Source organism: Clostridium sp. 1001283B150210_160208_E6 (genome assembly GCF_015669365.1).
GTDB classification, from domain to species: Bacteria; Bacillota; Clostridia; order Clostridiales; family Clostridiaceae; genus Clostridium; species Clostridium paraputrificum.
In genome coordinates, this window is record NZ_JADPAA010000007.1 from 1 (window position 1) to 179,935 (window position 179,935).

Here is a 179,935-nt window from a genome sequence, read left to right on the forward strand (position 1 = left end):
TAAGCTATACGGTTGGCACTATCAGCCCCCGTTACGGACTTTCACCGATTAGTGTACGCCCATGCTGGGCGCACTTAAAAAAGAAAACTGCCTATTTTAGCAGTTTTCTTTTTCTATATCTTCTAATAATCTAAATACTCTCTTTTTAAGAAGTGGATGCACTTTATTACCACATATTTCACTAAGAGGTTTTAATACAAATTCTCTTTCTTCCATTCTTGGATGTGGAACTGTAACCAAATCATCATCTAATACTAAATCATCATAGAAAATAATATCTAAATCTATGATTCTTGGCCCCCACTTAACTATTCTTTCTCTTTTCATTTCCTTTTCAATCTCTAATAGAGTTTTCATAAGTTCTTGTGGAGAAAGAATTGTCTTAAGCTTTAAAGCAGCATTTACAAATTCCTCTTGATCTAAGTATCCCCAAGGCTCTGTTACTAAGAAAGAAGATACCTTTTCAACCTCTATTTCCTTATAAGAATTTATTAATTCTATTGCTCTATTTAAGTTTTCTTCCTTATTTCCAATATTGCTTCCTATTGAAAGATATGCTTCATGCCATCCTCTTTCAATTTGTACTGCTGCATAATCTAAATGTCTTCCTATTGGTGCCCAAGGTTTTTTTAAAGTTACCTTAACATCTTTAACTAGTGGATAATTATACAAAGTAAACTCCGCTACCTTTTGTGCTGCTGTTTCTATAAGATCATAAGATTCCTTCATAAATTCTTTTTCTATACCATGGCAAAGTTCACCATAGTGAACTGACTTAGTTAAATCCCCAGTTCTTCCTGCTTCTTCTAGACTCAAAGTTAATTCTAAATCTAAAACAAACTTTTGTCCTAAAGTCTTTTCTTCTTTAAAAACCCCATGATTAGCAAATATCTCAACATTTTTTAAATATATCTTATCCATTCTATTCCACCTATTTCGCTTTAAGTATTGCATCAGTCATAACGCAAGCCCTTTTATTTTCTAGAACATCATGAACTCTTACAAATTCACAACCTTTCATTATTCCAATTACAGTAGTTGCAACTGTTCCCTCTACTCTTTCTGTAACAGGTAAATTTAAAGTTAATCCAATCATAGACTTTCTTGATGTTCCAAGTAGTACTGGTAACCCTAAATTCTTTATCTTTTCTAAATTATTCATAACAATTAGATTTTCTTCATAAGTCTTAGCAAATCCTATTCCTGGATCTAATATTATGTTCTCTCTCTTTACACCTGCTTCAAGTGCAATATCTATACTTTCAGCTAAATCCATAACTATATCATTCATTAAATTAGTATAGGGTTTATCTTCCCTGTTATGCATTAAGATACATGGAACATTGTACTTTGCAGCAACCTTTGCCATGTCCTTATCTTTCTTAAATCCCCATACATCATTTATAATATCTGCCCCTGCCTTTATTGCTTCTTCAGCAGTTCTAGCCTTATATGTATCTATAGAAATTGTAATATCAAACTTTTCCTTAATAGCCTTAATTATTGGCACAACTCTATTTATTTCTTCTTCAACCCCTACTGGTGCAAAGTTAGGTCTTGTAGATTCTCCACCTATATCTATTATGTCAGCTCCATCTCTAATAAGTTCTTCTGCATGCTTTACTGCAAGTTCAGCCTCATTAAATTTTCCTCCATCTGAAAATGAATCAGGTGTAACATTTAAAATTCCCATTACATAAGTTCTTTCACCTAAGTTAAATTCCTTATTTCCTATTTTCATTTTTCATCATACCTTTCCCTAATACTTAATTTTAAAGTTCTTTTTCTCTTTACTCCAATAACAATCTTTTTCAGCTTTACATGAAAAACAATTTCTAGATAGCTTGTCACTTTCATAGATAATTCTAGATAGTTCATCACCACTATCTTTTCTATGATTCTCTATTCCTTTTAGGATTTCATCCTTCTCCTCTTTTGTAAAGTTAGTTTCCTTTAAAATATCTTTAGCTATTATAACACTACCTTCATGATGTGGGATTTCTTCTTTATACTCTAAAACTCTTCCAATGTCATGTAATAATCCAATTGCATAAATAACCTCTTTAGAATACTTAAGCCCCTCTTCTAACACTCTTATATACGCAATTCTTGAAACATCCAAAAAGTGCTCTATAGTATGATTACAAAATACTCTTTCCTTCTCTAGCTCACTAAGTTCCTCTAAAAAAATCCTGTAATCTTTATTATTTAATATCTCATTAACCTTATCCAAAGTCTTTAAATCTCCTATCTTTGAATTAAATCTAAAACTTCTCTTCTAAGATTATAGTTTTCCTCAAAGCATCCTCTATAAGTTGTTGTAAGGGTTCTAGTACCTGGCTTCTTAACCCCTCTCATAGTCATACACATATGCTCTGCCTCAATAACTACCATAACCCCTTCTGCATTTAAATACTTCATTAAAGCATCAGCTACTTCTGAAGTTAATTTTTCTTGAAGCTGAGGTTTTTTAGCATAAGTTTCTACTGTTCTTGCAAGCTTTGAAAGCCCGGCTACTCTGCCCTTTGGTATATACGCAATATGAGCCTTCCCATAGAAAGGAACTAAATGATGCTCACACATTGAATAAAATGTTATGTCTTTCTCTAAAACCAAATCATCTCTATCCACTTCAAAAGTCTTCTTTAAATGTTCCTCTGCTGTAGCATTTATTCCTGAAAATATCTCTTCATACATCCTAGCTATTCTATCTGGAGTTTCTATAAGACCTTCTCTATTAGGATCTTCTCCAATAGCTTCCAATATAAGTTTTACACTTTCTTTTATTTTTTCCTTATCTACCATTATGTATTAACCCTCCTAGTTTACTGCTTATCATATTTGTTAAATCCCCTTGTTCAAAAACTCTATCATTAATTCCTGTTACCTTCATTACTCCCATTAAACTGTTGGTAATAAAAACTTCATCACTATCATAAAGTTCATCTAAAGTAATACTCTTTTCTATTACATTAAAATTATTTATAATCCACTCTCTAATTATACCACCTAGAAGTCCATCTTCAATTTTAGGTGTCAAAAGAACACCATTCTTTATTAAAAATATATTAGCACAGCTTGTTTCTGTAACAAAACCTTTTTCGTTAAGAAATAAAGCATCATTATATCCATTTTTTATGGCTTCCTTTTTCTCAATTATGTTCTCTATATATCCGTTCCACTTTATCTTGGTCATTTTTGATGTAGAATTTCTTCTAACCTCTGAAATCCTTAAGGTCATCCCCCTATTATAATCATCACTTGTATAAGGATTCTCCCTTTCAGTAACAACAATATTTTTAGGAGTAACTAAAATCTTTAACACCTTATTTTTTATATTTATATTTTCTAAAAACTCAAGAAGCTCTTTCTTCTCTAAAGTTTCTAACTCTAAACTCTTCATACTTTCTTCAAGCCTATTTAGATGTTCTTTTAAAAACAAAGGCTTATCTAAACAAAGGATAGTCTCAAAAAGTCCTTGTCCAAAGAAAGTACCTTCATCCAATAGAATTTTGTCACTATTATAAACTATTTCTCTCATTATAACACCTTCATTAAGGCTTTTGCTTTGTCAATTGTTTCAAACCATTCATCCTCAGGATTTGAGTCCCAAGTGATTCCCCCTCCAACACCAAAGTAAGCCCTATTATCTTTTTTAATTATTGTCCTTATTACTATATTAAAATCGCAGTTCCCTCGGATATCAAAGTAACCAATAGAACCTGTATAAAGATTTCTCTTAAGACCTTCAAGCTCCTCTATAATTTCCATTGCTCTTATTTTAGGTGCTCCAGTAATTGATCCCCCTGGAAAACACTCCTTTATGCACTTAATAGAAGATGCCCCATCTTTTAATCTTCCTTCTACTGTTGAAACCAAATGAAATACAGTTGCATATTCCTCAATTTTAAATAGCTCTGTTACTTTAACAGAATGAGGAGTACACACCTTACTTAAATCGTTTCTTTCTAAATCTACTATCATTAAAAGCTCTGATTTATCCTTATCTGAATTTATAAGAGCCTCTTTATTCTCTTCATCTTCTTTAGGATTTTCACCCCTTGGTCTTGTTCCTTTTATTGGTCTTGTATGAACCTTTCCATCAACTACAGATAAGAATCTTTCTGGTGATGAACTTATCACTTGAAAATCTTCAAAGTTCATATATGCTGAAAAAGGAGCCTTATTAATACTTCTTAACTTTTCATATATTTCAAAAGAAGGAGAAGTGTTTTTACACCATATTCTTCTTGTCATATTAGCTATATAAACATCACCACTTCTAATATAATCTTTAAGCTTTCTTATAGCATCTTCATATTCTTCTTTTTCAAAATTTGAGTAAAAGATATTGTTACGCTCCTCAAACCTAACCTCTTCAAACTCTTTATATTCCTTTAGCTTTTCTAAAACTAAGTTAGTACTATTTTCTATATATCCAAGCTCTGTAATATATGTTTTCTTATTATGTAAATCAAATATAATTAAGTTTTCATATATATTAAAAATGCTATCAGGTATTAAAAAATCCTCCTTAGATGTATTAGGTAAATCCTCTAAAATTCTACCTATATCATAAGAAAAATACCCTATTGCCCCACCTATAAAAGGAAGATGACTTTCTCCCTTAAAATTGAACCTTTCCATTATCTCTTCTAAGGATGAAAATGGATCATTTGACTCTATCTTTTCATTATTTATGTAAACTGAATTTCCTTGTGACCTAAAATTCAAAATTGGGTTTATCCCTATAAACGAGAATTTAGATAATTCCTTATCCTCCTTAGAGCTATCTAAAAATATACTTCCCTTAAAATCCTTAAAAAGCCTATATGTATGAAATGGATCATAATATTTTTCTAATTCTTCTATCTTAAAGTTTATCATTCTTAAACCTCTTACACTCCTTTATAAAGTTATGTAACATCTTGTGACCATCCTCTGTTAGCTCTGCCTCAGGATGAAATTGCACTCCAAAAATAGGATAGCTTTTATGCTCTATTCCCATTATAACCCCATCTTCTGTTTCTGCTGTAACCTTAATTTCACAAGGGAGATTATCCTTTGATAGCACTAAGGAATGGTATCTTGTAACCCTTAGAGGATTTTTAACACCTTCAAATATTCCTTCATTATTATGAGTTATATAGCTAAGCTTTCCATGGACAGGCTCTTTGCCTTTAAATATTTCCCCACCAAAATAGTGTCCAATACATTGATGTCCTAAACATACACCTAATATAGGAAGCTTTCCTTTAAATTTATCTATTATATCTAAAGATAAACCTGCTTCTTTAGGATTTTTAGGTCCTGGAGATATAACTATTCCACTATATTTATTTAAATCTATGTTATTTATATTTATCTTATCATTTCTAACCACTTCTAACTCTTCTTCTAGCTCTTCAAAATATCTTACTAAGTTATACACAAAAGAGTCATAGTTATCTATCATTAGTAACATATTTTCCCCCCTAAACTGTGACTAAAATCATTTCTCATTATAACATAAATGAAAATAAAAAGTAGGAGCGGCAAATTCACTACTCCTACTTTTTGTTTTATAAATAATTTTACTTTCACTCTATGAAAGTTCTACTACCTAAATATAAAATTTAAAAGCAGAACTTTTGATCTGTTTTCCGCGACATCTGCATTATAACCTACAAATTAGAATTTATAGTTGCTATTTATTCAAAATTTCTTTAAATAAAATTCAGATTGTCTTGACACATCTAAGCTATATTCATAATCATAAAAACTAAAATAAGCTCTTTGGTTATTATGATTATTTATATATATTTTTTCTCAAAAGGAACTCCTACAACTTTATAGAATAACTCAAAAAATGTATTTATATCTACAATAATTTCACTTTCTAGAATTAATCTCTCTAAGTTGTACTCCGGTCCTTTTATAATCCCATTTTCTGTTTTAAATTTATTTACTAAATTTAATTATTCATCTAGTATGGCACCTATAATATTTATTCCAACAATATTCATTCTAAATAATATTTTATTGCTTACTCCTCCATCAAATAATAGGTCATATATAAATAAATTCATATACATTTGACCTTATATAAAAAACTATTTTTTGAAATTTTATTTTTCTTCAAAATTTAAATCCTTAGCTACTTTTTGATAATTTCTTTTACCCCTGATAAATAAATATACCGCAGAACCACATAATATGATTGCAGTAATAATTCCCTCTATTCCTTCTAAAAGTTTATATAAGGTTAAGGCCGCTACAATAAAGCTAACAACTGTCCTCATATATGATAGATATGTTCTTTCATTTGCGAGAATTGTTCTATCTATTGCTAAATGATCTCTTAATATCATTTCATCTTGATTATTTTTATAATTTTCATACTTCACTACCTTGCTTTTATCCTTTAAATTTTCCAATTTTATCACTTATATCCTTTAAATATTCTATAAAAGAATCCATATTCTCCTTAGCTACTGCATAATATAATATATCTGCTATTAACATTTGAGAAAATTTTGATTCAAGGGAACCTATTCTTACCTTTTTCTCTTTATTGGGTATATACAAACAATAATCTGCTAATTCCCCAAGTCTAGTCTTCCCTTCCTTAACTATAGCAACAATAGGTGTATTCTGCTTTTTAGACTCTTCAACAGCAAGTAAAACCTCCCTTGAATTACCGCTATAAGATATAGCAATTACAACATCATCTGGCTTTGTATATGCTGAAAACTCTATACTCATTGTTGGGTCTTGATTGTAATATGTTTTCTTATTTACCCTATTTAATTTATGATATAAATCATATGCACACAATCCTGATGAACCTATTGCATAAATATATATTCCATTAGACCTCTTCATTAGTTCTACTACTTTTTCTAATGTTTCAACCACTAATAATGAAACCGCTCTTTTCAAACCAACCTCAACATTTGTGTATATTTTATTTATTATGTCTACCATAGAATCATCTTTACTTAATATTGGATCTATTTCAGTACTCTCCTTATTTTCAAAAGAACTCTGTGCTATTTTTACTTTTAGAGTATCTAATCCATCTATATCTATCTTTTTACAAAATCTAACTACAGTAGCTGCTGAAGTTTTAGTTTCATCTCCAATTTCTTTTGCACTCATTTCTAAAACTTTTTTATGATTTTTTATTATAAAATCTGCAATTTTCATCTCACTTGAGGTTAATTTGTTATACTTAATTTTTATATTATCAAATAAATTCATATATCCTCCGATTATAATAATCTATTTCACTTAAATTAGCTTATAATGGAATTATACTATATAAAATCTAAAAGTGGGAACTTTAATATTTCCCACTTCTATCTATATTAAATTACATATATTAGGTTCTTCTTCTATTAATTTCTCACATTCCTCTAAGGATAATCCTTTTAATATCATTAATATAGCAAGTTTTACTTTTCCTTTACTTCTTTTTAAGTATTCTTCAGATATCTCGTCAGTTACATTTGTTACTTCTCTAATTATTTTCTTTCCTCTTTCAAAAAGTTTTTTGTTTTTAACACTAACATCAACCATATAGTTTTTATATACTTTCCCTATTCTAATCATAGTTCCAGTCGATATCATATTAACTACCATTTTTTGTGCTGTTCCTGCCTTCATTCTCGTTGAGCCTGTAATTGCTTCAGGTCCTACTATAATTTCAACCCCTATATCTACACCATTGGAAATTTCTGAATTTCTTGAACATGCTATTGAAGCTGTCTTACATCTTAACTTTCTAGCATAATCTAGCCCACCCAATACGTAAGGAGTCCTCCCTGATGCTGATAACCCAATTACAAAATCATTTTCCTGTAATTGTATTCCTTTTAAATCATTAGCACCCTGTTCAAAATTATCTTCTGCTCCTTCATTAGCACTTATTAATGCTGATGGTCCACCTGCTAATACAGATATAACGGTATTAGTATCTACTCCAAATGTAGGAACACATTCACAAGCATCACCAGCAGCTATTCTTCCTGAATTTCCTGCACCTAAATATATAATTCTGCCATTATTTTTTAGTGTAGCTTCTCCAATATCAATTATTTTAGCAATTGATTCTATTTCTTCCTCTACTGCTAAAGCTACCTTTTTATCCTCATTATTAATTAATCTTGCTATTTCTAATGAATTTTTTGAATGTATTTCTACTGTATTTGTATTTATTTTTTCTGTATCCAATAAATTTAAATCTACTTTACTCATTTAAAGTCCTTTCTTATTGAACAAATTTTATAATAGTATCCCTTGTAATATAGTTAAATATATCTATATACTCAGGATTAATGTGCCCAATAACATTTACTTTTCCATCAGATGGAAGATTTTTTTTACAGATATTAAGTTCTCCTTCATATCTTCCACTTAATTCATTATCAACAGTGATAGCTCCTGGATACCTTTTAACAGTATTTCTTTGCTTTATATCTGAAAGTTCTGCTCTACCATAAGCTAATCTTATAATATCATCTGTTATATCTCTTCTAATTGGAGTTACTATATTATAAAGTTTTTTAAATTCATCATAAAAACTTACTTCTAAATTAATAACACCAGTCTTATCATATTCAACCATTTTCTCAAGTGTTGAAATCTTAGCAGTATTATCCCCTATATATATATCATCTACATAACTTTCCTTTAACTCTATAGTAGCTACATATGGATTAACCCCTCTATGTTTTTCTAGGGTTGGGAGCCCTTCATAAACAGGCCCCCTTAACTTCTCATCACCTTGTACAAAAGCTGCTACTCTTACTCCATACTCTTTAAACTTTTTATTTAATGTTACTACATGCTCCTTGTTTAAACCTGTATAAAGCCTAGGATAAAAATTATGCATTACTGAAATTTTACTCATATCACATCCATATGCTTTTAACTCTTTTAAAAGTTTTGGTTTTATATCACTTGCATTTAAATATACATAGAATAACTCTGTTAAATATTTCATTTCTTCAAGAGTATCAAACCCACCATCTACTCTCACTGCATTGAATCCTTTGTCTTTAAGTTCCTTAATATCTTTGATTCCAATTTTATCAAATGTCCTTGGTGCTATATCAGGTATTAATGTGAGATTATTTTCTATACTAAAATTCAAAAACCTTTCAAACTTTTTATCAAAATCTGTATAATCTTCTTCAATTATTTGCACAGATGTAAAAACATGTGTAATTCCTAAATTTACTGCTTCCTTTAAATATTCTAAGTCTAAATCTTGTAAATATGTTGATACTCCTATCATTTTTCAGCCTCCCTATTTTGCATCTATCGGAAGTAGCTCACCATCCTCTCTACTTTGCTGTTTTTCTAATGCTTTAACGAATGGATAGAATATTGCAAACATAATTATCCAACATACTACTACCCATGCAAATGCTATAAAGTTTGCATTTGTTCCCAAAAAGGCCTTGATTGGCGCTGGCACTGTCCATGGAATAGCTAGATATGGTGTTGGTAAGAAACCTAAAGCTACTCCTCCGTATGATAGTATACCTATTACTACAAAAGCTAATATACTTGGAATCATTAAAATTGGATTTAATACTATTGGAACTCCAAAATTTAAAGGTTCTCCAATATTAAACAATGCAGCTGGTAATGCTAATAATCCAATAGCTCTTAAGTTCTTTGATTTAGTTGTCAATAAACATACTGCAAGAGGTGCAAGTCCTATCCAAACATATTGATCCATAAAAGTATATGAAGCAATATGCGGAAGAACTTCTCCTGCTTGTGCTGCAGCTAAGTTAGCAGCATCCATAGTTCTAAGTACTGGGTCAACAACTGAACCAACAACATTTCCTCCATGAATTCCAACAAACCATAGTGCACGATTAAAGAAGGTATTTATAAAGACTCCAAACACACTATCTCCAGCTGCAATTAATGGTTTAAAGGCATCTAATACTAAAGTCAATACGTCTATATTTAACACCCATCTGATTATCCACCAAAATAGTATTGCTACTGCTGATGGAATAAGTGCCATGAATGATTCCATAATTGCTGGTGGAACACCATCAGGCATCTTTATAACTAATTTCTTTTTTATAATAAATCTATAAATTTCAATTGTAATTAATGCTACTAGAATTGCTGCAAATACTGCTTTAGCACCTAACATACCAATATCTAAATAAGTAACTTTTTCTATCACTGGGTTTTCATATAACAACAAAAATGAAGCTATTGTTAAAATAACAGGTGGCATAGGATCTAATTTTTTCTCATTATCATCCCTATTGTTATAAAAGTCTATAGCATAGTATGCTGTTGCTGTTGCTACAAATAATGCTAATGCTTGTGTTCCTACGCCAGAAGCTCTCTTTAATATAGTTATCATATCTGCTCCTAAGAACTCTTTCCAAGCATCTATTGGAAATTCAGCTACTAATAAAAATAATGAACCTATTAATAATAATGACATTGTAGATAAAAATGTTTTTTGTAAAATTTTCAAATACTTATAATTTGCTATAGTTGTTAATGGCGGTACAAACTTCTCTTCAATAAATTTTGTAAACTTATCCATAAAATTCTCTCCTTTTATTTTTATTAGTTATTAAATGGTACCATAAATACATTTTTATTCTAGCACCTTTGAAATACAATTTCAATATAAACTTAACGAAAAAATATTATTGAAACCAAATTTCTAATATGTTATTATGATTACGTTAACATTTTATATTAAAAATAAATAAACATTAAAGGAGTGATAATATGACTAGAAAGAAAACTATGAAAATTATTTCTGTAATAATTGCAGGTTTAGTTTTCACTTCACTTATTCCAGTATCAGTAAATGCAGTTTCAATAACTTCCAAAAATCCAAACAGCGTTTCTAAATTACAAGGACCTGGCCCAGCAAAGCCATTAGATATCCAGGTTCTCGACAATTTTACCAAAGAAAATGGATGGACAATTTCTGGTGCAGATGTAAAATATACATCTAATGGAGCAGTATTTACGTTAACTTCTAATGTTGCAACAATTACTAAGAGATTTTCATATCCTACATGGGAATATTCCGATTTGTATGTAAAAGTTAACGAAGTATCTGAAGGTGCTACATGGGCTCTTGATGTAAAAGCTACTCATAGTAATTCAAAAACTATGAAAATTCAAAATGATAGTCCAAATGCAAATAGTAAATATGGGGAACATTTTATATATTCCTTAGAAGGACTTGCTGGTTCTGAAGCACAATCTGATTGGAATGATGAAAATCTAACTTCTAAAGAATTCGATATTTTATTTACACTAAAAGGTGAAGAAGGAAAAAATGTAACCCTTGGTGAACTAAGCAGAGTTAAGCCAAATTATGATATACCTATAGCATTACCATCTACTGTAAAGGGTCAATATGGCGGATTAAACTTTAATGGTGACCCAAACTTTGATGTTGAGACTATAAAAAATGACGATCCTGATAATTCAACAAGTCAATTATTAAATGAGCATATGTGGCTTTCTCTACCATATAGTAGATTGGTATTAAATCCAACATTTGAATTTGATAATGGTAAAATTACCGCTGTTGATCCTGATTTGGATTTGAAATTTGGTGCCTATTATGGAATTAAAGGTAATGCAAATAAAACAAACATTAACGGTAGTTATATAGTTGAAAGTAAATCAGGTTTTCAAAATTCTTCTTTAAACTCAATACTAACAGTTGACGGTGTTAGATTAGATAGCAAAACTATTACTTCTGCATGGTATCCTCATAAACTTGAGAGAGGTGGAAATTTCCCAGGAAAAGGAGATATAAGTTTATTTGATTTTATGATTGATACTAATACTATCGGTAGAATAATTGACTCTTCTGCTATTACAGGAGATAAATTTGAAATAACAGTGAAAGATAGTACAAAAGTTTCTTCTGATAAATATAATGCTAACAACTTAATCTGTTCATGGGATTCTAATAATAATGTAGTTATTAAGACTGATGCATTATATAATGATTGGAATCAAAATCTTTTCTATACTGCAATGAAAGTTGTTGCTTTAAATGAAGATGGATCAGTTAACGAAGATTTAACCAAGACAATTGAAACCCCAATATTTACGAATGGTGTTGGTAAATATTCTATACCATCCTCTATTAACAAAGTTGGATTAGTTATTGGCTATGCTAATAGAGAAGAAGGCGTTAATAAAGCAATTACAAGGGCTAATGATGCTATTAATAATAATATAGTTAATGGTTATAACAATACAAAAAAATATTGGAATGATACTTTAAAGAAAGCACCCGTACCTACTATATGGGGTGTTGAAGATAAAAATATAAAAGATTATGAAACTGTCACTCCTGAAAAGCACAGAATATTATACTACTCTGGTTGGGTTTATAACCTAATCAATATATTACCTACTACACCCGAAACTGGATATGCATTTACTCAACAAGCTCTTGGTAAAGCAAGTAGACAAGTTGGTGGTGCTTCCATGACACCTGCTAACAACTGTTGGGAAGGTGTATTACAAATTCAAAACATTATGTATTTAGATCCTTCTGCTTCTTGGAGCGCTATGGAAGGTTTTATGGCAATGGTTGATGCTAACGGTTACTTAGATGGTGAAGTATTACCTGTAAGAATGGCACAGACACTTTGGATGGTTCATTCTGTATCTCCTGATAAAGCTAGACTTCAAGCTATGTACCCTGCCTTAAAGAGACATTTAGAATATAAAATTTCAGATCCTAGATGGATTTATGGTAATGAAAAAACTGAAAATGAAATTGACCAAGAGTACATTACTTCGTGGCTTAATGATGTAACTTATATGATAGAAATCTGTAAAGAACTTGGTGGAGAATATTCAAATGATATAGCATATTGGGAGGTTGAATATGATAAGGCTTTGGCAAACTATGTTGATTGGTTTTTTGCAAACCCATTATCACATGAAGCTGTAGGCTCATTCCCCCAAGACGGTACTGCTCCAAAGGATTCGGAAGGTAAGATTCAATTAAGAAATGGTGCTGGATTACCTAAAGCAAACTATCAACGTGGTATATGGACAAGAATATTCCATAAAGATGGAGATGTAAATTACTTTAAAGATACCTGTACAAACAATAAGAACGAATATGATGATTCAGAATACGTTCACTCTAACAAAGGTGGTCATGTAATTACTCCAAATCCAGGTAGATATCCAAGAGAGTGGATACAAGTTATTTTAAGTGGACTTGTAGTTAATGATATTCCAGCTAAAGAAGCTCAACAATTAGAGCAATTATTCTTAGACATAAATAATCCAGCACTACCTCTTAGTGGTTTAGAAAACTTAAAATGGGCTCCTAATTCATTATTAATATATGGATTAATAAATAAAGGTTATTACTCTGAAGCTAAAAATCAACTTGATAGTTACTTAGTTAAATCTATTGATGTATGGGAATTCTGTGAAAACTATTTCTATAATCAATCTGGCCCTAAGGGTACTTCTCCAACTTCCTTTGGTGCAAGCCAAATTATCGAAGTAACTATGCTTAAGAATGGTGTAATCAATGATGGTAGTGGTGTAAAAGAAATTGCTAACTGGGATACAAACGGAAATGAAAGAATAAACCCCGAAGTTAATGCATTTATAGAAAGTGATTTAGACTTAAATACTGTAAATTCAATATTACCAACTGAAATAACTCAATTCTATAACAGAAAAGATGCTAATAATGTTGATTTTACTGTTAACAAGGTAACTACAGTTAAATGGGATCTAAATACTGTAACACCTATAACTGGAACAAATAATTTTACAATTTTAGGTACCACTGAAACTTATGATAAAATAAATGCAACTATAGTAACTAACGCTGATAAAACTTACTTGGAAGTATTAGTTAATGATGCTAAGGAATTATTAAAGAATTCAGAAGTAGGTAATAATCCTGGACAATACCCTGAAAGTGCTGTTAAATCATTAAAAGACTCAATAAGTGCAGCTGAAGCGGTATTAACTTCTGAAACTACTACAACTGAAGAAATTGGGCAAGCTATTTTAGCATTACAAAAAGCAATAGCTGAATTCAAAAATTCAATAATTCCAGATAATGAAGAAGATACTAGTGAACCATCCCCTCCAACAAATGATATTAACGATGGTTCAAACAATAATTCAGGAGATACAACTCCTTCAACTGGAGATAATTCTATTAAATATATTTTATTATTTAGTTCATTAGGAGTTGCTGCTCTCTTATTGCTAATAAAATCCAAAAATATAGCTAACAACTAATAAATTTTATTAATTATCCTCAATAGACTTTACTAGTTAACGAATTATCAAGCTAAGTGAAACACTTAGCTTGACAATTCGTCTTATATATATTTTACATTCAGCATATTGCTTATTTTATATAGACATCCTAATTTTTTAATTTACTTTTTAAGTGTACCTATTAGAATTAACTCTAAATCAACAACTTTATTATATTAAATCTATTTAAAGAGATACTTAAATACTATGCTTCTATCCATAAAAACAACCTTATCAAACTTTAGTAAAAATCTCACTTATTTATGATACACTTCACTATGATTAATTCTAAATTTCTTATATTCAAATATACTTAACTTTCATTAATTATAATTTTCACTTCCTACTGAATATCTTTATAAACTAATCACTAACTTCTCAATTTTGTAATCATCATTCCATTTGCCATAATTTCTCATTTACCACTTACTGATAATCACATCATAAATTCCCCTCAGTTGGCTTTTTTTCTATATATTTATATATTGTTATATTTATAAAAATATATAAATATTTATTTTTGCACATATCTATAAATGAATTAATTATTCCAATTTAGAATATTTAATAGTTATCCCAGAAAAAGAATTCCAATTATAATCATAATTATAATAAAAAATATCGTATATTCTATTTTGAATAATACGATATTTCTATAAGGTAATAACAATCTATTCTTTTAATATTTTTGCATATTATTTGCTAAACCATTCATTAGGCAATTGGTTGAAATAATGAACTGAAAATTCTATAACATTATAATCTTGTAGACCAAAAACCTTAAAAGGTTCTTCAGACAAATACTTCTCTACATCTTCACTAGATTCTGCCTTCATAACAAATATTCCACCACTCATATCATCTTTTAATCCAGACATTAATATTAATCCTTTATCCATTGCTTTTTGAGTATAAGCCATATGTTTTTTCATAATATCATCATTTATTGGGCTAGAATCTTTAAGCATACCTTCAACAATAAAATATTTCATTTGCTCCCATCCTCCTATAACTATTATACGGTCTCTATTTCCTTATTTTTAATACTTCCCTGATTTAATACACTATTAGTCTTTTTTGCAATTTCCTCTTCATCACCTAAATAGTGCTTTTCTATAACCCTAAAATCATCATCAAATTCATATACTAATGGAGTGCCTGTAGGTATATTTACTTCTAATATTTCCTCTTCTGAAAGATTTTCAAAATATTTTACTAGTGACCTTATTGAATTACCATGTGCTACAATTAATACTCTTCTACCTGATAGCATGTCCTTTTTTATAACATTATTAAAATAAGGAACAACTCTATTTATTGTGTCTTCTAAACTTTCACAAAGAGGCAATTCGTCCCTATTTATACCACTATATTGTACTTGCTTTTTAGGATTCTGATTGCTTGTCTCATCTAAAACTGGAGGTCTTACAGAAAATGACCTTCTCCATATTTTAACTTGCTTTTCTCCATATTTCTTAGCAGTCTCAGCTTTGTTTAATCCTTGCAATGCACCATAATGCCTTTCATTTAATTTGTATGATTTAATAACAGGAAGCCAATCTCTATTCATTTCTTCTAATACCAAATTTAAAGTATGGATAGCTCTCTTTAAATACGAAGTATAACAAACATCAAAATCAATTTCTTCTTCATTTAAAGCTTTTCCGGCTAATCTTGCTTCTATTTTTCCTTCTGGAGATAAATCTACATCACTCCACCCTGTAAATAAGTTTAATTTATTCCATTCACTTTCTCCATGTCTTATAATAACCAATCTCATAGCTTACCCTCCTTATCTATGATAATGCTACATCTAAAATCATCATAATTACAAACCCTATAGAAAAAGCTATTGCACTAATATCTGATGAATTTCCTTCTGCCGCTTCAGGAATTAACTCTTCAACTACAACAAATATCATTGCTCCTGCTGCAAAAGAAAGAAGATATGGCATTATAGGAGTAATAATACTAGAAAATGCTATTGTAATTGCTGCTCCTATAGGTTCTACTATGCCTGATAAAGCACCATAAAGAAATGCTTTATTTTTACTTAACCCTTCACTTTTAAGAGGCATTGATATTATTGCACCTTCAGGAAAATTCTGTATTGCTATTCCTATAGAAAGTGCAAAAGCAGAAGTAAGAGTTATTGTATCTCCCCCATTTAGGATTGATGCAAAAACAACTCCCACAGCCATCCCCTCTGGAATATTATGAAGTACTACTGCTAATACAAGCTTTGTAGTCTTCTTTAAGCTATATTTATTTGTACCTTCTGGTTTATCACTATCTACATGAAGATGTGGAATTACCTTATCTAAAGAAAATAAAAATAGAATCCCACTCATTACTCCAACCGCTGCTGGCACGAAAGAGAGCTTCCCCATTCCACTAGACATATCTATTGCAGGAATAATTAATGACCATACTGACGCTGCCATCATAACGCCAGAAGCAAATCCAAGAAGTATTTTATTAATCTTTTTATTCATTTCCTTCTTCATGGCATAAACACCGGCTGCACCTAATGCTGTACCTAAGAGCGGAATTAAAATTCCTATTAAAACATTCATTTCCTTCTCCCCCTTTATATAAAATGAATCTTACTTGCATTTATTAACCAATAATTTCTATTAATTAATATTTTATATCATTTTCTCCTGTTTATCAAGTATTTAACCTATTATATTTTACATTAATGTATATATTTAGAAATTCACTGCAAACCCAAAATTGTTGAAGTTATCCACAAATTAATAATAACCATAATATCCAAAAGAATAAAAAATGACAGTACTTTTTTATACTGTCATTTTATAAGATCTTATTCTTTTCTTAAAATATCTAATGTATGAGCACTTGCTCCTAGTAAATCCGCTCTTTCACAAGTTGAAAGGTGGTACTCAATAAAAAGCTTATATGTTTCTTCATCCATAGAATTTAAAATTGGACGCATATAGTTAGCTGGACCGTCAGCAGAGATTAGCTTTATTCTTTTTACTCCTGCACCTTCATTAACTTTATCAATATCTTCAATTCTTACATAATCATATAAATCTTCTGGCTCTGATATAACATGAAAATCTTTGCTCACCTTCCCCTTCGCAATAGACTCTTTTATATGGTTTTCCTTAAATCCATATGTTAATATGCTATATTCATTCATACAATAAGCTACTAAGATAACTCCGCCAACCTTTGTTACTCTCTTAGCTTCTTGTAGCGCTTTTATTTTGTCCTCAATTGTATATAAATGATACATTGGTCCAAACACTAAAGTCATATCAAAGGTATTTTCTGAGAACCTTGATAGGTCTAATGCAGTTCCTTGATAAGCCTTTACAGTACTTCCTTTTGACTTTAAAACACCTAAATTATGCTTTACAAGTTCCACTGCTGTAACATCATATCCTTCGTTAGCTAGTTGAACAGAATATCTTCCAGTCCCTGCACCTACATCTAGAATCTTGGCATTCTCATTTTCCTTTAGATATTCATGAATATACTTCATAGATGTTATATATTCCACTTGTCCATGCTTTCTAGTTAATCTTTTATCTTCGCAAAATTTATTATAGTACTTCTCTAATTCTACTGTCATATCATCATGTCCCTCATTTATAATATTTAGAAATTACAATCTATAGTGGCTCTTAATTTCTAAGAAATATTATACTACATTTTTCAAAGGATCAATAACTTCTATAAATTTAAACTCATTATCTTCAAATTCGAACTTTAAAATACAACAATTAGTAAAATGTATTTTGTCCCTCTTAGAAAGATCTTCCCATTTTCTTAAGAACATGAAACATGCACCACCATGACTTACAGCTAGTACAGTTTCATGATCTTCCTTATTCATAATTTCTGTAAGAGTTTTATTCATTCTTTTTTGAACTTCTAAATCTTCTTCACCATTATACTGAACAAAAAAATCTCCATAGGTTCCACCTTTTTTATTCTTAGGATTCAAATCCTCACTTTCCCCTTCAAAAGTTCCAAAATTCCATTCTTTTAACCCTTTAAGTCTAACATATTCCATGTCTGTAATTATCTCTAATGTATCACATGCTCTTTCTTGAGTTGATGAATATGCATGATCAAATTCTATACCATTTTCCTTAAAATAATTCTTGGCTAAGGTTGCTTGTCTAATCCCTTCTTGTGTCAACGGCGAATCACAAGCCCCTTGAACCTTTCTTCTTAAATTAAATAAGGTTTGTCCATGTCTCATTAAATAAAGTGTTTTCTTCATTGTAACCTCCCAATATTAAATATAAATTACTATAATTTTACTACTTGGAGTGAACTCTAAGTCAATACTCCAAAATACAACAGCCAATGATATTTTTATCATTGGCCTATAATTATTCTTGCATAATTTTTCTTTTCAATATTACAGCTCTAATACACTCATATTTAATATAATCTGGTAAAGCTTTTTTAATAACTTGAATTTTATTTATTCCATGTTTATTTATAGCATTTAATATTATTTCTTCATCCTCTTTATTGTAATATTTATCTAAATCTATTTTTATACTACTATCCCCAGTAGACTTTATATAATCTGTAACATATCCAAGAATTGTTGAAATTGATATTTCCATATCTTCTGATACACTTTCTATTTCTTCACCCATATTAAGTCTATCTAAGGTTATCTCTGATGCACTTCTAGTTTCTCCATCTATAATAAGCTTCTTTCTCTTCTTCTCTTTCCAAGTAGGATTAAGGCCCTTTTCAATAATATAATTATCTACTTCTTCAATTATTGAATCACCATATTCCTCTATTTTCTTTGGCCCAATTCCTCCTATATCCTTAAGCTTATCTAGGGTATTAGGATAACGTCCACTTATCTCTTTCAAGGTATTTTTGCTTAAAATCATTGATACAGGAAGATTTAACTTATTTGCAAAGCCTTCTCTTAATTTAATAAGTCTTTCTAATAATTCTTTATCACTATTAACTTCAAAATAATCATCTTCTATTTCCTCAGGTTCTTTATTATCTATAGCTACTTCCTTTTTTATATTATTATCAATAACATACTCCTTAATAATTTCTATAAATCTTTCTCCATATCTTTCATACTTAATTTCTCCAACACCAGATACCTTAAGCATTTCCTCTTTATCTATAGGATACTTAACACTCATCTCTCTTAAAGTTCCATCACCAAATATCATATATGGAGCCTTCTTTTCTTCCTGTGCTATTTCACGTCTCAATGAAGATAACTTATCAAATAAATCATTAATTTCTACTCTATTACTTTCAATATTAACATCCTTTAATAGAACTTTAATTTCTCCTTTTACAACCTTATAAGATAAATTATTTAGAGCAACTGTAGAAAACTCCTCATTTACTTCTAAATATCCATGGGCAATTAAAATGTTAATAAACTCTTTTAAACCATCACTAGAGTATTCTTTCATTATTCCATAAGTACTTAATTCATTAAATCCTAGATTTAAAAGTTTTTTATTCTTAGAACCTCTAAGAACATCTACTATCATACCAACTCCAAAGCTTCTTTTCATTTTATGAATACAGGATATAACTTTTTGAGCATCTATAGTTTTGTCCCTAACTTCACCTTTATTTAAACAGTTACTGCAATTATCACATTCACCTTCATAGGTATCACCAAAATAATTCAAAATATATTTTCTATAGCAACTATTTATATAAACTAAACTCATCATTTGTTGAAGCTTTTTATATTGTTTATTCTTTCTTAGAGGGTCTTCAGTACTTACTTCAATTAAATACTTTTGAGTAATAACGTCTGCTGGTGAAAAAAGCATAACACACTCACTTGGTTCACCATCTCTACCAGCTCTTCCTATCTCTTGATAATACCCTTCAATATTCTTAGGCATATTATAATGAATAACATATCTTATGTTAGGCTTATCAATACCCATTCCAAAAGCATTTGTTGCAACTATTATATTAGTATCATCATTTATAAACTCTTCCTGACTTTTTATTCTTTCATCATTTGATAACCCAGCATGATATTTTCCAACACTAATCTTGTTTTTCTTTAATAAGTCATAAATACTCTCAACTTCTTTTCTTGTAGCAGCATATATTATCCCTGAATCTTTAGGATTATTTTTAATGTAGTTAACTAAAAACTTCTTTTTATCTGAACCCTTAACAATATTTATTCTTAAATTCTCTCTATCAAATCCAGTAACAAATATCTTAGGTTCCCTAAGTTTTAATAAATTTACAATATCATTTCTTACCTCTTCAGATGCTGTAGCTGTAAATGCTGTTATTATTGGTCTTTCTATAAGCTTATCAATAAATGTTGCAATTCCTTTATAACTAACCCTAAAATCATGTCCCCATTGAGACACACAGTGCGCTTCATCAATAGCCACTTGAGCTATCTTCATTTGAGTTATAACTGTAATAAATTCATTTGAGTTTAGTCTTTCAGGCGCAACGTATATAATTTTATATTTATTATTTACAATTCCATTTATAACCTCATTAAACTCATAGGTAGACAAAGAGCTATTTAAAAATGCAGAGTTAATACCTACTGAATTTAATGTATCTACTTGGTCTTTCATAAGAGATATAAGAGGTGAAATTACTATTGTTATCCAATCTAACATTAAGGCTGGAATTTGGTAACAAAGTGACTTCCCTCCCCCTGTTGGCATAATAGCAAGAGCATCATTTCCCTTTAATATCTCATCTATTATTTTTTCCTGTCCTCTTCTAAAACTCTTATATCCAAAGTATTTTTCTAATATTTCTAATTTATTAATCGCCAATGCTATTCTCCCTACTCTCATACTGTGTATTATTTTAATTCATTTCCTCTTAACTTCTTATTATACTACTATACTTAAAATTAAAAAAATTGAGTGGATATTTGCTTATCCTATGACAAAAACTTAAGTCACAGAAAAAGAAATATCCACTCATACTAAACTATTTATATCTTACCATTAAACCACCCTTCTAACTCATCTACTCCTCCTAATGTATCATATCTATCCTTTTCAATATTTCCTTCAAAATAGATTATTGTTGGAACGCTTTCAACTTTTACTTCTTTTAATATTTCTTTCATTAATTCATTATTTTCATTTCTAGCCTTATCTGTATCAAATAAATATATTTTTTCTTGTGAATTCTTATCTAACACTTGCTCCAAATTTTTATCTAGTTGAAGACATCTATCACAGGTTTTTCTTGAAAAATATATTATTTTATCCTTATCTTCTTCTATTAAATTTGATATTTCAGATAGGGATACACTCTTAAAATTTAATTCTTCAGCAGTTTCTACATCCTGTGTTTCTTTTTTATTATTAATATCATTATTAGTGCATGCTATAACTCCAAATATTAAACATATAGATGCTGCTATAAAAATAAACTTCTTCATAACTATTCCTCCATTATGTACAAAAGAGGGATAATGTACTATCCCCCTTCTAATATTATTTTACCGTCTTTTTCTTTCTAAAGTATACACAAGCTATTCCTGCAATGATAGCTATTGATGCAAACAAAAGAACTTTACTTCCCTGTGTATCACCAGTCTTAACAGTTTCACCATCAGCATTATCCCCTGATGGATTTGAAGGTTTTGAAGGCTTAGCTGGCTCTTCTTTAACTTCTAAATTATCAATTGCTTTATTTAAATCTTCTAAAGCTTTATTAACTTCATCTTGAGTTGAAACTTCATTTGCTAAAACTTTTTTTGCATTATCTAACATCTCTTTAAGTGCTTGTATAGTTTCTTCTGTATATTCTACATTGCTTTCAATAATAGAATTTGCTCTATTAATTACATCCACTAAATCCTTAATATTAACTAATTCTGTAATTGAATTTATTAAATTTAATTTAGCATTATCTATATCATCTTGAGATACACTTGCTAAGTCGTTTAATATATCTTTTGCTTTTTCTAATGCTTCTATAAATTTACCATAACTTGCTTTTGTGTAATTTTCTTCTACATATTTATTAGAAGATGCCACTAATTCTTCTAAATCAGTTATATCAGGAACGTTATAGTCATTTATTGTTACTATTTCATATATAGTAGGAGCTATACCTTGCCAATCAATCCTAATTTCAAAAATATTATCATACTTACTATTTACAAGTTCAGTTAAGCTTTTATTTAAAATTCCAAGCTCATTCCAAATAGCTTCTCCATATTCATTATATCCTGTTCTAACCATAACCTTTGCATTTGATATAGAATTTCCACCTTGAACAATATTTATCTTCTTAACATCAGTTTTTTCAGATAAACGATAAGTTAAGCTTCCTGATTTTATTTTATCATTATTTGTATTTGGCTTATATACTGTAGTTAAATCTCCATCGTTAATATTTCTTGGTGCAAACCCTTCTAACTCTATTGGATCTGATATATAAGTTGGGTCATTAATAGTTGGAATATACTCGCCATCATTTATTAAAATTTCACTTATTTTAACCCATCTATACTTATAATCTGCAGTAAACAATATTCTTAAATATCTAGCTTCTTTAGTTGTATCCAACTCTCTCCTTACAAAAGCATGAGAAATTGGTACTATTGTTGTACTATCTCCATGAGAATATCCAGCTTCAACTGGTTTAGAGTTTATATCACTATTATCATTCTCTTTTCCATCACCAATAGTAATTACATCTGTCCAACTTTCACCATCATTAGATATTTGGAACTTAGCATCTCTTAAATAATCTTTTTCTGTATCTAGCACAGCATAAGTAAGGTTTTTCACATTAATTGTTTGACCTAAATCAAATACTATACTTCCATCTTTTATTGGTGATGCATCAAATGATGCTGATGTACTAAAGTTTTTATCAAATATACTTCTAACTTTACCATTAATTTTAGTAAATGCTGATTCTAAAGATGGTTCATATATTTCATTAGATTTAACTTCAAATTTATTTAAACTAAACGTTACATCCTTACTAGCTAATAATCTTACATATCTAGCATCCTGTAGTTTACTATTATCATTGATTTTGATATTGGTCCACTCTACTCCATTCATAGATGTTTGTAAACTTAATCCATCTTCATTTGATACCTCTACTAAAATTTCACTTAAATCTTTAATTCTATTCAATTTAATTCCTATATATTCGTTTGCATGTAATATTATATTTTCTTTTGGATTTAATTTAGTTAACTCCTCATTTTCAAAAGTTGATAAAAGCTCTAAATTAGTATTAGTATAAACATTTTTTGTTGATGCATCTGCACCATGCTTTTCAACACTGATTTCTGATAATATTATCCACTTATGAAGGTCTACTTCATTAGTTAATCTAATATATCTAGCTTCTTTTCCATCAAAGTTTTCCTCAATAACATCTTGTCCAGAATCTTTACCAGTATATTCTTTAAATTTTGTCCAATTTAAATTATCTGTTGAATACTCTAGTTTATAACTAGTCCATTTATCAGCTGAACCATTTCTTCCAAGTACAAATCTAACCTCTCCCACTGGAACTACTTTTCCTAAATCAACTCCAACGAAATCTCCAGCATAAGTCATATCTCCATCATTAGTTTTATACCAAACATCTGTAGAATCATCACCATCAAATAAATCAGACTCACTACCCGAATGAATTCCATTCCAACTTGAAGTTTTTATTATAGTTGGATTAATATCTGGTTGTTCTACAATATTATCTTTATTAATTATAATATCTTTAATTCCAAACCAAGTATTTGTTCTCGGTTTAGTTGCAATAACACGAACCCCCATTGCATCTAAGTTTAATCCATCTATAGTAATTTTTTGTGGCATAGAATAAACTTTGCCTTGTTCTAAATCTAACCAAGTTTTTCCGTCTAATGTGTATTGAATCTTAGCTTCTTGCATTGTATCATTTTGATTTGAAATAGCTCCCAAGGAGAATTCTATATCTTTAATATTAATTACTTTATTATATTTAACTCCAATGTAAGTTCCTTCTGATATTGTATTTGGATTCTTGTAAACAACTTCTGTAGAAGGATTATTATCCAAAATATTATTTAAATCTCCTGTTGGAGTATCACTTCTATTAGTTATAACTGTAGTGATAACCTTAGATGGATCAACTATACCAGAAACTATTGGAGCTAAAAAAGATTGCATATTGTTTATAAATGGTACAATATGCTGAACTCCTACTTCTGCATATTCTGTATGGTCTACATAATTAAATCCATAAGTTTTTGATTCTTCAAAGGATGATTGAGCTTCTGAATAATGAGACCATAATTCACTTCTATTGCCTTCTTCATTTGCAATAATAGCTTTTAAGTATTCAATTGCTGCAGTTGTTGTGTCTTCCCAACAATTTAACCAATAAATTATTTGATCCCTTGTTTTTTTATTTCCTGGATTATTCTTATAATAATTAGCCGCATCTTTAAGCTTTGTAAATTCCTTTATTAATAGTAATGCATCATCTTTAACATTAACTCCAGAATCACACTTTTCCTTGAAAGCCTTTAATTTTGGTGCTAACTCAATAGATTCTTGTAATGCTGTAACACGATTGTCCATATTTTGATTAATCATGTGTTTACTTATTTCACGCAAAGCAGCTGAAGCCTCTGTTTCTATGGCTGTATTATGATCCATATATTTAAATGAATCATTCCAGTTCTTATCTGCTTGCTCCTTTGTATCCCATATATTCCATGAATAATCTGCAACTGCAAATAGAGCTGATTTATTTGCTTCTGATTGTTGCATTGGATTTAACATTATTCCTTCTATAAGTGTTGAATCAACACCTGGATGCAAGAACGTATCATTACCACCCATTATTAAATGACTCTTAGAGTTATCTGAACATGGCCAGTTAATCCAATAATATGGAGCTCTACCTGTGTTATTCTTAAATGTTTGAGAGAAATTTTGAGTCACTTCTCCCCAAACTCTTCCACCTGTTTGTACAAGTTGTACATTTTTTGGTGCTTCTTTTAAAGATGTAAACTCAACACCTGATCCATTTCCCATATAATCATAAGGAACATATGGTAATGTAGTTTTCATATCAGGATACTCAAGTCTTACTTCATTTTCTAACCAATTAGTTATGTCATTTACTAATCTAAGTCCTAGTTCTCCACCTGGATTAGCAAAATCATCCGCTAAGATGGCAACTTGTCTAACACCTTGATCAATAACTTGTTTAAGTTTAGATTTTAAATCCGCTAAATCCTTCTGATATCCAGCTTCATCTTTTCCTATTCCAAAAGCATCATTTCCTGGAAATGGGTGAATTCCATAAACAAATCTACATTTAGAAGCATTACCTGCATCTGCTAATTGTTTAATCCACTTAAGCTCATCTTCAGTATATAGCGAACGCCATTGAACTCTATGCTTTGGATCATCCTTTGGTGCATAAAAATAAGCATTTAACTTATAATATCCACCATAATTCATAAGATCTGATCTATCTTGAACTGACCAAGGATTTCCATAGTAACCTTCTATAAATCCACGAGTTACTACATTTGCATAATCTTCTATTTTGAAGTTTCTTATTTCATTATCAGTTACTTGATTAAATATATGATATAAAGTTGTTAATCCATAAAATGCAGAATCTGTATCTTTTCCAAGAACAGTAATAACATTATTATCAGATACTAAAAAATAAGAATCTGTTTTACTAAAAAGATTTTCTGTCGATAAGGCATATTTCTCTGCATACTTATCAACAGCTTCATCAGAACCATAAACCCCTACTAAAATATTCGTCTTACCATTTATAATTTGGTTTGTGTCTGAAACTTCATAAGAAATGCTATGAGCCTTTAGAATCTCATCTTCAAGTCTAGACTTAGTATAATTATCTATCCCTTTCTCATAAACAACGTTTACATCACTACCAAAATTAAAACTTCCCTCTTCATATTCTACACTCTGTGGTGAAGGATATATCTCATAGTCAGTATTAACCTTTTCAATAGCTGTTACTTTGGATGCACTAGTTTCAGCCGATACACTTATTGGACCTAGCATATTAGACAGTATCATAGCACCTGTAATCATTGCAGATAAATATCTTTTTGATTTTCTTATCATACCATTCTTCTCCTTCCTTTAATTTTTATGGGTTTACCTTCATCTCAATACTTGATTGTACTAGTATCATAGAGTAAAACTCTTACTTTAATCTTGTTTTTTCGTTTTAAAATTAACGCCTCCTTATTCTTATTTTACTCTTAGACAATACTATCTTCGAAAAGTTAGTATTGTTTAAGTATTTAGGCATAGCTTATTTGCACAGTACCTATAATAAAATTTATATCACACTTTACATTTTTTTACATTGCATAAATAAGTTAAAATTTTATACTTTTTATTTTGGACAAATATTCAATACTATAAAATCATATACCTTCTCTTAATAAAAAGAACCTCCTTATAATTCTTTTATTATAAGGAAGCTCTTTCTTATAACTTCTTATTCAATGATCATTTATTCAAGAAGTTTTTCTATTTCTTCTTAATAAACATAGCCTTACTACACTATTTAATCTTATTCCACTGTCTTTTTCTTTCTAAAATATACACCAGCTACTCCTGCAATAATAGCTAATGACCCAAATAAAAGAATCTTACTTCCTTGTGTATCACCAGTCTTAACAGTTTCACCATCACTACTATCCCCTGATGGATTTGATGGTTCTGAAGGTTTTGAAGGCTTGGATGACTCTTCTTTAACCTCTAATTTATCAATTGCTTTATTTAAATCCTCTAAAGCTTTATTAACTTCATTTTGACTTGAAGCCTCATTTGCTAAGACCTCTTTTGCTATTGATAATTTTTCATTAAATTCGCTTACAGATTTATCTGTATATTTAGCTAAATCTATAGCTTCTGCTTCTTTTATCTTATTTTCAAGAGCAGTTTTATCAACGCTTGGCTGTACTGGTTTTTCTTCAAGAGCTTTTATTGAGTCATTTAGTGACTGTAATGCATTATTTACAGCTTCTTGTGTTGCCTTTGCATCATCTCTTACAGCTTTTGCATCATTTAATTTTTCCTTAAATACATTTACAGTTTCATCTGTGTATTTACTTAAGTCTATAGCTTCTGCCTCTTTTATCTTATTTTCAAGAGCAGTTTTATCAACGCTTGGCTGTACTGGTTTTTCTTCAAGGCCTGCTATTGAGTCATTTAGTGACTGTAATGCATTATTTACGGCTTCTTGTGTTGCATCTACAGCATCTCTTATAGCTTTTGCATCATTCAATTTTTCCTTAAATACATTTACAGTTTCATCTGTGTATTTACTTAAGTCTATAGCTTCTGCTTCTTTTATCTTATTTTCAAGAGCTGTTTTATCAACACTTGGTTTTTCTGGTTCATTATTTGTCTTAGCAATAAATTCAACTTCTGCTACAGATAGCATTAATGGACCACTATGGGATTCTTCAAATACTACTTGAACCTTGCTTAATTCATTTATTGGATCTATATCGAATTTAACATAAGCTTCATTTGGCTCTACTGTCTTTGTTCCTAAATCATATTCAGTTCCATCGACACCAAATCCTTTTATAGATAACTTTTTAATTTTACCATTTGTATACTGTGGTCTATTAAATACTGTAATATTACTAATTGATTGTGGCTTATTAAATTTAAAATCTACTGATAAAGGTAGCTTCTTACCACTCTCTTCTGTATTGTTCCATATAAGTTCTGCTAAAGAGTCTTCACTAACTACTCCATCAATAAGCTTTCCAAATGCAGCATCTCCGCCTTGCATCATACTTCCATCACCAGAAACAGTCATATCTTCATTAGTCAATTTTATATATTCTGGCTTTTCTTCTGGAATCTCAGTATCTGGATCTAAAACAATTCCTTTCTTAGTAATAACATTAAAGCTTGTATCTACCAATAAAGAATCTGAAATTTCCATATCAAAAGTAATATCTTGTTTAGCTTTTAACTTAATCTTAGCTAATACATTGCTTCCATTTAAAGTTTTTCCATTTCCTTTATTAGAGAAGGCTGCAAATATACGTTGTTGTGGCTTTCCTACTCCTGCAAGTATTGAGTAATTAAGCATATTATCTGTTGCTTCTGTTGCACTAACAACAGTTGTGCCACAAGTTCCATCTGCATTACATTCTTTTACAACTTCATACTTATGAGGATCTAAAATCATCTCCAAGTTAAATGCATTAATATCTTGTAATCCTTGTCCTACTATTTCTACAGTAAACTCTTCTCCTGACTTTAGTTCCTTTTTACTTGGTCTTATATTTAATACGCCCTTCATTTCAATACCTGTTGGTACTAATGGAGACTCTCCAAGTTGTCCTGCTACATAAGCTAGGTCATAAGCATCTATTACACCATTGTAGTTTATATCAACCTTAGATACTTGCTCCCATGCTGTATCATCCTTATTAACACCCATATAACTTGCAAAGAATGTTAAATCATCATCATCAATTACGCCATTTGGTATATTTTCACCAACAACTTGACCTTTTGTTCCATCTACCATGTAAGGTCTAAATTCTTGAGCACTACCAAAACCACCTACAGCTTCCTTTATAGTTAGTTTTATATATCTAGCATAGACATTCTTACCAAAATCAACTGTTTTCACATCTGCACTTCTATCCCACTTGCCATCTTTAACTATATTCACATAAGTTTTTCCATCTAAACTTACATCTAAATCATACTTTGTAATAGTTCCATTACCTGAATCTTGTCTTGGTGTATACTCAAATTTATCTAATTGATATGCTAACTTCATGTCAATAGTAAATGTATGAGGTAAGACATTTCCAGTTCCCCATTCTGTATGCCATTGAGTATTATCCTTTCCATCAACAGCATTTTCAGGACCACTTCCTGGCTGATAACTATCTGCTGTTGCAGTCATATTTTTAGGAACATTTCTATATCTATCTAGTTTTGTTTTTACTGTTAATTCCTCACTCCACTCAGATGAACCCTTAGTATTTGTAGCTCTTACTCTATAAGTATGGGCTGTATCTTGAGTTAAATCCTTATGTGTAAAGAAAGGTTCTTCACCATTAGTATTGGTAAAAATATTACTATAAATAGTTCCATCTATCATTAAATCATATGAAACATTTTCTCCATTAACTTTATTCCAATTTAATGTTATAGCAGTATCAGTAATATTTTCATCTTGAGCCACTAAATTAGTTGGTACTGATGGTACTTCTGAATCAACTTCTTCTTTTATTTGAGTATTATCAAACCCATCTACATTTACTTCCACTGAATTCTTAGTTATATCTGTTTTGCCAACTTTAACATATAACTTCGGAGAAGTTATAATTTCTTGTTTAGCAAATTCTGAACCTTCTGTTGAATATTTATTTAAGTTTGGTTTTTCATTATAGAAGTATACATTTTCTCCATTATTATAATCTTCTTCAGATGTAACTGGAGTTAATTCTACATTTTTTCCTCCAACTTTTACAGTAACTTTTTCTGGTGCCTTACGAGTATTTATTATTACTTCTGTACCCCTATTAGCAACCATTCCTTCATAGCCTTTACCTTCTGCTTTATTTACGGTAACCTTTACTGATTCACCATTAACTTCTGAGGTAACTTTTGTTGTTGTGTTCTTCCCTTCCTTATAATCAATTGTTTTTCCGTCATCTTCATACATAGTAAATTCTGTAGATCCTGATGGATACACATCAAATATTCTATTTTCAGAACCATCAAGTTCATTAATTGAATTGTTTTCTGGAGCCATAGGAATTATTGCACCATTCTTAACAAATACAGGTGCTTTCCATAGTGGAGCATCAAAATTATTAATTACTTGTCCACCTTTATATTGTTCTCCAGTAAAATAATCAATCCAAATTTGGTCTTCATCAGGAAGATATATTCCATTTCTTACATTATTATTGTTATCTTCTTCGTTATATACAGGAGCAACTAATAAATTTGGCCCCCACATATATTGATACTGTGTTTGAGTACCGTAAGTATATGGATCATCTGGATATTCTAACATCATAGCTCTTACCATAGGTAAGCCAGTTTTTGATGATTCAGCTGCATTTGTATAAATATATGGCATCATTTCTGCCTTTAATTTTAAATACATTCTATTAATTGATGCGTATGGTTCTCCATAGTTCCAAGGAGTCTTCTTGTTACTAGTTCCTGCCCATCCATCCATATCAATTTGTATAGGTGTAAATGCTTTCCATTGGAAATCACGTGTTTGAATTACTGGTGCTCCACCAAATATTCCATCCATATCTGACCCTACGTTAGGGTTTCCTGATAATCCAGAACCAATATAAGTTGGAATATGCATTCTAATATATTCCCAATTTCCTCCATATTGGTCTCCAGACCATAATCCCGCATACCTTTGAGTTCCTGCCCATCCATCTAATGAAATTACAAATGGACGTGCACCGCCTGAATTTTCTTCTTTCTCAATACCTTCAGCTGCTTGCCTTGTAGCATTTAAAGCCATTGAATAACCATAGCCAACCCAAGCAACATCTGTTTTTATTGCTCTAACACCAGCTTTTACTTCACCATCTAAGTCACGACGTAATGGACTGTCTTCTGGTAAGCTTTCATCTGGATATAAATTACTTTGAGTCCATAATCCTACGTTAACGTTTTCTTCTTTGGCAGCATTCACAAACTTTTCTAAATTATCTAATCCACCATAACCACAACCATAGCCATCGTTTGGTAAGAACCATCCAAGAGGCATATCGTTTGTACCATAACTCTTAAGTGTATCTAATCCTTTACCTAAAAGCTCTCTATCATCCCCAAGTCCATTATGGGTACCATTAAAACAATCTGCATGTCCTAAATAGAATCCATACTCGGGCATCATTGCTGGTCTTCCTGTAAGTTCTGTGTAACTTTCAATTACATTTGGTACATTCCCCCCCACAAAATAGTATGCATCAAATCTTCCTTCATCATGGGATAAACTTGCTTCTTCAAAGAAATCATACTTTCCAGGCTTAAAAGTATTACGCATTACTCCATACCCTTCAGTACTTATATAAAATGGTGATGGACTTGATGCTGCACCTGCATCCCATCCTCCTCCAATTGCAATATTTATTGAAGTATTCTTATGAGAGAAATAACCATTTTGTTGCCCTCCACCATAGAAATACTCATCATTCTTAGTTTTTAATGTTTGTACTGTTTTTTTATCAGAATACATAAGTGGTTTTGCTTCTGACCAAACAACCTTATCATTTACCTTGTCATATAGTTCCATAATAGATGTTTCTTTATCTATTCTTAATTCAATTGAATTTGTAGATATTTTATAAACCTTGCTATCAGAATCATCAACATTTACATCAATAACCCCATATTCAGACTTATACTCATCTAACTCTTTATCAATTATTTTTGTAGTATGGTCTTCTGCATTAGGTGTTGGATACTCTTGGAATTCCCCTTTAGGATCCATGTATAATCTAAATACATTATCCTCTAAAAAGCTAATCCTTATAGATTCTCCAGTGGACAATTTAATATTTACTACATCTTTGTCCTTTTTAATTTCAGTAACTTTTCCTATAACCTCTAGCCCCAATCTTGATATTTCTGATTCTAATAATGCAATTGTTTCACTATTACTAGCAGCAGATACTATACTTGGTGGCACAAGTGTTACAGCCATACATATTGGTAAACATAATCCTGCAAGTCTTCTTAAAAAGTCATACCTATTTTTTCTTTTTAACACATAAACCTCCTCCTTAATTCTATATTCTAATACCTAATCCTCCCTCCTTAATTTTATATATTTTAAACATATATAATACTAGCTTTACAAGGTTAGTATTATATATGTTTTTAAGCATAACTCTTATAAAAAAATCTTCTTGCTACTTCCTGATTGCATATAAATAATCATCAATGTATTCTCCTATTTTGCTTTTTAATAGCTCTATAGGATTATTTTCTAATTTACCCTCTCTAATTAACCTATATTGATTAGGAAGATACTGACTTATTAATGGTAATGGCATGTCTACTTTTGATAGATTATCAAGCATTTTATTTAAGGCAAAATCAACCTCTTCATTTGGCATATAATACCTACATCTATCCGATAAACTATACTTTCTTTCTAACTTTACTTTTCTGCCAGATCCAACATAATGCTTTTCCCATTGCCTTGAATCCTTAACCATTTCAAAATCTAATATTTCTCTAAATCTTGATAATTCGAATTTATCATTATACTGTAATAGTTCTTCTTCAATACAATTTAATGCAAAAGCTCCTTCTCTAAATCCAAATGTTAATTCTGGACCAACTTTAAGTATTACAAATCCATCCTCAACCATTTCTCTTAAAGCATATTTAGTTTGGTAGTCAGTAGAATGTGCTTCAAATAATATAGAATCATATTCCTTAATAGCTTCAGATAATTTTTTGGCTTTTTCCCTATCATATTCACATACAGTTTCCGAACTAAACTCAACCCCAGGTTGTACCACTACTGCCACAACATAATCAAATGCACTCTCAACATTATGCCTTTTAAAAGCCTCCTTAAATGTTTCAATAGTTGTTTTGAAGTTTTCAACCTTTGTAACACTTATTCCTTCTTCTTCTTCCCCTTCTTCTCCTTCTGCACCGCCAGGTATTGGAACTTCACTTCCTATTACATAAATAGGGTGAATGGCATCCTTATTTTCTTTAAGTAATTCTTTATAAGCACTTTCTGCCACACTACATAATATACCTGCTCTATCAGCTATTATTTCATCACCAAAATCATTATTTTCTGAATCACCCTTTATCTTCATACTTGTATCTATATGAATTTTAGTAAATCCAGCCATTACATATTGTCTTATTAACTCCTTAGCATTTTCCATAGCTTGCTCTGGATCTATATCTCTCCAAGTTAATGGACCTAAGTGGTCTCCCCCTAATACGACCCTATCTTCCGGAAAATTATTTTTCTTACAAAGTTCTAAAATAAATTTTCTATATTCCGATGGCTTCATTCCTGTATATCCACCAAATTGATCTACTTGATTTGCAGTTGCTTCTACAAGTAATGCTATATCCTTATCTCTTAACTTATCCATAGCTGCTTCAATTACGAATTTATTAGAGCAGCATACAGATACTATCCCATCATGTATTCCATCCTTGTAGTTACTTATAATTTGTTGTATTTTATGCATATATGCCTCCTTTTTAAGTACAAAGCTTACAGCTTGTCTTTTAAAAAAAATTAGAGGGAGTTTTTACCATATCCCTTGATATAATTTATATCACACCTTCTTTTCCTTTCAAATGGACAAATTAGTTTACCTTTTACACTTTTTGTTTTTTTATCTCAATTTTATAAAACTATTAAAATTCTTCGATTTACTTTTTTTAACATCGAAGAATTTTGTATGTACTTTATATAATTTAAATTTTATAATTTAGGCATCTATTAATTTTAATTATAATTTTAATCTAAAAATATTTTTGTTATTATAAATTCAATATATATCCATAAAACATATGCACTACTTACTGGTAAAACTTATCTCTATATTTATATCAAGATTAAACCTACTTATAAAATTTCTATTTCGTTTTGTATATTGCTACTTATTTCTTAGAAGTAAAAGCAATATCTATATATTTTATTTTTTCTATAAGGAGGTTCTAAAATGAAACCATGTACAAAAAAAAGATGTTCTTTTGTGCTTGCTTTAGGAATGCTTTTTTCATTAGCTCCTACAACTGCATTTGCACAAACAAAACAGACCCAAGAAGCTGAAACTGTATCTGTAGGCTTCATCAAAGATGGAGAACGTTCAACCCTATTCAATCAAAATTGGAAATTCTTTAAGGGTGACCCCTCAGGTGCAAGTGAAACTAATTTTAACGATTCGTCTTGGAGAGTTTTAAATCTTCCTCATGATTGGAGCATTGAAGGCGAATTTACTGTTCAAGGTGAAGCAGAAAGTGGATTCTTACTTGGAGGTACTGGATGGTATCGTAAACACTTTGTAGTTCCTGAAAAATTCAATGGAAAAGACTTTACCTTAAATTTTGATGGTGTTTACATGAATGCAGAAGTTTATGTAAATGGAAAAAAACTAGGTTCTCATAATTACGGATATACATCCTTTGCTTTTGATATAACTGATGAGTTAATTTGTGACGGCATTACTGAAAACGTTATATCCGTAAAGGTATCAAACCCTACTCCTAGTAGTAGATGGTATTCAGGTAGTGGTATTTATCGTGATGTAACTTTAAGTGTAACTGATTCAATTCATGTTGGATACTTAGGTACAACTGTTACAACGCCAAAGCTTAAAGATCAAAAGTCTGGCAATGTTGATGTAAACGTTAGTACAACTGTAGAAAATGAGTCTCTTTCTGATTCAGAAGTAACTCTTAAGACCACTATTATTAATAACGATGGAAAAGAAGTTAGTACCCCTGTAAGCGAGAAAAAAGTTGTTCAAGTTAATAAAAGTGTTGATTTTGAACAAACTGCTATAGTGAACAAGCCTACTCTATGGTCTGTAGACAACCCTACTATGTATAAAGTAAAAACTGAAGTTATAGTTGGAGATAAAGTTGTAGATACTACATTAACTGATTTTGGATTTAGATATTATGAATTCGATAGAGACACAGGTTTCTCACTAAATGGTGAAAATATGAAACTTCAAGGTGTTTGCATGCATCATGACCAAGGTGCCCTTGGCGCAGCTTCAAACTATTATGCTGTTGAACGTCAAATGCGCATTATGAAAGAAATGGGTGCAAATGCAATACGTGTATCTCATAACCCTGCCAGTGAAATGTTACTTGAAATATGTGATAAACTAGGGCTTTTAGTTATAAACGAAGCATTTGATACTTGGACAAACCCTAAGAATGGTAATGTAAATGACTTTTCTAAATATTTTAGAGAAAGCATTGATGAAGATAATAAAATTATAAATGGTAATTCTGACATGACATGGGGCGAATTTGAAGCCAGAACAATGGTTAAAAGTTCAAAGAATAGTCCTTCTGTAATCATGTGGTCAATTGGTAATGAAGTTTTAGAAGGTATAGGTGGAAATTCTTCTGATTATACTGATATTGCACAAGATATTATCACTTGGATTAAAGCTGAAGATTCAACTAGACCTGTTACAATTGGTGATAATAGAACAAAAAATGGTGATAGTAATGCTAACGCTATCTCAGAAGTAGTAAACAAAAATGATGGTATTGTTGGTTTTAACTATGCAAACGAAAATCAATTTAATACTCAAAGAAACAACCATCCTGATTGGATTCTTTATGGTTCAGAAACAAGTAGTGCCGTTCATAGCAGAGGATACTACAAAACTAAAGGAATAGACTATCCTAATAATCAAATATCAGAATATGATAATGATATTACAAAAGTAGGTTGGGGACACTCTGCAAGTAATGCTTGGAAATATACAATAAAAAATGATTACAATGCTGGCGAATTTGTTTGGACAGGCTTTGACTATATTGGAGAACCTACTCCATGGAATGGTATTGATTCTGGACAAGTAAATGGAGGTAAAGGCCCTGCTCCTAAATCAAGTTACTTTGGTATAGTTGACACTGCTGGTTTTGAAAAAGATATCTACTATTTATATCAAAGTCAATGGAATAAGGATGTTAATACTCTTCATGTTTTACCTACATGGAATAAAGAAGATATAGTAATTGAAAACGGAAATGTACAAGTTGATGTATTTACTGATGCTTATAAAGTTGAATTATACTTAAATGATAAGAAGGTTGGAGAGGCTACTGCAACTGAGCATGTAACACCTACTGGATATAAATACCAAACATTTGATAATGATTCATTATATCCATCTTTTAATGTTGCTTATGCTCCTGGTACTTTAACTGCAAAAGCATATGATAAACAAGGTAATTTAATTACTGATACAAAAGGTAGAAATACAGTTACTACCTATAGTACTCCTACTACAACAAAATTAAGTGCAGATAAAACAACAATTGCTTCTAATGAATATGATTTATCTTATATCACTGTTGATTTAGTTGATGAAAATGGTAACTCTGCTTCTGGTGCTTCTAACACATTAAACTTCAAACTTGAAGGTAATGGTAGAATAGTTGGTGTTGATAATGGTAATCCTGTTGATACTACTTCTTATAAACCTACTACTGATACAAAAGCTACAAGAAAAGCATTTAGCGGAAAAGCTTTAGTTATAGTTCAATCTACAAAGGATGCTGGTTCAATGAAACTTACTGTTTCTGGTGAAGGATTAAAAGAAAAATCTATAACTATTACAACAGAAAATCAAGCTTCAGATGATAAGTATTTAGAATCTTATGATATAGTAAAGAATTACTACGTAAATGTAGGAGAAAACCCTACTTTACCTAAAACAGTAAATGGCAGATTTAGTGATGGCACTACTTCTACATTCAATGTTATTTGGAATAAATACGATGAAAACCAATTAAATACCCCACAAATTTTTAAAGTCACTGGTACTTTAGAAGGAACTGATGTTGCAGTAGTTGTAAATGTACATGTTGTTGGAGAAATAGTTTCTATGGCTAATCTATCTACCTTCACATACGCTGGTACTACCCCATCACTTCCAAAAACAGTTTATGGATATTATGCAAATGGTTCTAAGTCTGAAGAACTTGATGTAAATTGGGACTTAGATGGTGTTGATTTTACTAAAGAAAATACAATTATAAAAGTAAATGGTACTGTAGAGTTACTTGGTAAAACTTATCCTGTAACTGCTAGTGTTCGTATAGTTCCGGCTTTAAAGGCAGCTAGAAACCTAGCTATAAATAGCCCAGAAAATAATGATATTCCAGCACTTTCAGAAAGCTGTACAGATGTTTCTGATAAGTTAAGTTCTATTAATAACGGAACTACTAATGGCGGAGAAGATGTAAATGAACGTTGGACTAACTGGAAAGAACGTAATCTAATTGAAAATGGTGAGCCAAAAGGAGCTTATGTTCAATTTGATTGGAAAAATAAATATAATATTGATCGTTTAGACATGTGGTTATTTACTGATAACGCATCAGCAAGAATTCCAAAGAAAGTTCAAATTAGCTATAAAGATACAGATGGCAAATACAAAGTTGTTACTCATACAAACACAACAGAAGTTCCTCACTCAGTTGGTGAAACAACTTATAAACTTGATAAAGTAATAAATACTGATAGCATTCGTATTTATATGCAACAACCTGAAGTTGGTAAGTGCATTGGGCTTACAGAGGTAAACGTATATGAATATGTACCTCAAGAAACTTTAAAAACTGAAAATAAGCTTTCTTCAATTTTACTTGATGGACAAAAATTAGAAGGATTTAATCCTGAGACTAATGAATACACTATTAATTTAGAATCTTTACCTGAAAATGTTGAAGCTATAGCTAATTCTGATGATAACTCTTCAGTTACTGTATTACCTATTAGTGGTAATAAATCAGTTATAATAGTTAAAGCTGAGGATGGTAGTGAAAATATATATACAATAAACTATGTACTACCAAAATATGATGTTACTATAAATGATGCAGAAGGTGGTTCTGTATCAGGGGCAGGTACTTATACTAAAGGTGATGAAGTTACTTTAGTTTCTACTGCTAATAAAGGCTACAAATTTATTGGATGGTTTGATGCAAATGGTAATCTTGTAAGTGATAAAACAACTTACACATTTATAGTAAATGAAAATATAAACTTAACACCAAAATTTGAAAAGCTTAAAGAGCCTACTCCAAATCCTGATCCAATAGATCCAATAGATCCAAGTGATCCTAAACCAAGTAATCCAAATGATACAAACAAACCATCAACTAGTAATCCACCAAAAACTTCAGACCCTTCTAATATTTCTGCTTTAATTGGAATATTAGCTTTAGCTGGTGGTTCTCTTGCATTAAGCTCTAAAAAGAGAAAAATAAAATAATAAGTTATAAATAAAAAAATAAACCTCCATATGATTAATCAACTGGAGGTTTATTTTTATTTTTTAAGAACTGAATTTTCATATCTAGATATTTTAAAATTAAGACGTTCAAGAGTCTTTTGCATCTCTTCCATTCTTGCAATAAGCTTTTCTCTTTGTTCAATTAATATTTCTTTTCGTGCTTGGATAGTTGACTCTCCCTCTTGAAATAATGCCACGTATTCAATTAATACTTCAATTGGAAGTCCTGCACCCCTCATACACTTAATAAATTCTACCCACTTACAATCCTCATCTGTATAATCTCTTATGCCGCTTTTATTACGATTAACTGCTGGAAGCAATCCAATACGTTCATAATAACGTAATGTGTCTTGTGAAAGATCATACTTTTTACTTACTTCTGTAATTGTCATATCCAACACCTCCCAATAAATAAATTATATCACTTCAAGTTAACTCTAGGTCAATATATATTAAAGGGGGGTATTATAAATTCCATTTAAATTTAATTTACTTTACATTCTCTTATATATGGATTTCTATAGAATGAATATGCAAGTTGTGCACACATACAGCACCAAATTATTGGTTCACATAGAATTACTCCAAAGTACTCTAGTGTTGGAATTAATAACATAACAAATACTATCTTACCCAAGAACTCTATAACACTAGATACAAGTGGAAGTACCTTTTCTCCAATTCCCTGTAGTGAATTTCTTAGATTTAATAATATACCCAAAACTGCATAGAACGGCGAATTCCACAACAAATATTTTACCCCATTATCAATAACTACTGCCTCAGTTGAACCTGATAACACCCTCATTAAAGTTGGTGCAATAAAAAATAGCACTATGGTAATAACTGCTCCCCATCCAATGGATATTATGTTTGCATATCTTACAGCTTCTCTTATTCTTTTACCTTGATTAGCCCCTTTATTTTGGGACACAAAAGTTGATAAACTCATTGCTAGTGATGATACAGGTATCATACAAAAACTATTTAGCTTACGAGCAGCTGTATGTCCTGCAATTATTAAGTATCCTAAATTATTAATGGCAGTTTGTAATATAACTGTTCCTGCAGAAACTATCATAAGCATAATTCCCATGGATAATCCTTGTCCCAATAAATCCTTGTATAGTTCCTTATCAAACTTAAAATGTTCTTTCTTTGGAATAAGGATTGGACACTTTAAGAAAATATATATAATACATAACACTCCTGAAATTCCTTGTGAAATAACAGTTGCAACTGCTGCTCCCCTTATTCCCATATTAAATTGAGTAATAAATAAAATATCTAAAACTATATTTAACACAGATGAAATAATAAGAAATACTAGAGGCATAACGCTATTTCCTATTGCTCTTAAAAATCCTGCACATAGGTTATACAAAAACATAACAGCTACAAACATTGTTACAGTATAAATATAAGAATATGATTCCTCTATAATATTTGAAGGAGTATTTAATAGTTCTAGTAAAGGATACAAAAATAATTGTGCTATTATCATTATTAAAACTGTTATACCTACACCTATTACTAATGACCCCGCTACTGACTTTTTAACTTCTTCTTCATTATTGGATCCAAAGCTTCTTGCTGTAACAATACTTAATCCATTCCCTACACCTAGGGAAAATCCTACTAAAAGTTCATATACAGCTGCACTAGCCCCTATAGCTGCTAATGATGTATCCCCTAAGTAGTTTCCAACAATCATAACATCAACTGTATTATATAGTTGTTGGAATACACTTGATATGAAAAGTGGAATAGCAAAAATAATTAAAGACCTTAAAATTCTCCCTTTTAATAAATCCACATTTAAACTTAACATATGGTCCCCTCCTATTTAGTTGTCTAGATAATCTCTCTCTTTATATCTACTCATGTAATTCTAATGGTAATCCGTCTGGATCTTGAAAAAATGTCATCCTTTTATTAGTAATCTCATCCAACCTTATAGGTTCAACCTCAATTCCTAAAGCTTTTAACTCTTCCACTTCTTTTTCTATATCATCTACCTTAAAGGCTAAATGTCTTAAGCCACAGGCTTCTGGATAAGATGGTCTCTTAGGATTATTCTTTCCTGAAAAAATCTCTAATTCACATTCTCCTAATTTTAAATCTAACTTATAGTCACCTCTCTCTTCCCTATAGTTTTCACGTAGTATTTGAAAACCTAACTTATTAACATAGAAATCTTTTGATTTCTCGTAGTTACTAACAATAATAGCTATATGATGTATCACAGTTAAATTCATTTTTCTTTTGCTTCCTCTCACTAATAGATTTTTTACTACTATAAATTTCCTATTATATTATATTCCTTTTAATATACTTATCAACTCCAACTTTAAGTCTACTTAAACCATCTTCTACCCTTTCTCTTTGACATGCAATATTCATTCTAATAAAGTGGCCTCCATTACTTCCATATACATGCCCACTAGATACATAAAGGCCTGTTTCTTTTCTTATGAACTTACAAAACTCTAGGCTATCTTTTGTTATACTACTGCAATCAATCCATAATAAATAAGTTGCATCTGAATGTATAAGATTAAGGCTAGGTAACTCATTATGAATAAATTTCTGTACAACTCTCTTATTTTCAGCTAAATATTCAATTAATTCATTTAACCATGGTTCTCCCTTTGTAAATGCAGCAATTGTAGCCTCTATTGCAAAAGCATTTGGTTCTGCAACTTCATCCGTATTTATTCCCCTGTTAACCATTCTTCTAATTTCATCATTAGGAACAATAATATTTGAAGATTGTACTCCTGCTAAATTAAATGTCTTAGTTGGAGCAATACAGGTTATACTATTTTGAGCTATTTCAGGTGAAATAGATGCAAATGGTGTATAAGAATTACCATAAGTCAAATCACAATGAATTTCATCTGAAGCTACAAGTACATTATACTTTATACAAAGCTCTCCTATCTTTTTCAAAGTTTCCTTTGACCATACCTTTCCAATTGGGTTATGAGGGTTACAAAGAATCATTAAAGTTGTTGCTGGGTCTGATAGTTTTCTTTCTAAATCCTCATAATCAATTGAATACTCTTTCCCATCAAAACATAAATCACTTGAAAGCACTTTTCTATTATTATTCACAATGGAGTTATAAAAAATATTATATACAGGGGCTTGTACAAGTACATTATCCCCTTCTCTAGTCATCTTTCTTACAATAGAAGATATAGCAGGAACTACTCCTGTACAAAAAAGAATCCATTCCTTCTCTATTTTAAAATTGTGTCTTCTCTCCCACCAATTACTTATTGATAAATAGTATTCATCTGGAATAATAGTATATCCATATATACCAAAATCAACTTTTTTCCTAATAGCTTCTCTTATTTCAGGTGCTGTTTCAAAATCCATATCAGCAACCCACATTGGAAGCTCATTATTATTAACATCCCACTTTAAGGAATTAGTGTTAAATCTATTTGTTAACTTTGAAAAATTATACTGCATTCTCTTCTCCTCCTTCATCAACTAAAATTTTTGTATTAAGTGAAGATATCTCTTTATCATCCATTATTAAATCATCAATACCTCTTGCATGAATTCTTCCCCCCATTGGATTTTTGACACTATCAACCCTTGTAGTAATATTAGCATCAACTGTTGAATACTCAAATGCCAAGTCTGTATTAATAACTTTTGAATTCCTTATTACAAGGTTTTCTACATAGCATAATCCTTGATTACTTTCTATGAAACAATCAATAAAAGTTAAATTCTTAGAATTCCACCCTAAATACTCTCCAATAATTACTGAATTATTAACAGTTACATTTTCACAATTCCAAAAAGCATCCTTAGAAAGTAGTCTAGAATTATAGACTTCAACATTCTTTGCCCCATCAAATGCATAATTTCCTGAAAGGTTAAAATCTTTAATAACTATATTTTCACTATTCATTCCAAAATAATCGCCCTTTGCATTTACATTATTAAGGGTTATATCTTGGCAATTCCAAAGTGTTTCTGTAGCTATAGGAATATTTACATTTGTTAAATTAATATTCTTAGAGCGCCTAAATGTTTTTGGTGACTCAATGGTACTGTTCTTTATATTAATATTATGGGTATACCAAATTCCTGACCTTGCAGTTTCTAGCAAAGTACTATTATCTACATTTATATCTTTACAGTACCATAAGGGATACTTCCACTTAAAAATAGAATCCTTAATTTTTATATTTCTACTTTCCTTTAAAGGAGATTCACCATCACAAAAAACAGAGTTAATAACCTCTAAATCTCTACTTTTAAATAATGCTCTCTCTCCACTTAGCAACTCTTGATTGATTATTTTCACTAAACTTCATCCCTTTCTTGCTGAATACATAGAAAATAGAAGATTTTTAAATATCCACCTATTATTTTATAATATTCCAAATATATCTTCTATAGATAGTTTAATATCTTGAGTTAACTCCAAGTCAAGTAAAATATAGAATTTGCTCCTCTAATAAAACTATGCTAAAATTTTAGTAACTTTAGTGAGAAAGGATTTTTACTATGATAAAGATAGATTTCCATACACACTCAACCTCATCTGATGGCTTAATGTCACCAAAAGAAGTTGTTGAAAGAGCTTATCAAAATGGAGTGAAATATTTAGCTTTAACAGATCATGACACAGTATCTGGGCTTCATAATGCAATACAAACTGCTAAAGAAATTAATCTTTCATTCATACCTGGTATTGAACTTTCTACCACTCATAACAAAGAAAGCGTACATATACTTGGATTCTTTAAAGATGACAGCTATATGAATGATGAATTTATCCACTACTTACAAACTTTAAAAGATAAACGTAAAATAAGAGCGGAAAAGATGATACAAAAATTAAAAGAAGTTTTTAATATAGAAATTAGCTTAGACAATGTATTAAAGCGTGGAAAAGATGTTGTTGCAAGACCTCATATTGCACAAGAGATTATATCATCTGGCTATCCATATGAGTTTGAATATATCTTTCAAAACTTTATAGGAAAAGACTGCCCTGCATTTGTTCCAACTACTAAACTTACAACTGAAGAAGGGGTTAAACTTCTTAAAAAGTATAACGCTTTAGTATTCTTAGCTCATCCAAAACTAATACATAACTCTCCATTAGAAGATTTTTTAAATATGGGCTTTGACGGCATAGAAGCTATATACTTTCAAAATACCCCTGATGAAGAAAAATACTTTTTAAATTTTGCAAAAAAACATAACCTTTTAGTTAGTGCAGGCTCTGACTGTCACGGTAATGTTGATGGTGATGAAAGACATGGCGACATTGGAGCTATGAATATAACTGAAGATTTATTAGAAACCTTTTTAGAAAAATATAATACCTTATAGTTAAGAAACTCTACTTTTTAGTAGGGTTTCTTTATTTATCATTAAGACTAAATATATTAAACTTCAATTTATACATTCCTTACTTTTCCTTCTATATTTCCTTCTCTTTATAGACAAAATACAAATGCATATGTGAAAAACCTTATTAAGCAATTATTCAAATATTGATTTTTTAACTTTCAACACAGTTTATATAAATTAAAGAAAGGGTGAATACAGTGGATAAAAAATTACTTGAAGAAGTTAAAAACCTAAGTCCTTTTGAATTGAAGGATAAATTAATAAACCTTGCTAATTCTAATGAAAAAAAAGGAGTTAAAATCTTTCTTAATGCTGGTAGAGGAAATCCTAATTGGACTGCTTCTACCCCTAGAGATGCCTTTTTTACCTTAGGCCATTTTAGCGTTGAAGAAACACGAAAAACCTGGCGTGATGGAGACCTAGCTGGTATGCCTGAAAAAGCTAACATTTATAGACACTTTAAAGATTTTTGTACCTCTAATAAAAATTCCCCTGGTATTGAACTATTAGAAAAAGCCATTGATTATGGAATAAATGAATATGGATTTGATGCTGACTCTTGGGTATTTGAATTAGTGGATGGAATCATTGGAGATAACTATCCAGTCCCAGATAGAATGCTCTTAAGAATAGAGAAAGTCGTTCATAATTACCTAATTAGAGAGATGGGTGGAACTATTCCTGATGAAGCTAGCCATGACCTTTTTGCCGTTGAAGGTGGGACTGCTGCTATGTGCTACATATTTGATTCACTTATGGCAAACCATCTTTTAAAAAAACAGGATAATATTGCCTTGATGGTTCCTATTTTTACTCCATATTTAGAAATTCCTCATCTTTCTAGATATGACTTTAATGTTACAGAAATTCATGCTTGTGAGTTAAATGAAGAAGGTCGTCATACTTGGCAATATCCTTCTTCAGAATTAGATAAACTAGCTGATCCTAATATAAAACTTTTATGTGTGGTTAATCCTAGCAATCCTCCTTCTGTAGCAATTGATGATACCTCTATGGAATACATTCAAAATATAGTGAAAGAAAAGAATCCTAATCTAATGATTGTTACAGATGATGTATATGGTACTTTTGTTGAAAATTTCAAGTCATTTATGATTACATTACCTTATAATACTCTAGGTGTTTACTCCTTCTCTAAATACTTTGGAGCTACAGGTTGGAGACTTGGTGTTATTGCTCTTGCAAAGGAAAATGTATTTAATAAACTTATTTATGAGCTTCCTAAGGAAGATAAAGATGATTTAATAAATAGATATAGTTCCTTAACCACAAATCCTGAGTCAATATCCTTTATTGATAGAATTGTTGCTGATAGTAGACAGGTTACTTTAAATCATACTGCTGGTCTCTCTACCCCTCAACAAGTGCAAATGGCGCTATTTTGTTTGTTTGCTTTACTAGACAAAAATGATACCTACAAAAATCAAACTATGGATATTTGTGCAAGACGTAAAAAACTAGTTTATGATCATTTAATTGATTTACCAATGAAAAAAAGTGATATCTATAGTGCTTGTTATTATAATGAGTATGATCTATTGGTATGGGCAAATTTAAGATACGGAATGGACTTTGCTAATTATCTTAAAGAAGAAAGAAACCCCTTAGAATTTCTATTTGACCTTGCTGAGAAATATCATATTATCCTATTGAATGGTGAAGGATTTGACGGTCCAAAGTGGTCAATTCGTGTATCATTAGCTAACTTAAAGGATGAACAATATAGTAAAATTGGTGAATCTATAAATGAATTATTTAGTAAATATCATGAGCAATGGCAAGAATCAATTAATAATAGATAATTATCTTTTAATATTCCAGCAATAACCATTTCCGTGAAGGTACTTGATTATAAGAAAAACTCTGCTAGAACGCAGAGTTTTTCTCTATTTTATTATTTTCTTTTTATAAAGAATAACATACAAATCAATGATAATGCTAATGCCAATATATTACCTCCATAGTTATTAGCATCTCCTGTTTTAACAGAATCACTGTTATCTCCTTGATGGTTATTCTCATCAGATGGTTTACTTCCACCTTCATTATCGTCTCCACTAGATGGCTTATCTGTATTATCTTCACCACCATCTGAAGTTCCTTTTTCAACAACCTTAACCTTTATAGATTTAGTAATAATATTTCCTTCCATATCTACTACTTTATATACTACTTCATATTCACCAGCTACATTTGTATCAACATTGTTAGAAATAACTTCTATAGAACTTGTTATATCTGAACCATCCATATCTTCAGCTGTTACCCCATCTAGAGCATCAAATATATTGCCTACTTCTATGGTAATATCTCCTGCGTTAATAATTCCTGTCTCTAAAACTCTAACAACAAAGGTTCTTTTTGCCTTATTTCCTTCATTATCTTCTACTACTACAGTAACTGTGTAAATTCCTTGCTTATTAGTATCAACATTATGAGATATACCAGCCTTTTTAGTAATATCACCATCAATATTATCAATTACACTTAACTTTAAATCTTTTATTGGATCAAAAGTAGATCCAACTGGAAGTGTAATATTGCTACCATCAATAGTTGGTTTAGTTATATCATTTTTAACTTCTAAAACTAAAGTTAGCTCATTTGCTTTGTTGCCAGATGAATCAGATACATTCACCTTAACTTCATATTTACCAACCTTGTTGATATTTACCTTACTTGTGTCTATCTGAACTTTACTAGTTATATCTCCTTCTATTTTATCAATAGCACTTATACCTAGAATTTTTATTAAATCTAAAGATGAAATATCTGACTTAGCTTCTACCACACCATCTTTTCCATCTAAAACTGGTGCTTCTTTATCTAATACATACTCAAACTTAATGTCTCTATAGTTAAATCCGTCTCCATCTACAAGTACTCTAATTACTTGTTCACCTTCTTGAAGATTTACAAATATAGAATCTGAATATTTAAAATTCTCCCATGACCCTGTAGAGCTTAATGTTGTTACTCCAAGTGTCTTCGCTTCATTATTAATTACTTGTTGAATTATAGCACTTGGTGCCCCATTTGAATTTGTAGCATAATTATAACTTACTCTATACATACCTGATTTTGATACATTAACAAAATAATCTAAATATGCTCCTGGAACTGTGCATCCAATATTATTCATTCCATTTTTATTTTCAATGGCATACGCTTTATTATTAGATCCTTGATAGAAGCTATCAGCTTTAACTATAGTCTCTTCTCCAGATACTGTAGCGTTTACCCTTTGTGCATCTGCTTTCTTTTCTATAGTTATTCCTTTAATTTCAAATCCAGCGTTATTAGTCTCAATTCTAAGTGTTTGTTCTCCTTTTTCAAGCCTTATAGTATCTTTAATTGATAGTGTCTTGCTCCAGAAGTTTCCTAAAGATATACTTGATAGGTTTCCAGTAACCCCTGTTCCTACCCCTCCACTTATCTTTATAGCATTGTCTACAGCAGATGAATTATATACATCATAAATTACTGTATATTCTCCTGCTTCCTTTACATCTAAATAGAAGTCTACCCTATTTCCAGCTTTTACATTAGATGATATAGATCCTTTATTTCTATAAGCATCACTCTCTTTTAAAGTTAACTTTTTATCTAATTTAATGGCATCTGGATTCTCTGAGCTACCTTGGCAAATAACCTTAGCACTTAAATCCTCATTATTAGAATCTGAATAAGCAGTATGAGGAACTGTTACAGTTAACTCTAAGTTCTCATAGTATGCCTTAGTCCATTCTAAATTTAACTTTATTGATCCATTAATCCTTTCAAAGCTCTTAATCTTTATATACTCTGAAGCATCTCCTGATAATTCTATACCACTAAATAATTCTTCATTATTTATAAATGTTCCACCCTCTAAATTTAACATTATAGAACTTGTTCCCATAGGAATAGATTCTTTATCTATAGTTAATACTTCCTTGTCATTTTTAGCAGTTATACTAAAACTATCTTCTACTAAATAAGAAGAAGTAGCACCATCTATTGCCTCAGATTTCACCTTAACTACTACATCCCTATCGTAGTCATAATCAACTGTTCTATTGCCTTTTAAAGTTAATATAGCCTTTTTATTATCAATCCTGTTAACTTCAAAGTCTACACCTACTGGTAAGTTTATCAACGTGAAATACTCTTTACTTAAAGAATTCTTAAACTCTCCATCAATTAATAAAACTTCTATTTGCTTTTCATTTTCATTTTCTTCTTGTATATCTTGTAGTACTTCTACACTTATTGCAGTACCAAAAACTAATTCTCTTAAATTAAAATCCGATAATGCTTCCACTGTTATAATTTGTTCTCCAGCCTCTAAATGAATTACACCACAATCCTTATATTCGTATCTGTTTATATCTCCAGTAGAATTTACATCCACCTTTTTAAGTAATGAATCATTAGAATAAATATTAAAGCTTGGATTTTCTCCATTATTTGATGATAAGTTCATATTTAACTTATAATCTCCAGCAGATTGAGCATTTACTTTGTATGATAATTTATCTCCACTTCCAAAATAACCAATATTTCCGTTTTCTACTATTACTCCCTTTGAATCCATAAAGTTATTAGCTGCTATTTTTCCTGGAATCTCGTGAATTTCCTTTACCTTTTCAAATCTTATAGATTTTAAATTAAACTCACCTTGTCCAATTTTTATCCTAATCTTTTGAATTCCTGTATTATCAAACTTAACTGAATGTTGTACCTTAAAGAAATCCCACCATGCCCAAGTTGAATTACTTTCATCACTCCAGTTATTAACGAAATCTACTTTTCCAAGAACATTATCTCCTTGAAGCATTGTTATTGACTTATCATTATTATAAGCTGTAGCAACTTCATAAACTACATTATATTGCCCTGCTTCTTTTACATCTACCATATAGTCAATCCAAGAACCGTCTTTTAAATTTCCTATATAGTCTTTATCATCTCCACCAATACCTGCTCCGTCATTACTTATTCCTGAATAATTAGTACTACTAACTTCCTTATCTATAGGATTAATTCCACTAAGTGGAGTCCATTCATAAGTTGCAACATTCTTAGCTGGAATATTTCCTATTATCTGTGTTCCATCACAAACTATTTTAAAAGCTTGTTTTTCATCTGTTTGATTAGTAACTACCATAACAATTTTTCCTGTTTCTGTATCTTTAAATGCTACGTTAGTTACTGTAGATGAAGAACCATAGTTTGAGCCAATTCTAACATATCCTGGTCTTATAAATCTTGAGAATTGAGATGCTATATAAACTTCTGGTGTTGCCCAATAATTGTTAGGATCATTTGCATCTTGTACAAAGGATGTTGGATCTGGTGTTCCAACCCATTGATGCGTAGCAATATTGCTATCTAACATAGTAACCCAAGAGTTATAACTTTCAGCATTGTTTCTAAAATATTGTGTAATTCTATCTGCTCCTTGAGTACCCCATACAGATCTCTCTGTAAGATTCATAGTTTTGCTTGGATACTTATTTTTCATTTCTGTCATAGCAGTTGGTTCACCGCCATAATCATGGAATGCAACTCCATCAATACTTTCCATTCCATAGTCATAACTAAATGCTGTATTCATAAAACTCATTGCAGAACTAAAATTATGGTCAAAAGCCCAAAGTTTTGGATTTACACCCTTTTCCTTTAAAACAGCACTCTTTGAAACTTCATCCTTAATAGCCTTAGCAAGCTTAGCTTCTTGTGTTGAAGTCATATTACAGCTTGGATAATTAATTTCTAGCTCTGGCTCATTTTGAAGTGTCATAGCATAAATATTAATTCCAAGTTTTGCATACTCTTCTAAATATCTTGTATAGTATTTAGCTAAATCATCTATATAATCATCATTTAGCTTCCCGCCCTTTAATAATAAATCATTATTAGGATAGCTCTTACTACTTGATGTTTCTAATTTCATCCATCCTGGTGGTGTCCATGAAGATGAGAAAAACTTTAATTCATCTTCTACGCCAAGTTCTTTAGCTATTTCTTGTATTTCTTTTATAGTTTTTATAATTTTATAATCAATATCCTTTTGAATTGAAAACTCATTCTCCCAATCTGGATTATTTATATCCTTAGGCTTATTATCAAAATAAGTATAGAAATTTCTTGCTGTAAAATCTGATGTTCCTATTGTAAGCCTTATAAGTGTAGTTCCTGTTCCATTTACTGGGTCTAGTAAGTTTTTAATAAATTCTCTTCTAACGCTATCATCCATCTTTGATAAGTTGTTTACTGTAGCTTCTTCAATTGATGTACCCATACCTAAGAACTTTTGATACTCTTCTTTTGGATCAACTTTTATAGTTGTTATATTTTGTGAATCTATTGATGTTATATCTAAAGCTTCCTTCTTAGATACTTTATTTTCAATCTCTTTAGGTGAATCATACCAGCTCATACTTTGAGATTGTTCTGACGAACTCATCCAAACATTAACTGCATCCTCACTTAATATATTTCCTTTAGAAAGAACATCATCTTTTTCAACTGTATTTTCATAATCTCCAACTCTAGTAAACTTCATATAGTCAAAATTGAATCCATCTTTACCTGCTTTAAATTTTAAAATATGGTTTCCAGCCTTTATATTTATAATTCCCTTTGTAGCTCCCCATACATTCCATGCTCCTGTTTTAGGGATGTCAATTACTGAAGATAACTCAGAATCTACATAAAGATTTGCACCGTTATTAACTCCATTTGGACTTGCAATACCAAGTTCAACTTCGAACTTTCCATCTTCAGGAACATATATACCATAATCAAGCCAATCATTAGTTCCTATATATCCAACAGAAACACCGCCACTTACATTACTATTATATTCAAGGCCGCCAGTTCCATTTTTTATACTTGTACTAGCAAAGGATTCAGCTTCTATTTTCCCTTCATTCTCAGTAATATCAACATAGTTTATATTATCTTCGATTTCTGGCTTATCAGGTAAACTTGAAGTTTCACCTTTTTTTAATCCATATCCACATTCAAATAAAGCTTTGCCTTCTTCATGTTTACTTTCTATATCTGATGCATACCATGGCCAAGTTACTGTTAACTTACCAGTAAAATCATAATCGCCAAATAGTACATCTGCTACCCCTTGCCCCTCAGTACCTGGTAGCCATGCTGATACGATTCCATCAAAATCTTCAACTTGATCAGCAATTGTTATAGGTCTTCCTGTAACTAATACTGCTACTATTGGAAGGTCCGGTCTTGTTTCTTTTATATTTTTGATTGTTGTTAAATCTTCACTATCTAAAGTAAGTTCTGAAGGGCTTCTATCCCCATTGGTTTCTGAATAAGGTTTTTCTCCAATAAAGACAACTGCAACATCATTTTCTGCCGATGCTCTTCCCCTCTTATTGTAGGTAACCTTTACATCATCACCAACAGTATTTTTTATACCTTGAAGTAGTGTTGTCCCTTCTGTAATGTTTCCTTCACTACCTTGCCATGATATAGTCCATCCACCACATTGAATTCCCATATCATCAGCACTTTTACCAGCAACAAGAATATTCTTCTTATCTTTTAAGCTGCCAACTATATTATTATCATTCTTAAGTAATACCAAGGATTCTCTTACAGCTTGTCTAGCAATTTCTCTATGTTCACTAGAACCAACTGTAGTTGAAAGATTACTTTGAGCATATGGGTCTTCAAATAGCCCCATCTCAAATTTTACTCTTAATATTCTTCTAACAGCATCATTAATTCTATCCTCTGAAACTTCACCAGATTGAACTAACTCCTTTAAATTCGTTATAAATGCTTTCCAAGAACCTGGAGTCATTATCATATCCATACCAGCGTTAACTGATATCTTAACTTGTTCCTTAAAAGATACATCTTCTCCGTTTGGTCCTTTAATTTGATTTACTCCATCATAATCACTAACAACTATTCCTGTAAATCCTAGTTCACCTTTTAATAAATCAGTTACTAATTCCTTATTTCCATGGCACTTTACTCCATTTATACTGTTATAAGACAACATAACTGATCTTACTCCATCTTCAATTGCCTTTTTATATGGTGGTAATAACTCTTCTTCTAGATACTTTTGGAACTCTTCATCACTCATTTCTACATTTCCTTGATTAGCTCCATTCGTTGTTAATCCTTCACCAATATAATGTTTAGCAGTTGCTATTACTTTATTAGGATATAATAAGGTTTTCTCTGGAATATCTCCTTGTAAACCTCTTATATAAGCATCACCCATTTTAGTAACTAATTCAGATTCTTCTCCAAATGTTTCATAACTTCTGCCCCATCTTTCATTATGAAGAACTCCTAAAGTTGGAGCAAATGTCCAGTTAGCACCTGTTGCTCTCATCTCTTCAGCAGTTGCTTGTCCTATACGCTTAACCAAACCAATATTACCAGTTGCCCCTAGCCCAATATTATGAGGAAAAATAGTTGTTCCATAAACATTGTTATGCCCATGCACTGCATCAACTCCATATAATAATGGAATTCCTAATCTTGATGACATTGCTGCTTTTTGATATCCATTTATTAAATTTTCCCAATCCTCTACACTATTGCCTGTAGTAGGTAAAGATCCTCCTCCACTTAATACAGAACCTAGCGCATAGTTAGTTACATCCTCATTAGATACGCCTGCTCTTTCAGCCTGAACCATTTGTCCTATTTTTTCATCAAGCGTCATTCTATTAATCAAGTCTTCCACTCTTTGATCTACTGATTTGCTTGAATCCTTATAAAGAACATAATTGGGATCATTCTCTTCCATTGCAAATGCAGTATTACTAAATATCATTGTTGACATTACTGTCACAGATAATATCCTAGCCAATACTCTCTTAACCATAAAAAAACCTCCTTAATTATTCTTACATATTAAATTTGTACTTATAAATTTCTCAATTCAATGATACCTTTATATATATTTTTTGTAAATTACTAGTTTTTAATATACCTCTCTGTTTTTAATACTTACCACAAACTCTTCATAAATTTTATATTTACAAACAAAAAAACCTTTATGCTTATAACTTGCATAAAGGTTTAAATTCTTTACCTGCACATTCGTCTACTTAAAGGTTGCTTGACATAATAACTTTGTATTTTTATAGTTATATACTACTTGAGATAAATCAAAAATATAACCATTACCTAAAAATACGACTTCATCAATAATAAGAGAAGGATCTCCTTCTTCTAACTGTAGTATTTCTGCCTGCTCCTTATTTAACTTATCACAATATATAGATTTATCAGCAAATCCAATGGTTAGCTTTAGATCCTCAGTTATATACTTATAAATAGATTTCTCTGCAATTTCCTTATTTATATATGGAATTAAGTCCTTATTATAATAACAGGCCTCTACACAAATAGGATTACCATCACTATATCTTACTCTATTAACAAAATATAACTTAGTTCCCTCTTCACATTTCATTTTTTCAGCTATCTCTTTAGTTGCTTCTACTAACTCTAATTTTAACACCTTTGTTTTTATCTTACTCTTACCAAAATCCTTAGATATACCTCTCATATTCCCTATATTCACATGACCAGACTTTGATACTTCTCTAAGAAAATTTCCACTTCCTTGAACCTGATATACAAGCCCTCTCCCACTTAATATTTCTATTGCTTTTCTAATGGTGTTTCTACTCACATTAAACTCATTCATAAGTTCTTCTTCTGTAGGTAGCTTTTTAGTATCATCATACTTTCCTTTTAATATACTATTTTCTATTATACTTGAAACCTCTTTGTACTTTATTTCCCCCATAGTCCCTCCTAATCTAAACTCAAAAAAATATACAGGAAAAACTCTTTACCTATGTTTATTTTAGCATATTGCTTAAGCATAGTGTAAAGAGTTTTATTATTTAGTTAGATTCCTCTTGCTTTAACGCCTCTTTATCTAACATCTTCATAAATGGTAAATAAACAACTATTGCTACAGCCAAAATCGCTATTTGAAGAACTGCTCCTTGCCATCCTGAAAGTAAGAAACCTGATATTATAGGTGGAGTAGTCCAAGGTACTTGAGTCGCAGTAAATGGTTGTATAAATCCTAGTGCTATAGATGCATATGTCATTATTACAGCTAATACTGGTACAATTATAAAAGGTATTAGCATTAATGGGTTGAACACTATTGGTAATCCAAAAATTACTGGTTCATTAATATTAAATACACCTGGAATTAATGATAATTTTGATATAGATTTCATTTGCTTTGATTTAGCAATAATAATACCTGCAATAACAAATCCTAGTGTTATTCCAGCACCACCAAACTTTCCAAATATATCAACCATTTGAACAGTAACAATCTTGGCATTATCACCTGCAACCAATGCTTGTCCTGCATCAATAATACTTTGATTATCTAATGCATTAGCTGTTAATATTGGTGACATAATTGCCATAACAACATTTGGTCCATGAATACCACACCACCAAAGTAATGAAATAAAGAACATTATTAAAATAATACCTATTAATGAATCTGATAAACTTTGCATTGGAATTTGAAGTATTTCATAAATAATTTCAGTCATTGAAATACCTTTAACTGCATCACAAACAACATAAATAATCATTGATCCAGTACCTATTACTACACCTGGAATTAAAGCAGTAAATGCGTTAGATACTCCTGTTGGAACACTTTCTGGCATCTTTATTCTTATATCTTTATTTAAAAATAAAGAGTATATAAAACCAACTAATAGACCGATAATAATTGCACATATCATTCCTTGTCCGCCTGTCCATGCCTTTGGAATTACTCCTCCAACAACTTCGCCGGCTTCAGTTACAACAAAAGCATTAGTAACTATTAAAAATGATATAATACCTAAAATACCTGCTGGAACTGCCTCATGACCTTCGTTCCTAGTATAAGCATATGCAATACCAAATACAGCTATAAGTGCTAAAATATCAAATGTTGCACCTGACACTTGATTCAATGGAGTTTGCCAGTTAGCACCAAATATGCTTGCCATTTTATCGCTCCACCCATTAATAGGGAAATTACCTATTAATAAGAATATTGACCCAATTATTGTAGCTGGCATTGTTAGTATAAAACCATCTTTTATTGCAGAGATTGGTTTACTACTTGCAAACTTCATAAAATACGGCATGACCTTCTCAAAAATCTCCTCAATTTTTTTCATAAAAAAATCCCCCTTAAAATAATTTAATTATAAATTTTCCCCTCTAGTTTCTATTATGTTTTTATACCAATAGAAAGATAGTTTCTTCTTGCGTGCTAATTTATTGTTATGATCAACATAGATAAATCCATATTGTTTCTTATAACCATTTAACCAGCTTAATAAATCTATTACAGACCAAGCATAATAACCTTTTAAATTTATTCCTTCTTTTATAGCATTTTTTACTGCTACTAAATGCTCTTCAATAAACTTAATTCTTGGTATATCAACAATTTCTCCGTCAATAATAATATCTTCATCGCCCAATCCATTTTCAGTAATATATATTTTCACATCACCATATCTTGCTTTTAGCATTCTCAAACCATCTAAGAAGCCTTCAGGTGATATCTCCCATCCCCATTTAGTATATTTCTTATCATCATCAATTACTGTTTTAAAATAGCCGTCAAAATAAACTCCTCCTGCTGCTCCAGTTGAATTTTCTCTTGAAAACTTAACGTCGACATCATCTATGTTCTTTATTACCCTTTGAGGCTGATAATAATTTAATCCTATAAAATCATTCTTACTAGCGTTTCTCTTTAGCAACTCTAGTTCCTCTTCTGTCCAATCAGGAGTAATTTCCCTTTTTTTCAAATACTCAACCATATACTCTGGATATTTTCCTAGTAATATTGGATCATAATACCAGTAGGTTTCCATATTATTTGCATGATTCTCTGCATCTAAGTTTTCTTCATTATCATCTACACTAAATGCAGGACTAAATACATGCGTAATACCTATTTCTCCATACTGTTTTAATTTCTTATATAACTCTACTGCTTTAGCATGAGCTACAAATACATTATGAGTTGATTGAAAATACTTCTTTTCATCATTTTGTATTGCCGGTGGATGTGCTCCATTAATATAGCCAAGTTTAGAAAACACTATGGTTTCATTAAAGGTTATCCAATGCTTTACCCTATCCCCAAAAGCTTTAAAACAAACATTTGCATAATTTAAAAAAGCATCGATAGTATCCTTATTAATCCATCCTCCCTTTTCTTGTAACACTTGTGGTAAATCCCAATGATATAATGTTACAAATGGTACTATTCCATATTTTAAGCATTCATTAATTATATTATTGTAAAAATCAATTCCCTTTTGATTTATCTCTCCAGTACCATTAGGTATAATCCTGCACCAAGATACTGAAAATCTGTATGACTCTAATCCCATCTCTGCCATTAACTTTATATCTTCTTTGTATCTATTATAATGATCGATTGCTACATCTCCATTAGTTCCTTCAAAAGTCTTACCTGGTATCTTAGAAAATACATCCCAGTTAGATACCCCTTTCCCATCTTGATTATATCCACCTTCAATTTGATATGCTGCTGATGCCGCACCAAAAAGAAAATCCTTTGGAAATTTCATTTAACCGCCTCCATTCACTTGTATAAATCCGTCATATCAATTATTCTAATCTTTATCATTTGTACCAACAAATCTTACAACACAATAATACCTTTTTATCAAATATCTGTAAATGATTTCTTTTTAATATTTATCCCCATTTTTAATATTTGTACCTACAAATAGTGATTGTTTGCATAAATTGTTATATAATTACATTAACGGATTACACAAGGGGTGAATAATTATGTTTAAATTAATTATCTCTAATTCTTATGATGAAGAGAACTACAATATAGATTGGAAAAGTTACGGGGTTCAAGCCTATTATGAAAATTCTACTGATAAACTAATAGATAAAGTAAAAGAAATAGCTCCTACATTAATAGTTATAAATTCTTTAAATAATAGTTCTGATATTTTGAACAAGCTATCTATTATTAATAAGAATTCTTCTAATATTAATTGCATAGTTATTTCTAATAATAGAGATTTAAAGTTTATAAAAAGCATAGCTAAATTTAATATCTTCTCTTATATAACTCCTCCTTTTATAGAGTTCCAACTACTAAAAGAAGTAGTTATCCTGAAAGAAAAATTAGATACAAAAACCTTTAATACTTCAAATACTCAAAACAAGCTAATATCATATGCATTAAATTATATACATACTAACTATAATGATTATGATTTAACGTTAGATAGTGTAGCAAGTTTTGTATATATAACCCCAGTTTATCTGAGTACTTTATTTAAAAAGGAGATTGGAGTAAACTTCTTAGATTATATTCATAAATATAGGACTGAAAAGTCTAAAGACTTGTTAAATAATAAAAAATACTCAATTAGCAAAATAGCTTTAATGGTTGGATATTCTTCTGAAAAACTATATTCAAGTAAATTTAAAAAGTATAATAATATTACACCAAAACAATATAGGCAATTTTATATGAACTAGAAAAAAATAAAATATATTACAAAAGGAGTTTATGAACTAATTATTTAGTACATAAACTCCTTAACTAATCACTTATTATTTTTCTAGTTTATCATCATTTGTTTCTTCAGGTATTTCTTCTTTTGTTTTATCATCTAAATAACCTTTATTTCCAGAAGTAGGGTTATTTAATATTCCAGCCATAACTAATACACCCAGTAAGGCAACAACTATTTCTTCGTAATTACCTGGTAGTACATTAACCCCAAATCCTTGTAAAACCAAGGGAATTAACGCAAATATTGAAACCCATAATCCATAGTTTTTAAAACGGGATAAATCCATATAGTAGCACCCCCTTTTACACTTATATTATATGTAAAGTAGGAGGTAACTGTTACATAACTTCATTATTATAAAATTATGAATAGATTTAATTTTTCACATAGAAAAGAAACTGCTCAAATTTGAGCAGTTTCTTTGTAATTAAGCCTCTAATAAGAAAGCATAATATCCTTTCATAGCTTCATATATGTCAACCTTACTAGCAACTTCCCAAGGTGCATGCATATTATGAAGGGCAACACCACAATCTATAACTTCCATATTGTAATTAGCTAAGATATAAGCGATTGTTCCACCGCCTCCTTGGTCAACCTTTCCTAGTTCAGCTGTTTGGAATGCAACATCATGCTTATCCATAATAGCTCTAAGTTCTGCTATGAACTCTGGATTAGCATCATTACATCCTCCCTTACCTCTAGAACCTGTATACTTATTGAATACTAGTCCTTTACCAAAATAAGCAGAGTTCTTCTTTTCCATTACTGATGGATAATTAGGGTCAAAAGCAGCACTAACATCTGAAGATAACATCTTAGAATTCTTTAATGCTCTTCTAAGTTTTATATCAGAATAATCTCCTACTCTATCCATAACTTCTGCAACAGTATTTTCAAAGAATTTAGATTGCATTCCTGTAGCACCAACACTACCTATTTCTTCTTTATCAACTAAAAGACATACACATGTTTTATCTATTTTTTCAACCTTTAGCATTGCCATAAGTGAAGTGTATGAACATACTCTATCATCATGACCATATGCCATAACCATACTTCTATCAATACCGTAATCTCTAGCCTTACCAGCTGGTACAATTTCAAGTTCTGCTGATAAGAAATCTTCTTCTTCTATTCCATACTTATCATTTAATATCTTTAATATATTAGCCTTAACAGCATCTTTTTCTTCATCTTTTAATGGCATACTACCAACAAGTACGTTTAGGTCCTCACCTTCAATTACCTTGTTAGCTTTCTTTTCTTGTTGAGTTTGAGCTAAGTGAACTAGAAGATCTGATATTCCTATTACAGGATCATTATCATCTTCACCAATAACTATATCAACCTTAGTTCCATCCTTCTTGCAAACTACACCATGTATAGCTAAAGGTAATGTAACCCATTGATATTTCTTTATTCCACCATAATAATGTGTTTCTAAAAGGGCAAGGTCTGTATCTTCATATAATGGATTTTGCTTTAAATCTAATCTTGGAGAATCTATATGTGCCCCTAATATCTTCATTCCATCTTCCATAGGTCTTTCACCAACTATAAACAAAGCTATAGCTTTATCCATATTGTTTGCATAGACCTTATCTCCAGCCTTTAAAGCTTCGCCATTTTTAATAACATCATCTAGATTCTTATAGCCATTTTCTTCAGCTATTCTAATAGTTTCCTTTACACATTCTCTTTCTGTTTTGCATAGGGACATAAAGTTCTTATATCCTTCATTAAAGTCGAATATCTCCTTTATACCTTGTTCATCATATTTTTCCCATGCGCATTTTTCATTTTTGCTCATACTTTATAGCCTCCTTTAATATATAGAAATAGTTTATCCCTTATCCTCAACTTTTATATTGGAAGATAGGGATAAACTTATTACTTATCGCTAACTAAATTCATTCTGCTTTCTATTATATCTACAGCAGAAACATTAGACATTAATGAATATCTATAGTTTACTGCTGCTGCTTCAATAATTACAGCAATATTTCTACCTGGCCTTACCGGTACAGTTAACTTTCTAACTGGTACACCTAATATATCCATATAGTCAAAGTTATTTCCTAATCTATCATAATCATTATCATCTTTCCAATGTTCAAAGTGCATTACTAAAGTTATTGTCTTCTTTAAAAGAATAGAACTTATACCATAAAGAGCTGGTACATCTATAATTCCAATTCCTCTAACCTCTAACATACCTCTAGTTATGCTTGGAGATGATCCTATTAGTTCCCCATCAATTTCTTTTATATCAACAGCATCATCTGTAACTAATCTGTGTCCTCTCTTAATTAACTCTAATGCTGTTTCGCTCTTACCTATACCACTTTCTCCAGTAATTAATATACCAATACCTGATACATCAACTAAAACTCCGTGAAGACGTGTTTCTGGTGCTAGCTTATCTGATAAATAGATAGTTAAATTACTCATAAGCTTTGTAGTAACTAAATTACTTCTAAGCACCCATATATTTTTCTTATTTGCAGCATTAATTAACTCTTCATGAGGTTCAAGACCTCTAGACATAATTATGCAATGCATAGGAAATGTAAAATACTTATTTAATCTCTTCTTCCTAAACTCAACCTGCATATCATCCAAAAAACTCCATTCAGCCTTACCTATTACCTGTAATCTTTCAGGCGCAAAATAATTATAAAATCCTGCAAGTTGAAGCCCTGGCCTATTTATATCGTTTACGGTTATAAGCTCATTTGGTTTTCCTTCTACTAAAACCTCTAAGTCAAAATCTTTAATTAGTTTCTCAACTGTTACTGACAATCCCCATCACCCTTTATTTTTTATTAAGTTCTATCCCATCTAATTGTACTCTAAAATTCCTTTTAACATTATCAATATATCTTCTTCTAAGCTTTTGTTGTATTTCCTTTTCTTTATCTGATAAACCTTCTTCTTGGCTTTTTTTATAAAGCATATTTATGTGTTCTATTACTTCTTCTATTTTCATTGAATCTATATCCATTACTACAACTCCTTTGTTACTTCTTAAGCTTATTTTACCTATAATTCTCTATATTATCAACCTTTCACAAGGTTAATATTTCTTAACTTTATCTTACTTTCTGTTATTTTCTATTAATATTTTCGCCAAATTTCGTATTTAAAATACTTTTATTATTGTAGATATTATTTAATTCTTCTTTAAGAAAACCTTTGCTAATTTACTTTTGTTAATTCTTGTCACTTAATGTTGCATGAAATAATTTTACATTTTTTCGGGGCATGTTATAATAATAAATAAGGAAAACTTACGAATTTTGGAAAAAGAGGTGATATTATGAAAATACATAAGCTATCAAAAATAATTAGACGTGAAAAATTATTTTTAAATATATTATTAAAGTTTCTTTCCCCAACTAATAAAATTTGTGTTCTCTTATCGCAAAAGTTGGACAAGCACGTAGCACTCTATCAGCATCACATTTACATAAGGTATAAGAGGAAACATAGAAAATACTTTGAACCTCGAAGATTAACGGCCTAAATATCCGAATAATAAATGAATAAAAAATACCTCAATAATAAAATTATTGAGGTATTTAAAGTCAATACTAAGTCCCAACATGCCGTTTGCTTATATATTCAGACCTGCTCCTCGCAGGTGGGTTAAGCTCATTCTACTTTTGCCATCTTCTGCCACAAAATTGTGAATTAACTGAAGCCCGACATCCATAAAAGTTGTTGCAAATCCCGTTTATCATATGTAGGTTGAATATGATAAGCTAGGCGCACATCTCAGGATTTCTTATGACTCTATTATAGCACATTTTTTTTTCATTTCAATAGAAATTATTTACTATAAGTAATCGTTTAAAGTTTCTTCCAAATCTTCCTCAAAATCCTCTGAACACAAGATAGCAACAAACTTCATATAGTCTGCATTATTAACATCAATTTCAACTTCTTTTATCTTACTTGCAAGCTCAAGTTCATCTCCTAAATCTTCTACAATGCCTTCAACATTATCCTTAGCAATATCAGATAAATATGATAAATACCAATCACGATACCATTCATCGCTCTCTTCTTCTAAATCACTTTCTTCATTGGCATATGCTCTTGCCGCAAGTATTTCATCTTTGTCAAAATCATAATAAAATTTTAAAACTATAAAATTATCTTCTGTTTTAATTTCTTCAATTTCAGATAATCCATTTTCCTCTAAAAATTCTATTATTTCTGTTGTTTGCATAGTAAAACTCCCCTTATTAATATACTAATTTTTTATATTCCTTTTTAACTGCTAAGAACTCTTCATCATCTTCTACAAGATTAAGTTCTTCTTTTCCATCTACATTATCAACTCTAAAGATAAATACGTCTTCACTTTCTTCATCTAAAGGCGCTAATAATAAATATTCTTGCTCTTTTAAATATATTCTAGCAACTGCTTCAAAGTCGACTTTATTTCCATCTTCATCTCTAAAAGACATTATTTCTCTATCTTCCATTTTCTGTACCTCACTTTACTTAAGTTATTATTTCCATTGTATTATATTATAAACATATGTTAAGTTAAATAGAAAATAAATAAATTCACAAATTCACTTTCCTAGACATAAAAGAAGAAACTGCCACAAGGCAGTTTCTATTACATATTTTCTATGAACTTTTCAATCATCTCATCAGCTTCTTTATACTCTTTTTCAGCTGGTACAAATTTAAATCTAAATCCTGGATCTACAACTTTTAATCCTAAAGACTTCATTCTATCTGTAAGCATTGGAACTGCATTACCGCCCCATCCGTAAGAACCAAATGCCATAGCGGCTGTTCCTCTATTTACTATTGGATTAACAAGGGATAGTAAATCCCAAGCTGGCTTAACTGCATCTGCATTAATTGTAGGTGATCCTACCATGAATCCTTTTGCCTTTTCAACTAATGCAATACAATCTTCAATTTTCATTGAAGTTATTTCATGAACTCCAGCTTTATATCCTTTTTCGTTAAGTTTTTCACTAATATACTTAGCCATTGCTTCTGTATTTCCATAAGCAGAAATATAGAATATTTCAACTTTCTTAGAATCTATAGGTTCCTCTGTTGCCCATTCTCTATATAACTCTAAATATTTCTTTACATCTTCTCCTTTATGAATTGGTCCATGGCTTGTTCCTATCATTTCTATATCTAAGTCCTTAATCTTATCAAGAGCTTTTAAAACAAAAGGCTTAAATGGTCCCATAATACAATCAAAGTAGTATTTCATTTCAGTTACGTAATCATCTCCACCAACATCTAAAACTGTTCCATCTGGACAATAATGACATCCTGTAAAGTCACATGTAAATAAGAATTTGCTTTCTCTTACATATGTAAACATTGTATCTGGCCAATGTAAGTTTGGAGCCTTTATAAATTGTAAAGTTGTCTTTCCTAAAGATATATCTTCATTAACTTCTCTAAAATTAAAAGGCTTATTTAAAATTTCTTTTAAATAATTAATAGCAGCTTTTGTTCCTAAAACTGTAGCTTCTGGATAATCATCTAAAAGCTTAGTTAAAGATCCGCTATGATCTAATTCTGTATGTTGAACTACTATATAATCAACATTTCTTTCCCCAATTACATCCTTTAACTTTTCTTTAAAATCTTCATAAAAACCATTTTTGCAAATATCAACTACAGCAACCTTCTCATCATCAATAACATATGAATTATAAGTTGTTCCCCTCTTAGTCTCCATAATAATATCAAAGATTCTTAGTTCTGCATCTTTAACACCAATCCAATGTATATTATCTTTTAAGTTAACTGCTGGCATTTTGTTCCCTCCTAATAATTATTATCTTATAACATTAATTTTATTATACTCCCATCCTGACTTTGTTACAATATTATCAACAAACAATTTACTTTATTAACTCATATTTAATTATTATTCTCTTTAATCATAAATGTCATTCTATTAAGTTTTATTATATATTCATAGTGAAGAGCCCTCGTTAAAGATACATACAGCAGTCTTTTGTCTAAAATATTGTCACCATAGCTTTCTTCACTTGGATTTAAAATTATTGTACAATCGAACTCTAATCCCTTAGTAAGATATGAAGGAATTATAATTAACTCATCTTCTAACTTTTTCTCTTTTCCCTTTATCAAAGTAAAAGGATTTTTAGTTTTTAACTTTTTAAATAATTTTAATGCTTCATGGCTATTTTTTGTAACTATAGCTATACTCCTCTTACCATTTTCTCTTACCTCTTCCACTATATTATCTATTACCTCTGAGTATTCATTAATACTTTCTACCTCTATTACCTTTGGCACATCACCATGCCTTAATACTGGCATTGCATTCTTTAATCCAAGTTTTTGTGCTTTTAAAGCTCCTGAAACAAAATCAATAATTTCTACCGTTGATCTATAGCTTTGTGTTAATTGTATATAAGTTGCATTTCCCTTAAATAAACCTTCTGTTATGTCTTCCCATTTTTCTATTCCCTTGTAATAATAAATTCCCTGTGCTAAATCTCCAACTAAAGTTAATGAATTTCCTCTAGATAATTTATTTATTAAATATATTTGAAGAGGACTGTAATCTTGAGCTTCATCCACCACAATATGTTGGAACTTCTCTTTTTCATCTATCCCCTCTAAAATCATTCTTATATATAAAAGTGGTGCTAAATCATCCTCATCTATAATATTACTTTCATAATTTTTATTAATTTCAGCCTTCATAAAGCTTGCTAATTCTTCAGGTACTTTTCCATCAATAGAGATATCAAATAATATTTCATCATTAAAAAAATTATAGTATATATCCTTTGGATTTATTCCTCTCCAATTTTTGAAATAGTTATTAAATTCTTTTTTAGAATTAGACTTTATATTATTTTTCATTTCATCTCTTTTATCATAAAGTTTAATAAGCCCCTCTCTTCTTTCTTGAGAGTCTTTTAAATTCATCTTAAATTCTTTTATTTTTACATCCCATTCTCTATCAATTCTTAATGTTAATTCTTCTATCTTTTCTTTTAATTTAAGATTTAAATATCTCTTAATCTCATCTTTCCTCTTATTAATTGGATATGACTTTAAATCTTTTAAATACAACCTTGCAATTTCTTTTCTGGAAAACAAAACATAATCATCTACCTTTATATCCTCTATTTCCATAGAGCTTCCCTCAACTAAAGCAATATATCTATCAAGAATAGTTTTAAATAAAAGGCTTCCTTTAACTTTGGATGAATTTGAAATATTTAGCCTTCTCTCATCATCCTTTTCCTCCATTAAATCCTTAAGCTTTTCATCTTTATTATAGATTTTCCCCTTTAATTTAAGCTTTGATAACATAAGCTCTTCGAAGGTATTTTGATTTACCTCAGTTGCTCCTAATGATGGTAAAATATCTGAAATATAATCTAAAAATAGCTTATTAGGTGCCAAAACTAATATTTCATTACCACTCATTTTTTCCTTATATCTATAAATTAAATAAGCTAGTCTATGAAGTGCTATTGTTGTCTTTCCCGATCCTGCTGATCCTTGAACTATTATCGGTAAATTCTTTGGCCACCTTATAATGTCATTTTGCTCCTTTTGAATGGTTGCAACTACTTCCTTAAGCTTCTTACCTCTACTTGTTTCAAGATTAATCTTAAGGAATTTATCTACTAACTCTTCTCCTTCTTCTCCATTTATCATAAGCTCATTTATTCCTTCATCAAAGATTTGCTTTATATCGCCATCTTCAAAAAGGAATTTTCTCTTAAGCTCAAGTTTCCCCTCTATTATTCCACTAGGAGCTTTATAATAAGCCTCTCCCCCTGTTCCACTATAATATAAATCTGCTACGGGGGCTCTCCAATCTACTACTATTTCATCCCCATTTTGACTATTATTAATTCCCTGCTTTCCAATATAAATTTTTTCTGTTAATCCCCTATATTCTCTAAAGTCTACTCTACCAAAGTAAGGTGCTTCTAAAGCGTTTTTATAACTATCAATATCCTTAGACAAAACCTCACTTATTTTCTCTACTGCCTCTTTTTCTACATCATACTTTCCCTTAGTTTCTTTTCTTAAATTATTAAGCTTGTTTTCTATATTTAAAGCATCAGACCTCTTTTGCTCTAATTCAAATTTTATTATGTCTCTTTTTTCTTTAAGTATCTTCTTTTCTTCTAATAAATTTATATTCATAAGTTCTTACCTCATATTTTATTTATATATTTAATTATAGACTATAAAAAGCCCTGTAATCAGAGCCTTTTACAATTTACTATTAATTTCTTTTATTTGTTTTTATCTTTTTCTATTTTCTTATAAGCATCATAAATTCCATCTCTTACTGCTTCTCTAATGACTACATAAGCAAATAATACCACAATGCATCCCCCTACTAAAGATATCAAAATCCCCATGTTTATCCCCCTTACCAATAATCATATAACTCTCTAATATTCATTTACCTATATTTTACATTTTGTAAAACAAAAAAGAAACCAGATATTTTCCAGTTTCTTGAATTTAACATTCATTTATTAATACGCCTGCCATTATGGTTTTAAAATCCATTTCAAATTGTTCTAACAAATTATAATCTCCATTGTGAATTCCCCAGTCAAAAATAAGCCCACGTAAAAACCTAATACAATAGTTTGTTAAATATTCCAAGGTATACCCTGATGATATAACCCCTTCATCAATACAACGATTAAGCTGTTCTTTTATTGCTTGATAATATGGTCGTTTAGGATCAAAAACAGAAATATTAACTCCATCTAACAATACTTTATGATACTCCTTAACTAGTATCCCAGCCTCATTTACAATAAAGAGTACATATATTTTTAAAATTTCATGTAGTCCATGCATTATCTCCATATCATTACATGATTTAATAAAATCTGGTGTAACTAGCTTGTCAATTTGGTAATATGTATCCTTTAATAATTCCTCTTTACTACTGTAATAATGATAAAATGCTCCATTAGAAACTCCTGAATTCTTACAAATATCACGAATGGTTGTATTTTTAACTCCCTTTTCTTTAACCAACTTTATAGTAGCTGATAAGAGCTTCTCTTTTGTATCAGACGTACATTTATAACTGTTTCTACGCATAATTTTCACCTCTTATTTTTCGATTATACTTTATATCAAATTGACAAGCAAGTTAAAACTATCCTATAATATTTTAAAACAGAGCATTGCTCTGGATTGGAGGGAACGCATGAAAAATAAAATAGCAATTGTAACTGACACAAATAGTGGGATAACTCAAGAAGAAGCAAAAGAATTAGGTATTTACTTAATAGCAATGCCATTTTTTATAAATGATAATACATATTATGAAGGAATAACATTATCTCAAGAAGAGTTTTTTAAAAAGCTAGAAGCTGATGAAAATATATCAACCTCTCAACCTTCACCTGGAACAGTAATAGAACTTTGGGACAACCTATTGAAAGATTATGATTATGATTATATTTTACATATTCCTATGTCAAGTGGATTAAGTAGCTCTATGGAAACTGCTAGAATGCTTTCTAGCGATTATGAGGGAAAAGTTTTAGTAGTTGATAACAAAAGAATATCAGTTACATTTAGGCAATCTATTTTAGATGCTTTATACCTTATAGAGAAAGGACTATCTGCAAAAGAGATACAAGAAATTTTAGAAAAAGAAGCTTTAGAATCTATAATCTATGTTACAGTTGATACATTAAAATATCTAGAAAAAGGCGGTCGTATTACCCCTGCTGTAGCTGCTTTAGGAAGTATGTTTAATATAAAGCCAGTTTTACTAATTGATGGTGGAAAGCTAGATACATATAAGAAAGTTAGAGGGTTAAAAAGTGCTCAAAAAGCAATGATAGAAGCAATTAAAAATGATATAGAAAATAGATTTAAAGGAACGGATTATTTAATTCAGACAGCTTACTCAGGTGATCTTGAACAAGGTAAGAAGTGGAATGAAACAGTTAAACAGGCATTTCCAGAACATGATGTTTATAACGATGTACTTCCAATGAGTATATGTTGTCATGTTGGACCTGGAGCTTTAGGAATAACATGTGTTAAGAAAATATCTTTATAGTCAACTAAAAAAAGTGGTAATCAAAATTATTATTTTGATTACCACTTTTATACATTATACCTTCTTACCTTTTTACCTTCTTACCTTTTTACCTTCTTACCTTGATTATCTTGATTATCTTGATTAACTCTTGTACCTTCTTAACTACTACCTAGTCTATATTTCTGCAGTATTATTAAATTCGCCAAAGGTATCATATATATTACATCTTCTTGCTCTGCTTACACCCTTTATTACGGCATATGATAATACGCTATCAAAGAAATGATGTGCTATAGTACCAATACAAGTAATTACAATTAAATAGTATAGATCAAATCCTACAAAAGGAATAACAACAAGTGCTTCTGCTAGTCCATGCATAGGTGCAGTTACAATAGTTGCTAATTTATAATTCTTCTTTTTCTTAATTATTAATGCCCCAACATATCCAACTAAAATATGTGTTGCTGCTCTAAATACAACTGGCATTATTGTACCTGTTAATAAAAATCCAATTGTTGACCCTATTCCTACCACAATGGCAACCATTGGTGAAATCATCATAGCAACAAACATTGGTAAATGTGATGCTGGTGTTGCTGTAAAAGGTCCTATTATTACTTTTATACCACTAAATATTACTGGTATTATAATTGCTAGCGCTATAAGTAATGCTGCATAAATCATTTGTTTTGTTTTATTTCTCATTTTTATATCCCCCTCTAGTGTATATACACCAGTTTACACTATATATTTACTCTTGTAAACTTAGTTAAACATTTACAAAAAAAATAATGTATGTAAGATATTCATTTTATGCTCCATTATTAATGGAGAGTTTTCTCCAAACATAGAAACATCAGATTGCAGGTACTTTGCTTTAAATGAAATTCCTGAATTATCTGTAAGTCGAACATCACAGGATCAAATAAAGATGTGTTTTGATGCATATAATTCTCCTAACTGGGAAGTTGTTTATGATTAAGAAAAGAAACTACCAAAAGCAGTTTCTTCCTATCTCTTTGTTATTTTTGTTGTATTTTTCTCCTTATCAACTTTTAAAAAACTCTTTAGCAATTTCAACTGCTTCTTTAGCATCTTTTGAATAGTAGTCTGCACCTATCATATCAGCATACTCCTTAGTTAATACTGCTCCTCCTACAAATACCTTACCTTTATAGCCTGCACCCTTTAAAGCCTTTATAGTCTCTTCCATGCTTTTAATTGTAGTTGTCATTAAAGCACTTAAACCAACTAATTGTATATCTTCATCCATAGCAGTTTTAACTACACTTTCTATAGGTACATCCTTACCTAAATCTAAAATATCATATCCGTAATTCTGAAGAATAACCTTAACTATATTTTTACCTATATCATGAATATCTCCCTTTACAGTAGCTAAAATAATTCTTCCCTTTGAAATATTGCTTTCCTTTTTATCACTTAATTTTTCCTTTATAACCTCAAAAGCATTCTTTACTGTTTCTGCTGATTGTATAAGCTGTGGTAAGAAAATTTCACCCTTTTCATACTTTTGTCCTACTTCATCTAAAGCAGGAATAAGCATATTGTTTACAACTTCAAGTTCCTCCATGGTTTCTAGAAGCTCTCTTGTTGCAATGGACGCCTCTTCTTTAAGACCTTTTATTACAATATACTTTAAATCCTTATTAACTGTAGAATCTTCCTTTTTAATAATCCCAGCTGTAACCACTCCTCTTTCTACTTTTCCACTACCATAAAGGTAAATATATTTCTCAGCTCCCTTATCATAGTTATAAAGAACATTATAAGAGTTAATTACGTCCATCATCCCTCTACTGTTAGGATTCATTATAGGCAAATCTAACCCAGAACCTAAAGCTAAGGAAAGAAATGTTTCATTAATTAATTCTCTGCAAGGTAATCCAAATGATATATTAGAAACACCAAGTAATGTTTTTACTCCTAATCTTTCCTTAACCATTCTTAATGCCTTAAGAGTTTCTTTAACCTCTGCCTGCTGTGCTGATGCTGTAAGAACCAGGCAATCTATGAACACATTGCTTTTATCTATTCCATATTCCTTAGCTTTCATTACTATCTTTTCTGCTATTTTAAATCTCTCTTCAGCTGTAGGAGGAATTCCTTTTTTATCTAAAGTAAGACCTACAACATTAGCACCATACTTTTTAACTAATGGAAGTATCTTTTCTAGAACCTCATCTTCACCATTTACTGAGTTTACTATTGCTTTTCCATTATAAGCTCTAAGTCCAATTTCTATTGCATTTATGTCCGATGAATCTATTTGAAGTGGGGTATCTATTATTCCTTGTATTTCCTTTACTACCCTCTTCATCATATCTTTCTCATCTATCTCTGGTAGACCTACATTTACATCTAGAATTTCTGCCCCTGCCTCAACTTGGTCTATGGCTTGCTTTAAAATATAATCCATATCATTATTCTTTAAAGCTTCTTTAAATAACTTCTTACCTGTTGGGTTAATTCTTTCTCCAATTACCTTTACCCCTTCTATTTCTATCACCTTAGAAGGTGTACATACTGCTGAATAAGAAACCTTTCCCCTTTTAACCCTTTTATTATTATCTGCTAACTCTCTTAACTCTTTAATAAACCCTGGAGTAGTACCACAACATCCACCAATTATACTTACTCCTTCTTTAATAAATTCCTTTACCCAAGTAGAAAAATCCTTAGCTGAAATATCATAAATAGCTTCACCAAACGATATTGTTGGAAGTCCTGCATTAGGTTGAGTCATTATAGGAAGATTAGTCCACTTCTTTATCCTTTTTACTATTGGTAATAGTTCCTTAGGCCCTAAAGAACAATTTATTCCTATGGCATCTGCTCTTAGCCCCTCTAGAACCATAGCCATACTTTCTGGTGTACAACCTGTAAATGTCCTTCCATTCTCCTCAAAAGACATTGTACAAAATACAGGAAGACTAGTATTTTCTTTTGAAGCAAGTAATGCTGCTTTTGCTTCATATAAATCAGTCATAGTTTCTATTAGAATAATATCTGCTCCTGACTTTTCCCCTTGCACTACTTGTCTTTTAAATATTTCATAAGCTTCATCAAAGCTCAATGTTCCCATTGGTTCAAGTAATTGCCCTATTGGTCCAACATCTAATGCTATATAAGCTTCACTATTTCCTCTAGCGTCTTTTGCTATAGATACAGCAGCATCCACTATCTCTTCTACTGAATATCCTGTTTCTTCAAGCTTTAATTCATTTGCTCCAAAGGTATTAGTTGTAATAACCATAGCACCTGAATTTAGGTATTCTTCATGTATCTCTCTAACTTTATCTTTCTCTTTTATATTGAATAGTTCTGGGTTTTCCCCAAGCTTTAATCCCTTTTTTTGAAGCATAGTACCCATAGCCCCATCAAAAACTAGTATATTATCTTCTAAATACTTCTTAACTTCCACAAACAATCCCCTCTTTTCTAAAGCTACAATTTTCATAATTCTTGCAAACCTCACAGCCTTTTTTCTTGACTTCTTTATCCTTTGGAATTAATCCAATAATAGCTGTTACAGACTTCCTTGGCATTAATAAGTTATGAGCTGAAACTGTTAATCCTATAGTTTTCTCTGCCTTTAGTGTATTTATTATATCTTTTTGAACATCTAATGATAAATCTCCATATCCTGGGCTATATCTAAAGGTTATAGACTCTCCATTTCCTATTGCTTCACTCTTTATATAAGCCTCTAACTTATCGCATATCTCTTCTACTGCTGTAGTGGCACAAGAGTCTAATATTAAAGACTTAGTTAAATTAGTTTTGCCATAGAGGTTAATCCTCTTTTCAATATTTCCCCCTATGGTAACCCCCATTAATACACATTCCTTAGAATCTTTTAAATGCTCTTTTATATCATTTCCAGTTAAAAGAATATTTGTCCCTAATAACTTTACTCCATTCTCTACTAAACTCACATTACACCTAGATGTAATGAATCTTGGAGTTATTAAAGTTTTACTTTCCTCTATGGTTAATTTTATTAATTCATCTAATTTTTCATCTATTAGCTGAGACCTATAACCTAAATACCTAAGGACTTCATCCTTAGGTATTTCTAGTTTTCCTATTTTATTCTCCATAAATATTTAAAGAAAATCCTCTTTCTAAAGCTTCTTTTGCATATTCCTTTGCTCCAAATAGGGATAGGTCTCTATAATTACCACATTGTATTTCATTGGCAGCTGGCATTTCTTTAGCATTTAATATATCCTTAAGTGCATATTCTAAGGCTTCCTTAATTTCTGCTGCTTCTCTATCTCCCCAAATACTCAAATAAAAGCCTGTTCTACATCCCATTGGAGATAAATCTATAATACCTTCAAGCTTTTCTCTTAGTGTATGTGCTAATAAATGTTCTAATCCATGCATTGCAGCTGTACCAAAAGCTTCTTTATTAGGTTGTAAAAATCTAAGATCAAACTTAGTAACCTTATCTCCCATCTTTCCATCTAACAAACAACACTTTCTAACATAAGGAGCTTGCACTTTTCTATGGTCTAATTCAAAACTTTCTACTTTATTCATTCTTAAATTCCTCCTAAACTAATTCCACTTTATTAACTGATTCTATTATTCTTCCTACGCTACCTGAAATTTTTTCTGCAACGTAGGGATTATTCATTACATATAAATGTATTCCTTCTACACCTGTTGATACTAAATCTACTATTTGTTCTACTGCATAAGCTATACCAGCATCCCTTAACGCTTCTGGATTATGCTCATATCTCTCCATTATTCTTTTAAACTTATCTGGAAGTGATGCACCACTTAAGGCTACCATTCTTTCTATTTGCTTCTTATTTGTAACAGGCATTATTCCAGCTTCAATAGGAAGATTTATATTTGCTGCACGAACTTCATTCTTAAAGTTATAGAATAGATTATTATCAAAAAATAACTGAGAAATAAAATAAGATGCTCCTGCTTCTTCTTTTCTCTTCATGCTTTCTATTTCTCTATATAACCCTTTATGCTCTATATGTCCTTCTGGATAACATGCAGCTGCTATATTAAAATTCCCCTTTTTATTTATAAAGTCTATAAGCTCATTAGCATGATTAAATTCCCCAATAATCTTTCCATCTGCCGGTACATCACCTCTAAGTCCAAGAATGTTTTCTATATTATTTTCTTTAAGTTTTTCCAAATAATACTCTATTTCATTTTTAGTAGAACTTATACAAGTAAGATGAGCTACTGCCTCTATTCCATATTTATTTTTCACTAAGGATGAAAGTTCAATTGTTCTATTATCTTGTACACTTCCACCTGCCCCAAAAGTAATACTCATATAATCTGGACTAAGTCCCTTTAATGACTCTAAAGTCTTATAAATTGTTTCTATTGATGATGTTGTTTTGGGTGGAAATATCTCAAAGGAGAATACCACCTTTTTGTTCTCAAATAACTCTTTTATATTCATTTTTATGCCCCCAATTATTTAAATAATAAAAAAATGCCTAAAGGTAATCCTCTAGGCATAAATAAATACACTACAAAATAACCTTATCTTTCAGCTTTACGCTGCAGGAATTAGCACCACATATGCTTATGATTCATATCGGTTGCTGGGTTTCATCGGGCCAGTCCCTCCACCTCTCTTGATAAGAGAAATATTCATTTTTATCAATTATATCCTAATTAATACATTTTGTAAATAAGTTTACATGGATAAACTTTCTACTTTTTCATTATATCTGTTACTTCTCGTTTTATTAATAAGAACTCTTCAGTTAATTTAGTTTCTTCTCCTCTTTCTTTTGGAAGGCTAACCTTAACTTCTCCTTTTATAACTGCTGGTTTTTCAGAAATAACATACACCCTATCTGAAAGTAATACTGCTTCATCAACATCATGAGTTATTAAAAGTATTGTAGAGTTCATATTCTTTTTTATATCTAAAAGCCATTGTTGCATATTACTTCTTGTTATAGAATCTAATGCACCAAAAGGTTCATCTAAAAGCATAATATCATTTGAAGTTAGATAGGTTTGAAGAAAATTTGCCCTTTGTTTCATTCCCCCTGAAAGCTTATTAGGATATTTATTTTGGAAACCAGTTAATCCAAAGGTACTGATATACTTTTCAACTTCTTTTCTTGCATTCTTCCTATCCATTCCCTTAAATACAAGAGGAGTAGCTATATTATCAACAACCTTTTTCCATGGTACCATCATGTCCTTTTGGTACATATAACTTACATCCCCATTAACTCTCTTTTCTCCCGAGTCAAACTTAATTAAATTAGTTATAATATTAAAAATAGTACTCTTTCCACTTCCTGAAGGACCAACTATAGATACCAATTCCCCTTCATTAACCTCTATATTAATATCCTTTAAAATTACCATGTTATCAAAAGATTTTGATATTCCTCTAAGTAGTATTTTATTCTGGTAAGAACTCATTTGTATAAGCCTCGCTTGCTTTCATATCTTTGTTTATTAATTTGTACTCCAACATAAATTGAGTGTAATTATCCCATACACTATCCTTCATTTCTCCCCATCTATTTGCATCTGATTTATATTCTTTAGCTAAGAACTTTTGACTTTCTACAGCTAAATCCTTATCTATTTCAGGTACTTCCTTAACTAAAATTTCAGCTGATTCTTCAGGGTTATTAATTGCAAATTCATATCCTTTTGAAGTTGCTTCCATAAACTTCTTAACCATGTCACTCTTTTCATTTAAAGTGCTTTCTGATGAAGCAATAATTGGAGTATAGTAATCTAATCTTTCATCTAATTCTCTTAGTGGAATATAATTAATATCAAAGTTTCTAAGCTTTGCAGATATATTAGTCCACCCTTCAAAAGTCCATTCAAAATCTAAGTTATTCTTAGTGGCAATAAAGAAATCTTCAGTTCCTACATCAACTGTAGTTAGTTTAGAAAAATCTGCTCCTGCCTTTTCCATAACAGCTTGAAGAATAGCCTTTTCACTAGGACCTCCAAAGCCGCCATAAACCTTTCCTTCAAAATCTTTTACTGTTTTTATATTCTTCTCCTTAGGAGATGCAAAACCTGATGTATTATGTTGTATTATTGTTGCAATTGCCTTAACAGGCATTGGTGAATCAGATGTTCTTGCATAAGTTAAATCCTCTTGATATGTTATTGCAAAATCACCTTTCCCAGCTGCAACAAGTTGAAGTGATGATCCTTCTGAGGGTTGTATTATTTCTACATCTAGCCCTAAATCTTTAAAATATCCCTTTTCTTTTGCTACATATATACCTGTATGATTAGTATTAGGAGTCCAGTCTAAAATAACCTTAACCTTTTCTAACCCCTCTTCTCCCTCACTTTTCTTTGATGATCCACATCCTGACAACATCATTATTGAAGCTAATGCCATTGATATTATTGATACTATTCTTTTTTTCTTCATATTATTCTCCTCCATCCTTTATCTTTTTGTTCCATGGTGTAACTAATCTTTCTACTAAGCCTATCATAAAGAAAATAGCCATACTTAATATAACTATTATTACAATGGCCCCGAACATCTTATCTAGTGCATAAGCACTCCTTGCTCTGGTCATATATACACCTAGTCCCTTATCTCCTCCTAGCCATTCTCCAATCACTGCCCCCATTATACTGTAGGTTGCAGCAATTCTAACACCAGAAAAGAAATTAATTATCCCATATGGTAGCTTTAAATGAGTGAATATTTTAAACTTAGATGCACCCATAAGCTTAAAATGATTAATAAAATCCTTATCTACATTTTCTAACCCATCTGAAATACTAATTACAATTGGGAAGAAACATACTATTACAACTACTATAATTTTAGGTAATGCTCCAAAACCAAACCATATTATAAATAAAGGTGCTAAAGCTATAACTGGCACTGTTTGAGATACTACAAGCAGTGGGTATAACCCCTTCTTTATAAACGGTACTAAATCCATTATTATTGCTAAAACAAGTGCTAATACTATAGCTATAATAAAACCTACTAAACTCTCATATAGTGTAGCTGTAATATGTGGAAGCAGAGTATTAAAATCTTTAACTATTGCTTTAACAATGTCCGTAGGTGCTGGCATTATGTACTTTTCAACTCCACCTAACTCTATTACACCTTCCCATATAGCTAAAAAAACTAATAGGAAAACCAATGGCACTAACTTGTTACTAATTCTTTTTATTTTATTCAAAACTCCCCCTCCTTCTCTTTAGTATATTGATCCATACTATACTCTTCTAAAGAATAAAAAAAATCGCCAAGGCGACTGTGGAGCCGTCGATTTTTTTCGCCCATCTGCATTTCTGAAGCTTGCCTGAGGAAAATCTTGCAGGGGCATATATTTTATTTTTTATCCTTTAGGAACAAATAAACTTTAGTAACATCTAAATGTTGAAGTTATCCACAATTTAATTGAAGCTATAGTTTCCTAAAGAATAAAAAAAGCATAGTACTTCCTAATCTGAAAATACTATGCGTTAGATAACTATTTATTATACATATTTTATCTTCCTACGTTGGCATTATCCAAATCAGGTCATGGGTCGAATAACTTATTCCTCTCAGGCTACCTCTTAAGCCTCCCCAGATAAATCTTTTCTTGTTTAATTTTACTATTTCATATTAACCCTTATTGCTTCATTAGTCAATAATTAATAATCATTGTCCATTAGTTTTCTCCAATTTTCCCTTATTATTGACTTAATATCATCCCTTTTCAAAAGCTTAGAAATATCATCTACAACTCTCTTAACCTCACTTGGATATCCATAAACTCCATTAACCCACTCTAATGCTGTTGGCCCATCTGTTTCAGAAAGGAGTTTATCTAAAGGAATACGCTTTAACACCTCTTCTGTAACCTTAGAATACCCAATATCAACACTTATAGTAAAATAGCATCCAAGCTTTATAAACTTATCTAATATGTCTAAATCTCCACTATACCAATGGATAATAACTTTATTATAGTTATTATCACTTAAAATATTATAAATTTCTTCCTCTGCTCCCTTGGTATGAAGTGATACTATCTTATCTCTCTTTATACTCTCTTCTAGTATAAACTTAAATATTTCCCTTTGCTTAGGAAAAGTATTCTTATCTTCCACCCAGACATAATCTAATCCAATTTCACCAATAAATTTACTTTCTTCTATGTAGGGAATCAGATCCTCTAACTCTCCAGAAAAACTTCCAGCACTCCATGGATGAATACCAAAACAAGGAATTATATACTCACTTCTCTTTCCATACTCCTTATTTAAAAGGTAACTATCTATATCCATACTATTAGCTAATGTAATAATTTTATTTTTATTAATATCCTCAATAGCCTTATCTATGTTCTCCTTAAAATAATCTAAATGTGTATGAGCATCTATGTACATAAAAACCCTCCTTTAATTAATGAATAATTAGGGATAATTTTCTTATAGAAAATTTCAAATTATTGGTGCTTGTCCACCCTCACCAAACTAAAATAAAAATCTAAGCTAGCTACCAAGAAACAAAATTCTCACTCCACCACTACCGACTCTTATAATAGGAATACAATCCTAAGGGATTGAATAAGTTCATCTCAATTAACCTTCTTATCTTAATTAACTTAATTAACTTAATTAACTTAATTAACTTGATTATCTTAATTATCTTTGTTATCTCTTTTATCTTTTTTAACTCTACTAACTCTTCTTACCTAAACTGTGCGAAGTACTGCTTATACCTTATTACCTTTGTTATCCCTTTTAACTTTTTTATCTTTGTTATCCTTCTTACCTTACTTCTAACCTAAAAATAAAGAGAAACTGCAAAGCAATTTCTCATCCACGTCTCTATTATCTAAAACTAGTATTTTAACAATAATAATATTATTGAAATAATACTACATCCTAAACTAATAATCATTATATAATTTACACTTTGCTGAACTGTTAGTCCCTTTTCTTCAAGCCTATAGTGCATTTGACTTCTATCTGCTTGATAAACTGGCTTTCCTTCAGAAAACCTTTTAAATATAACAAATAGGTTATCAAAAATAGGCACTGCCAAAGCTAATATTGGTATAAATAAACTCATTATTGTAGCTTGTTTAAATGCACCATCAATAGCTATTATACTTAATAGAAATCCAATTACATTAGCTCCTGAATCTCCCATAAAAACCTTTGCTGGATATTTATTATATTTTAAAAATCCTAAAATTGCCCCTCCAAGTATAATTGATAATATTGCAGATTCACCCTGTTTTAATACAATTGCTGCAACAAAGAAAGTCATTGAGGATATTAAAGATATTCCTCCCGCTAGTCCATCCATTCCATCAGACCAATTTATAACTGTAGTAACACCAAATATCCAGGTTATAGTTAAAATAAATTGAACCCACTCAGGTAAAGATACATATATTCCAGTTAAAGGATTAGTAAACCCTAAAAAAACTACACCTGACTTATAAACTAAAATAGCTGCAAATATCTGTACTATTAATCTTGGATATATAGGAAATTCCTTTCCCTCAGATTTATAATAATCATCTACTAATCCAATTCCTAAGATTAAGGTAGTAGCTACAAATATCCATATATATTCACTATTCTTTATTCCTAGCCACCTAAACATAATAAAGCTAACAATAAAGAAACCTAGGTAAATTCCTAAACCGCCACAAAGAGGTATCTCTCCCCTGTGCTTCTTTCTTTCTGTAGGCTTATCTGTAAATCCAACTTTTAACGCAATTTTCATTAATTGAGGTATAACTAAATATACAATTAAGAAAGTTGCTAGCAATGCTATTATATAGTGTTGTATATTAAATTGCATTATAAACTCTTCTCCTTAACGTTTTCTGTCATTATACTTTAAGGTTACAATACACTTCGCCGTATACTTACATAAGAATTATACTATTATGTAGTTTTTTAATCAATTACAAAAAAATTAATATTATATAACTTTCCATCTAAATAATACAATATATCACACTATTAAAGAATAAAAAGAGACACTTTCGTGCCTCTTTCTTCTATCCTCTTTGTTCAAGCATACTTTTAACTTTCATTAGTCTTGTTGTAGCTGATCTTTCATTTTCATCAAGCTTCATTCTAATGTACTTAATAGTTTCTTGTAATTGAGGAATTGTCATATATTCAAGAGCATTAACTCTTCTTCTAGTCTTTTCTATTTCATCTGCCATAAGTTGGCATGACTTTTCTACTTCTGCAAGTTCTAGTAGTTTAGGAAGTATTCCATAAAGCTTAGCTATTGCATCATCTAGTTCTGAAGAAGTATTTGCAAAACCATAAGGATAAATGCTTCCCTCATCCCCCTCAAGTTGCCTCTTGAAGTTCATTACAGGTACATTTACACTCATAATGTTCTTTTCCCCTACTTCAACTGAAATATGCTCTTTAGGATATGCAACTGCTTCCTCTAAGAATTCTGAACTCATTACAGCTCTTGCCATAACAAAATCTTTTAAAGAACCTTCTAATTGTCCTTCAACTTCTGCTCTTAGAGTGTTGTTGTATTTAACAAGGTTAATGAATTGTCTCATTAACTCATCCTGTTTATCCTTAAGAAGCTTATGACTTCTTGTAGATGTTGCTAACTTTTTCTTAAGTCTAGTAAGCTCCATTCTAGTAGGATTGACATTTAATTTTGCCATAGACTATTCTTCCTCTCTTGGCATATATTTTTCAAGGTATTCATCTCTGATTCTCTTAAGTTCAGTTCTAGGAAGCATCTTTAATAACTTCCATCCTAAATTTAATGTCTCTTCGATAGTTCTGTTTGTTTCAAATCCTTGTGAAACATACTCACTTTCAAAAGCTTCTGCAAACTTAGCAAGCTTCTTATCTGTATCAGATAATGCTGATTCTCCTAAGATTGCTGATAATTCTTTCGCTTGTTTACCTTGAGAATATGCTGAGAATAATTGGTTCATAGTATCTGCATGGTCTTCTCTTGTCTTTCCTTTACCAATACCCTTATCCTTAAGTCTTGATAATGAAGGTAAAACATCGATTGGTGGTGTTACACCTTTCTTATATAATTCTCTTGAAAGAATTATTTGACCCTCAGTAATGTATCCAGTTAAGTCTGGAATTGGGTGAGTCTTATCCTCTTCAGGCATTGTAAGTATTGGAATTTGTGTAATGGAACCTTCTTTACCTCTAAGTCTTCCTGCTCTTTCATATAATGTTGAAAGGTCAGTATAAAGATAACCTGGGTAACCTCTTCTACCTGGAACTTCTTTTCTAGCTGCAGATATTTCTCTTAGAGCTTCTGCATAGTTTGTGATATCTGTCATAATTACAAGAACGTGCATTCCTTTTTCATAAGCTAAATATTCAGCTGCAGTTAATGCCATTCTTGGAGTAGCTATTCTTTCGATAGCTGGGTCAGACGCAAGGTTCATGAATAGAACTGATCTATCTATAGCACCTGTTGCCTTAAATTCATCTACGAAGAATTGAGCTTCTTCGAATGTTATACCAATAGCTGCAAATACAACGGCAAACTTAGAATCAGAATTTAAAACTTTTGCTTGTCTTGCGATTTGTGCAGCTAGTTGTGCATGAGGTAATCCTGATGCAGAGAACACTGGTAACTTTTGTCCTCTAACTAGAGTATTTAATCCATCAATAGCAGAAATACCAGTTTGAATAAATTCTGATGGATAGTCTCTAGCCATTGGGTTTATAGCTTCACCATTTATATCTACTCTCTTTTCAGGAATTATGTTTGGACCGTCATCATTTGGTCTACCCATTCCATCAAAGACTCTTCCTAGCATATCTTCTGATACACCAAGTTCAAGTGGTCTACCTAAGAACTTAACCTTAGTTTCCTTCAAGTTAATTCCAGTAGATCCTTCGAAGATTTGTACCATTGCTCTTGAACCATTAACTTCAAGAACCTTACCTCTTCTCATTTCTCCAGTATGAAGTTTAATTTCAACTAGTTCATCGAATTTAACTCCTTCAACACCTTCAACAACCATTAAAGGTCCAACTACTTCAGTAACTGTTTTATATTCCTTAAGCATCTAGAACCCCTCCTTCGCTGATTAACTTATCGATCTCAGCTTTTAGGTCAATGCTGATTTGATCTATCTTGTTTAGTTCTTCTTCGTGAATATACTTACTTCTTGCAATTCTATCTCTTACTTCATCAAGAGCTAAAATCTTATTTAAGTAAACACCTGCATCTAAAGCTCTTTCTGCTTCAACCTTGAATGATAATATAAGCTTTAACATCTTATATTGTTTATCTAATGAAGCATAAGTATCAACTTCATGGAAAGCATTTTGTTGTAAGTAATCTTCTCTGATTGACTTAGCAACTTCTAGCTTTAATCTATCTCTTTCTGATAATGCATCTATACCAACAAGTCTTACAATTTCTTGAAGATTAGCTTCTTCTTGTAGAAGTGACATAGCTTCTACTCTTAATTTTGACCAGTCATCTGATACATTTTCATTCATCCAAGCATCAATTTTATCTGCATATAATGAGTATGATGTTAACCAGTTAACTGATGGGAAGTGTCTTTGATAAGCAAGTTGTGCATCTAGTCCCCAGAATACCTTAACTATTCTAAGTGTAGATTGTGTAACTGGCTCAGAAATATCTCCTCCTGGAGGCGATACTGCACCGATAGCAGTAATAGCTCCTTCTCTACCATCTTTACCTAGGCAAATAACCTTACCAGCTCTTTCATAGTAGTCAGCAAGTCTTGATCCAAGGTAAGCTGGGTAACCTTCATCACCAGGCATTTCTTCAAGTCTACCAGACATTTCTCTTAAAGCTTCTGCCCATCTTGAAGTTGAGTCAGCCATGATTGATACTGAGTAACCCATATCTCTGAAATACTCTGCTATTGTTATACCTGTATAAATTGAAGCTTCTCTAGCTGCAACTGGCATGTTAGAAGTATTTGCTATAAGAACTGTTCTCTTCATTAAGCTTTCTCCAGTTCTTGGGTCCTTTAGTTCTGGGAACTCATTAATAACGTCTGTCATTTCGTTACCACGTTCACCACAACCAACATAAACAACTATTTCAGTATCTCCCCATTTAGCTACTTGGTGTTGAACAACTGTTTTACCTGCTCCGAATGGTCCTGGTACAGCTGCTGCACCACCCTTAGCAACTGGGAAGAATGTATCTATAACTCTTTGTCCTGTAACCATTGGGGCTACTGGATTAAGTTTTGATGCATATGGTCTACCTTTTCTTACAGGCCATTTTTGCATTAATGAAACTTCTCTATCACCATTTTCAGTTTCTACTACGCAAACTGTTTCTTCAACTGTAAATTCACCTTCATTTATGCTTTTTACTTTACCTGAAATTCCGTAAGGAACCATTATCTTATGAAGCACAACTGTAGTTTCTTGAACTGTACCTATTATGTCACCAGCTGAAACTTCATCCCCTACTTTAACTGTAGGTGTAAATGCCCATTTTTTATCTCTATTTAATGATGGAACAGATATACCTTTTGTTAAGAAACTAGACTGAGCTGCTTCCATAAATGCATCTAGTGGTCTTTGTATACCATCAAACATTGATTCTATTAGACCAGGTCCAAGTTCAACTGAAAGTGGTTCTCCAGTTGTTACAACTGGATCTCCAGGACCTATACCAGATGTTTCTTCATATACCTGGATAGATGCTTTATCCCCTCTCATTTCGATAATTTCTCCAACAAGGCCCTTATGTCCAACCTTACATACGTCATATATATTAGCTTCATCCATTCCTTCAGCAACTACCAAAGGTCCAGAAACTTTAATTATCTTTCCGGTCTTCAAACTTACCAACCTACCTTCCTATAAAATATTAACGCCTACAGCTTTTTCAACGTTATCGCTAATTCTTTGCATACCTATATTTAATGTTCCTTGATTGCTTGGAATTAATATTACAGCAGGAAGTACCTCTCTATTGTATCTCTCAATAGTTTCTTCTATATCCTTTGCAACTTGTTCAGTCACAAATATTACTGCATAATTATTCATTGCTAATCTATCAATAGTTTTTCTTGCTTCATCAGCTTCAACTACTGGGAAAACATCAATTCCTAGAGCTTTGAAAGCTAAAACTGAATCTTTATCTCCAACCACTCCAATTTTCTTAAACATAAATATCACGCAGCCTTTCCCTTATTACTTCCTCAGCAATATTATTAAGCTTGCCAACCATTATAATTCTAACTACTTTAATTTCTGTCTCCTTAGCATAAATATATGCTAGTAAAGGCTCTCCTCCAAATGGAATCATCTTAGCTTCCTTCATCATATTCATGATGTAGTTATCTACTAACTTTTCTAAAACTCCAGCTGACCCACTCTTTGTATAGTCTTCAACACCATTCTTAAGTACATCTGCATAATCAGTATGGCTTAACTTACTAAAAATATTTTCATTAGCATCATTAAGCAGTGATACTAATACATCCTTATCAATTTTTCCACCATCAATTAATACAGATAATAATAATTCTCTACCTTTATTTTGTTTTTTTACTCTTAAAAGAGTTTTTACATTAGTTAAATCTATTTGAGCTTTAACATATCTTTCTGTAAAGGTATCATTCAATTCTTTAGCAACATACTTCATTTCTTCAAACATATATTTATCTAAAATAACATCAATTCTTTGAGGGTCCTTCTTAGAGTTAAAATCATTTATAGCTTCTTCCACTGCTTCTCTCATAATTGGATTTAAATCGCCAAAGCTATTTGTTTCTATAATTACCTTTAGCTTTGATGCTTCTATTGATCCAACATGTATTAACATATTAGAAAAATCTTTTTGAAGAAACATTCCCTTAAGAATTACTTTTATATTATGATAGTCATACTTCATGCTCATGATATCAACTAACTCTTTACAAGGAGTCATGTCATACATCTCATGATACACTCTCTTAAGTTCATCACTTAGTACAGCCTCATAATCTTCTGCTCTTTTTGCACCACTCATAACATTTGAATACTCAGTTTCTCCAAGTACTCTTAATGCTTCATCAGCAGATTTAGAATCTATCATTCTATCTAACTTGGCTTTATCAAGGAGTCTGGTTTCTAATACTCTAAGTCTTGGTATAACTTGAGTAAATTGCATTATATCCATTACTTATCCTCCTTAATTAAATAATTCATTTGCCACTTCAAACTCTAATTCATCCTTTAATGAGCTTACTAAAGCTTCAAAAGTATTATTTATTTCTATTCCACCTTTTTCAAGGATAAATCCACCCTTAAAGTTACCTACTTCTGTGCTTATAGTTAATAAACCTTTTTTACCTTTTGAAGTAAGTTCTTTATTTATATCAACTAATAATGTGTTATCAACTAAACTCTTACCTTTTTCATTTAGAATTAGCTTTTCATCTCCAGCTATCCCAAGTGTAAGAATACTTTCTTTAATAAAAGTTTTATATTCTGCATCGCTTAACTTGCATAATTCATCAACACTTTTATTAAATACTTCTTCAATGATAGCTTGCTTAGCCTTAAGCTTTTCATTTCTAGCCTTTAATTCAGCTCCAGAAATAACTCTTTCTTTTCTTGTTTGAGCTTCGCTTTTTGCCTTCTCTATCATTTCAGCTTCTAGTGCCTTAGCTTCCTTGTTTCTTTTTTCAATTATAGAAGCTTTTTCACTTTCAGCCTTAGCTAAAATACTGTCCTTTCTTTCTTCTGCATCCTTAAGGATTTTAGAAGTCAGATTACTTATATTTGACATAGCTTCACTTCCCCAATCCTAGAATAATTGAACTACTAACATGATTGATATAACGAATCCTAATAGTGCATATGTTTCAACCATTGCTGTTAAAACGATACCCTTTGTGTTATGTTCTGGCTTTTTAGCTAAGATTTGAACTGCAGAAGCTGCTGCTTTACCTTGAGCTATACCTGAGAATAAACCTGCTATACCAACTGGTAAACATGCGCATAATAAGTACATACCTTGTGCTAATGTAGTAGTAGTACTTAATTGGAATAATACCATTAACCCAACAACGAAACCATAAAGACCTTGTGTACCTGGTAATAATTCAAGAATTAAAGCCTTACCAAACTTTTCTGGTTGTTCTGTAAGTAATCCAGAAACCGCTTGACCTGCTATACCAACACCCTTAGCTGAACCTATACCTGATAAACCTACTGCTAATGCAACACCTAAGCCTCCTAAAACGAAACCACCAAAATTTTCTGATAAATATTGAATCCAAGTCATTTCCATTATAAAAATCCTCCTAATCTTTCTTTACATTAATGTATTTATTTTGTGTCTTAAATGGAGAGAATGCTTTTCCTCCACCTTCATAGAATTTTCCAAAGTATTCAACATACTGTAATCTACAAGTATGAACATATGCTCCAAGTAACCCTAATGCAAGGTTAAATATATGACCAAATACGAATATTACTGGTGCAAATAAAATTCCTGCAACTCCTGGAATCATACCCATTATCATGTTAAATGCTCCTGCAAGAGATCCACCTGCAAGACCAAGTGCCATAAGTCTTGTATATGAAACTAAGTCTCCAACATAACCTGTAATACCATAAAGTGCATATGCACCTTGACCTAATTGAGCTCCTCTTGTTTTTTCTTCTCTACCACCTGTTAATACAATTACAACCATACCAAAAATCATAAATCCGATTGCTATATTTTTAACTAATGGCGATAAACCTAACATACCTGAACCTAAAACTAAAGCTACTGATACTAAAGTAATTACCCAAGCCCCTACATCATAGAAGGCATCCTTAGGTTTTCCTGCCTTAAGTAACATATATGCTTTAATTCCTAAACCAAAGAATATTTGAACTGCTCCAAATATTACTGAAACAATTAATATGGTTGTAACATCCTTATTAGGATCTACTAATCTCCAAGGCATTTCTATAATACCTCCAAAGAATGAACCATAAAGTATTCCAAATCCAATAATAGGGAAACTTAAGTAATAGAAGAACTTAGCAAACTTTCTTGTTCCTTCATCTAAATTAAAGGCTTTAAGTGCAACTAAAGTTACTATTAATTGAAGTAATCCATATCCTATATCTGCTACCATCATACCAAAGAATAATAAGTAGAATGGTGTAACAAACGGAGTTGGGTCTATTTCATCATATCTAGGAGTAGCATACATCTCAGTAATATTTTCAAATGAACTATTTAATTCATTATTCTTAAGTTTTACTGGAACCTTATCTATTTCTTCATCTTTAACATCTTCAAATGTTAAATAATAATCTTCTCCTAAAGCTTCTTTTATGATAGCTTTTAATTTTTCATTATCTTCAACTGCTAACCAACCTTGAAGGACAGTAATATTTTCTGTTCTCAAGAAATTACCTATAGCATTTTTTCTATCTACAAGGTTTGTATAATATTCATTAGCAGCTTCTAACTTATGATATCCTGCTTCAAAACCAGATAATTCTTCTTGAACAAAGAACTTCTTTGAATCTAGTTTAGCTATTGTATCCATATTGTCATGCATGACTTTAATTGGCGTTTCTTTTATATCTGTCTTAAATTGACTAAAGCCAAACCCTCTTAACTTGTCACTTACTTCCTCTTTATGCTCTTCTCCGCATATTACTAAGAAAAACATATCCTGATTGTTTCTAGATATAATTTCTAGATAATAATCATTCATTTCAGCAACTAAAGTATCTTCATACTGCTTTGGTACACTTCCTATGAAATAAGGAGTTTTAATTGAAGATAATTCTTCAAAAGAAACATCTAAACCTTCCCATGGTCTTAAGGATTCAACAATAGATTGTAGTTTAGTTTTTTCACCTTCTAAACTTGCTATTACCTCTTCCTTTTCTTTAACTTTCTTATAAACTTCTTCCCAGTTATTACTCATAACTTCTGTTTCAAGTTCTTTTAAAGTTAATTGTCTCTTTCCTTCCTTCATAGCCTTTAGTGCTGACTTTTGAGGAATATAATCTTTTAGAAATTCAAGGGCAAATTTAGTCATAGATAATTTTTCTTCACACCCTGCAAACTCTGAATCATCCCTATCCTTTGAAAGGTCACTAAACACTTCATTTTCTTCTAAAAGCGAAGCATCTTGAAGATTTACAAATTCAGTTTCTGCAAATCCCTGTAATCTTTCTAGAATTCTCGTTTTTTGTGATTCAAAGGCAAGCAAAGTGAATTTATTCATCTTAACAATTGCCATTTACTTTCACAATCCTCTCAACTACTAATTTAACAGCATTATTCTTTTTATCATCAGAGATATTATAAATATTCTCAGACTCTTGCTTTCCTTTTTCTAAAATAGGCTCAGCCACCTTGTTACCTTCTGCTAAAGCATTTTCCATGACTCTATTACATTCTTCTTTTGCAGCACTAATTACCTCATTATATTTTTGTTCTGCTTCTTCTGAAGCTTTTTGAACAATTTCTTTAGATCTTAATGTTGCTTCTTTAATCATTTCATCAGCTTTTGCTTCTGCACTTTTAATCTCATTTATTGCTTCTAATGCCAAAAATATCACCACCTTTATGCACACCATGTAATAAAATATGAATAAAATATGAATTAGTACTTTATATAGTATTAATTACTTTTTACCACTTCTATTATACACTGTTTTAAGAGTTTTTCAACACCTTTATTATTTGATTGTTCATATTTTGTTACATTTTTCGATATTTGTAAACAATATCAGTATTGAAAACTCTACCATCTTAAATTTGGATATATCAATTAAATTTTTATAATTTCACAATTGTTACCAACTAAATAAAAGCATTCCTTTTTTATAATTTTTCCTGTATTCAAGTACTCACTCATATCTATATCAAACTTTTCAATTTGGTAATCTTTAAAAGAATATCTTTCTCTAAGTTCATCCTTTATTTGAAGTTCCAATTGTTTATCTATATTTGATTTAATAAAATCAGGCATTCCTCTTCTTTTATTAAAAGATAGATAATCATATTTAATAATATCTTTAAGATAGCTTTCATCACCCTTTAATATTTCCATATTAAAATCTAAAAATACCTTATAATATTCTGTATTTCCTATATTTCTATTAAAATATCCTTTTGACTCAAAATAATTTCCTAAATCATAAAAGAAATCAAAAGGGGTTTCATACTTTTCATAGAAAAACTTTAAGGTATTGTTAAATTTTTGACTGTTATAATATTTATCGACCATCTCTTCCACTTTTTTTAGCCTAATCATTTCTTCATATGATACTTTATCTGTTTTTATTATTTCATAAGGAGGATATGGAGAATAAACCATTTCATATTTTTCTGCTTCTTCCCTCATAGAAGAACCTTTTAATAACTTTAAAAATCCTAATTGTATTTCCTCTGGTCTTATACTATGTACATCATTAAAAGATCTTCTAAAAGATTCATAATCCTCCCCTGGAAGACCTGCAATTAAGTCTAAATGTTGCTTTATATTTCTAATAGAAAGAAGCTCAACAACCTTCTCCTTTATATCACTAAAGTTAACAAATCTATTTATATTTCTTAAAACATCATCATTAGTAGTCTGTACCCCTACTTCAAATTGGAACCTTCCCTCTGGTGCATTTCTTAAAAGCTCAATTTCTTCTTTCTTTAAAATATCAGCCGATATTTCAAAATGGAACTGAGTTTTTGTATCTTGATTAATTAAAAAATCCCAAATAGCCATTGAATATTTATGGTTACAATTAAAGGTTCTATCTACAAACTTAACCAACCTAACGCCTTTATCAATAAAGAACTGAAGTTCTGATAAAACTCTCTCTATAGAATGAAATCTTACACCATGAGTAGTTGATGATAAGCAATATTTACAATTAAAAGGACAACCTCTGCTTCCTTCGTAATAAACTATTTTATTGCTTAAGTCCTCATCTTCCTCATAAGGAAATACAATCTCATCCATAGACATTAGTGGTCTACTTGCATTCGATAGAACCTTATTATTTACTTTATAATGTAATCCTCTTATATCTTCTATTTCTCTTAATCCAAGCTTATATTCTACAAACTCTCTATAAGTTTTTTCTCCTTCTCCTTCAATTACATAGTCACCTTCAAACTGACCAAGAAAAACTCTACTATCATAAGAAACTTCAGGGCCTCCATAAAGTATCTCAATATTAGGATCTACAAGCTTTATAAGATTAGAAATTCTTTCAACCATTTCCACATTCCATATGTAAGTTGAAAACGCCACTACATCTGCCTTTTCTCTTATTATCTCTTTAAGGATATTTTCTTCTCTATCATTTATTGAAAACTCCTTTATTGCACACTCATATGGCATATCCTTTGTAAATGCTCTTAAATATCTAACAGCTAAGTTACTGTGAACAAACTTCGAATTTAAAGCTGTAAGTAAAATTTTCATTATTATTCCTCCTAAAGTTAATCAATTATTTTCTTTGCTTTAATAAAGAAAATATCTTCCCAAACTTTAGTTTCTTCTATTTTGCAATATTTTTCAAGGATTTTTTTAACTTCCTCGAAAGAACATGTTAATAAAGGATTATAATTCTTAAATTCTATTTCCTTTACCTTTTCATTGGGAAGAATAACCTTAACTTTATTATCTACTATTTTTCCTCTTTCCTTATTAATATCCCATACATATATCTCTCCATCCTTGTTTAAATATTGAGATATCTCTTTTATTATTCTATCCTTTTTTCTGCTTCCCCACACCTTATTTAAATTAAAGAAAAATGTGCAAGCTCCATACTTCCTCTGCTTTAATAAACTCTTATTCTCTCCATCTACATAATCTACAGATATTTCATCATCTATCTCTTTTGAAATGTTATATATTATTCCTGTTGTGTCCCCAGCAACATCTAATATATCCCCTTCAATAACTATATCTTTCATATTTATAACCAATGTTTTTCCCATAAAATCACCTCTTAATTTTATATTACCATAATTTTACATAATGTAAAATCATTCTTACTTTTAAGGTGATTCTTTTTTACGAACTAACAAATAAAGGAACCAAAGCAGTAGCCAGGTCCCCTTACTAATTACTTTATTCCTTTTTTTTACTCATTTTATACACAACTATCATTAATATTGTAAAAGCCAATAAAAATACAAATACCCATACTACAACAGGTAATGTAAATCCAAGAATGCCTTCCTTAGCTTTTATATTATAAACGCACCCAATTCCACTATCTAAAATCAAAAATTCATTGCCATTAAAAATAATATCTTCTACTAAACTCTCATTGCTTACCTTTAGAATTTTTTTATATACATTATTCTTATCTAAGGCTCCTATAACATTTTCACTCTTATCCCAAAATACCATTGTGTCCTTACCAAGAACCAAACCGTTTTTATCTATACCTAACTCTTTTAAAGCATCAACTGATGTATGTTGATAAATTGGTCCAAGAGGCGACTTCTTTGGATATGTTTTAAGTAATGGCTTTATTATTTCATCACCTTTAAATCTAGGAGATGAAATATTATCTCCTCCACTAAAATCAGGGAATCCATACCATTCATTCTTTTTAAGCTCATATATATAGTCTTTGTCCCTTTTTACAGGTCTTATTCCCTCATCCTTCATTCCACTAAAAATAGCCATAATATTATTTTCAGAATTAATATCAATACCAGATATTCCTCTAATTCCACAGGCATAAAGTTCTAATGATCCACTTTCTAATGCAAGCTTATAAACAGTTCCATTACCTATAGGGGAACTTTTAATCCCCTCCCCTTGTTCAGATTTTATTCCCTTACCTTTAAAAGCTCCTGTGCCATCAATATTTATTCCATTTAAAGTTAAATCTATTGGAGTTCTATCAAAATCAGCTCCCTCTGATATTCCAGAGTTAGTTACTGATCCTATTGTTATATATGCTTCCTTATCAGTAATTAATAGTTTTCTATCTATTCCATTTCCTCCTAGAGGAATATTATCAATTAATACTTGTACAGTATTGTTACTTAATAAAAATTTATTTAATCTGCTATCAGAAATAAAATATAAAGCCCCATCCTTATAGGCTAAATCCTCAATTTTTAAGTTCTTATCCTTATAAATAAGCTTTTCCTTACCATCGTTATCAATTTGTTTAATAGAATCGTCAAATGCTATGTACATAATACCATTCTCATCTAAGGCTATAGCTCTAGAGTTTTCTACCCCTTTTGTTATTATAGTACAATCTATATCATCCTTAAGAATGTCCAAATTATATTTATCTGACACTTTATAAGTAATAAAAGCTAACGTAACTATAATTATAGACATCAAACAAAACTTAAGAAATTTCTTCATAACTATCCCCCTCATCATCCCTCTATAAATTTATATTTTTTTAACCCCAAAATATAACCCTATTATTGAAAATTATATTCTTAATGCTATACTAGAAGATAATCATTATTAAAGGAGGAAAATTTATGAAAGACCCACGATTTACTAAACTAGCCCACAACTTAATAAATTATTCCTGTAGGCTTAAAGAGGGAGAAAAAGTTTTAATAGAAGGTATAGGTGATTGCGAAGCATTAGTTAAAGAACTAGTTAAAGAAGCTTACAAGGCAAAAGCTATACCTCTAGTTACCTTAAAAAATAAAGAAGTAGATAGAGAAATTTTAATGGGAGCTTCTAAAGAACAGTTAGAATTAATGGCTAAATATGAAGCTGCTAGAATGTCAGATATGGATGCTTACATAGGAATAAGAGCAGGACAAAACTCTGCTGAAACTTCAGATGTTCCATCAGAAAAACTTTCTTTATATAGTAAATATTTTTCTAACCCAGTTCATGGAGAAATTAGAGTTCCTAAAACTAGATGGGTTGTTTTAAGATATCCTAACTACTCAATGGCTCAAGCTGCAAATATGAGTACAGAAGCTTTCGAAGATTATTACTTTAATGTTTGTAACTTAGACTACTCAAAAATGTCTGAAGCTATGGATAAATTAGTAGCTTTAATGGAGAGAACTGATAAAGTTAGATTAACAGCTGAAGGTACAGATTTAACTTTCTCAATAAAGGATATTCCTGCAATTAAATGTGCTGGAGAAGCTAACATTCCTGATGGTGAAGTTTATACAGCTCCTGTTAAGAACTCTGTTAATGGTACAATAACATATAACACTCCATCACTTAGAGAAGGATTTACATATGAAAATGTAAAACTTACTTTTAAAGATGGAAAGATTGTTGAAGCTACAGCTAATGATACTGAAAGAATCAACAAGGTGTTTGACATTGATGAAGGAGCAAGATATGTTGGTGAGTTTGCTATAGGTGTTAATCCTTACATCCTAGAACCAATGAAGGATACTTTATTCGATGAAAAGATAACTGGTTCTATCCACTTTACACCAGGTGCTTCTTATGATGATGCCTTTAATGGAAATAAATCTGCTCTTCACTGGGATTTAGTTCTTATACAAAGACCTGAATACGGTGGAGGAGAAATTTACTTTGATGATGTTTTAATAAGAAAAGATGGATTATTTGTAATAGACGAATTAAAATGTTTAAATCCAGAAAATCTTATCTAAATAAATGGCTCTGCTTTTTGCAGGGCCTTTTATTTTAATCTGCTTTATTTATTACTAACAAATGAATTTTCATATTCACATATCTCAATCATCCTAATTCCATTTTCATGATGCTATATTTTTATATTTATATATTGTTTTGCCATAAAAGAATTTATCTTAGAAAAATTCTTTTATAAGATATCTTAATAATATAAATAATATTATTTTTATTATTTATATTATCCAACACTATTAATGAATCATTGACACGAAAAGATCTTACCAACTCCTCAATCACATTCTGAATAACCAATAAAAACTCAATCACATTAACCAGCTCTCTTATCTTTATTATCAATCCTATTTATTTTATCTTTTTTATTCCTCTTACTCTTCTTATCTCTATTATCCCTATTACTCGTACTCTTTTTGTTATATTTCTCTCCTTAACTGAATATGATTTATTGTAATCTAAAGGAGTGAATAGCTTTGGAGAAAGACAATTTTTTTAAGAACTCATTTTTACTTACAGCCTCAAATATCACCACTGGAATATTAGGATTCATATTTTCAATATACCTATCACACGTGTTAGGTCCTGAAGGAATGGGATTATATAACTTGGTAATGCCAATATATAATCTCTTTATTTGTATGATGTCAGCAGGAATATCTGCATCCATATCAAAGATCTCTGCTGTATATGCTGAGAAACAAGAAAATGGAAATCTAATAAAGACTATAAATACAGTTGCTGTATTCAATATCGTATGGGCAATAGTTATTGGAATTTTAGTATTTATATTTGCACCTTTTATAGGTAAGTATGGCATAAATGATGTTAGAGCCATTGATGCAATTAGGGTTACTTGTCCAGCTATGATATTTATAGCATTGTCTAACATTCTAAAGGGATATTTTTGGGGAACATCAAAAATCACAATGCCTGCAATAATAGACATATTTGAAAAAGCATTAAGAATTTTAACAGTTGCAATACTAATTTTTCTTTTCTCTGCAAAAGAACTTACAACTTTAGTAACTTTATGCTACGTTGCTCTGTGTCTAGGAGAACTACAAAGTTTGGTTCTACTTTATTTTTATTATAGGCAGTGTGCTAAAAAACTACCAAAGACTTATGAAAAAACAGAAAGAAGATCTCAATTACTGTTCAATGTACTTATAATTTGCTTACCACTAACCTTAAATGGATTCTTAAGTAATATCTTTAATACATTATCAACCCTAGTTGTACCTAGGTGTCTAATTACAGCAGGTTTTAACCATACGGAAGCCCTTGCTATGATTGGAAAGTTCTCAGGTATGGCTATGATGATTATTGGAATCCCTTTGATAGTTGTAAGCTCCATAAACACATTACTTATACCAGATTTATCGCAAACCCTTGTTAAGGGAAATTATTATGATGCAGCTGTAAGAATTAGAAAAGTAATAAAAATAGCATTTATATTAGGGCTTGCTACCACAACTATATGCTGTCTAATTCCTAATTCATTAGGTGAACTTTTCTATCAAAGAGATGACCTTGGCAAATATATCTTATATGCTGGATTAACTGCTCCAGTATTTTTTACATCTACAACGATGTTCGGTATATTAAATGGCATAAATAAACAAGGGATAATTCTAAGAAATTCACTTATAGTAGCAGCATTAGAATTAGTAGGCTTATATGTATTTACATCCATCCCTAGTATAAATATTTATGGATATGTAATCACCTTATTCTTTACTTCTCTAGTAAGCTTAGTGATAAATCTTTATGAGGTTAAAAAACATATTGAATTAAAGTTATCCTTAGCTAATGTAATAATATTTACATTACTTGCCGTTTTAACATTTTTAATTTTACGTACAATAATTAGGAAATTCTTCTTGCCTCTAAATTTTGCAAGTACTATATTTATAATACTTTTGACCTTTGGAATCTTTGTATTCTGGGGAACATTTGGAGAATTTGAAGAATAATAAACTAATAAAAAAAGTGTAGTGGATATTTATCTTGTTTGTTCCGTGGAAAAGCTCCAAGTTACAAAAAAACAAATATCCACTCCACTCATACTGAAGATAGGGAAATTATAAAATCATTACCAAGTAGATTTTATGTAAAAATAAAAGAAACTGCTAAGAGCAGTTTCTTTAAAACAGATTCTTTCTATCTTATCTAAGTTTTCTTCTCATAAATCGTGGCATCATTCTTATTAACTTTGGTGATATAGTTTGTATATCACTCTTTCTAATTCCACCCATTACTATCATTAGGTATAAATAAACAATTCCACCTATTGCAACAATTATTATTGTAATAGGAGCTGCTGTAACTCTAGATAGAGAGATAACTTCAAATACATACTTTAACGGTAATTTTAATAAGTATATGACTCCTGCCATAACAATTGATGCTATTGCCGGCTTTATTACTAACTTTGGAATAGATAATCTCATTTTCATAATTTTGCAAAGCTTTTTATGATTTAAAACTGCTGGAATCAAGTGCCAAAATACATTACCTATTAAAACACCATAAATATTTATACCTGGAATACCAACAAAAATATAATTAACTATAATCTTTGTTACTATTCCTAACATGAAAGTCCCTAGTATAAAATACAGTTTATTTATACTTTGCATAATAACAGCTTGTATTTGTGTCGTTGTATATAAAATTAATATAAATGCTCCTATCATCATAAGCTTATGACCATCAGTTCTATTATATAAAGTAGCATATACTAACTCACTTAACATTGAAAGCCCAACTGCAGCTGGTATTGCTATTGAAAAAGCCATCTTAAATGCATATGCAATCTTTCTCTTTACTTCTTTTCTTTCATTAAGAACCATTGACCTTGCAATAGCTGGTAAAGTAGTAGTCCCTATAGAAGTTATAATAACTAATGGTACACTTAATAATGTCTTATACTTACCTAGTTGTCCATATAATGAATTTGCAATCTCTTTTTCAAAGCCTGCAACTGCTAATCTACTATTTACATTTACCATATCTACTAGACCACCAAAATTTTGCATTCCAGTACTTAATGTTATAGGAATAGAATACATTATGATTTTTCTTAGTATTTTCTTTTCACTAACTTTTCTTACGTTTGTAAGGCTCTCTATCTCTTCTTCCTCTTTGCTATACTTTTTATCTAAACTGTATACTAAATATAGCATAGCAAATAAAGCTCCTACAGATGTACCAACTTGTGCACCTGCATTACCTGCAGCAGTTGATACCTGCACAAGAATATAAGCACACAGCAAACTTAATATAACATTTAAAAGCTGTTCTATAACTTGAGATATTGCAATTTGAGTCATGTGTCCTTTTCCTTGCATATACCCTCTATAAGCAGAAAGAATACAAGTTATTAAAACGCATGGTCCTAAAGCCATTACACCATATGCCGCATCTGAAATTCCAAATAAGTTACATAGAGGAATAGCTAAAATCATCATTAAGATTCCAAGCCCGCCTCCTAACATCATATAAAACTTCCTTGATATCCTTAAAGCTTTCTTTGCCCCCTCCTCATTTCCAAGAGCAGAAAGTTCAGATACAACTTTTGCTACTGCAGGTTGTGCTCCCATACACGTAATTGCATAAATAAACAAAAATATTTCAGTAGTTTGCGAATATATTCCATATCCATCATCCTTTAATATTCCTACTAAAAATGGGGTATAGAATACTGATATAAATTTAGCCACCATCCCAGCAACGGAAAGTATAAAGACTCCCTTTGCTGCTGAATGCTCCTCTCCCATACCAATTCTCCTATCTTATAGAAAATTTAAACACATCACTCTTTATCTTCTTAAATATTGGAGGTAACGCTGCTGCTATTGTTTTGTTCTTTAAGTAAGATAACTTGCCTCCAACTTCTCTAAATATAAGCTTATATGCATAAAGGAACTGATAATTTAGTCCAAACTTATTGTTAAAGAATGAATTAAGTTCCTTATCTCCATATTTACTATCCCCTATAACTGGATTTCCTAAATGAGCTAAGTGTGCTCTAATTTGATGACTTCTTCCTGTTATAAGATCAATTTCTAATAGTGAGAAGGCCCCATTTGTTTGAACAGTTTTAACTTCCATAGATATTTCTTTAGAGTTTGAAACTTGTTTGTCAAACACTTTTGAAATATTGGCTTCTTCATTCTTTAATATGTACCCTTTATATACGCCATCCTTTAGCTTTCCTTTAACTAAAGTATAATAGTATTTCTTAACTTGACCTTCTCTAACTACTTCATTTAAAGTTTTTAACGCTTCAAAGTTCTTACCAAAAATAACTACACCTGAAGTATTTCTATCTAATCTATTGCAAGATGCTGGTGTAAAAGTTATTTCTTCTTCTGGTCTATAGTCACCCTTTTCATTTAAATATGAAAGTACATAATCTGTTAATGTAGCTTCACTTCCCTTACTATCTGGATGAACTAACACTCCTGGCCACTTTTCTACTATTAAAACATTTTCATCCTCATATACAACCTTCAACCCTGATGAATCAACTTGGATAAAGTTAGTTTTATTTTCCTTCTTACTTTGTATGTATCTAATTTCAACTTCATCACCTTCAAGTAATGAATATTTTTCCTTTTGTTTCTTTCCGTTTACTCTTATGTCACCTTTTCTAATTGCTTTAAAAATTGCACTTAAAGGAACATCCTTTAACAATTTTCTTAAAAATTTATCTAATCTTTGCCCTGCTTCATTAGATCCTATTTCAATTTTCAAATATAATCAACTCCTAGTCTTTGCTTTTGTTTACTATTCTCCATTCTAATAGAGTAATATTTATTTATATTCTTGTCAAATAATCGTATGCTATTCCACATTGCATTGCAACACCTAGGGGGATAGCATCCTCATCTATGTCGAATAAATTGGAATGTGCAGCTTTATCTGTCTCTTTTATTTTATTTCCTGTACCTAAATAATAAAAGGCAGAAGTTCTTTCCATTGCAAAAAAAGCAAAACTTTCTACCCCCATACTAGGATACTTTTGTTCTACAACATTTTCTGCACCTAGTAGCTCTTTTCCAACATATTTTACTCCCTCTACCATTGTAGCATTATTATATAGGCAAGGATATCCCTCTTCTATATAAATATCGCACTCTCCCCTCATGCCTCTACAAATTCCTGTAACTAATTCTTTAAATCTTCTTACTACGTATTCTCTGTCCTCTTTAGTTAAGGTTCTAATTATTCCTGTAATCTCCACTTCCTCTGGAATAACATTTTGAGCTGTTCCTCCATTAATGCTACCAACAGTTATTACACTTGGATTTACAGGAGCTATCTCCCTACTAACTATAGTTTGAAGTGCCATTACAACATTCGAGGCAATAACAATAGGGTCTATTGTTGTATGAGGTGCAGCGCCATGGCCCCCTCTTCCTTTTATCCTTATTTTATAAGGATTTGATGCAGCATTTACCACATCACTTTTTATTCTAATTTTCCCATAATCTAAATCCTCAGTAACATGAAGCCCCACTATTGCATCTACTCTTGGGTTCTCTAAAACGCCTTCCTTTATCATAAAAGGAGCTCCACCAACAGTTTCTTCTGCTGGCTCAAAGAATAACTTTACACATCCACCAAATAATCGTTTATTTTTATTTAATATTCTTGCCACACCTAGAAGAATTGTTATATGTGCATCATGGCCACAAGCATGCATTTTTCCTGGAACTTTAGAACTATAGCTACATACCTTTTTATCTTGTATTGGAAGAGCATCCATATCTGCTCTTAACCCTATAACTCTATTATTGTCCTTTTTTTCACCTTTTATAATTCCACATACCCCTGTTTTAGCTACTTCAACATATGGAATTCCTTCTTTAGTTAAAAACTCTTTTATTTTTTCTGATGTTCTCTTTTCTTCAAAGCCCAATTCTGGATGTTCATGTAAATCTCTTCTTATTGTTATTAATTCATCCTTTATCCTATTTGCTTCCTCAAGAAAAGTAATCATTAAAGTCCTCCCTAAGAATTATTAACTCCAAAATACCTCTACTATATCACCATTATTCAATTTATCTGTATAAGATGCATCTTTTCCATTAATCTTTAGTGTAATATCACCAGTAACTTTAGTTATATCAATATCCATATGGTTAAATACATCTATAAATAAAGGTTTTTCTCCCCTTAAGATTACATCCTTACTATTAACCACAACTTTTATTCCCTCTTCTGTTTTCACTTCATTAGTAACTTCTTTTTCTTCTAACCTTTTAGAATATATTCTATCTCCCTCTTGAATAAGGGCGTCATCTTCTAATAAAATACCTTCTTTAAATAATTCTATTTCTCTTTTCAATATGTAATTCTTAATATCTAACATTTTCGATGGAATATATACTAAAATTTCATCTCCATCCTTAATATGAGTTGATATTTTCTTCTCTTTACCATTTATAAACACAACTGGTTCTAAGCTAACCAATTTATCATCTATGTATATATCAATAGAATTAATATTTTCTATAACTTCACTTACTTTAGGTGATGCATCCTTACCATTTTGAGCATAAGTAATTTTCACATTATCTCCTGCATTCACCTCTGATTCTATAGATGCCTTCTTTCTATTGATGCTTATCTTTGGATTCTTTCCCATCTCTCCAAATGCTAATCTTCTTTTGCCATTAAGGCTAAATCTTATACTCTTACCATTCTTCCCTATAAGTAATGATGGGTTAACCCCTGCTTGAAGTAAAACATCCATTACAGTATGTTTATGTGAATTAAATAAACTTACTGGTGTACCATTTAAATTTACATCTATAAAGTCATGCCCCATTTTCTTAATAGCTGATAATGCTATCCCTAAAACTGTAACACCAGCAGATCCTAATTCATTATTTGATAAACATTCTATTACGCTTGTCCTATCCTTGATTGCTATTCTTTGAGTCGGTAATCCTATGTGATTAGATATCTCTTCTACAAGACCTGGAGTGTGAGCTCCTCCCCCTACTAAGAATAAAGCTGCTGGTGGCTTATTTCCATTAAGAGAAATTATCTCACTTGAAATAGCTGTTGCAATCTTTTCTACAGTTGGGGTAATAGATTTTATAATAGAGCTAGATTCTATAATATTTTCTAGTCCTAATACATCTGTATATGTAACTTCATCCTGTAATGTCACACTTCTTTTTATATTTTCAGCTGAATTAAAATCAACTAAGCACTCTTGAGCTATTACTTCTGTAACCTCATCTCCTGCCATAGGTACCATTCCATAGGCACATATACTTTCTTTTGAACTTATAGCTATATCCGATGTTCCTGCTCCAATATCAACTAAGGCTATATTCAATAATCTTAAATTCTTAGGAACAGCAGCCTCTATTGCTGCAATTGGTTCTAGAGTTAAATTAGACACCCTTAAATTAACCTTGTTCATAACAGTATATAGCGAATCAATAACTGATCTAGGTAGGAATGTTGCTATTACCTCTGCTCCAATTCTTTCCCCTTTATGTCCTAATAGGTTTGTTATTACATATGAATTCAGGTAATAATCCTTTACTGAATAACCTACACAATATAGCTTACTTTCAGTATTTTTTATTACTTCCTCTTCAGCTTTTTTTACAGCACTTAATTCTACACTTCTTACTATTTCTTCATCTATTTCTTCATCACCATTAAGTTCTATTTCACCCATTGCATTAACAGTTCTTAGAAATCTACCTGCTGCTGCAATTGATACTTCTTTTAACTGTATTCCTAATTCACTTTCTATATCCTCTTTAACATCCTTAACTACAGATGCAACTAGGTTTATGTCGTGAATTTGTCCATCTACCATAGCTCTTTCTTCATGTTCTTTATACTTCTCATATAAAACTTCAAACTTCTTTTCTCTTACAACTCCAACGGTACCAATTATCGATCTAGTACCAATATCAAGAGAAAATATTATATCTTTAGGATTAAATACACCTTTATCCATAATAACCTCTTCCTAGCAAAACTATAATTAAAGGCTTATATCATGAGATATAAGCCTACTTAAAATTATATATGAATACCAATATTTATTCAATATTTGATAAATTTCATCATAATTACTTAGATATTAATCCATTATCCAATAGAACCTTGGCAGAGAACTTTCTTTTCATTCCATCATGAAATAAAATTCCAACTTCATCCCTGTTAACTTCAACCACTTTTCCTGTTCCAAAAGCCTTATGTGTAACTACTGAATCCTTAACTAACCCATGGGAAGCCTTAACAATTTCCATAAAGCCACCTTCTTCAATAAATCTGGAAGCATCCCTAAACTTTCCTTTTCTCATCTTAGGTACAAAAAGGAACAAATTATCTATTGCTCTTGTTATTCCAACATAAAATAATCTTCTTTCTTCTTCTATATTTTCCTCTTTACTAGATGAATGTGGCATTGTATCCTCATTACAGTTAATTAAGAATACATTTTCAAACTCCATTCCCTTTACACCATGAATAGTGCTTAATAAAACTCTATCGTCTGTCTTATTTCTTTTACTTTCTTCTATCTTCTTTCCTACTTCATCTACATGCTCAAAAAATTCAAAGATAGTTTTAAATGATGAAGCTGACATTTTGAATTCTTCAACTATTTCTTCTAAATCTTCAATGTTACCTCCAAATCTTTCTGTATATGTTTTAAGGTAATCTATATATCCCATATCTGTTACTATGTATTGTATCCCACTGCTTAATGATGACTTCTTTATATAATTAAAATCTCTTTTTAGTTCATCAAGCTTCTTTCTTTGAAATGGTGGAGTATCATCTTTTTCTATAAGTATATCAAAAGTATCTTTTTCATACTTATATTCCCTAATATAAGCTATACTAGTTTTACTAACATACCTAAAAGGTTTATTAATTATATTTATAAAAGCTTCTCTATCATAGGGATTCATAGCTAAAGATAAATAAGATAATAAATCCTTACATATAAAATGATTAAAGAAGTTATATTCTTTATCCAACAAGGTAAATGGTATCTTATTTCTTATAAAGGAATCTATAACGCTCATTGCCTCCATATTAGTTCTATAGAGCACTATATTTTCTTTATACCTATAGCTAGACTTATTATAGAAAGCTCTAATTTTTCCAGAAATTTCATCCCCCTGTATTCTCTCATCATAAACTCCCTTACAAAGGATAATTCCATCCTTATCTTTATACCACTGTATGTCCTTTTTATTTCTTTCCTTATTAAAAGAAATAACCTTTTTTGAACTCTCTATTATATTTTTATTGCTTCTATAATTTATATGTAAATAATATTTCTTTGCACTTTTAAATGTTTTATCAAAAGAAACCATGTATTCAGGCTTTGAACCTCTAAAACTATAAATACACTGATCCTCATCCCCAACAGCAAAAAGAGAATTCTCCTCCCCCTCTGTCATTAATTTCAAAAATTCTATTTGAAGATCATCACAATCTTGAAACTCATCTACAAGAATATATTTAAATACTCTTTTGTATCCTTCTCTTATTCTTTTATTATTTTTAAATAATTCTAAAACCTTAATAGTTAAATCATCAAAATCCCAAAGATTATTTTCTTTCTTATATTTGTCATAGGCATCATAACATTCCATAAAAATATCTTTAGCTATAGAAGGTTTAAAATCATTTATATTTTCACCTGATGTCTTAAATAATGATATGTTATTTACAGCCTCCTTAACCCTATCCTCATTAACTTCATCTGAATATTTTCTAAGAACACCTTCTATAATTTTATTGGTTATATATCCTTCAATAATATTTATATTAGCCCCTTCTCTTAGAAGAATTTTATAAAACAGCCCATGGAAGGTACCAAAAAAAGGAGAACTTTCTTTATGAAAAGTATTTATATATCTATTTTTCATATTCAGAGCTGCTGCTTTAGTAAAAGTTATAACAATTATATTTGATGGATATACTCCAACTTCATCGACTAAATATTTAATTCTATTTATAATAACAGTTGTTTTACCTGACCCTGGTGCTGCTACAACTAATACATTTCTTTCATTTGCCTTTACTGCTTTTAATTGATTCTTATCTAAATGCATATTAATCCTCCCATCTACTAAGTATTACCTTGTAAATGCCTTAAAAATCATTTTGAGTCTTCATTATATTGTAATAATTAAAATGAAAGGGTACAATAGGAATAAGGCATTTTTATGAAAAGAGGAGATTAAGATGACAAATACTAATTCATTCGACGTTAAAAATGACAGAAACTTAACAATGCTTGTAGACTTTTATGAATTAACAATGGGTAACGGATATTTCAATAAAGGATTAGAAGATAAAATTGCCTACTTTGACATGTTCTTTAGAAGAGTACCAGACGGTGGTGGATATTGTATCATGGCTGGTGTAGAACAATTAATTGAATATTTAAGTACCCTAAAATTTACTGATGATGATATTGAATACTTAAAAAGTAAGCATACTTTCTCAGAAGAATTTTTAAATTATCTAAAGAATTTTAAGTTCTCTTGTGATGTTTGGGCTGTTCCAGAAGGAAACCCAGTATTCCCAAATGAACCTTTAGTAACAGTTAGAGGACCAGTAATTCAAGCTCAATTTATTGAAACTATGATACTACTTACAATAAACCATCAAACTCTTATAGCTACAAAAGCTAACAGAATATCAAGAGCTGCAAATGGTAGACCTGTAATGGAATTTGGTTCAAGAAGAGCTCAAGGTTACGATGGAGCCATCTACGGAGCAAGAGCTTCTATAATTGGAGGATGTAGCTCAACTGCATGTACTATTTCAGATAAGATGTTTAATATTCCTGCTGTTGGAACCATGGCACATAGCTGGGTTCAACTGTATGATAGTGAATATGAAGCATTTAAGAGCTGGGCAGAAATATACCCTGATAACTGTACTTTATTAATAGATACTTATAATGTTATAAAATCAGGTATTCCAAATGCTATAAAGGTATTTGACGAAGTTTTAAAACCAATGGGTAAGAGACCTTCAGGTGTTAGAATTGACTCTGGTGATATAACTTACTTAACTAAAAAGTGTAGAAAGATGCTTGATGCAGCAGGCTACGAAGATTGTAAGATAGTAATTTCTAACTCTCTTGATGAATATATAATTAGAGATGTTCTTGAACAAGGTGCTTGTATAGATTCATTTGGTGTTGGAGAAAGATTAATAACTGCAAAATCTGAACCTGTCTTTGGAGGAGTATATAAATTATCTGCCGTTGAAAAAGATGGAGAAGTTATTCCAAAAATAAAAATAAGTGAAAATGATGAAAAAATAACTAATCCAGGATTTAAGAAATTAGTTAGAATTTTCGATAAGGATTCACATATGGCTATAGCAGACTTATTAACTATTAATAATGAAGTTATAGATGAAAAAGAAGAATTAGAGATATTTGATCCAGTTCATACATGGAAGAGAAAGAAAATAACAAACTTCTATACTAAGGATTTACAAGTTCCTATATTTGAAAAAGGGAAACTTGTGTACACTAGTCCTACAGTAATGGAAATAAAAGATTTTGCTAAAAAGGAAACAGAAAAGTTATGGCCTGAAGTTTTAAGATTTGAAAATCCTCATACTTACTATGTAGATTTATCTTATGACTTATGGACATTAAAACAAAATCTACTTCATAAATATAGTACAATTTATAAATAGTATTTTTTGAGAAATTGCTTTGCAATTTCTCTTTTTATTTAAATAAAAAAACTTTGCTTTCGCAAAGTTTTAAATGCAATTACCCTTTATTAATTATTCCTTTAATACTGACTTACTTCTCTTTCTATTTTTATTCCCAAAAAATCTCCATTAAATGTTTCCTCAGAATAGTCATACTCTTCCTTAACTATATCCTTAAACTTCAATTTAGAATCTGAAACATATTCTTTAAAAGGACAATTATCCTCTAAAGCTAATGTATTCATAGGGCACTCTGTATTACATTCAACCCTATCTTTACCAGTTGACCAAAACGGACACTTACTCATATTCTCCCCCACCTTTACTGAAAACGAATCCATCATATGCCCACATTATATTATAATTTTCAGTAAAAATAAAGGTTTTTTTTACAATTTAGTATATTTTTATATAATTGCCAACCTATTAGACCACTCTATCGACTCCATATATAAATCAATAAGTATTTTTTTATCTAAATTTAGCATCTCACAATATTCTTCCATTCTATTAATATTCATATTCTCATAAGAAAGAACTAACTCTAACACCTTTCTTAAATTATTCTCTTTTCCTAATAATGCATCTTTTATTTCTTCATCAACAGGTAACTCCTTTATAATTTCAGCCATATCTTTTTGCATATAACTATCTAAATTTGAAAATAAGCCTACCATAAATGCTAATGATTGATTTTTTTCTTCTATTCTTGATTGAACTAACTCACAAAACCTTCCTCTTATTATTGTACCATTAGTAACTTCTTCACTATTACCGCCTCTCATTTCACTCATTACAATCATAGAAAGCCACTTTTTTAATTCCCTTCGTCCCAAAAGCATTATTGCCTGTTTTATTGATGAAATTTTTTGAACAAAAGAAAATGCTGCAGAATTTAAAAATTTCATTAACTTATAACTTATAGAAACATCTGTCTTTATTATTGATTCAATTTTATCTATATCAAAATCATCTCTTAACAATTCACTCATTAAGTTAAAGCAAGTTACATTTCTTACTGGTATATCTTTTCCTTCTATCATTAAAGGCTTACTAAAATAATATCCTTGAAAATAAGAATAACCACTTTCCATAGCTTCTATATACTCTTCATCTGTCTCTATCTTCTCTGCTAATAGCTTTGCTCCAGGATTATAATTCTTTAGTACATTTACAAGAAACTTTCGTTGATTTGGAGATGTAATTTTAAAATCTATCTTATATATATCTATCATTGTCCCAAAATTTTTATAATTTGTACTAAAGGATACGTCATCTAGAGCTAATATATATCCTTTTGATTTTAGTTCCTGCAAATAACTCACTACATCCTCTGTTGGAATAACATTTTCTAAAATCTCTACTACTACCTTCTCTTTAGATAAAAGGCTTGCCACATCATTTAATAATACTCCTTGGGAAAAATTAATATATGCTTTTTTATTATTTGTCAGTTCATTTAATCCTATTGTTGCACAATTAGAAATTAATTTTATGGTAGCACTATCCTCATCTATATTTCCCACAAATCTGTTTTCTTTAGAATTCCTAAATAATAACTCATATGCTTCTACTTTAAAATTTCTATCATATATGGCTTGTCTTGCTAAATAAATATTCATAACTAGCACCTCTATTACTTCATTAATAACATTATATAACATTTTATAACATTTTTCCTATATTTTTTAACATGTTATGACCTTAGTCCCCTTTTTTATTACTAACGCAGTAATCTCAATATTTATAAAGCATGTATATATAAATTCACCAGTTAATTAGGGAGAAATTTAATATTTGGTAAACAAAAAGAGAAATTACATTTGCAATTTCTCTTTTAAATCTTATAATCCCGAATTTTTAACTACTGATATATCTATGATCTCATTTTGGAATGCTTTTAATAAAGCTTTTTCTAAAACCTTTTGTTGATCAAAATTTTCTATATCCTTACATTCAGCAAAAACTTTATGTTTTTCTCCTCTAACATTTCTATATGTTAGGGTAACATACGGTTTATCATACTCAACATTTAATATTTTAACTCCCCAAGAAAACTGAGCATAATCATCCTCTACAGTTAACTTACTTAACTCTTGAAGTTTTCCTTTCTCTTCACTTGGATCATTTACAATTATTAATTTGTCTCCAACTTTATATTTTGCCATATTTAAGACCTCCTATAGATTCCAATATCTCCTAACATAACTTAGTGTATCACTGATTATCTTCTATTGCAATAATAAGAAAGATAATGAATATATTGTAAATAAATTCTTTACAAAAAAGGTTGGGGGATATTTATTTTGCTCGTTCCGTCGCAAGCTCCAAGTTACATCAAAACAAATATCCCTCCCCCCACTCCTACTAAAGGTAATGAAAATATAAAATTATTATCCTTGATTTTATATTTTTTAATATGAAATTGTAATAATAACTTTAATTTATAGCTAATTAAAATTTTATATTTTCTTAAAAGAATAAAAAAAACAGGAGTATTTATATACTCCTAAAAAATGAAATTGAACATGAACCGATGTTAAATATTTAACATATTTGTCTATATTTTAACATACTTCTAAGGGTTAAGCAACTAATTTTTCTTTGGATAAACAATAATAGTTATTAAATACTTACAAACTTCCATGAATAATGATTGACACTTATTTAATAATTTATTATAATATTGTTAACAAACTGGAAAGGATGACTCTTATGGAAAATATAACTGCTGTTTTTAAAGAAAAAAAGTTAAAACTTACTCCACAAAGACTTGCAGTATATAAGTATCTTATGAGCACAAAGGAACATCCATCTGCAGAAGCAATTTATAAGGCTATTCAAACAGAATATCCTACTATGAGTTTAGCTACGGTTTATAAAGCACTTAAAACATTAGCTGAGGTCGGGTTAATACAAGAAATAAATGTTGGTGAAGGTAATTTCAGATATGATGGAACTACTTATCCACATCCACATCTTCAATGTATAAATTGTAGTAAAGTAGAAGATTTAGATTCTCTATGCTTAGATAACTTAAATGCTGAAGCAAGTAAGGTTTCAAAGTACAAGATTTTATCAAACCAAATATACTTCTATGGAATATGTCCTGATTGCGACAAGTAAAAGATCACTTTATATAAAGTGATCCTTTTTTATTTATATTCTTATTCAACCCTTCATATAATGTATATGAGGTGAGTAAATTGAAGGTACTAATTATAAAGAAGAAACAAATTTTAATCTTCTCATTTTTTATAATACTAATAATCTCTACATTAATTTTGTTACGAATCCCTAAAAATAAAACTGATATTAATGTTATAGCTCCCATAGAGTATGGAAAAACCACATCAATTGATTTAAATGGAGACAATATAGAAGATGCTATTGAAATAATATCTAATGATGGCTTTGATGATATTAAAATTACTATAGGAAATAAAAACTATCTCCTAAGTAAATTATGCGACAACAATAACTTAGGAAAAACAAAGTCCCATTGGCCAACAAGAGTATTTCTAAAAAATCTTTCAAGAAGCTCCACACCAGAGATAATAGTACAAACATCACAAGATAAAAGTATCTCTTATATATTTAAATGGATAGATGGTGACTTTAAAAAAGTTTTTACATCTAATAAAAATATTTTTGGAATACTAGATTCAAGCGGGAATAAAACTCCACAATGCTACTCATTAAACTCATCTTCTGGCAACTCATCTTTAGATTCATTTATGATAATAGATAATGCCACAATGAATATAACTAAAGATAGTATTAAAATTCCGGACCTTGGTAATATCCTATCTTTAATTGACTTGTTGCAAAAAGATTATGAATTAGATGAGGTTCCAGATATATTCGCCGAAAACATCTCAGAAGGCGAACTAGGGTTATTGTGGAACCTTGATAAAGAACATAATCAATATAGCTTTCAAAATGCTTTCTTTTATGATGAATCTGTTGATAATGAAGGTAATATAACCTCAATGAAATGGATATTATCTTTTGAAAAATATATACGTGAAAAAGATGATTCATCAAAGACTGAAACTACATTCTATGTAACTACAATAAAGAGCGGAGATAATTCATACAAAATATCCTCAATATACAAGAAATAAAAAATGAAAAGGCCGCATCAACTGCGGCCTAAAAGGGGGATGGGGGGTTTTAGCTTTATGAAGAATAACTTCATGTAGCTATAGGAGAATACTTTCTCCGGTACATTAATATTATTGACTATATTTATGGGAATTATACAGTTTTATTTTTCATTAAATGCACCATTATTATATAATTCTATTATTTTATCTACAAATTGTACTTTATTCGGATCAACTATCTTTCTTAAGGACAATAATATTTGTATGTTTTCATCATCGACTTCTTCTGGATATGAATTTTCATCGAATTTGGGTGTATTTTCGGTATTTACTTTATTGTTGTCCATATGATTCCCCATCATATTCATTCCACTCATTGCATTCATCATACTTTCAAAGTTAAAATTATTATTGTTACCATTCATATTAGCATTTCCGTTATTATTGTTATTCATCTGCTGATTCATTGAGTTTAAATCAAAGCCTTCCATATTCATTGAATTTAACATGCTTCCTAGTCTATTCATATCAATGTTTCCACCTAACATCCCAAGAAGTTGTTGTGGATTAATTCCAAATGGAAATCTATTATTTGAGTTTGCACCAAAGCCTTGATTCCTACCCATATTATTACTCTCTCTTGATCTATCTCTATGCCTACGTTTTGACATAATGATCCTCCTAAAATGAGTATTATTTATGATATTATATGTACGAATGTATATTTTGGTTATAAATTAAGGCAAATTTTTTGGAGGGCATTTCTGCCCTCCACCTAACTTTACTACCAACCAAATCCGTCGAATCCGCAGCTACCGCAGCTCCAACCATAAAGTAAAAATAGTAATATTATTAAGATTGAATTAGTGTTTAATAATCCTGCTCCGCAAGCTATTAGCCAGAATATAATAGCTTCTAGGATACCACATCCCATTCCATTGTTGTTATTGCTTCCACAGCAACAATCATCATAACAACAATCACAGCAATTACAGCAATTACATGGATCACAACATTCGCAACAGCAGTAATTATCTTTTCTACGCTTCTTCTTTGACATAACTATCGCTCCCTTCTAGATTAGTCAGATAGCTATTTTATTAGCATCCGCAACCGCAACCATCACCTATGAAGTTGCCACAACCACCACAATCACCAGAGCATATAAATAATAGAACTAGTAAGAATAACCACCAAGATCCACCAAAGAATCCATTATTGTTTCCATATCCGCTTCCGCATCCGCATCCATTGTTGTAGTTATTTCCTCCACAGCAGCAGCAATCATCTTTCTTTCTCTTCTTTTCGCAGCAGCAGCAACAATTATTTCTACCATAGTTACCACCAAAGCCTCCGCCAAAGCCATTTCCGCCCCAACCGAAGAAGAAGAATAATAAGATTATCCAAATCCACCAACCGCCGAATCCGCCGCCGAATCCACCGCAGTTACCAAATCCGCAATTTCCGCCACAACCACAGTTATTATTGTTAGTTCCACAATTATTATTGTTGTTTGCGCCATTATTGCAGTTTAATCCATTAATAATGTCATTGATTTCCATATCATTTCCTCCTTGGGATTTAATATTTAATTTTTATAGTATATCTTATTCTATAAAGACTTATTTGACACAATTTTCATATAAAATTTCTTATTTACTACAAAAAAGAAATAGAGCAACTTAGAAAAAGCTCTAAATTGCTCTATTTACTACTCTTCTGAAGCTAAATCTCCAAATAAATTATCTATTAACTCATCTTTTCCTTTTTTATTTAAGGATGAGAAGTAATATAATTTATCATCTGGACTTAACTTTAAAGTTTCTTTTATTATTTTTTTACTTTTACCTAATTCATTATTAGATAACTTATCACTCTTTGTTGCAACTACTATAACATCATATCCATAATGCTTTATCCATTCATGCATCATGATATCATCAGTAGTTGGCTTGTGTCTTGAATCCACTAGAAGAACAACTCTCTTAAGTTCTTCTCTACCATTTAAGTAAGTTTCTATTGTCTTCCCCCAGCTCTCCTTTTCTTTCTTTGATACCTTTGCATATCCATACCCAGGTAAATCAACTAAATAAAAGTCATTATTTATAAGAAAGAAGTTAATTAACCTTGTCTTTCCTGGAGTACCACTTACTTTAGCTAACTTTCTTCTATTAGTAAGAGCATTTATAATTGAACTCTTACCTACGTTTGACCTTCCAACAAAAGCTACCTCAACCCTATCATCCTTAGGATACTGGTCTCTTTTTACTGCTGAAATTATGAATTCACTTTGTTTAATTCTCATTGGCTTCATCTCCAACTATAGCATTATTTAATACCTCTCCAACTTCCTCTGCTGTTATAATAGTAAGGTTTTCCTTAACTGAAGAAGGTATCTTTTCTATATCTTTTTCATTTTCTTTTGGAATTATTATTGTATCTATTCCCATTCTATAAGCTGCTAAAGATTTTTCTTTTAAACCACCTATAGCTAAAACTCTTCCTGTCAAAGTAACTTCACCTGTCATAGCTACATTACACTTAACCTTATTACCTGATAACGCTGATACAAGAGCCGTTACCATAGTAACACCAGCAGAAGGTCCATCCTTAGGCACAGCACCTTCAGGAACATGAATATGTATGTCCTTAGTCTTATAGAAATCTTCTTCTATATTGTACTTAGATGCATTTGCTCTTACATATGTATAGGCCGCCTTTGCTGATTCTTGCATTACATCGCCAAGCTGTCCTGTAAGCTGAAGTTTACCACTACCACTCATAACCATAGCTTCTACTGGTAAAGTATCCCCGCCATATGCAGTCCAAGCCATTCCTGTAACTACACCAACCTTGTCTTCCTTCATCTTTTCATCAAAGCTATATCTCTTAGTTCCAAGTAGCTCTTCTACCTTAGCCTTATCTATATTCATAGACTCTAAGTCATTCTTTAATATAGACGCCATTGACTTTCTAATTAAAGAAGAAATAACTCTTTCAAGGCTTCTTACACCAGATTCCCTTGTATAACCATCTATAACAAACTTAATAGCTTCATCATTTATAGTAATAACTTCATTATTTAATTTGTATTCTTTAAATATTTTTGGAATTAAGTGATTTCTTGCTATATTAAACTTTTCTTCATAAGTATATCCTGATACTTCTACAACTTCCATTCTATCTAACAATGGTCTTGGTATTGTATCTAAACTATTTGCAGTTGTAATAAATAAAACCTTAGATAAATCGATTGGAAGCTCCATGTAGTTGTCCCTAAATGTTTTGTTTTGTTCGCTATCTAATACCTCTAATAAAGCATCCCCTGGATTGCCCTTATAATCTGAGCTTAACTTATCAATTTCATCTAATAATATTAGAGGATTCATTGATTTAGCTTCCTTTAATGAATAAACTATTCTACCTGGAATAGCTCCAACATAAGTTCTCCTATGTCCCCTAATTTCAGCTTCATCTCTCATTCCACCTAAGGACATTCTTACATACTTTCTATTTATAGCCTTTGCAATAGATCTTGCAATAGATGTTTTACCAACACCTGGAGGTCCTACTAAACATAAAATTGGTCCTTTTAAAGTTCCACTCATCTTCTTAACAGAAAGATACTCTAATATTCTTTCTTTTACATCATCTAATCCATAATGCTCTTCATTTAAAACTTCTTCAGCCCTATTTATATCTAATCGTTCCTTTGTATTTTTACCCCATGGTAAATCAAATACCCAATCTAAATAGCTTTGAATTGTATTTCCTTCAGAAGAAGAGATATTCATTCCTTTTAGCTTTTTTAGTTCATATGAAGCTTTCTCCTTAACTTCCTTAGGAAGTCTCATAGTCTCAAGCTTTTGTTCATATTCCTTTATTATTTTAGTTTCTTCATCGTCTTGTCCTAATTCTTGTTGAATAAACTTAAGCTGCTCTCTTAAATAGAATTCTTTTTGAGAATCATCAACACTCTTTTTCATCTTTTTAGCAAGCTTCTTTTGCACTTGAACAACCTTGATCTCATTTTCTATAAATACTATGATAGCTTCTATTCTCTTCTTTATATCTAAAGTTTCAAGTATTTCTTGTTTCTTTTCCTCAGATATTGGTAAATATCCAGAAACCATATCCACATACTCTATTACGTTATCTACAAGTTTTATCTCTTTAGCAAATTCACTAGTATTTTCGCCTGATTGTTTTAAAAATCTTGCAAGAGTTTTCTTTAAAGAATTAAAATAAGCCTCTATCTCCGGACTTTCTTCTAAGGTTTCATTAACCTCACTTATAGAAACCTCAAAGTAGTTTTCGTTATTAAAATATTCCTTTATTTCGCATCTTACCTTACCTTCTACTAATACTCTCATAGTATCGCCAGGCATCTTTATTATTTGCTTTATTTTACATAAAGTTCCTATCTTACTTATATTCTCAGAAGTAGGTTCCTCTATCTCTGGATCTCTTTGTGATGCTAAAAATATATTTTCATCATTTAACATTGCTTCTTCAATAGCAGCAACTGATTTCTCACGTCCTACATCAAAATGTAATACCATATTAGGAAAAATAGTTAGTCCCCTTAAAGGAATCAAAGGAAGTCTAATATACTCTTTCATGATACTCTCCCTCCATCCATGTTATAATTGTTTAGACTTAATTAGTATACACATAATATATATTTTTTTCAATAATTAGACTTTAAAAGGTGTTAGCTATAATTAGCAAACACCTTTCTCTTTACCTTCACCACTGGCTGAAAGAATATTTAACTCCTCTTCTTCTAAAGACATAGGGAAATTTATAAAGGCCATATTAAATACCTCTCTAATATTTTCAACTGGACATATTTCAATGCCACCTACTTCAAGAAGACCTTCACTCCAATTTTCTTTTGGTATGATAACTTTACTTGCTCCAGCTTTCTTTGCCCCTATTATCTTAGCTCTAACTCCACCTATTGGTTTTACTCCACCTAATAATCCTACTTCACCTGTCATAGCTACTTTATTATTTACTTTCATACCTTTTATTGCACTATAAATTGCAGTAGCAATAGCTATACCAGCTGAAGGACCATCAACTAAGGAACCACCTGGAATATTAACGTGTATATCATATTTCTTACAATCAATATCGAATATATTACTTAGTATTGTTAGAACATTTTCTACAGAAGAAATAATCATACTTTTCCTTGTAACCTTTTTATTATTACTAGATATACTCTCCTCTTCAACTACTCCGGATACCTTTAACTTTCCAACACCATCCTTTACCCTCTTAGCAGATGCTTCTATAGTCATAACAGCCCCTATATTAGCGCCATAAACAGCCAAACCATTTACTTTTCCTATAGAGGGCTCCTCAAATACCTTTTCTTCTATTCTCTTTGTATACTGGCAATTTTCTATTACCCATTCAACATCATTACTAGTTATGTAATCTCTATTTTCATTCAAAGCAACCCCTGAACATAACTGTATTAGATTAATAACCTCTCTACCATTACTACAGAATTCTCCTATTAATTCTTCACACTTTTTATCTAGCTTTAACCCTGCTTTTTTTGATGCATCTGCTCCAATTTTTATTATCTCATCTGAATCTAATGCCCTAAAGAATATTTCTACACATCTTGACCTTATTGCAGGAAGAATATCTTCTGGGCTTTTAGTTGTTGCACCAATTAATCTAAAATCTGCAGGCAGACCATTTTCAAAAACTTCCTTAATATATTTAGGCATATTAGGATCTTCTGAACTATAATAGGAACTATCTAAAAAGACCTTCCTGTCCTCAAGAACTTTTAATAACTTATTTAGTTCTATAGGATGAAGTTCTCCTATTTCATCTATAAACAGCACTCCTCCATGGGCCTTTGTAACAGCTCCAGGTTTAGGCTGTGGTATTCCAGCCACTCCTAAAGAGCCTGCCCCCTGATATATCGGGTCATGTACAGAACCTATTAATGGATCTGCAATCCCTCTCTCATCAAACCTAATTGTTGTTGCATCTATTTCAACAAACTTAGATTCTTTCTTAAAAGGAGAGCTACTGTTTTTCTTTGCTTCTTCTAGAACCAATCTAGCAGCTGCTGTCTTGCCAACACCTGGAGGGCCATATATTATTACATGTTGTGGATTAGGGCCGCATAAAGCCGCTTTTAACGCTTTGATTCCCTTATCTTGACCAACTACTTCTTGAAAACTACTAGGCCTACTTTTTTCTGTTAAGGGTACTGTCAATGTAACCCCCCTCATTTTGTATAAATTCTCTAATTCCTTAGTACTTTCTTTATCTATAACTACCTTCCTTGCCCTCATACTCTTATTATTAGATATAATAAGATATATCATTAACCCCATTAAAACTATCTGTAATAAAATCAAAATTTCTGCCATTACTCTACCTCCAAGTCATTAATTATATCCGTTTATAATTATTAACTCTTCCTAAGTCTGCTATACATAAATAAAAATTAATTGATAATTTTTATAAAGCAAAAAACTTTAGTAACATTAAAATGTTGAAGGTATTCACGAGTTAATTGCCAGTATAATTTCCTATAATACCTTTGATTTGTAGTAAATTAAAATTTTATACTTTCCTAGACAATAAAAAAAAGGCTGTAAAAACAACCTTTTTTATTAAGCAGTTTCTACACCTTTTTTCTTTTTAGGCTTCTTAGCCTTTAATTGAGGTCTAACCTCACCTTCTGGAAGCATTTGAATCTCTGGTCTTTCCTTCTTATTAATTGTAGGTTCAGTAATAACAACCTTGTTTATTCTTTCATCAGAAGGAATTTCAAACATAATATCTGTCATTACATCTTCAATTATAGATCTTAGACCTCTTGCTCCTGTCTTTCTTTCTATAGCCTTTTCTGCAATTGCTTCAAGTGCTTTATCTGTAAAATCTAATTCTACATTATCAATTTCAAATAGCTTCATGTATTGTTTTACTAAAGCATTTTTAGGCTTACTTAAAATATTAACAAGTGCTTCTTTATCAAGAGATTGAAGAGTTACTACAAGTGGTAATCTTCCTACAAATTCAGGAATTAAACCAAACTTTAATAAATCTTCTGGTTCTATTGCTTTTAGAAGGCTTCCAATATCTTTTTCAGCCTTAGATTGGATATCAGCTCCAAATCCAATAGAACTCTTTCTTGTTCTTTTTTCAATTATTTTATCTAATCCATCAAAAGCTCCACCACAAATAAATAATATATTTCCAGTGTTAATTTGAATGAATTCTTGATGTGGATGTTTACGACCTCCTTGAGGTGGTACTGATGCAACTGTTCCTTCTAATATCTTAAGAAGCGCTTGTTGAACACCTTCTCCTGAAACATCTCTTGTAATAGATGGATTTTCAGATTTTCTTGCTATCTTATCTATTTCATCTATATAAATGATTCCTTTTTCTGCTCTTTCAACATCATAATCTGCATTTTGGATTAATCTTAATAGAATATTTTCTACATCTTCTCCAACATATCCAGCCTCTGTTAATGTTGTGGCATCAGCTATAGCAAATGGAACATTTAAGAATTTTGCTAATGTTTGAGCTAAGAATGTTTTACCTGACCCTGTTGGTCCTAGTAAAAGTATATTACTTTTTTGTAATTCAACATCATCATTGCTCTCATTAGAATTTATTCTTTTATAATGATTATAAACAGCAACTGCTAAAGATTTCTTTGCACTTTCTTGACCAATTACATAAGAATCTAAATATTCTTTAATTTCTTGTGGTTTAGGAAGTGTTTTAGTATCAAACTCTAGAGTATCTTCAAACTCATCTGCTATGATTTCTGAGCATAAATCAATACACTCATCACAAATATATACACCAGGTCCAGCTATTAATCTTTTTACTTGGTCTTGATTCTTACCGCAAAAAGAACACTTCAGCTGTTTCTTGTCATCAAATTTAGCCATACATTCACCTCACTTAGACAATAGGTTGTTATTTATCTTTCCCTAATTCGTTCTTTGTTATTACTTTATCAACTATTCCATACTCTACAGCTTCTTCACCGTCTAAGAAATAATCTCTTTCTACATCAGCTGATAATTTTTCTAATGGTTGATTAGTATTTTCACTTAAAATCTTATTTAATCTCTCTTTAATCTTTAACATTCTGTTTGCATGAATGCCAATATCTGTTGCTTGACCTTGGAATCCTCCAAGAGGTTGATGAATCATAACCTCAGCATTTGGTAGAGCATATCTCTTTCCTTTTGCACCACTAGATAGTAAGAAAGCTCCCATTGAAGCTGCCATTCCTACACATATAGTTGATACATCTGCCTTAATATAATTCATAGTATCATAAATAGCCATACCAGCTGTAACTGATCCACCTGGACTATTTATATATAAGAATATATCCTTATCTGGATCTTCACTTTCTAAGAATAATAATTGAGCTACAATTAGGTTAGCAGATTCATCTGTTACCTCACCGCTTAGCATGATTATTCTATCTTTTAATAATCTTGAGAAAATATCATAAGATCTTTCTCCTCTGCCTGTTTGTTCTACTACCATTGGAACTAATGCCATAATACTACCTCCTAATTAACATACCCAATCTTGTATAATTAATAATTAAAATACTAATTAAATTATATTTAAATTATACTTGATTTGTCTTTAATTGTTAATATTAAATTTGAAATAATTGCCAGAAATACTTTCTGGCAATTATCTCTTGTATATATTAAGCTGTTTTACAATTATCTTTTAATAATTGAATTGTTTTACCCATAACTATATCATTTTCTAACATAGCTTTTTGTGAATTAATTAATAATTCAACCATTTTTTCTGTTTCTCCAGCTGAGTACATCTTTGCAACTTCAGTAGCTTTTTCCTTTAACTCTTCTTCTGTTGCTACTATCTTTTCAGCCTTAGCAATTGCTTCAAGAACTAGATCAGCTTTAACCTTTCTTTCAGCATTTGCTCTCATGTAATCTCTCATCTTTTCAACAGTATTTCCTGTAAATTCCATGTATTGATCTAGAGTTAAACCTTGATATTGTAATCTAGATTCTAAATCTTTAATCATATGATCTATTTCTTTTTCTACCATAACTTCTGGTAAATCAATTGTAGCTGTTTCTATAGCAGCATTTATAACTGCATCTTCATATTCTCTTTCAGCTCTATTATCATTGTTTTCTTGAATCTTCTTAGCTACGTCTTCTTTTAATTCAGCTATTGTATCAAATTCAGAAACATCTTTAGCAAATTCATCATCTAAAGTTGGAAGTTCTTTTGCCTTAATTTCTTTAACTGTTACTTCAAAAGTAGCATCCTTATCATTTAATTCTTCGTTTCCGTATGCTTCTGGGAACTTAACTTTAACTTCTCTAGTTTCTCCAGCAGCAGCACCAACTAATTGTTCTTCAAAGTTATCTATGAATGAACCTGAACCAATTTCTAAAGGATAATCCTTTCCTTCTCCACCTTCAAATGCAACTCCATCAATGAATCCTTTGAAATCTATAACAGCTATGTCTCCATTTTCAACTGTACCTTCTGCCTTAACTTCAACTCTAGCATTCTTTTCTTGCATTGACTTTAATTGAGCTTCAACTTCTTCTTCTTTTACTTCATAAGAATTCTTAGCTACTTCTAATCCCTTGTATTCTCCAAGAACAACTTCTGGATATACAGTTACTTGTGCAGTATATACAAGGTCTTTTCCTTCCCCAACTTCTACAACATTTATTTGTGGGTAGTCAACTGGTCTTAGATTGTTTTCTTCTATAGTCTTTGGATAAGTTTCGTCTATAACAAAGTTAATAGCATCATCAAAAAGTACTTCTATTCCATAGTACTTCTTAACCATAGCCATTGGAACCTTACCTTTTCTAAATCCTTGTACATTGAAGTGCATCTTATTCTTATTATATGCTTTCTTTAGTGCTTCGTTAAACTTTTCTGCTTCAACTCTTACTTCTAATTTAACTACATTGTTTTCTATTTTTTCCATTTTAGCTTCCATCTTTTTTATTATTCCTCCTAAAATAGTTATTTACCTATTGATAGACTAGGATATTATATCACATATTCCTAATTATTATCAAATTATTTGTTTCTTTTACACTAATCTGTAAATACTCATTCTTTATTGAGAAATTACTCCAGCAGCGTTAATGTACTTTATATTTCCATCTATTGTTACTGTTATGCCTTTTTCAGGTACAACTTCTCCAATTTGAATGTCCATTCCTTTTGTTTTCCATAAAGTTTTATCTGTATTGTTAGTCATATCCTTAATCCATACATATTTATGAGTTGCTGCCGCTCCAAAGTACGGTAATTGAGAAACATAAATAATGGTGTTTTCATCTATGAAACTTGGTATAGAATTCCAGATATATCCTTCATAAGCTGCTAACATTTTATCTTTAGGAAATGTCTGCTTAGACGTTGAAATATACTCTTTTTTAGTTACATCTTTTAGACTACCATCTACATTTAAAAGATATAAATTTTGATTAGGATCCATTACAATCATTTGTTGTTGTGAAGGACTTAACGAAAAAGTATACCCTTCTATAGGTTCTAATGCTACAAACTTCTTAACACCTTCTGCTTCTACGTACTCTGCTTTAGCAACAGTGCCTTCTTTTATGTTAAAATCAATATATGTTCTTTCTGGTTCCTTTTCAACATCCTGCGGTTTCTCTTCTTCTATTGGTTCTTCATCTACTACTTCTTCCTCTTGCTCTACAGACTTTCCTGTATCAACCCAAGCTTGTATCTTTGCTTTAACTTGTGTGAAATCTATGTTAGGTAACTGAAATTTAACAAACGCTACCACTACAACTAACAATATCAAAATAATTCCTATTGTTATCCTACGTTTTCTTCTTTTCATTCTTTTCTCGTAATCTCTACTAAATATGCTTGGTTTTGCCAAGTTCCATACCTCCTTCATATAATTCATAAAAACAATACAAAGTTCCCCATTTTTGCTTTTTATTCTATTTAATATTATACATTATATTAATTATTTTTGGTATTTTTAAATATTAATTTTTTCTTAGTAATTATGAATTAATGCCTATTACAGCCCTTTGAACATCCGCTACAGCTAGAACATCCACCAGACTTCTTACTACAACAACCACCACACACTTTAGACTCAACAACATTTTCACTGTAATCTTCATAATCTCGGGTATCTTTTAATAAATCCTCATACTTTCTTGCCCTTATAATCATAGAGTTAGAATTTATCTCATTAAAATTATCCTTATCAAAAGATCCATATATTTCAATATCTACAAATCCAATATTCTTTAATACATTAATCAAATCTTCTTTCCAAATAGGAGAAACAATTTCAGTATCACTAAATATTTTCTCTTTATTGCCACCAATTATAAATTTATCATAATTAATAATTTGCAATACTATATATCCATTTACCCCTAATTGCTCGTATATTTTCTTCGATAACTCTCTTATAACTCTAATTTCTCTTAATTCTTTTGTCACCTGACATAAAAAACATATTTCTTTAAAACTTTTTCCCTTTTTATAAAAGTTATTCAGAAAAGCATCACTATTTTTTTCGATAAAATATTCATACTTTGAAATTTTATCCTTTAACTCTTCACTTTCCTCTGCTCCAACAATTAATAATTTATCTTTATAGTTAAGCTTCTCCTTAACAAATTCTACTTGGTCATCATTTATCTTAAAAATACTATTAAATTCTTCTCTTATGTTCATTTTCTCACCTTCATTTATACACAATATTTTTATTATCTATAATAGTAGTATACTTTATCCATATATTTCAATGCTTTTTTAAAATTAATTAAAATAGTATATATTTGTCGAAAAGTTTTATGCAAAACTAGAAAAAATTTGATTTTTTTCTATTGATTTTATCTGTTTTTAATTTATAATTTAAGTATAAGTATTTTAAAACTTAGCCCATACTACTCTACTAATATTTTTTATTAGTAAGAGTTTTTATAAACCCCACATATATGTTCATTTATTCCCTTTCTTAAATGAACATACCCTTTAACCTGTACTTATTATAAGTGCAGGTTTTTATATTTTTCCTATGTCTTAAATAAAAATAAGAAATTGCCACAGGCAATTTCTTATCTACAATAATATATGTTTACTTTTTATTAATTATTTTTATTAAATAGGTACATATTTTCTCGGATTTTGATGTTTATTATTTACTCTTACCTCAAAGTGCAAATGAGGTCCTGTACTATTACCTGTAGAACCAACTAAAGCAACAACCTGTCCCCTACTAACTTTTTGGTTTTTAACCACATTTAATTTAGAGCAATGCGCATATAAAGTCCTATATCCACCGCCATGATCTATAATAACTACTTGTCCATATCCACCTTGCCATCCAGAATACACCACAGTTCCGCTCTTTGAAGCTTTAATAGGAGTACCAGATGGAGATGCTAAATCTATGCCTGTATGGAATCCACTCTGTCCACTAATTGGATGAGTTCTAGGACCATATTCACTAGTAACACGTCCACTAGTTGGTCTTAAAAAGGTTTCTCCTTGAGAATTTCCACTATTACCACCATCAAGTCCATTGAATAAATCATCTAATTTATTCTGTAAGTCTTGATTGAAATCTGTCAAATCACCTATTTTCTCCTGTAATTCTCTTTCCTTATCTGATAGAGAATTAATCATGCTTTGCTTTTTGCTCTCTATTCCTTTTAAATCATTCATTTGAGCTAAATACTTATTTTGTTCATCTACGAATTCTTTTTGAGCATTAACCAATTCTTGTTGTTTATTTTTTATTTCTACTTTTTCCTCATCTAACTCAACGATCTTTTCTTCTAATAACTTCTTTTCATTATTCAATGCTTCTTTAATGCTATTTACTTCATCAATAAGCTTTTTATCAGTATCAAGTATCTTTTTCATATTATATATATTACCTATAAAGCTTGAAAGACCATCACTACTTACTAAAAAGGCCAACATTTGACTAGTCATATCATTTTTGTAATAATTTCTTATTCTTAATCCAAGCATATTTTCTCTTTCTTCTGCTTCATTTTCCTTTTGAACTATAAGTTCCTCTTTTTTAACTATTTCCTCTTCAGCCTCATTTATTTTAGCTTGTACACTATCTATTTCAGCTTGTAATGAATCTATCTTACTTTGGAACTCATTTACCTTCTTGCTAGATTTCTCTAACTCCTTATTTTTTGCTTCCATCTGTTCCGTAATCTTATCTAATTCTTTATTTACATTATTAACTTGATTTTGTATTTTGTCCTTTTCATTTTGTAAATTGTCTATAGCTTGATTATTATTATTAATTTGATCTTTTATATCAGATGAATTAGTTGCATAAACAATTGGACTCTCAAAAATAAAACAAGATAACGAAATAATAGTTACTATCTTTATTAAACTTTTCTTCATTACTCCTCCCCCTTTTTAACTTATAAACTAAAGTTCTCTACGTCTTCTGCCTTCCACTCCTTCCCGTTATAGAGCATTTTAGTGAAAAATAATTTATTACTTTCCTCTTTATTTAATCCAAGAAAACTCTTACTTACTGTATAGTCCACACTTACTACAATAGTTGCACTATACACTCCATTTTCATACCTATATTGGTTTTTATCCTCAACTATCTTTATATCCTTTATGTTATATTTATTTTTTAAAATGAAATACTTCTTTTCTAGCACATCGTAAATTTTATTAATGGCGTTTTCTGTTCCACCTTTTATAACGCTCTTATCTTCCTCATTAAGGGCTAAAAAAACACTCCTATAAAATTCATCAACCACAGTATTTATTTCTGACTTTAGAGTTTCGTTTTCCATACTTAAATTAAGTGTTAAATTAGGAATATCTTTAACTTGAACTTCTTCACCTTTAACTCTTCCCCAAGGAAACTCTTTTTCAATATGTAATTTAACTTCTCCTGTAGTAGGAAATGGTCCTATATTTTTTGCATCTTTTACCAATATCCTAGTTGATTGTCCATTAGCAAATACTTCTGCGTCATAAAATGCTGATGATATATTAAGCATTACAGCATCAAACTCCATGCTTATCTCTTCATCTTTCATAAGTACTATTTCTTTAGATGCTTCTATATCTCCAAATCCACTTTCTAAAATTCCTTTTACTGTATAAACACCTGGGATTAACTTATCTATTTTACTTCCTGTATTTATATAATTTTTATCATCTATAGTAAATCTACTATTCTTAAATTCACTATCAATTTTCAAACTATATGGTTTAATATCTATATAATACCTTGTTCCAAATACTCTATTCTCTTCAACAAGTTTTAAATCTTCTGTCTCTCCTACTGTCTTCAATTTATTTATTACTGAATCCACTCTAGAACTATCTTTGGAATAATAATTAATAAGCGGTTGAACTTCCTTTTTACTTACCTTTTTATTATTAAACTTAGCAATTGAAGAAAGCTTGCTTGAATTGTCATTTTTTAAAGCTACTTCTAATTTACTCAATAAATGCTCTTTAGAAGTATTTATTCTACCAATACCAAATCCTAAAAACATAAGTACCACTAATGCTAGAATAGTTAAAAGCTTTCCTCTCTTCTTCATAATTTCAAAGACAGTATCCCTCTTGATGCTCTTAATATCTTTAATTAAATCAGAAAAATATTTTTTCAAATCCTCTTTCATATAATACCCCTCGATAAGTTATTCTAAGATATCAATAATCCACTTTCCACATTCTATACACTTATAAACTCTAATAACAAAAAGATCAAGTTCATCTTGTTTTATATTCTTTGCAAACATATCAACTTCTTCCTTTGTTATGAACTCATCCTCTTTATTAATAAAACCATGTACTTGAATAAAATAGTTATCCTTACTTTTCTCACAGCAATCATTTTGAGTTGCACAAGTTACCTTCTCATAACTTAATTCACTTTGCATATCTCTTAATATATCTACAATATCTAAATATTCATTTATGTCATCTAAAAAATCCTCTTCATAAAAACTTAACTCATTTACTTTAAATAATTCTTTCATATTATTTCTCCTTTCGTTTCCTTCTTTTAGTATACCTATAAATATTACAAATTTCTATCCTTTTAATCACAGAATCTTCACCCTTTATTTGACAATCACCTGTTTCTCAATAAAAATATCAAAAAGAAAAAAGACTGGTTCCCCAGCCTTTTAATTTATCTTAAATATTGTTGCATCTATTTCCTTTAACTTATATTGATTTAAATATTTATTTACTATATCATCTACATCCTTTAAGTAATATTCTCTGTCGCTTACATTTGGTAGAACTTCAGCATCTTTTGTTATACAAAAATAAACTGTATCCTCCACAAAATTAGAAGATATCTTATTGAAATCTTCCTCAGACAAAAATTCACCAACATATAAATATGCAACTTCTAACTTTGTTTTCTTATGAAGTAATGAGTACATTTCAGATTTCCCACTAACCTTAAATGGATTTTTAATCACTTCAAATTTTGCTTCATAATATTTAATTATGGCCTCTTTCATATTATCAAAGTTTCTAGCTATTAATTTTTCATAATGCTCTTTTACTCTCCTGTTGTACTTCATTATTAATTCAAGAAGCTCACCATAATTTATCTCTTCCGTATATTCCTTTTTAATCTCATTCTCTTGTATCTCTTTAGCCTCTACCTTTTCTGGGATTTTAGCTAAATTAATTTTTTTCTTTGTAACACTTTCTTTTTCAATTGCATCCATTTTAGATTTTGCCATTACCTTATTACCTTTTATTCCGATTACTTCTGATGTCTCAATTGCTTTCGCAATAGTTTCTTTATTTTTGCTAGGGAACCAAGTGCTAATAGCATCTAAGGATAACTCTCCTATGCCCAAAACCATTGTTTCTATCTTTTTTTGCATACTATTTATCTCACCCTACCTCTTTTTTGTATAATACATTTATATTTTACAACTTCTTCCAAATGCTATCAAGAAGAATTATATATTTTCAATTTCTTTTCTTTCTCCCTTAAAGTTGTTTATCTTTTTACTTCTTTTCTCTAGCTCTTCTTTTATATCTTCAAGAGAAATCCCTAATTCAGCCATTAACACTAAAAGGTGATATATCAAATCACACATTTCATTTACTTGATTATCCTTATTATCTCCTAAGCTACTAATAACAACCTCTGTTGACTCTTCGCCGACCTTCTTTAATATTTTTTCTAAACCTTTATCAAATAAATATGCTGTATATGATCCATCTTCTCCTATATCTTTTCTAGCTAATATTGTTTTATATAACTCATTTAAAATATCTTCCATTTACTTTCCTCCTATAAACTTCTATAAAAGCAACTTCTCTCCCCTGTATGACACGCTGCTCCTACTTGTTCTACCAAAACTAGTAAAGTATCATTATCACAATCTATTTTTATTTCTTTAACATACTGTAAATGTCCTGAAGTTGCCCCCTTATTCCATAGCTCATTCCTACTTCTACTATAAAACCATGTGGTATCACCCTCTAAAGTTTTCATTAAACTTTCCTCCGACATATAAGCAAGCATTAAAACCTCATTACTATTTATATCTTGAACAATTGTTGGTACTAGTCCATTTCCTTTTTTAAAATCTACTTCTTGTACCTTTTTTATTATCTCTTCCCTATTCATACACTTATACTCCTAGTATCTAACACTTATATTTTTATCCTTTAAATATTTCTTTACTTCTTCTACTGATAATTCGCCATAGTGAAAAAGTGATGCTGCAAGAGCTGCATCTGCTGCTTCATCTTTAAAGACTTCGTAAAAATGTTCAAGTGATCCGCATCCCCCTGAAGCTATAACTGGCACATTGGTTATATTAGATACTGACTTAGTAAGTTCAATATCAAACCCTTTTTTAGTTCCATCAGCATCCATTGAAGTTAACAATATTTCTCCAGCACCTAGCCTTACTCCCTCTTCAATCCATCTCAATGCATCAATTCCTGTATCAATTCTTCCACCATTTATAACTACATTCCATCCTGTATTATCTTCTCTTTTCTTTGCATCCACTGCTAGTACAATGCACTGATTTCCAAAATAGTATGCTCCTTTTTTTATAAGTTGCTTATCCCTTACAGCAGCTGAGTTTAAACTTACTTTATCTGCACCAGCTCTTAGTATCTCTTTAATATCCTCTAAGTTTTGTAACCCTCCCCCAACTGTAAATGGAATAAATATTTTTTCGGCTACTTTCTCTACTACTGTTCTCATTATTCCCCTACCTTCATGAGTAGCTGTAATATCTAAAAATACTAGTTCATCTGCTCCTTCTTTATAGTAGTATTCAGCTAAATCTACAGGATTTCCAACATCTTTAAGACCAACAAAGTTAACTCCTTTTACAACTCTTCCTTCTTTAACATCTAGACAAGGGATAATTCTCTTTGTATGCATATACTATTCCTCCCTAGTAACTTTTATAGCTTCTTCTAAAGAAAGAGTTTTTGCATATATAGCCTTTCCAGTTATTGCTCCATATACATCTATTTCTTTTAAAGCTTTTATATTAGATATATCTCTTATTCCTCCTGAAGCTGTAATATTCATACTAACTTCTTTCTTTAACTCATGTAACATATCAACATTGGGTCCATCTAGAGTTCCATCCTTAGAAATATCAGTAACTATAATGTTTTTAACCCCTAACTTTTCTAACCTCTTTGCAAATTCTATATAATGAATAGAGCTTTCTTGAAGCCACCCTCCTCCATATGCATAACCATCCTTACAATCTATTCCTACTGCTATTTTTTCTCCATACTCTCTTAAAGCCTTCTTTAAAAGATTCTCATCTTCCATAGCGCTTGTACCTAAAATAACTCTTGAAACTCCATTATCTATAAGATACTTTATATCTGCAAAGTTTCTTATACCGCCACCTACTTCAACTGGAATAGATAGACTTTGTGCTACCTTAATAATTATATTAGAATTAACAAGTTTACCTTTTTTTGCTCCATCTAAATCTACTAAGTGCACCCATTGTGCTCCAAGGTCTTCAAAATTTTTCGAAGTATCAAAAACATCCTCTGCAACTATTTCTTTTTTGTTATAGTCTCCTTGATATAACCTAACTGGCTTTCCATCTATAATATCTATTGCTGGTATTATTATCATCAAATCAACTCCTTAAAATTTCTTAAAATATTAAGACCTGCTTCTCCACTTTTTTCTGGATGAAACTGCGCCCCCATTACATTTTCCTTTCTAACTAATCCAGGTATTTTTAAACTGCCATAATATGAAACCCCTACTAAATCTTCATCATTATAATTTTGAGCATAGTATGAATGTACATAATATACGAAAGGAGCTTTCTCTGAGCTAGATATCAATTCATCTTCTCTATTCTTTTCTAAATTGTTCCACCCTATATGAGGTATCTTTACATTAGAATCCTCCATCTTTACTATCTCACCTTTTAATAAACCTAATCCTTCTCTTTCTTCTCCCTCATATCCTTTTTCAAAAAGAACCTGCATACCTAAACATATTCCTAAAAGGGGTTTTCCCTTTTCCACTTCCTCTTTTAATATTTGGTCTAAATTCGATTTCGTCAAATTATCCATACAATCTTTAAATGCTCCCACTCCTGGCAAAATCAAGCCACTAGCATCTCTTATATCTTTAACTTTAGAACTTACTTTACACCTGCACCCTATTTTATTTAAAGCATTATATACACTTTTTAAATTTCCCATTCCATAATCTATAATTACAACCATATTGCCTCCTAAAGAATTCCTTTTGTAGAAGGTAACCTACTACTTCCCTTTTCTATTTCTTTTGCTTCCTTTAATGCTCTTCCTAATGCTTTAAATATTGCTTCTATTTTATGGTGATCATTTTCTCCATAGATAATTCTTACATGCAATGTTATTCCTGCATTAAAAGCAAAAGCTCTTAAAAATTCTTTAACCATCTCTGTTGAAAAGCTTCCTATACTTTCCCTTTTAAAATCACCTTCAAATACTAAAAAACTTCTTCCACTTATATCTAAAGATACTTGCGCTAAAGCCTCATCCATAGGTATAAAGAAGGTTCCATACCTCTTTATACCAACCTTTTCCCCTAACGCCTCTTTAAAAGCTTGTCCTAAAATAATCCCAACATCTTCAACAGTATGGTGATCACATACCTCCAAATCGCCATGGGCTATTATTTCTAAATATATTCCACTATGAAAAGCCATTAAGTCTAACATATGGTCAAAGAAGCCTATTCCTGTTTTTATAGTAGTATTTCCATCACCATCTAAATTTATCTTTAACTGAATTCTTGTTTCATTAGTATTTCTATTTACACTACATTCTCTTTTAAGCATAGCTTACTCCCCCATATCCAACTATTTCTCTTATGGCTTGAAGAAGTTTGTTATTCTCAAATGGACAACCTACAGTAATTCTAAAGCTATTTCCCTCAAAACTTCTTATAAGAATTCCCCTTGATTTCAATCCATTAATTAATGCTTCTTTATACTCTGTCCTTCCATAGATATAATTGGCTTTTGAAGGGTAGAATTCAATATATAAAGCTGAATTCTCTTGAATTTCTTTTAAAGATTTATAAAGATTTTCTCTTTCAGATACAACTTCTTTAATATTTTTTTCAACGCGCATTCTGTCCTTTAAGACAGTAGCTGCTACAACTTGTGATAAGGAATTAACGTTATATGGTACTTTATATTTATTTATTTTTTTAATATCTTCACAATTTCCAATTAAAAATCCAACTCTTGTTGCTGCTAACCCCCAAGCCTTTGAAAGAGTTCTTGTAACTAATAGATTCTTATATCTATTAATGTAAGGTATCATTGATTCCCCAAAGAATTCATAATATGCCTCATCTACTAATACTACTTTATCCTTAAAAGCTTCTAATATCTTAGTTATTTTAAATGGTTCAATTGCATGTCCTGTTGGATTGTTTGGGTTAGAGAAAATTATCACATCGACATTTTCCTTTTTACCTAGCTCTATAAATTTATCTATATCAATACTTCCATCTTCTTTTGTGTTATATTTAACCATTTCACCTGAATGCATAGAAACATAGTAATCATACATTGAGAAATCAGGATTAAGAGTTAGCAACTTCTTTCCTTCTGAAATATTTAACCCTATTACTAATCCAATCATTTCATCAGAACCATTTCCAACTACTATATTTTCTTTATCAACTCCTGCATATACCCCATATAATTCTTTTAAAACTTCACTGCTATCTTCCGGATATCTATTTAAATCTAAATTACATATATCATTTTTTATATCTAGCTTCATTTTTTCATCTATTCCAAAGTAACTTTCATTAGCATTTAGTCTAATTTCTAAATCATCATGTAAGTTTATATATGATTGTATTCCTTTCATATTACTTCAACCTCACCTTCACAGAATTTGCATGTGCTGTAAGTCCTTCTTTGTTAGCTATATTAATAATCTTTTCTCCATCTCTTTTTATTGCTTCTTCAGAATAATAAAGAAATGATGATTTTTTTATAAAACTATCTACTGAAAGAGCAGAGTAAAATCTAGCTGTCCCATTAGTAGGCAATACATGGTTAGTACCTCCAAAATAATCTCCAACAGGCTCTGGTGTATTATTTCCTAGGAAAACAGAACCTGCATGTCTAACTTTTCCTAAGAGCTCCATAGAATTATCAACCATAAGCTCAAGATGTTCTGGTGCAAACCTATTTGAAACCTCTATGCATTCCTCTATTGAATTACAAATTATAGCCTTTCCATAATTTCTTAATGACTCTTCTATTATTTCTTTTCTATCTAAATCTTTTATTTGAATCTCTAATTCTTTCTCTACATATTTATATAACTTCTTAGATGTAGTAACTAAAATAGATGATGCCAACCTATCGTGTTCAGCCTGAGACATCAAATCTGCTGCAATATACTTTGGATTAGCATTTTCATCTGCTATTACAAGTATTTCACTTGGTCCTGCTATCATATCTATATCAACCTTGCCAAATACTAATCTCTTTGCTGTTGCCACAAAAACATTACCAGGCCCTACTATCTTATCTACCTTAGGTATACTTTCTGTTCCATTTGCTAAGGCAGCTATCCCTTGCGCCCCCCCAACTTTATAAATCTTACTTACTCCAGCAATTTTAGCTGCTACCCCTATATATGGATTTAATTTCCCCTCCTTATTAGGAGGGGTTATCATTATTATCTCTTTAACTCCTGCAACCTTTGCTGGTATTACATTCATAAGGACAGATGATGGGTAAGCAGCTGTTCCTCCCGGAACATATACTCCTACAGAATCTAAAGGTATGACTCTTTGGCCAAGGAAAATACCATTGTCTTTATTTAAAATAAATCCTCTACTTTTTTGTGCATTATGATAATACTCTATATTTTCTTTCGCTTCTTCTAAATTTTCTATAAAGTTTTTTTCAACCTTTATAAAACATTCATCTAATTCTTCTATACTTACTTCAAAGTCATCTAACATAACCCTATCAAACTTCTCTGTATATGCCTTTAACGCTTTATCACCGTTTTTTCTTACATCTTCTAGAATATTAGAAACGCTTTTTAAAACTTCTTCTTTTACTTCTTCTTCTCTATCTTTTAGCTCTTTTAAAAGTATATCCCAATTATCATTTTCAAGATCTATAAGCTTTAACATACTCTTGCCCCCTCTTTATTTATTGCTTATAATTTATAAAACTTGTTTTAACCTGCTGATAAAAGCCCCAATTTCTTCTCTCTTCATTTTAAAACTAGCCTTATTTACTATAACTCTTGCACTTATATCACATATCCTATCAAAAACAATTAATCCATTTTCTTTTAAAGTTGTTCCTGTTTCCATGATATCTACAATGGCATCACACAACCCTAATATAGGTGCAAGTTCAACTGACCCCTCAATTTTTATTATTTCTACATCCATCCCTCTTTTCTTAAAATATTCTCTAGCTACCCTAGGATATTTAGTTCCAATCTTTATATGACCAACCTTCTTAAAAACATCTTTTTCTGGTAACGATGCTACTATAAAACCACATTTACCTATTCCTAGATCCAATACTTCATAGTAATTATTATCACTTTCCATTAAGGTGTCTTTCCCAACTATCCCAATATCAGCTACCCCATGTTCAACATAGGTTATGGAATCTGCTGCTTTAACTAAAAAATATTTAATTTCCTCAATGGTATCATTGAAAACAAGTTTTCTTCCTTTGTTCTTTAGTTCTTCTGTTCCAAAGTTAGCTTTATCTAATAGCTTTACTATTTCTTTCTCCAGCCTTCCCTTTGTCAGCGCTATACTTATACTCATTGCTGCGTCCCCTCCTTTACTACCTTTATTCCTTCAATATCTTTAGAAGGTACAAGTTCTGCTACGTAATCTAAGTTTCTTAAAACTTGTCCCTGTTTTATAGCTACCACTATATCCTTAGGATTATAAATAATTCTATACTTTTCCTCTTCCCTATTACTCTTCTCATCTTCTAATTGAACTAATGAATCTAGATTTATAGAAAATCCTACAGCAGGCAAATCTCTTCCAAATGTTGATATAAGCTCATCATACCTTCCCCCCCTAAGAACTGTATCCCCAATTCCTTCTACATATCCTTTAAATATAATCCCAGTATAATAATTTAATCTTGGTACAATTCCTAAATCAAAAGTAAGCTTATCCCCATATCCTAGGCTGTCCAATATTTCATATATATTTCTTAAATACTTAATTTCATTTAATATCTCATTATTTATAGCGTACTTTTCTCCTATATCTAAAACCTCTACCCCTCCAAAAAGCCAAGGTAATTTCATGAAGAAATCCTTATAGTCATCTCCTACTTTCAACATATCTAGATACTCTTCTAATTCCTTCATACTTTTCTCATCAATAAGTTTTGCTAAAATGCTTCTCTGCTCAAAATCTAAATTTAACCACTCCACTGCAGAATCAAAGAAGTTTATATTACCTACCTCTATCTTATAACCAGTTTCTTTTAACACTTTTAAGCTTTCTAATGCTGTAATAAGAATTTCAACATCTGAATCAATTCCATTTAATCCAATAAGCTCAACTCCACAATCTGTATATTCATTCTTTTTCCCACCTAAACTTTCATGAACTCTAAACACATTGGAATTATATCTTAATCTAATTGGTGGATTAATCTCCTTAAACTTTGTAGCAACTACCCTTGCTATAGGTATTGTCATATCTGGCCTTAAAACTAAAATTCTACCCTTATCATCAAAGAACTTGTACATATCTTCTTCCTTTAAATTTTGGAACCCTCCATTAAAGGTTTGATAATATTCTATTGTAGGAGTTATAACCTCTTTATATCCCCACTTGTTTAGTATATTTTCAATTTCTAACTCCAATTCTTTTTTTCTAATACATTCATCTAAAATAAGATCTCTTGTCCCTTCAGGAATAATATTTTTATTAACCATTGCCCCCTCCATTCTTCTTTATCAATTTAACATGTTAAAGTAATAAATCCTTAAAATTATAATATGCTTAAGTTCATATATTGTCAATATTTTCTAGATATATTTCACAAAATTTTACTTAACACACTTTATTTTTTTCACCCCCCCTAACTTTTATGAACCCATGTGAGCAAAATACCAGACTCATCTTTTTTATTCATAATTTCCTAAAGAATAAAAAAAGAAACCACAAAAAGTGATTTCCTTAAGCTTTAAACTTATTATCTATTTACTATTGGCTAATTCCCCAATTTTATTTCCTGCTAATCTATATGTTGTCCATTCTTCCATTCCAACAGAACCAAAGCCTTTATAGAACTTTATTGAAGGTTCATTCCAGTTTAAACAAACCCATTCCATTCTTTCACATGAATTTTCAACTGCGATTTTAGCTAGAACCTTAAATATTTCTTTACCATATCCCTTACCCCTATATTTAGGTAATATGAATATATCTTCTAAATATAATCCTGCTTTTCCTATAAATGTAGAGAAGTTAAAGAAGAATAAAGCAAACCCTATTGGATGTCCATTTTCTTCAGCAATCAAAACCTTTGCTCTATTATCCTCAAATATACTTTTTCTTAAAACTTCCTCAGTTGCAACAACTTCATTACTCATCTTTTCATATTCAGCAATTCCTTTAATAAATGAAAGAATTAATGCTGTGTCTTCTACTGTAGTTTCTCTTAACTTAAATTCATCATATTTAGTATCTATGTATTTCACAAATATCCCCCTCTTCTGCAAAAATATAACATATAAATTTTACCATATAAAAAGACTATTGCAAAACTTTAAGTTTCACAATAGTCTAATATAATTTATTTTAATTTTACAACTTCCATATTATCAATTGCATCATTAACTAATTTTTCAACATCAAGCTTGCTTTCACTTTTTCTCATAGCTTCAACTTGAGGTTTTGTTTTAGGATGCTTTGGAACAAATATTGTACAACAATCCTCATATGGAAGAATTGAAGTTTCATATGTATCGATATCTCTAGCTATATCCATAATATCTTCCTTATCCATAGCTATAAGAGGTCTAAACACTGGCCTATCAGCACAATCTGTACTTACGATTAATCCCTCCATAGTTTGGCTGGCAACTTGGCCTATACTTTCTCCAGTAGCTACAGAATCTATTCCTAGTCTATCTGATAACTCACAAGCTATTCTCATCATAAATCTTCTCATTATAATTGTAAGCTCGTCTTCTCTACACTTTTCTATAATTTCCATTTGAACATCTGTAAATGGAACTATATATAAATTAACTTCTTCAGTGTACCTAGCAAGAATTTTAGCAAGAGTTTTAACTTTATCCTTAGCTCTTTCAGAAGTATATGGATGACTGTGATAATAAACGCAGTTTAATGCAACCCCTCTTCTAGCCATTAGATATCCTGCAACTGGTGAATCTATACCTCCTGATAACATAAGCATAGTACTTCCATTTATTCCATAAGGAAGCCCTCCTGCACCTTTAATCTTATCATTGTTAGTCCATATATAAGCATGTTCTCTAATTTCAACATTTAATGCGCATTCAGGATTTTTAACATCAACTGTTATTTGTCCATCCATATGGTGTAATACATATCCACCAACTTCTCTTGAAATTTCCATAGAGTTTTGTGGGAATAACTTATTTGCTCTATTTGTTATTATCTTAAATGTTTTACATCCACTTTCTCTTACCTTCTTTAAAGCTTCTTCCTTAATTGCTGCCATATCCCTATCAACCTTAGTTACTATACAAACCTCAGCAACACCGAAAACTCTTTTTATTCTAACTATAGCCTCATCTATTTCATCAACTTTTATGAAATATCTGTTTTGATCTGATATTATTTCAAAATTTAAACCTTCAAGCTTTATAGCTATATTATCTCTTAGCTTCTTCTCAAATTTATTTCTATTTAATCCTTTTAGAAATATCTCTGAGGCATACTTAACTAATATTAATTTACTCATCTTCTAATCCTCCTTAAGAATACTAATCCCTTTTTTAGGGCATCAATAGTCTTATCTATTTCTTCTTTTGTATTTTCTGGTGAGAAAGAAAATCTTATTGCTCCCTCAACCTCTTTCTTAGTCAGATTCATAGCTTCTAAAACATGACTTCCTATAACTCCGCCCTTAGATTTAGAAGTACAAGCTGAACCTGTAGATACAAAGATATTAGCATCTTCTAGTAAATGTAGCAATACTTCTCCTCTAATTCCTCTAAATGAAACATTTAAAATATATGGAGAGAACTTATCATTCATTGGACTATTTATTCTAATATCATCTATTTCAGAAAATCTCTTTATCATATATTCTTTTAATTCACTAACCTTTTTATAGTTCATATCCATATTATTAATAATATCTTTAGCAGCAACTGTTAATCCCATTATTCCATGTATATTTTCAGTTCCAGCTCTTAGGCCTCTTTCTTGAGTGCCACCATGAATATGAGGTACTATACTCATCCCTTTAGCTAAATAGCAAAATCCAACACCCTTAGGTCCATGAATTTTATGTGCACTAACTGTTAATGCATCTATCTTCATTTTCTTAACATCTATAGGAAATTTACCATACCCTTGAACTCCATCTACATGGAACTTTGCTCTATTACTTATAGCCTTTATAGTTTCACCTATTTCTTTTAAATTCTGTATGCTTCCAACTTCATTGTTAACAAACATAACTGAAACTAAAACAGTATCTTTAGTAATAGCTTCTCTTAGTTCTTCAATATCAATTTCTCCAAATTCATTAACAGAAAGATATGTAACTCTTACTCCTGATTTTTCAAGGGCTTCAACAGTATTTTTTATTGAACTATGTTCAAAAGGAGTTGTAATTAAATGTGTTCCTGGCTTTACTAATCCTTTAATTATAAAGTTGTTTCCTTCACTTCCCCCTGAAGTGAAATATATTTCATCATTGCTACAATTTATTGTTTTTGCAATTACTTCTCTACATTCATCTAGTTTTTTTTCTGATTCCATACCTAGCTTGTGTGAAGATGATGGATTAGCGTAATATTTTTTCATTCCATCACATATTGCCTGAATAACTTCTTCTTTTGGCTTAGTAGTAGCTGCATTATCTAAATAAATTTCCATACTTCTCACCTCTTCTACTAAATTTAGTATTATCTATATTTCTACAAGTAATACCTTAGTATAATATATAACTCCTTTTTACATCAAGCTTAAATTTACGCATTGTAATTATTTGGTAATAGATGTATAATTAATTTTAGATTCTTAATAATGAGGTGTTTTATATGAAAATGTATGAATATAAAGTTGAACATATTTCATTTGATTTAAAAACAACTTTCAATGAAGAAGAAAGAGAAAGGCAAGTTTTAGAAAAACTAAATTCATTAGGTAGAGAAGGTTGGGAGCTTTGTGCTGCTGATAAAGATCACTTCTACTTAAAAAAAGAAATCTAGCCATTACATTTCCTATAAATATATAAATAAAAAAAGAAGATATTTACCTCCATGTAAAATACCTTCTTTTTTTGTTTATTCCATTGCTATAAATTCTACTTTTTCTACTTTTTCTATTTCACCTATTCCATCCATTAATGAGGTAATGTCACCCTCTAAGTTACTTATATCTATAGTTAAGCTTATATACGCATACCCATTAAGAGGTATACCTTGATTAATAGTAAGTATATTTCCCCCTTGACCTGAAATGAAGTTTAATATTTTAGATAGGATTCCTCTACCATCAATTATCATTATATTGAATGTAGCTTTCCTCCCCTGAGGACTTTCAGAAAACTCATAAATATAATCCTTGTATTTATAATATACACTTCTGCTAATTCCAGCCATCTTGGTAGCTTCTGTTACTTCCTTAACTTTTCCTTCTTTTATAAGCTTCTTAGCATTTAGCACCTTTTCATATATCTCAGGTAAAACCCTCTTATGAATTACAAAATAATTTCCATCCACTATTTATCACCCTCTATTATTATTGCACCATTTTTATCTATAGAAAGTTCATGAATAGCCCAATTTAAGGACTTTACCTCTAAAAACTTCTCCATATGGCTTTTAAATTTGTCATTTTCATCAGAAATCATTGCCATTATAGTTGGACCTGCCCCGCTTAAATATGTTGCTAAAGCACCCAATCTATTTGATTCCTCTTTTACTTCATAAAAGCCTCTTATTAACTTACTCCTATAATTTTCATGAAAAGCATCCCTACATGCATACTTTAATAAATCATAATTTCCGTTAGTTAATGCAGTTACCATTAGAGATGCTCTACTCACATTATATACCCCATCTTTTAAGGATATTTCCTTAGGTAAAACTACTCTAGCATCCTTAGTTGAAAGTCTAAAATCAGGTATTATAGGAACGAACTTAATATGTTCTTGAACCTTCACCTTATCATAGTATACCCTACCATCTTCCATTATAGCAACTACCATTCCACCTAAAACAGCAGGTGCAACGTTATCAGGATGTCCTTCTATTTCTACAGCCATTTGTAATATCTCATCTTTAGAAAACTTGTTTCCCATTATTGCATTTGCACCAATAAGACCTGCAACTATGCAACTAGAACTACTTCCCAAGCCTCTAGAAATAGGAATATCTTGCTTAATTGTACTTATTTCTAAACCTTTTAGATTATATTTTCCTTTATTAAAGCAAAGCATCATAGCTTCATAAACTACATTATTTTCATTGCAAAATTCTTCTGGCACTCCATTAAACTTTAAACCACTCTCTATTTCTTCAAATCCAAATTCATTATATAATTCCACTGCAATTCCTATAGAATCAAATCCTGGTCCCATATTGGCGGATGTTGCAGGTACTCTTACCCTAATCATTCTTATCCCCTCTACTTTAAGAAAGATAATAAGGCATCTAACATTTCATCCTTATCCCAAACTTCATTATGAAGAATTTCTTTCTTATCTAAACCTTTTAAATTTTTAGGTATATCTACATTTGTTGCTTTGTTTAATTCATTTAAAACGCCAAAATCATCTACGTTACTTATATCTATACCTAATGCATTACAAATACTAACTGGGAATTTATAAGGACTAGCAGTTGAAGCAATTAAAACTTCTCTGTCATCCCCTGTTTCATTCTTATATTTTTCCCAAACAGTCTTCCCTACAGCAGTATGAGTATCCATTAGATAATTTTCTTTTTCATATACATTCTTAATTGTGTTATGAACTTCTTCTTCTGTAGCAAAGTTTCCATAAAATTCTTTTAAGAATTCTCTAACTTTTGAAGATACTTCATATACTCCATTGGCCATAAGTCCGTCCATTAATGCTTTTATTTCTTCTCCATCTCTTCCACTGCCTTCATATAGTAATCTTTCTAAATTTGAAGATACTAAAATATCCATTGAAGGAGATTGGGTTAAAATAAGCTCTCTTCTCTTATCATAAACACCAGTTTGGAAAAAGTCTGTTAAAACCTTATTTTCATTAGATGCACATATAAACTTATTTATTGGTAATCCCATTTTCTTCCCGTAGTAAGAAGCTAATATATTTCCAAAGTTTCCTGTAGGTACTACTACATTTATTTCCTCATCCTCTTTAATCTTACCTTGTTCTATTAGCTTAAAATATCCATAGAAATAATAAACAATTTGAGGAACTAATCTTCCTATATTTATAGAGTTAGCTGAAGATAAGATATATCCATTCTTTTTTAATTCTTCTTTTAATCTTTCATCTCCAAATATCTTTTTTACCCCAGTCTGCGCATTATCAAAGTTACCCTTTATTCCAAATACTTTTACATTATCCCCTTCTTGTGTTGCCATTTGTCTCTCCTGAATAGCACTCACACCATTTTTAGGATAATAAACAACTACCTTAAATCCATCTACACTACTAAAACCTTCTAAAGCAGCCTTACCAGTATCCCCTGAAGTAGCTGTTAAAATCACTATTTCCTCATCTACTCCTAGAGAGTTCTTTGCTCTTTTCATTATTTGTGGAAGAAATAGTAATGCTGCATCCTTAAAAGCACAAGTTGGTCCATGATAAAGTTCAAGATAATTCTTATTTAACTCTGGCTTAAATCTATTATTGTAAGCCTCATCAATAGCTCCCCTCAACTCATTTTCATCTATATCTGTAAAGAATTCTTTTATTATTTTAAAAGCCAATTCTTCATAAGATAAGCCCTTGTCCTTTTTTAGAGTTTCATATAAATTAGGAAATGAATCTGGAACGAATAGCCCTCCGTCCTTTGCAATCCCTCTTATAATACCTTCTGCAGATTTCACGTCTCTTTCTAGCCCTCTTGTACTTTGAAATTTCATTTAATCACCCCAAATATTTTTTCATTTTTTGTCACACGTTCCTTTTATAGTATAATATCATGTAGCTATTTTGAATACAAGTGTATGTAAATGATATACAAAAAGTTTTTCCCAATATTAACTAACACAAAAATAAGAATTCTTATAAAAGAACTCTTCTGTAGATAAAAGTATACTCAATAATTTTTTGTATGTTTCTAATTTAAATTTAGTTTTTGATTTGATTCAAATTTATCCTTTAAATTATTAAATAATATATTATGTCTATATCCATCTAATATATTATCTAAAGTCTCTTCTTTAACTCTATCGAATAGGTTAAAAATTCTTTTGGCTTTGTTGCATTGATTATAAACTTTCCAATAACCACAAGCTAAACACTTTTTATCAGAGCAAGTCATAAAATCTTTAACATCATCCAATGGAAACCCTAAAAAAATTCCTAATTCATGTGGACAATTATATAGTTCATATCTTTCTTGTAAAGTTTCTAATGCTTCTTCTACAGAAAATTTATTGGGATATCCTAAAGACATAAGAAAGTTTTTATTTTTAGGAATATTTATAAATGTTTCTAATAATTCAAAATCATATATTAAAATTACTAAAGACTTTTCTGACTCTCTTAACTTTATAAACTTTATTCTTAAACTTTCTAAATAATCTTCACCATATTTGTTCCATAATTCATAAGTATTTTTATTATTACTCTTAGACAAATTTAAGGTTATTGAAGGCTTTAATCTAGCACTTATTAAAGAAACATTATAAGCAATAAGTATTTCTATATATTCTTTATCATTTAAATTATTTAGTAATTTATTGAAATTGTTTAGTTTATCAGTCATTTTCTTCCTCCGTAAAAATTATACCTTTGCAATTTGTTTACCATAATTAATACATTCAGTTTCATTATCTCCTTCTGGAGAATAATTTATTATTACTAGATCTAAAGATACAGTGACTCACGGTTCTTCAACTCTTTCTCCCTAGTTTCTCATCCATTGACCATTTCCCAATCCATAACAACCATCTAACATTATCTAATAATAACTTTGATTTATATCATATAAAAATTTTATACTTTTCTATGACTAAAAAAGAGACTGCTTAAGCAATCTCTTTTTTAATATTTATTAACTTTTTTCTCTTAAAGCCCTAATAATACTAATGCTCCCTTTATAGAAAAATTATGCTTTTTCACAAAGTCTTTTACATTTTCCTTTTTTACCTTTAGAACTTCAATCTCCTCATTTTCCTCTAAATTATCCTTAGTTATCTCTCCTTCTACTATCATTTTCACAACAGCAGTAGTCTCATCAGTAATCCCAACAGATGAATAGCTTGGTTTTAATATTAGTTCATAACTCTTGCACTTTAATCCTGTTTCCTCAAATAATTCTCTTCTAGCTGCTTCTTCAATTGTTTCACCTGGATCAACAATTCCAGCTGGTAATTCATATAAATAATCATCTATAACTGGTCTATATTGTTTTAAAATTATAACCTCTTCATTCTCAGTTATAGGAAGTATCATAACTCCATCACACTTAGAATGATCTTTTGTAACACAGATTAGGTCTTCCTTTTTACGTCTACTTACCATAAAATAATCTTTAATGTTTCCAACCTTATTAATGAGTTTAAGCTTATACATATTTAAATATTTTGTGTCTTCTAACTGTTCTATACTCTCTAATTTCATAACTAAAACACCTCTTCATTCATACACAGCTTTTTAAATCTACACTTTTTACACTTATTTAAAGAGTCACATTTTCTAAAGTACTCTTTATCCCTTGGTTGATTTAACTCTTTGTCTATTAAAAATGCATCTATAACATTTAAATCTAACCCTATTCTATGATTAATATTCGATAAATCATCTTCATTAAATGTATAATCTGCACTTTCTCCTAGTAATAAGTATTCTACTCTTCCTTTAATTTTATCTAAGGAAACATTATACTTTTCCATTACATATAGCACATAAACTAAAAGTTGCTCTCTATCATGCTCTCCTATTTTCCCTGTCTTCCAATCTGTTATAACATAATCCCCATCTTCATTAATATAAAGCATATCTATTAAAGCAAATACTTTTACACCATGTACAAATATATAATCAAAGTTACCTTCATCTACTTCTAATACTATAGACTTTTCCTTTAAAATATCTTTATAACTTTTTGAATTAAAAAATCCGTCTATACATAATTCTATTCTTCTTTTTACCTCGTTAACACTTTCCTCATCAAGTTTCTCACCATAATAATACTCTTGAAGCATTTCTCCTCTAGGATAGTCATCCCATAATCCATCCCTATACTTTTCTATACTTTCCTTTACTCCATGGTTTAAAACTTTCCTCATATACTCCTTTAAGTAATTAGGAGTTATATTTAAATTATGTTTATTTTTAATTGTTTTCTTTATAACATCATGAAGTTTATCTCCAAACATTAACCATATATTCGTTAACTTTTTTAATCTCCAAGCAATTTTTTGTTCATCTGTAGCATTATCTATCCACCCATTATGAGACCCATAATATGTATAATAATACTCCCTATAGCAATTCTCCATTACTTTCATCTTAGATATACTCCACGACTTTTCTGGATAGGTCTTTATTGTGTATCCACTTCCCAAAAGCTTATCATCCTCTCTACTTCATAAAGCTTTCTATTATACTTTGATCATTAATAAATAAACAAACTACAGTACCTATAAGAATTATTCCTACTATTATAGCTAATATTTTTGATATTGGATTTCCATAGTTTAAATCATATCCTATTCCAACTCTCTTTTGTATCATAATAGCTGGATCTTGCTTATTATAATAAAACAGTCCTATCTTATAGAATCTATCATCATCTCGGTAAATTATTTCTCCCTCATCTTTAACCTTTATGTTTTTTCCACCTTGACCAATATATATTAATATACCTACTCCTATAATGCCTATTAAGGCCGTTAATGCTCCAAATACACCTACAATTAATTTCATTTCTAATCCTTTTAACATGGCAATTTGCATAGCAAAAAACATTATTATTGTATCAAGTCCCATTACATATAAAAATACAGCGCCATATCTTCTAAACTTATTTTGCTGTTCCAATGTTCCCTTAGCAGTTCCACTATTTATTATTTTCTTGGAGCTTATTGTGTACCTATGAAGAAATATAAACATTATTGTCATTCCTATTTGAGTTAAAGGAAGAGATAATACCCCTAAGTACCCCTTTAATGTACCTTTAACAGCAAAACCATCAGCAATACCTTTTCCATTGAAATGTGTTGGAAAAGTATGTGGTAAATCCTTATAAAATACTACTGTCAAAAGTAAAGTTATTAAAATAATTATTCCGTATCCCCAATAATACTTTACTGATAAGGGTTCATTAGTTTTTATGTCTTTCTTTTTTATATTCATATCAACTACTAATATATTATTTCCACAAGAATTAAAATCAAATTTTCTTTTTAATTCCTTCATTTCTTTCCATGAAAAATAATAAATAGTATAATTAGTTCCCAGAAATATTATAATTCCCAAAAATAACAAAAAAGCCTTATCATATATATACATTATAGAAAATAAAATAGAGCATAAAATAATCATTGTAACTAAATATCTTTTTCTATACCTTTTCTTAATATAATTTATTTCATCTAAATTCTTATATTCTTCTGGAACTCTAATTCCATATATTATTCCGTTATTAGAAAACTTCTCAACAAAAAGCCCTTGAAAAAACAACATACCTACTACTAAAATTAAAGTTAAATATCCTATAAATAAATCCATCAATATCACCACCCTAAGAATTAAACTTCTTAAATAATTCTTCTATGTTTTTCTTCGCTTCTTCTTCACTTATTCCTCTATTTATACATTGAGCCACCATTAGCTCCATATCCTTTTCCATATTTCTTATAAACTTTCTATTACTATCATCTAAAGAAAAGGAAATTACTGCACCCTTTCTTCTATCCATCCTTACATATCCATCTTCCTTTAAAAGCGCATAACTTTTATTTACTGTATGCATATTAACTCCAATTTCTTCTGCTAAAGCCCTAACTGAAGGAAGTTCATCTCCCTCTACTATTTCTCCTTTAGCTATTCCCTTAATTACTTCATTTCTTATTTGAAGATAAATAGGTTCTTCTGACTCTAAATCGATTCTTAGAAACATTTTTTCACCACCCTAACTTCTGTTATATTCATTGTATAACAGACCTTAATGCAATTCAATATTGATAATACCTTTTATTATCTTCACCTTAAATAAAATCCTACTTTTTCATTTTTTGTTAATAAATTAACAAAAGTGTATTGCAAATTTTATATATCGTGCTAAAATTAAAATCGTCGGTATTCTTTTTTAGGAAACTGAACATTAAATCTATACTTACTATTTGCCGAATTATATCCAAAAGGAATAAGAACGGGGGAATAAAAATGGAAAGATCTTGTGTAAATAAAAAATTTGGAACTAGACAATTAGTCGTCATTGGTATGCTTTCAGGAATATCAATGTTTATGGGACTTACAGGTTTTGGTATGATCCCAACACCTTGGATGAAAATTACTATTCAACATTTGCCTGTAATAATTGGTGGTATTGTTGAAGGGCCTATTGTTGGTGGAATTGTTGGCTTAATATTTGGTCTATTTTCTATGTATCTAAATATGACTCAACCAGTACTTTTATCACCAATATTTATGAATCCAATAATAGCAATAATTCCAAGGGTTTTAATTGGTATTGTGTCTTATTATGTTTTCAAAGTAATGAAAGAAAGGTTTAATAAAGAAAAGTTAGGTCTAATTCTATCTGCTATAGCTGGTACAATTACCAATACAGCTGGTGTTTTAGGATTAACATATATACTTGCTATGGAACAGTTTGCAGCTTTGAAAGAAATTAGTTCAACAGCTGTTGCAGGTGCACTAGGAACTATTGCAATATCTAACGGAATTCCTGAATGTATAGTAGCCGTTATGATTGTGGTACCTGTATGTTTAGCTTTATTTAAATTAAATAAAAGAAGATAATTTGATAATGGTTATAACAAGTAGTATAGATTTTATTAATTAACTTACAATTGTTTTTAAATGTTATATAAAGTAAAAAAAAGTTTGTGGATACTTAACCACAAACTTTTTTTAACGTCTAAGAAAGTATAAAAATTTTTGAGCGAAAAAGCCTTATGGATATAGAACTTTGAATGATGAAAATATGTTAAGACGTTAAAAATAAAAATTATAGTGCCTTCACAGAACACCAAAAGCAAGTTTTGAAACCTATTGTATGGCTAAAAAACGTAAATTAGATATATTATATCCAACTTTTGTACAAGTATAGTTTGTACTTTTTTCCTCCTTTGCCTCTCACTTCATAGTTTATATAACTCTACTCTGCACACAATAATATTGCAAAGCAAATAAAGCTTAGCAAAAAAAATTATTCAATAGAGGAGGAATTTATTATGGCAAACTTAGTTCCAGACGCAAAACAAGGATTATCAAACTTCAAAAATGAAGTTGCAGGTGCAATGGGTGTTCCATTCACAGATTACAATGGAAACTTAACTTCAAAGCAATGCGGTAGCGTTGGTGGAGAAATGGTTAAGAGAATGGTTCAACAATACGAACAAGGGTTAAAATAATTAACCAAAAATAAAACTAAAAAAAGGGATTACGGATTATCCGTAATCTTTTTTTAACGTATATAAAAGTATAATGCTACCACAGAACACCAAAAGCAAGTTTTGAGTCTGTGGTATGACTAAAAAAGTATTTTTTATATTGTCCACTTTTGTTCTACTTCAGTTAACATACCCTCAATTGAATACTCTCTAACATTCATATCTATTTCTTTTTGTAAAAGCTTTGAGATCAATTCATCTTTTTCATCTTGAAACATTGCACTATTCCTTATTTTTTCAATAAATTCATCTAAATCGTATATTTGAGCTTCACCTTCGTATACTCCAGCCATTATACCAGAGTCCTCCATGTCCCTTTCTTGTGTCATATCAAAATAAGAATATTTTCCTTCATGAGCTATAGACAGTATTCTTTCTAAATAATTAGTAGTTATGTAACCACGTGCATCAGAAAGCTCCACAAAACCAGTTACATCACCAGAAGGAGCAACAACTATATAATTATTGAAAGGCGTAATGTAATCCATAATAAAACCTCCTCAAGCAAAGATAATAGGGATAAAAAAGATAAAAGAGATAAGGTTACCTTCATATTAACCTTTTTCTCTTTATTATCTCTTTTATCTTACTTTTATTTTTTGCCTAAAGGAGGTTTTGTATACAAGCTATTTTTCCCTTGTATAAAGTGTTAATTCATTGTTTTGTCCGTCTACTACTACTGTTGAGCCATAGTAAACATCACCTTTTATAATTCTTCTAGCTAAGTTATTTTCAAGGGTATTTTGGATATATCTCTTAAGTGGTCTTGCTCCATATATAGGGTCATATCCTTCTTTAGCTAGAACGCTTTTAGCTTCTTCTGTTACTTCTAATTTTATATTCTTATCTACAAGTCTTGCTCTTACTTCATCTAAGAATATATCAATTATCTTTTTAATTCCTTCTTCAGATAAAGGCTTAAACATAATAATATCATCAACTCTGTTTAAGAATTCTGGTTTAAATTTATTTCTTAAAGAAGCCATAACTAAATTCTTAGCTTCTCCAGTTACTTCTTCACCTTGATTTTCTAATAAATATTGAGAACCAATATTTGAAGTCATTATTATAATTGTATTTTTAAAATCTACAGTCTTACCTTTATTATCTGTTAATCTACCATCATCTAAAATTTGAAGGAACATATTAAATACATCTTCATGTGCCTTTTCAATTTCATCAAATAATATTACACTATATGGTTTTCTTCTAACAGCTTCTGTTAGTTGACCACCTTGTTCATATCCAACATATCCTGGAGGCGCACCAACTAATCTAGATACAGCATGTTTCTCCATATATTCAGACATATCAATTCTTATCATAGCATCTTCACTATCAAACATAGTTCTAGCTAAAGTTTTAGCTAATTCTGTTTTACCTACACCTGTTGGTCCTAAGAAGATAAATGAACCAATTGGCTTATTTACATCTTTAAGTCCTGCTCTTGCTCTTAATATAGCATTAGATACTGCTTCAACTGCTGCATCTTGACCTATAACTCTTCTTTGTAGTTCAGAGTCTAATCTTAACAACTTTTCTCTTTCTCCCTCAAGAAGATTACTTACAGGAATTCCAGTCCATTTTGAAAGAACTTCAGAAATTTCTTCTTCCGTAACTTCTTCTTTTAATAATGCACCTTCATAGTTTTCCTTAACTTCATATTCCTTAGCTTTTATTTCTTCTTCTATCTTAGGAATAACAGAATATCTAATTTCGGCAACCTTATTATAATCATATTCTCTTTCATATCTTTCAAGATCTCCACGTGCTTCATCAAGTTTAGTCTTTAAGTCTTTTAAAGATGTTATATGCTCTTTTTCTTTCTCATATTTAGCTGTCATTTCATCATTCTTTTCTTTTAATTCAGCTAACTCCTTAGTTAAAGCTTCTAATCTCTTTTTAGAGCCTTCATCTTTTTCTTTTTCTAGAGCTTCTTTTTCAATTTCTAACTGGAATACTTTTCTTCTTATAACATCTAACTCAGTTGGTAAAGAATCAATTTCTGACCTTATCATAGAACCTGCTTCATCAATTAAATCTATAGCCTTATCTGGTAAATATCTATCTTGAATATATCTATTAGATAGTTTCGCAGCTGCAACTATAGCTGAATCATGAATTCTAATTCCATGGTGAATTTCAAATTTTTCTTTTAATCCTCTTAATATTGAAATTGTATCATCTACTGATGGTTCATCAACAATAACAGGTTGGAATCTTCTTTCAAGAGCCTTATCTTTTTCGATGTATTGTCTATATTCATCAAAAGTTGTAGCACCAATACAATGAAGTTCACCTCTTGCAAGTAAAGGCTTAATTAAGTTACCTGCATCCATTGCTCCATCTGTTTTACCAGCACCAACTATTGTATGGATTTCATCTATGAATAAAATTATTCTACCTTCACTATTTTGTACTTCCTTTAAAACAGCCTTTAATCTTTCTTCAAATTCTCCTCTATATTTTGCACCAGCAATTAAAGAACCCATATCCAATGAGAAAATAATCTTATCCTTTAATCCTTCTGGAACATCTCCTCTTACTATTCTTTCAGCTAACCCTTCTACAATAGCAGTTTTACCTACACCAGGTTCACCAATCAACACTGGATTATTTTTAGTTCTTCTTGAAAGAATTCTAACTGTCCTTCTAATTTCTTCATCTCTTCCTATAACAGGGTCTAATTTATGCTTTTTAGCTAAATCCACTAAATTTGTACCATATTTAGCTAGAGCATCATAAGTTCCTTCTGGATCATTAGTTTCAACTCTTTGACTTCCTCTTACTTCTGTTAAAACTTGCATAAAGTTTTTTTCGTTAATATTATAAGATTTTAATATATCTCCTACTGGTCCTGACTTTTCCTTATCTAGTATAGCTAACATTAAATGTTCAACACTTATATAGGAATCTTCAAACTTTTTAGCAAGTTCTTCTGCTTTTATTAAAACTTCTTCAACTTTTCTAGTTATATATACACCTGAATTATTAGCACCCTCACCTAAGACTTTAGGCATAGTATCTAAAGTTCTATTTAATGTACTTTTTAATCCTCTTACATCAACATTCATCTTTGTTAGAATATTAGGAATTAATCCATCATCTTGTTCCACAAGAGCAGCAAAAAGATGTATTACTTCTATTTGTTGATGATTATATTTAACAGCAATTAAATTAGCATCATTTAATGCTTGTTGAACTCTTATTGTCATTTTATCAACATTCATAAATCTTTCCTCCTTTAATGTCCTTTTAATATTCTTTTCTATATTCTTATAATAATACAAAAGTCAAAGAAAGTCAAAGTAATATTTTAATTTTTTTGATCTTTTTGATATAATTTTATTAATTACAATTTTTATGAGGTGAAGCTTATGAGGAAAGAGTATGTTACATATAACTCGGACCTGCCAATACAAATTACTTATGCAACAATTAAAGAATATCCCCTTCATTGGCATAACACTATTGAGATAGTGTATGTATTAAAGGGCAAAATAAATATTTCTATAGACACAGATAACTTTGAACTTTATGAAAATGAACTTGAAATAATAAATGTTGATGAATCTCATAGACTTTATTCTGACGAGGATAATAAGATACTTCTATTTCATATAGACCAAAGTTTCTTTGAAAAATACTATAAAGATATTAAAAACATTTATTTTTATACCAATACATCTGATTTAGGAGCACAAGAGGGGGAAGAATACATTGTATTTAGAACCTTACTTGCAAAATTACTTTGTGAGTCAGTTCAGAAGGTTGAAAATTATGATGAAGAGATAGAATCTATTTTAATAGATTTACTTTTCCACCTAATCAATAATTTTCACTACTTGATTTATGATCAAGAAGAACTAAAAGATAACAAAGAGCAACTTGAAAGATATCATAGAATTTCAAAATATATTTTTAATAACTACAATAATAATATTACTCTTCAAGCTATTGCTAAAAAAGAGTTTTTAAGCCCCCACTATCTTTCACATGAAATAAAAAATGTAACTGGATATAGCTTTACTGACCTTATAAACCTAACTAGAGTTGAAGAATCAGTTAAGCTACTTTTAGATACAGATATGAGTATATATGAAATTTCTGAAGAGGTTGGATTTTCACATACTAGGTACTTTAATAAGCACTTTAAAAGCTATTATAACTGTACCCCTCTTCAATTTAGAAGAAAAAATAAGTTTGATGAAGCTACTTTAGAAAAAATGAAGGACATTACCCTTATTCCACTTGAAGATTCTATTGATATTTTATCTACTTATTTAGAAAACTATGAAAGATTTAATTACGAAAATAAACTTTGGACTATTGATGTAGACATAAATAACAACATCGAAAAATATAGTGATAAATTTAGGGAAATTATTAGCCTTGGAGATATTTTTGATTTAATGATTGAAGATAATAAGGATATTCTTGAATCTCTTCAAAATGAAATTCATTTTGAATACGGAAGGATAGAATATTTCTTCCATAATAATATGGGAATATTTAAGAGTAGTGACTTTATAAATTGGAACAGAGTTAAAACTGTATTAGAGTTTATGGCATCAATTGAACTGAAGCCTCTTATAGTTATCGATAATTATGATTTTGAAATAGAAGACTATATTCATACTATAGAAAGCTTTTATTCTTATTTCTCAGAAATAGAATACTATTATTTATCTGATGTAAAGTTTCAATTAAACTCAACTCTTTCTTTAGAAAGAAAAGAAGAGTTAAGAAAATATTTTAATAATAGTAAATTCAATTTGCTAGAAAAAGAGTTTATTCCTTTTAAAGAATTAAACCCTATTTATGATACAGCATATATGCTACCTTATATAATCCATAGTAGTATATTTACCCATAAAGATTTAAGTTTTCTTAGAGCTTTTGATGTTATTGAAAAAGAAATTTACTTAAATAATGAAGTTTTTATAGGGGCATCGGGAATAATTAATGATATGGATATACGTAAACCTTCCTACTATGCATATTATTTACTAAGCAAATTAAGTGGAAATGTTGTAGCAAAGGATGATGGATATATAGTAACTAAAGATAAAGATACATATAGTATTCTTTTATATACCTATAATGAAAACATAGATGAATTATTTAAAAACAGTTCAAAATTAAAGTCTACTGAAAGAAAAATTTCTTTAAACTTATTTAATGTACCTAGTGACTCTAGAATAACCTTTTATGAAATAAATCAAAAGATAGGTTCTTCATATGACTACTGGGTATCTATGGGTAAACCCGAGAGACTAAACAAAGAAGAAATGGAAATACTTTCAAAAGCATCTTTCCCAAAAATTGAATTTAAGTATGCTAAAAAGAGTCCTGTTTTAAATATAATAACTAAACTAAAAGGATATGGAGCAACACTTATATTAATTAAACCAACAAAAAAATAATGAAAGTTAATTAAGATAATAAGACTAATCAAGATAATGAAAATTAATCAGAATAATAAGAATAATCAAGATAAGGATAGAACTTGTACAAAAAGTTTTTTATCTCTGTTATCTCTCTTATCTTTTTTATCTCTGTCACCTCTTTTATCTTTTTTAACTAATAAAAGGGCATTCTTTCCGAATGCCCCCTTTTTAATTTATATACTTTTTTCCTTGCTCATTGCTAATGTAAAATATTTAATTGCATCTCTAACTTCGCCTAATTTATAGTACATATTAGCCATTTCTAAATATCTATCATGTCTTTCTTTTTTAGTACCAAATTTAAACAATGAATCTAATGCCAAATTCATATATCTTTCTGACTCTCTATATCTATTTTCTTTTTGTAAAACTTTTCCCTTTAAAGAATAAGCCTTTTCAATTAACCTAATATTATCCGTCTCTATTGCTAAGTCTAAAGACTCATCAGACAAATCATATGCTTTTTCATACTCCTCATTACTAAGAAAAACATTTATGCATTCACTTAAAAATTCAACATACTTTTCTTTGTTATGCTTAGGAAATAGCTTAATTCCCTCTTCAATTTCTTCTATAGCTTTCTTTCTATTACCTGCAGTAAAATATGCTTCCCCATAATCCCCTTTTGAAGTTGCAACTAAGATAGGATTATCCTTTTGACATTGAAAAGCTTTTTCTATGTACTCCTCTGCTTCACTATGACCTAACTTTATGCAGATCAAAGCATAGGCATGATATATTTTCCCTTTATTTATATCATCTTTTATACTATTAATATATTTTATTGCTTCACATAAGAATTTGTAAGCTTTTTCATAATTATTTAGCTTCCAATAACAAATTCCTTCATTGTATGCAATAAAGGCATATGTACTTTTTTCTTTAATTCCCTTTTCGGAAATAATCTCTCTAAGCCTACCATAATAAGTTATTGCCTCAGTATACTCTCTATTTTGGAATAGATATTGTGCCATATCTCTAAAATAAGTTACTGTATTGCTTTCTGTATTGGTTCTTTGATATAGGTCATAGTATTGTGAAATTATTAGTTGAATTTTCTCCCACTTATTTTCTTCTAAATAATAAGAGAAAACTATATGTATTAATTCAAAGGCTAAGTCATAATATTCATACTCAATTGCATACTCTAGATTATGTCTTATATTATCCTCATATATCAAATCTTTTTTCTTAGATTTCTTTATCAAATTAAGATTGTTTAATATTTGTTCGTATACATCTTGAATTAAATAATCAAAATCCACCCCAATTTTATCCGCCACATACTTTATAATTTCACTATCTGCTTTCACCTTACCATTTTCAATACAGCTCATTTTAGAAATAGAAATTTTATCTCCACAAAGTTCCTTTAGAGTTATTCCCTTATAAATCCTTGATCTTTTAATTTTTTCCCCAGTAGATAATATCTCCATTTTAATCACCCATTTAATATTAGTTTTGTAATATACCTAATTCTTTAAATATGCTAACCCCTTCATCAAGATATTTAGCTGCTTGAGTATCATTCTTATGATCTATATAGAACTTCCCAACCATTATTGCTAACTCTCCTGCTCTTCTTAATTTATCTGTATTTTTAGAAAGCTTGTACGTATTAACTAAAACATCTTCAGCTTCACTAAGCTCATCTTTTATTGTATGAACTCTATATTTTATTAAGTTGCATTCGATTCGTCCATCTATATCATCATCTTTTAACCTGTGATATATTTCTTCTAATTGCATTTCACATTTATCTATTTCTTTTATCTTAAGATAATTTTTACATATGTTAATTAATGTCTCTATTAAGCTGTCATCATTATTTCTAGTCTTAATTTCTCTAGCCATTTCATAGTGCTTAAAGGATTCTTCAATGTTTTCAAAGTTATAAAATAATTTTCCCAAGTTATTTTCTATATCAGAAACACTCTTAAGATCATTTATTTCATGATATACCTCTAATGTTTTTGTAGAATACTTTATAGCATTGTTTAAGTCGCCTCTTCTATTATATTCTTCTGATAAAAGTAGAAGTGTTTTTGCGTACTCTTTCTTATTATGAATTTGGTCAAATTTTTCTTTTGCTAAAAAGGCATAATCCATTGCTTGTCCCAAGTCTTCAATAATATAGTAAGTTCTTGACATGTTGTAGTATATTTCTCCAAGTAAAAAATCATTACCTATATTGTTATCTAAGTATACCTTTTCTGCTTGCTTTAGATAACTATTAGCAGAGTGATATGCATTTAACTCTAAAGTAATTTTTCCTAGTTTTAAAAATGTCCTAACAATCTCTTCGTATTCATTGTTTTTTATAAAAATTACATTAGATGATAAAAAGAACTGCTGTGCAACTGCAAGTTCACCTTTTGAAATATGAATCTCTGCTCTTAAGAATAATATCCTAGCTTTTCTGTACTCTAAATTATACCTTTCTGCATAATAAAGAGCATTTTCAATATATTTTTCCCCTGTAACATAGTCTCCACTTAAAATATACGATTCTGCGACTTGCTCATAATATGTACATATTTTTTCAGCTTGGCTCTCTTCTGACTCCATTAAATACTCCACTGTAGTATTCAAGCTATTAGCTAAATACTCTAATAAGTCCATAGAAGGATTAGAACGACCAGACTCTACAAGACTTATTTGACCTGGAGTAATTCTATCTTTTGCTAGATCTTTTAAAGTCATATTCAATTCTTTTCTTCTTCTTTTAATCTTTTCCCCTAATGATAGAATTTCCATATTGCACTCTTCCTTTTTAATAGTATTGATATTACGATATAAATAAATCAATTTTACATAAATTATACCATAAATTTGCAAAAGAAAACAACAACTTGTAATTTTATTAGAACTTTTTTCTTATTTTATTTGCTACTTTTTTAATAATTACTAAAAATTTATATAAATATATCTAATTTCTCTTACTATATTTATTCTTTTATTAAGATACAGGTAATCTTTGATTTATTTAAAATTTTGTCGAATATGCTTGAAGTAACTTCGAGACTTTTTATAAATAAAGAAGGTGGAGTGGATATTTATTTTACTTGTTCCGTCGCTAAGCTCCAAGTCACATCAAAACAAATATCCACCCCACTCGTACTAAAAGTAAAGAAAGAGAAGTTGTAAATCAACTTCTCTTTCTCATATTATTAATTAATAAAATCTATTATATCCCCATAGGATTCTTCAGCAAAATCTAATAACTTACATCCTGCTTTTTTAATCTGTTTTTGAGTTTTTCTATCAAGTTGAGGCATTACTATCATTCCAATAGTTGCTCCAACAGCTAATCCAGCTACCATTCCACTAATATATCTTCCCATATGTACACACCTCTTTAATAAAATAATATTTCTCATAATATAGGGTATGTACTTTAGTATATTTTAACCTATGCAATAATTCCCAACGCTTTTTTAGCTAATTTATCAGCAATGTCATTGTACTTATCACCACTGTGACCTTTTACCTTAACAAATCGTATATCAATCTTCTTCATATTATCTTGCATCTTTTCATGATAAAGTTGTGTTAATTCCTTATTTCTTTTCCAAGTACCTAAGGCCCAACATTCTACACCTTTATAGTCATATACTATAGTAACTTTTTCATATCCTTTATTTATAGCAAACTCTGTAGCTTTTAAAGATCCCAAAACTTCCCCTGCAACATTTCTTAATAAAGCAGAATCTTTATCATTTCCAACGCCACAATCTTCAAAAACTTCTTCTCCATTATCTATAGCTATAAATCCATAGGAATAATTCTCTTTCTCTAAAGAGAAGCTACCATCTACATAAATAACAAGTCCTGCATTATCTAGATCTAAAGCAACTTCCTCCTTATTTTCATTCTTTACTGTATTTTTTTTATTATTAACTGTTTTAGGCTTTCCTTCAGAATTTAAGGCTAAAAACTCTATTGCTTCCTTTTCAGTTTTAAAACTTTTATATACTGCTCCCTTACATCCTATTACTTCTTCTTTACATTCATCCCATGTTCTAACTATCATAGGAATTCCAGACTTACCTCTATATATTGAATAATATTTTGACATATTATTATTCCTTTCTATAACGTACTTAATTCTTCTACCACATTATAAAGCTTTTCTACATTCTTTGCACCAGTAAAGTTAGTAACATATTCTAAACCATTTTTAAGTACTAAAACAAGCTCATCCTTCCCTGCCCAATTTTCTTGAATAACCTTTGTTGGAACATCTGTTGCTATTCTATTTAAAGCAAAAAATACAACTGCAATTTCATCTATTTTCCCTATAAAAGGTATTTTATCAGGTATTAAATCTGTAGGAAAAATTACATAAGCTAAAGATGCAGAAACAACTAACTTTGTTTTTATTGGTACCCTACTATCTTTAAGCATTCTACAAATTAATGCAACAATATCAGGAACTACAAATATATAATCTGAAATCTTTTTTGCTCCATCAGGTAACTTTTCCTGAAGTTTATCTCTACCCAAAGTATAGTAATCTTCCACCTTATTTATAGGTTCCTCAACCTTTTCCTCATCTTCTGTAATTACTTCTGGTTCTTCTACTTTAATAATATTGCCCATTAAAGATATATTTATATTTTCTACTTCTGCATGAAGTGCTTGTCCTTTTATGTAAAGCGCTTTTAAATCTATATCTACATATGGAATATCCTTAAGCAACTTTTTAATATCTATTATAACCCTATCTTTTGTTGCATCTATTCCACTTATCTTTAATTGTCCTAATCCTATTTTTAACGCTAAACTTCTTATAGGCCTAAAGAATCCTAATTTCATAAGTTTTAACTTTGAAAACTTAGCAGTAACTATTGAATTCTCAACTTTTTCTATAGTTAACTGTCCTGCAAAATCAATAGAAACTCCTTTTTTAAAAGTTCCTTTTATATTAATAGCATTATCTATTATTGCTTCTTTTAATTCTAATCCTTCAACCTTTACAAACTCATTAATTATACTAAGTATATCTGATCCAACCAATTGGGCTTGTACACCTGAAATTTTCATATAATATTTCCTCCAATATTACTAATCTTTTTATATTTTACCCTTTATTTCATCACTTGTAAAATAACTTTCCTTCTTTAATACATACCATAACTTACATTGGTAAATGTTATGATTTTAATTAGACATACTATTCAAAATATTTATAATAAATAATATAAACTCGTCTGGAGGTATCTATGAATAAACAAAAGAAAAATTATATTTTAATTCCAATAATAACCTCAATTTTATCGTTATGTATACTACTATTCTCATCTTTAAACCTTAATGTAAAAAATAATAAATCCTACAATACTTTTAAAAATGATTTAGAATCAAATAAAGTATTAAAAGTTACTTTGAGTACTAGTCCATATATGACGATTTATTTAAAAGATGGGACAAGCTATACAACTGATAATCCTAATAGTCCTAATTTAAGGGAAGAACTATTAAGTAAAGATATTTCTATAAATGAAAACAATAATATAAATATTACAAAAACCTTTGCTGGACTTTTATTACTAGGTTCAATAATAACGCTAGTTTTTATGAGTACAAATAAATCTAAAGGAATGTCCTCTGCTACATCAATAGAGTTAACAGACTTTAGTGAAGATAATAGCAAAACTCTAAACTTTAAAGATGTTGCTGGAAATGAGGAAGCAAAAGAAAGTTTAAAGGAAATAGTTGATTTTCTTTCTAATCCTGAAAAATATAAAAGCTATGGCGCAAGAATGCCTAAAGGGGTTATTCTTTATGGTGATCCTGGTACAGGAAAAACCCTTCTTGCCAAAGCTGTTGCTGGTGAAGCTAAAGTACCTTTTTATGCCTTAAGTGGATCTGATTTCGTACAAGTATATGTAGGTGTTGGTGCTGCTAGAATTAGAAATTTATTTAAAAAAGCAAGAAGTCACGGAAAAGCAGTAATCTTCATAGATGAAATAGATGCTATAGGTAAAAATAGAGATGATGGTAAAACTGCTGGTGGAAATGATGAAAGGGATCAAACTCTTAATGCCCTCTTAACAGAAATGTCAGGCTTCGGTGAAAGTGAAGGTGTCATTGTAATGGCAGCTACAAATAGATTAGATATTTTAGACCAAGCCTTACTTAGACCTGGTAGATTCGATAGACATATTGAAGTATCTCTTCCAGATGTTTCAGCAAGAGAAAAAATAATAAATCTTCATTTGGATAACAAGCCTCATATGGATTTAAACATTAAAGATATTGCCAAAAAGACATCTTATTTTTCTGGTGCTAAGCTAGAAAATTTAATTAATGAAGCTGCAATACTTGCTGCTAAAGATAATTCTGAGTATATAACTGAAACTCATATAGATAAAGCATATTCAATAGTTCTAGCAGGACATGAAAAACTTGAAAGGTCACACTTAAAAGAATCTGACCTATTACTTACTTCTTATCATGAAGTTGGACATGCTTTAACATCACTATTAGTATTACCTGAAGATGAAGTTTCAAAGATATCTATAATTCCAACTACTAAAGGTGCTGGAGGATACACATTAACTATACCAGAAGATACCAATTACCAAAGAGCTGATTATTTAAAGAAAAAGATAATGGTTATGCTTGGTGGACGTGCAGCTGAAGAAATTATCTTTGGAAAAGAAAAAATAACAACTGGAGCTTCTAGTGATTTAACCAACGCCACTAACATTGCTATGGGAATGATTAGTGAATATGGAATGGGAGAAACCTTGGGCTTGTTAAAACTATCTTCCTTAGGATCAATGGCATCTGGATATAGCACAAAGGTTGTAGAAGAGTGTAAGGATTTAATTAACTCTTTATATGATGACACCTTAAAACTTCTAAATAATAATAAAGATTTATTAGAGCAGTTCTCCCTTGAACTTTTAGAAAAGGAAACCTTAAGAAAAGAAGAAATAGATATTTGGAAAAAGCTTTGCTGATGCAAAGCTTTTTTAGTTAATCAAGATAATTAGAATAATAAAGTTAAAAATAATTTTCTTTCAGAAAACTTCTAATTCCATACTCTTTTCATTCTATTCCAAAGCCTATTACTTCTTTCTCGAATTATTTTAGCATATTTATATATTTATATATTGTTATGTTTTTATATTTTTTTGCCATAAAAGAATTTCTCTTAGAAAAATTCTTTTATAAGATATCTTATTTATAAAAATAATATTATTTTTATTATTAATATTATTTTTATAATGTATAGTACTTATCCATCTTAATGCTCTTAATCTATTAATGACTATACCAAATAAAGAATAAAACTCTCATCCCTCCACTGCCTATTTATTTACTCCTTATCTTCTTACCTTTTTACCTTCTTACCTTTAAAAGTTCTTACCTTCTTTTCTTCATAAAAATAAAAGAAACTGCTTTCGCAGCTTCTTCATTCACTAATTTTTAATTTAACTTCTCTTTCATCTTTAAAGACTACACTATATATTTCAAAACCTTCTTTAGCTTCATAAATACTTACATTACTATAAACATAATCCCCCTCTCTACTACCTCCAATAACACTTATACCATCCTCTATCTCTCTTACTATAGAAAAATCTTCTACCAATTTGCTTCTAAGTCGTACATAACTTCCATCAATGCTATCTACTTCTATTCCAAACGGATTCTCATCAATTGTTTTATTATTTATATCTACCTTTAATTTAATCTTTTCTTTTGGATGAACATAAATTTCATCAAACTTCATAATTAATTCTTTTTTATCAAAAGGAATTTCCCCATTAAACTCCATATAGCCATATTGAATATCACTATTCATAGATTCACTACTTGTTACATACACCTCATTATCTTTATTAATTATTTTGCACTGTAAAAACATAAGGCTATCATAATAATTACTATCAAATTTGAATTTAAGAACTGTTCTAGTTTTACTTGTTTCAAACTTTACAAAATTTATAGTTCCAATATCTAGTTTTAATGGTTCTGCTTTGATCCCAAATTCCTTAATGTCTACATTAAAAGCTTCATCTAACTTTACCGGCACTATAAATGTTGAAATAGGCTCATAACTTGTTAAATATCCACCTTCTCCCTTTTTGTATACCTTAAATTCAAATGTTATCTCATATGGAAACACATTAAATGTAGTTTCAAAATAATTATCATTTATATTAAAAGTTCCTTGAGCAACTGACTCTTGATTTGATATAGGATAATCAGGTTTTACCATTATATCAACATCATACTTATCTATATCTTCAATTTCATAATTAACCCAAAGCCTTTTATAATCTCCTGATAAACTATTTAATTTAAATTTAATACCATTCTTTTCTTCAGAATAATTAATACTTTGTACTAATCCAGACTCCACAGCATTTTCAAAACCATCATCACCACCATTGAATCTAACTAATTCCACTAGCTTTTTAAATCCTGGTATTGAACTAAATGCTTCTGCTGCTGTAGCTGATATATTTACACTTGCAACAAAAATTATAAATAATGCAGCCATACTTTTTCCTACATTATATATACGTTTTTTCAACACTTCTTTTTTTCCTATCTTTATAGCTTTTTTAACCCTAAAGCTTAACTCTTCAGGAATTTCTATATTCTCATAATTTCTTTTTTCATCTTCAAAAATATTCTTACTCATAACTACCCTCCTTAAATTCTTTTCTAAGAAAATTAAGTGCTTTATGAAGTCTATTCTTCACAGTTGGAACAGATATCTCTAAAATTTCACTTACTTCATTTATGGTGTAGCCATGAAAGTATTTTAAAATGATCACAGTTTTTAAATCTTCAGGCAAGTTATCCACAGATTCTATTAATTCGCTGTTATTATCTTCTATTAATTCAACATTTTTAAATATTTTATCACAATAGACAATCCTTGAGCTTTTCCTTAAATAGTCCAGAGCTGTGTTAATTAATATTCTATTAATCCACTTTTCCAAGGCTTTCATATCCTTAAGCTTATTAATATTTTTATAAGCTTTAACTATAGAGTCTTGAAGAACATCTAAGGATTCATCTTTATTTTTAACATATATAAAAGCAAGCCTATATAGTTTATCGCTATTGAACTCTAAGTAGTTTTCTAATATCTTTTCTCTTTTTCTACTATTAAATATGGACATACTCATCCCCCTTATTAATGATTTTATCACAGCTACATTAGTAAGACGTACATTATTCATTTTTGTTTAATTATTAGGAAATTTTTTTATTAAACTTTAAGATAACATTTACATCTACAAAATATTTATCTTTTTGGAACTTTTTATTATATTTGCTATAAAATATTAAATAACAATATTGTAATAATTTTCTTTATATGATACTATATTGATATTATTTATTAAAACTTAGTAATAATTTATTAAGTATTTTCATTATTATTTAAGAATTAAATATTAAAGGGGGATTTATTATGAAAAAGAAATTACTTTGTGGAGTTTTAGCTTCTGCTATGGCTTTCTCAGTACTTGCAGGATGTGGAGGTAACTCTGAAGGTGGGGCTGACTCAGATGTTATAAAAATAGGAGGAATAGGACCTTTATCCGGTCCAAACTCAACTTACGGTATATCAGTTAAAGAAGGGGCAGATCTTTTAGCTGAAGAAATTAATGCAGCTGGCGGTATAAATGGTAAAAAAGTTGAATTCATTTTTGAGGACGATCAAAGTGATAATACTGTAGCTGCTTCAGCATTTAACAAATTAGTTGATAAAGATGGAGTTTGTGCAATTCTTGGAGGAGTTACATCTGGTACTACTTTAGCAATAGCACCTAATTCAACAAATAAAAAGATTCCTATGATTACACCTACTGGAACTGAACCAACAATAACTAATGTAGGTGGAGACTTTATGTTTAGAGGATGTTTTGTAGATTCATTCCAAGGTGAAATATTAGCTAAATACACTAAAGAAAAACTAGGAAAAACTACTGCTGCTGTTTTATATAATTCTTCTTCTGACTACTCAAAAGGAATTGCAAATGCATACAAAGAAACCTTAGAGAAAAATGGTGGACAAGTATTAGAATTCTTATCTTATGGTAATGATAAAGAAACTGACTTTAAAGCACAACTTACTAAAATAAAATCTGCTAATCCAGATGTTATTATATTACCTGATTACTACAACGTTGTTGGTTTAATAGCTAAACAAGCTAGAGATATGGGCATAACTTCTCAATTTCTAGGTGGAGACGGATGGGAATCTGAAGAATTAACTAAGATTGGTGGAACTGCTGTAGATGGTGCTATATACATTAATCACTACTATGCTGAAGATACTGATGAAAATGTAAAGAACTTTGTTGATTCTTATACTAAGAAATATAACAAAACTCCAGACTGTTTTGCTGCTCTTTCTTATGATACAGCTAAGATTTTAGTTAAAGCTATAGAAAAAGCAAATAGTACAGATGGAACTGCAATAAGAGATGCTTTAGCTGGAATGGAAATTAACAGCGTAACTGGAAATATCAAATTTAATGAAGAAAGATCAGCTGTTAAGAGCGCAGCTATTATAAAAATTAATGGAGACAAGAAGGAATTAGATGATAAGGTTAATCCTTAATATAATACTTAACTAAAGGAGGAGTTACTATGGAATTTTTACAACAATTGATTAATGGCTTAGCTTTAGGTAGCGTATATGCACTCCTAGCTTTAGGTTACACAATGGTATATGGAATAATTCAATTAATAAACTTTGCACATGGTGAAATATACATGATAGGAGCCTTTGCGGGCTTCTATTGTGCTACCACACTAAATTTACCACTAGTACCTACATTATTAGCTGCAATGGCCGCATCTGCACTAGCTGGTATTATAATTGAGAAAGTAGCATATAAGCCACTAAGAAACTCACCAAGAATAACATTACTTATTACTGCAATAGGTGTTTCGTTGTTATTACAAAATGGTATGAGAGTTTTAGTTGGTGCTAATCCAAAACCATTTCCAGACCTAATTAAAGCTGGTTACTTAGAAATAGGTGCACTTCATATAGAATGGAAGACACTACTTATGTTTGCTGTATCTGCAATCCTTGTACTTCTCCTTCAATTTATTGTTTTTAAAACTAAGGTTGGAAAGGCAATGAGAGCAGCTTCCTTTGATATAGAGGCCGCATCTTTGATGGGAATAAACGTTAATAATACAATATCACTAACTTTTGCTATTGGTTCTGCCCTAGCTGGTATCGCTGGTGTTCTAGTAGCAATATCCTATCCTAGCATAACTCCTTATATGGGTGTTATGCCTGGTCTTAAAGCCTTTGTTGCAGCAGTACTTGGAGGAATAGGAAGTATACCTGGTGCTTTACTAGGAGGATTATCTATTGGCTTATTAGAAACACTTTCAAAGGCATATATATCTACCACTTTTTCAGATGCAATAGTTTTTGGTATTCTAATTGTTATTTTATTAATTAAACCTTCTGGGTTACTTGGTAAGGTAACAAGAGAGAAAGTGTAGGTGATATAAATGAAAAAATTGTTAGAAAAAAAATCATTATTAATATTTGGTGCAATATTACTTGTTTACGGTATCCTATTTACCTTATTAAAAACAGGCGTAATAGGTGCTTACTATGAAGGAATTATTCTTTTAACGTTTATAAATATAATTTTAGCTGTATCACTTAATTTAATTGTAGGCTTCACTGGCCAACTTTGTTTAGGACATGCTGGTTTTATGGCCATAGGTGCTTATATTTCTGCAATTATAAGTACTAAAGCTAACTTACCTTTCTTCCTAGCAATTATAGTTGGTGCAATAGTATCTGCTTTCTTTGCTGCTTTGATTGGTTTTCCAACATTAAGGCTTACAGGAGACTATTTTGCAATTACTACATTAGCTTTCTGTGAAATTATTAGAGTAATAATTATGAATATTGATTATGTAGGTGGTGCCCGTGGATTTACAGGAATTCCTACCAAAACAACTATTTCAATAAGTTTCTGGGTTATGATACTTTCAGTAGTTATTATTTATAACATAATCCATTCATCTCAAGGACGTGCAATGCTAGCTGTACGTGAAAATGAAATTGCAGCTGAATCTATGGGAGTTAATGCTTTCAAATATAAAATGACTGCTTTTGTTATAGGAGCTTTCTTTGCTGGACTTGCTGGTGGATTATACGCTCATTATATGGGATACATTCAACCTACTTCCTTTGATTTTGTTAAATCAATTGATTACTTAACATTTGTAGTATTTGGAGGTATGGGATCTTTATCTGGTTCTATTATTTCTACAGGTATTTTAACATTCTTACCTGAGTTATTAAGAGGACTACAAGATTATAGAATGATTATTTACCCATTAGCACTTATAATCTTAATGATATTTAGACCTCAAGGGTTACTTGGCGACAAAGAATTATCATTAAAAATATTTAAATTAAAAAACAAAAAAGAAATTAGAGATATAGAAGCTGGAAAGGAGGCTTAAAATATGTTAGATGTAAAAGACCTATCTATAGAATTTGGTGGACTTAAAGCTGTTTCAGACTTTAACCTTTCAATAGAAGATAGACAAGTTGTTGGATTAATTGGACCTAACGGTGCTGGCAAAACTACTGTTTTCAATATGCTAACTGGAGTTTATGCTCCTACTAATGGCACTATTATATACCTTGGCGAAAATATTGAAGGTCTTAAACCGTATGATATTACTCAAAAGAAAATTTGTAGAACCTTTCAAAATATAAGACTATTTTCAAGCCTTTCTGTAATAGATAATGTAAAAATCAGCTTTAACTTTAGAATTAAATATAATCTATTTGATTCTATTCTTAGAACTCCTAAATTTAAAAAGGAGGAGGCTGAAATTGAAAAAAAATCACTAGAATTGTTAAAAGCATTTAATTTAGCTGAAAAAAAAGATGAATTTGCAAAAAACCTTTCTTATGGTGAACAAAGAAGACTTGAAATTGTAAGAGCCCTTGCTGCTAAGCCTTCATTAATACTTCTTGATGAGCCTGCTGCAGGTATGAATCCTCAAGAAACAGCAGAGCTTATGGAATTAATTAATTGGATTAAAAATGAATTTCACATATCAGTTCTATTAATAGAACACGATATGAAGCTAGTAATGGGTATTTGCGATAAAGTTGTAGTTCTTGACTATGGTAAAAAAATAGCTGAAGGAACTCCAAATGAAATAAAAAATAACCCTAAGGTAATTGAAGCTTATCTTGGAGAGGGGGCTTAAAATGCTTAAAATTGACAATATAAACTTATACTACGGTGGTATTCATGCATTAAAAGATCTTTCTTTAGAAGTAAAAAAAGGTGAGATTGTTACTCTAATAGGCGCAAATGGTGCAGGTAAAACCTCTACCCTAAGAGCAATATCAGGACTTGAGCCTATTAAAAGCGGAACTATATCCTATAAGGGTTCCCCTATTAATAAAGTTCCTGCTCATAAAATAGTGTCTTTAGGACTATCTCATGTACCAGAAGGTAGAAAGATATTTGCAAACCTTACTGTGCTAGAAAATCTTGAACTTGGTGCTTATTTAAGAAAAGATAAAGAAATTCAAAAAGATATGGAAATGGTATTTTCTAAATTTCCAAGACTTAAGGAAAGAGAAAAACAACAAGCTGGTACACTTTCAGGTGGTGAGCAGCAAATGCTTGCCATAGGCAGAGCATTAATGAATAGACCTGAGATGTTAATACTTGATGAACCTTCTATGGGACTTGCACCTCTTGTTGTTAAAGATATATTTGATACAATTGTTGAAATAAATAAGTCCGGTACTACAATTCTTCTAGTCGAGCAAAATGCTAATATGGCACTTTCTATTGCAGATAGAGCTTATGTACTTGAAACAGGTAATATTGTTTTAAGCGGAGATGCTAAAGAACTATTAGAAGATGATAGTATAAAGAGTGCATATCTTGGAGAATAATTTAAAATATTAATGGAAAAAGAGAAACCACTAATTGGTTTCTCTTTTTCAAATCATTAATTAATAATAATTAGAATACAGGAATTACAGCTCCCTTATACTTTTCTTCTATAAACTTCTTACATTCATCAGAAGTTAAAGCTTCTTTTAATACTTTAGTCTTTTCAGAATCCTTATTAGCTTCCTTAACAACTAAAACATTTCTCTTAGTATTTATATCTTCTCTGTTCTTATCCTCAGTATATAATCCTTCTTTAGTCGCATCTAAATTAGCTTGTAATGCATAGTTACCATTAATAACAGCAGCTGTAACTTCATCTAAAAGTCGTGGTAGTTGTTCTGCAGCCAATTCTTTAAACTTTAAGTTCTTTGGATTTTCAGTTATATCCTTTGGAGTAACTAATTCTCCTGCCTTTACCTTTATTAATCCTGCATCTTCAAGAACTCTTAATGCTCTTGCTTCGTTAGTTGCATCATTCGGAATAGCTATTGTATCTCCATCCTTTATTTCATCTAAGCTCTTTGCAGTCTTAGAATATAAAGTCATTGGCTCTATATGGATTTCTGCAACATTTACTAAATCATATCCCTTTGCTTCATTTGTTTCATTTAAGAAGGCAATATGTTGGAAGTAGTTTGCGTCTAATTCTCCTTCATAAACAGCTGTATTTGGTGTATTATACTCATCAAATGGTGTTATTTCTAAAGTATAACCTTTTTCTTCTATTAAAGGTTTAATTGCATTAACTATCTCTTCATGTGGTACAGATGTAACCCCAATTTTTATAACCTTGTCATCTTCCTTCTTTTCTGTGCTGCCCCCGCACCCAACTAAACCTAATGTTAATGCTCCTGCTAATACTAGTGATAATAATTTTGTCTTTTTCATATTAAAATCCCCCTTTTATTTATCTTGATAATTTTTTATAAAAATAGTTTCCTAAGCCTTGAAGAGCTTGTACTACTATAATCAACACAATTACTGTAACAATCATTATATCTGTTTGGAATCTTTGGAATCCATATCTTATTCCTAAGTTACCAAGTCCTCCTGCCCCTAGAGCACCTGCCATTGCTGAATACCCTATAAGGTTTATAACTGTAAGTGTTATACCTGATAGAATTGATGGTATAGCTTCTTTTAACATTACTTTGAATATAATTTGAGCATTACTTGAACCAAAGGACCTTGCAGCCTCTATAACTCCTGGATCTACTTCTTTTAAAGCAGATTCAAATATTCTTGCTACAAAAGGGGCTGCTGCTATAGTTAATGGTACTATAGCTGCTTTCTCACCAATAGATGTTCCCATTATTGCTCTTGTAAAAGGTATTATAGCGACCATTAATATTACGAATGGAAAACCTCTTAATACATTTACTATTCCATCTATACATTTATATATTGCCTTGTTAGGCCTTAACCCATTGCTATCTGTTACTACAAGTATTATTGCAATTATAAAGCCAAATATTACAGAGAAGATTGTTGATGGTACAACCATCACTAATGTTTGTCCAAATGCTTCTAATAATAATTCACCCATGCTATATTACCTCCCATTCTATATTTTTGCTCTTTAAATACTCAGATATTGTTTCTTTGTCCTTTTCCTCAATATTTATAACTAAGCTTCCAAGTACATTTTCCCTGAATTTTTCAAGTTTTCCCCAAACTATTGAGAAATCCACATTTGCTTCCCTGGCCATTCTTGTAATAAGTGCATTTTCAGAACAATCTGCTGGGAAGAAAATTCTTATATTTATTCCTTCATTAGGTAAAGTTGTCTCATCTCCTTCACCAAGGAACTTCTTTAATGACGCTCCTGGCTTTAAGAACAAGTCTTCTGCTCTTCCCTCATCCTTAACTATTCCACCATCTATTAATGCAACTCTTTCACAAACTTCTTTAACAACTTCCATTTGGTGAGTTACTATAACTATTGTTATTCCTAACTCCTTATTTATTTTAGATAGAAGTGCTAAGATATCCTTAGTTATCTTAGGATCTAAAGCTGATGTAGCTTCATCACACAAAAGAATCTTTGGTTCTAAGGCTAATGCTCTTGCAATTGCAACCCTTTGTTTTTGTCCACCACTTAATGATGCTGGTTTACTTTTTGCCTTATCTTCTAATCCTACTAAAGCTAATAGTTCATTTACTCTCTTATCTATGTACTCTTTATCATAGCCCCAAACTTCAAGTGGAAGAGAAACATTCTTATATACAGTTTTTCTTTTAAGTAGGTTAAAGTTTTGGAATATCATCCCCAAATTCTTTCTAAACTCTCTAAGCTTTTTAGCCCCTAAGCCTGAGACTTCTTCTCCCATGACTTTAATACTTCCTTTATCATAGGACTCTAATCCATTTATACATCTTAAAAGCGTTGATTTACCAGCACCACTATGGCCTATAATTCCGTAAATCTCCCCTTCCTTTATGCTTATTGCTATATCTTTTAATACCTCTGTTTGTCCAAAACTTTTACATACATTTTTAATTTCTATCATAATCATGTTCCCTCCCTCTTTTTTAGTATAAAAATAAATGCACTAGAGAATAAATCTCTAGTGCATGAACTCACTAAGCCTAATTTATTCTCTTATCTATCAGCAAAATATAAAAAATTGCTGCAGGAATTAGCACCGTATTCTAAATGGAAAATGAGCCACTTAATCGGTTGCTGGGTTTCACAGGGCCAGTCCCTCCACCACTCTGGATAAGATATTGTATTTTATTTTCTAATTATTTACTTCTTGCTTAATAATATATTCCAATCTTTTAATATTGTCAATATATTTTTGAAAGTTATTCCAATATTTTTTCTAAGCAATAAAAACTTCCTTCTTTATCTTTCAAGGAAATTTCCCCCACTATGTTAAATCCTTGAGACTTGTACAACTTTTGTCCAAGTATATTTTTAGTATTAGTATCTAATCTTATTGCTTTAATTCCATCTTCTTTAGCATATTCTAAAACCTTCTGTATTAAATATTTTCCATATCCTTTTCCAGAAAAAGCAGGGTTTACTAACACTCTATGTAACACAACATAATCATCATTAAAAGTCCATGGCAAATCATCGTATGCCTTTTCCTCTGTTCTATTGATGACCACTATTCCTAAAATTTCATTTTTATTTTTTTCTAGTACAAATAATTCCCTTTTCTCTATATCACTCTTAAATGTATCTCTTGTTGGATAATTTTCATTCCAACTTATACCGAAATCTTTATAATGTTTTAGTGCTTCACATTTTATGCTATAAATCAAATCTAAATCTTTTAGTTCCCCTATTCTTAACCTCATCTTTTACTCCTTACATAAAATATCCTTACATAAAATATCCTTCTCTATTATAGCAGAGTTAAAATCTATTGCACCCTGTATTTTTTTACTATTCTGATAAAAGGTGTATAAGCACTTTAGCTCATACACCTTTTAGTTTAATACTCTATTGTTTCATCAAATATTTCTATTATTTCTCCATCACAGTTTTCTTCTATAAAACTTATAACTTTTTCTTTTGTTGTGTCTACTATAGCATTAGTACCACATACTTTTGATAGAGCAATACCTATTATTTTATGATTATCTTGATGAGACATCTCTCCTACAGAAATGTTAAATTTATTTTTTAATCTTCGAGTAATACTATTAACTACCATACGCTTTTCTTTTAAGCTCTGAACCCAAGATACTCGTATTTTTATTTCCATCACTAGAACTTTCATGATATACCACATCCAAATTTTTATAATTAACTTAATTTACTTTTTGATTTCTTTAAGACAGCAAAATATTTAATAGTAAACACCTATATATTAATGTAAGCAAGACTTAAATAAAGTCTTGCTTACATTATATCTACATTACCAAGCCACCATCAATACCGATTATTGTTCCATTTGTAAAAGTACTTTCATCAGAAGCTAAATAAACATATGCTCCTGCTAACTCTTTTGGAGTTCCAACTCTTCCAAGAGGAGTCATTGCTGCTAATGCATCTATAAACTTATCAGGTATAGCTGCAACCATATCTGTTTTAGTTACTCCAGGTGCTACCGCATTAACTCTTATTCCATACTGTCCAAGTTCCTTTGCAAGTGATTTAGTTAACCCATTTACTGCAGCCTTAGAAGCTGCATATGAGCATCCACTCTTTTGTCCAAAGGTTGCAACCATAGATGATGTATTTATTATACTTCCTCCATCATTATCCTTCATTATTGGAGCTACAGCCTTACACCATCTGAATATTCCAGTAACATTAACATTCATAACATTTACGAATTCCTCTTCTGTCATATCAAAGAAAGATACATCTGTTGTAATACCTGCATTGTTTATAAGTACATCAATCTTTCCAAATGTCTCATGTACCTTTTTAACTGCTTTCTCAACTTCTTTTGATTCATTATTATTTACACCAAGCCCAAGTATCATAGCATTAGGATGGCTACCTTTTAATGCTAATACTGCCTTGTCTGCATTCTTTTGATTTGATGCACAAGCTACAAGCTTTGCACCTTCTGATAACAATTTATCAGCCACTGCATACCCAATACCTCGTGATGCTCCTGTAACAATTATGACCTTATCCTTTACTCTCATATATACATCTCCTCCATATAAAAATATTCTCTATTTAGTAATAAGCATTTTTATAATAATTTATTACTTATCTTTATAAATAAAATATATTTAACATTGACACTAATTTATAGTATTTTTATAATATTACTAATTCACAATTAATTTTAAGGAGATTATTCTATGGATGATATTCTAACACCTGTAACTTTAGAGGAATTTCACAAAAATGTAATAATAAAATTTCAAAATATATTAGATGGACTAGATACTTTTCCAAACTTTACCCTAGAGCCTAAAAATATATCTTTAGGTGAAGATGAAATGATTGACTATATCCTTAAAATCTTTAAATTAAACAATTCTTTTTGTTATATAGATTTTTATCTTGATAAACTATCAGAAGAAGATAAAGAAAACTTAGTTAATCTTGTTCCAGAAGAGGATAGAAAACTGCTTAAAGCTAACTTGAATATTGAAAACTATAGTAATTACTTCAAAGTAGAGCACATAAAATTAATCCCTTTTTTAACTAGACTCTCTACTAGAGAAAACTTCTTTATAACATTCTATTTTACTGAGATTCCAATTACTATATGGGGTAACTATGGAATGAAATTTCCTTGCTTTTGCCTAAATCAAAAAGACTTAAACTTTTATATAAATCAACTTAAATAAATTATAAGGTTGGCTAGATATTTATTTTGCTTGTTCTGTCACTGCACTCCAAGTCACATCAAAACAAATATCCACCCCTCGTACAAAAAGAAACCCTAGATAAAATAGGGTTTCTTCATTTTACTAAATACTATTTCTTATCTTTTTAAGCTTTACTATGGCTTTAAATAAGTCTCCATCAATCTCAATCTCAAATTCTCCACCTTGTAATTCTACCAAGCTTTTAGCAATTGAAAGGCCAAGCCCTGATCCTTCTGTAGTCCTTGAAACATCGCCTCTCTTAAATCTTTCCATTAATTCTTCTGCTTCCACATTTAATTGACTTTCCGATATATTTTTAAATATTAGATCAACATAATCTTCATCTTGCTCTACATCTATATATACTCTAGATCCCTTCATAGAGTACTTAATAATATTAGAAAGTAAGTTTTGGAATACTCTAAATGTTTTCTTGCCATCAGCTAATATTAATAATTTTTCTTCTGGTATATTCTTAATAATTTGAAGGTTTGAAGACTCAATCTTATCCTCAAGTTCTCCTATAGTTTGCCTTAAAAGAGCTACTGGATCTAATTCTACTATATCTAATTCAATAGCCCCTGAGGCTGCCTTAGAAGCTTCAAATAAATCTTCAATTAATATCTTTAGCCTTTGGGATTTCTCTTTAAGTACACCTATATATTTTTCTCTATCTTCATCTGAAATATTATCTTTGCTTAATAAGTCAACATAATTAATTATAGAAGTTAAAGGAGTTTTTAAATCATGAGATACATTTGTTATAAGTTCTCCTTTCATTCTTTCACTTTTTACAGCATTATCTATAGCTGATTCTAATCCTTCTTGTATATTAGATAAGTCCTTAGATATTTCCCTTAATATATGAGGGCCACTCACTAATAACTCATTCTTGTAATTTCCTTTTACAATATTACTAGTAGTTTTTTTGAGCTTATTTACTTCCTTTCCTATTACTAATACATAGCCTATTACACCTATTGCCATAAGTATAAATACCACTACTAAAGCACTATAAAAAGGTTCATATAACCAATAACTTAAAGGAAAGGTTATAAAGCATGCAACTCCAACAAACATCATTATTACACAAATAAATGATATAACTGTAATTGCTGTATATTTATAAACAAAGTTCTCACGTATAAGATCAAAAAGTCTTAATATTGCTTTATATATTTTTAATAAAAAAGATTTATTTTTAAGTTCTTTTGATGCATTATCCTTATCTATAAATATAAGCTTTAAAATATATGCTAAGTTTAAATATAATAATAATCCACCAATTATGGTTAGTACTATAATTCTTCCCGGGAAATACCACTGGGTTTTCCAACATATATAATAGAAAAATACTCCAAGTAAAATTAGAAAAATTAATTTTAACTCTGTAAAAAATCTTCCGTATAACTTAACAAATATATTATTATTAAAAGTTTTATTTTTATTCTTTAATATATTTATGAACAATCCTATTGCCAACATACAATCTATAGCTAATAATCCGCCATAAAGCTTTACTAGGTTCTTATTACTTTCTATATCTTCTTTTGCATAATATAATATATCTCTTTTATCCATATTATGGGGAACTCTTATACAAACATCATACTTACTTCTAGTAACATTATATCCAACTAAAGGTTCCATTGACTTAGAGAATTCTGTACCTTGTTTAGTACCCGAATCTGTTCCAAATAACATCACATAGTCATAGCCATATCTAGAATCTTCTAAAAAATCATTAATATTTGTATAAGTACTTGTGGTAAATGGAGTTCCATCCCATCTATCTACAAAGAATTCAAAATTGGAATTCTTTATAAACTTGTTAAAAAAGTTATTATACTTACTATTTATTATATTAATTAGTTCTCCCCTATTTTTACCTTCTGCAGTTGTGTTGGTATTATTTATCTCTAAATATTTCTGTATTCCTTCTTCATTTATATTTCCATCAATATCTTCATATATATCAGATACCTCTACCAATCCATTATAAAATTCATTATAGTAATCTGATACGTCAAATCTTTCATACATACTTTTAAATTGTAAGCTATTAAAAATGTATGTATATAGCACTGGTGTTAGCGCAACTAATATTGATAGTAATAGAATCTTAAGGTTTAAGCTATTCCTTGTGATCTTTTTCAAATTTATATCCAATTCCCCACACCACCTTTAAATATCTAGGTTCTTTAGGATTAATTTCTATTTTTTCTCTTATTCTTCTAATATGCACTGTTACTGTGTCTACATTAAAGGCCACCTCATTCCATACCCTTTCATAAATTTCTTCAATAGAAAATACTCTTCCTGGGTTATCCATTAACAATGAAAGAATTTTAAATTCTAATGGAGTTAACTTTGCTACCTCTCCATCTACTAAAACAACCTTGCTACTCTTATTAAGCTCTATCGCACCAATTTTTATAACATCATTGTTTTCCTTTAAAGGTGAAAACCTTGTATATCTTCTTATTTGAGAATTTACCCTTGCAATCAATTCTAATGGATTAAATGGCTTTGTTACATAATCATCAGCCCCAATATTAAGTCCTAATATTTTATCAGTATCCTCTGACTTTGCTGAAAGCATGATTATTGGTATCTCTTTTTCTTCTCTTATTTTAAGAGTAGCCCTTGTTCCATCCATCTTTGGCATCATAATATCCATTATGACAAGGTGTATCTCTTCTTCCCTTATTACATCTAAGGATTCAGCACCATCATAAGCTTTGAAAATATTATATCCTTCTCCTTTTAGATAAATTTCTATAGCTTCAACTATTGCTTTATCATCATCAACCACTAAAACATTATAACCATTCATATTCTTCCTCCAAATTTAAAACTTACTAACTATTTTATCATATTAGAAATTTTACTAGATATCTTTAATCCTATATTCTTATAATAGGACATAAAAATTACAAAAGACTATTTATAATTCTTAAGAAATCCGAAAGAAAAAGGAACCTAGTATTCTAGATTCCTTTAAGTAACTTATGATAATCCACAACTTAGTCTTATAGAAATATCATTATATAACGCTTCCTTATCTATACTGTTTAAGTCTTCTACAACCCTTACAGCACCAACTAATCTTTTATTTAATAATATACCATATTCAATATCCTTTTCTAATTGAGCTGATATCTTATAGTTTCCTTTATCATCCCTAGTAAAACTTATAAAATCTCCTGTTTCAGAATTTACTAATTCTATATTTCCATCATTTCCAATATCATAGGCCTCATCTATATCTGTAATTTCAATGTTGAAGGGATTACTACTTACCTCTGCAACAGTTATTACTGGACTTAAAGTCATTCCTGTATATAACATGGAAATATCATTACTATTGGTGGTTTTAACACTATAACTTGCAACATCAAGATTATTTTCTTGTTCTAATGATTCGCTTTGTTCTACTTCACTTTTATTATTGTCTTCTGTATCATTACTACAGGACATAAATAAAAATAGTGAAAATAATAAACTAAATAAAATAATTAATCTCTTTTTCATTTGTAACCTTCCTTCTCTTTAGTTATTCTTCTGGACTAATAAGGTTTTTAATAGATAAATCTAAACCTTTTTCGTCTATAGATACCTTTCTATCTTGGACTATTATCCCATTCCTATCTACAAACATCATTCTTGGTAATGTATTTAATTTATACGCTTTATAAGCACTTAAATCATAATCATAATAAGTATATAGTGAAATATTATTAAACTTTAAGTATGTATCTGCTGTTTCCTTTGTCTCACGCTCTCCATCAGTGATATTAACAACAATGAATTCTACATCTTCTTTATAATACTTTTCTTTAGCAGCTTCAATTTTTATTAGGTTTTCTCTACAATCAATACACCATGATGCCCAAAAAACTATCACCATTGGTTTACTTCCAATATATTTTTCTATATTAACCTTTTCTTTATTTTCTGTATAAACAGTAAAATCTTTTGCTTTCATTTTAATATTTGCAGGAATATAATTATCAGGCTTTCTTTCAGATTCAATTTGTGACAATTTTTCTTCAGTACTTATATTATTTTTACTACTTAAAATAGTGAAAATAATCATTCCTATTACAAGCACTACAACTATGCCTAATATTCTTCTCTTGTTCATCATATGAATCTCCTCCTATAGTAATTATAAACTATATCAAATAAAAAATCTCTAGGAATAACCTAGAGACATATTCTTACCTTTTCAATTTTCTTATCAGACACTTCATCTATTTTAAAAACAATATCATTATACTTTATTTCTTTTTCTTCATCTTCTAAAGGAATTTTTCCAATTAAGTTAATTAAGAACCCATTTAAAGTATCTAACTCATCAGACTTTACATCAAGGTTTAAATTTTCATTTAATTCATCTAATTGAGTAGTACCATCTACTAAATAACAATTCTCTCCAACTTTTCTTATTCCAAACTCCTCTTCATCATCCTCATCATTTATATCTCCAACAATTTCTTCAACTAAATCCTCAACAGTTATGATGCCTGAGAATCCACCATACTCATCTACAATGATTGCTATATGACGTTTAATGTCCTGTAAGTCCTTAAATAAATGTCTAATTGACTTACACTCCGGAACAAAATAAGGTTCTTGCAATATATCCTGTATATTTACATTTTCAAAGCCCTTATTTCTAGCTTCTATCATGAAGTCTTTCATATATAATACTCCAATGATATTATCAATTTCATCTTTATAGACAGGTATTCTAGCAAATCTCTTTTGTAAAAGCTCGTCCAAATATCCTTCAAGAGGTTCATCTATATCTATGCAATATACCTCTGTTCTTGGTGTCATAACCTTTTCAGCTATTTTGTCATCAAATTCAAACACACTTTCTATCATTTCTTTTTCGCTTTCATCAATTGCACCATGTTCTTCTCCTGTTTCTACAAGAGACTTAATTTCTTCCTTTGTTACCCTTTCCTCTGAGTCATCACTATCCAATCCAAACAGCTTTACTAAAACATTTGTTGATACTGATAGTATCTTAACAAAAGGTGCTGCTATCTTAGAAACAAAAAGAATAGGATTTACAACTAACATAGAAAGCTTGTCTGCTTTCTTTATAGCCAATCTCTTAGGGAAAAGTTCACCAAATACAAGTGTGAAATAAGATAAAATTATTGTTACACCTACAAATGATATTTGTTCACCATAAGGTATATTCATGTCTGTTAACATCTTACCTACTACTGTTGAAATACCTGTTGCTGCAGATGCACTGGCAAAAAATCCAGATAGTGTTATAGCAACTTGAATTGTAGACAAGAACTTTGTTGGTTCCTCTACTAATTTGCATATTGTGCTAGCCTTTTTATTACCTTCATTAGCTAACATTTTCATTTTTGTTTTATTAATTGATACAATTGCCATCTCTGCTGCTGCAAAGAAAGCATTTACTGCTGTTAATACTACTAACAATATGAGCTGTCCAGCAATATTAGCAGGGTCGGGATCACTTTCCATATTCCATTTCTCCTTTTTTAATATAGTGATTAAATCTTATCATGAATCATAAACATTATCAAATATTGTAAATCTTATAAAAAAGATTGAAACTCCCCAAAAATAAAGTTTATATTAAAAAACGGTTTAATCTCTCGCTATATCAAACTCTTTCTATGCAACTTAATTTGCTAATAGAGACCTTTCTTTTTATATTAATTACAATATCTATTACTAACTTTATCATCTCAATTTCCTTACTCTTCTACGTTTTTATTTATATTAAATAATTAATAACTTTATTTATAATTATTTAAAGTATTTTCCTAAAGAATAAAAAAAGATTATCCTTATAAGCTTGGATAATCTTTCATATTTGGCTAGGGTAGTCGGATTCGAACCGACCATACTCAGAGTCAGAATCTGATGCCTTACCCCTTGGCTATACCCCATTAACAATATTATTATAGCACATTATTGTATATTTTCTATATTTTTCTTTAATAGTTTCAATATAGATAATAAAGTTCTTACAGCTATAAAAAATTTCTTCTCTTATATTAACAAAGTTTTGTAGAATATTGACGAATACATTGTTATACTGTATACTTCTAAATCGTAGGATACCTTTAAGCTAGTCCTGTGAGACTAATAAGGAAGTATTATTTTTATGTATTTTATACGCCTTAGTATCTTAATTGGTATTAGGGCGTTTTTTTATATCTGGTATCCTATATATTCAGAATTATTATGGAGGATACTATGAAAAAACAAAATTCAAACAAACTAGCTATTCAAATGGCAATATCCTTAATTCTAGGATTAGTTGCTGGAACAGGATTTATATTATTAAGAGAAAATTTATTAAGTAATGGAAATGTTGATTTATGGACAAGTATAAATAACTTATTATTCCAAGATATATCTGCTGAAGGAGCTCAAAATGCTCTAGGATTATTCTATATAGCAGGACAACTATTTGTAAACTCATTACAACTTGTAATTGTCCCAATGGTATTTACTTCAATAGCTTTAGCTATGTGTAAAGTAAGTGATACTAAAAAACTTGGTCGTATTTCTTATAAGACAATATTAGGATTCTTAGTTACATCATTATTTGCTCTTATATTAGCTGGAATCTTTGGATTTGCTGCAAATAAGATGGGATTATTTAATGTAAGTATAGATAACTTAACTTCTCAAGCTGGAAGCGCTGGTTCTAATCCGTTATTAGTTATAGTAAAAGCTATACCAAATAACATAGCTGCAACTTTCACTCAAAATGGTAGTATCTTAGCTGTTGTTTTCTTAGCTGTGGTTACTGGTCTTTGCATAAACCACTTAGGTGATCAAATTCAAGTATTAAAGAAGTTACTAGAAGATGTAAATAACATAATTACTGTGTTCTTAAGCTTCGTTATCACTAAGTTTGGACCTATTGCTATATTCGTACTTATAACTAGAACATTTGCAATCTATGGGGTAGAACATTTAAAACCTGCTCTAGCTTACGTAATAACAACTGTAATAGCATTATTACTATTCTTAATATTTGGTTATGCTGCTTTCGTTGGAATAGCTGCTAAGTTAAATCCAATAACTTTTGTTAAGAAGATTTCTAAGGTTGCTTTATTTGGATTTTCAACATCTTCATCAGCTGCAACTTTACCTCTTAATACAAAGACAACTGTTGAGGAATTAGGTGTTAGTGATGAAATTGCTTCATTTACACTACCTCTAGGAATGACTATAAATATGAACGGAACTGCAATAATGCAAATTATAGCAGCCATATTTATAGCATCAAGTGCTGGATATGAAGTAACTATCGGAAACATAATTGTTATAGGGTTACTTGCTCTTATTGCTTCAGTAGGTACACCTGCTGCCCCTGGTGCTGGTGCAATAATACTATTCACAGTTCTTACTGGAATGGGATACAACAATGATGCTGCATTACTTGCATACTCATTAATCTTAGCAATAAACAGACCAGTAGAAATGTTAGTAACATCACTAAACGTTGTTGGTGACTCTGCTACAGCAGTATTTGTTGCTAAATCAGAAGGAATGCTAGACGAAGAAAAATATAATGCAATTTAATAAAAAGTCCTGCTTATGCAGGACTTTTTGCTTTAAGAAATAAAACTCTCTTTATTCCAAATCAGAGATTCTTCTATTTTATATAACTCCTCGTTTTATTGACCGACTAGTCTATTTATGATATCATAATTACAAACCAGTCGGTCAATAACTTAATGGAGGTCTTATTGTGAAAAAGTCAGAGAAAACAGAATTAACTCGAAAAAAAATTTTAATGGCTGCAATAACTGAATTTGGTACTAATGGATATGATAGCTCCAAACTTAATAATCTTTGTAATGATAATGGAATATCTAAAGGACTAATTTATCACAACTTTAATAATAAGGATGATATTTATCTTAATTGTGTTGATTACTCTATTCATTCCTTTATTGATTTTATGAAAGCCCAAAAGGTAGGAAGCGACTTACAAAAATATATGAGTTTACGTTTTAATTTCTTTGAAGAAAATCCTTTAATTTGCCGTATATTTTTTGAAGCCATATTACAACCACCAAAGCATCTAATATGCGATATTAATGAAATCAAAAAAGATTTAGATAAAATGAACAAGGAAATATATATGTCTGCTTTAAACAAACTAAATTTACGTGATGGAGTTAGCCAAGAAGAGGCTATTGAATATTACAGTATAATGCAAGAAATGTTTAACGGATACTTTAGTAGTTCTGCATATTCAAATGCAGCTTTTTCAACTGTAGTTAACGAACATGAAGTAAAACTTTCTAAAATATTCGATTTTATGTTATATGGTATTGCTAAGGAGGTAACGAATAAATGATATCTTTAATTTTAAGACTTGTTGTTACAATTATAATTGCTTTCTTTATAGGAAAATTGGTGTCTAAATTTAAGCTTCCTGCTATTCTTGGTTGGCTTATAACAGGAATGATTTTAGGACCACATGCTCTATCAATAGTTAATGAAACTTTACTTGATGCTAACTGGTACAATACTTTTATACATGTCCTAGAATGTGCTGTTGGTTTATTAATAGGTACAGAACTTGTATGGAAAAAAATCAAAAAAACAGGTAAACAAATTGTTATTACAACACTTACACAATCTTTAGGTACCTTTATTTTAGTTTCTCTTGCATTTGGAGTAATATTCTATTTCACAGGAATCCCTATATATCTGGGAATAATTTTTGGGGGTATTGCACTAGCTACCGCTCCTGCTCCTGCGCTATCTATAGTTAGAGAATTTAAAACAGATGGTCCGGTAACAAAGACTCTAATCCCAATGGCTGCTCTAGATGATATTGTTGCTGTTATTGTATTCTTTTCTTCAATATCAATTATTTCTGCAGGACTTTCTGAGCAAAAGCTTCCAGCATATATGATAGCTCTTGTCATATTACTACCTCTTATAATAGGAGTAGCAACTGGACTACTTGCTGGAATAGTTCTAAAAAAAGAAAGAAATAAAAAAGAAACCCTTGCTCTATTGATTATAATGATTATTTTTGCATCTGCCATTGGATTCTTTTTCAATAACTATGTTATGCCAAAACCAGTACTAAACTTTATGCTTATAGGTATGGCTTTTTCTGCAACATTTTCTAACATGATATCTGAGAAACGCTTAGAAGAAATTATGAATAACTTTAATCCTATATTAGGATTTTCTATGATCGTTGTAATTTTAAATCTTGGAGCACCACTTAATTATCATTTAATTTTAAATGCTGGCCTTTATACTGCTATTTATATAATCATAAGAGCTTTAGGTAAATACTTTGGCGCATATTTTGGTGCTAGTATAACTAAATCTCCTGAAACAGTTAAAAAGTATTTAGGGTTAACATTACTTCCTCACTCAGGAGTTTCCTTAGTTTTTACAGGAATAGCTGTATCTGTTTTAAGTAATCCAGCTCCTGAATGTGCACAAATTATTCAAGGCACTATTGCTGCAGCTGCTGTAATAAATGAAATAATTGCTGTTATAATAGCTAAAAAAGGTTTTGAATTGGCAGGAGAATTTAATAAAAACTGTAATATTCAAAATGATAATTCAGATAACTTAATAGCAAATTAATAATAAAAAGGAGCTATTTTATAGCTCCTTTTTATATTAAACTACCACTGATTATAACTCTTCTCTTCATACTGAAGGGAATTATAAAGTTCTCTAAATTCATTTAAAACTTTATCATCTATCTTGTAACACTTCTTATCAATATACAATCTATCGCCTAAGAAAGAAACATAATAAGTACTCCCAATCTCATTTACTTCTATAAAGAATTGCCATCCATTTCTCCCATCATCCTTAATCTCTTCTTTAGGTAAATCATTAAGAAATGTTGCTATCCTTTCTATATCTTCTTTCTTATCAATATCTTTAAACTTAGGTGGAGATGGTAACGCTTGTATTCTAATACTTGATATCTTTTCCGAATTTAATTGTGTTTTACTTCCACACAGAGTTAGTATAATGACAAAAATAAGAGTAATAGCAACTATAAATATTTTTCTTTTACTTTTCACTGCTCCTCCTCCCTTCATTACTAATATCCATTAACTTAAAAGCCGGTAACAACAAAGTTTCCTTCTCATTAATACCATATTTATATATTTATATATTTTTTTCTTTATAAACTATTTTTAATATTATAGGCGTTGCTATAGCACAAACCACCACTAAAATAATTATTGGCGCTAAAAATACAGGATTCATAATCCCCATAGATATTCCTTTATTAGCTACTACTAAAGCCACCTCACCTCTAGCTACCATTCCTACACCAACTTGTAATGCTTCTCTATTATTAAACCTGCATAACTTTGCTCCAAGGCCACATCCTATAATCTTTGTTATTATTCCTATACCAACAATACAAATAGTAAATAAAATTATTCCCGAGGACATTTTACTTAATGATACCTTTAATCCAATGCTTGCAAAAAATATTGGCGAAAGTAACATATAAGATAAAGTCTCAAATCTTGTATTTATATAACTTGTCTCTTTGTTGTTTGACAAAACAAGTCCAGCTATAAAAGCTCCTGTTATATCAGCTACTCCAAAGAATCTCTCTGCTGCAAATGATAATAGTAAACAAAATACAAAGGCTGCTATAATAAACCTTCTCATATCGCTATCATATCTATTAACAAATTTATCAAAGCATTTATAAAAAAGATAACCTGCTATTCCAGAAAGAATAAAAAATAATATTATCTTCATTAATACCAAAATTACACTTACACTTGCATCATTAAAGCTAGTAACTATAGTTAATGCAATTATTCCTAAGATATCATCAATTAAGGCTGCACCCAATATAGCATTACCAGTCTTAGTATTAAGCTTTCCTAGCTCCTTCAATGTTTCTACAGTTATACTTACTGATGTAGCAGTTAGTATAATTCCAATAAAGATATTTTCTATAAATTCATTTCCATAAACACCTGCTAGCTCTCCCCTATTAAAAATATAAGCTACTGCAGTTCCTCCTATAAGAGGTAGAATAACTCCACATAAAGCAATTATAAAAGATGCCTTTCCTGTACTTTTTAGCTCATTAATCTCTGTAGATAATCCCGCTGTAAACATGATTACTATTACACCAAGCTCAGCTATTTGCTTTATAAAATCAGTTTCAGTGATTATATTAAACACAGCTGGACCTAGTATTAAACCTGCTAATAACGCACCTACTACCTGAGGCATTTGAAACTTTTTAGTTACTATTCCTAAGGCTTTTGTACTTAACAAAATCAAAGCAATATCGAATAAATATCTGTATGATAACATCCCGTCCATCTCCCAACTTTATCTTTTACCATATACTACTATTCTAATACTATATAAGTTATAATTGTACAAAAGGTAATGAAATTATAAAATTATTATCTTTGATTTATAGTAAATTAAAATTTTATACTTTCCTAGACGTCAAAAAAGAGGCTGTCTCGTAAATGATTAAGAATCATTTACGTAGACGGTCCTTTTTTGTTGCTATTTTTATATTTATTTATTTATTTATTACATTTACTCCAATAACTACCATATACACTTATTTAAAGCACAACAAATAGGAGGTAGTCT

154 protein-coding genes, 1 tRNA gene, 1 other RNA gene and 3 riboswitches are annotated in these 179,935 nt (G+C 30.2%); of the genes, 25 read left to right on the forward strand and 131 right to left on the reverse strand.

The window, feature by feature from the left end:
• Positions 1–96: 96 nt before the first annotated feature.
• The 12 genes from folK to I4V16_RS09070 all read right to left on the reverse strand — a co-directional run bounded on the left by folK (position 97) and on the right by I4V16_RS09070 (position 10,570).
• On the reverse strand, positions 97–921 hold the full coding sequence (gene folK / locus I4V16_RS09015) for a 2-amino-4-hydroxy-6-hydroxymethyldihydropteridine diphosphokinase (RefSeq protein WP_099313916.1): 825 nt from the start codon (positions 919–921) through the stop codon (positions 97–99).
• Between the two features lie 10 nt (positions 922–931).
• Positions 932–1,741, reverse strand: coding sequence for a dihydropteroate synthase (folP, locus tag I4V16_RS09020; protein ID WP_195631911.1), 810 nt, complete (start codon positions 1,739–1,741; stop codon positions 932–934).
• An 18-nt stretch (positions 1,742–1,759) separates the two neighbouring features.
• The gene (locus I4V16_RS09025; RefSeq protein WP_195619399.1) at positions 1,760–2,233 is read right to left on the reverse strand and encodes an HD domain-containing protein; all 474 of its coding nucleotides are present in this window, start codon (positions 2,231–2,233) and stop codon (positions 1,760–1,762) included.
• A gap of 14 nt (positions 2,234–2,247) precedes the next feature.
• Complete coding sequence (gene folE, locus I4V16_RS09030; RefSeq protein WP_111938036.1) at positions 2,248–2,805, reverse strand: GTP cyclohydrolase I FolE; 558 nt, start codon at positions 2,803–2,805, stop codon at positions 2,248–2,250.
• Entirely contained in the window at positions 2,795–3,541 is a 747-nt protein-coding gene (locus I4V16_RS09035; protein ID WP_111938035.1) for an aminotransferase class IV, read from the reverse strand. Before I4V16_RS09035 ends, folE begins: the two co-directional genes overlap by 11 nt.
• Positions 3,541–4,884 carry an aminodeoxychorismate synthase component I gene (gene pabB, locus I4V16_RS09040; RefSeq protein WP_347707999.1) on the reverse strand — a complete coding sequence of 448 codons (1,344 nt, stop codon included), beginning with the start codon at positions 4,882–4,884 and terminating at the stop codon, positions 3,541–3,543. Before pabB ends, I4V16_RS09035 begins: the two co-directional genes overlap by 1 nt.
• A complete protein-coding gene (locus I4V16_RS09045) occupies positions 4,874–5,464 on the reverse strand; it encodes an aminodeoxychorismate/anthranilate synthase component II (protein ID WP_195966644.1) in 591 nt (196 codons plus the stop codon). Before I4V16_RS09045 ends, pabB begins: the two co-directional genes overlap by 11 nt.
• A 643-nt stretch (positions 5,465–6,107) precedes the next feature.
• Positions 6,108–6,425, reverse strand: a complete 318-nt coding sequence (locus I4V16_RS09050; RefSeq protein ID WP_347707997.1) for a DUF202 domain-containing protein — start codon at positions 6,423–6,425, stop codon at positions 6,108–6,110.
• Positions 6,397–7,242 carry a MurR/RpiR family transcriptional regulator gene (locus I4V16_RS09055; protein WP_195966645.1) on the reverse strand — a complete coding sequence of 282 codons (846 nt, stop codon included), beginning with the start codon at positions 7,240–7,242 and terminating at the stop codon, positions 6,397–6,399. The genes I4V16_RS09050 and I4V16_RS09055 overlap by 29 nt, the downstream gene beginning before the upstream one ends.
• A 102-nt stretch (positions 7,243–7,344) precedes the next feature.
• Positions 7,345–8,238, reverse strand: coding sequence for an N-acetylmuramic acid 6-phosphate etherase (gene murQ / locus I4V16_RS09060; protein WP_195966646.1), 894 nt, complete (start codon positions 8,236–8,238; stop codon positions 7,345–7,347).
• 13 nt (positions 8,239–8,251) lie between these two features.
• A complete protein-coding gene (locus I4V16_RS09065) occupies positions 8,252–9,280 on the reverse strand; it encodes a MupG family TIM beta-alpha barrel fold protein (protein ID WP_195966647.1) in 1,029 nt (342 codons plus the stop codon).
• A 12-nt stretch (positions 9,281–9,292) separates the two neighbouring features.
• Complete coding sequence (locus tag I4V16_RS09070) at positions 9,293–10,570, reverse strand: PTS transporter subunit EIIC (protein WP_195966648.1); 1,278 nt, start codon at positions 10,568–10,570, stop codon at positions 9,293–9,295.
• Positions 10,571–10,761: 191 nt separating this feature from the next.
• Between I4V16_RS09070 and I4V16_RS09075 the strand changes: the two genes are divergently transcribed.
• Positions 10,762–14,292, forward strand: a complete 3,531-nt coding sequence (locus I4V16_RS09075; RefSeq protein WP_195966649.1) for a hypothetical protein — start codon at positions 10,762–10,764, stop codon at positions 14,290–14,292.
• A 716-nt stretch (positions 14,293–15,008) separates the two neighbouring features.
• On the opposite strand, the gene I4V16_RS09080 is transcribed toward I4V16_RS09075, so the two are convergent.
• The 10 genes from I4V16_RS09080 to I4V16_RS09125 form a co-directional block, all read right to left on the reverse strand.
• The gene (locus I4V16_RS09080) at positions 15,009–15,305 is read right to left on the reverse strand and encodes a YciI family protein (protein WP_195966650.1); all 297 of its coding nucleotides are present in this window, start codon (positions 15,303–15,305) and stop codon (positions 15,009–15,011) included.
• A gap of 23 nt (positions 15,306–15,328) precedes the next feature.
• Positions 15,329–16,093 carry a 2,3-diphosphoglycerate-dependent phosphoglycerate mutase gene (gene gpmA / locus I4V16_RS09085; RefSeq protein WP_195966651.1) on the reverse strand — a complete coding sequence of 255 codons (765 nt, stop codon included), beginning with the start codon at positions 16,091–16,093 and terminating at the stop codon, positions 15,329–15,331.
• A gap of 16 nt (positions 16,094–16,109) precedes the next feature.
• The gene (locus I4V16_RS09090) at positions 16,110–16,889 is read right to left on the reverse strand and encodes a ZIP family metal transporter (RefSeq protein WP_195966652.1); all 780 of its coding nucleotides are present in this window, start codon (positions 16,887–16,889) and stop codon (positions 16,110–16,112) included.
• Positions 16,890–17,140: 251 nt separating this feature from the next.
• Entirely contained in the window at positions 17,141–17,917 is a 777-nt protein-coding gene (locus tag I4V16_RS09095; RefSeq protein ID WP_195966653.1) for a class I SAM-dependent methyltransferase, read from the reverse strand.
• Between the two features lie 69 nt (positions 17,918–17,986).
• Positions 17,987–18,574: a histidine phosphatase family protein gene (locus I4V16_RS09100; protein WP_195966654.1), complete on the reverse strand. Its 588-nt coding sequence runs from the start codon at positions 18,572–18,574 to the stop codon at positions 17,987–17,989.
• 112 nt (positions 18,575–18,686) lie between these two features.
• A complete protein-coding gene (gene recQ, locus I4V16_RS09105; RefSeq protein WP_195966655.1) occupies positions 18,687–21,146 on the reverse strand; it encodes a DNA helicase RecQ in 2,460 nt (819 codons plus the stop codon).
• Between the two features lie 143 nt (positions 21,147–21,289).
• Positions 21,290–21,745, reverse strand: a complete 456-nt coding sequence (locus I4V16_RS09110) for a thioredoxin family protein (protein WP_049178088.1) — start codon at positions 21,743–21,745, stop codon at positions 21,290–21,292.
• 55 nt (positions 21,746–21,800) lie between these two features.
• Positions 21,801–26,435 carry a beta-N-acetylglucosaminidase domain-containing protein gene (locus tag I4V16_RS09115; RefSeq protein WP_195963557.1) on the reverse strand — a complete coding sequence of 1,545 codons (4,635 nt, stop codon included), beginning with the start codon at positions 26,433–26,435 and terminating at the stop codon, positions 21,801–21,803.
• A 457-nt stretch (positions 26,436–26,892) separates the two neighbouring features.
• The gene (locus I4V16_RS09120; RefSeq protein ID WP_195966656.1) at positions 26,893–32,115 is read right to left on the reverse strand and encodes a discoidin domain-containing protein; all 5,223 of its coding nucleotides are present in this window, start codon (positions 32,113–32,115) and stop codon (positions 26,893–26,895) included.
• Positions 32,116–32,257: 142 nt separating this feature from the next.
• Complete coding sequence (locus I4V16_RS09125) at positions 32,258–33,574, reverse strand: class II D-tagatose-bisphosphate aldolase, non-catalytic subunit (RefSeq protein WP_049179611.1); 1,317 nt, start codon at positions 33,572–33,574, stop codon at positions 32,258–32,260.
• 480 nt (positions 33,575–34,054) lie between these two features.
• Here I4V16_RS09125 and I4V16_RS09130 point away from each other — a divergent pair, with 480 nt between their 5' ends.
• Positions 34,055–38,359 (forward strand): glycoside hydrolase family 2 TIM barrel-domain containing protein, encoded by a 4,305-nt coding sequence (locus I4V16_RS09130; RefSeq protein ID WP_195966657.1) that lies wholly within the window; start codon positions 34,055–34,057, stop codon positions 38,357–38,359.
• Between the two features lie 56 nt (positions 38,360–38,415).
• Here the strand turns inward: I4V16_RS09130 and I4V16_RS09135 are convergent, their stop codons facing one another.
• The 5 genes from I4V16_RS09135 to I4V16_RS09155 form a co-directional block, all read right to left on the reverse strand.
• Positions 38,416–38,775 carry a MerR family transcriptional regulator gene (locus I4V16_RS09135; protein ID WP_195966658.1) on the reverse strand — a complete coding sequence of 120 codons (360 nt, stop codon included), beginning with the start codon at positions 38,773–38,775 and terminating at the stop codon, positions 38,416–38,418.
• Between the two features lie 92 nt (positions 38,776–38,867).
• Positions 38,868–40,214 (reverse strand): MATE family efflux transporter, encoded by a 1,347-nt coding sequence (locus I4V16_RS09140; protein ID WP_049179607.1) that lies wholly within the window; start codon positions 40,212–40,214, stop codon positions 38,868–38,870.
• 46 nt (positions 40,215–40,260) lie between these two features.
• Positions 40,261–40,641 carry a VOC family protein gene (locus tag I4V16_RS09145; RefSeq protein ID WP_049179605.1) on the reverse strand — a complete coding sequence of 127 codons (381 nt, stop codon included), beginning with the start codon at positions 40,639–40,641 and terminating at the stop codon, positions 40,261–40,263.
• A 52-nt stretch (positions 40,642–40,693) separates the two neighbouring features.
• Positions 40,694–41,866 carry a MalY/PatB family protein gene (locus tag I4V16_RS09150; RefSeq protein ID WP_195966659.1) on the reverse strand — a complete coding sequence of 391 codons (1,173 nt, stop codon included), beginning with the start codon at positions 41,864–41,866 and terminating at the stop codon, positions 40,694–40,696.
• The gene (locus I4V16_RS09155) at positions 41,856–42,716 is read right to left on the reverse strand and encodes a DUF3737 family protein (protein WP_049179602.1); all 861 of its coding nucleotides are present in this window, start codon (positions 42,714–42,716) and stop codon (positions 41,856–41,858) included. The genes I4V16_RS09150 and I4V16_RS09155 overlap by 11 nt, the downstream gene beginning before the upstream one ends.
• A gap of 203 nt (positions 42,717–42,919) precedes the next feature.
• On the opposite strand from I4V16_RS09155, the gene I4V16_RS09160 reads away from it, so the two are divergent.
• Both I4V16_RS09160 and aspD read left to right on the forward strand, forming a co-directional pair.
• On the forward strand, positions 42,920–43,753 hold the full coding sequence (locus I4V16_RS09160) for a PHP domain-containing protein (RefSeq protein WP_049179600.1): 834 nt from the start codon (positions 42,920–42,922) through the stop codon (positions 43,751–43,753).
• A gap of 218 nt (positions 43,754–43,971) precedes the next feature.
• Positions 43,972–45,597, forward strand: coding sequence for an aspartate 4-decarboxylase (gene aspD, locus I4V16_RS09165; protein ID WP_347707998.1), 1,626 nt, complete (start codon positions 43,972–43,974; stop codon positions 45,595–45,597).
• Between the two features lie 92 nt (positions 45,598–45,689).
• Here aspD and I4V16_RS09170 read toward each other — a convergent pair whose 3' ends face one another.
• The 4 genes from I4V16_RS09170 to I4V16_RS09185 form a co-directional block, all read right to left on the reverse strand.
• The gene (locus I4V16_RS09170; protein WP_195966660.1) at positions 45,690–52,661 is read right to left on the reverse strand and encodes a glycoside hydrolase family 3 N-terminal domain-containing protein; all 6,972 of its coding nucleotides are present in this window, start codon (positions 52,659–52,661) and stop codon (positions 45,690–45,692) included.
• Positions 52,662–52,883: 222 nt separating this feature from the next.
• A complete protein-coding gene (locus I4V16_RS09175) occupies positions 52,884–53,594 on the reverse strand; it encodes a GntR family transcriptional regulator (RefSeq protein ID WP_195572948.1) in 711 nt (236 codons plus the stop codon).
• A gap of 100 nt (positions 53,595–53,694) precedes the next feature.
• Complete coding sequence (locus I4V16_RS09180) at positions 53,695–54,996, reverse strand: PTS sugar transporter subunit IIC (RefSeq protein ID WP_195572946.1); 1,302 nt, start codon at positions 54,994–54,996, stop codon at positions 53,695–53,697.
• A gap of 27 nt (positions 54,997–55,023) precedes the next feature.
• Positions 55,024–56,430 (reverse strand): GH1 family beta-glucosidase, encoded by a 1,407-nt coding sequence (locus tag I4V16_RS09185; RefSeq protein ID WP_195572944.1) that lies wholly within the window; start codon positions 56,428–56,430, stop codon positions 55,024–55,026.
• Between the two features lie 226 nt (positions 56,431–56,656).
• On the opposite strand from I4V16_RS09185, the gene I4V16_RS09190 reads away from it, so the two are divergent.
• The gene (locus I4V16_RS09190; protein WP_195572942.1) at positions 56,657–57,367 is read left to right on the forward strand and encodes a helix-turn-helix domain-containing protein; all 711 of its coding nucleotides are present in this window, start codon (positions 56,657–56,659) and stop codon (positions 57,365–57,367) included.
• A 75-nt stretch (positions 57,368–57,442) separates the two neighbouring features.
• Here the strand turns inward: I4V16_RS09190 and I4V16_RS09195 are convergent, their stop codons facing one another.
• From I4V16_RS09195 to I4V16_RS09240, 11 genes are all read right to left on the reverse strand, one after another.
• Positions 57,443–57,691 (reverse strand): holin, encoded by a 249-nt coding sequence (locus I4V16_RS09195; RefSeq protein ID WP_195572940.1) that lies wholly within the window; start codon positions 57,689–57,691, stop codon positions 57,443–57,445.
• Between the two features lie 141 nt (positions 57,692–57,832).
• Positions 57,833–59,218: an aminopeptidase gene (locus I4V16_RS09200; RefSeq protein ID WP_099313927.1), complete on the reverse strand. Its 1,386-nt coding sequence runs from the start codon at positions 59,216–59,218 to the stop codon at positions 57,833–57,835.
• An 80-nt stretch (positions 59,219–59,298) separates the two neighbouring features.
• Entirely contained in the window at positions 59,299–60,210 is a 912-nt protein-coding gene (gene hprK / locus I4V16_RS09205; RefSeq protein WP_049179594.1) for an HPr(Ser) kinase/phosphatase, read from the reverse strand.
• Between the two features lie 13 nt (positions 60,211–60,223).
• A complete protein-coding gene (locus tag I4V16_RS09210) occupies positions 60,224–60,412 on the reverse strand; it encodes a DUF896 domain-containing protein (RefSeq protein WP_027096765.1) in 189 nt (62 codons plus the stop codon).
• Positions 60,413–61,001: 589 nt separating this feature from the next.
• A non-coding RNA gene (gene ssrS, locus I4V16_RS09215) (6S RNA) lies at positions 61,002–61,195 on the reverse strand.
• Positions 61,196–61,246: 51 nt separating this feature from the next.
• Positions 61,247–61,642 carry a hypothetical protein gene (locus tag I4V16_RS09220; protein ID WP_049179593.1) on the reverse strand — a complete coding sequence of 132 codons (396 nt, stop codon included), beginning with the start codon at positions 61,640–61,642 and terminating at the stop codon, positions 61,247–61,249.
• A 16-nt stretch (positions 61,643–61,658) separates the two neighbouring features.
• Positions 61,659–61,901 carry a DUF1292 domain-containing protein gene (locus I4V16_RS09225; RefSeq protein ID WP_049179590.1) on the reverse strand — a complete coding sequence of 81 codons (243 nt, stop codon included), beginning with the start codon at positions 61,899–61,901 and terminating at the stop codon, positions 61,659–61,661.
• A gap of 140 nt (positions 61,902–62,041) precedes the next feature.
• The gene (locus I4V16_RS09230) at positions 62,042–63,217 is read right to left on the reverse strand and encodes an FprA family A-type flavoprotein (RefSeq protein WP_049179588.1); all 1,176 of its coding nucleotides are present in this window, start codon (positions 63,215–63,217) and stop codon (positions 62,042–62,044) included.
• Between the two features lie 107 nt (positions 63,218–63,324).
• The gene (gene helD / locus I4V16_RS09235; protein WP_195966661.1) at positions 63,325–65,607 is read right to left on the reverse strand and encodes an RNA polymerase recycling motor HelD; all 2,283 of its coding nucleotides are present in this window, start codon (positions 65,605–65,607) and stop codon (positions 63,325–63,327) included.
• A gap of 92 nt (positions 65,608–65,699) precedes the next feature.
• Positions 65,700–65,828, reverse strand: coding sequence for a DUF6019 family protein (locus I4V16_RS17475; RefSeq protein WP_242959763.1), 129 nt, complete (start codon positions 65,826–65,828; stop codon positions 65,700–65,702).
• Positions 65,829–65,934: 106 nt separating this feature from the next.
• Positions 65,935–66,531, reverse strand: a complete 597-nt coding sequence (locus I4V16_RS09240) for a TetR/AcrR family transcriptional regulator (RefSeq protein WP_049179584.1) — start codon at positions 66,529–66,531, stop codon at positions 65,935–65,937.
• 109 nt (positions 66,532–66,640) lie between these two features.
• Here I4V16_RS09240 and I4V16_RS09245 point away from each other — a divergent pair, with 109 nt between their 5' ends.
• Positions 66,641–67,507 carry a DegV family protein gene (locus tag I4V16_RS09245; RefSeq protein ID WP_195966662.1) on the forward strand — a complete coding sequence of 289 codons (867 nt, stop codon included), beginning with the start codon at positions 66,641–66,643 and terminating at the stop codon, positions 67,505–67,507.
• A 156-nt stretch (positions 67,508–67,663) separates the two neighbouring features.
• Here the strand turns inward: I4V16_RS09245 and I4V16_RS09250 are convergent, their stop codons facing one another.
• The 22 genes from I4V16_RS09250 to I4V16_RS09355 all read right to left on the reverse strand — a co-directional run bounded on the left by I4V16_RS09250 (position 67,664) and on the right by I4V16_RS09355 (position 90,855).
• Positions 67,664–68,197, reverse strand: a complete 534-nt coding sequence (locus I4V16_RS09250) for an ECF transporter S component (protein WP_099314404.1) — start codon at positions 68,195–68,197, stop codon at positions 67,664–67,666.
• A 343-nt stretch (positions 68,198–68,540) separates the two neighbouring features.
• Positions 68,541–70,937 carry a homocysteine S-methyltransferase family protein gene (locus tag I4V16_RS09255; RefSeq protein ID WP_195617286.1) on the reverse strand — a complete coding sequence of 799 codons (2,397 nt, stop codon included), beginning with the start codon at positions 70,935–70,937 and terminating at the stop codon, positions 68,541–68,543.
• Positions 70,927–71,616, reverse strand: coding sequence for a methionine synthase (locus I4V16_RS09260; RefSeq protein ID WP_111937625.1), 690 nt, complete (start codon positions 71,614–71,616; stop codon positions 70,927–70,929). The genes I4V16_RS09255 and I4V16_RS09260 overlap by 11 nt, the downstream gene beginning before the upstream one ends.
• A complete protein-coding gene (locus tag I4V16_RS09265; RefSeq protein WP_195617284.1) occupies positions 71,606–72,061 on the reverse strand; it encodes an S-ribosylhomocysteine lyase in 456 nt (151 codons plus the stop codon). Before I4V16_RS09265 ends, I4V16_RS09260 begins: the two co-directional genes overlap by 11 nt.
• Positions 72,062–72,074: 13 nt before the next feature.
• Complete coding sequence (gene metF / locus I4V16_RS09270) at positions 72,075–72,962, reverse strand: methylenetetrahydrofolate reductase [NAD(P)H] (protein ID WP_099314402.1); 888 nt, start codon at positions 72,960–72,962, stop codon at positions 72,075–72,077.
• An 80-nt stretch (positions 72,963–73,042) separates the two neighbouring features.
• A riboswitch (SAM riboswitch) is annotated at positions 73,043–73,150 on the reverse strand.
• 69 nt (positions 73,151–73,219) lie between these two features.
• On the reverse strand, positions 73,220–73,948 hold the full coding sequence (locus I4V16_RS09275; protein ID WP_099314401.1) for an ABC transporter ATP-binding protein: 729 nt from the start codon (positions 73,946–73,948) through the stop codon (positions 73,220–73,222).
• Positions 73,929–74,933: an ABC transporter substrate-binding protein gene (locus I4V16_RS09280; protein ID WP_049179569.1), complete on the reverse strand. Its 1,005-nt coding sequence runs from the start codon at positions 74,931–74,933 to the stop codon at positions 73,929–73,931. The genes I4V16_RS09275 and I4V16_RS09280 overlap by 20 nt, the downstream gene beginning before the upstream one ends.
• Before the next feature lies 1 nt (position 74,934).
• On the reverse strand, positions 74,935–75,711 hold the full coding sequence (locus tag I4V16_RS09285; RefSeq protein ID WP_049179568.1) for an ABC transporter permease: 777 nt from the start codon (positions 75,709–75,711) through the stop codon (positions 74,935–74,937).
• Positions 75,712–76,011: 300 nt separating this feature from the next.
• Positions 76,012–76,116, reverse strand: a riboswitch (TPP riboswitch).
• Between the two features lie 55 nt (positions 76,117–76,171).
• A complete protein-coding gene (locus tag I4V16_RS09290) occupies positions 76,172–76,909 on the reverse strand; it encodes a TatD family hydrolase (RefSeq protein ID WP_049177041.1) in 738 nt (245 codons plus the stop codon).
• A gap of 457 nt (positions 76,910–77,366) precedes the next feature.
• Positions 77,367–78,341 (reverse strand): MraY family glycosyltransferase, encoded by a 975-nt coding sequence (locus I4V16_RS09295; RefSeq protein ID WP_049177042.1) that lies wholly within the window; start codon positions 78,339–78,341, stop codon positions 77,367–77,369.
• 202 nt (positions 78,342–78,543) lie between these two features.
• Positions 78,544–79,185, reverse strand: a complete 642-nt coding sequence (locus I4V16_RS09300) for a V-type ATP synthase subunit D (protein ID WP_027096784.1) — start codon at positions 79,183–79,185, stop codon at positions 78,544–78,546.
• A 3-nt stretch (positions 79,186–79,188) separates the two neighbouring features.
• On the reverse strand, positions 79,189–80,568 hold the full coding sequence (locus I4V16_RS09305) for a V-type ATP synthase subunit B (RefSeq protein ID WP_027096785.1): 1,380 nt from the start codon (positions 80,566–80,568) through the stop codon (positions 79,189–79,191).
• Positions 80,561–82,339, reverse strand: a complete 1,779-nt coding sequence (locus I4V16_RS09310) for a V-type ATP synthase subunit A (protein WP_049177062.1) — start codon at positions 82,337–82,339, stop codon at positions 80,561–80,563. Before I4V16_RS09310 ends, I4V16_RS09305 begins: the two co-directional genes overlap by 8 nt.
• 18 nt (positions 82,340–82,357) lie before the next feature.
• A complete protein-coding gene (locus I4V16_RS09315) occupies positions 82,358–82,669 on the reverse strand; it encodes a V-type ATP synthase subunit F (protein ID WP_034865825.1) in 312 nt (103 codons plus the stop codon).
• The gene (locus tag I4V16_RS09320) at positions 82,662–83,663 is read right to left on the reverse strand and encodes a V-type ATP synthase subunit C (RefSeq protein WP_049177043.1); all 1,002 of its coding nucleotides are present in this window, start codon (positions 83,661–83,663) and stop codon (positions 82,662–82,664) included. Before I4V16_RS09320 ends, I4V16_RS09315 begins: the two co-directional genes overlap by 8 nt.
• 12 nt (positions 83,664–83,675) lie before the next feature.
• Positions 83,676–84,275: a V-type ATP synthase subunit E gene (locus I4V16_RS09325; RefSeq protein ID WP_049177044.1), complete on the reverse strand. Its 600-nt coding sequence runs from the start codon at positions 84,273–84,275 to the stop codon at positions 83,676–83,678.
• Between the two features lie 18 nt (positions 84,276–84,293).
• Positions 84,294–84,779, reverse strand: coding sequence for a V-type ATP synthase subunit K (locus tag I4V16_RS09330; protein ID WP_049177045.1), 486 nt, complete (start codon positions 84,777–84,779; stop codon positions 84,294–84,296).
• Positions 84,780–84,792: 13 nt separating this feature from the next.
• Complete coding sequence (locus I4V16_RS09335; RefSeq protein WP_099314399.1) at positions 84,793–86,745, reverse strand: V-type ATP synthase subunit I; 1,953 nt, start codon at positions 86,743–86,745, stop codon at positions 84,793–84,795.
• Positions 86,732–87,058, reverse strand: a complete 327-nt coding sequence (locus I4V16_RS09340) for an ATPase (RefSeq protein ID WP_099314398.1) — start codon at positions 87,056–87,058, stop codon at positions 86,732–86,734. Before I4V16_RS09340 ends, I4V16_RS09335 begins: the two co-directional genes overlap by 14 nt.
• Positions 87,059–87,279: 221 nt before the next feature.
• A complete protein-coding gene (locus I4V16_RS09345; protein WP_099314397.1) occupies positions 87,280–88,935 on the reverse strand; it encodes a B12-binding domain-containing radical SAM protein in 1,656 nt (551 codons plus the stop codon).
• Between the two features lie 17 nt (positions 88,936–88,952).
• Entirely contained in the window at positions 88,953–89,456 is a 504-nt protein-coding gene (locus tag I4V16_RS09350) for a hypothetical protein (RefSeq protein WP_049177049.1), read from the reverse strand.
• Positions 89,457–89,589: 133 nt separating this feature from the next.
• Entirely contained in the window at positions 89,590–90,855 is a 1,266-nt protein-coding gene (locus I4V16_RS09355) for a hypothetical protein (RefSeq protein WP_049177050.1), read from the reverse strand.
• A gap of 125 nt (positions 90,856–90,980) precedes the next feature.
• On the opposite strand from I4V16_RS09355, the gene I4V16_RS09360 reads away from it, so the two are divergent.
• Together I4V16_RS09360 and spoVB are read left to right on the forward strand one after the other, a co-directional pair.
• On the forward strand, positions 90,981–92,096 hold the full coding sequence (locus tag I4V16_RS09360) for an aminopeptidase (RefSeq protein WP_195966663.1): 1,116 nt from the start codon (positions 90,981–90,983) through the stop codon (positions 92,094–92,096).
• 471 nt (positions 92,097–92,567) lie between these two features.
• Positions 92,568–94,067 carry a stage V sporulation protein B gene (gene spoVB, locus I4V16_RS09365; protein ID WP_049177052.1) on the forward strand — a complete coding sequence of 500 codons (1,500 nt, stop codon included), beginning with the start codon at positions 92,568–92,570 and terminating at the stop codon, positions 94,065–94,067.
• 192 nt (positions 94,068–94,259) lie between these two features.
• On the opposite strand, the gene I4V16_RS09370 is transcribed toward spoVB, so the two are convergent.
• The 5 genes from I4V16_RS09370 to I4V16_RS09390 all read right to left on the reverse strand — a co-directional run bounded on the left by I4V16_RS09370 (position 94,260) and on the right by I4V16_RS09390 (position 102,212).
• Positions 94,260–95,873: a polysaccharide biosynthesis protein gene (locus tag I4V16_RS09370; protein ID WP_049177053.1), complete on the reverse strand. Its 1,614-nt coding sequence runs from the start codon at positions 95,871–95,873 to the stop codon at positions 94,260–94,262.
• Positions 95,874–95,883: 10 nt separating this feature from the next.
• The gene (locus tag I4V16_RS09375; protein ID WP_049177054.1) at positions 95,884–96,852 is read right to left on the reverse strand and encodes an RluA family pseudouridine synthase; all 969 of its coding nucleotides are present in this window, start codon (positions 96,850–96,852) and stop codon (positions 95,884–95,886) included.
• Between the two features lie 64 nt (positions 96,853–96,916).
• Entirely contained in the window at positions 96,917–98,101 is a 1,185-nt protein-coding gene (locus I4V16_RS09380) for a M20 family metallopeptidase (protein ID WP_049177055.1), read from the reverse strand.
• A gap of 21 nt (positions 98,102–98,122) precedes the next feature.
• Positions 98,123–100,090 (reverse strand): cell division protein FtsA, encoded by a 1,968-nt coding sequence (locus I4V16_RS09385; protein ID WP_099314396.1) that lies wholly within the window; start codon positions 100,088–100,090, stop codon positions 98,123–98,125.
• A 115-nt stretch (positions 100,091–100,205) separates the two neighbouring features.
• Positions 100,206–102,212 (reverse strand): ATP-dependent helicase, encoded by a 2,007-nt coding sequence (locus I4V16_RS09390; RefSeq protein WP_195966667.1) that lies wholly within the window; start codon positions 102,210–102,212, stop codon positions 100,206–100,208.
• A 127-nt stretch (positions 102,213–102,339) separates the two neighbouring features.
• On the opposite strand from I4V16_RS09390, the gene I4V16_RS09395 reads away from it, so the two are divergent.
• The gene (locus I4V16_RS09395) at positions 102,340–103,815 is read left to right on the forward strand and encodes a nicotinate phosphoribosyltransferase (RefSeq protein ID WP_049177058.1); all 1,476 of its coding nucleotides are present in this window, start codon (positions 102,340–102,342) and stop codon (positions 103,813–103,815) included.
• 101 nt (positions 103,816–103,916) lie between these two features.
• On the opposite strand, the gene I4V16_RS09400 is transcribed toward I4V16_RS09395, so the two are convergent.
• The 3 genes from I4V16_RS09400 to I4V16_RS09410 form a co-directional block, all read right to left on the reverse strand.
• Positions 103,917–104,144 carry a hypothetical protein gene (locus I4V16_RS09400; RefSeq protein WP_049177059.1) on the reverse strand — a complete coding sequence of 76 codons (228 nt, stop codon included), beginning with the start codon at positions 104,142–104,144 and terminating at the stop codon, positions 103,917–103,919.
• Positions 104,145–104,243: 99 nt separating this feature from the next.
• Entirely contained in the window at positions 104,244–105,458 is a 1,215-nt protein-coding gene (locus I4V16_RS09405; RefSeq protein WP_065423148.1) for an HDOD domain-containing protein, read from the reverse strand.
• A gap of 222 nt (positions 105,459–105,680) precedes the next feature.
• Positions 105,681–106,004, reverse strand: coding sequence for a hypothetical protein (locus I4V16_RS09410; RefSeq protein ID WP_049177061.1), 324 nt, complete (start codon positions 106,002–106,004; stop codon positions 105,681–105,683).
• Positions 106,005–106,551: 547 nt separating this feature from the next.
• On the opposite strand from I4V16_RS09410, the gene I4V16_RS09415 reads away from it, so the two are divergent.
• Together I4V16_RS09415 and I4V16_RS09420 are read left to right on the forward strand one after the other, a co-directional pair.
• Entirely contained in the window at positions 106,552–106,962 is a 411-nt protein-coding gene (locus I4V16_RS09415) for a Fur family transcriptional regulator (protein ID WP_049177101.1), read from the forward strand.
• An 80-nt stretch (positions 106,963–107,042) separates the two neighbouring features.
• A complete protein-coding gene (locus tag I4V16_RS09420) occupies positions 107,043–107,963 on the forward strand; it encodes a hypothetical protein (protein ID WP_111937621.1) in 921 nt (306 codons plus the stop codon).
• 143 nt (positions 107,964–108,106) lie between these two features.
• Here I4V16_RS09420 and I4V16_RS09425 read toward each other — a convergent pair whose 3' ends face one another.
• From I4V16_RS09425 to I4V16_RS09560, 28 genes are all read right to left on the reverse strand, one after another.
• The gene (locus I4V16_RS09425; protein WP_049177103.1) at positions 108,107–108,616 is read right to left on the reverse strand and encodes a hypothetical protein; all 510 of its coding nucleotides are present in this window, start codon (positions 108,614–108,616) and stop codon (positions 108,107–108,109) included.
• A gap of 113 nt (positions 108,617–108,729) precedes the next feature.
• The gene (locus I4V16_RS09430) at positions 108,730–109,005 is read right to left on the reverse strand and encodes a hypothetical protein (protein ID WP_099314391.1); all 276 of its coding nucleotides are present in this window, start codon (positions 109,003–109,005) and stop codon (positions 108,730–108,732) included.
• 40 nt (positions 109,006–109,045) lie between these two features.
• Positions 109,046–109,507 (reverse strand): hypothetical protein, encoded by a 462-nt coding sequence (locus tag I4V16_RS09435; protein WP_049177105.1) that lies wholly within the window; start codon positions 109,505–109,507, stop codon positions 109,046–109,048.
• Between the two features lie 149 nt (positions 109,508–109,656).
• On the reverse strand, positions 109,657–110,250 hold the full coding sequence (gene yihA / locus I4V16_RS09440; RefSeq protein WP_195572929.1) for a ribosome biogenesis GTP-binding protein YihA/YsxC: 594 nt from the start codon (positions 110,248–110,250) through the stop codon (positions 109,657–109,659).
• Positions 110,240–112,567, reverse strand: coding sequence for an endopeptidase La (lon, locus tag I4V16_RS09445; RefSeq protein ID WP_049177107.1), 2,328 nt, complete (start codon positions 112,565–112,567; stop codon positions 110,240–110,242). The genes yihA and lon overlap by 11 nt, the downstream gene beginning before the upstream one ends.
• Before the next feature lie 102 nt (positions 112,568–112,669).
• Positions 112,670–114,352, reverse strand: a complete 1,683-nt coding sequence (lonB, locus tag I4V16_RS09450; protein WP_049177108.1) for an ATP-dependent protease LonB — start codon at positions 114,350–114,352, stop codon at positions 112,670–112,672.
• 246 nt (positions 114,353–114,598) lie between these two features.
• Entirely contained in the window at positions 114,599–115,894 is a 1,296-nt protein-coding gene (clpX, locus tag I4V16_RS09455; RefSeq protein ID WP_049177109.1) for an ATP-dependent Clp protease ATP-binding subunit ClpX, read from the reverse strand.
• Positions 115,895–115,922: 28 nt separating this feature from the next.
• Positions 115,923–116,522 (reverse strand): ATP-dependent Clp endopeptidase proteolytic subunit ClpP, encoded by a 600-nt coding sequence (gene clpP, locus I4V16_RS09460; protein WP_027096816.1) that lies wholly within the window; start codon positions 116,520–116,522, stop codon positions 115,923–115,925.
• 157 nt (positions 116,523–116,679) lie between these two features.
• The gene (gene tig / locus I4V16_RS09465; RefSeq protein ID WP_099314390.1) at positions 116,680–117,969 is read right to left on the reverse strand and encodes a trigger factor; all 1,290 of its coding nucleotides are present in this window, start codon (positions 117,967–117,969) and stop codon (positions 116,680–116,682) included.
• A 123-nt stretch (positions 117,970–118,092) separates the two neighbouring features.
• Positions 118,093–118,890, reverse strand: a complete 798-nt coding sequence (locus I4V16_RS09470; protein WP_049177111.1) for a hypothetical protein — start codon at positions 118,888–118,890, stop codon at positions 118,093–118,095.
• Between the two features lie 137 nt (positions 118,891–119,027).
• Complete coding sequence (locus I4V16_RS09475) at positions 119,028–119,708, reverse strand: hypothetical protein (protein ID WP_049177112.1); 681 nt, start codon at positions 119,706–119,708, stop codon at positions 119,028–119,030.
• A 426-nt stretch (positions 119,709–120,134) separates the two neighbouring features.
• Positions 120,135–121,409 carry a peptidoglycan DD-metalloendopeptidase family protein gene (locus I4V16_RS09480; protein ID WP_049177113.1) on the reverse strand — a complete coding sequence of 425 codons (1,275 nt, stop codon included), beginning with the start codon at positions 121,407–121,409 and terminating at the stop codon, positions 120,135–120,137.
• 20 nt (positions 121,410–121,429) lie between these two features.
• Complete coding sequence (locus I4V16_RS09485; RefSeq protein ID WP_111937619.1) at positions 121,430–122,662, reverse strand: hypothetical protein; 1,233 nt, start codon at positions 122,660–122,662, stop codon at positions 121,430–121,432.
• Between the two features lie 18 nt (positions 122,663–122,680).
• A complete protein-coding gene (locus tag I4V16_RS09490; protein ID WP_049177115.1) occupies positions 122,681–123,022 on the reverse strand; it encodes a hypothetical protein in 342 nt (113 codons plus the stop codon).
• 150 nt (positions 123,023–123,172) lie between these two features.
• Positions 123,173–123,892 (reverse strand): hypothetical protein, encoded by a 720-nt coding sequence (locus I4V16_RS09495; protein WP_049177116.1) that lies wholly within the window; start codon positions 123,890–123,892, stop codon positions 123,173–123,175.
• Between the two features lie 78 nt (positions 123,893–123,970).
• Positions 123,971–124,297 (reverse strand): phosphoribosyl-ATP diphosphatase, encoded by a 327-nt coding sequence (hisE, locus tag I4V16_RS09500; RefSeq protein ID WP_049177117.1) that lies wholly within the window; start codon positions 124,295–124,297, stop codon positions 123,971–123,973.
• Positions 124,298–124,308: 11 nt separating this feature from the next.
• Positions 124,309–124,647 carry a phosphoribosyl-AMP cyclohydrolase gene (gene hisI / locus I4V16_RS09505; protein ID WP_049177118.1) on the reverse strand — a complete coding sequence of 113 codons (339 nt, stop codon included), beginning with the start codon at positions 124,645–124,647 and terminating at the stop codon, positions 124,309–124,311.
• 12 nt (positions 124,648–124,659) lie between these two features.
• Positions 124,660–125,421: an imidazole glycerol phosphate synthase subunit HisF gene (gene hisF / locus I4V16_RS09510; RefSeq protein WP_111937618.1), complete on the reverse strand. Its 762-nt coding sequence runs from the start codon at positions 125,419–125,421 to the stop codon at positions 124,660–124,662.
• 3 nt (positions 125,422–125,424) lie between these two features.
• Positions 125,425–126,144: a 1-(5-phosphoribosyl)-5-[(5-phosphoribosylamino)methylideneamino]imidazole-4-carboxamide isomerase gene (gene hisA / locus I4V16_RS09515; protein WP_099314387.1), complete on the reverse strand. Its 720-nt coding sequence runs from the start codon at positions 126,142–126,144 to the stop codon at positions 125,425–125,427.
• Positions 126,144–126,752 carry an imidazole glycerol phosphate synthase subunit HisH gene (hisH, locus tag I4V16_RS09520; protein ID WP_111937617.1) on the reverse strand — a complete coding sequence of 203 codons (609 nt, stop codon included), beginning with the start codon at positions 126,750–126,752 and terminating at the stop codon, positions 126,144–126,146. Before hisH ends, hisA begins: the two co-directional genes overlap by 1 nt.
• An 8-nt stretch (positions 126,753–126,760) precedes the next feature.
• Entirely contained in the window at positions 126,761–127,351 is a 591-nt protein-coding gene (gene hisB / locus I4V16_RS09525) for an imidazoleglycerol-phosphate dehydratase HisB (RefSeq protein ID WP_099314385.1), read from the reverse strand.
• Positions 127,344–128,399, reverse strand: a complete 1,056-nt coding sequence (hisC, locus tag I4V16_RS09530; RefSeq protein ID WP_049177123.1) for a histidinol-phosphate transaminase — start codon at positions 128,397–128,399, stop codon at positions 127,344–127,346. Before hisC ends, hisB begins: the two co-directional genes overlap by 8 nt.
• Before the next feature lies 1 nt (position 128,400).
• On the reverse strand, positions 128,401–129,687 hold the full coding sequence (hisD, locus tag I4V16_RS09535) for a histidinol dehydrogenase (protein WP_049177124.1): 1,287 nt from the start codon (positions 129,685–129,687) through the stop codon (positions 128,401–128,403).
• A gap of 33 nt (positions 129,688–129,720) precedes the next feature.
• A complete protein-coding gene (gene hisG / locus I4V16_RS09540; RefSeq protein ID WP_049177125.1) occupies positions 129,721–130,344 on the reverse strand; it encodes an ATP phosphoribosyltransferase in 624 nt (207 codons plus the stop codon).
• On the reverse strand, positions 130,341–131,483 hold the full coding sequence (gene hisZ / locus I4V16_RS09545; RefSeq protein WP_111937616.1) for an ATP phosphoribosyltransferase regulatory subunit: 1,143 nt from the start codon (positions 131,481–131,483) through the stop codon (positions 130,341–130,343). Before hisZ ends, hisG begins: the two co-directional genes overlap by 4 nt.
• Before the next feature lie 264 nt (positions 131,484–131,747).
• Positions 131,748–132,251 (reverse strand): GNAT family N-acetyltransferase, encoded by a 504-nt coding sequence (locus I4V16_RS09550; RefSeq protein WP_049177127.1) that lies wholly within the window; start codon positions 132,249–132,251, stop codon positions 131,748–131,750.
• A gap of 95 nt (positions 132,252–132,346) precedes the next feature.
• Positions 132,347–133,504: a tRNA uracil 4-sulfurtransferase ThiI gene (thiI, locus tag I4V16_RS09555; RefSeq protein WP_049177128.1), complete on the reverse strand. Its 1,158-nt coding sequence runs from the start codon at positions 133,502–133,504 to the stop codon at positions 132,347–132,349.
• Positions 133,501–134,649 (reverse strand): cysteine desulfurase family protein, encoded by a 1,149-nt coding sequence (locus I4V16_RS09560; protein ID WP_049177129.1) that lies wholly within the window; start codon positions 134,647–134,649, stop codon positions 133,501–133,503. The genes thiI and I4V16_RS09560 overlap by 4 nt, the downstream gene beginning before the upstream one ends.
• 164 nt (positions 134,650–134,813) lie before the next feature.
• On the opposite strand from I4V16_RS09560, the gene I4V16_RS09565 reads away from it, so the two are divergent.
• Positions 134,814–134,984 carry a DUF4177 domain-containing protein gene (locus tag I4V16_RS09565; protein WP_120362401.1) on the forward strand — a complete coding sequence of 57 codons (171 nt, stop codon included), beginning with the start codon at positions 134,814–134,816 and terminating at the stop codon, positions 134,982–134,984.
• Positions 134,985–135,059: 75 nt separating this feature from the next.
• Here the strand turns inward: I4V16_RS09565 and I4V16_RS09570 are convergent, their stop codons facing one another.
• The 8 genes from I4V16_RS09570 to I4V16_RS09605 all read right to left on the reverse strand — a co-directional run bounded on the left by I4V16_RS09570 (position 135,060) and on the right by I4V16_RS09605 (position 142,067).
• Positions 135,060–135,497: an ACT domain-containing protein gene (locus tag I4V16_RS09570; protein WP_049177130.1), complete on the reverse strand. Its 438-nt coding sequence runs from the start codon at positions 135,495–135,497 to the stop codon at positions 135,060–135,062.
• Positions 135,497–136,393: a homoserine kinase gene (thrB, locus tag I4V16_RS09575; protein WP_099314381.1), complete on the reverse strand. Its 897-nt coding sequence runs from the start codon at positions 136,391–136,393 to the stop codon at positions 135,497–135,499. The genes I4V16_RS09570 and thrB overlap by 1 nt, the downstream gene beginning before the upstream one ends.
• 11 nt (positions 136,394–136,404) lie before the next feature.
• Positions 136,405–137,859: a threonine synthase gene (thrC, locus tag I4V16_RS09580; RefSeq protein ID WP_111937615.1), complete on the reverse strand. Its 1,455-nt coding sequence runs from the start codon at positions 137,857–137,859 to the stop codon at positions 136,405–136,407.
• Positions 137,860–138,056: 197 nt separating this feature from the next.
• Positions 138,057–138,707 (reverse strand): DUF3793 family protein, encoded by a 651-nt coding sequence (locus tag I4V16_RS09585; RefSeq protein ID WP_111937614.1) that lies wholly within the window; start codon positions 138,705–138,707, stop codon positions 138,057–138,059.
• A 302-nt stretch (positions 138,708–139,009) separates the two neighbouring features.
• Positions 139,010–139,564 carry an NUDIX hydrolase gene (locus tag I4V16_RS09590; protein WP_049177134.1) on the reverse strand — a complete coding sequence of 185 codons (555 nt, stop codon included), beginning with the start codon at positions 139,562–139,564 and terminating at the stop codon, positions 139,010–139,012.
• 2 nt (positions 139,565–139,566) lie between these two features.
• On the reverse strand, positions 139,567–140,511 hold the full coding sequence (locus I4V16_RS09595) for a PD-(D/E)XK nuclease family protein (RefSeq protein WP_099314380.1): 945 nt from the start codon (positions 140,509–140,511) through the stop codon (positions 139,567–139,569).
• A gap of 16 nt (positions 140,512–140,527) precedes the next feature.
• Positions 140,528–141,676 (reverse strand): DUF1648 domain-containing protein, encoded by a 1,149-nt coding sequence (locus I4V16_RS09600; protein WP_049177136.1) that lies wholly within the window; start codon positions 141,674–141,676, stop codon positions 140,528–140,530.
• 13 nt (positions 141,677–141,689) lie between these two features.
• Complete coding sequence (locus I4V16_RS09605; protein WP_027096844.1) at positions 141,690–142,067, reverse strand: GntR family transcriptional regulator; 378 nt, start codon at positions 142,065–142,067, stop codon at positions 141,690–141,692.
• Between the two features lie 266 nt (positions 142,068–142,333).
• On the opposite strand from I4V16_RS09605, the gene I4V16_RS09610 reads away from it, so the two are divergent.
• Positions 142,334–142,930 (forward strand): ECF transporter S component, encoded by a 597-nt coding sequence (locus tag I4V16_RS09610; protein WP_049177137.1) that lies wholly within the window; start codon positions 142,334–142,336, stop codon positions 142,928–142,930.
• A 434-nt stretch (positions 142,931–143,364) separates the two neighbouring features.
• Complete coding sequence (locus I4V16_RS09615) at positions 143,365–143,544, forward strand: alpha/beta-type small acid-soluble spore protein (protein WP_049177138.1); 180 nt, start codon at positions 143,365–143,367, stop codon at positions 143,542–143,544.
• Positions 143,545–143,678: 134 nt separating this feature from the next.
• Here I4V16_RS09615 and I4V16_RS09620 read toward each other — a convergent pair whose 3' ends face one another.
• A complete protein-coding gene (locus I4V16_RS09620) occupies positions 143,679–144,071 on the reverse strand; it encodes a hypothetical protein (protein WP_049177139.1) in 393 nt (130 codons plus the stop codon).
• A gap of 138 nt (positions 144,072–144,209) precedes the next feature.
• The gene (gene clpB / locus I4V16_RS09625) at positions 144,210–146,813 is read right to left on the reverse strand and encodes an ATP-dependent chaperone ClpB (RefSeq protein WP_049177140.1); all 2,604 of its coding nucleotides are present in this window, start codon (positions 146,811–146,813) and stop codon (positions 144,210–144,212) included.
• Between the two features lie 147 nt (positions 146,814–146,960).
• Here clpB and I4V16_RS09630 point away from each other — a divergent pair, with 147 nt between their 5' ends.
• Positions 146,961–149,009 (forward strand): helix-turn-helix domain-containing protein, encoded by a 2,049-nt coding sequence (locus I4V16_RS09630; RefSeq protein ID WP_195966664.1) that lies wholly within the window; start codon positions 146,961–146,963, stop codon positions 149,007–149,009.
• 197 nt (positions 149,010–149,206) lie between these two features.
• On the opposite strand, the gene I4V16_RS09635 is transcribed toward I4V16_RS09630, so the two are convergent.
• From I4V16_RS09635 to I4V16_RS09655, 5 genes are all read right to left on the reverse strand, one after another.
• Positions 149,207–150,469 (reverse strand): helix-turn-helix transcriptional regulator, encoded by a 1,263-nt coding sequence (locus I4V16_RS09635; RefSeq protein ID WP_111937612.1) that lies wholly within the window; start codon positions 150,467–150,469, stop codon positions 149,207–149,209.
• A gap of 19 nt (positions 150,470–150,488) precedes the next feature.
• Entirely contained in the window at positions 150,489–151,790 is a 1,302-nt protein-coding gene (locus tag I4V16_RS09640) for a helix-turn-helix transcriptional regulator (RefSeq protein WP_049177143.1), read from the reverse strand.
• 413 nt (positions 151,791–152,203) lie between these two features.
• On the reverse strand, positions 152,204–152,377 hold the full coding sequence (locus I4V16_RS09645) for a YtxH domain-containing protein (protein ID WP_111937611.1): 174 nt from the start codon (positions 152,375–152,377) through the stop codon (positions 152,204–152,206).
• Between the two features lie 68 nt (positions 152,378–152,445).
• Complete coding sequence (locus I4V16_RS09650) at positions 152,446–153,111, reverse strand: ribonuclease H family protein (RefSeq protein ID WP_049177144.1); 666 nt, start codon at positions 153,109–153,111, stop codon at positions 152,446–152,448.
• A 14-nt stretch (positions 153,112–153,125) separates the two neighbouring features.
• Positions 153,126–154,079 carry a YkvA family protein gene (locus I4V16_RS09655; RefSeq protein ID WP_049177145.1) on the reverse strand — a complete coding sequence of 318 codons (954 nt, stop codon included), beginning with the start codon at positions 154,077–154,079 and terminating at the stop codon, positions 153,126–153,128.
• 179 nt (positions 154,080–154,258) lie between these two features.
• Here I4V16_RS09655 and I4V16_RS09660 point away from each other — a divergent pair, with 179 nt between their 5' ends.
• Entirely contained in the window at positions 154,259–156,004 is a 1,746-nt protein-coding gene (locus I4V16_RS09660; RefSeq protein ID WP_111937610.1) for an ATP-dependent metallopeptidase FtsH/Yme1/Tma family protein, read from the forward strand.
• Positions 156,005–156,459: 455 nt separating this feature from the next.
• On the opposite strand, the gene I4V16_RS09665 is transcribed toward I4V16_RS09660, so the two are convergent.
• On the reverse strand, positions 156,460–157,698 hold the full coding sequence (locus I4V16_RS09665) for a DUF4179 domain-containing protein (protein ID WP_111937609.1): 1,239 nt from the start codon (positions 157,696–157,698) through the stop codon (positions 156,460–156,462).
• Positions 157,691–158,185 (reverse strand): sigma-70 family RNA polymerase sigma factor, encoded by a 495-nt coding sequence (locus I4V16_RS09670; RefSeq protein WP_049177149.1) that lies wholly within the window; start codon positions 158,183–158,185, stop codon positions 157,691–157,693. Before I4V16_RS09670 ends, I4V16_RS09665 begins: the two co-directional genes overlap by 8 nt.
• 293 nt (positions 158,186–158,478) lie before the next feature.
• On the opposite strand from I4V16_RS09670, the gene I4V16_RS09675 reads away from it, so the two are divergent.
• Genes I4V16_RS09675 through I4V16_RS09695 form a run of 5 tightly spaced genes read left to right on the forward strand, consistent with a single transcriptional unit; the run spans position 158,479 to position 162,984 of the window.
• Positions 158,479–159,633 carry an ABC transporter substrate-binding protein gene (locus I4V16_RS09675; RefSeq protein ID WP_111937608.1) on the forward strand — a complete coding sequence of 385 codons (1,155 nt, stop codon included), beginning with the start codon at positions 158,479–158,481 and terminating at the stop codon, positions 159,631–159,633.
• A gap of 29 nt (positions 159,634–159,662) precedes the next feature.
• Positions 159,663–160,538, forward strand: a complete 876-nt coding sequence (locus I4V16_RS09680; RefSeq protein ID WP_049177151.1) for a branched-chain amino acid ABC transporter permease — start codon at positions 159,663–159,665, stop codon at positions 160,536–160,538.
• A 9-nt stretch (positions 160,539–160,547) separates the two neighbouring features.
• Positions 160,548–161,519 (forward strand): branched-chain amino acid ABC transporter permease, encoded by a 972-nt coding sequence (locus I4V16_RS09685; RefSeq protein WP_049177153.1) that lies wholly within the window; start codon positions 160,548–160,550, stop codon positions 161,517–161,519.
• A 3-nt stretch (positions 161,520–161,522) separates the two neighbouring features.
• Positions 161,523–162,281 (forward strand): ABC transporter ATP-binding protein, encoded by a 759-nt coding sequence (locus I4V16_RS09690; protein WP_111937607.1) that lies wholly within the window; start codon positions 161,523–161,525, stop codon positions 162,279–162,281.
• Between the two features lies 1 nt (position 162,282).
• Entirely contained in the window at positions 162,283–162,984 is a 702-nt protein-coding gene (locus I4V16_RS09695; RefSeq protein ID WP_049177155.1) for an ABC transporter ATP-binding protein, read from the forward strand.
• A gap of 70 nt (positions 162,985–163,054) precedes the next feature.
• Here the strand turns inward: I4V16_RS09695 and I4V16_RS09700 are convergent, their stop codons facing one another.
• The 6 genes from I4V16_RS09700 to I4V16_RS09725 all read right to left on the reverse strand — a co-directional run bounded on the left by I4V16_RS09700 (position 163,055) and on the right by I4V16_RS09725 (position 167,599).
• Positions 163,055–163,873 carry a MetQ/NlpA family ABC transporter substrate-binding protein gene (locus I4V16_RS09700; RefSeq protein ID WP_049177156.1) on the reverse strand — a complete coding sequence of 273 codons (819 nt, stop codon included), beginning with the start codon at positions 163,871–163,873 and terminating at the stop codon, positions 163,055–163,057.
• Positions 163,874–163,892: 19 nt separating this feature from the next.
• Positions 163,893–164,531: a methionine ABC transporter permease gene (locus tag I4V16_RS09705; protein ID WP_049177157.1), complete on the reverse strand. Its 639-nt coding sequence runs from the start codon at positions 164,529–164,531 to the stop codon at positions 163,893–163,895.
• Position 164,532: 1 nt separating this feature from the next.
• Entirely contained in the window at positions 164,533–165,495 is a 963-nt protein-coding gene (locus I4V16_RS09710) for a methionine ABC transporter ATP-binding protein (protein WP_111937627.1), read from the reverse strand.
• Between the two features lie 89 nt (positions 165,496–165,584).
• Positions 165,585–165,711: riboswitch (SAM riboswitch) on the reverse strand.
• Between the two features lie 82 nt (positions 165,712–165,793).
• Positions 165,794–166,294 (reverse strand): GNAT family N-acetyltransferase, encoded by a 501-nt coding sequence (locus I4V16_RS09715; protein ID WP_049177158.1) that lies wholly within the window; start codon positions 166,292–166,294, stop codon positions 165,794–165,796.
• 137 nt (positions 166,295–166,431) lie between these two features.
• Positions 166,432–166,719 carry a DUF503 domain-containing protein gene (locus tag I4V16_RS09720; RefSeq protein WP_111937606.1) on the reverse strand — a complete coding sequence of 96 codons (288 nt, stop codon included), beginning with the start codon at positions 166,717–166,719 and terminating at the stop codon, positions 166,432–166,434.
• A gap of 133 nt (positions 166,720–166,852) precedes the next feature.
• Positions 166,853–167,599 carry a 3-oxoacyl-ACP reductase family protein gene (locus tag I4V16_RS09725; RefSeq protein WP_111937605.1) on the reverse strand — a complete coding sequence of 249 codons (747 nt, stop codon included), beginning with the start codon at positions 167,597–167,599 and terminating at the stop codon, positions 166,853–166,855.
• Positions 167,600–167,761: 162 nt separating this feature from the next.
• Here I4V16_RS09725 and I4V16_RS09730 point away from each other — a divergent pair, with 162 nt between their 5' ends.
• Complete coding sequence (locus tag I4V16_RS09730) at positions 167,762–168,256, forward strand: hypothetical protein (protein ID WP_111937604.1); 495 nt, start codon at positions 167,762–167,764, stop codon at positions 168,254–168,256.
• 123 nt (positions 168,257–168,379) lie between these two features.
• On the opposite strand, the gene I4V16_RS09735 is transcribed toward I4V16_RS09730, so the two are convergent.
• From I4V16_RS09735 to I4V16_RS09760, 6 genes are all read right to left on the reverse strand, one after another.
• Positions 168,380–170,434, reverse strand: a complete 2,055-nt coding sequence (locus tag I4V16_RS09735) for a HAMP domain-containing sensor histidine kinase (RefSeq protein ID WP_242979728.1) — start codon at positions 170,432–170,434, stop codon at positions 168,380–168,382.
• Entirely contained in the window at positions 170,412–171,113 is a 702-nt protein-coding gene (locus I4V16_RS09740) for a response regulator transcription factor (protein ID WP_049177164.1), read from the reverse strand. Before I4V16_RS09740 ends, I4V16_RS09735 begins: the two co-directional genes overlap by 23 nt.
• Before the next feature lie 173 nt (positions 171,114–171,286).
• Positions 171,287–171,811 (reverse strand): hypothetical protein, encoded by a 525-nt coding sequence (locus I4V16_RS09745; protein WP_049177165.1) that lies wholly within the window; start codon positions 171,809–171,811, stop codon positions 171,287–171,289.
• Between the two features lie 22 nt (positions 171,812–171,833).
• Positions 171,834–172,427: a TlpA disulfide reductase family protein gene (locus tag I4V16_RS09750; RefSeq protein ID WP_049177166.1), complete on the reverse strand. Its 594-nt coding sequence runs from the start codon at positions 172,425–172,427 to the stop codon at positions 171,834–171,836.
• Positions 172,428–172,486: 59 nt separating this feature from the next.
• Entirely contained in the window at positions 172,487–173,794 is a 1,308-nt protein-coding gene (locus tag I4V16_RS09755) for a hemolysin family protein (RefSeq protein WP_049177167.1), read from the reverse strand.
• 356 nt (positions 173,795–174,150) lie between these two features.
• Positions 174,151–174,225: transfer RNA gene (locus I4V16_RS09760), tRNA-Gln, on the reverse strand.
• Positions 174,226–174,535: 310 nt separating this feature from the next.
• Here I4V16_RS09760 and I4V16_RS09765 point away from each other — a divergent pair.
• The 3 genes from I4V16_RS09765 to I4V16_RS09775 all read left to right on the forward strand — a co-directional run bounded on the left by I4V16_RS09765 (position 174,536) and on the right by I4V16_RS09775 (position 177,919).
• Positions 174,536–175,876 carry a dicarboxylate/amino acid:cation symporter gene (locus tag I4V16_RS09765; protein ID WP_049177169.1) on the forward strand — a complete coding sequence of 447 codons (1,341 nt, stop codon included), beginning with the start codon at positions 174,536–174,538 and terminating at the stop codon, positions 175,874–175,876.
• 169 nt (positions 175,877–176,045) lie between these two features.
• A complete protein-coding gene (locus I4V16_RS09770) occupies positions 176,046–176,660 on the forward strand; it encodes a TetR/AcrR family transcriptional regulator (RefSeq protein ID WP_049177170.1) in 615 nt (204 codons plus the stop codon).
• Entirely contained in the window at positions 176,657–177,919 is a 1,263-nt protein-coding gene (locus I4V16_RS09775) for a cation:proton antiporter (RefSeq protein ID WP_049177171.1), read from the forward strand. The genes I4V16_RS09770 and I4V16_RS09775 overlap by 4 nt, the downstream gene beginning before the upstream one ends.
• A gap of 41 nt (positions 177,920–177,960) precedes the next feature.
• Here the strand turns inward: I4V16_RS09775 and I4V16_RS09780 are convergent, their stop codons facing one another.
• Positions 177,961–178,371 carry a hypothetical protein gene (locus I4V16_RS09780; protein WP_143759143.1) on the reverse strand — a complete coding sequence of 137 codons (411 nt, stop codon included), beginning with the start codon at positions 178,369–178,371 and terminating at the stop codon, positions 177,961–177,963.
• 88 nt (positions 178,372–178,459) lie between these two features.
• On the reverse strand, positions 178,460–179,641 hold the full coding sequence (locus I4V16_RS09785; protein WP_049177173.1) for a cation:proton antiporter: 1,182 nt from the start codon (positions 179,639–179,641) through the stop codon (positions 178,460–178,462).
• Positions 179,642–179,935 lie beyond the last annotated feature (294 nt).

Excerpts from the sequence above, each read along its gene's own strand:
- I4V16_RS09140 (WP_049179607.1), bottom strand. The coding sequence starts at position 40,214 with ATGTTAAGTTTAAATGTGGATTTATTAAAAGGGAGAATTTTAAGGTCT.
- I4V16_RS09370 (WP_049177053.1), bottom strand. The coding sequence starts at position 95,873 with ATGGGAGAGGAGCATTCAGCAGCAAAGGGAGTCTTTATACTTTCCGTT.
- I4V16_RS09320 (WP_049177043.1), bottom strand. The coding sequence starts at position 83,663 with ATGGATATAATGCAATTTACTCAAGTTATACCAAGACTTAGAGTATTA.
- I4V16_RS09185 (WP_195572944.1), bottom strand. The coding sequence starts at position 56,430 with ATGAAATTTCCAAAGGATTTTCTTTTTGGTGCGGCATCAGCAGCATAT.
- I4V16_RS09070 (WP_195966648.1), bottom strand. The coding sequence starts at position 10,570 with ATGGATAAGTTTACAAAATTTATTGAAGAGAAGTTTGTACCGCCATTA.
- I4V16_RS09585 (WP_111937614.1), bottom strand. The coding sequence starts at position 138,707 with ATGACTGATAAACTAAACAATTTCAATAAATTACTAAATAATTTAAAT.
- I4V16_RS09475 (WP_049177112.1), bottom strand. The coding sequence starts at position 119,708 with ATGAACATAAGAGAAGAATTTAATAGTATTTTTAAGATAAATGATGAC.
- I4V16_RS09765 (WP_049177169.1), top strand. The coding sequence starts at position 174,536 with ATGAAAAAACAAAATTCAAACAAACTAGCTATTCAAATGGCAATATCC.
- I4V16_RS09635 (WP_111937612.1), bottom strand. The coding sequence starts at position 150,469 with ATGGAGATATTATCTACTGGGGAAAAAATTAAAAGATCAAGGATTTAT.
- I4V16_RS09190 (WP_195572942.1), top strand. The coding sequence starts at position 56,657 with ATGTTTAAATTAATTATCTCTAATTCTTATGATGAAGAGAACTACAAT.
- I4V16_RS09075 (WP_195966649.1), top strand. The coding sequence starts at position 10,762 with ATGACTAGAAAGAAAACTATGAAAATTATTTCTGTAATAATTGCAGGT.
- I4V16_RS09345 (WP_099314397.1), bottom strand. The coding sequence starts at position 88,935 with ATGAAAATTTTACTTACAGCTTTAAATTCGAAGTTTGTTCACAGTAAC.
- hisE (WP_049177117.1), bottom strand. The coding sequence starts at position 124,297 with ATGGAAGATATTTTAAATGAGTTATATAAAACAATATTAGCTAGAAAA.
- I4V16_RS09240 (WP_049179584.1), bottom strand. The coding sequence starts at position 66,531 with ATGCGTAGAAACAGTTATAAATGTACGTCTGATACAAAAGAGAAGCTC.
- I4V16_RS09180 (WP_195572946.1), bottom strand. The coding sequence starts at position 54,996 with ATGAAAAAAATTGAGGAGATTTTTGAGAAGGTCATGCCGTATTTTATG.
- I4V16_RS09410 (WP_049177061.1), bottom strand. The coding sequence starts at position 106,004 with ATGGCAAAATATAAAGTTGGAGACAAATTAATAATTGTAAATGATCCA.
- I4V16_RS09400 (WP_049177059.1), bottom strand. The coding sequence starts at position 104,144 with ATGAGTAAGTGTCCGTTTTGGTCAACTGGTAAAGATAGGGTTGAATGT.
- I4V16_RS09725 (WP_111937605.1), bottom strand. The coding sequence starts at position 167,599 with ATGAGAGTAAAGGATAAGGTCATAATTGTTACAGGAGCATCACGAGGT.
- I4V16_RS09435 (WP_049177105.1), bottom strand. The coding sequence starts at position 109,507 with ATGGAAATCAATGACATTATTAATGGATTAAACTGCAATAATGGCGCA.
- I4V16_RS09065 (WP_195966647.1), bottom strand. The coding sequence starts at position 9,280 with ATGATAGGAGTATCAACATATTTACAAGATTTAGACTTAGAATATTTA.
- I4V16_RS09685 (WP_049177153.1), top strand. The coding sequence starts at position 160,548 with ATGAAAAAATTGTTAGAAAAAAAATCATTATTAATATTTGGTGCAATA.
- I4V16_RS09300 (WP_027096784.1), bottom strand. The coding sequence starts at position 79,185 with ATGGCAAAATTAAATGTCAATCCTACTAGAATGGAGCTTACTAGACTT.
- I4V16_RS09480 (WP_049177113.1), bottom strand. The coding sequence starts at position 121,409 with ATGAAGAAAAGTTTAATAAAGATAGTAACTATTATTTCGTTATCTTGT.
- I4V16_RS09785 (WP_049177173.1), bottom strand. The coding sequence starts at position 179,641 with ATGTTATCATACAGATATTTATTCGATATTGCTTTGATTTTGTTAAGT.
- I4V16_RS09605 (WP_027096844.1), bottom strand. The coding sequence starts at position 142,067 with ATGTTTCTAAGAATCGATTTAGAGTCAGAAGAACCTATTTATCTTCAA.
- hisB (WP_099314385.1), bottom strand. The coding sequence starts at position 127,351 with ATGCTTAAAAGAGAATGTAGTGTAAATAGAAATACTAATGAAACAAGA.
- I4V16_RS09755 (WP_049177167.1), bottom strand. The coding sequence starts at position 173,794 with ATGGAAAGTGATCCCGACCCTGCTAATATTGCTGGACAGCTCATATTG.
- I4V16_RS09210 (WP_027096765.1), bottom strand. The coding sequence starts at position 60,412 with ATGGATATAGATTCAATGAAAATAGAAGAAGTAATAGAACACATAAAT.
- I4V16_RS09125 (WP_049179611.1), bottom strand. The coding sequence starts at position 33,574 with ATGCATAAAATACAACAAATTATAAGTAACTACAAGGATGGAATACAT.
- I4V16_RS09675 (WP_111937608.1), top strand. The coding sequence starts at position 158,479 with ATGAAAAAGAAATTACTTTGTGGAGTTTTAGCTTCTGCTATGGCTTTC.
- I4V16_RS09715 (WP_049177158.1), bottom strand. The coding sequence starts at position 166,294 with ATGAGGTTAAGAATAGGGGAACTAAAAGATTTAGATTTGATTTATAGC.
- I4V16_RS09690 (WP_111937607.1), top strand. The coding sequence starts at position 161,523 with ATGTTAGATGTAAAAGACCTATCTATAGAATTTGGTGGACTTAAAGCT.
- I4V16_RS09110 (WP_049178088.1), bottom strand. The coding sequence starts at position 21,745 with ATGAAGAAGTTTATTTTTATAGCAGCATCTATATGTTTAATATTTGGA.
- lonB (WP_049177108.1), bottom strand. The coding sequence starts at position 114,352 with ATGGCAGAAATTTTGATTTTATTACAGATAGTTTTAATGGGGTTAATG.
- I4V16_RS09175 (WP_195572948.1), bottom strand. The coding sequence starts at position 53,594 with ATGGGGGAAATAAAGTACAAAGAGGTTTCAAGTATAATAGAAAATAGT.
- I4V16_RS09045 (WP_195966644.1), bottom strand. The coding sequence starts at position 5,464 with ATGTTACTAATGATAGATAACTATGACTCTTTTGTGTATAACTTAGTA.
- thrB (WP_099314381.1), bottom strand. The coding sequence starts at position 136,393 with ATGATTAGGGTAAGAGTACCTGCAACATCCGCCAATATGGGACCAGGA.
- I4V16_RS09035 (WP_111938035.1), bottom strand. The coding sequence starts at position 3,541 with ATGAGAGAAATAGTTTATAATAGTGACAAAATTCTATTGGATGAAGGT.
- I4V16_RS09295 (WP_049177042.1), bottom strand. The coding sequence starts at position 78,341 with ATGCAATTTAATATACAACACTATATAATAGCATTGCTAGCAACTTTC.
- I4V16_RS09260 (WP_111937625.1), bottom strand. The coding sequence starts at position 71,616 with ATGGAGAATAAAATAGGAAAACTAGAAATACCTAAGGATGAAGTCCTT.
- I4V16_RS09560 (WP_049177129.1), bottom strand. The coding sequence starts at position 134,649 with ATGGAAATTTATTTAGATAATGCAGCTACTACTAAGCCAAAAGAAGAA.
- I4V16_RS09290 (WP_049177041.1), bottom strand. The coding sequence starts at position 76,909 with ATGTACATAGATGCTCATACACATTTAGATTATTTTAAGGAGAACATA.
- thiI (WP_049177128.1), bottom strand. The coding sequence starts at position 133,504 with ATGAGTAAATTAATATTAGTTAAGTATGCCTCAGAGATATTTCTAAAA.
- folE (WP_111938036.1), bottom strand. The coding sequence starts at position 2,805 with ATGGTAGATAAGGAAAAAATAAAAGAAAGTGTAAAACTTATATTGGAA.
- hisF (WP_111937618.1), bottom strand. The coding sequence starts at position 125,421 with ATGCATACAAAGAGAATTATCCCTTGTCTAGATGTTAAAGAAGGAAGA.
- I4V16_RS09710 (WP_111937627.1), bottom strand. The coding sequence starts at position 165,495 with ATGATAGAAATTAAAAATGTATGTAAAAGTTTTGGACAAACAGAGGTA.
- I4V16_RS09250 (WP_099314404.1), bottom strand. The coding sequence starts at position 68,197 with ATGAGAAATAAAACAAAACAAATGATTTATGCAGCATTACTTATAGCG.
- I4V16_RS09600 (WP_049177136.1), bottom strand. The coding sequence starts at position 141,676 with ATGGATTTATTTATAGGATATTTAACTTTAATTTTAGTAGTAGGTATG.
- I4V16_RS09115 (WP_195963557.1), bottom strand. The coding sequence starts at position 26,435 with ATGATAAGAAAATCAAAAAGATATTTATCTGCAATGATTACAGGTGCT.
- hisG (WP_049177125.1), bottom strand. The coding sequence starts at position 130,344 with ATGAGTATAAGTATAGCGCTGACAAAGGGAAGGCTGGAGAAAGAAATA.
- I4V16_RS09750 (WP_049177166.1), bottom strand. The coding sequence starts at position 172,427 with ATGATGAACAAGAGAAGAATATTAGGCATAGTTGTAGTGCTTGTAATA.
- I4V16_RS09610 (WP_049177137.1), top strand. The coding sequence starts at position 142,334 with ATGGAAAGATCTTGTGTAAATAAAAAATTTGGAACTAGACAATTAGTC.
- metF (WP_099314402.1), bottom strand. The coding sequence starts at position 72,962 with ATGAATATAAAAGAGTTATTTGAGAACAAAAAGGTGGTATTCTCCTTT.
- I4V16_RS09640 (WP_049177143.1), bottom strand. The coding sequence starts at position 151,790 with ATGGAAATTCTATCATTAGGGGAAAAGATTAAAAGAAGAAGAAAAGAA.
- recQ (WP_195966655.1), bottom strand. The coding sequence starts at position 21,146 with ATGAGAGTAGGGAGAATAGCATTGGCGATTAATAAATTAGAAATATTA.
- I4V16_RS09100 (WP_195966654.1), bottom strand. The coding sequence starts at position 18,574 with ATGAAGAAAACACTTTATTTAATGAGACATGGACAAACCTTATTTAAT.
- I4V16_RS09705 (WP_049177157.1), bottom strand. The coding sequence starts at position 164,531 with ATGGGTGAATTATTATTAGAAGCATTTGGACAAACATTAGTGATGGTT.
- I4V16_RS09315 (WP_034865825.1), bottom strand. The coding sequence starts at position 82,669 with ATGTTTAAGAAAATTGGAGTGGTTGGAGATAAAGATTCAGTTTTAGCT.
- I4V16_RS09385 (WP_099314396.1), bottom strand. The coding sequence starts at position 100,090 with ATGGATAAAGGTGTATTTAATCCTAAAGATATAATATTTTCTCTTGAT.
- I4V16_RS09745 (WP_049177165.1), bottom strand. The coding sequence starts at position 171,811 with ATGAAAAAGAGATTAATTATTTTATTTAGTTTATTATTTTCACTATTT.
- I4V16_RS09665 (WP_111937609.1), bottom strand. The coding sequence starts at position 157,698 with ATGAGTAAGAATATTTTTGAAGATGAAAAAAGAAATTATGAGAATATA.
- clpX (WP_049177109.1), bottom strand. The coding sequence starts at position 115,894 with ATGGCTAAATTTGATGACAAGAAACAGCTGAAGTGTTCTTTTTGCGGT.
- I4V16_RS09485 (WP_111937619.1), bottom strand. The coding sequence starts at position 122,662 with ATGAAAGAGGATTTGAAAAAATATTTTTCTGATTTAATTAAAGATATT.
- I4V16_RS09415 (WP_049177101.1), top strand. The coding sequence starts at position 106,552 with ATGGAAAATATAACTGCTGTTTTTAAAGAAAAAAAGTTAAAACTTACT.
- I4V16_RS09330 (WP_049177045.1), bottom strand. The coding sequence starts at position 84,779 with ATGGAAATGACTTGGATTCAATATTTATCAGAAAATTTTGGTGGTTTC.
- hisH (WP_111937617.1), bottom strand. The coding sequence starts at position 126,752 with ATGGTTGTAATTATAGATTATGGAATGGGAAATTTAAAAAGTGTATAT.
- clpP (WP_027096816.1), bottom strand. The coding sequence starts at position 116,522 with ATGGCATTAGTTCCAATGGTAGTAGAACAAACAGGCAGAGGAGAAAGA.
- I4V16_RS09135 (WP_195966658.1), bottom strand. The coding sequence starts at position 38,775 with ATGACAATTACAGAAGTAAGTAAAAAGTATGATCTTTCACAAGACACA.
- I4V16_RS09680 (WP_049177151.1), top strand. The coding sequence starts at position 159,663 with ATGGAATTTTTACAACAATTGATTAATGGCTTAGCTTTAGGTAGCGTA.
- hisD (WP_049177124.1), bottom strand. The coding sequence starts at position 129,687 with ATGTTAAAGCTTATAGATCTTGAAAATGATAATTGGGATATACTTTTA.
- helD (WP_195966661.1), bottom strand. The coding sequence starts at position 65,607 with ATGAATATAAATTTATTAGAAGAAAAGAAGATACTTAAAGAAAAAAGA.
- I4V16_RS09200 (WP_099313927.1), bottom strand. The coding sequence starts at position 59,218 with ATGAGCAAAAATGAAAAATGCGCATGGGAAAAATATGATGAACAAGGT.
- yihA (WP_195572929.1), bottom strand. The coding sequence starts at position 110,250 with ATGAGAATTAAACAAAGTGAATTCATAATTTCAGCAGTAAAAAGAGAC.
- I4V16_RS09360 (WP_195966663.1), top strand. The coding sequence starts at position 90,981 with ATGAAAGACCCACGATTTACTAAACTAGCCCACAACTTAATAAATTAT.
- murQ (WP_195966646.1), bottom strand. The coding sequence starts at position 8,238 with ATGAGTAAAGTAGATTTAAATTTATTGGATACAGAAAAAATAAATACA.
- I4V16_RS09405 (WP_065423148.1), bottom strand. The coding sequence starts at position 105,458 with ATGAATATTTATTTAGCAAGACAAGCCATATATGATAGAAATTTTAAA.
- I4V16_RS09700 (WP_049177156.1), bottom strand. The coding sequence starts at position 163,873 with ATGAAAAAGACAAAATTATTATCACTAGTATTAGCAGGAGCATTAACA.
- I4V16_RS09430 (WP_099314391.1), bottom strand. The coding sequence starts at position 109,005 with ATGTCAAAGAAGAAGCGTAGAAAAGATAATTACTGCTGTTGCGAATGT.
- I4V16_RS09305 (WP_027096785.1), bottom strand. The coding sequence starts at position 80,568 with ATGCTTAAGGAATATAAAACAGTTACTGAAGTAGTTGGACCTTTAATG.
- folK (WP_099313916.1), bottom strand. The coding sequence starts at position 921 with ATGGATAAGATATATTTAAAAAATGTTGAGATATTTGCTAATCATGGG.
- I4V16_RS09590 (WP_049177134.1), bottom strand. The coding sequence starts at position 139,564 with ATGAAATTAGAGAGTATAGAACAGTTAGAAGACACAAAATATTTAAAT.
- I4V16_RS09055 (WP_195966645.1), bottom strand. The coding sequence starts at position 7,242 with ATGAATTTATTTGATAATATAAAAATTAAGTATAACAAATTAACCTCA.
- clpB (WP_049177140.1), bottom strand. The coding sequence starts at position 146,813 with ATGAATGTTGATAAAATGACAATAAGAGTTCAACAAGCATTAAATGAT.
- hisZ (WP_111937616.1), bottom strand. The coding sequence starts at position 131,483 with ATGGTTAATAAAAATATTATTCCTGAAGGGACAAGAGATCTTATTTTA.
- gpmA (WP_195966651.1), bottom strand. The coding sequence starts at position 16,093 with ATGAGATTGGTTATTATAAGACATGGAGAAAGTGAATGGAATAAATTA.
- I4V16_RS09650 (WP_049177144.1), bottom strand. The coding sequence starts at position 153,111 with ATGTCAAAATATTATTCAATATATAGAGGTAAGTCTGGAATTCCTATG.
- I4V16_RS09490 (WP_049177115.1), bottom strand. The coding sequence starts at position 123,022 with ATGAAAGAATTATTTAAAGTAAATGAGTTAAGTTTTTATGAAGAGGAT.
- I4V16_RS09620 (WP_049177139.1), bottom strand. The coding sequence starts at position 144,071 with ATGGATTACATTACGCCTTTCAATAATTATATAGTTGTTGCTCCTTCT.
- I4V16_RS09130 (WP_195966657.1), top strand. The coding sequence starts at position 34,055 with ATGAAACCATGTACAAAAAAAAGATGTTCTTTTGTGCTTGCTTTAGGA.
- I4V16_RS09630 (WP_195966664.1), top strand. The coding sequence starts at position 146,961 with ATGAGGAAAGAGTATGTTACATATAACTCGGACCTGCCAATACAAATT.
- I4V16_RS09245 (WP_195966662.1), top strand. The coding sequence starts at position 66,641 with ATGAAAAATAAAATAGCAATTGTAACTGACACAAATAGTGGGATAACT.
- I4V16_RS09090 (WP_195966652.1), bottom strand. The coding sequence starts at position 16,889 with ATGAATGTTTTAATAGGAATTTTAATTCCGCTCTTAGGTACAGCATTA.
- lon (WP_049177107.1), bottom strand. The coding sequence starts at position 112,567 with ATGAAAGAGTATATTAGACTTCCTTTGATTCCTTTAAGGGGACTAACT.
- I4V16_RS09265 (WP_195617284.1), bottom strand. The coding sequence starts at position 72,061 with ATGAATAAAGTAGAAAGTTTTGAATTAGACCATAGAAAAGTGCAAGCT.
- I4V16_RS09730 (WP_111937604.1), top strand. The coding sequence starts at position 167,762 with ATGGATGATATTCTAACACCTGTAACTTTAGAGGAATTTCACAAAAAT.
- I4V16_RS09495 (WP_049177116.1), bottom strand. The coding sequence starts at position 123,892 with ATGCAAAAAAAGATAGAAACAATGGTTTTGGGCATAGGAGAGTTATCC.
- I4V16_RS09775 (WP_049177171.1), top strand. The coding sequence starts at position 176,657 with ATGATATCTTTAATTTTAAGACTTGTTGTTACAATTATAATTGCTTTC.
- thrC (WP_111937615.1), bottom strand. The coding sequence starts at position 137,859 with ATGAAATTTCAAAGTACAAGAGGGCTAGAAAGAGACGTGAAATCTGCA.
- I4V16_RS09150 (WP_195966659.1), bottom strand. The coding sequence starts at position 41,866 with ATGCAGTATAATTTTTCAAAGTTAACAAATAGATTTAACACTAATTCC.
- tig (WP_099314390.1), bottom strand. The coding sequence starts at position 117,969 with ATGGAAGCTAAAATGGAAAAAATAGAAAACAATGTAGTTAAATTAGAA.
- I4V16_RS09275 (WP_099314401.1), bottom strand. The coding sequence starts at position 73,948 with ATGAGTTCTTACCAGAATAAAATACTACTTAGAGGAATATCAAAATCT.
- I4V16_RS09080 (WP_195966650.1), bottom strand. The coding sequence starts at position 15,305 with ATGAAATATTTTATTGTTGAAGGTATGCTTAAAGATTCTAGCCCAATA.
- hisC (WP_049177123.1), bottom strand. The coding sequence starts at position 128,399 with ATGAAAGGAATACAATCATATATAAACTTACATGATGATTTAGAAATT.
- I4V16_RS09645 (WP_111937611.1), bottom strand. The coding sequence starts at position 152,377 with ATGGGAAGATATATTAGTGGAATGGTAGCTGGATTAGCTGTTGGAGCA.
- I4V16_RS09335 (WP_099314399.1), bottom strand. The coding sequence starts at position 86,745 with ATGGCAATTGTTAAGATGAATAAATTCACTTTGCTTGCCTTTGAATCA.
- I4V16_RS09230 (WP_049179588.1), bottom strand. The coding sequence starts at position 63,217 with ATGCCAGCAGTTAACTTAAAAGATAATATACATTGGATTGGTGTTAAA.
- I4V16_RS09720 (WP_111937606.1), bottom strand. The coding sequence starts at position 166,719 with ATGAAAGTTCTAGTGATGGAAATAAAAATACGAGTATCTTGGGTTCAG.
- I4V16_RS09565 (WP_120362401.1), top strand. The coding sequence starts at position 134,814 with ATGAAAATGTATGAATATAAAGTTGAACATATTTCATTTGATTTAAAA.
- I4V16_RS09670 (WP_049177149.1), bottom strand. The coding sequence starts at position 158,185 with ATGTCCATATTTAATAGTAGAAAAAGAGAAAAGATATTAGAAAACTAC.
- I4V16_RS09225 (WP_049179590.1), bottom strand. The coding sequence starts at position 61,901 with ATGGAAGATAGAGAAATAATGTCTTTTAGAGATGAAGATGGAAATAAA.
- I4V16_RS17475 (WP_242959763.1), bottom strand. The coding sequence starts at position 65,828 with ATGGGGATTTTGATATCTTTAGTAGGGGGATGCATTGTGGTATTATTT.
- I4V16_RS09380 (WP_049177055.1), bottom strand. The coding sequence starts at position 98,101 with ATGATTACTTTTCTTGAGGAAGCAAATAGGATAAAGGATGAATTAATA.
- I4V16_RS09355 (WP_049177050.1), bottom strand. The coding sequence starts at position 90,855 with ATGAAGAAATTTCTTAAGTTTTGTTTGATGTCTATAATTATAGTTACG.
- I4V16_RS09220 (WP_049179593.1), bottom strand. The coding sequence starts at position 61,642 with ATGCAAACAACAGAAATAATAGAATTTTTAGAGGAAAATGGATTATCT.
- I4V16_RS09655 (WP_049177145.1), bottom strand. The coding sequence starts at position 154,079 with ATGAAAATTTCAGGTGTACAAGCCCAATTGGTTGGATCAGATATACTT.
- I4V16_RS09145 (WP_049179605.1), bottom strand. The coding sequence starts at position 40,641 with ATGAATTTAACTGTGATACATCATATAGCTATTATTGTTAGTAACTAC.
- I4V16_RS09280 (WP_049179569.1), bottom strand. The coding sequence starts at position 74,933 with ATGAAGAAAAAAAGAATAGTATCAATAATATCAATGGCATTAGCTTCA.
- I4V16_RS09350 (WP_049177049.1), bottom strand. The coding sequence starts at position 89,456 with ATGGGAAAAACATTGGTTATAAATATGAAAGATATAGTTATTGAAGGG.
- I4V16_RS09395 (WP_049177058.1), top strand. The coding sequence starts at position 102,340 with ATGACAAATACTAATTCATTCGACGTTAAAAATGACAGAAACTTAACA.
- I4V16_RS09425 (WP_049177103.1), bottom strand. The coding sequence starts at position 108,616 with ATGTCAAAACGTAGGCATAGAGATAGATCAAGAGAGAGTAATAATATG.
- I4V16_RS09170 (WP_195966660.1), bottom strand. The coding sequence starts at position 52,661 with ATGGTTAAGAGAGTATTGGCTAGGATATTATCTGTGACAGTAATGTCA.
- I4V16_RS09695 (WP_049177155.1), top strand. The coding sequence starts at position 162,283 with ATGCTTAAAATTGACAATATAAACTTATACTACGGTGGTATTCATGCA.
- I4V16_RS09325 (WP_049177044.1), bottom strand. The coding sequence starts at position 84,275 with ATGTCAAATATAAGTAATCTGACTTCTAAAATCCTTAAGGATGCAGAA.
- hisI (WP_049177118.1), bottom strand. The coding sequence starts at position 124,647 with ATGAATAGGGAAGAGATAATAAAAAAGGTACAAGAAGTAGATTTTAAA.
- I4V16_RS09615 (WP_049177138.1), top strand. The coding sequence starts at position 143,365 with ATGGCAAACTTAGTTCCAGACGCAAAACAAGGATTATCAAACTTCAAA.
- I4V16_RS09660 (WP_111937610.1), top strand. The coding sequence starts at position 154,259 with ATGAATAAACAAAAGAAAAATTATATTTTAATTCCAATAATAACCTCA.
- I4V16_RS09095 (WP_195966653.1), bottom strand. The coding sequence starts at position 17,917 with ATGACAGTAGAATTAGAGAAGTACTATAATAAATTTTGCGAAGATAAA.
- I4V16_RS09740 (WP_049177164.1), bottom strand. The coding sequence starts at position 171,113 with ATGAATGGTTATAATGTTTTAGTGGTTGATGATGATAAAGCAATAGTT.
- hisA (WP_099314387.1), bottom strand. The coding sequence starts at position 126,144 with ATGATAATAATACCAGCAATAGATATTATAGATGGAAAGCCAGTTAGG.
- I4V16_RS09195 (WP_195572940.1), bottom strand. The coding sequence starts at position 57,691 with ATGGATTTATCCCGTTTTAAAAACTATGGATTATGGGTTTCAATATTT.
- folP (WP_195631911.1), bottom strand. The coding sequence starts at position 1,741 with ATGAAAATAGGAAATAAGGAATTTAACTTAGGTGAAAGAACTTATGTA.
- I4V16_RS09160 (WP_049179600.1), top strand. The coding sequence starts at position 42,920 with ATGATAAAGATAGATTTCCATACACACTCAACCTCATCTGATGGCTTA.